Source organism: Algibacter mikhailovii, from assembly GCF_014651495.1.
Taxonomy (GTDB): domain Bacteria; phylum Bacteroidota; class Bacteroidia; order Flavobacteriales; family Flavobacteriaceae; genus Algibacter_E; species Algibacter_E mikhailovii.
In genome coordinates, this window is the sequence record NZ_BMWZ01000002.1 from 1 (window position 1) to 230,686 (window position 230,686).

The 230,686-nt window shown below is 34.5% G+C and carries 201 protein-coding genes, 3 tRNA genes and 2 riboswitches (1 of these 206 cut by a window edge); of the genes, 72 read left to right on the top strand and 132 right to left on the bottom strand.

Going from position 1 to position 230,686, the window contains the following annotated elements:
* The first annotated feature begins 1,250 nt into the window (after positions 1 to 1,250).
* The 12 genes from IE051_RS03405 (at position 1,251) to IE051_RS03455 (ending at position 10,567) form a co-directional block, all read left to right on the top strand.
* Positions 1,251 to 1,787, top strand: coding sequence for a hypothetical protein (locus tag IE051_RS03405; protein ID WP_189359380.1), 537 nt, complete (start codon positions 1,251 to 1,253; stop codon positions 1,785 to 1,787).
* A gap of 4 nt (positions 1,788 to 1,791) precedes the next feature.
* Positions 1,792 to 2,415, top strand: a complete 624-nt coding sequence (locus IE051_RS18565; RefSeq protein WP_229796716.1) for a hypothetical protein — start codon at positions 1,792 to 1,794, stop codon at positions 2,413 to 2,415.
* A 585-nt stretch (positions 2,416 to 3,000) separates the two neighbouring features.
* Positions 3,001 to 3,210 carry a hypothetical protein gene (locus IE051_RS03415; protein ID WP_189359381.1) on the top strand — a complete coding sequence of 70 codons (210 nt, stop codon included), beginning with the start codon at positions 3,001 to 3,003 and terminating at the stop codon, positions 3,208 to 3,210.
* A 4-nt stretch (positions 3,211 to 3,214) separates the two neighbouring features.
* A complete protein-coding gene (locus tag IE051_RS03420) occupies positions 3,215 to 3,646 on the top strand; it encodes a hypothetical protein (RefSeq protein ID WP_189359382.1) in 432 nt (143 codons plus the stop codon).
* A 20-nt stretch (positions 3,647 to 3,666) separates the two neighbouring features.
* On the top strand, positions 3,667 to 4,329 hold the full coding sequence (locus IE051_RS03425) for an FRG domain-containing protein (RefSeq protein ID WP_189359383.1): 663 nt from the start codon (positions 3,667 to 3,669) through the stop codon (positions 4,327 to 4,329).
* A 203-nt stretch (positions 4,330 to 4,532) separates the two neighbouring features.
* Positions 4,533 to 5,345, top strand: a complete 813-nt coding sequence (locus tag IE051_RS03430) for a deaminase (RefSeq protein ID WP_189359384.1) — start codon at positions 4,533 to 4,535, stop codon at positions 5,343 to 5,345.
* Positions 5,346 to 5,508: 163 nt separating this feature from the next.
* Positions 5,509 to 6,609 (top strand): hypothetical protein, encoded by a 1,101-nt coding sequence (locus IE051_RS03435; RefSeq protein ID WP_189359385.1) that lies wholly within the window; start codon positions 5,509 to 5,511, stop codon positions 6,607 to 6,609.
* A 391-nt stretch (positions 6,610 to 7,000) separates the two neighbouring features.
* Positions 7,001 to 7,753, top strand: a complete 753-nt coding sequence (locus IE051_RS03440; RefSeq protein ID WP_189359386.1) for a hypothetical protein — start codon at positions 7,001 to 7,003, stop codon at positions 7,751 to 7,753.
* A 33-nt stretch (positions 7,754 to 7,786) separates the two neighbouring features.
* Positions 7,787 to 8,299 (top strand): hypothetical protein, encoded by a 513-nt coding sequence (locus tag IE051_RS03445; RefSeq protein WP_189359387.1) that lies wholly within the window; start codon positions 7,787 to 7,789, stop codon positions 8,297 to 8,299.
* 391 nt (positions 8,300 to 8,690) lie between these two features.
* Positions 8,691 to 10,001 carry a hypothetical protein gene (locus IE051_RS03450; protein WP_189359388.1) on the top strand — a complete coding sequence of 437 codons (1,311 nt, stop codon included), beginning with the start codon at positions 8,691 to 8,693 and terminating at the stop codon, positions 9,999 to 10,001.
* Positions 10,002 to 10,234: 233 nt separating this feature from the next.
* A complete protein-coding gene (locus tag IE051_RS18750) occupies positions 10,235 to 10,351 on the top strand; it encodes an exodeoxyribonuclease X C-terminal domain-containing protein (protein WP_373294337.1) in 117 nt (38 codons plus the stop codon).
* A gap of 42 nt (positions 10,352 to 10,393) precedes the next feature.
* Positions 10,394 to 10,567: a hypothetical protein gene (locus IE051_RS03455; RefSeq protein ID WP_189359389.1), complete on the top strand. Its 174-nt coding sequence runs from the start codon at positions 10,394 to 10,396 to the stop codon at positions 10,565 to 10,567.
* Between the two features lie 583 nt (positions 10,568 to 11,150).
* Here IE051_RS03455 and IE051_RS03460 read toward each other — a convergent pair.
* The 17 genes from IE051_RS03460 to IE051_RS03540 all read right to left on the bottom strand — a co-directional run bounded on the left by IE051_RS03460 (position 11,151) and on the right by IE051_RS03540 (position 32,456).
* Positions 11,151 to 12,086, bottom strand: coding sequence for a hypothetical protein (locus IE051_RS03460; protein WP_189359390.1), 936 nt, complete (start codon positions 12,084 to 12,086; stop codon positions 11,151 to 11,153).
* 2 nt (positions 12,087 to 12,088) lie between these two features.
* Entirely contained in the window at positions 12,089 to 13,318 is a 1,230-nt protein-coding gene (locus IE051_RS03465) for a restriction endonuclease subunit S (RefSeq protein WP_189359391.1), read from the bottom strand.
* On the bottom strand, positions 13,311 to 14,936 hold the full coding sequence (locus tag IE051_RS03470) for an HsdM family class I SAM-dependent methyltransferase (protein ID WP_189359392.1): 1,626 nt from the start codon (positions 14,934 to 14,936) through the stop codon (positions 13,311 to 13,313). Before IE051_RS03470 ends, IE051_RS03465 begins: the two co-directional genes overlap by 8 nt.
* A gap of 9 nt (positions 14,937 to 14,945) precedes the next feature.
* The gene (locus IE051_RS03475; RefSeq protein WP_189359393.1) at positions 14,946 to 18,014 is read right to left on the bottom strand and encodes a type I restriction endonuclease subunit R; all 3,069 of its coding nucleotides are present in this window, start codon (positions 18,012 to 18,014) and stop codon (positions 14,946 to 14,948) included.
* A gap of 93 nt (positions 18,015 to 18,107) precedes the next feature.
* Positions 18,108 to 18,980: a DUF6371 domain-containing protein gene (locus IE051_RS03480; RefSeq protein ID WP_189359394.1), complete on the bottom strand. Its 873-nt coding sequence runs from the start codon at positions 18,978 to 18,980 to the stop codon at positions 18,108 to 18,110.
* Between the two features lie 49 nt (positions 18,981 to 19,029).
* The gene (locus IE051_RS03485; protein ID WP_189359395.1) at positions 19,030 to 19,233 is read right to left on the bottom strand and encodes a hypothetical protein; all 204 of its coding nucleotides are present in this window, start codon (positions 19,231 to 19,233) and stop codon (positions 19,030 to 19,032) included.
* Between the two features lie 6 nt (positions 19,234 to 19,239).
* Positions 19,240 to 20,277: an AAA family ATPase gene (locus tag IE051_RS03490; protein WP_189359396.1), complete on the bottom strand. Its 1,038-nt coding sequence runs from the start codon at positions 20,275 to 20,277 to the stop codon at positions 19,240 to 19,242.
* On the bottom strand, positions 20,267 to 20,776 hold the full coding sequence (locus IE051_RS03495; RefSeq protein ID WP_189359397.1) for a type II toxin-antitoxin system RelB/DinJ family antitoxin: 510 nt from the start codon (positions 20,774 to 20,776) through the stop codon (positions 20,267 to 20,269). The genes IE051_RS03490 and IE051_RS03495 overlap by 11 nt, the downstream gene beginning before the upstream one ends.
* Before the next feature lie 202 nt (positions 20,777 to 20,978).
* Entirely contained in the window at positions 20,979 to 22,046 is a 1,068-nt protein-coding gene (locus IE051_RS03500; RefSeq protein WP_189359398.1) for a hypothetical protein, read from the bottom strand.
* A gap of 1 nt (position 22,047) precedes the next feature.
* Positions 22,048 to 23,319, bottom strand: a complete 1,272-nt coding sequence (locus IE051_RS03505) for a tyrosine-type recombinase/integrase (RefSeq protein ID WP_229796717.1) — start codon at positions 23,317 to 23,319, stop codon at positions 22,048 to 22,050.
* Positions 23,320 to 23,430: 111 nt separating this feature from the next.
* A tRNA-Met gene (locus IE051_RS03510) sits at positions 23,431 to 23,503 on the bottom strand.
* 119 nt (positions 23,504 to 23,622) lie between these two features.
* On the bottom strand, positions 23,623 to 23,805 hold the full coding sequence (locus IE051_RS03515) for a CPXCG motif-containing cysteine-rich protein (protein WP_189359400.1): 183 nt from the start codon (positions 23,803 to 23,805) through the stop codon (positions 23,623 to 23,625).
* Positions 23,806 to 23,874: 69 nt separating this feature from the next.
* Positions 23,875 to 24,699, bottom strand: coding sequence for a Two component regulator three Y domain protein (locus tag IE051_RS03520; protein ID WP_189359401.1), 825 nt, complete (start codon positions 24,697 to 24,699; stop codon positions 23,875 to 23,877).
* Positions 24,700 to 24,836: 137 nt separating this feature from the next.
* Positions 24,837 to 26,153, bottom strand: coding sequence for a TolC family protein (locus IE051_RS03525; protein ID WP_189359402.1), 1,317 nt, complete (start codon positions 26,151 to 26,153; stop codon positions 24,837 to 24,839).
* Complete coding sequence (locus IE051_RS03530) at positions 26,143 to 29,340, bottom strand: efflux RND transporter permease subunit (RefSeq protein WP_189359403.1); 3,198 nt, start codon at positions 29,338 to 29,340, stop codon at positions 26,143 to 26,145. Before IE051_RS03530 ends, IE051_RS03525 begins: the two co-directional genes overlap by 11 nt.
* Positions 29,340 to 30,470 carry an efflux RND transporter periplasmic adaptor subunit gene (locus tag IE051_RS03535; RefSeq protein ID WP_189359404.1) on the bottom strand — a complete coding sequence of 377 codons (1,131 nt, stop codon included), beginning with the start codon at positions 30,468 to 30,470 and terminating at the stop codon, positions 29,340 to 29,342. The genes IE051_RS03530 and IE051_RS03535 overlap by 1 nt, the downstream gene beginning before the upstream one ends.
* A gap of 75 nt (positions 30,471 to 30,545) precedes the next feature.
* Complete coding sequence (locus IE051_RS03540) at positions 30,546 to 32,456, bottom strand: ABC-F family ATP-binding cassette domain-containing protein (protein WP_189359405.1); 1,911 nt, start codon at positions 32,454 to 32,456, stop codon at positions 30,546 to 30,548.
* 85 nt (positions 32,457 to 32,541) lie between these two features.
* Between IE051_RS03540 and IE051_RS03545 the strand changes: the two genes are divergently transcribed.
* Positions 32,542 to 32,925: a DUF983 domain-containing protein gene (locus tag IE051_RS03545; protein ID WP_189359406.1), complete on the top strand. Its 384-nt coding sequence runs from the start codon at positions 32,542 to 32,544 to the stop codon at positions 32,923 to 32,925.
* Between the two features lie 98 nt (positions 32,926 to 33,023).
* Here IE051_RS03545 and IE051_RS03550 read toward each other — a convergent pair whose 3' ends face one another.
* The 10 genes from IE051_RS03550 to IE051_RS03595 form a co-directional block, all read right to left on the bottom strand.
* A complete protein-coding gene (locus IE051_RS03550; RefSeq protein WP_189359407.1) occupies positions 33,024 to 34,070 on the bottom strand; it encodes an NAD(P)/FAD-dependent oxidoreductase in 1,047 nt (348 codons plus the stop codon).
* Between the two features lie 110 nt (positions 34,071 to 34,180).
* Positions 34,181 to 35,071 (bottom strand): type IX secretion system ring subunit PorN/GldN, encoded by an 891-nt coding sequence (gene porN / locus IE051_RS03555; RefSeq protein WP_189359408.1) that lies wholly within the window; start codon positions 35,069 to 35,071, stop codon positions 34,181 to 34,183.
* A gap of 61 nt (positions 35,072 to 35,132) precedes the next feature.
* Positions 35,133 to 36,692, bottom strand: a complete 1,560-nt coding sequence (gene porM, locus IE051_RS03560) for a type IX secretion system motor protein PorM/GldM (RefSeq protein ID WP_189359409.1) — start codon at positions 36,690 to 36,692, stop codon at positions 35,133 to 35,135.
* Positions 36,693 to 36,747: 55 nt separating this feature from the next.
* Complete coding sequence (gene porL / locus IE051_RS03565; protein WP_189359410.1) at positions 36,748 to 37,383, bottom strand: type IX secretion system motor protein PorL/GldL; 636 nt, start codon at positions 37,381 to 37,383, stop codon at positions 36,748 to 36,750.
* A gap of 96 nt (positions 37,384 to 37,479) precedes the next feature.
* Entirely contained in the window at positions 37,480 to 38,841 is a 1,362-nt protein-coding gene (gene porK / locus IE051_RS03570) for a T9SS ring complex lipoprotein PorK/GldK (RefSeq protein ID WP_189359899.1), read from the bottom strand.
* Positions 38,842 to 39,002: 161 nt separating this feature from the next.
* Positions 39,003 to 40,169, bottom strand: a complete 1,167-nt coding sequence (locus IE051_RS03575; RefSeq protein WP_189359411.1) for a formimidoylglutamase — start codon at positions 40,167 to 40,169, stop codon at positions 39,003 to 39,005.
* A gap of 165 nt (positions 40,170 to 40,334) precedes the next feature.
* Positions 40,335 to 42,839, bottom strand: a complete 2,505-nt coding sequence (gene topA / locus IE051_RS03580) for a type I DNA topoisomerase (protein WP_189359412.1) — start codon at positions 42,837 to 42,839, stop codon at positions 40,335 to 40,337.
* 137 nt (positions 42,840 to 42,976) lie between these two features.
* On the bottom strand, positions 42,977 to 43,753 hold the full coding sequence (locus tag IE051_RS03585) for a hypothetical protein (RefSeq protein ID WP_189359413.1): 777 nt from the start codon (positions 43,751 to 43,753) through the stop codon (positions 42,977 to 42,979).
* Positions 43,754 to 43,773: 20 nt separating this feature from the next.
* The gene (locus tag IE051_RS03590; protein ID WP_189359414.1) at positions 43,774 to 44,598 is read right to left on the bottom strand and encodes a hypothetical protein; all 825 of its coding nucleotides are present in this window, start codon (positions 44,596 to 44,598) and stop codon (positions 43,774 to 43,776) included.
* Positions 44,599 to 44,611: 13 nt separating this feature from the next.
* Positions 44,612 to 45,265: a TonB-dependent receptor plug domain-containing protein gene (locus tag IE051_RS03595; RefSeq protein ID WP_189359415.1), complete on the bottom strand. Its 654-nt coding sequence runs from the start codon at positions 45,263 to 45,265 to the stop codon at positions 44,612 to 44,614.
* A 209-nt stretch (positions 45,266 to 45,474) separates the two neighbouring features.
* On the opposite strand from IE051_RS03595, the gene miaB reads away from it, so the two are divergent.
* The 7 genes from miaB (at position 45,475) to groL (ending at position 52,338) form a co-directional block, all read left to right on the top strand.
* Positions 45,475 to 46,920 carry a tRNA (N6-isopentenyl adenosine(37)-C2)-methylthiotransferase MiaB gene (miaB, locus tag IE051_RS03600; protein WP_189359416.1) on the top strand — a complete coding sequence of 482 codons (1,446 nt, stop codon included), beginning with the start codon at positions 45,475 to 45,477 and terminating at the stop codon, positions 46,918 to 46,920.
* A 149-nt stretch (positions 46,921 to 47,069) separates the two neighbouring features.
* Positions 47,070 to 48,347 carry a sigma-54 interaction domain-containing protein gene (locus IE051_RS03605; RefSeq protein ID WP_189359417.1) on the top strand — a complete coding sequence of 426 codons (1,278 nt, stop codon included), beginning with the start codon at positions 47,070 to 47,072 and terminating at the stop codon, positions 48,345 to 48,347.
* A gap of 48 nt (positions 48,348 to 48,395) precedes the next feature.
* Entirely contained in the window at positions 48,396 to 48,902 is a 507-nt protein-coding gene (locus IE051_RS03610) for an LptE family protein (RefSeq protein WP_189359418.1), read from the top strand.
* Positions 48,903 to 48,943: 41 nt separating this feature from the next.
* Positions 48,944 to 49,885, top strand: coding sequence for a DUF8458 domain-containing protein (locus tag IE051_RS03615; RefSeq protein WP_189359419.1), 942 nt, complete (start codon positions 48,944 to 48,946; stop codon positions 49,883 to 49,885).
* A gap of 2 nt (positions 49,886 to 49,887) precedes the next feature.
* Positions 49,888 to 50,250, top strand: coding sequence for a preprotein translocase subunit SecG (secG, locus tag IE051_RS03620; protein ID WP_189359420.1), 363 nt, complete (start codon positions 49,888 to 49,890; stop codon positions 50,248 to 50,250).
* Between the two features lie 150 nt (positions 50,251 to 50,400).
* The gene (locus IE051_RS03625; protein WP_189359421.1) at positions 50,401 to 50,676 is read left to right on the top strand and encodes a co-chaperone GroES; all 276 of its coding nucleotides are present in this window, start codon (positions 50,401 to 50,403) and stop codon (positions 50,674 to 50,676) included.
* Between the two features lie 30 nt (positions 50,677 to 50,706).
* Positions 50,707 to 52,338, top strand: coding sequence for a chaperonin GroEL (groL, locus tag IE051_RS03630; protein ID WP_189359422.1), 1,632 nt, complete (start codon positions 50,707 to 50,709; stop codon positions 52,336 to 52,338).
* Positions 52,339 to 52,471: 133 nt separating this feature from the next.
* Here groL and IE051_RS03635 read toward each other — a convergent pair whose 3' ends face one another.
* The 7 genes from IE051_RS03635 to xrtF form a co-directional block, all read right to left on the bottom strand.
* Complete coding sequence (locus IE051_RS03635; protein WP_189359423.1) at positions 52,472 to 52,993, bottom strand: collagen-like triple helix repeat-containing protein; 522 nt, start codon at positions 52,991 to 52,993, stop codon at positions 52,472 to 52,474.
* A 136-nt stretch (positions 52,994 to 53,129) separates the two neighbouring features.
* On the bottom strand, positions 53,130 to 53,492 hold the full coding sequence (locus IE051_RS03640) for a heavy-metal-associated domain-containing protein (RefSeq protein WP_189359424.1): 363 nt from the start codon (positions 53,490 to 53,492) through the stop codon (positions 53,130 to 53,132).
* 12 nt (positions 53,493 to 53,504) lie between these two features.
* On the bottom strand, positions 53,505 to 55,757 hold the full coding sequence (locus tag IE051_RS03645) for a TonB-dependent receptor (RefSeq protein WP_189359425.1): 2,253 nt from the start codon (positions 55,755 to 55,757) through the stop codon (positions 53,505 to 53,507).
* Positions 55,757 to 56,479: a heavy-metal-associated domain-containing protein gene (locus tag IE051_RS03650; RefSeq protein ID WP_189359426.1), complete on the bottom strand. Its 723-nt coding sequence runs from the start codon at positions 56,477 to 56,479 to the stop codon at positions 55,757 to 55,759. The genes IE051_RS03645 and IE051_RS03650 overlap by 1 nt, the downstream gene beginning before the upstream one ends.
* A 65-nt stretch (positions 56,480 to 56,544) precedes the next feature.
* Positions 56,545 to 56,946 carry an HYC_CC_PP family protein gene (locus tag IE051_RS03655; protein WP_229796719.1) on the bottom strand — a complete coding sequence of 134 codons (402 nt, stop codon included), beginning with the start codon at positions 56,944 to 56,946 and terminating at the stop codon, positions 56,545 to 56,547.
* Between the two features lie 56 nt (positions 56,947 to 57,002).
* Positions 57,003 to 57,431, bottom strand: coding sequence for an exosortase F system-associated membrane protein (locus IE051_RS03660; protein WP_189359427.1), 429 nt, complete (start codon positions 57,429 to 57,431; stop codon positions 57,003 to 57,005).
* A complete protein-coding gene (xrtF, locus tag IE051_RS03665; RefSeq protein WP_189359428.1) occupies positions 57,424 to 57,975 on the bottom strand; it encodes an exosortase family protein XrtF in 552 nt (183 codons plus the stop codon). The genes IE051_RS03660 and xrtF overlap by 8 nt, the downstream gene beginning before the upstream one ends.
* A 75-nt stretch (positions 57,976 to 58,050) precedes the next feature.
* Here xrtF and IE051_RS03670 point away from each other — a divergent pair, with 75 nt between their 5' ends.
* Positions 58,051 to 58,506, top strand: coding sequence for an XrtF-associated fRMsr-like GAF protein (locus IE051_RS03670; RefSeq protein WP_189359429.1), 456 nt, complete (start codon positions 58,051 to 58,053; stop codon positions 58,504 to 58,506).
* A 192-nt stretch (positions 58,507 to 58,698) separates the two neighbouring features.
* Positions 58,699 to 60,231 (top strand): bifunctional phosphoribosylaminoimidazolecarboxamide formyltransferase/IMP cyclohydrolase, encoded by a 1,533-nt coding sequence (purH, locus tag IE051_RS03675; RefSeq protein WP_189359430.1) that lies wholly within the window; start codon positions 58,699 to 58,701, stop codon positions 60,229 to 60,231.
* Positions 60,232 to 60,303: 72 nt separating this feature from the next.
* Here purH and IE051_RS03680 read toward each other — a convergent pair whose 3' ends face one another.
* Positions 60,304 to 62,106 carry a T9SS type A sorting domain-containing protein gene (locus tag IE051_RS03680; protein WP_189359431.1) on the bottom strand — a complete coding sequence of 601 codons (1,803 nt, stop codon included), beginning with the start codon at positions 62,104 to 62,106 and terminating at the stop codon, positions 60,304 to 60,306.
* A 265-nt stretch (positions 62,107 to 62,371) separates the two neighbouring features.
* Between IE051_RS03680 and IE051_RS03685 the strand changes: the two genes are divergently transcribed.
* From IE051_RS03685 to def, 6 genes are read left to right on the top strand one after another with little or no spacing between them, the layout of a single operon-like run.
* Positions 62,372 to 63,400: a rod shape-determining protein gene (locus tag IE051_RS03685; RefSeq protein ID WP_189359432.1), complete on the top strand. Its 1,029-nt coding sequence runs from the start codon at positions 62,372 to 62,374 to the stop codon at positions 63,398 to 63,400.
* A gap of 14 nt (positions 63,401 to 63,414) precedes the next feature.
* Positions 63,415 to 64,233: a rod shape-determining protein MreC gene (mreC, locus tag IE051_RS03690; RefSeq protein WP_189359433.1), complete on the top strand. Its 819-nt coding sequence runs from the start codon at positions 63,415 to 63,417 to the stop codon at positions 64,231 to 64,233.
* Positions 64,226 to 64,732 (top strand): rod shape-determining protein MreD, encoded by a 507-nt coding sequence (locus tag IE051_RS03695; RefSeq protein ID WP_189359434.1) that lies wholly within the window; start codon positions 64,226 to 64,228, stop codon positions 64,730 to 64,732. Before mreC ends, IE051_RS03695 begins: the two co-directional genes overlap by 8 nt.
* Positions 64,729 to 66,666 carry a penicillin-binding protein 2 gene (gene mrdA / locus IE051_RS03700; protein ID WP_189359435.1) on the top strand — a complete coding sequence of 646 codons (1,938 nt, stop codon included), beginning with the start codon at positions 64,729 to 64,731 and terminating at the stop codon, positions 66,664 to 66,666. The genes IE051_RS03695 and mrdA overlap by 4 nt, the downstream gene beginning before the upstream one ends.
* Positions 66,666 to 67,943: a rod shape-determining protein RodA gene (gene rodA / locus IE051_RS03705; RefSeq protein ID WP_189359436.1), complete on the top strand. Its 1,278-nt coding sequence runs from the start codon at positions 66,666 to 66,668 to the stop codon at positions 67,941 to 67,943. Before mrdA ends, rodA begins: the two co-directional genes overlap by 1 nt.
* 31 nt (positions 67,944 to 67,974) lie before the next feature.
* On the top strand, positions 67,975 to 68,604 hold the full coding sequence (def, locus tag IE051_RS03710; RefSeq protein ID WP_189359437.1) for a peptide deformylase: 630 nt from the start codon (positions 67,975 to 67,977) through the stop codon (positions 68,602 to 68,604).
* Here def and gldC read toward each other — a convergent pair whose 3' ends face one another.
* The gene (gldC, locus tag IE051_RS03715) at positions 68,605 to 68,940 is read right to left on the bottom strand and encodes a gliding motility protein GldC (RefSeq protein ID WP_189359438.1); all 336 of its coding nucleotides are present in this window, start codon (positions 68,938 to 68,940) and stop codon (positions 68,605 to 68,607) included. It abuts the gene before it with no gap.
* Entirely contained in the window at positions 68,940 to 69,917 is a 978-nt protein-coding gene (gene gldB / locus IE051_RS03720) for a gliding motility lipoprotein GldB (RefSeq protein WP_189359901.1), read from the bottom strand. Before gldB ends, gldC begins: the two co-directional genes overlap by 1 nt.
* Before the next feature lie 79 nt (positions 69,918 to 69,996).
* On the opposite strand from gldB, the gene nadE reads away from it, so the two are divergent.
* Both nadE and IE051_RS03730 read left to right on the top strand, forming a co-directional pair.
* Positions 69,997 to 70,794 (top strand): NAD(+) synthase, encoded by a 798-nt coding sequence (gene nadE / locus IE051_RS03725; protein WP_189359439.1) that lies wholly within the window; start codon positions 69,997 to 69,999, stop codon positions 70,792 to 70,794.
* A 107-nt stretch (positions 70,795 to 70,901) separates the two neighbouring features.
* A complete protein-coding gene (locus tag IE051_RS03730) occupies positions 70,902 to 71,531 on the top strand; it encodes a response regulator (RefSeq protein ID WP_189359440.1) in 630 nt (209 codons plus the stop codon).
* Here the strand turns inward: IE051_RS03730 and dnaG are convergent.
* Entirely contained in the window at positions 71,526 to 73,487 is a 1,962-nt protein-coding gene (gene dnaG / locus IE051_RS03735) for a DNA primase (protein ID WP_189359441.1), read from the bottom strand. The genes IE051_RS03730 and dnaG overlap by 6 nt on opposite strands.
* A gap of 209 nt (positions 73,488 to 73,696) precedes the next feature.
* Between dnaG and IE051_RS03740 the strand changes: the two genes are divergently transcribed.
* A complete protein-coding gene (locus IE051_RS03740) occupies positions 73,697 to 75,151 on the top strand; it encodes a DUF3360 family protein (RefSeq protein WP_189359442.1) in 1,455 nt (484 codons plus the stop codon).
* A gap of 197 nt (positions 75,152 to 75,348) precedes the next feature.
* Entirely contained in the window at positions 75,349 to 76,839 is a 1,491-nt protein-coding gene (locus IE051_RS03745) for a YfcC family protein (RefSeq protein ID WP_189359443.1), read from the top strand.
* A gap of 1 nt (position 76,840) precedes the next feature.
* On the opposite strand, the gene IE051_RS03750 is transcribed toward IE051_RS03745, so the two are convergent.
* Genes IE051_RS03750 through IE051_RS03760 form a run of 3 tightly spaced genes read right to left on the bottom strand, consistent with a single transcriptional unit; the run spans position 76,841 to position 79,317 of the window.
* Positions 76,841 to 77,926 (bottom strand): hypothetical protein, encoded by a 1,086-nt coding sequence (locus IE051_RS03750; RefSeq protein WP_189359444.1) that lies wholly within the window; start codon positions 77,924 to 77,926, stop codon positions 76,841 to 76,843.
* A gap of 55 nt (positions 77,927 to 77,981) precedes the next feature.
* Positions 77,982 to 78,755: a hypothetical protein gene (locus tag IE051_RS03755; protein ID WP_189359445.1), complete on the bottom strand. Its 774-nt coding sequence runs from the start codon at positions 78,753 to 78,755 to the stop codon at positions 77,982 to 77,984.
* Positions 78,742 to 79,317, bottom strand: coding sequence for an RNA polymerase sigma factor (locus IE051_RS03760; protein ID WP_229796722.1), 576 nt, complete (start codon positions 79,315 to 79,317; stop codon positions 78,742 to 78,744). Before IE051_RS03760 ends, IE051_RS03755 begins: the two co-directional genes overlap by 14 nt.
* 163 nt (positions 79,318 to 79,480) lie before the next feature.
* Here IE051_RS03760 and IE051_RS03765 point away from each other — a divergent pair, with 163 nt between their 5' ends.
* Positions 79,481 to 80,065: a hypothetical protein gene (locus tag IE051_RS03765; protein ID WP_189359446.1), complete on the top strand. Its 585-nt coding sequence runs from the start codon at positions 79,481 to 79,483 to the stop codon at positions 80,063 to 80,065.
* A gap of 90 nt (positions 80,066 to 80,155) precedes the next feature.
* Here IE051_RS03765 and IE051_RS03770 read toward each other — a convergent pair whose 3' ends face one another.
* The 10 genes from IE051_RS03770 to rsgA form a co-directional block, all read right to left on the bottom strand.
* On the bottom strand, positions 80,156 to 81,133 hold the full coding sequence (locus IE051_RS03770; RefSeq protein ID WP_189359447.1) for a polyprenyl synthetase family protein: 978 nt from the start codon (positions 81,131 to 81,133) through the stop codon (positions 80,156 to 80,158).
* A gap of 47 nt (positions 81,134 to 81,180) precedes the next feature.
* Positions 81,181 to 82,221, bottom strand: a complete 1,041-nt coding sequence (gene rlmN, locus IE051_RS03775; protein WP_189359448.1) for a dual-specificity RNA methyltransferase RlmN — start codon at positions 82,219 to 82,221, stop codon at positions 81,181 to 81,183.
* A gap of 135 nt (positions 82,222 to 82,356) precedes the next feature.
* On the bottom strand, positions 82,357 to 83,406 hold the full coding sequence (queA, locus tag IE051_RS03780; protein WP_189359449.1) for a tRNA preQ1(34) S-adenosylmethionine ribosyltransferase-isomerase QueA: 1,050 nt from the start codon (positions 83,404 to 83,406) through the stop codon (positions 82,357 to 82,359).
* Between the two features lie 152 nt (positions 83,407 to 83,558).
* A complete protein-coding gene (locus IE051_RS03785) occupies positions 83,559 to 84,782 on the bottom strand; it encodes a 3-phosphoshikimate 1-carboxyvinyltransferase (RefSeq protein ID WP_189359450.1) in 1,224 nt (407 codons plus the stop codon).
* A gap of 31 nt (positions 84,783 to 84,813) precedes the next feature.
* Positions 84,814 to 85,140, bottom strand: coding sequence for a nucleotide pyrophosphohydrolase (locus IE051_RS03790; protein ID WP_189359451.1), 327 nt, complete (start codon positions 85,138 to 85,140; stop codon positions 84,814 to 84,816).
* Between the two features lie 85 nt (positions 85,141 to 85,225).
* A complete protein-coding gene (locus IE051_RS03795) occupies positions 85,226 to 87,241 on the bottom strand; it encodes a transglutaminase-like domain-containing protein (RefSeq protein ID WP_189359452.1) in 2,016 nt (671 codons plus the stop codon).
* 15 nt (positions 87,242 to 87,256) lie between these two features.
* Positions 87,257 to 89,155, bottom strand: a complete 1,899-nt coding sequence (locus IE051_RS03800) for a DUF3857 domain-containing transglutaminase family protein (RefSeq protein ID WP_189359453.1) — start codon at positions 89,153 to 89,155, stop codon at positions 87,257 to 87,259.
* Positions 89,156 to 89,244: 89 nt separating this feature from the next.
* Positions 89,245 to 89,772, bottom strand: a complete 528-nt coding sequence (locus tag IE051_RS03805) for a metal-dependent hydrolase (protein WP_189359454.1) — start codon at positions 89,770 to 89,772, stop codon at positions 89,245 to 89,247.
* Positions 89,772 to 90,224, bottom strand: a complete 453-nt coding sequence (dtd, locus tag IE051_RS03810) for a D-aminoacyl-tRNA deacylase (protein ID WP_189359455.1) — start codon at positions 90,222 to 90,224, stop codon at positions 89,772 to 89,774. Before dtd ends, IE051_RS03805 begins: the two co-directional genes overlap by 1 nt.
* Positions 90,221 to 91,171 carry a ribosome small subunit-dependent GTPase A gene (gene rsgA / locus IE051_RS03815; RefSeq protein WP_189359456.1) on the bottom strand — a complete coding sequence of 317 codons (951 nt, stop codon included), beginning with the start codon at positions 91,169 to 91,171 and terminating at the stop codon, positions 90,221 to 90,223. Before rsgA ends, dtd begins: the two co-directional genes overlap by 4 nt.
* Positions 91,172 to 91,347: 176 nt before the next feature.
* Between rsgA and IE051_RS03820 the strand changes: the two genes are divergently transcribed.
* Positions 91,348 to 91,800 (top strand): hypothetical protein, encoded by a 453-nt coding sequence (locus IE051_RS03820; protein WP_189359457.1) that lies wholly within the window; start codon positions 91,348 to 91,350, stop codon positions 91,798 to 91,800.
* A 54-nt stretch (positions 91,801 to 91,854) separates the two neighbouring features.
* Here IE051_RS03820 and IE051_RS03825 read toward each other — a convergent pair whose 3' ends face one another.
* Genes IE051_RS03825 through IE051_RS03840 form a run of 4 tightly spaced genes read right to left on the bottom strand, consistent with a single transcriptional unit; the run spans position 91,855 to position 95,771 of the window.
* On the bottom strand, positions 91,855 to 92,937 hold the full coding sequence (locus IE051_RS03825) for a bifunctional 3-deoxy-7-phosphoheptulonate synthase/chorismate mutase type II (protein WP_189359458.1): 1,083 nt from the start codon (positions 92,935 to 92,937) through the stop codon (positions 91,855 to 91,857).
* Between the two features lie 4 nt (positions 92,938 to 92,941).
* Positions 92,942 to 93,799 carry a prephenate dehydrogenase gene (locus IE051_RS03830; protein WP_189359459.1) on the bottom strand — a complete coding sequence of 286 codons (858 nt, stop codon included), beginning with the start codon at positions 93,797 to 93,799 and terminating at the stop codon, positions 92,942 to 92,944.
* A gap of 2 nt (positions 93,800 to 93,801) precedes the next feature.
* Complete coding sequence (locus IE051_RS03835) at positions 93,802 to 94,947, bottom strand: pyridoxal phosphate-dependent aminotransferase (RefSeq protein ID WP_189359460.1); 1,146 nt, start codon at positions 94,945 to 94,947, stop codon at positions 93,802 to 93,804.
* Entirely contained in the window at positions 94,944 to 95,771 is an 828-nt protein-coding gene (locus IE051_RS03840) for a prephenate dehydratase (protein WP_189359461.1), read from the bottom strand. Before IE051_RS03840 ends, IE051_RS03835 begins: the two co-directional genes overlap by 4 nt.
* 328 nt (positions 95,772 to 96,099) lie before the next feature.
* On the opposite strand from IE051_RS03840, the gene gldA reads away from it, so the two are divergent.
* From gldA to IE051_RS03855, 3 genes are all read left to right on the top strand, one after another.
* The gene (gene gldA / locus IE051_RS03845) at positions 96,100 to 96,996 is read left to right on the top strand and encodes a gliding motility-associated ABC transporter ATP-binding subunit GldA (protein ID WP_189359462.1); all 897 of its coding nucleotides are present in this window, start codon (positions 96,100 to 96,102) and stop codon (positions 96,994 to 96,996) included.
* A 259-nt stretch (positions 96,997 to 97,255) separates the two neighbouring features.
* Positions 97,256 to 99,346, top strand: coding sequence for a phosphate acetyltransferase (gene pta / locus IE051_RS03850; RefSeq protein ID WP_189359463.1), 2,091 nt, complete (start codon positions 97,256 to 97,258; stop codon positions 99,344 to 99,346).
* 2 nt (positions 99,347 to 99,348) lie between these two features.
* Entirely contained in the window at positions 99,349 to 100,536 is a 1,188-nt protein-coding gene (locus IE051_RS03855; RefSeq protein ID WP_189359464.1) for an acetate/propionate family kinase, read from the top strand.
* Here IE051_RS03855 and IE051_RS03860 read toward each other — a convergent pair.
* The 20 genes from IE051_RS03860 to IE051_RS03955 form a co-directional block, all read right to left on the bottom strand.
* Positions 100,522 to 101,268 (bottom strand): head GIN domain-containing protein, encoded by a 747-nt coding sequence (locus IE051_RS03860; RefSeq protein ID WP_229796723.1) that lies wholly within the window; start codon positions 101,266 to 101,268, stop codon positions 100,522 to 100,524. The two genes, IE051_RS03855 and IE051_RS03860, sit on opposite strands and share 15 nt — an antisense overlap.
* A 16-nt stretch (positions 101,269 to 101,284) precedes the next feature.
* Positions 101,285 to 101,710, bottom strand: a complete 426-nt coding sequence (locus tag IE051_RS03865) for a VOC family protein (protein WP_189359465.1) — start codon at positions 101,708 to 101,710, stop codon at positions 101,285 to 101,287.
* Between the two features lie 11 nt (positions 101,711 to 101,721).
* A complete protein-coding gene (locus IE051_RS03870; RefSeq protein WP_189359466.1) occupies positions 101,722 to 102,822 on the bottom strand; it encodes an acyloxyacyl hydrolase in 1,101 nt (366 codons plus the stop codon).
* A gap of 34 nt (positions 102,823 to 102,856) precedes the next feature.
* The gene (gene metF / locus IE051_RS03875) at positions 102,857 to 103,813 is read right to left on the bottom strand and encodes a methylenetetrahydrofolate reductase [NAD(P)H] (RefSeq protein ID WP_189359467.1); all 957 of its coding nucleotides are present in this window, start codon (positions 103,811 to 103,813) and stop codon (positions 102,857 to 102,859) included.
* 155 nt (positions 103,814 to 103,968) lie between these two features.
* Positions 103,969 to 104,907 carry a methylenetetrahydrofolate reductase gene (locus IE051_RS03880; protein ID WP_189359468.1) on the bottom strand — a complete coding sequence of 313 codons (939 nt, stop codon included), beginning with the start codon at positions 104,905 to 104,907 and terminating at the stop codon, positions 103,969 to 103,971.
* Positions 104,907 to 105,143 carry a hypothetical protein gene (locus IE051_RS03885; RefSeq protein ID WP_189359469.1) on the bottom strand — a complete coding sequence of 79 codons (237 nt, stop codon included), beginning with the start codon at positions 105,141 to 105,143 and terminating at the stop codon, positions 104,907 to 104,909. The genes IE051_RS03880 and IE051_RS03885 overlap by 1 nt, the downstream gene beginning before the upstream one ends.
* A gap of 2 nt (positions 105,144 to 105,145) precedes the next feature.
* A complete protein-coding gene (metH, locus tag IE051_RS03890) occupies positions 105,146 to 107,821 on the bottom strand; it encodes a methionine synthase (protein WP_189359470.1) in 2,676 nt (891 codons plus the stop codon).
* Positions 107,821 to 108,102, bottom strand: a complete 282-nt coding sequence (locus tag IE051_RS03895) for an antibiotic biosynthesis monooxygenase family protein (RefSeq protein ID WP_189359471.1) — start codon at positions 108,100 to 108,102, stop codon at positions 107,821 to 107,823. Before IE051_RS03895 ends, metH begins: the two co-directional genes overlap by 1 nt.
* Positions 108,103 to 108,113: 11 nt before the next feature.
* On the bottom strand, positions 108,114 to 109,127 hold the full coding sequence (locus tag IE051_RS03900) for a homocysteine S-methyltransferase family protein (RefSeq protein WP_189359472.1): 1,014 nt from the start codon (positions 109,125 to 109,127) through the stop codon (positions 108,114 to 108,116).
* Positions 109,128 to 109,236: 109 nt separating this feature from the next.
* Positions 109,237 to 109,344: riboswitch (SAM riboswitch) on the bottom strand.
* 79 nt (positions 109,345 to 109,423) lie between these two features.
* The gene (cysM, locus tag IE051_RS03905; protein ID WP_189359473.1) at positions 109,424 to 110,314 is read right to left on the bottom strand and encodes a cysteine synthase CysM; all 891 of its coding nucleotides are present in this window, start codon (positions 110,312 to 110,314) and stop codon (positions 109,424 to 109,426) included.
* Complete coding sequence (gene epsC / locus IE051_RS03910; RefSeq protein WP_189359474.1) at positions 110,298 to 111,041, bottom strand: serine O-acetyltransferase EpsC; 744 nt, start codon at positions 111,039 to 111,041, stop codon at positions 110,298 to 110,300. Before epsC ends, cysM begins: the two co-directional genes overlap by 17 nt.
* Before the next feature lie 129 nt (positions 111,042 to 111,170).
* Positions 111,171 to 112,226 carry an NAD(P)/FAD-dependent oxidoreductase gene (locus IE051_RS03915; RefSeq protein WP_189359904.1) on the bottom strand — a complete coding sequence of 352 codons (1,056 nt, stop codon included), beginning with the start codon at positions 112,224 to 112,226 and terminating at the stop codon, positions 111,171 to 111,173.
* A 70-nt stretch (positions 112,227 to 112,296) separates the two neighbouring features.
* Entirely contained in the window at positions 112,297 to 112,899 is a 603-nt protein-coding gene (locus tag IE051_RS03920; protein ID WP_189359905.1) for a precorrin-2 dehydrogenase/sirohydrochlorin ferrochelatase family protein, read from the bottom strand.
* Between the two features lie 3 nt (positions 112,900 to 112,902).
* On the bottom strand, positions 112,903 to 113,664 hold the full coding sequence (cobA, locus tag IE051_RS03925) for a uroporphyrinogen-III C-methyltransferase (protein WP_189359475.1): 762 nt from the start codon (positions 113,662 to 113,664) through the stop codon (positions 112,903 to 112,905).
* A gap of 14 nt (positions 113,665 to 113,678) precedes the next feature.
* A complete protein-coding gene (locus IE051_RS03930; protein ID WP_189359476.1) occupies positions 113,679 to 115,775 on the bottom strand; it encodes a ferredoxin-like domain-containing protein in 2,097 nt (698 codons plus the stop codon).
* A 48-nt stretch (positions 115,776 to 115,823) separates the two neighbouring features.
* Positions 115,824 to 117,071, bottom strand: coding sequence for a sulfate adenylyltransferase subunit 1 (locus tag IE051_RS03935; RefSeq protein ID WP_189359477.1), 1,248 nt, complete (start codon positions 117,069 to 117,071; stop codon positions 115,824 to 115,826).
* Positions 117,072 to 117,153: 82 nt separating this feature from the next.
* Positions 117,154 to 118,059 carry a sulfate adenylyltransferase subunit CysD gene (gene cysD / locus IE051_RS03940; RefSeq protein ID WP_189359478.1) on the bottom strand — a complete coding sequence of 302 codons (906 nt, stop codon included), beginning with the start codon at positions 118,057 to 118,059 and terminating at the stop codon, positions 117,154 to 117,156.
* A gap of 10 nt (positions 118,060 to 118,069) precedes the next feature.
* Complete coding sequence (locus IE051_RS03945; RefSeq protein WP_189359479.1) at positions 118,070 to 118,690, bottom strand: phosphoadenosine phosphosulfate reductase domain-containing protein; 621 nt, start codon at positions 118,688 to 118,690, stop codon at positions 118,070 to 118,072.
* 12 nt (positions 118,691 to 118,702) lie between these two features.
* Positions 118,703 to 118,948 carry a DUF2061 domain-containing protein gene (locus tag IE051_RS03950; RefSeq protein ID WP_373294330.1) on the bottom strand — a complete coding sequence of 82 codons (246 nt, stop codon included), beginning with the start codon at positions 118,946 to 118,948 and terminating at the stop codon, positions 118,703 to 118,705.
* Positions 118,949 to 119,124: 176 nt separating this feature from the next.
* Positions 119,125 to 119,541 (bottom strand): RrF2 family transcriptional regulator, encoded by a 417-nt coding sequence (locus IE051_RS03955; RefSeq protein ID WP_189359481.1) that lies wholly within the window; start codon positions 119,539 to 119,541, stop codon positions 119,125 to 119,127.
* Positions 119,542 to 119,691: 150 nt separating this feature from the next.
* Between IE051_RS03955 and IE051_RS03960 the strand changes: the two genes are divergently transcribed.
* A complete protein-coding gene (locus IE051_RS03960) occupies positions 119,692 to 121,608 on the top strand; it encodes a T9SS type A sorting domain-containing protein (protein WP_189359482.1) in 1,917 nt (638 codons plus the stop codon).
* A 318-nt stretch (positions 121,609 to 121,926) separates the two neighbouring features.
* On the opposite strand, the gene IE051_RS03965 is transcribed toward IE051_RS03960, so the two are convergent.
* From IE051_RS03965 to IE051_RS03990, 6 genes are all read right to left on the bottom strand, one after another.
* Positions 121,927 to 122,736 carry a PhzF family phenazine biosynthesis protein gene (locus tag IE051_RS03965; protein ID WP_229796724.1) on the bottom strand — a complete coding sequence of 270 codons (810 nt, stop codon included), beginning with the start codon at positions 122,734 to 122,736 and terminating at the stop codon, positions 121,927 to 121,929.
* 67 nt (positions 122,737 to 122,803) lie between these two features.
* Positions 122,804 to 123,766 (bottom strand): polysaccharide lyase family 7 protein, encoded by a 963-nt coding sequence (locus tag IE051_RS03970; protein ID WP_229796725.1) that lies wholly within the window; start codon positions 123,764 to 123,766, stop codon positions 122,804 to 122,806.
* Positions 123,767 to 124,003: 237 nt separating this feature from the next.
* Positions 124,004 to 125,179, bottom strand: a complete 1,176-nt coding sequence (locus IE051_RS03975; protein WP_189359485.1) for a trans-sulfuration enzyme family protein — start codon at positions 125,177 to 125,179, stop codon at positions 124,004 to 124,006.
* A 33-nt stretch (positions 125,180 to 125,212) separates the two neighbouring features.
* Positions 125,213 to 128,611 (bottom strand): bifunctional aspartate kinase/homoserine dehydrogenase I, encoded by a 3,399-nt coding sequence (gene thrA, locus IE051_RS03980; RefSeq protein WP_189359486.1) that lies wholly within the window; start codon positions 128,609 to 128,611, stop codon positions 125,213 to 125,215.
* A 6-nt stretch (positions 128,612 to 128,617) separates the two neighbouring features.
* On the bottom strand, positions 128,618 to 129,892 hold the full coding sequence (locus IE051_RS03985; RefSeq protein ID WP_189359487.1) for an O-acetylhomoserine aminocarboxypropyltransferase/cysteine synthase family protein: 1,275 nt from the start codon (positions 129,890 to 129,892) through the stop codon (positions 128,618 to 128,620).
* Positions 129,893 to 130,011: 119 nt separating this feature from the next.
* Positions 130,012 to 130,135, bottom strand: a riboswitch (SAM riboswitch).
* Positions 130,136 to 130,228: 93 nt separating this feature from the next.
* Positions 130,229 to 131,779, bottom strand: a complete 1,551-nt coding sequence (locus tag IE051_RS03990; protein WP_189359488.1) for a hypothetical protein — start codon at positions 131,777 to 131,779, stop codon at positions 130,229 to 130,231.
* Positions 131,780 to 131,927: 148 nt separating this feature from the next.
* Between IE051_RS03990 and IE051_RS03995 the strand changes: the two genes are divergently transcribed.
* A complete protein-coding gene (locus IE051_RS03995) occupies positions 131,928 to 133,103 on the top strand; it encodes a 2-isopropylmalate synthase (RefSeq protein ID WP_189359489.1) in 1,176 nt (391 codons plus the stop codon).
* A gap of 79 nt (positions 133,104 to 133,182) precedes the next feature.
* Entirely contained in the window at positions 133,183 to 134,301 is a 1,119-nt protein-coding gene (leuB, locus tag IE051_RS04000; RefSeq protein WP_189359490.1) for a 3-isopropylmalate dehydrogenase, read from the top strand.
* Between the two features lie 178 nt (positions 134,302 to 134,479).
* On the opposite strand, the gene IE051_RS04005 is transcribed toward leuB, so the two are convergent.
* From IE051_RS04005 to IE051_RS04110, 22 genes are all read right to left on the bottom strand, one after another.
* A complete protein-coding gene (locus IE051_RS04005) occupies positions 134,480 to 135,535 on the bottom strand; it encodes a bestrophin family protein (RefSeq protein ID WP_189359491.1) in 1,056 nt (351 codons plus the stop codon).
* A 203-nt stretch (positions 135,536 to 135,738) separates the two neighbouring features.
* Positions 135,739 to 136,647 (bottom strand): alpha/beta hydrolase, encoded by a 909-nt coding sequence (locus tag IE051_RS04010; protein ID WP_189359492.1) that lies wholly within the window; start codon positions 136,645 to 136,647, stop codon positions 135,739 to 135,741.
* Positions 136,648 to 136,657: 10 nt separating this feature from the next.
* Positions 136,658 to 137,935 carry an argininosuccinate lyase gene (gene argH / locus IE051_RS04015; RefSeq protein ID WP_189359493.1) on the bottom strand — a complete coding sequence of 426 codons (1,278 nt, stop codon included), beginning with the start codon at positions 137,933 to 137,935 and terminating at the stop codon, positions 136,658 to 136,660.
* 50 nt (positions 137,936 to 137,985) lie between these two features.
* Positions 137,986 to 139,050, bottom strand: a complete 1,065-nt coding sequence (locus IE051_RS04020) for a M20/M25/M40 family metallo-hydrolase (protein ID WP_189359494.1) — start codon at positions 139,048 to 139,050, stop codon at positions 137,986 to 137,988.
* On the bottom strand, positions 139,047 to 139,829 hold the full coding sequence (gene argB / locus IE051_RS04025; protein ID WP_189359495.1) for an acetylglutamate kinase: 783 nt from the start codon (positions 139,827 to 139,829) through the stop codon (positions 139,047 to 139,049). The genes IE051_RS04020 and argB overlap by 4 nt, the downstream gene beginning before the upstream one ends.
* The gene (locus IE051_RS04030; protein ID WP_189359496.1) at positions 139,822 to 140,757 is read right to left on the bottom strand and encodes an N-acetylornithine carbamoyltransferase; all 936 of its coding nucleotides are present in this window, start codon (positions 140,755 to 140,757) and stop codon (positions 139,822 to 139,824) included. The genes argB and IE051_RS04030 overlap by 8 nt, the downstream gene beginning before the upstream one ends.
* 5 nt (positions 140,758 to 140,762) lie before the next feature.
* Positions 140,763 to 141,527 carry a glutamate 5-kinase gene (gene proB / locus IE051_RS04035; RefSeq protein ID WP_189359497.1) on the bottom strand — a complete coding sequence of 255 codons (765 nt, stop codon included), beginning with the start codon at positions 141,525 to 141,527 and terminating at the stop codon, positions 140,763 to 140,765.
* A 2-nt stretch (positions 141,528 to 141,529) separates the two neighbouring features.
* On the bottom strand, positions 141,530 to 142,723 hold the full coding sequence (locus IE051_RS04040) for a glutamate-5-semialdehyde dehydrogenase (protein ID WP_189359498.1): 1,194 nt from the start codon (positions 142,721 to 142,723) through the stop codon (positions 141,530 to 141,532).
* Between the two features lie 12 nt (positions 142,724 to 142,735).
* Positions 142,736 to 143,890: an aspartate aminotransferase family protein gene (locus IE051_RS04045; RefSeq protein WP_189359499.1), complete on the bottom strand. Its 1,155-nt coding sequence runs from the start codon at positions 143,888 to 143,890 to the stop codon at positions 142,736 to 142,738.
* 1 nt (position 143,891) lies between these two features.
* On the bottom strand, positions 143,892 to 144,686 hold the full coding sequence (gene proC / locus IE051_RS04050) for a pyrroline-5-carboxylate reductase (RefSeq protein WP_189359500.1): 795 nt from the start codon (positions 144,684 to 144,686) through the stop codon (positions 143,892 to 143,894).
* A 116-nt stretch (positions 144,687 to 144,802) separates the two neighbouring features.
* The gene (argC, locus tag IE051_RS04055; protein ID WP_189359501.1) at positions 144,803 to 145,780 is read right to left on the bottom strand and encodes an N-acetyl-gamma-glutamyl-phosphate reductase; all 978 of its coding nucleotides are present in this window, start codon (positions 145,778 to 145,780) and stop codon (positions 144,803 to 144,805) included.
* Between the two features lie 3 nt (positions 145,781 to 145,783).
* On the bottom strand, positions 145,784 to 146,959 hold the full coding sequence (locus IE051_RS04060; protein WP_189359502.1) for an argininosuccinate synthase: 1,176 nt from the start codon (positions 146,957 to 146,959) through the stop codon (positions 145,784 to 145,786).
* A gap of 9 nt (positions 146,960 to 146,968) precedes the next feature.
* Positions 146,969 to 147,556, bottom strand: a complete 588-nt coding sequence (locus IE051_RS04065; protein ID WP_189359503.1) for a hypothetical protein — start codon at positions 147,554 to 147,556, stop codon at positions 146,969 to 146,971.
* Positions 147,557 to 148,095: 539 nt separating this feature from the next.
* A complete protein-coding gene (locus IE051_RS04070; protein WP_189359504.1) occupies positions 148,096 to 148,674 on the bottom strand; it encodes a hypothetical protein in 579 nt (192 codons plus the stop codon).
* A 41-nt stretch (positions 148,675 to 148,715) separates the two neighbouring features.
* A complete protein-coding gene (locus IE051_RS04075) occupies positions 148,716 to 149,693 on the bottom strand; it encodes a ThuA domain-containing protein (RefSeq protein ID WP_189359505.1) in 978 nt (325 codons plus the stop codon).
* A gap of 10 nt (positions 149,694 to 149,703) precedes the next feature.
* Positions 149,704 to 151,080, bottom strand: a complete 1,377-nt coding sequence (locus tag IE051_RS04080) for a Gfo/Idh/MocA family protein (protein WP_189359506.1) — start codon at positions 151,078 to 151,080, stop codon at positions 149,704 to 149,706.
* A 12-nt stretch (positions 151,081 to 151,092) separates the two neighbouring features.
* On the bottom strand, positions 151,093 to 151,812 hold the full coding sequence (locus IE051_RS04085) for a 3-keto-disaccharide hydrolase (protein ID WP_229796743.1): 720 nt from the start codon (positions 151,810 to 151,812) through the stop codon (positions 151,093 to 151,095).
* A gap of 105 nt (positions 151,813 to 151,917) precedes the next feature.
* Positions 151,918 to 152,970 (bottom strand): sugar phosphate isomerase/epimerase family protein, encoded by a 1,053-nt coding sequence (locus IE051_RS04090; protein ID WP_189359508.1) that lies wholly within the window; start codon positions 152,968 to 152,970, stop codon positions 151,918 to 151,920.
* Positions 152,971 to 153,091: 121 nt separating this feature from the next.
* Positions 153,092 to 154,246 (bottom strand): Gfo/Idh/MocA family protein, encoded by a 1,155-nt coding sequence (locus IE051_RS04095; protein ID WP_229796726.1) that lies wholly within the window; start codon positions 154,244 to 154,246, stop codon positions 153,092 to 153,094.
* Positions 154,247 to 154,254: 8 nt separating this feature from the next.
* Positions 154,255 to 155,427, bottom strand: coding sequence for an MFS transporter (locus IE051_RS04100; protein WP_189359509.1), 1,173 nt, complete (start codon positions 155,425 to 155,427; stop codon positions 154,255 to 154,257).
* A gap of 27 nt (positions 155,428 to 155,454) precedes the next feature.
* Positions 155,455 to 156,405, bottom strand: a complete 951-nt coding sequence (locus IE051_RS04105; RefSeq protein ID WP_189359510.1) for a sugar phosphate isomerase/epimerase family protein — start codon at positions 156,403 to 156,405, stop codon at positions 155,455 to 155,457.
* 106 nt (positions 156,406 to 156,511) lie between these two features.
* Positions 156,512 to 157,555 carry a helix-turn-helix transcriptional regulator gene (locus IE051_RS04110; protein ID WP_189359511.1) on the bottom strand — a complete coding sequence of 348 codons (1,044 nt, stop codon included), beginning with the start codon at positions 157,553 to 157,555 and terminating at the stop codon, positions 156,512 to 156,514.
* A 137-nt stretch (positions 157,556 to 157,692) separates the two neighbouring features.
* On the opposite strand from IE051_RS04110, the gene IE051_RS04115 reads away from it, so the two are divergent.
* Genes IE051_RS04115 through IE051_RS04145 form a run of 7 tightly spaced genes read left to right on the top strand, consistent with a single transcriptional unit; the run spans position 157,693 to position 165,523 of the window.
* On the top strand, positions 157,693 to 159,420 hold the full coding sequence (locus tag IE051_RS04115; protein ID WP_189359512.1) for a GMC oxidoreductase: 1,728 nt from the start codon (positions 157,693 to 157,695) through the stop codon (positions 159,418 to 159,420).
* 3 nt (positions 159,421 to 159,423) lie between these two features.
* Positions 159,424 to 160,053: a gluconate 2-dehydrogenase subunit 3 family protein gene (locus IE051_RS04120; RefSeq protein WP_189359513.1), complete on the top strand. Its 630-nt coding sequence runs from the start codon at positions 159,424 to 159,426 to the stop codon at positions 160,051 to 160,053.
* A 10-nt stretch (positions 160,054 to 160,063) separates the two neighbouring features.
* Positions 160,064 to 161,755: a GMC oxidoreductase gene (locus tag IE051_RS04125; protein WP_189359514.1), complete on the top strand. Its 1,692-nt coding sequence runs from the start codon at positions 160,064 to 160,066 to the stop codon at positions 161,753 to 161,755.
* On the top strand, positions 161,748 to 162,335 hold the full coding sequence (locus tag IE051_RS04130) for a gluconate 2-dehydrogenase subunit 3 family protein (RefSeq protein WP_189359515.1): 588 nt from the start codon (positions 161,748 to 161,750) through the stop codon (positions 162,333 to 162,335). The genes IE051_RS04125 and IE051_RS04130 overlap by 8 nt, the downstream gene beginning before the upstream one ends.
* 22 nt (positions 162,336 to 162,357) lie before the next feature.
* Positions 162,358 to 163,146 (top strand): 3-keto-disaccharide hydrolase, encoded by a 789-nt coding sequence (locus IE051_RS04135; protein ID WP_189359516.1) that lies wholly within the window; start codon positions 162,358 to 162,360, stop codon positions 163,144 to 163,146.
* The gene (locus tag IE051_RS04140) at positions 163,147 to 164,073 is read left to right on the top strand and encodes a hydroxypyruvate isomerase family protein (protein WP_189359517.1); all 927 of its coding nucleotides are present in this window, start codon (positions 163,147 to 163,149) and stop codon (positions 164,071 to 164,073) included.
* A 10-nt stretch (positions 164,074 to 164,083) separates the two neighbouring features.
* Entirely contained in the window at positions 164,084 to 165,523 is a 1,440-nt protein-coding gene (locus IE051_RS04145) for a Gfo/Idh/MocA family protein (RefSeq protein ID WP_189359518.1), read from the top strand.
* A 157-nt stretch (positions 165,524 to 165,680) separates the two neighbouring features.
* Here the strand turns inward: IE051_RS04145 and azu are convergent, their stop codons facing one another.
* From azu to ilvD, 7 genes are all read right to left on the bottom strand, one after another.
* The gene (azu, locus tag IE051_RS04150) at positions 165,681 to 166,187 is read right to left on the bottom strand and encodes an azurin (RefSeq protein ID WP_189359519.1); all 507 of its coding nucleotides are present in this window, start codon (positions 166,185 to 166,187) and stop codon (positions 165,681 to 165,683) included.
* A gap of 38 nt (positions 166,188 to 166,225) precedes the next feature.
* Positions 166,226 to 167,818 (bottom strand): NADP-dependent glyceraldehyde-3-phosphate dehydrogenase, encoded by a 1,593-nt coding sequence (locus tag IE051_RS04155; RefSeq protein ID WP_189359520.1) that lies wholly within the window; start codon positions 167,816 to 167,818, stop codon positions 166,226 to 166,228.
* 184 nt (positions 167,819 to 168,002) lie between these two features.
* Positions 168,003 to 169,268 carry a threonine ammonia-lyase IlvA gene (gene ilvA / locus IE051_RS04160; protein WP_189359521.1) on the bottom strand — a complete coding sequence of 422 codons (1,266 nt, stop codon included), beginning with the start codon at positions 169,266 to 169,268 and terminating at the stop codon, positions 168,003 to 168,005.
* Between the two features lie 122 nt (positions 169,269 to 169,390).
* Positions 169,391 to 170,866: a ketol-acid reductoisomerase gene (ilvC, locus tag IE051_RS04165; protein WP_189359522.1), complete on the bottom strand. Its 1,476-nt coding sequence runs from the start codon at positions 170,864 to 170,866 to the stop codon at positions 169,391 to 169,393.
* A gap of 19 nt (positions 170,867 to 170,885) precedes the next feature.
* Positions 170,886 to 171,419, bottom strand: coding sequence for an acetolactate synthase small subunit (gene ilvN, locus IE051_RS04170; RefSeq protein WP_189359523.1), 534 nt, complete (start codon positions 171,417 to 171,419; stop codon positions 170,886 to 170,888).
* Positions 171,420 to 171,432: 13 nt separating this feature from the next.
* Positions 171,433 to 173,163: a biosynthetic-type acetolactate synthase large subunit gene (gene ilvB / locus IE051_RS04175; protein WP_189359524.1), complete on the bottom strand. Its 1,731-nt coding sequence runs from the start codon at positions 173,161 to 173,163 to the stop codon at positions 171,433 to 171,435.
* Positions 173,164 to 173,211: 48 nt separating this feature from the next.
* Positions 173,212 to 174,894, bottom strand: coding sequence for a dihydroxy-acid dehydratase (gene ilvD / locus IE051_RS04180; protein WP_189359525.1), 1,683 nt, complete (start codon positions 174,892 to 174,894; stop codon positions 173,212 to 173,214).
* 594 nt (positions 174,895 to 175,488) lie between these two features.
* Here ilvD and metK point away from each other — a divergent pair.
* Positions 175,489 to 176,742 carry a methionine adenosyltransferase gene (metK, locus tag IE051_RS04185; RefSeq protein WP_189359526.1) on the top strand — a complete coding sequence of 418 codons (1,254 nt, stop codon included), beginning with the start codon at positions 175,489 to 175,491 and terminating at the stop codon, positions 176,740 to 176,742.
* Positions 176,743 to 176,999: 257 nt separating this feature from the next.
* Positions 177,000 to 179,567 carry a glycoside hydrolase family 2 TIM barrel-domain containing protein gene (locus IE051_RS04190; RefSeq protein ID WP_189359527.1) on the top strand — a complete coding sequence of 856 codons (2,568 nt, stop codon included), beginning with the start codon at positions 177,000 to 177,002 and terminating at the stop codon, positions 179,565 to 179,567.
* A 451-nt stretch (positions 179,568 to 180,018) separates the two neighbouring features.
* Here IE051_RS04190 and IE051_RS04195 read toward each other — a convergent pair whose 3' ends face one another.
* The 3 genes from IE051_RS04195 to IE051_RS04205 form a co-directional block, all read right to left on the bottom strand.
* Positions 180,019 to 181,188: an OmpA family protein gene (locus IE051_RS04195; protein ID WP_189359528.1), complete on the bottom strand. Its 1,170-nt coding sequence runs from the start codon at positions 181,186 to 181,188 to the stop codon at positions 180,019 to 180,021.
* A gap of 123 nt (positions 181,189 to 181,311) precedes the next feature.
* Positions 181,312 to 183,813 (bottom strand): DUF5686 and carboxypeptidase-like regulatory domain-containing protein, encoded by a 2,502-nt coding sequence (locus IE051_RS04200; RefSeq protein ID WP_189359529.1) that lies wholly within the window; start codon positions 183,811 to 183,813, stop codon positions 181,312 to 181,314.
* 63 nt (positions 183,814 to 183,876) lie between these two features.
* Positions 183,877 to 184,854 carry a pyruvate dehydrogenase complex E1 component subunit beta gene (locus IE051_RS04205; RefSeq protein ID WP_189359530.1) on the bottom strand — a complete coding sequence of 326 codons (978 nt, stop codon included), beginning with the start codon at positions 184,852 to 184,854 and terminating at the stop codon, positions 183,877 to 183,879.
* A 350-nt stretch (positions 184,855 to 185,204) separates the two neighbouring features.
* Here IE051_RS04205 and IE051_RS04210 point away from each other — a divergent pair, with 350 nt between their 5' ends.
* The 5 genes from IE051_RS04210 (at position 185,205) to IE051_RS04230 (ending at position 190,310) form a co-directional block, all read left to right on the top strand.
* The gene (locus IE051_RS04210) at positions 185,205 to 185,951 is read left to right on the top strand and encodes an electron transfer flavoprotein subunit beta/FixA family protein (protein WP_189359531.1); all 747 of its coding nucleotides are present in this window, start codon (positions 185,205 to 185,207) and stop codon (positions 185,949 to 185,951) included.
* Between the two features lie 98 nt (positions 185,952 to 186,049).
* On the top strand, positions 186,050 to 187,009 hold the full coding sequence (locus IE051_RS04215; protein WP_189359532.1) for an electron transfer flavoprotein subunit alpha/FixB family protein: 960 nt from the start codon (positions 186,050 to 186,052) through the stop codon (positions 187,007 to 187,009).
* Between the two features lie 118 nt (positions 187,010 to 187,127).
* Positions 187,128 to 187,745, top strand: a complete 618-nt coding sequence (locus tag IE051_RS04220; protein ID WP_189359533.1) for a bifunctional nuclease family protein — start codon at positions 187,128 to 187,130, stop codon at positions 187,743 to 187,745.
* 16 nt (positions 187,746 to 187,761) lie between these two features.
* Positions 187,762 to 189,285, top strand: a complete 1,524-nt coding sequence (locus tag IE051_RS04225) for a NupC/NupG family nucleoside CNT transporter (protein WP_229796727.1) — start codon at positions 187,762 to 187,764, stop codon at positions 189,283 to 189,285.
* Positions 189,286 to 189,485: 200 nt separating this feature from the next.
* Positions 189,486 to 190,310 (top strand): thymidylate synthase, encoded by an 825-nt coding sequence (locus IE051_RS04230; RefSeq protein WP_189359534.1) that lies wholly within the window; start codon positions 189,486 to 189,488, stop codon positions 190,308 to 190,310.
* A gap of 65 nt (positions 190,311 to 190,375) precedes the next feature.
* On the opposite strand, the gene IE051_RS04235 is transcribed toward IE051_RS04230, so the two are convergent.
* A complete protein-coding gene (locus tag IE051_RS04235) occupies positions 190,376 to 190,672 on the bottom strand; it encodes an isoamylase early set domain-containing protein (protein ID WP_189359535.1) in 297 nt (98 codons plus the stop codon).
* 320 nt (positions 190,673 to 190,992) lie between these two features.
* Between IE051_RS04235 and IE051_RS04240 the strand changes: the two genes are divergently transcribed.
* Positions 190,993 to 191,910, top strand: coding sequence for a dihydrofolate reductase (locus IE051_RS04240; protein WP_189359536.1), 918 nt, complete (start codon positions 190,993 to 190,995; stop codon positions 191,908 to 191,910).
* A 22-nt stretch (positions 191,911 to 191,932) separates the two neighbouring features.
* On the opposite strand, the gene IE051_RS04245 is transcribed toward IE051_RS04240, so the two are convergent.
* Positions 191,933 to 192,832, bottom strand: coding sequence for a DUF6268 family outer membrane beta-barrel protein (locus IE051_RS04245; protein ID WP_189359537.1), 900 nt, complete (start codon positions 192,830 to 192,832; stop codon positions 191,933 to 191,935).
* Positions 192,833 to 192,968: 136 nt separating this feature from the next.
* On the opposite strand from IE051_RS04245, the gene IE051_RS04250 reads away from it, so the two are divergent.
* From IE051_RS04250 to lspA, 5 genes are read left to right on the top strand one after another with little or no spacing between them, the layout of a single operon-like run.
* Entirely contained in the window at positions 192,969 to 194,252 is a 1,284-nt protein-coding gene (locus tag IE051_RS04250; protein ID WP_189359538.1) for an APC family permease, read from the top strand.
* A 37-nt stretch (positions 194,253 to 194,289) separates the two neighbouring features.
* Positions 194,290 to 195,846, top strand: a complete 1,557-nt coding sequence (locus IE051_RS04255) for an NAD(P)/FAD-dependent oxidoreductase (RefSeq protein ID WP_189359539.1) — start codon at positions 194,290 to 194,292, stop codon at positions 195,844 to 195,846.
* Positions 195,847 to 195,888: 42 nt separating this feature from the next.
* Positions 195,889 to 196,449, top strand: coding sequence for a sugar O-acetyltransferase (locus tag IE051_RS04260; RefSeq protein ID WP_189359540.1), 561 nt, complete (start codon positions 195,889 to 195,891; stop codon positions 196,447 to 196,449).
* A gap of 42 nt (positions 196,450 to 196,491) precedes the next feature.
* Positions 196,492 to 197,385 (top strand): ACP S-malonyltransferase, encoded by an 894-nt coding sequence (gene fabD / locus IE051_RS04265; RefSeq protein WP_189359541.1) that lies wholly within the window; start codon positions 196,492 to 196,494, stop codon positions 197,383 to 197,385.
* Entirely contained in the window at positions 197,386 to 197,895 is a 510-nt protein-coding gene (lspA, locus tag IE051_RS04270; protein WP_189359542.1) for a signal peptidase II, read from the top strand. It abuts the gene before it with no gap.
* A gap of 56 nt (positions 197,896 to 197,951) precedes the next feature.
* Here the strand turns inward: lspA and galE are convergent, their stop codons facing one another.
* Complete coding sequence (gene galE, locus IE051_RS04275) at positions 197,952 to 198,977, bottom strand: UDP-glucose 4-epimerase GalE (protein ID WP_189359543.1); 1,026 nt, start codon at positions 198,975 to 198,977, stop codon at positions 197,952 to 197,954.
* Positions 198,970 to 200,124 (bottom strand): DegT/DnrJ/EryC1/StrS family aminotransferase, encoded by a 1,155-nt coding sequence (locus IE051_RS04280; RefSeq protein ID WP_189359544.1) that lies wholly within the window; start codon positions 200,122 to 200,124, stop codon positions 198,970 to 198,972. The genes galE and IE051_RS04280 overlap by 8 nt, the downstream gene beginning before the upstream one ends.
* Positions 200,125 to 200,366: 242 nt before the next feature.
* Here IE051_RS04280 and IE051_RS04285 point away from each other — a divergent pair, with 242 nt between their 5' ends.
* A complete protein-coding gene (locus tag IE051_RS04285; RefSeq protein ID WP_189359545.1) occupies positions 200,367 to 201,605 on the top strand; it encodes a 3-deoxy-D-manno-octulosonic acid transferase in 1,239 nt (412 codons plus the stop codon).
* 22 nt (positions 201,606 to 201,627) lie between these two features.
* Here IE051_RS04285 and IE051_RS18570 read toward each other — a convergent pair whose 3' ends face one another.
* Genes IE051_RS18570 through IE051_RS04320 form a run of 7 tightly spaced genes read right to left on the bottom strand, consistent with a single transcriptional unit; the run spans position 201,628 to position 210,561 of the window.
* Positions 201,628 to 204,492, bottom strand: a complete 2,865-nt coding sequence (locus IE051_RS18570; RefSeq protein WP_229796728.1) for a DUF5060 domain-containing protein — start codon at positions 204,490 to 204,492, stop codon at positions 201,628 to 201,630.
* 60 nt (positions 204,493 to 204,552) lie between these two features.
* Positions 204,553 to 205,578, bottom strand: coding sequence for a Gfo/Idh/MocA family protein (locus tag IE051_RS04295; RefSeq protein WP_189359546.1), 1,026 nt, complete (start codon positions 205,576 to 205,578; stop codon positions 204,553 to 204,555).
* Positions 205,568 to 206,833: an MFS transporter gene (locus IE051_RS04300; protein ID WP_189359547.1), complete on the bottom strand. Its 1,266-nt coding sequence runs from the start codon at positions 206,831 to 206,833 to the stop codon at positions 205,568 to 205,570. The genes IE051_RS04295 and IE051_RS04300 overlap by 11 nt, the downstream gene beginning before the upstream one ends.
* Before the next feature lie 5 nt (positions 206,834 to 206,838).
* Positions 206,839 to 208,242, bottom strand: coding sequence for a four-carbon acid sugar kinase family protein (locus IE051_RS04305; protein ID WP_189359548.1), 1,404 nt, complete (start codon positions 208,240 to 208,242; stop codon positions 206,839 to 206,841).
* The gene (locus IE051_RS04310; protein ID WP_189359549.1) at positions 208,242 to 208,877 is read right to left on the bottom strand and encodes a cyclase family protein; all 636 of its coding nucleotides are present in this window, start codon (positions 208,875 to 208,877) and stop codon (positions 208,242 to 208,244) included. Before IE051_RS04310 ends, IE051_RS04305 begins: the two co-directional genes overlap by 1 nt.
* A gap of 6 nt (positions 208,878 to 208,883) precedes the next feature.
* A complete protein-coding gene (locus tag IE051_RS04315; protein ID WP_189359550.1) occupies positions 208,884 to 209,930 on the bottom strand; it encodes a tartrate dehydrogenase in 1,047 nt (348 codons plus the stop codon).
* 10 nt (positions 209,931 to 209,940) lie between these two features.
* Entirely contained in the window at positions 209,941 to 210,561 is a 621-nt protein-coding gene (locus IE051_RS04320; RefSeq protein ID WP_189359551.1) for a GntR family transcriptional regulator, read from the bottom strand.
* Positions 210,562 to 210,814: 253 nt separating this feature from the next.
* On the opposite strand from IE051_RS04320, the gene IE051_RS04325 reads away from it, so the two are divergent.
* Complete coding sequence (locus tag IE051_RS04325; RefSeq protein WP_189359552.1) at positions 210,815 to 211,228, top strand: hypothetical protein; 414 nt, start codon at positions 210,815 to 210,817, stop codon at positions 211,226 to 211,228.
* Between the two features lie 289 nt (positions 211,229 to 211,517).
* Here the strand turns inward: IE051_RS04325 and IE051_RS04330 are convergent, their stop codons facing one another.
* The 4 genes from IE051_RS04330 to mutS form a co-directional block, all read right to left on the bottom strand.
* Positions 211,518 to 213,659, bottom strand: coding sequence for a cation:dicarboxylate symporter family transporter (locus IE051_RS04330; RefSeq protein WP_189359553.1), 2,142 nt, complete (start codon positions 213,657 to 213,659; stop codon positions 211,518 to 211,520).
* 301 nt (positions 213,660 to 213,960) lie between these two features.
* Positions 213,961 to 214,044 (bottom strand) — tRNA-Leu (locus IE051_RS04335).
* A gap of 26 nt (positions 214,045 to 214,070) precedes the next feature.
* Positions 214,071 to 214,142 (bottom strand) — tRNA-Gly (locus tag IE051_RS04340).
* Positions 214,143 to 214,239: 97 nt separating this feature from the next.
* Positions 214,240 to 216,852 (bottom strand): DNA mismatch repair protein MutS, encoded by a 2,613-nt coding sequence (mutS, locus tag IE051_RS04345; protein WP_189359554.1) that lies wholly within the window; start codon positions 216,850 to 216,852, stop codon positions 214,240 to 214,242.
* A gap of 129 nt (positions 216,853 to 216,981) precedes the next feature.
* Between mutS and IE051_RS04350 the strand changes: the two genes are divergently transcribed.
* Both IE051_RS04350 and IE051_RS04355 read left to right on the top strand, forming a co-directional pair.
* Positions 216,982 to 217,521 carry an RNA methyltransferase gene (locus IE051_RS04350; RefSeq protein ID WP_189359555.1) on the top strand — a complete coding sequence of 180 codons (540 nt, stop codon included), beginning with the start codon at positions 216,982 to 216,984 and terminating at the stop codon, positions 217,519 to 217,521.
* Between the two features lie 41 nt (positions 217,522 to 217,562).
* Positions 217,563 to 218,180: a methyltransferase domain-containing protein gene (locus tag IE051_RS04355; protein WP_189359556.1), complete on the top strand. Its 618-nt coding sequence runs from the start codon at positions 217,563 to 217,565 to the stop codon at positions 218,178 to 218,180.
* Between the two features lie 33 nt (positions 218,181 to 218,213).
* On the opposite strand, the gene IE051_RS04360 is transcribed toward IE051_RS04355, so the two are convergent.
* Complete coding sequence (locus IE051_RS04360; RefSeq protein ID WP_189359557.1) at positions 218,214 to 218,762, bottom strand: VOC family protein; 549 nt, start codon at positions 218,760 to 218,762, stop codon at positions 218,214 to 218,216.
* A gap of 214 nt (positions 218,763 to 218,976) precedes the next feature.
* Here IE051_RS04360 and IE051_RS04365 point away from each other — a divergent pair, with 214 nt between their 5' ends.
* The 3 genes from IE051_RS04365 (at position 218,977) to IE051_RS04375 (ending at position 222,036) form a co-directional block, all read left to right on the top strand.
* Positions 218,977 to 219,870, top strand: coding sequence for a 3-keto-disaccharide hydrolase (locus IE051_RS04365; protein WP_189359558.1), 894 nt, complete (start codon positions 218,977 to 218,979; stop codon positions 219,868 to 219,870).
* Positions 219,871 to 219,997: 127 nt separating this feature from the next.
* A complete protein-coding gene (locus IE051_RS04370; protein ID WP_189359559.1) occupies positions 219,998 to 220,825 on the top strand; it encodes a cupin domain-containing protein in 828 nt (275 codons plus the stop codon).
* A 272-nt stretch (positions 220,826 to 221,097) separates the two neighbouring features.
* Entirely contained in the window at positions 221,098 to 222,036 is a 939-nt protein-coding gene (locus IE051_RS04375) for an NAD-dependent epimerase/dehydratase family protein (RefSeq protein WP_189359560.1), read from the top strand.
* Positions 222,037 to 222,183: 147 nt separating this feature from the next.
* Here IE051_RS04375 and IE051_RS04380 read toward each other — a convergent pair whose 3' ends face one another.
* Both IE051_RS04380 and folK read right to left on the bottom strand, forming a co-directional pair.
* Positions 222,184 to 223,098 (bottom strand): hypothetical protein, encoded by a 915-nt coding sequence (locus IE051_RS04380; protein WP_189359561.1) that lies wholly within the window; start codon positions 223,096 to 223,098, stop codon positions 222,184 to 222,186.
* A gap of 274 nt (positions 223,099 to 223,372) precedes the next feature.
* The gene (gene folK / locus IE051_RS04385) at positions 223,373 to 224,503 is read right to left on the bottom strand and encodes a 2-amino-4-hydroxy-6-hydroxymethyldihydropteridine diphosphokinase (protein ID WP_189359562.1); all 1,131 of its coding nucleotides are present in this window, start codon (positions 224,501 to 224,503) and stop codon (positions 223,373 to 223,375) included.
* A 70-nt stretch (positions 224,504 to 224,573) separates the two neighbouring features.
* On the opposite strand from folK, the gene IE051_RS04390 reads away from it, so the two are divergent.
* The 4 genes from IE051_RS04390 (at position 224,574) to IE051_RS04405 (ending at position 229,174) form a co-directional block, all read left to right on the top strand.
* Entirely contained in the window at positions 224,574 to 225,299 is a 726-nt protein-coding gene (locus IE051_RS04390) for a queuosine precursor transporter (protein ID WP_189359563.1), read from the top strand.
* A gap of 128 nt (positions 225,300 to 225,427) precedes the next feature.
* The gene (locus IE051_RS04395; protein ID WP_189359564.1) at positions 225,428 to 228,097 is read left to right on the top strand and encodes an AsmA family protein; all 2,670 of its coding nucleotides are present in this window, start codon (positions 225,428 to 225,430) and stop codon (positions 228,095 to 228,097) included.
* 122 nt (positions 228,098 to 228,219) lie between these two features.
* Positions 228,220 to 228,414, top strand: a complete 195-nt coding sequence (gene rpsU, locus IE051_RS04400) for a 30S ribosomal protein S21 (RefSeq protein ID WP_189359565.1) — start codon at positions 228,220 to 228,222, stop codon at positions 228,412 to 228,414.
* Between the two features lie 121 nt (positions 228,415 to 228,535).
* Positions 228,536 to 229,174 (top strand): LysE family transporter, encoded by a 639-nt coding sequence (locus IE051_RS04405; protein WP_189359566.1) that lies wholly within the window; start codon positions 228,536 to 228,538, stop codon positions 229,172 to 229,174.
* Here IE051_RS04405 and IE051_RS04410 read toward each other — a convergent pair.
* On the bottom strand, positions 229,171 to 229,965 hold the full coding sequence (locus IE051_RS04410; protein WP_189359567.1) for a DUF2797 domain-containing protein: 795 nt from the start codon (positions 229,963 to 229,965) through the stop codon (positions 229,171 to 229,173). The two genes, IE051_RS04405 and IE051_RS04410, sit on opposite strands and share 4 nt — an antisense overlap.
* A 42-nt stretch (positions 229,966 to 230,007) precedes the next feature.
* Here IE051_RS04410 and IE051_RS04415 point away from each other — a divergent pair, with 42 nt between their 5' ends.
* On the top strand, positions 230,008 to 230,686 hold the 5' end (the start) of the coding sequence (locus IE051_RS04415) for a GH3 auxin-responsive promoter family protein (protein WP_189359568.1). The gene runs 836 nt beyond the window's last position; 679 of the gene's 1,515 nt are visible here — the first part of the coding sequence; the start codon lies at positions 230,008 to 230,010; its stop codon lies beyond the right edge, outside the window.

Below are 230,686 nucleotides of genomic sequence, written 5' to 3' on the forward strand. Positions count from 1 at the left end.
TCAAAGAGTTTCACGAAAAAATCTTAGAAAATGGAGCTATACCAATAAGTGACTTAACAAAAAGTATTGAAGATTGGATTAACTTAAAAACAGAAAAAAACCTACAACATGGTCTATAATCCAATGGCAGTTTGGAGGTAAAATTGCCTTTTCTGCTTTCTGTCAGCACCGGAAAAATCTCTGATTTTTCACATTGGTTCAAAAAGGCATGATAAAAAATAGGTGACTTTTCCTATTTTGAATCCGACACTTTAAATTAGGTCACCCCTCAAATTAGTGGATGCTTAAACAAGCTGCGTAATATATTCTAATTAAGTGAAATACTAGTTGTGTTAAATTAAAAGACCGATAAGTCATAGGTTGTCTTAATTTTTTTATCCTGAGAAAAAGCATTAGAATGGAGACCAATTAGATTTTAAATATTAAGATGATTAAACATATCCCAGAATAAAACAATCTAATGATTTCATAATGACATCGCCAGACGAGAAAAAGAGAGGTCAAATCAGATAAGCTGAACCTATTATTCGGGAGCTACAGTTTTGAACACCAATCATAATCAATCGTTTCCATTTAACCACAAATCTTCAAACAATTTAATCGTTTGGTTCGAGAATAAGTCAATGTTACGCACCGTATTAAGTCACAACAGCCTAACGAACATAAAGTTACGATTTTTTTACGTTTTATTTTTCCGATGTTTTGCCGAAAATGTTTGCGTTTCTGCGATAACTTGTTCGAATTAAACAACATTAAAACAGCTTAAATACAATTAACACCAGCGACTTTATTTTCAAAAAAAACATCATTTAGCTAAAATTAAGACCAAAAATCCAACAAAAGACATTGCTAAATTGATATTCCAAACTGAAAAATGATAATAATTATTTCTTTTTTTATTTCTATGAAATAATACTATTTGCCTTTATACTTTCAAGATGTTTTTCTAAATTTTTATACATTGGGAATAATGTTGAGTATAAAAACTACAATCCAAAACCCTCCAAAATCTAAATCCCATTCAATTCCTTCTGAAATTCACCCTCATGTCAAAAAAAGCTCCTACGAGTACTACCACCAATTAACATTCTTGAAAATCAATTGAAATTATATTTTATGGATTGTTTAAATTTGACTTTAGAGGTAAATATGATTAAAATTTAACATATATTACAGGCATACCTAAAGATACTTCCGATTATTTATAGTTTGAAATAATTATAATATATTTTATTAAATCTATTCTCAACATGACAAAAGCAAATTTGTTTTATCTGAAAATCACTCGAAATCTTACTATTTTAAAAGAATTAATAGTTCAAGAGAGATATGTCGAATTAAATAATAATTATAGTTATTTATTAAATTTCTCTGAATACCATGATTTAAGTTCCGCAGTAAAGTTTAATTTGGAAGCCCTTTCTAATAAGATTATTGAAAAAGAATTTGGCACATGTATTATTTCAATCGATAAAATAAATAAGGTATTAAACAAGAGGATTTACGAATTTGAATGTCACAGAAATTGGATGTCCCTTTCAAATACGACTGATGATAATATTAAATTTTGTTCTGAATGTGCTAAAAACGTTTTTAAAGTAAATTCTATTGCTGAATACGAGAAACGATCAATATTGGGGCAATGTGTTTTTTATACCGAACCAGTAAAATTAGTGGATAATACCAATTCATGCACAATTACAGAAATACATGAAGGCTTACTAGGCCTGCCACTTGGTATAAATGACATTCATGAAACAGATTCTGAATTACCATTTAAATCTTAATTATATGGAATTATTAATAAGTCAATTATCAATAATTAAAAACCTGATAGAATCAAAACAGTTCTATAAGGCGCATGAAGAATCACTAAACCTTAATAAATATGATACTAAATTGGAACATATTTTAACAAATATAATGGGGTTTAATTTTGGAGAAGCACTTTTGCATATTGATGAATTTATATATAGGAATAAGTCTTTACTTGATTATTACAGTCAAACTCTTCCAGATAATTTCATTTTTATGCCAATAAAAAAATTTAAAGATCAATGTGGCTTCTCAAAGATTACTGTTTTAAAATCATCAAAAACAAATACCCTGTTTTGTACCACTAATGATTCAACTATATTTTCAGTTCAACATGACATTGATCCTGAATTTGAAATGGCTTTCTTAATTTACGATTCCAATATTAGTGACGCTAAATTAGTCAACCTAAATATTGATTTAAAAGAAAATTATATTCAAAATAGCAATTACAAAAATGATGAACATTTAGATGACTTCGAGAGGGAAACCTTCGAAGATTATAATGGCTCTCATGCACAAGATTTCGAAGGTTTAAGTGATCAATTTATAGATGATGTATTTGATGGAGATCCAAGTATGTACTGGAATATTGACTAATTTTAAGTTCTAAACAAATGTTATTATAATACCCCAAGTAAAAGATCAATTAGAAAAATCTAATGATAATTATTTATTAGCAATTAAGGAAGGCCATTGGTGTAGGAATCGTGGAAGTTTTTTTTTAAATATGATTAAGATTTTCGCGAGAATTGCGGAAAATCTTAATTTATAAATGAATCCTCTTTGTTTTTTTATTGCTAACAAAATTTCGGAATAACAAAAAACAAATAATAAGTTTAAATTTTTCTATTTGTAAAGTAAGTAAAATTTGGTTTTCAACTGAAAATTGTAGCTTTATATTCTACATAAACAAAATGAAAAAAAAACAATATGATTTACAAGCATAGGGTTTAATGAATTAAATGTTAGACTTTATCCTTGTTTCAGTCCATTTTCAAAACCCCTTTCATACTATAGCATGTTAATGTCAACAAATCAGACTAGTAGTGATATTCTAATTTTATGCTTTTTTAGTTCCAATAACATTATTGAACCCAAATTACTTATCTTAGTTTTATAATTTATATATATAGAATTGATTATATCCAATTCTTGTGCAAAATTTGACAAACACCAATAAGAATGACAAAATACCAAAAATACAAATTGATAATGCTTGCTATATTTGGCATGTTATTTCTACTGATAATGTATAATAATTCTTCGATTGGAAGATACATCCTTCAAGAAGATTGGGCTTTTATTTTTGATACAAAAACTGGAACGATTTATGAGCCAAATCTAGGTAAGATTGAACTCGACGAGTATATTAAATACAAAAAGAAAAAATAGCACTATGAAAAAAATAATATTACTAGTTCTAATAACCTTGTTTTTGTCATGCAATGATTCATCTTCCCGAGAATCTTCAAAAAAAGAAGAAAAATCCGAAATCGAAAGAGATTATGAGATTGCAGATATGGTTTTAAAATTAAATTCAATGAAAATCGGATTGCTATCAATCATAAAAAATGTACCTCAAGAAAAAGCAAATGCAGTATTGAGAGATTATTTAGCAAAAACATTCACTTCGACCTTACAAACAATCAAAGACCCAAACTATATTGTTAAAGTCGTGGATACTATAGCCCAAAAAAATAATCTATCAAAAAAGTTAACTGCCTCAATCATATTTGGCTATCGGTATGAAATGATTACAAGAGACGAAATAATTGATGATTATACCGACGAAATGCAGGATTACCAAAACGAAATGGAACAATATTAGAATGAAAAAAATAATATTCTTTGTTAAAATCATTTGGACACAATACGGCATATGAAATTGCGGTTTTAAGTTTTTTACAGCACTATGCATCACCTTCACCACTAATTGATTGGACTTATAGTTTGGACAACTCGTTATTTTTTGCGTTTGACAAAATGAAACATCCAGAATCTGATCAAATAGGAAATTATTGTTCCGTATACATTCTTAATAAAACTCAGAGTGAACTTACCAATTATATAGATATTTATCAATCAGGAAAAAATAATTTTGAAGAATTAAAAGCTAAACACCCTGATGTCGATTCAAAAGATTTGGATAAACAATATAATGAGTACAGCTACAGTCTAATAAAAGATTTACCTTTAGTGTATATTTCAGATACAGAAAATAATGGAAATCCTACTATGTATACTAATACAAATTTCAATATTATTAATCAAGAAGGTTTGTTTATCTACAACAATAGCCCCACTAAACCATTAGAAAACATATTTAAAGGAAAAGATAATGTGCAAATGGGAGATAGTTTTCGTTTAGATAAAATCACTTGTATTGATATTCATAAAAATTTAGCTGAATATATTAAGGATCTCTTAATATCTAAAGGCATTAGCAATAAGTTTATTTACCCTCAAGAAGAAGATTTAGCATGGGACTCTTTTACTAAATATCTAAAATAAACGAATTGCAAACTTAACAAGAATATAAAAAACAGCAGATTAAGAACGAAAGACATACCTAAGACGTGTATAATTAATGGCTAATTTGAGCTTGCTTACGTAAAATCTTCGCGGATTTTCTATTCGTGTTTGTATTTGCTAAATTAGTGGCTTAAACACGCCACTAATCATAAACAAAACCGTTAGGGAACATTGCAGTAAAAATGAAAAATCGAGAATTTATGTTGGCAGCCATTGATGAAATGGTAAAATCACATTCTGAGCATCAGAAAATAGGAGCAATTCTCGTGAAAAATGATGAGATTATTGGGCGGGGACATAAAACTGACCAAGTGCATGCAGAAAGAATGGCGATTACACAAGCCAAGGAAAATGGACACAACGTAAAAAAATCGACATTATATACAACCCTTGAGCCTTGTGTCTATGTAGGTAAGGGTAAAATAAAATCTTGCTCAGAGTTAATAATTGAAGAAAAAATCAATCAAGTTGTAATTGGTTCTTATGACCCAAACAGTAAAGTGAAGCGTAAAGGATGGAAAGCTCTACGTGACGCAAGAATTACATTGTTTGATTTCGACAAAGACCTGCATGAAGACATAATTAAGAAGAACGAAAAAGGAACAATAGTTTTTAAAGAAGGATACGGTCCCTCGAATGGCGCAAGGTTCGATTACAAATTGAATTGTGGAAATTTCATTATAAGAGAAACAAAAGACTCAAACAATCAGATTGTTACTAGATGGACTCAAAAGGGAATTAATGGAATATATGCATATGCAATTCATGGAGTTCAAGTTGCCAAAGCTGATTATGCGGAGTCTTTCGATGACATTGACGAGATACATCAATTTGATTTCGAATCACATAGTGTGGCAATGTATGTTGGCGAAATATGTATTTTCAAAAATGATGTAATGGCTGTTTTAATAAAAATTAAAGAAGTAAAATCGGGACCTAGATATGGAGCGGACGAAACAGCAGTAAAAATTCAATGGCAAACTATAAAAAATTAACGTTCCCTAACACTGTGTAAAAAACATTGCTTATTTTAGACTTAACTAAAGGTTGCTGCTCTTTTGCTTGCTTCTGATTTTCCTTCGGAAAATCCTCGCACACAAACACGGAACTTTCCGTATACAAAGTCGTTTTAACAGAGAAAAGACACATTAGTTAAAGATGAAACGAATCAAATTAAGATTACAAGACTTAACTCGACAACAAGCTTATGGCGTTCAGGGTAGATTAATCTTAAGGATATTTCCTCTTTATAAGTTCAAAAAAGAGGTTGAATATAATGATATTGAATTGTTTTATGATAAGCTATTCGACTTTACTCACCTTTTATTCGACGTAGCATTAGGTAATGTTTTGATTGAAAATGCGTTAGAAGAAGCGAAAGAATCTCATGAATTTTTTATGGGATATTCGAATAAAATTATTTCAAAAAACAGACCTACCCTTGAACCAGTTTTATTAACGATTGATGCATTGGGTCAATTAAACTTAGTAGATTTTTTTGAAAAACCTGGATTAGCAAATAAAGATAAAGGACTGGCTGATTTAGACATGTCAATTGCTATGGCTGCCCTTGCTATTTCACAATACGGTTTAGGAGATTCTTTGATTTATGATTCCGTCGAAAACGACTGTAAATTCATTTTTGACAATAATAAAGATGTCCAATTTTTAGATGCAGATTTTTTTAAACAAAAATTATGGATATTAAATGAGTCTGTATTAACGGAAGATACAGGAATGAATTTTGTATTCGAAAAAATCATACTTGAAGATTGGAAGAATGGACTTTTTGAAATGAGATTGGAAGGAATATTTTCAAGCTATCAAAATAGAATCTATGGACTAAATCTGATAAAGAAGAATAAATCTAATTTAAATTCAAAAACTGTGATTAATAATGTAACAATCAATCTTGGAGAAGGAGCAACATTTACTGGACCCGTTTCAGTTGGGGAGAATATTAAGAGTTCTTTTACTATTGCTAGTAAATTAGAAACGGAAGAACTAAAAACTAATCTACAAGAATTAATAAAACAAGTAGGGAAATTAATTGAATCGATTGATTCTCAGGAAGAAAAAGAAGCTGTATCCGAACAACTAAAAACACTAGTTGAGGAAGCAAATAAAGATAAACCGAGCAAATGGTTAATAGAAGTAAGTTCAAAGGGAATTTTAAAAGCTTCCAAGGCATTCGTTGATTTAGTATCACCAATATCTACAATTGTTAAAAACGTATTAAGTATAATTGAAATATCTTAACGTGCTACAACTAAGAACTGTGGCAAAAACCATTTAATTTTTAGCTAATCCCATGCTATTAGCTATCATCATAATTTAATCCTAGTTTCGCCATTTCAAATTCCTATTTATTCCTTTTTATGAGATACTTTTAGCCTTTAAATTTTACCCAGAGCGCATCTATTGGCATAGCTGAAACCCAAAGAGAGTTTTGGTAATTGAGCTATTTAACAACCTTTCCATAATTAGGGAACACCAATTAATAATAGTTCTAATAAAATTGCCCTAAGACATCAAGTGTCGCATAAAAGCAACCATTTATACGTTAATTTTACTAGGATAATATGAAAATGATAAAAACTCAACCTCAATACGAACCTTTTTCCAATGATGAATCAAAATCCATAATAAGATGAAGCATTTATGTATATTGTTCATTTTATTATTGTTTTCATGTAAACTAAAAAACAATTTTAATAGTAATGACATTCCTCCTGCTCCTCCTTTTCAAGAAGCTAACGCCTTAATTCAAAGTGTAAACCAAGATTGTTATTTACCAAAAGAAACTCTTAATGCATATGTAATAAGCTATAATGAGAATACCAATGGGGCTTATGAAATGGTTTATCAGGATTTGGAAGGAATAAGAGGGAAATGTATTATAGATAAAACCAGAGCTTCAAATTTTGATAGGAGTTGGCTGCCATATATTCTTATCCCTGGTAATAAAATTGAAATAAAAATTGAGATATGTGACAATGATAATTTGCCCAATGTTTTAGAACTAAAAAATTTAAAAAGGCATAAAGGCAAAACAGAACAAGAATATTCTTTTGGTGTTCCACAAGCTCCCCTATTCCAAGAAGCTCATTTAATAGTACAAAAGGAAATCACTTTAGACTGTTTTAAATTAAATAAAAAGCTTACAGGTTATATCCTTAGTATTATCAAGAAGTCGAATGAAGCCCTCATAGTTGATTTTCAAGACACAAATGGGGTAAGACATAAATGTTATATCTCAACAGATAGCTTGTCCAAATCGGCAAGAAAAGAGTTATCACACATTCTGACACCTGGGAATAAAACAGAAATGACAGTGGAAGCTTGTGGAAGTGGTGGTTTTATTTCGGTGTTAGAAATAAAAAATTTAAAACGAAATAATTAAGCAACCATTTAAAATTAAATTAACTAAAAATTCATGAAAATTACTATTTCTATATTGGCTATATTCTTTACGTTAAGTGCAACTAGTCAAAGTAAGAATCAGAACTATAAGCAGACTCCTTTTAAAAAGTGGAATAAGCTCCAATCAATAGACTCGACAGGTCAATATATTAATTCGTATTTTAAGACTACTACTGCCTATGGAGAAAGCTATAACATGATTACCGACGAGAAAATAGAATGTGAGTTCGTACTCTTAATTGATGTCGATGAATTTCACGTAAGAGTCGCTCATAAAGGGATACCAGGCATGTTAACCTTTGATGATTTAGATATTACAGAAGTTATATTGTTGACTCCAGACCACAAGTCTCACAAATTGCCTGCCTACAGAGGTAAGTATGGTATTTTTTTTTATAATACTAAGCTATTCAAACATAAGACTGAACTGCTTAAGCTCATGCAAAACGCGGGAAAGTATGGTATGACCTTCTATAGCAATGAATCCAAAGAGAGTACAAAGTATTTCTTAACCTTTAAAATATAATCATTTTGCTAAAATCACATGCAATATTAGCAGTTGCGAACCTTATTCCTTGTATCATACCATGCTCTCATCACAGGGTCTATGTTGTTCACTGTAATACAATTTACAGGTATGTGTATAGAAGATAAGACTAGACCAGATAAAAAATTAGAGTAAATTTCATGAATAACCTATATGACTTTATATATGCTAAAGATTAAGAGCCAGGTTTATATTAAATTAGCATTCAATGTAAAATTGATGGCCTTTATATATATTATTTATAAATTGTTAATTGCTCGTTTTCAATGAATATCACAAATTAAGTTTTAACAATACCTATTTGTTGGCAAAAAAACTTGTTCGGATTCTCATATTTTCACTTTAACCACTTATTAAACAGAGATTACAAATGATTCCTAATTCAATAAATAAAACCACAACTAATACAATAATTAAGATAACTGCCATCGCTTTTTTTTTCCTTTGTTTTTCATGTAGGAAAAACTATAAGCGAGAAAGCAAACAAGATTACATGTGGGATTCATCAAATAATTATAAACCTCAACCTGTAAAATTAATACCTAAAGACAGTATTAATATAATTCTTAAAAATCAACGAAAAAACTTTCTTTTTCTTTCATTTTTCCCAGAAATGACAAATAACGAATTTTACTCTATTGCTGAGTTGGAATGCAAGAAAAACCCAAGATTTTTTAAAAAAGAAAAATATTATAAATTTTTCGACTCGCTAAGGGTAGTTACCTACCATTATAATATTAAAATTCAAAACGATAATTTTGATTTTATTGTCAACCCTCCTTCAAAATTTAGTATTAAATTAAGACATAAAAGGGAATACGAAGAATCAAAAGAGAGCTTAACAAAAAGGTATTATGATATACAAGAAAAAAGAATTAGAGAGGCTAAAGAGCGTATTGAGTCAGGGCCTTTGGCGGGACGGGGAAGACCTGTATCAATTAACGATATAGGTCTTATTGATATTGATAAAATAATTAATATAGAGCATAAATATCATAGCTATTTTATAAATGAAAAGTTTAAAAAATTAGCTAACCTCTACTATGATAAATATGATGGCGTTAAATTTGATTACTCTAAATACCATTCTAGTAAGAATTATTTGGAGAATAAAAAATTAAATAAACTAGCCACACTTTTTCCTGAAAAATTAAAAAACACTAAAAGTAACGTAGTATACTATGAAAAGGAGGATCTAATAGAATATATTAAAGAGCAAATGTCAACCACTAAATGGCTAAGTCATCTTTATGACTCTACTAGTATTGATTATCAAAAATATCAAAATCGTGATAATATTCTTTCAGAAGAATTAACAAAAATTAAAACTAAGTTGTATAACAAAACATCCCGCACTACTATTATTGGTCTATCTAAAGAAGATTATGTAAAATCGTCGTATGAATTTTCAAATGGTAAAAAACTTATATTTTTAACAGGAAGTACGTATTTAAAAAAATCAATTGAGGGTTCTATAATTGAATCTTATACTTTTGATTTAGATTATTTTTTTTATGAAGGTTATGAAAAACTAATTTCTAAACGAAATAAACGTGAATTAAAAATTAAGAAAGAAAAGGATTCCATTGAGCAAAAGAAAATAAGGGATTTAAAAAGGAAAAAGGAAAGAGAGGAAGCCTATCGTCTCGAACACAAGAAAGGGGTTCTAGAGGATATATAAACTTAGAGAGATACTACCAATATTAATTAGGCAGTATCTCATCAAGATCTTTTGCAGTTGGTGGGTTAATCTCCAAAACCAGCCAAAGTCCAGCCTTGAGCACGTACAATCATCTCATTTGGATTAGCCTCAGCATACTCTTTAATAATTTTTAAGTACTCAGCTATTTGATGCAGCTTCAGTTAAAGAAGCACCATATGCTAGCCACAAAGATGAAACGGAATGTTCATCCCATGAAATCCTGCACCCTAAACACCTTACTTAACTTCGGAAAACGTAAAGGATATACAGTTGAACATATTCTCAAAAAAGATTCTACTTATTTAAGTTGGTCTATCTGGAATTTATAACATTTTTATATTTCTAGAGAAGTTATTGCAGAAATAAAGTCCTTGTTTGAAAACTTCATACTTTCTATCGATGTAATAGAAGCTTTAGAAATAAAATATGAGAATAATTTGGATAGCCAAGAGTCTTATTACAAAAATTATAATAACAGTGGCTTATCAACGCATAGCTTTGGTTGGAGTTTCGGAATTTGCGGAGGAGACGAAAGTGATGACTAAAAAATGTCAGACCCTCAAAAATGCCCCTATCAATAAAACGATCATGATTACTAATGACTTACACAAAATACTTAGAATGACTCAATATCAATTTTTTAATAAAAGAAATAGGGTATCCTTCTTATTGCTAATGTGTTTTTGCGTTTTAGTTTCAATTCTAGCCTACGCATATTTTAATAAGTAAATAGGAAAACCTGATAATTTCCCTGAAAGATGGACGAATAATTCATATTTTCTGAAAATTAGTGAATATGAGGTGTGGTTTGACATCAATAAAAGTTGCGATGTTGTCTTTCCTATAGAATTTAAAGATTCTAAATAATTTGAATTAATTTGGGATATAAATATAGATTGTATTTATGATATTGGAATTTTCGATGATTTCGGCATCAAAAACCTACCAAAACCAGGAAAACCATTTGCCAAATATTACCTCAAAGGAGACACCTTATTTGTTGAATACTATTACCCTGAATGGACAGCTGTATTTTGGAAAGAAGGTCTCGAAGATCTTTTCACAACGGAATATAAAATAATGCAATACTAACTATAACCTTAAAGACCTCAAGTGAATCTATGAATTTTACGAAATTTTTATATTTTTAACCTTTTCCCCAACCATACCCAAAGTAGCATTACTATTTGCCTCATGAGATTGCTTCTCGCCTCGCAATGAAGATACTGTTACCTGGTTATCCTTCAACACATATAATAACCACCCACTATTTTCACAAACCGTAGCCATATTACCAGAACGATTATCATTAATTGAAAAGAACGTATCTAAATCGTTTAAGTTCTCTATGAAAAAGGTTTTAGATATTAAAGTAGGACTTACAGCATTTGTTTTCTGTTCCAACGATAGTATGATTATTTGGATATGCTTGTTCTTACTTTCATTTTCATTCCAAATATTATCTAACCCTCTAAAATCCTCAAATGATTTAGAAAGTTTATCTAAAACTCCATCCCTCGTTTCTCCAATATTATTAAGTGAACCCTTATTAGTATTATCTAATAAAAAAATAAATGCCCCATTTTCTTTTTCACGCATTAATTTTAGAACATCTTTTGCAATGTCTTTAATAGGTGCATTTCCATGTTTAAACTCTATGTTTAAAATGCGTTCATACTTACTCGCTTCATCCCTTTGGAAAACGCACATATCAATCAGTGCTGATATTGAATTAAGGCCTATGTGTTTTATTAAGTCGTCATAACTTTTACCAAACTTATGTTTTTGTGCTGTAGGCGTTTCAATAGAATAGTATAATTTATTATTACCTTCACTATGATATTCTTTAAATACATCGATAAATATCTGACGAAGTTCTTGTTCCGATCTTCTTATGTATTTAAGAAGTTCCTTTTCAGAAAGTTTTTCTATCTTTTCTTTTGATGGAAATTTATTCGGAAAAATAAGCTGTTCAGTGGCAGTACCACCTTTTCTCTCATAATCCATTAGAGATAATCGTTTTAAAACCTTTTCGCATATTTTAACTACATCTACTTTTTCCATTTTTAACTTTTATAAATCTCTTTATCCTCCCCTACCATACCCAACTCACTTTTAGTATTTACTTCATGAGATTGCTTCGTACCTCGCAATGACGTAACAGTAACCTGCCCATTCATTAACATAGGTAATAACCAATCTCTAAGTTCTGAGAGTTTTTGGTTTTGTTCCCTATTTGCAACTATTTTATCCAAATTAGATTTGAAAAAATCATTTGCTTTTAACTGAATTTTATTTGCGGCTTTTAAAACTTTTAAATCATTTACATCTTTAGCACTTAAATGAGCGACAGTAGTTCTTGATACATTTTTTTCTCTTGCTTTTATGTATGGTTCAATTGAATATCTTGCTTGTATTTCAGAAATAGAATCTTCATTTGACCTAATTCTTAGGCTCCTTTGGTTTAAATAACAATCTTCTTTATTCCAGTAATTAATATGAAAATTACCATCCATCCCTACTACAATATCTCCTTTATTTAACTTATACTTATCATCAACTTCTTGCGTTGAATAGTTTGAAATCGTACAATTTAAAATATCTCTTATTCTGATTACAGGAACTCCTTTTTCTACAGTATTAAATAATTTAGTACTAAATGGAAAACCATACTGCAAATCCATTTCTTCAGTTAAAAATTTAACCTCCCACCCCTCAGGAATCTCACGTTTCAACTCGTCATTATAAACCATTTTACCACCAGACGATTTATAAGGTTTACCATTAGCATCTGGAAAATCGAACTGTACAAACCAATAATCGTAAAGCGTTTTTGCCATCGCTTCTAACTCTTGGTTTATTTTGTTGTTCACTTCTATTTTGGCGTCTAAATCAGAAAGAACTTTGGCTATTTTTTTTTGGGTTGAAAGATCAGGTAACTTTATAGGAATATCATAATATGCGCCAAATGTCATACTTGGCACTCCTGTTCCAGAATTTAGATGATTTAAATCTAATAAAGTTAAATAACGATATAAATAATAAGCCTCTGCTTTACTCTTATCAATTATAGAATAATATATAGTATCAACTGTCCAAAAAGATTCATTAACATATTGAATGTTACTTAGAGTCCCTTTTCTAGGTAACAAAATACTTTCCCCTTGGTAAAGTGATTCATCTACATATCTCATTAATCCTCCACTACCATAAACAGGTATTTCGCCTTCTGACAAATGTTTGTAATCTCTACCATTCTTTATTTCAAGTAAGTCTTTTAGCTTATATTCAGTCATATTTCAAACTCTTCAAATTTTCTTGAACCTCATTTTCTAAAGCTTTAGATTCGGCAAATAAGCTTCCCAAATTACTTTCAAACCCCTTCATTTTACCAATAAATTCTTCTGACGTAATATCAACATATTCAATTTTAACTTCAAAATATTGTCCTGCACTAAGGCTATAGTTTTTTGCTTTTATATCGTCGTAACTCACCACAACAGATAAATCGTCTTTGGCTTCTTTGGCATTAAACACATTTATAATTTCTTGTTCTTCTTCAGGAATTAAAACTGTCTTTTGGTTTTTACCTTCTTTTACCTTGGTTCCTAAATTAGAGGCATCTACCAACACCACATCTTTGGTATTGGTTTTGTCTAAAAATAGAATACTCACGTTGGTTCCTGTAGTAGCAAAAATATTAGAGGGCATAGATACTACACCTGCTAGCATTTTACTTTCTACTAGTTTTTGTCTAATTTTTTTATCAATACCAGATTGTGCGGTTATAAAACCTGTGGGTACTACAATAGCAGCTTTACCTTTTGGGGTTAAACTGTGCATTATATGCTGTATAAACAGCAGGTAAATAGCCATGGATTCTTTCTTTTTTGACGGCACTTTTGGTATGCCTGCAAAAAAACGTTCCTTATTGGCTTTACTATCTAAATCTTCACTGTAATCGCTAAAATCTAACTTAAATGGTGGATTGGATACTATATAATCAAACTGTTCTAATTGCCCATTCTCTTGTTTGTGATATGGACTTAAAATGGTATTGCCTTGGATAATATTTGGTATAGAATGCACCAGATTGTTTAAAACAAGATTTAATCGTAATAAGGCCGACGATTTTTGAGAAATATCCTGTGAGTAGATCGTACACTTATCTTCGCCTATGGCATGTGCCAGGTTCATTAATAAGGTCCCAGATCCTGCACTTGGGTCATAACAGGTTACGTTGTTTACATTGTCTCCAGTTACTAAACAGGCTGCCATAATTTTAGCAACAGCGTGTGGTGTAAAATACTCGGCGTATTTTCCGCCAGAATTGGTATTATAATCTTTTATTAAATACTCGAAAATAGTCGCGAAAAAATCGAATTTCTGCGTGAAAATATGTTCAAAACTAAAACCAACTAATTTATTAACTAAGGCTTTGCAAAAGTCATCTTTTTTATCGGTTACATACTTACTTAGATTTTCAAACAATACTACTTTTTCTCCGCCTTGCGTGAGTACCGAGAAAATATCGATATTATCTTTGGCAACGCTCACTAAGGTTTCATCAAAAATATCTGCAAATTGATCCTTGTTTTGTCGCTCAAATAAACGCGACAATAAGTTTTTAGGTGCAATACGCGCTGTGTTTTCGCTTATTTGCATGGTTAGCATTTCTAAATCATCATCAGAAAAGGTTTTAAGCGCGTCATCAAAATTTTCAGCATTTGCCAAATCGGGTTCTAACTGTTTCAATTCGTAAACATATTTATCGTTTAAGAATTTATATAGAAATACTTGGGTGATTATTTTAAATTCGTTTCCGTCATTCCCTAACCCGTAGTTGGCACACACGCTTTTTAGGTCATCTATAAGTGCTTTGGTTTGGGTTTCAAATTGTGCTGTACTTGTCATTGTTTTATTTTAGGCAACGTTACCGTTGTATTCGTTCATGTATTCTTTTACTATAAGACTATTAATACGCCTTACATCTGTTGTATTAATATCAATTCTTTGTTCTTTTTTAAATTGGTTTACTACTAAGCGCATCATCATTTTTTCTACATAACTCTCATTTTCTAACAACTTAGCGTTTTGTAATATCTCTTTATCTACTGCTGTTTTTAATCCTTTTAAGGCTTCAAATAGTTTGCGCTCGCTATCGGTTAATGGGTCTTTTTCCATTAAGCGTTTATGAATACGGGCATATTTAGCATCATAATCGTATTTGGCTTTCAGTAATTGGTTTTCGCGTTCTACTTTTTTAGCTTCATCATATATAGCGTTTAACGCCTTTATGTTAGCTTCCATTTCTTCTTTAGTGACTTCACTTAAATTTTTCTTCTTAAACAAACGCTCTAATTCCTCACGTAAAGAGATAAAAACCGGGTCTTTCTGGTCGAAGTTTCCTGCTAACATTTCTCTTGTTTTACCTAAGGTATTTTTAAGCTCATCTGCCAAGATCATTTCTTCTTCTTTTACTTTGGTAAAAGCAAAAATGACATCTTCTAAAGCGGTATTTAAAATATTCTCGGTATCTACATTGTTTTCTAAGGCAATTCTTGTGTTTATTAAGCCTAATCTATCGTTAGTTAATCGTGCTAAAACAGATAGTTTTTTAAAGTCCAATTTTTCGAGCAATTCAAAATTACCAGACAAACGAATGAGATTATACAACTCTTTAGAATTGTTTAAAGCTTTCGCTATTTGACGAATTTCGGAACGCTCATTAATTTCAGAAATTTGCTCCCCAAAAACAGTGGCGTTAGCAGTATTGTATTTAAACAACACATCCTTAATTTCTTCAATCTCTTCCTTTATCTCTTCGGGCTTTTTAAACAGATTGGAATAGTGTTGCATCTCATCACCTAACTCGCTTTGTAGCTCTTTGAAGTAATCTTGATTGGTCTTATCAAACTCTTTCTGTATATCTGCAAAATCTACAACATAACCGTACTTATGCGTTTTGTAGGTTCTATTAACACGTGTGAGTGTTTGTAATAAATTATGTGATTTTATCTTTCTGCCTATGTATAATTTCTTTAAGCGTTTGGCATCAAAACCAGTTAATAGCATATTGTAAACAAATAGAAAATCAAGTTTTCCCACTTTAAAGTCAGAAACCCAATCTCTACGATCCTGTTTCGTACCAATATCATGTAAAATAACCTGAGCTTTATTTACTTTACTTTCTTCCTTTTGCTTCTTCCCATAACTAGCAGGTTCTTCAGCTGCCCGATTATACGACGAATCCGACTTGCCTGTATATTTAGTATTGAAAATCTCCTGCATCATTTTAGCTTGATCAGAAGAATCACAAACCACCATTCCACCTATACTATTATCGTTCATAGAGATTCTAGCTTGTTCCATATCTTTTACAATATAGTCTAGCATAGGCTCAACAAATCGATGGTCTGCATAGAGTTTCTTCTTATCAATATTACCTTGTAATACTTTAATATTTTCAAGAGCTTCTTGTAATACAAGCTTATAATTGGTTTCTATTTCTTCACGTATTAATCGTAAAGTATAACCATCTTTTATAGACAGATTGTAGTAATATTTATGAATATAATCGCCAAATAAGGTTTTAGAGTTATATTCTGATCCTAACAATGGTGTTCCTGTTAATCCTATTTTTATGGCATGCTTATCGGCCAATTCCAAATTTGCTAAAAAGCTTCCTTTAGGATTATAACTTCGATGTACCTCGTCTAAAAAGAACACCCGTTGAACACTTAAATTGTAATCGTTGTTTTTTATAACATCTGGATCGTCCTTAAACTTCTGAATATTGACAACTGTAATTTCCGCCTTACCAGAACTATTATGTATTACATGGGTTGATTTTATATCCTTACTAAATGCTTCTTTAGAATCCACTTTGTGCACCACTAAACCACGTGCCGTAAATTCTCTTGCAGCCTGTGTTAGTAAATCTAGGCGATCTACAATAAAGTAGAATTTTGGAATGATATTATGCTTCTGAAAATAGTGCGTGAGATGTTTTACATTAAAATATGCTAAAGCCGTTTTACCAGATCCTTGTGTGTGCCAAATAATACCTTTTTTAATCCCGTTATCCAACTTGTTTTCTATGGCTTTAGTCGCAAATAATTGTGGGTAACGCATGACATGTTTCTCTAACCCATGTTCTTCTTCTACATAAGCAAAAGCATAACGCAATATGAATTTTAAACGCTCTCGCTGAAATAAAGAGCTCGAAACACTGTTGGTTGCCGTAATAGGACTTTTATTAGATTGGTATTCCTTGTTATTTTTTATACTTAATAGATTGGTGTCCTTCAAAACCAAGATTTCATCTTCTGCTGAAAGGGGTTTTAAAATTTTTGAAAGATCAAAAGTTTCTTCTTCCCTGAAATAATTAAAAATTGGCTTTTTATAATTTGTTGTACTATAAAAAGCACCTTCCAACATTTGAGTATCTTCTTCACTATAAGCCATGTTGTTAGAAAACATCATAAGCTGCGTTATATTGATGAACTTGCGAAATTTCTTGTTTTGGAATCGCCTTTGCATACGCTTGTGTTCATCTTGAACCCCATTACGATTGTTTGGCTTTTTTACCTCGATAAAAACTAAAGGCATACCGTTAATTAACAGTATTATATCAGGCCTGAAAGTTTCATCATCCTTTTTATACGGCAACTCCGTAACCACATGAAATACATTATTATTAAAATTATCAAAGTCGATAAGTTTAACACCAGATTGATCAATTAATTTATGATAAAAGGCGCGTCCTAAATCCTCGTTCTCTAATGAAATAGAAACATCATCATAAACGTTTTGAATTTCCTTTTCAGACAAGGAGGAGTTTAATTTTTCAATCTGCTTTCTAAATATTGAGGTGAAAATATTAGTGCTTTCATCCCACTCATTATCTTTCAGCGACAGGTATCGATATCCCAGTTGAATTAAATGTAAAATAGAAGGTATTTTAACTCGTGAATCTTCGTTGAAAATCATGTACTTTTATGCGATTTATTTTAATTCATGAGAGAATCATAAAAGTATAAATCTTTTTCAATAATCACTTACGGTTTCACACATTTATTGTAATTAATTCACTAGATCCACACAAAGTAGGTCTGCCAAATCACTACCTTCTTCAATATTTTTATTTTCTAAAAGAGCACTACAACTAATCTTAAATCCATTCTTTAATAATTGAGTCGCTCTTGTATTCCAATCCTTAAATTCGGTTTTATCGGGAAATAAGATAATAGCATAATCTATAAGCGGTTTTAGAAGTTGTGCTTTTAAATTAGACTTAGAGCCTGTAGCTAACCACAAATAAGCAGGTTGTACTATACTCATGAAAATTGCCGTTTTTTCAGACTCCACAATACAAACCGTACTACCCGGATCATAATCACAAAGGTTGTGTATTCCAAATAAGCATTGTTGTAATACAAAATCATCAATTTTGTATACGCTGTGTATCCAATTAATATGTGGGTATGGTTTTTTCACTCTTTTACCTGTGATTTTGTCATACAACATCACTTTTCCTGCACACACATTCATTTGTTCATCTACTTGCCAAAATATTGTAGCACCATGCCAATGATTACAATTACCTATATTATACTTTAATATTGCATTTCTCACTTGACTCCATGAAAAGTATTGTAGCAGGTACTTTATAAAGTTATCATTCTTTATATTCTGCATTGATTGTATTACAGCATCAAAGTTTAAACATGCTGGCTCTTCTTTAACTACGTCGCTTGAACTAACTATTGATTTATTCCCATTTGGTTTATTGTGATATTGACATTTCGATTCCCTATCACATCTTCCAATATTACTTTGCAAGTAGTTATTACTTGTATTATCAATATATCGAACAAATACTTTTTTACCGCATTGAGGACAAACAAATTTCTTACTGGATTTATCAAGACTATACTTATACATAAATTTTCTCATTCGTAAATTCGTAATTTCGTAGTGTCCCAGACTATTACGATTTTACGATTTATTTTATTCTGTTTTTTATACTCTCCTCACTGAATATATTTTTCAAAAGATACTGTTGAGCTTGCAAATCTGTTATTAATGTCGCTTTTTTTATGACATTAGGTTGAGTTGTACTTAAACTTCCTTGTAACATGGCATATAGATGTATATACTCTTCCTTTGGAAGTGCTTTCGCAATATTATATACATCCTGAGCCGTCATTAAAACTTATTTCAGTTTATTTAATTGATACCTAACAGTTCCTTCTGAAACTCCTAATCTTTGAGCTACATTAACATTTGTAAGTCCTTGTTGGTGCAAATCAATAATCTCTTGATTTCTAGTCTCTTTATCGTTGCAACTAAGTTTTGTTAAATGATTGACCTCTTCATCATAGCCAATAAACTCAAATTTCAAAAAGTTAAAATCTTGGTTAATCCCAAAAACTGCAATATTGTTTGCGTGGTATACAGATTCTGTATTACGTTGTTTAATTTGTTTTATGTAGCGTATACTTGCTCCTTCTGTACTTTCACCAATAGCAAAAGCACTATCACAAAAGTTGATAAGCATTTTACTTCCAGCCAAATCATTTTTAGTTATTGGCTTACTTGAATCTCTTTTTGGAGTATGAGATAGCACAAGAATAGAGATATTGCATTTCTTACTTATAGCTTTTAGTTGCTTCATTAATGAAAGAGCATCTTTTGCTCTTTCATTGTCAGTTTTGAGATAAGTTATATTGTCTATTATTATAACCTTGGGATTATGCGTTTTAATTATCTGGTACAAAGAATGCACCAGATAATCTTCAAAGGCATTAAATTCCTTTGGCACTTCTGTTTCGGTATTTATCTCTGCTCTTATAAAGCTATTACTGAAACTATAATGTTCTTTATAGTTATTTGAGTACCTTTTTTCAAATTGCTTATCAGATAATTCAAAATCAAAATAAACTGTTTTTTGAGGAGACACTTCTAAACTAAAATCATAAATAGGAAGACCTTTACTAATACTATCAGCAATTTGCACTGCTAGTATACTTTTTCCTGTGTTAGTATCTGCAAACAGTATACACACTTCTCCTTCGTACCACATTTCTCCAAATAACATATTCGGAATAGGTCGAGATTTAGCCTCTTCAATCCATTGATTAGCTGTTTTGGCAATAAAACAATCTTTTTTAGTTAGATTCTGAGTTTGTTTCTTAATATCAGAGTTCAACTGTTGTACCACAATAGTATCTATACGCTTCTTAGCCTTCATATCTATAATCTCTATCTATTATACTGTATACTTCAGTAAAAATTAGGTTATAATCAATTGTATACATGTTGTTCGGTTTAGTAAACATAACTGAAGAAGACTGTATACCTTCAGCAAAAACTCTGTCTATATCACTTAACACCTTTAAAAACTGGAAACGAAGATTATTACTTAACGTATTGTTTTCAATTTGCTCACTGAGTATTCTCTTCGCGTTATTTAAATGACCTTCGGTTATATATGAAGTGGAATAAAGGTTTACAAATAACCATAAAACAAGATGAGGTAAATCTTTTCTAATATCTGACGGAATGTCGATAATTACACGAGTCATTTCTGATTGTTTAGTTTGAATTGTTTTTGTCATCTCGTCATATTCCAAATATTCACATAAAATTATACGAACATATTCTGAAGGAGACATTCCGTGTTCTTTTGAGATTCTATCAATCTCAATTTTTAGTTCCTGATCAATTCTTACATTTAATACTTTTTTCATTGTAATTATTATTTTTTTGAAAAAGTCATTTTAGTTTATTTTAGACTTTTTCTGTTTGAGCAAAATTGCTAAACAAAATTAACACAACTATCTCACATACAGTGTTTTAAGCATGTCAGAGCAGGTGTCAGAAAAAAAATAATTATGTCAGAAATAATAATATTTATGTCAGAAAGGAATCGAAAATGTCAAGTTGCAATTTTTATCGATTATCTGAAGGGAAGTGAACGCTAATTTCTTTATTGAAGTCGTTAAAACGTTTTTTGAAAGGTGTTAATCCAGGTGACGAATCTTTCCTGATTTTCCCAAATTTCACATTATGAATCTTAAGAAGATAACGTTGATATTCGGTTTTATTTTTGGAAATTAAATTAGATTCAAACAAAGCGTAATATAGAGCACTAGCGTTTGATGGAATGTACTCAGTGAAGCCGTTTATCTTGTCATATGCATAAATCACTGCATCAATTGAAGCAAATAAACTAGAATATTCATTATAGACTTTATGATATATTTCGTCTATTATTACTTCATTAGCATTTTCTATATTATATTTCTTGTTTAGAGCAACAAGAAATTTATACCTATAATTAAAGTCAATAATATCTTGAATGATTTTACAAGTTGATAATAATTCTTTTCTAATTAAATTTTCATCACCATCAAGATAACTGTCTATTAGAATTGGATACTCTTCAATTCTATCAATAATTACTTTTTGTTTTTTATTTAGATAAAAAAAGTAGGGTTTTCGTTCATGTATTTCATCTGCAGTCTCTAATTTTTCATTTTCCAAAGAAGAATACTGACCAACAATCTCACGATACACACCAATAAAAGATTTCTTAATAATTTCATCAATTTTTGACTGATTTGAATGTACTTCAATTTTATTATTAAAGGACCTCGAAAGCAATTGAAATTGGGAGTTGATTAAGTTTTTATTTAAGCTAGATATATAATAAAATAATTCAGTTCTAAATTCGGTAGAATACGATTTATGTAATTTTGATTCATTTAGGTCAATATTAAACTTAAGTTCTAAAGGTTTAAATTTCCCATTATTTAATGGTTCATCTTTTGTTTTGGTAAAAACATTTCTTAGAACACTAAAGAAAGAACTTTTTTTTTGACTTGAAGAAGGAAGCTTAATAGCACTAGTTCTTTCCAGAACTGCTACTAAAATATTCTGACTCATTAAATATTCTTGAATTTGTTTGGCGCTTAAGCCTTCATTATTTAATTTTTTAACCAAACCAAAATTCCTCATACTAATGTCTTAAATGTTTAGAATAATCTTCAGGCAATTCACCATCAATATCTCTAAGGTAGGCCTCAAGTGCTTCCATTGTGGAGTGACCCGTTATCTCCTTAAGCTTGCTTTTCGCTTCAAATGGTGTTAGATTCTTTCTAAAATCTCTATATAATTTTGTAATAAACGTATGCCTAAAGCTATATAAGCCATAATCAATACCTAAATTGAATTTATCTTTTACTTTTTTAAACTGTTTTGTAAAATAATCTCTTTTATTGTTTTCTTTAGAAGTCCATTCAGCACCAATCATACTTGGTGTAAACAACCACATTTCTGGTTGAACTCCTTCTAAATTAGGCAATTCTTTGATAAGAATATCTGGTATTATCTTAGTCTTAACTAGCTTATTTTTGGCTTTTAAGTAAATCTTTTTATCCTTGACATCTATATCTTTAACTTTTAACCTGCAAATCTCTATTGGTCTCAGAAAATTATAACTAATAAACTGTACAAATAAATATAAAATGGGATCGTTATCTTTTAAGTGTTTAAACAATGCTACTTCTAAATCTGGCGTATACGTTTTATTTCTTTTAGGTTCTGTCTTTAGTACATTTATACTCCGTACAAAATTTTCTGAAATAATGTCATTGTCCTCTAATAATTGGAATAATGAATTAATATCGGTACGAGAATTATTTCTATTTCGAGAACTACTAGATAATAAAACATTATTCAAGTAATTTATAACTGTCTTTTTAGAAATAATTTTAATATCATCTGAAAGCTTAATATCTTGTTGTACTAACCACCTTTTAAATTGATTAACTTTGCTCTTAAATTTTGGATAAGAACTTTCCGCCAACACCTTCTTTTTTATGCTTAAACCAAGAATAAAAGCATCTTCGATCGTGGTTCCTTTTTCTTCCGCTTTCTCTGCAATTACTTCCTCTCTGACAGTACTTTTAATTTTTGTATTTCCAAAAAATGAAGATTCTATTTCTGAATTATATTCATAAGGATTAAACCCACTCTGTAACATTACGGATAGATTTCTCTGTAAGACCTGTAGAAATTTATAACGGTCTCTTTTTGTTTTATAACGATTGGCACCACCTTTAATAGGTGCTTGTCTAACAAGCTTTAAAGTTTTTAAATCTCGATAGGAATAATACAAGTACCAGTCCTTTTTCAGAGCATTTTTTTGCTCTAACTTAGATAACTTCGACCAGTTGCTTATTTGTACACCTCCTGTATAGATTTTGGGCTCAGAATAGTTACTTTTCATTTGACGAACGTATACGTTATCGTATACGTTTTGTAAAAGTAAAGAAATTAATGACATAAAAAAACGGATTGTGAGTACACAATCCGTTTGTTTTATTAGCTTCAAGCTTTGTAGCGGGAACTGGACTCGAACCAGTGACCTTCGGGTTATGAGCCCGACGAGCTACCTACTGCTCTATCCCGCGATTTAATCCTAAAATAATTTACTTAGCTTTTAACTCTCGGTTCATAATGCCGACCAAATTATTTCGGACTGCAAATATACAATCCTTTTTGACTTCTGCAAGCATAAAATGATAAAATATTATTGCTCGATGCTATCTGCTTGAAAATGTACTAATTCGGTATTTTCAAATTGGAGAACTACTTGAATGGGGTTACAACAAACCTCACAATCTTCTATATAATTTTGCCTAGATTGGGAATTGTCGATCAACATCGATATTTCTTCCCAGCAATACGGACAAGTAAAGAAATGTTCTATCATAATGCTGTAAATCTATAAAAAGAGCCATCAATATGATGGCTCTTTTTAATAAAATATAAACTTTATGTTTTATTCTTTTTCAATATCCATAGTAGCTGTTGCCGTTTCAAGGGTCAAATTAGACACGGATACGGGTGTATCCCCTGAAACAGTTCTATATTCCTGACTTAGGTTATTATCACTTACCATAAGTGTACTGAGCTTAGTAAGCATAATAAATTCCTCTGGCAAAAACCCTGTAAATTCATTTGTAGATAATATCAATTCTTCCAAATTTGATAGTTGTGCTATTTCAGAAGGAATTTCACCTTGTAGATTATTATCCATAAGACTCAATTTTTCCAGGTTTTTCAAAGCACTAATACCTACCGGGATGCCACCTGTTAAATGATTACTTCCTAATAACAGCTCTTTGAGTTCAGGAAGTTGCATTAAGCTTTCAGGAATTTCACCGGTTAACTTATTACTATACAGCTTAAGAATTTCTAGTTTTTTCAGTTCACCTAATTCAGCTGGAATTTGACCTTCAAACCTATTCATAAATAGTTCTAATGATCTCAAATTACTTAGTTTTCCAAAGCTTTTAGGAATTTCTCCCTCTAGTTTATTAAACCCCAAATTAATTTTCTCCAAATTCACTAAATCACCTATTTCATCAGGCAATTTACCTTCAAGGTTATTAAATTCAAGATTGATTCCTACAACTTTACCCTTCTTAACTGAAACACCCTGCCAAGTATTCACCGGGGCATCAATATTCCAAGACACATTCCACCGATCTCCCTGTGTTGCATGATACAACTTTAGCAAGGCTTCTTTTTCCTTTGGTGAAACATCAGCAAAGGAATAAGCGGTAACAAAAAAGCAGACAAAAATTAATTTCAAGTTCTTCATGTCTTTGATAGATTCGGGGATTATTTCTTACGAATCTAAACCAAACACAGATTATATGCTATTTTTTTCGATGAAATACATCATACTTTAACATTTAACTTTCGTTAAACGACCACTTGAAATTAATTTTACTGGTATTAGAAATTAATATTTAATAATTCGCCACTAATTTGCAGCATTTCTAGTTCAGCAATCTTGGCAAAGTATTTAGCCCTATTTCTAGTAATTTCAGCATTGAGAAGATTTACTTGAGCTAGTCTAAATTCAACAAAACTCACTTGACCCAACCTAAATTTTTCTTGTGTTCTATCAAAGTTATTCTGAGACGTTTTAATATTGTCTTCTTGTAGATAGTAGATTTCAAGCCGGTTTTGATAGTTACCCCATGCATTATTAAAATCACGTTCTATAGTAACCAAGACTTCTTCTTTTCTAATTTCTTGGGCTTCAAGATTTATTTTTGCATTCTTTACTCGTGTTATCGTATTCCCGCCATCAAATAAATTCCAACGTAAGTTTAAACCTCCCGAAAGGCCTGTATTTGTTGATGTGGCAACAAAGGCAGCGGCGTTATTATTGTTCCTATTCCAGCCATAACTCCCCACCAAACCTAAGGTAGGTAAATAGGCTGATTTCTCTAATTTAATCCCGTAGGTTGTGATATCAATATTTTTATCTATTTGCAGCAAATTGACGTTATTGGCGATTGTCTTTTCTAATAGGTCTGTTTTGTCATAAATATTATTGAAACTCACAAAGGTATCAACATCAAAACGTTCTGGTAACACATTACCCAATACCAAATTTAAATCACGTTTAAAATTGCGCAGCTCTTGCTGTGTATTCATAACCGTTATACTATCATTATTAACATCTACCTGAGCACTAAGCACCTCTAACTTTGTGTTTTGTCCGTAATCAAATTGATAAACCGCACGTTGCAACCTATCTTTGGAAACTTCTAAAGTTTGATTTAATGATTTTATGTTTTCCGTAAGTTCAGTCACATTGTAGTATACTGTAAATAATTGCAACATGGTAAGCTCGATAGTTTCTCTGGCCTGCAACTCTGTTAATTGTTCATTGCCTTGTAATTGCTTATAATTATAGGACCTTCCCAATCCGTCAAATAAAACATAATTTAAATCAACAGAAGCATTGTATCTAGAGCTTTCAGCGCCATTTAAAACCGTAACTCGGCCATCAGCAAATTCTGCCTCGGTATTATCCCTGTTATAAACAGCTCCCGCATTTCCAGTCACGGAGGGTAAATATCCTGAGTTAAGAATATCCGCATTATTCTTGGCAATTTCAACATCGGTCTCAACCAGTTTAATGCCATAGTTATGCTCTAATGCCAAAGCAACCGCCTCCTTAGGGGTTAGCATCTCCTGCGCAAATAATGAAAATTGCACAATGAGAAGGCTAAAAAATATGTAAAATTTAATGTTCATGCTCCTCTTTTTGTTCTTTAATGGCACGTTCAACTTCCTCTTTTGATATCTCTCGACCTGTAGCCAGCCATTTCGTGTTTTTCTTTATCCCGTTACTAAAAGCTAAAAATAAAGGTAAAACTAACAGCGTTAATACAGTGGCATATGCAATACCAAAAGATATTGAAATGGCCATTGGTTTTAAAAACTGAGCCTGTCTACTTTTCTCTAATAGTAAAGGTGCTAAACCTGCAACCGTGGTCAGCGAGGTCAAAAATATGGCTCTGAATCGCGATTTACCTGCTTCAGAAAGGGCCATATCAAAATTCATTCCTTCCCTTAAATTTGTGTTGAATTTACCTATGAGGACCAAACCATCATTGACCATAACTCCTATTAGGGCAATAATTCCCAATAAGGATATCACGTTAACCGGGAAACCTAATAACCAATGTCCCCAAGCTACAGCGGTTAAACTAAAGGGTACCAATAGCAATAATAAAATAGGTTGACTATAACTTCTAAAGGTAAAGGCTATGGTTATATATATTAAAATTAAAATTGGAATACCTGCACTTTTCAATGAAGTAGAAAGCTTAGTGGCTTCTCTATTTTGACCTTCAAATGAAGCTGTAATTGTAGGGTATTGGGATTGAATTTCTGGTATGATCACATTTCTAATGTCATCCAGAATATCCGTAGCACTTGTACTTGGATCTTTTAAATCTGCTGACACCCTAATTTCTTTTTGACTTACTAAGTGGTTAATAGCCACATCACCACGTTCAATAGTATAATTAGCAATATCCTTTAGAGTAACACGTTCTCCAGAGGGCGTCATGATACGCATATCATCCAGATTATTAATGGACTCCCTATTGGATCTATCATAACGTACCCATACTTTAATTTCATCTTGTCCACGTTGAAAACGCTGCGCTTGTACACCAAAAAAACCAGCTCTTACTTGACTCATCACTGCCCGTAAATCTAGCCCCAATAAGTAGGCACTTTCTTTTAATTCTAGTCGTATCTCCTTTATTCCTGCAGGATCATTATCTTCAATGTCTTTAAGTAAAGGATTAGATTGTAATACCTTTTTCAATTCCTTTTTGGCTCCTTTTAAATCCTGGATATTATTACTTAATAATGATACGGATACGGGACTTCCACCAAAATTACCTCCAGAACCATAAATCAATCGCTCTGCTCCTATAATGGGTCCTACGGCGACACGTAATTTATTTGCCACCAATCTAGAATTTATGGCATCGGGTCTTTCTTCCCCCGGAAGCATATTAATTTGCAACCGCGCACTTGATGAACTATTAAGTGATAAAATAGTGTTTTCAAACAATTGCTTACCTGTACCCTGTAAGTACTCTTCAGTCAGTTCTTCATTAACACGGTATGACTTTTGTTCAATCATTGAGATTATAGAATCTGTTATTTTCACATTGGTCCCGTTGGGCATATCCAATTCAACAGATACGGTATCACTAGCAATAGTAGGGAACAAAGTCACCCCTATAATACCACCGCCAATGGAACCAAAGGTTAACACCAACAAGGCTACAAATACACCAAGGGCAAACACTTTATATTGCAATACAAAATCTAAAGTTGGACTATAAACTTTATCTCTTAAAAACGCCATAATTCTATCACCTAACCTATTGATAGATCGCATTTTTGTAAAAAATTGCTTAATTTTTGAAGGGTTTTCATCAATCACAGGTTTTCTCAAGGCTTTTGAATGCGCTAAGTGAGCTGGAAGAATAATCAAGGCTTCTATTAATGAAACCGCTAAGGTTAATATAACCACTACGGAAACTTCACTGAAATATTCCCCTATTCTACTATCTAAAAACAGGAATAGTGAAAAAGCCAATAGTGTTGTAATTATTGCAGAAACTACTGGAGGAATTACTTCCATAGTCCCATCAATAGCCGCCTGAACTGGCGTTTTACCTTTTTCATAGTGTTGATAAATATTTTCAGCAATAACAATACCATCATCAACTAAGATTCCAATAACGATAATCATCCCAAACAAGGACAATATATTTATGGTCACATCAAAATGTCCGGCAAAAATAAACATCCCTAAAAAGGACACAGGCAAACCAAAAGCAACCCAGAATGCCAAACGCGTATTAAGAAATAGTGATAGAAAAATTAACACCAGAATAATACCTGTAATGGCATTTTCAACCAGTAAGTCTGTTCTTTGAGTAAGTGTAATTGAGCGATCTCTAATGACGTCTAGTCTGACATTATTATGGCTTTGATTATATTCTTCAACATATTCCACTACTTTCTCAGCCGAGGATACTAAATCTTCATTATTAGTACTTGTTACCGTGACGTTTACAGATAATTCCTCATTAAAAAACGTGGCTCGGGGAGTCTCAGAAAAACGATCGCGGATAATAGCCACATCCTTTAACCGTATTACCCTGCCGTCTCTTTCAGCTTTTATAATAACATTAGATAGTTCATCACCATAATAAGAACGGTTATTCGCTCTAATTAAATACTCCTCTACATCAGTTTTTATATTACCTCCAGTAACCAAAATATTAGAGGTACTTATAGCTTGTGACACATCGTTAAATGATAAATTATAAGCCAGTAAACTCGATTCGTTAACCGCTATTTCAATTTCCTCATCGGGGTAACCTGTAATTTCTATTTGAGAAATCCCGTCGATTGCACGTAAGTCATTTTCAATTTGTCGGCCAATTGCTTTCAAGGTACTTAATGGAATATTTTCTCCACTTACAGCAAATGAAATGGTAGGTCTAACAGATTCTCGTTTTGCCACAACCAAAGGCTCCATACCCGTTGGAAAAGAAGGCACACGATCTACGGCATTTTTTACTTCCAATAGCATGAAATCAATGTTCTCGTCTTTTTTGATTTCTACAGTTATAACCCCACTATTTTCTCTGGAAACAGAAGTGACTCTATCTACCCCTTCTAAGCCCTTCAAGTTATCCTCAATTTTTAAGACTATTCCTTCCTCTACTTCTTGTGGTGAAGCACCAGGATAGGTGATATTAATCGTTATTATTACCGTATCTACCAATGGAAAGAAAGATGACTTCAAGGAGCGCACACCAATAACTCCAAAAGCAAGAAATGCCAATAGGAAAACGTTTACTGCAACGTGATACTTAATGAAGTAAGCAATTAATTTTCTCATTATTTATCACCTTTTTTAACTGAAGACCTAAATGGTTTCACCAACATGCCGGCATAAGCTCCCGGCACAGGTTTTTTTAGCATAATGGTGCCATCAGGAATTTGTTTTAAAATCACTTTGGTATCCGAAAAATGCATAGGTTTTACATCTATAACATCCAAAACACTATCCCTTACTACAAAAACCTGTTGCCCTTCAAGCAATAAATTTCTATCTACTTCAATAGCATTGGTTTCCTCCTTGGCATCTAGTCTGGCTTCAAGATACATCCCTTCTTTAAGTTTCTCATCTTTAACTTCAATAAAGGCTGTAATAGTTTGCGTTCCTGCATTTATACTACCATTAACTCTCGATACTACACCTTTATAAAATTCAGTGCCGTCCAAATTATTCAATAAAACACGTTCTCCAACTCTAAGCAAACTTGCGTACCCTTTACTTAAGGCGACTTCCATCTCATATAAAGAAGGATCAATAAATTCACCCAACTTTTGACCGGAACGAATTAACGAACCTTCAGTAACTAAAGCTTGAGTTAAAATACCAGTAAAAGGCGCCGATATACTATATTTTGAAAGACGCTGTTCTAAGTTCTTCACATTATAATAACTGGATACAATCCCTCTACCTGTTATAAAATAGTTTTCCTTTTCTGAGGTTATTTCTGGTAATGCCGGAGTAGCTTTATCCAATTCAAATTTCGCCAAGTAAGATCTCCATTTATCATAAACATCGGGGAAATCAAGTCGAAGATCTGGCATAATTGCGGCCAAAGTATTATACAGGTTACTTTTTGCAGATTGCACACTAGCAAAATACTCTGAAGCATCCATGGTAATTAGCGCTTCACCTTTCTTGTATGTCTGTCCTGGTTTAAAAAACTTCCTTGAAGGTTTAAAGACCCCTTGAACTTCGGCAAATAGTTCTACTCTGCGCTTGGCTACTAAACTACCATTAGCTGGAATTACAATTTTTACGGTTTCATTTTTAACAGTATCAATTAATACTGTCTTAATAACCTTTTCTTTAACAGGTCGTGGTTTATTTTTATTCGCTATTAGTGATTTAGCAATATAAAATGATAAGGCAATTAGAACAATTCCAATGGCTGAAAGAATAATTTTTCGCATGAAAGTACTTTTGATGGTATAACGCGCAAAATTACCGAATATCTATCCTTTATAAGTTAAAAAAAACCTAAAAGGCTAGTTGTCTACCAATTCTATTTCCATTTGAATATCCTCCCATTTCTCCATTAAATCTTCCAAGTCCTTTTTCTTTTTTTGATAGGTATCAAAAAAATCAGGTTTTGAAGTTGTCTCTTCATAATTGACTTCCAATTCCAAATCAATCGCTTTAATTTCGCGCTCAATTTGATTGATTTTAGACTCGACATTACTAAGCTTATTATTAAGAGATTTTATTTTCTTTTGATCTTCATAAGACGTTTGCTTTTTAACTTTTGGTGTTTCTTTCACCACTGTACGTTTCTCAACTTCTCTTAAATTTTCAACTTTACGTTGTTCTAAATAATAATCAATATCACCGAGATATTGCTTTAGTTTATGATCTTTAAATTCATAAACCAAGTTGGTTAACCCTTGAAGAAAATCACGATCATGGGATACCAATATCAATGTACCTTCAAAACGTTTTAGAGCCTCTTTCAATACATTCTTAGACTTAATATCTAAGTGGTTTGTAGGTTCATCCATAATAAGCACATTGAAAGGCTGCAACATGAGTTTTGCTAATGCCAACCTATTCCGTTCCCCTCCAGAAAGCACGCGCACATACTTATCAACCTCATCGCCTCTAAATAAAAAGGATCCTAAAATATCTCTAACCTTACTTCTGTTTGTTTCATTAGCAGCATCAACCATTGTATCATGAACGGTTTTATTGCCATCGAGATACTCGGCTTGGTTTTGTGCAAAATAGCCAATCTGCACATTATGCCCCAGTTTCATATTACCATCATACTTAATATCTCCAACAATAATTTTTGCTAAGGTTGATTTTCCTTGACCATTCTGACCAACAAAAGCTGTTTTACTGTCACGCTCAATTAATAAATCAACCTGTTTCAAAACATGATTATCCCCGTAATTCTTAGAGATGTTTTCTGCTTCAACAACAACCTTCCCTGGTGTTATTGACACCGGAAAGTTAAGTGTCATCACACTATTATCATCCTCATCGACTTCAATTCTATCAATTTTATCAAGCTTCTTAATAAGAGATTGTGCCATGGTTGCCTTAGACGCCTTAGCTCTAAATTTCTCAATCAGTTTTTCAGTTTGCTCTATTTGCTTTTGTTGGTTTTTTTGTGATGCTAGCTGCTGTGTGCGTAATTCTTCACGCAGAACCAAATATTTTGAATACGGCTTCGGGTAGTCATAAATACGTCCCAAAGAAATTTCTATGGTCCTATTCGTTACATTATCCAAGAACATTTTATCATGCGACACAATGGCTACCGCTCCTGCATAATTCTTTAAAAACCCTTCCAACCAAATAATCGATTCAATATCTAAATGGTTTGTTGGCTCATCTAATAGTAAAATATCATTGTTTTGAAGCAGTAATTTGGCCAATTCAATACGCATACGCCATCCACCAGAAAAGGTATCCGTCAATTTATCAAAATCTAGACGTTTAAACCCTAAGCCTTGGAGAATCTTTTCTGTATCACCCTGGTAATTATAACCACCCAATATCTCATACTGATGCTGTAATTCATTAATATCAATCATTAACTGATGATACCCTTCACTTTCATAATCTGTACGTTCAGCCATTTGGGTATTAACCGCCTCCATTTTAGCTTCCAATTCCTTAATTTCGGTAAACGCTTCATAAGCTTCTTCTAAGACCGTTCTACCAAGAACAAAATCAATATCCTGCTTTAAAAACCCAATCTTTAGTGACTTATCAGCAGCGATCTGCCCAGTATCAGGCTCCATCTCTTTTGACAAAATTTTAAGCATAGTAGATTTACCTGCTCCATTTTTACCTATTAAGCCTACTCGATCACCATTACCTAACTTGAAAGTTATATCTTCAAATAGGTATTCCCCTTGAAATGAAATCGATAAATTATGAATGTTCATCATAGAAATGTAACTTTTGTCACAGCCCATTTAGTATTAAATGGTATTTTTGTACTGTAATTGCGCTTGCAAAAGTACATTAAATAATATGTTTAAAAAAGGCTCAAAATTGTATAGTATATTCACTGGTAGCTGCCCTAAATGCCATGAAGAATCTATGTTTAAAAACAAAAACCCCTATGCACTTGCTGAAGCTTTAGACATGCACGAAACCTGTTCAAATTGCGGTACAAAATATAAAATTGAACCTTCTTTTTTTTATGGCTCCATGTATGTGAGCTATGCTGTAGGTATTGCCTTTGCGGTTGCAGCATTTGTAATTTCATTCTTTGTTTTTAACGCCAGTATTCATTATGTTTTTATAAGCATTGTTGTAACCTTGGTGGTCTTTATGCCTATTATATTACGCTTATCGCGTAATATATGGATTAACTTTTTCATGAGTTATGATAAGACACTAGCTAAAAAATAGTTCGCTTAATTAACGATTCTAATAATTATCATTTACTAAAGTATGGCCTTTTACCCACATGCCTAGAATTCCCCTGAGCATTACAACACAAGGAAAAGCTATAATTTAAATCGCGCAATATCAATATCCATTTCCAATGGTTGGCTGTGCTCAATATATTCATAAAGTTGTTTTGCAACATAAGGGCCTATCATGACGCCTCGAGTTCCTAAACCATTCAACACATACATATGTTTATGAATATCATGACGCCCAACTAAAGGTCGTCTATCTTTAACTGTAGGCCTTACTCCTGCCAGTTGATTTACGACTTCAAAAGGACAATCTATGAGTTTCTTAAGCTTGTCTAAGAGTGTGTTTTTGGCCTTATCACTTACGGTATTCGTTAATTCTTTCCATTCATAAGTAGCACCTACAATATACCGATCATCTTCTAATGGAATTAAAAATACGCCCGCTTTTAAAACGAATTCCATGTTTAATTCTGGAGCATAAATAACAAGCAGCTCTCCCTTAGCAGGGTTAAGTGGCAAGTCTTTAAAATAGGAGTTTTTAGCTACACCAAAACCTTCAGAAAACACGATATGACAGGCTTGAAAGCCCTTATATTGTATTTTATCACTTTCCATCTGCAACGTTTCATAAGTAAAAGAACCTTCTACTAATACCCCGCTTTTTCTTAGATCTAATTTGTAAGCTTCTATCATCGTTCTTACATCTATTCGACCGGTATGTAAAACTTCTCCAAAACCAAAAGGCGCATCAATGTACGGATTGGAATTCTTAATGATGGTTGGCGATAAAAAACGGGCGAGTGATGGATTATCGGACGCCGAAAACCAATTATTCTGTTCTTCTAAGGATGCAAATTTTCTATAAACAGGAATTTTATAGTCTAGCTTTACTTGAAGCTCTTCTTCTAAATTAGCATACATGGGTAATGCTAAATCTAATTGCGCTTCACTCTTCCAGACCGATGTAAACCGTTTTAGAACCACGGGATTATACAATCCTCCAGCGACTGTTGACGATTTCTGAGAGGCGTCGTCAAATACTATAAATGATCTGTTATTAGCTTTTAATTGCTCACAAAAACTAATGCCTGCAATTCCTAAACCTACAACAATATAATCCACCTGTTTCATATGGTGCTAAGATACTTAGAAAGTAACGACTTAAAATAATAAGTAAAAAAAAACACCCACAAAAATGTAGGCGTTTCAATAACTAAATAATAGCTAATTATTTTTAGAACTTAGTAGGTCCACATATCCAGTTCAAAGTCTCTAATTTTATCTTTAATTCTTTGTGACTCTAACAACTGCATCAATGCATTTTCAGATACATATTCAGAAATTGCGCGATCGCCCTGAACATTTTCTTCTCTATAAATATACCCTTGAAAACGTCTTGCATTCAAGATATGATCAAAAGAAAAAGGCATAGAACTATTTGCATTATTAAATGATTTTGCCTCATGCAATATCTCTCTAGCATCTGGAAAGAATACCCAAAATAATGGTACTAAATCCGGCTCAGACTCATCAATAAAGTTAACGTCAGGAGCAACAGGAGCAATACCTAGCAATCTGTATTTCATTTCAGCTTGACGCTTATCAAAATACCAAAGTCCTTTTAAGTGATACTCTCTAACATCAGCAGCCGTTATGGTTCTTCTGTTAATATACTCAGCAGATAATTCTTCACCAGCATTTAATTGCTCAATACCCAATTCAGTAGTATCAATCATTGTTAAGGCTGACTCAATATCTTTTAAAGTTCTTTTCGTTGTAAAATAAGAATCATCATAAATGTTTTCAATTCTTCCGTTCTGAATGTTTTTCATTAAGACATCATACAACGAACGTCTATCGCTACCAATATTATTAGTATCTATTGGATAATATAAAGGGAAATTAGCACGCTCATCAAGCACAACTTTCTCCCAAACCATTTTAGAAAAGAGTACATCTCTATCATCAACATATCCATATTCTAAAGGCTTATCATTATCAACTAACTTTTGATTAGCTGTTCGTACACCAATCTCCTCAGGGCTCTTAGCATTTAAAATATTAGCCTGCGCAAAAACACTTGATATGGTAGTTACTGTTGCTAAGGTTAATAAAAAACTTTTTACATTCATCTTCTTAATATATTTTACATTTTAATACTAGTGCAATAACTAAAGTTATTACTCGAAGCTTCTAATTTGTTAACTCAACAAAAACAGGAGACACTTTTTTAAGTATAACACTTACGCCACTTGCCTTTGCTTCAATATCAAATATTTGTACTCCAGAACCTCGTTTAGCTTTAGCCAAAGCTTTTTGAGCTCTACTATCCAATTTATTTCCTTTTACATTAATAGTAGGTTGACCTGGAACTTTAAATTTAAATCCTGTAACTTTTAAAGGTAATTCAAAGTCAAAATCGTCAAACTTAGCACCAATAGTAGAAATTTTAAGACTATTACGTTGCATTTTTAAAGCACCGTCTTCTCCTCTAACTGTTCCTGTTGGTTTTGGTAAATCTTTAATTCTGAACTTAGCATTATCACTAACTTTTCTACCATCAGGTAAAGTACCAGTTACATTAATTGTAACTTCTCTTCCTTTTACTTTAGTAGCATCCATTACATAACTGCTTCCAGAGCTTCTAGCTAAACCTGAAGCACTCGCATTTACTTTATTATCTGGAATACCAGCAAAAGAAATAGTCATTGGGTTTTTAACACCACGATACACCACATTCATTTTATCAGCAGAAATAGTTGCTGCATTTGGTTTTGAAACGGTAGCAAAAGATTGATCTACTAACACTTCAATTTCTTCTCCATCTTGTGCAAAAATCAACTTTCCTTTAATTTTATGCTCACCAACAGCTCCAGTACCAATTTTCAACTTCACCTTACCATCTTCAATAGCATATTGCTTTTCAGTAAGTTTTCTACCATCTAAAGTCAATTCAACTCTGTTAGGTTTTGTAGACGAATCTTTTCTACCTAAAACGATTTGACCATCAAACTGCTCACCATTAAAATAAGCCGACTTAGAAGTTTCTAATAAAGTTGTGTAATTGGTCATAGACGCAACAGCACTTAACTGACCTTCTAACATTTTAGACAAGATCTCAGATTCAGTTGTTTTGATATCTGCTTGTAATTGTGTCATTTTAGTTAAAGACGCTACTAAAGGAAATCCTTTATAGTGATAATCCAACCAAGCTTGTTTTCTATTATCTCTATTTGTAACCTCATCAGTATTAAACTTTTCTTCAACTTCTTTAATGATAGACTCCATGCCTTCACTTGTTTTCAGAATAGCAATTACACCATCTCTAAAGCCATTGATGTGACCTAAAAAGGCTTGCCCTTCTTCTTTTATTTTGTCGCCTTTAAAAAAGTTTTCGTCAAGATAATCGCCTTTATCCATTATTTCATAATCAGTTGCATCATCAACTGTGGCGGTCATTTTACCTTTTAATTCTTCTAAATAGGTGTCAAATTCTGTAGCTAATTGATCAATTTGATCTGCTTTAGATTTAAGTTCTTTGTAGTTTTCAGACTCGCTTGCTTTTACTTCTAAGCTCGCCATAAAACTATCATTTCTTAACTCAGCAGTCTCATTGGACTGTGTAAGTTTTTCATTCATTAATCCGAAGGCTGAAAGCACTTCTTTTGACATATTTAAAGCTAGCATTGCTATAAATATTAAATACATCAGATTAATCATTTTCTGTCTAGGTGATAAATTTCCTCCTGCCATGTTTAATTAGGTTTTTTGGTTAATTAATAGTGATTTGGATTATTAACTCTCCTAATTACTTATTCATTGCAGATAACATACCTCCGTAAACACCGTTTAATGATGATAAATTAGACGCTAAAGATTGCATTTGCTCCTTTAATTGTGCAGCATTCTCAACCGATTCTTCATTTATAGATTGTTGTTGTTTAGCACTATCTAACTGTACTTTATACAAACTGTTTAAGGATTCCATTTGGGCAGCAGCTAATGATAATTCTTCACCATATTTCTTAGACGCTTCAATTGAATCAGCAGTAGAAGACATGTTTTTAGCAGCACCTTCAAAACTCTTGATACTTTCACCTAAACTAGCGATTAATTCGCCATCAATTTTTGCTTCCTTTAATAAGTTATCTAACTTTTGTGATAACAAGCCTTGTGCATCTTCCTTAGCTTCTTTCTTGCTTGTTTGACCTCCAGCTAATTCTGGATATACTAAAGACCAATCTAATTCATTATCAACAGGTTCAAATGCCGATAATGCAAAAATAATTGCTTCTGTTACAAGACCTATAGTCAACATCACGTTTCCTGTTAAAGGTCCAATCTCAAAGTGAATAATTTTGAATAGTGCACCAACAATTACAATTGCTGCTCCTAGTCCGTACGCCATATTCATGAATTTCTTACTTGCTTTTGAATTTGCCATAATTTTTTGGTTTTTTAATTTAAAGTAGGTTAATTAATAATGTTTATTTCGGTATGTTATTTGGATCATACCTTTTAATCAAATTGGTTATTTTTTTTATTTACCGCTACTAGTTACTTGTGTCCCCATGTAATCTTGTACGGTTCTAAAGCCGATATAACTTCTTGCAGAATCTGCATATTCATAATCTCTTGAACTCACCTGTAAGAAATAAGCAACATCTTTCCAAGAACCACCTCTAACAATTTTACGTTGGTTATCAGCGTCATTAATACTTGGGTTAATAGTAGATGTGTGTTCATAAGATGCTGGATCATAAGACGCATTCACCCATTCAGACACATTACCAGCCATATTATATAAATTATAATCATTTGGCTCATAAGATTTAGCCTCAACAGTATATAAAGCTTGATCGGCAGCGTAATCACCTCTTACTGGTTTAAAGTTAGCCATGAAACAACCTCTATCACTTTTAGTATAAGGCCCTCCCCAAGGATACGTTGCAGCTTGAAGTCCACCTCTTGCAGAATACTCCCACTCTGCTTCAGAAGGTAATCTAAAGGTATTCACATTAGCAGATCCTTTTTTGGATTTTTGATATGAATTTTTCCATAGAGTTCTCCACTCACAGAACGCTTTAGCTTGTTTCCAGGTTACACCAACTACTGGGTAGTCACTATAGGCATCATGCCAAAAGTAATCGTTGTGCATAGGTTCATTATAAGAATATGAAAAATCTCTAATCCATACCGTAGTATCAGGATATACTTCTACTTCTTCTTTAATAATGACATCCTTACGCTTAACACCTCTATTTCTAGCAGCCTCTTGAATATCCATATGGCTGTACTGAAACTTAAATTTAGTAACATCCCAAGTACGCTGACCATTATAAGCCTCTTCTTCAGGCAAATACATAGTATCCATTACCTCTGTATAGTATTCATCAGGATATTCAGAAGTATCGAATATTAAATCAACTTTTTTATTGATTTTTCTGCCTTCATAGCCTGTTGGTCCAAGACCACTATAATTTTCAAACATGTACTTCTCATAGTTAGTCATGTTTGCTGTATCTGCATCCTTAAAAGCATACAATCCAATACCACCATCTTCTGGCAGCATTCCAACCTCATCGGCTAAAACAGCTAATTTCATTCTTACAATTGAGTCTCTTACCCAATTAACAAATTGACGGTATTCACTGTTTGTAATTTCTGTAGCGTCCATATAAAAGGCTCTAACAGTAACAGTTTTTGCAGGGGCATCATGAACGCCAGCCAAATCATCATCGGCTTTACCCATAATAAATGCACCTCCAGGAATAAGCTCCATGCCATATGGCTTTTCTGGATGCCATTTCTTTCCTTGCACACCTACCAGTTCACCTCTATCCTTTGAGCCACAGCTGACAAGTATTGCTAATAATGCGGTTAATAATGTAAACTTTTTCATATCCATAGAAAACTCGTGGTTAATTTATTTAGCTTCAATAACGAGAGCGTAAACATATTTATATATTTCCAATTAAACAACTTTTTATCTAAAAAAATAACATTTCATCGTATAAAAATGGCATTTCAACGATGAAATAAGCTGTTTAACTGTTTTAAAATTTAAACACAATTCTTTTGAAACGCTTTGTACCAGCGATCTGGCACCTTATTATTGCAGGCGTCCTGATAATCCTGATGCATGCAAGGTAATAACGTATGTCTTTTTAATTTATTATTGACTTCAGCTAAAAAAGGAATCTCAATCCACCATCGCCCAGTTTTATTGCTTTTGTAAAACACCAACTCCTGATCATCCACTAAAGTGATAAACTTTTGATAGCTACTTTCATCTTGAAAATCATCATCCTTTACCCTACAATTAACACCTTCAATAAAATACCAAAGTACTTGGGCAATAAGCATAGAAGTCATATCATCATCACTTGAAGGTTTATATTCATAAAGGCCAAAAGAGGTTACCTTATTACTAATACCAGCATAACGGGATATGGCACAAATTTCTTTTCCATCTAAACCATTTGGAGAATACCTTTGATTGAGACTTAATTCTGAACCTCTAACTGCATTTAAGTCAATGCTTACAATATTCGCATCACGTAAAACGGGTTCTACAATAGTAATATCATTGGATACCTGTCCTAATCTATAAGACTCGAAATACAAACTATCCATTAAGTCTATTTCTTCCTGTGCATTAAAATATGTTTGATACCCAATAGTAGCATAATTGAAAAGATTATAAGGTTGATCTAAAATAATCTTCCCAACAAAACTGTTATTTTTTATTGGCTTTGAAGAGTCTCCTAAATTAAACTGAGCATCAACATTAACAATATTCACCATAGGTATTAAAGAGTCATATGCTCTATAATTGGCGTAGGTCAAATCTTGTGACCCTCCTAATATTACAGGAATGATTTTCTTTTTAATAAGAATTGAAACAGACTCTTTTAAAGCAAAATAAGTATCTTCAACACTTTCACCTCTATTAATGTCACCTAAATCAGCAATTGTAGTATTCCATATGCCTGGAAAAAGACTGTAAAAGGATTTTCGAATTTCATTTAACTGAAATTCTTCTCCTATATAATTAATGTCATTCCTATTTTCAAGAACACCAATAATTGCAATTTCTACATCGTCTAAATCAGGGATACCATGCTGCTCTGAGTGAATCTTAAGTTTTCTACCCAAAGCTTGAGTGGAAAGTAATTCATTATGTGCCAATACTAAATCTGAAACTGGAGAAAGGAAATTAAAATTCATAATTAAAAACTCAATATACTTATTATTACTTGTTATTCTAATTAATAAATATCACAAGAATTAATTACACAATCCAACGTATTCACACAAAATTAATAGTACAATAATATACGTCATATTAAATACAACCATGCCTTTAATATGACGCAACTATTTACAAATGCATTATTTCTTTTTAGCCGTTGTTTTCTTCTTTGGTGCGGCTTTTTTTCTTGTTTTCTTTTTAGGCGTATTCGCTTCTATTATAGCCTGGGCTTCTTCCAAAGTCATTTCTGAAACATCAACAGTTTTTGCAAGCTCCACTTTTATTTTTCCTTTGATAACGTTATGCCTTCCCCATCGTGCTTTTTCAACACGAACACCTTCTTCTTCCCAGTTATGAATAACTTTATCTATTTCTTTTTGAATTTTAGTTTCAATCAATTCAACAATATCCCCATCGGATAAATTATCCCAGTCATATTTTTTATTCACATTAATAAACATGTTGTTCCATTTAATAAATGGTCCAAAACGCCCTTTACCTTTTTGAACTGGTAAATCTTGATACATATAAATAGGAGCATCTGCTTTTTGCTTCTCTTTAATTAAAACAATGGCATCATCAAGTTCCACACTTAAAGGATCCGTTCCTTTTGGCAACGACACAAAAGCGCTTCCAAACTTAACATAGGGTCCAAAACGGCCATTATTTACAAGCACTTCTTCGCCTTCATACGCTCCTAAAGTTTTAGGTAGCTGAAACAAATCCATAGCTTCCTCATAGGTAATGGTATTTAATTGCTGATCTGGACTTAAACTCGCAAATTGAGGTTTTTCTTCATCATCAACAGTACCAATCTGAACCATAGGTCCAAACCTACCCAACCTAACACTTACCTGCTTACCACTTTTAGGATCAGTTCCTAAAATTCTTTCTCCAGATTCTCGGTCTGCATTTTCTTTGACATCTTCCACTACAGGATGAAAACTCTTGTAAAATGATTTCATCATTTTTTTCCAATCCTCATTTCCTTCAGCAATTTCATCAAAATCGGCCTCAACCTTAGCTGTAAAGTTGTAATCTAATATAGAATCAAAATGGTTTACCAAAAAGTCAGTAACAATCATTCCTATATCCGTTGGTACCAATTTACCTTTATCTGATCCTACTTTTTCAGTAAGCGTCTTATCTTTTACCGCACCATCCTTTAAAGTTAATTGCGAATAATTACGTTCTTCACCTTCAACCGTTCCTTTTTCTACATAGTTCCTATTTTGAATGGTTGAAATAGTTGGTGCATATGTAGACGGTCTACCAATTCCTAATTCTTCTAATTTCTTAACTAAAGACGCCTCTGTATATCTTGCAGGTGGGCGCGTGTAACGCTCTGTTGCTGTAATATAATTATTAAGTAACGTTTCATTTGTTTTCATGGCTGGCAACATTCCGTCTTGCTCAACATGCTCATCATCTGTACCTTCTAGGTAGACTTTCAAAAACCCATCAAAGGTGATTACTTCTCCATTAGCAGTAAACACTTCCTTGTGCGTTGAGGCCCCTATTTTAACATTAGTACGCTCTAATTCCGCTTCACTCATTTGCGAAGCAATGGCACGTTTCCATATTAACTCATAGAGTCTGGCTTGATCCCTATCTATATCAACAGAATGCGTTGCAAAATTAGTAGGACGAATGGCCTCATGCGCCTCCTGTGCCCCTTTTGCTTTTCCTTGATAATTTCTAGGCTTACTATATTTTGAACCATAAGCGTCATTAATCTCTGCCTCTGCGCCTTTTCTTGCTTCCTCTGATAAATTCACACTATCTGTTCTCATATAAGTAATCAAACCTGCCTCATAAAGACGTTGCGCCATAGTCATGGTTTTACTTACTGAGAAATATAATTTTCTCGAAGCTTCCTGTTGTAAAGTAGACGTAGTAAATGGTGCTGCAGGTGATTTTTTAGCAGGCTTTTTTTGTAAATCAGCTACTTTAAAATTGGCACTTGCATTTTGTTCTAAAAACTTTTGAGCCTCCTCCTTAGATTTAAAATTCTTGGGCAGTTTTGCTTTAAACACCTTACCTTCTTCATTAGAAAACTCAGCATCAATTCTGTACGATGCTACGGGCGAAAAGTCTTGTATTTCCCTTTCTTTTTCAACGATTAAGCGCACCGAAACCGATTGTACTCTACCTGCCGAAAGACCGCCTTTAACTTTTCTCCATAGCACGGGAGACAACTCATACCCTACAATACGGTCAAGAACACGCCTTGCTTGCTGTGCATCTACCAAGTCATAATCTATACCTCTAGGGTTTTCAATAGCTTTTTTAATGGCCGATTTTGTGATTTCATGAAAAACAATTCGTTTAGTTCTATCTTTATCTAATTTCAAAGTTTCAGCCAAATGCCATGCAATAGCTTCCCCTTCTCTATCTTCATCACTAGCTAGCCAAACCATTTCTGCCTTTTTAGCTAAATCTCTTAGTTTTTTTACAACTGCTTTTTTATCCTTAGAAACCTCATATTTTGGATTAAAATCACCTTCAACATCAACACCTAACTCCTTGGAAGGCAAGTCAGAAATATGTCCAAAACTAGATTCTACCTTAAAATCTTTTCCTAGGAACTTCTCAATTGTTTTTGCTTTTGCTGGTGACTCAACTATCACTAAATTCTTCGCCATACTACATTTTTTGAAGCTACAAATGTATATGAAAAAAAGTTTATCTGTAACATTTTATAGATTATCTAATTATTTTTTAAATCACATAGCCTGTATTTAAGACAATAAACACAGGCTATTTTCTAAATTATTACGCTTTATTCTTGGCTTGTTTCAATGTTGTCAATTGCAAAAACTTCATCCAAACCTACAACCTCCTTATATATATGATAACAAGGTAGGTCTACAAATTGTCGAGTAACATAAACACCAATAATACACATTAAAAACCCAACAATCCCACTTAGAATAGCAGATACAAATAACAGCCCAAAGCTTAACAACCATTTTTTATTGCCCAACTTAAATCCTGCCTGGATAATCTCTGCATTAGACATGTCAGGATTTAAAGCATAAATAATAGTCATATAATACAATGGCACGATAAGATACAAAAGTGGCAAAACACATAATATATAGGATAACAATACCATACCTAACATAGACAGGCTAAGACCAATGGTTTTGCTTAGATATTGTTTTTTAAAGAAGAAAAAATAATTATCAGATGTATTTAAACCCAAATCTTTCTCTCTTATAATTCTATAGAATGCTGCTTTAAATCCAAGACTTAGTGCTGAGGCCGCAAAAAGCAATACAAGAAATAATAGTCCCGTTAAAATTCCCGCAGTCACACTAACGCCATTAAGGTCAATATCATCACCAAAAGAATCCGGACTTAAAATACCAAAAAAAATAAGGGGTATATATAGTATAATAAATAAGGGCGCTATTAATAATACGTTTAATACATACGTCACAAAACCTTGCAGCCATACTTTTTTAAACGTCTCGACTGAGCTGTTAAAAATATCACCAAAACTTAAAGATTTAGCACGTTCAATCTTACCTGTAATATCATTTATGATATGCATAATATTATAATTAAGTTACTTTAATAATCTTGCTTCTTATTTACGCCCGTTTCACCAAACTCAGTATTGGCATCAAAACCAAATACGTCTTTATAAATAAAGTAAATTGGCAGGTAAACCACAGAAATGGTAAGTAGTATACCAAAAACACATAAAACGATTCCAAGCGTTCCTAATAAACCAAACACAAACAAAAGACCGAATGACAAAAACCATTTTTTATGACCAAGGGCAAAACTCAATTTCACAATCTCAATCTCACTTAATTCAGGATTATTAGAAAAAATGATTGCAAAATAGGACAAGGGTACAAAAACATATAGTACTGGAATAAAAAACAACAATATTGCAAAATATGACAAGGGTACAAAAACATATAGTACTGGAATAAAAAACAACAATTGTGCAAGTACTGAAATCCCTGTAGAAATCATTCCCAAGGTCAGCATCTTAGAAAAGTAATCTTTTTTAAAAAAATAGAAATAATCATCTACAACAGGCTCTCCTAAATCTGTTTGCTTGCAAATTTTATAAAAGCCTGCAATTAAGCCTGTAGATAGTGTTGTTATCAATATGGTTTGTGGAATACTATAAATTACATTACTGACCCAAAATTCAAAAAAGGAATCTAAATCAATCCCAGCTGTCATTAAATCATTTTTAGGCGCTAAACCTATCGCAGTAAAAACTATATTAACTAAGAAAGCCATAGCCATGGTGATTAAAAGCATAATACAACCTTTAAGATACACCTTTTTAAACAGCGCTATAACCTGATCAAATACAACACCGAAATCAAGCTCCTTAGAGCGTTGTATTTTATTCAAAAGAAATTCATATGTCATGGAATCCTGTGCACTATTTTAATTTTATTTTAATAATACCTCCAGCGCCTCTTGACCCGTATATACTTGATGTAACGCGCTCTACGCTTATTGACTTAATATCTGCAGGACTTAATCTACTAATGGTAAACACCTGAGTACCGTTTACAAGATATATTGGCGGTATTGCCCCACCCGACAAGGATGTTCCAGCCCCTCTTACAGTAACTTTCTCTCCATTAACATCAAGATTAGGAAATTTAGCTTTCAGCAAATCATATATATTTGAATAGCTAGAATAATCAATAGCATCATCATAACTTCTAATCCCATAACCCATTTCTGAATATTTTTTATTAGCTATTAATTCTGCCCCTTCGGGAAAAATGAAATTAACGACGTTTTCACCGTGGTATTCAATGTCTATCAATCCATATTTTGAAGAATAGGCCGTAATTAATTTGTTTTTATTAGTCACAACAACTTCATAACTTCCTTTCTTATTCGTTTTAACATTCGTTTTTAATGAATCGATAAAAATCCTAACCCCTTTTATAGGCTTATTATTATAATTTGTAACCACACCGGTCAAGGTAATCCGTTCCAATTTCGCAGTTTCGGCATTTTGGCCCTGCACATTAATCACGGTTAAAAAAATCAAAAGGGCAACTAGCTTATATCTAAACATATTTCATTATTTTTTAAAAATTGAATATAAGAAAATAATGTTTGTAAACAAGAGAGGACCACACAAGAACAATTAAAAATCACATAAAACAATTATCACACTAAAAAGCATAAGAACCCGCAATCAAATTATAACTGCCACTTTGTCATAAAATATAAATATATTGTATCTTTGCATGCTTCTTGACCCAATAAGTGTATTAGTAAATTATGGAAAAAATTATAGACGAAAAAAAGCAAGGCGAAGCTTTAGAATTAGAACAAGTATCAACTAATACACGGAAACTTTTTATAGAAAGTTATGGATGCGCTATGAATTTTAGCGATAGTGAAATTGTGGCATCCATAATGGCCAATCAAGGGTTTAATACAACCCAGAATTTAGAAGAAGCTGATTTAGTATTAGTAAATACCTGCTCCATTAGAGACAAGGCCGAACAAACCGTTCGTAAACGTCTTGAAAAGTATAATGCTGTAAAACGCGACCATAATCCAAAAATGAAAGTTGGCGTTTTAGGATGCATGGCAGAGCGTTTAAAAACAAAATTTCTTGAAGAAGAAAAAATAGTCGACCTCGTTGTTGGACCAGATGCCTACAAAGATTTGCCCAATCTATTAGCCGAGGTAGATGAAGGACGCGATGCCATCAATGTCATCCTATCAAAAGAAGAAACCTATGGTGATATTACCCCGGTTCGTTTAAACTCCAATGGTGTCACGGCATTTGTTTCAATTACACGTGGTTGTGATAACATGTGTACGTTTTGTGTTGTTCCTTTCACACGCGGAAGAGAACGCAGTAGAGACCCTCAAAGTATTATTCAAGAAGTCAATGATTTATGGCAAAGAGGGTTCAGAGATATTACCTTATTAGGTCAAAATGTAGATAGTTATTTATGGTATGGCGGCGGACTTAAAAAAGATTTTGAAAAAGCTAGTGATATGCAAAAGGCAACTTCGGTTAACTTTTCAAAATTATTAGAACTCTGCGCTAAGGCACAACCCAAAATGCGTATTCGTTTTTCAACCTCAAACCCACAGGATTTAACCCTAGATGTGGTTGAAACCATGGCAAAATATGATAATATTTGCAACCACATTCATTTGCCTGTTCAAAGTGGAAGTAATCGCATTCTTAAAGCTATGAATCGCTTGCACACAAGAGAAGAATATTTCGAGTTAATTGATAATATTCGCCGTATAATTCCCGATTGTGCTATTAGTCAAGATATGATTGTTGGTTTCCCTACTGAAACCGAAGAAGATTTTCAAGACACGGTATCGCTCATGGAATATGTAAAATATAATTTCGGTTATATGTTTACCTACTCTGAACGACCAGGAACCATGGCTGGAAGAAACATGGAAGATGACGTTCCTGAAGCAATAAAAAAACGCAGACTTCAAGATATTGTAGATTTACAAAGAGCCCATAGTGAAATCAAAACTAAAGAATGGCTACACAAGACGGTAGAAGTATTAGTTGAAAAAGAATCTAAAAAATCAAATACGCAATGGTCAGGGCGAACACCTCAAAATATTGTTTGCGTATTTCCTAAGGGACAATATAAAATAGGCGATTTTGTACAGGTGAAAATCACAGATTGTACAAGCGCTACATTAATTGGCGAGGCCGTAGATTATTCTAAAGCCTAATTAAAAACTATTAGAAAAAAGAAAACCATAACCGAAATTAGTTTAACCAAGATTTATAAACGCACGGAAAAACTAAATTTGGATAAGATAGAAACTAAAGCATAAGTTGCGTTTCTAAATATCTTGAGAATTAAAATTTAAAAAATTAAATGGAATCAGTTCAAGCTATAAAACAACGTTTTGGTATTATTGGGAACTCTACATCCTTGAATCGGGCTATTGAAAAAGCGATCCAAGTAGCTCCCACCGACATATCTGTCCTTGTGACTGGTGAAAGTGGGGTGGGTAAAGAAAGTATTCCAAAAATCATACATCAACTATCACATAGGAAGCACAACAAATACATTGCTGTTAACTGTGGTGCGATACCTGAAGGAACCATTGACAGTGAACTCTTTGGGCATGAAAAAGGAGCCTTTACTGGTGCTACACAAACCCGTGCTGGTTATTTTGAAGTCGCTGATGGAGGAACAATTTTTCTAGATGAAGTTGGCGAATTACCGCTAACAACACAAGTCCGTTTATTACGTGTTCTTGAAAACGGTGAGTTTTTAAAAGTAGGCTCAAGTAAAGTACAGAAAACGGATGTCCGGATTGTAGCCGCAACTAATGTGAACATGCATGAAGCTATAGAGAAAGAAAAATTCCGTGAAGACTTGTATTACAGACTAAGTACAGTTGATATTAATCTGCCTCCGCTACGTGAAAGGCAAGAAGATATACATCTACTCTTTAGAAAGTTTGCTAGTGATTTTGCTTTAAAATATAAAATGCCTACCATCAAACTTACTGACAATGCTGTTCAGGTGCTATTAAAACATCGTTGGGGCGGTAATATTCGTCAATTACGAAATATTGCCGAGCAACTATCGGTTTTAGAACAAAATAGAACTATAACAGCAGAAGTTCTAAGAAGTTATTTACCAGTAACGGCAGGGACCAATTTACCAGCGGTTATAAAAACATCAAAGTCTGAAAGCGATTTTAGTAGTGAACGTGAAATCCTATACAAGATACTCTTTGATATGAAGGCCGATTTAAATGACTTGAAAAAGCTCACTTTAGAATTAATGAAGCACGGTAACACAAAAGACGTTGAAAAGAATAATGAAACGCTCATTCAGAAAATATATGGTGATGACGAGAATGAAGAAACCCTTAACTATGAGGAACCCATAGCCCCTAACACTGAGGTTTTATCTATTCCAGAACATGCTGCTGAGCAAGAAGAAATAATTCCTGTTCAAGATAAATATCATTTTGCAGAAGAAATTGAAGAAGAAGAAACCTTATCCTTACATGATAAAGAGTTAGAATTAATAAAGAAATCACTTGAACGTCACCACGGAAAACGTAAATTAGCAGCCGCAGAACTGGGTATCAGCGAAAGAACATTATATAGAAAAATTAAACAATACGATTTGTAGAATATCTTGTATTTGAAAAAAACTATAACTAGTAGTGACACATAAGAAATGAAACACATTAAAACCTTACTAACCTTTGCCTTAATTGGACTATTATTTAGCTGTGGGCCTTATTCCTTTACAGGAGCCTCAATTCCGGCCGGAACAAAAAGCTATCAAGTCAACCGTTTTGAAAATGTTGCACCACTTATTGAACCGGGATTAGAGCGCGATTTTAAAATTGCCCTCGAAGATTTAATTCAAAATCAAACTAATTTAGTACTTGTACCATCTGGCGGAGATTTAGTTTATGAAGGCGAAATTACTGGTTATAGAATATCACCTACCACGGCAACATCTGAACAGACTGCAGCTCAAAACAGATTAACAATAACGGTCAAACTGAGATTTTACAATAAAAAAAATGAAGAAGATGATTTAGATCAAACATTTTCATTTTTTTATGACTACCCAGGTACTGAGCAACTTATAGGTGCGCAAAAAGCAACCGCTCATGAAGAAATTTTTGAACGTTTAACGCAAGACATTTTTAACGCCACACTAGCTAAATGGTAATATTTAAACTAGGAAAAAAAACATTAAATTTGGGTTAGACAATGAATCAGGCTGAGTTTACATATTTACTACAAAACCCACAAAGCATAACCCATGAGCAAACTGAGGGCTTAAAGTCAATTATTGACAGCTTTCCTTATTTTCAGTCAGCCCGAGCACTCCTGCTAAAAGGCTTAAAGAATGAAGGGAGCATCAATTACAATCAAGAATTAAAAACTACAGCTGCTTATACAACGGACCGAAGCATTCTTTTTGATTTTATCACCTCGGAAGCATTTATACAAAATCAGATTTCTGATATTATAAAACAAAATGCGGCCAACTCAAAACATATTGATGTTGTTGCTGAAGATGTCTCAGGAGAAAATCACATCACCTTTGATGCGCAACTAAAACAACAGGTAGAAGACACAAAAGGTGTTTTAGACCCCGCTTTATTTGAAACAAAAAAGCCCACGTCTCAAAAAGATATCGCTTTTGCTTTAACAGCATCTGAAACGATTGAACACACTGCAGACACTACGAAACCAGAAGAAAAAGAATCGGCAGAAGCGGTTTTAAATCTTGGCAAGCCCCTTCAATTTAGCCATAAAGAATCACACTCCTTTAATCAGTGGCTTAAATTAACCAGCCATAAACCTATACAAAGACCAACGGAAAAGGAAGTTGTTAATGAACCTGTAGAAAAATCAAACTTAAAAAAAGTAAAAAAGTTTGAACTCATAGATAAGTTCATATCAAGTAATCCCAAGATAAGCCCTAACAGACCGCTTACGCAAAAGGGGAATTTAGCTAAAGCACAAATGATACAACCTGAAGCCTTGATGACAGAGACTTTAGCGCGCATTTATGTGGAGCAAAAAAATTACAAAAAGGCCATTCAGTCTTATAAAATTTTAAGTTTGAAATATCCAGAAAAAAGTAGTTTCTTTGCAAACCAAATTAGAGCAGTAGAACAATTGCAAGAACAAAATAAAAAATAATAATGAGTACGTTTACAATATTTTTAGTCCTTATAGTCGTGGTAGCATTTTTGCTTATCGTAGTAATCATGGTACAAAACCCTAAAGGTGGAGGATTATCTTCTTCTTTTGGCGGTGGTGGAACACAACAATTAGGTGGTGTAAAAAAGACAACCGACTTTTTAGACAAAAGTACCTGGACTTTAGCAACCGTATTATTGGTGCTAATATTAGCCTCTAACATAACTATAACTAGAGGTTCTGAATCTTTAGATTCAAAAGCATTAGACCCAGAAGCACAATCAACGCAACCTTTACCTGAGGCTTTACCAAGTGCTCCAGCTGCAACACCGGCTGCAAATGATGCTAATACTGAGGAAGAATAATAATTTCAAGAAACAATATAAAAAATGCCAACTTTATTCAGTTGGCATTTTTTGTTTCTGCAAGTTTGTCAGTTCTATTGAATTGGCACATTTTTAGCACAACGCATAAGCGTTAATAATAATTTAATTAATTAAAAATATAGAAACAAAATGGGATTAAACATTAAACCATTAGCAGATAGAGTTCTTATTGAACCTGCTGCAGCTGAAACTAAAACAGCCTCAGGAATTATTATTCCAGACAACGCGAAAGAAAAACCACAAAAAGGAACTGTTGTCGCTGCTGGACCAGGTACAAAAGACGAACCTATAACTGTTAAAGTTGGAGACACTGTATTATATGGTAAATATGCAGGAACAGATCTTAAACTTGAAGGTTCTGACTATTTAATAATGAGAGAAAGTGATATACTAGCAATTATTTAATTGTACTATTAATAAATAAAAATTAAAGAAATGGCAAAAGATATAAAATTTGATATTGAAGCACGTGACGGATTAAAACGTGGTGTAGATGCATTAGCCAATGCAGTAAAAGTAACTTTAGGTCCTAAAGGGCGTAACGTAATTATTAGCAAAAGTTTTGGAGCTCCTCAAGTTACCAAAGATGGTGTTTCTGTTGCAAAAGAAATTGAACTTGATGATGCACATGAAAATATGGGTGCACAAATGGTAAAAGAAGTTGCTTCTAAAACCAATGATTTAGCTGGTGACGGAACAACAACAGCAACCGTTTTAGCACAAGCTATTGTAAAAGAAGGTTTAAAAAATGTCGCTTCAGGTGCTAATCCAATGGATTTAAAGCGTGGAATCGATAAAGCAGTTGAAACCATTACAGCTGACCTTGAAGACCAAGCTAAAAAAGTTGGTAATTCTTCTGAAAAAATAAAACAAGTTGCAGCTATTTCGGCAAATAATGACGACACGATAGGTGAATTAATCGCTCAAGCTTTTGGAAAAGTTGGTAAAGAAGGTGTCATTACTGTTGAAGAAGCCAAAGGAATGGATACTTATGTTGACGTAGTTGAAGGTATGCAATTTGACAGAGGTTATTTATCTCCTTATTTTGTGACTGACTCTGATAAAATGATTGCCGACTTAGAAAATCCATACATTTTATTATTTGACAAAAAGATTTCCAATTTACAAGAAATTCTTCCAATTTTAGAACCAGTTGCACAATCTGGACGTCCATTATTAATTATTGCTGAAGATGTAGACGGACAAGCATTAGCTACTTTAGTAGTAAACAAATTACGTGGCGGTCTTAAAATTGCTGCTGTTAAAGCACCAGGATTTGGAGACAGACGTAAAGCTATGTTAGAAGATATCGCTATCCTAACTGGTGGTACTGTTATTTCTGAAGAACGTGGATTTACTTTAGAAAACGCAGATTTATCTATGCTTGGTTCAGCAGAAACTGTAACTGTAGATAAAGACAATACAACAATTGTAAATGGTTCAGGAGATGCCGAGGCCATCAAAGCTAGAGTAAACCAAATCAAAGCGCAAATTGAAACAACAACTTCAGATTACGATAAAGAAAAACTTCAAGAGCGTTTAGCTAAATTAGCTGGTGGTGTTGCCGTACTTTACGTAGGTGCTGCATCAGAAGTTGAAATGAAAGAAAAGAAAGACCGTGTTGATGATGCTTTACATGCTACTAGAGCTGCTGTAGAAGAAGGTATTGTTGCTGGTGGTGGTGTTGCCCTAGTAAGAGCAAAAGCTGTTTTAGCAAAGATCACTACAGATAACTTAGACGAAACTACTGGTGTACAAATAGTAAACAAAGCTATTGAAGCACCATTAAGAACTATTGTTGAAAATGCTGGAGGAGAAGGCTCAGTAGTAATTAACAAAGTACTTGAAGGTAAAAAAGATTTTGGTTATGATGCCAAATCTGAAGAATATGTAGACATGCTTAAAGCCGGTATTATTGATCCTAAGAAAGTAACACGTATTGCTTTAGAAAATGCTGCTTCTGTTGCTGGCATGATCTTAACAACGGAATGTGCTTTAATCGATATTAAAGAAGATGCACCAGCTATGCCTCCTATGGGCGGTGGCGGTATGCCGGGAATGATGTAGTCAAGAACCTTGACACGTAAATTATATAAAAAGCGCTTCAAAACTATTTGAAGCGCTTTTTTAATTATACCACATAAAAAAATCCGAAATAAAACTATTTCGGATTTTTCAATTTAAAGAACAAATCTTTGTCTTATAAAAAGTCGTTTATATCATAAGCATTGGCTTCGGCTGCAGTACCATTGATTAATACAAATCGCAAATCAACTGGGCCTTCAATAAGCGAGTTAATGTATACCTTTCCTACTTGCATACCGATGATTTCTATAATAACTATAGATGCAAATACAGGCTCCTCCTCAGTACCTATATTTTGCAATTGCGTAACTGGCATTGATAACCATATAGTTGGTTCTACAGTAACATATCCATATACCAAACCATTATCAAAAATATCTTGCGTTAATTGAGGCACGTCAAATACCATTTCTCCTAATGTCAAAGTCTGATTTTCTAAAAGTACAGAAATTGCACCTCCGCTACCTGATTCACCAGGATCACCTTTATCTCCCTTTTCACCTTGTGCTCCCTGTGGCCCTTGAACACCTTGTGGTCCTTGTTCTCCTGGAGCGCCATCTTCTGCAGAGCATGAAAATGCCAAAACAACCATTAGTGATAAGGCAATATATTTAATTTTTGATAAAACTGTTTTCATAGGTAATGTGTTAAATTGTTTTCTATTTTCTTAAAATTAAACGTCGCTAGAAGCGACATAAAGGAAACGAATTTAAACTTTTTTTATCATAAAACCGATTAAAATTATTTAATCCCTAAACCTGACATAAGATTTATTACTTCTTCTTAGGTTCATGCTCTTCCACAACAACCTCATCTCTATACCTGCAACATGGGTGTACAGACGCGTAAGCTTCATCGGTAGCCTTTAGTTCCTGAGTATCATGACCAGCAGCAAGCACTTTGGATTGAATAGTCTCAATATTTGTTTTTCGTTCATCATAAATCAATCGCAATTCATGTGTTTCAACATTCCAAACTGCAGACTTTACACCTTTAGTATCTAAACTTGCTTTTTCAATTCTTGATTTACACATTAAGCAAACCCCATCAACCTCTAAACTTGCTTTGGCATTTTTATTTTGCGCCACTGTTGTTCCCACAACAAGTAACATCATAATCATAATTAAATTTTTCATTTCTTTATTTGTTTATTTTAATTTAAATCTTAATCCTGCATAGTACATACTCCCAAAAATAGGACCATACACAAAGGTGGTATCAAAATGGGCTCCAAATGGATCATCCGCAGCCAAAATAGGATTGGACTGCCTTACATTAGAAATATTCTCACCACCTAAATATACTTCAAATTTCGTAGAAAACACCTTTGTAATCTGGGCATTTAAGGTCGCTAACGTCGGTGTAAATTCTGGTAATTGGTATTCAATAGGATTACCTGCAGTTGACGAAAAACGTTGCTTACTTAACCAATTAAATGTAGCATCAAACTTCCACTGTCCTTGATTGCTATCTCGCCTTTTCGTTTCATAGCCCATATTGGCAAAAAAACGATGTTTTGGCACTAATGGTTTATCCAATTCCCCAGAATTATACTGCGTTTTCACCTCATAATATTTATAAGCCAAACGCAAATCAAAACCTTCAAAAACATTATAATTCAACTCGGTTTGAAAACTGTTGGCATAACTATCTCCCTTTAAATTATAAAAGTTAACCTCTAGTGGATTTTCATAATCAACAACAACCTGATTTTCAAAATCTGTTTTATAATAATCTATGGTAACATCTGCCTTTCTGCCAAACAAATTGAACCCCTGTAAGAAAGACACCCCATAATTCCATGCTATTTCGGGGTCTAAGCCATATACATTACCCTTAGCTGATTGAATATTTATGGTTCTTGAGGTGGCAAACATCTGTTGATTTTCAGTAAAAATATTAGCGCTACGTTTTCCTCTACCAAAAGAAGCTCTTAAGGCCGACTTCTCCCATGGTGTATATCGCGCATGAATCCTGGGTGTAATAAAAGTTCCTAACAAATTATGACTATCAATACGTATTCCAGCAGTAACATTTAGTTTCTCTAAATTATCATAATTATATTCAAAAAAAGCACCAACTGAGGTTTCTGTTCTTTCATAATTTGGAGCTAAATTTTCGGCATCAATTAATTCATCATAATGATCATAAGTATAGCTAATTCCTGTTTTTATTTTATGCCTTGAATCACTTATAATCGAATTGTAAATCGCGTTAGAATACAAACTATTATGTTCAATGTTATACTGATTCAATCCAAAATAAGAATCCTGTCTATGATTACTAAAAGCCCCCTGAATACCAATACTTTGATAGGGTATTTCTGGATTTACATAACCAAATTTTGCAGACACTTCATAACGCCTGCTGTCTATTTCGCTGCCCCAGGCATTTGTTGTCAATTTATCCGTTTCAGGATTAAAACTTAACTGACCTGCTTGCTTTTCATCATTTAAAAACTTGAGATTAATAAAACTAACCAAACCCTTTTCTGCATTAGTATATTGCCAGCGGTTCATGATATTAATTTGCCTATACTTAGGCATATCTAGAAAACCGTCATGATTCACATCATGTGATTTGTTATGACTATTCCCGTGTAAATATAATCCGGCATGCCATTTCTTACCAACCTTTGTATTAAAATGCGTATTTAATTCCACACGTTCGTTAGAGGCGCCGTACAAATTGATAAAAAATGTATCATCGGTAGATGGCTTTACCAATTCAGCATTAATTTGCCCTGCAATACTTTCATAACCATTAACCGCACTACCGGCACCTTTGGTTATTTGAATACTTTCAACCCATGTTCCTGGTATAAAACTTAAACCAAAAGCCTGAGAAGCCCCACGAATGGAAGGGATGTTCTCTGTTGCTATTAATATATAGGGCGTGGTAAGTCCTAGCATTTTTATTTGGCGCGTACCTGTTACAGCATCTGCAAAATTCACGTCAATTGACGGATTGGTTTCAAAGCTCTCAGACAGATTACAACATGCCGCTTTTAAAAGTTCATCACTACTTACAGTAAAAGTATTAGTTGCCTTTAAATAAGATCGGGCCGTAGCCTGCTTTCTAGACGTAACAGTTACGGCGTCTAAATTATCGGTTGGCGTTAACCAGTGCCTAACTCTTTTTGGTTCATTAATTGTTAAGGTATCAGTTTTAAACCCTACATAACTTATTACCAACTTTTTATATTCTGTTTGATATGCAAGATCAAAGCTACCATCAATATCAGTAACGGTACCCACAGACGTATTAAGCCAATATACATTAGCCCCTGGCAAACCTATTTCTTTATTTTCAGAGTTAGCCTCCATAATCATACCTTCAATTTTATCTTGAGAATACAATATTGTAGGCAGCACCCATAGTATCATGACTATTTTTCTCATTATCCAGTTACTTTAATAAGCATGATAATGGCCATAACTATCATAATACTATTTTCAATAAAAGTAGCCTTAGTCATTGGCAGCTTTAATGCCGTTCCTAAACATGCGCAGGGTATCGTCTTTTTATTCAAAAGCGACTTTACAACGCCAACGGTAGTTATCCCTAAAATAATAAGGGTTAATACCAGTCCGATAGAAACTTCAATGCGCATTAAAAACATGAGCCCTAATACCGCCTCTATAAAAGGATAAACCCATGCATACCAAGGTAAAACTTTGGCTAGTGGGTCATACATTCTAAATGAATCTGGAAATCCTTTTAAATCCAACAGCTTAAAAAAGCTAAATACAATATAAAATAGCCCCATAAAATCAAGCATAAAATTGCTTGTATTCCATGCTTTATAATTAATTAAGAAAGAAGCCGTAATGATGTAGCCAAAAATTAAAAAAAGAGGAAACAGTTGCTGAATTTCATTTTTATCATTTATGGTAGGGCTTTCAGAATTTTGAAATATGCTTTTTTCTAAAATTTTATATTTATCGGATAGCGCGTTTTGTAAGCTTTTATTTGAAATGTATTTTGACATTTCTATCACAGCTTGAGAATCTTCAAGGCTCACTGAAGCCTTTATAACATCTGGTATTTGATTTAATGCTGCTTCAACAGAAGTTCGGCATCCATTACAGGTCATACCTGTAACTGTATATGTTTGTTTCATTTGAAATGAATTTGAATTAAAAAGAATTGTTTTCTGTTAGTACAGAATTTAAAAAACTTAATAAATCAAATAAGAAAAACTTGGTCTAAAACCTGAATATCAGGAGTCAAATTAGGAGGAGAGTAGTCTTTATGCGGTATGGTTTCTTTAGGTAAATGCTCAAAGCCATACATGTAAGTATGTGCAAAAACCGCTAGAAATTTATGTACATTAAAATCTAAATCATCAAAAGAAGTCGTTTTTAGCTCATCTTGCCCTTGTACAATATCAATTTCGTCTTTACAGCATGATTTCTTTAGCATTAATTCCTGCGCTTCCATAGCACATTTATCAACTTCTGTAAACATAGAAACATCAACTAAAACATCACCACAAAAGTGTTTTTCAACAGTAAAAGAAACTGTTGATAATAAGACAAGCATGGCCAATGCCATTGAAAATAATTTGTATGAAATATGCTTAATCACAATGCAAAAGTACTAAAAATGGCAATTTTAAAAACACTTTAGCGTATGTTTAACATTCAACCTTTGTGTTTATGATAATAAAAAGCGGGAATTAAAAGAATTAAAATCACTGGTTGAATCAAAAACCTTCGCACATTAAAAAACAAATAATAATCTTCCTGCTTGGGGTTAATTACAAAATACGTATAAGCCATCATTAATAAAACAAAAGCTAATCCGTATAATAACGCAGAAAATTTAACGATGTTTCTGTCTTTAAAAACCAAAAACAGGATACCCAGAGAAATCAAGGTGTTCAATACGTATCTCAAAATGACATTAAAAATAAGCTTGCCAACGGCTCTTGGAGGGCTATCAGCATATAAATAGTCATTCTTAAAAAATGATATATAGGGATCATAGAACAAAGTATCTTCGAAAAAACGGATCAAAACAAGTCCTATTACTAGTAAAACAATCCCTATGTAATTGATTGCTTTAGGCATCTTTAACGTTTGATTTAGAAAATCTGTTCACCCAAAACACCCAGAGTAAAAAAACCAATCCGTAAATAATAGCTGGAAAAACTACTGAATGCAAAATTTCCCTGTGCTCTGGATAATAGTATAACGCAATAGTTAAAATGACAATGCGTATTAAATTCACCACATAAATCAGAACGCTGCCTGATAAGATATAGAAAAAAGTGGTTTTCAATTTCCCCGAAAAGGCAACAATAAAAGATAAAAACAAAATTATAACGCTTAAGCCATTACACCCCTCAATGATGCGAGCAACAAATTTTCCGTTCAGTATAATTTTCATTGATGGCTCAGTTTCATGAGGTAGTACCTCTGAACTAAAACCCAACCCATGCAAAATGTTATCTGTTTGCAAGGCCACTAAATTTGTAACATAATCAGGATAAAAGTTCGAACCTTCAGAATATTGCAGGTAAAACTTATACACCATAGTCAAAACAACGTAAGTGATCAAAAAAAGAAAAACAAATTTGATTACGGCTTTATATTGTATAAAAAGTGATTTCACTAATACTGTTAATTTTAATAAAACTGAATGTCGAAATTACGTCTTTTTAAATACTTTTGCCTAAACTTCACATCAATGATTTTTGAAGCACTTAAAACAAATGTAGAAACTATTGTTTCCAACACTGAAAATTCGACTAACGAGCGTCTATTGCATATTTGCCAATTATTAGAAAAAAACATCAATTACTACAACTGGGTTGGTTTTTACTTTAGAAATGGCAACAAAAAAGAATTAATACTAGGACCATATGTTGGTGCGCCTACCGACCATACTATTATCCCTTTTGGAAAAGGCATTTGCGGACAAGTAGCCTTAAGTAATAAAAATTTTGTGGTTCCTGATGTTACCGCTCAAGACAATTATATTGCCTGCAGCATATCAGTCAAAGCAGAAATTGTAGTTCCTATTTTTGTTAATGGAGAAAATATTGGTCAAATTGATATTGATTCTAACACCCCAGATCCCTTTACAGAATCGGACGAACGCTTTTTAGAATTTGTATGCCATAAAGTTTCTGAAATGCTTTAAGAATTTGATCTATAGGAAAACATTTCGAAAAAAAAATCAATAGTCATCCTTACTTTTTTGAAAATTCTAAGCGCGTTTATTCAAGGAAATAACTACTTTTGCACATATTTTAAAAAATCAGCGTAAAGCACTGATAAACAAGTATAATTTCATATCCTCTAGTAGGGTTTAAAAACACAATCTACAGCAATAATGAGCAACGAAAAAAAAATCAAATCAGCTTTAATTTCGGTATTTAGTAAAGATGGATTAGAGCCCATAGTAAAAGAACTAGACAAACAAGGTGTAACTATTTATTCTACTGGTGGCACAGAAAAGTTCATTAATGATTTAGGTGTAACTGTTGTTCCTGTGGAAGATGTAACATCCTACCCCTCCATTCTTGGTGGTCGTGTAAAAACATTACACCCAAAAGTTTTTGGTGGTATTTTAAACAGACAAAACCACGAAGGCGATGTTGCTGAATTGGCAGAATATGAAATCCCTCAAATTGATGTGGTCATCGTTGATTTATATCCATTTGAAAAAACAGTAGCTTCTGGAGCCAGTAATCAAGATATTATTGAAAAAATTGATATTGGAGGTATTTCTTTAATTAGAGCTGCAGCAAAGAATTACGCTGATGTTATTTGTGTATCTTCTGTTGATGATTATGCTGAATTTTTAGAGTTAATTTCGGCAAATAACGGATCAATTTCTGAAGAAGACAGAAAACGTTTTGCAGGAAAAGCTTTTAATGTATCCTCTCATTATGATACTGCTATTTTCAACTATTTCAATCAAAACAACGAAGAAACAGTTCTAAAAATAAGTGATCAAAATGGCAAAACGTTACGCTATGGAGAAAACCCCCATCAAAAAGGATTCTTCTTTGGTAATTTTGACGAATTATTCACGAAACTTCATGGTAAAGAATTAAGTTATAACAATCTTTTAGATGTTGACGCAGCAGTAAATTTAATGCTTGAATTTAAGAATGACGCACCAACCTTTGCCATCTTAAAACATAATAACGCATGTGGTTTAGCACAACGCGACACTTTACATCAAGCATATGTAGATGCTTTGGCAGGAGATCCTGTTTCAGCTTTTGGTGGCGTTCTAATAAGCAACAAAGAAATTGATGTTGCTACAGCTGAAGAAATTCACAAACTATTTTGTGAAGTAGTTATTGCACCTTCTTTTACTTCAGAAGCCCTAGACATTTTAAAGGGTAAGAAGAACAGAATTTTATTAGTAATTCATGATATTGAAATGCCAAAAACCAATGTAAGAAGTTGTTTAAACGGTGTTTTAGTTCAAGACAGAAACAATATAACAGATAAAGCAGCAGATTTAAAAACAGTTACTAATTTGGCACCTTCTGAGGCGCAAATAGAAGATTTATTATTTGCTTCAAAGGTCTGTAAGCATACTAAATCGAACACAATTGTGTTGACTAAGAACAAACAATTATGCGCAAGTGGCACCGGACAAACAAGTCGTGTAGATGCTTTGAATCAAGCCATTCATAAAGCGGAGTCATTTAATTTTGATTTAAACGGAGCTGCCATGGCAAGTGATGCATTCTTCCCATTCCCAGATTGTGTAGAAATCGCTAAAAATGCAGGTATTTCCTCAGTTATTCAACCTGGAGGATCAATTAAGGATCAATTAAGTATTGATTACTGTAATGAAAATGATTTAGCTATGGTGATGACCGGTACACGTCACTTTAAGCACTAAATAATATTACATTTTTTAAAAATAAAAAGAGCACCCTATTCAGGTGCTCTTTTTATTTTCATTCGTTTTCGCCTAATTTTTAAGTACTCTTTTTATGGCATTTCGTCCGGTTAGTCTATCTGTTATTCTAACAAAATAAACCCCATATACCAATCGGCTTACGTCTATTGTTTTATTCTTTGAAGATACTTGACTCGCAAAAACTTGCTTACCCAAAACATCAATAATTTCAATATCTAAATCAATATTTTGTGCCCCTTGATAATTCACAGAAATAGCGTTTTTTGTGGGGTTAGGATACACATCAAAACTAAAACTACTATCAAAATCAGTGCTACTTAAAGCACTACATGCTCCTCCTGATAATCTGGTAATTGAAATAGGGTTCGACAAATCAAAACAACCTGTTAAATCAGATACATTTGTGGCGGTATCTAAGCCAATGTCTCCGGTATAACGCATATACCAAATATCACAAACGCCTGATGGCGCACCTTCTAAATTAAAAGGCCCTGAGGCTGGCGTTCCTAAAATATTATTTGTCGCATTATCAGTAATAACATATGTTCCGTTTTCACCATCTAAAACACCTGAATCTACAAATTCTACAGCTATTAAATCATCGATACCTTCTCCAACACAAATGCTTGCTGTCGTATCGGTGGTTCCCGCTATTTGAAGGGCTCCAGCATTAACACCTGAGCGTGTCACAGAAATAGGGTTCGACAAATCAAAACAACCTGTTAAATCAGATACATTTGTAGCAGTATCCAATCCAATGTCTCCGGTATAACGCATATACCAAATATCACAAACGCCTGATGGCGCACCTTCTAAATTAAAAGGGCCAGATGCTGGCGTTCCTAAAATATTATTTGTCGCATTATCAGTAATAACATATGTTCCGCTTTCACCATCTAAAACATCTGAATCTACAAATTCTACCGCTATTAAATCATTTGCACCTTCTCCAACACAGATGCTTGCTGTCGTATCAGTGGTTCCCGCTATTTGAATGGCTCCAGCATTAACACCTGAACGTGTTACAGAAATGGGGTTTGACAAATCAAAACAACCTGTCAAATCAGATACATTTGTAGCAGTATCCAATCCAATGTCTCCGGTATAACGCATATACCAAATATCACAAACCCCTGATGGCGCACCTTCTAAATTAAAAGGGCCCGAGGCTGGTGTTCCTAAAATATTATTTGTCGCATTATCGGTAATAACATATGTTCCGTTTTCTCCATCTAAAACACCTGAATCTACAAATTCTACCGCTATTAAATCATTTGCACCTTCTCCAACACAGATGCTTGCAGTAGTATTGGTGGTGCCCGCTATTTGAATGGCTCCAGCGTTAACCTCACAGCCACTCCAATTTGCAGCTGAACCGCCTTCTGTAGTACTATATGGCACCTTTCCTGAAACGAAATTATTCACATTGTCCCATCTACCAGCTGTCACCGCTTGAGCCACTCTAGCTTGATTACCTGCACCCCATTGCACATAAGCGATCAAGTCAGTCGGTAAACTCGACCCAAAATTCGTGTTTCGAAACAAACTTAAACCATCCATAGTATCATTCATAGTATAAGATAATTTCACATTAGCCCCAGCGTTTAACATTAAGCTTCCACTTAAAGGGGTAAGTGAACCTATTTGCACATAAGTACCTGGTCCTAAACAGAGCTGATAGCCAGATAAATCAATCACCGACATACCTGGGTTTGAAATGATTACCGTATCAGCCTCCGGATTTACGTTGGTAATAATAACATCTTGTGCAAAACCCTGAGAAACAGCCCCAAAACAAAAAAGGAGCGCAAAACATAACCTAATTAATTTACGTTCTAGTAATTCTTTTTTCATAACAATAATTTTTAGTTCTATAATTTTTAATAAAACTACAAGCTCACTACTTAGTAAAATGTTAGCTACCTAACATTTGGACAAAAAAAAGGCTCTTTTTTCACCTCGTACGCGTTTTTTAACCAAAAGAATATCGATAAAACCCTTAAAAAAAAGAGAAATAATATATTTCGGTTATTTTGAATCGTATATGATTCAAATATTTACCAACTTTTATTACTTTTACGGGATTCGTTTTTAAACCACATTAAACTATTAATACTACATGGGATTTTTTGACTTCCTTACTGAGGATATTGCAATAGATTTAGGTACTGCAAATACTCTTATTATCCATAATGACAAAGTTGTTGTTGATGCGCCATCTATTGTTGCTAGAAATAGAGTCACCAGTAAAATTATTGCTGTTGGTCAAGAAGCCAGTTTAATGCAAGGAAAAACGCATGAAAACATCAAAACTATACGCCCGCTAAAAGACGGTGTAATCGCAGATTTTGATGCTTCAGAGCAAATGATAAGCATGTTTATTAAAAACATCCCTGCTTTAAAGAAGAAATTTTTCACGCCTGCATTACGCATGGTCATTTGTATTCCTTCGGGAATTACCGAGGTAGAAATGCGTGCAGTAAAAGAAAGTGCAGAACGTGTTAATGGTAAAGAGGTGTATTTGATTCATGAGCCAATGGCTGCAGCCATTGGTATAGGTGTTGATATTATGCAGCCTAAAGGAAACATGGTTGTGGATATAGGAGGTGGTACAACTGAAATTGCAGTTATCGCTCTTGGCGGTATTGTATGTGATAAGTCGGTTAAGATTGCAGGTGATGTGTTCACTAATGATATTGTTTACTACATGCGTACGCAACACAACTTATATGTGGGAGAGCGTACTGCTGAGAAAATAAAAATTCAAATAGGTGCAGCTACTGAAGACTTAGAGTTACCGCCAGAAGACATGAGTGTTCAGGGGCGTGATCTACTTACCGGTAAACCAAAACAAGTTTCTATTTCATATAGGGAAATTGCTAAAGCCTTAGACAAATCTATACTGCGTATTGAAGATGCTGTTATGGAAACGCTTTCTCAAACACCTCCTGAATTAGCTGCAGATATATATAATACTGGGATCTATTTAGCTGGAGGAGGATCTATGCTTAGAGGCTTAGACAAAAGGTTATCTCAAAAAACAGACTTACCGGTCTATATTGCTGAGGATCCATTAAGAGCTGTTGTTAGAGGTACTGGTATTACACTAAAAAATCTACCTAAATACAAAAGTGTATTGATAAAATAGAGATCATATAATTCATGCAGCAAATTATTAATTTCATAATTAAGAACAAAAATTTTTTGTTGTTCTTCTTGCTGTTTGACATTGCACTATTGTTTACTATTCAATCGCATTCTTACCACAAGAGTAAATTTATAAATTCGGCCAATTTTTTGACCGGAGGTATTTATAACTCCATTAATAATATTAATGGCTACTTTAATTTAAAATCGCAAAACCAACTGCTTTCAGAAGAAAACAGGCGATTACGGTCTCTTATAACAAATAGCAGTAACAAAGTAGATTCTGTTTTTATAGACAGCCTAATGTTTAGGGCTTCATATAGGTTTTTCACGGCCAATGTTATCAAGAATAGTTACGCCCTAAGCACTAACATGCTCACCCTTAACAAGGGTGTAAAAGACAGTATCAAACAAGATTTTGGTGTTATTTCTTCAAAAGGTATTGTGGGTATTGTAGATAGAACAAGCAATCATTTCGCTACGGTACTTTCTATTTTAAACACGACTAGTAAAATTAGTGCACAATTAAAAAAAACCAATCATTTTGGAACCTTAACGTGGAATGGTAAATCTCCTGAATTCACTCAACTTATTGACATTCCAAAAATAGCACCTGTTGTTGCGGGTGATACCATTATAACTTCAGGAAGGTCGTCTATTTTTCCAAAGGGCGTGCCTATAGGTGTGGTTGAAGATTTTGAATTGGACCAAGCGGAAAACTATTATGAAATAAACGTGAGATTATTTAATGACATGACAAATATTGAGCATGTTTATGTCATAGAAAATGTAAATGTTCAAGAACTAAACAATCTACTTCTGAGTAATGAATAATATTCTTTCTGTTCATACCGTTCGCTTTATTACTCTGGTTATTTTTCAAGTATTAATCTTGAACCACATAAATTTTATGGGCTATATAAACCCGTATATTTACATTCTATTTATTGCCTTATTCCCTATTAAAAACAATAGAATTATTCTAATTCTATTGAGTTTTTTACTTGGTATTACCATTGACCTATTTTTAGACACCGGAGGCATTCATGCTGCCGCTTCTGTATTTATTGCATATGCCAGACCGGTTATATTAAAGACATCATTTGGAACCATTTACGAGCATCAATCCATCAAGTTTAATACAGTAGATTTTGGGTCTAAACTCACCTATTTTACGCTTTTAACTGTTGTACATCATCTTATTTTATTTTCATTGGAAATTTTCAGTATTTCCAAAATACTTTTTATAGTCCAGAAAACGTTATTCTCAAGTATATTTACTATTTTATTGAGTGTGGTAATAACTATTATTTTCAGCAGAAATTCTAAATGAGACAATTTTTACTTTTCATTACAATAATTGCGGTAGGACTCTTGTTTATTTCGAGATTATTCTACCTGCAAGTGTATACCTCTAGCGCACATAATCTTTTTGAAGATAATGCGATACGTAAGGTTTACGATTACCCAAAACGTGGGTTTGTATATGATAGAAATGGTGAATTATTAGTGGCCAATCAACCTTCATATGATGTCATGGTTATCCCTAGAGAAGTGGAACCATTAGACACCCTTGAATTTTGTAGTTTATTAAAAATTGACAAGGAGAAATTTATAAAAACATACAAAAAAGCACGTCATTATTCACCAAGACTGCCATCTGTATTTGTATCCCATCTATCTAAGGAAGATTATGCCGTTTTACAGGAGAAAATGCGCAAATTTCGGGGGTTTTATATTCAGAAACGTTCACTAAGAAACTATGAGACCACAATTGGCGCCAATGTTCTTGGCGATATTGGGGAAGTGAATAATCGCATAATTAAAAAAGACCCATATTATAGAATGGGTGACCTTATAGGCAAACAAGGTATTGAAGCGTCTTATGAAAAAACACTCCGCGGCGTTAAAGGGATTAAGTTTATTCAAAAAGACCGTTTTAATAGAAATATTGGTCCCTACAAAGACGGTAAATTTGATACCATTCCTGTACAAGGAAAAGACATTACCATAACTATTGACGCCCAGCTGCAAGCTTATGGTGAATTACTTATGAAAAACAAAAGAGGAGGTGTTATAGCTATTGAACCTTCCTCGGGTGAAATTCTTGCCATGGTGGCCGCCCCAACTTATGATCCAAATATTTTGGTAGGAAGAGACCGCTCTAAGAACTTCACTAAACTATATAACGATTCAATTGCAAAACCCTTATTTAACAGGAGTTTGCAAGGTGTCTATGAACCTGGCTCTCCTTTTAAATTAATGAACGCCTTGATTGCTCTACAGGAAAATGTTATGTCGCCAAACGAAACTGTAACGTGTTATCAAGGATACAAATACGGAAATCGTATCATGAAATGCCATTGCAACTATGGGACGCGCAACGATATGATAGGTGGGATTCAGAGGTCATGTAATGCTTACTTTGCAACCACCTATAGAAAAATATTGGATAAAAACGGTAATGCTTCAGATGGTATTAATGTTTGGAGTAAACATGCCAAAAGTTTTGGACTCGGTCAGTTTTTAAATAACGATTTATATGTTGGTCAAAAAGGACGCATTCCAGATAGAGATTATTACAAGTTTATTTATCCAAAAACCTTTTACTCTACCTATACCATTTCAAATGCTATTGGGCAAGGTGAAGTTGCCACTACACCTATTCAATTAGCCAATATGGCTGCAGGGATAGCAAATAGAGGCTATTACTACACACCACATATTATAAAACACATTGAGGGAGAAACCTTGCCTGAACAGTTTACCAAACCCAAGTATACCACTATTGATAAGCGGCATTTTGAACCCGTCATTGAAGGCATGTATGAGGTTTATAAAAAAGGTACGGCCGCATCTTTACAAGTCAAAGATATTGACATCTGTGGTAAAACGGGAACCGTTGAAAACTTTGTAAAAATTGACAGTGTTAAAACACAGTTGACAGACCATTCTATATTCTTGGCATTTGCTCCCAAAGACGATCCTAAAATTGCTATCGCAGTTTTTGTTGAAAACGGCTATTGGGGAAGTCGATTTGCAGGAAAAGTAGCCAGTTTAATGATTGAAAGGCACATTAAAGGCTATATAACCCGGACAGATTTAGAGGAATGGTTAATAAAACACAGCCTTGAAGATGAATACGCTAAACCATACTCTGGAAAACCTTTTAGAATTAATGGAGGTACTACACTCCAAATTGTTGAAGAGAAAGAATATTTCAAATTAAAGAAGGAACTTAATAAAATTAATAAACCAAAAAGTTAATGGTTAGGAATACTAACAGACATTTTAAATTTGATTGGATTACTATTTTACTATTCTTTCTATTGGTTGGGTTTGGTTATTTAAATATTTTATCAGCCTCTCATACAGGAACGGATATTAATTATTTCGACATCACGCAGCCTTTTGGTAAACAGCTCATTTTTATTTTTTTAACTTTTGGACTAATCGTTTTATTGTTGGCTATTGATGCCAAATTCTACGAACGCTTTTCGAGTATCATTTATATAGTCGCCATGTTATCCTTAGTTGGTCTATTCGTTTTTGGAAAAAACGTAAATGGAGCAACCTCGTGGTACGCCATTGGCGGCATGACTATTCAGCCCAGTGAATTTGCCAAAATGGCTACCGCGCTTGCCATCGCAAAATATGTTAGTGATTTAAACACCAACATTAAATCATTTAAAGATCAACTACAAATATTCATCATCCTAATCATTCCAGCTATTTTGGTCTTATTGCAAAATGATACCGGTAGCACACTAGTATACGCATCATTCTTCTTTGTACTGTATCGTGAAGGATTGCCAAAATTCTATTTAACCATTGGCATTTCGCTTATTATTGTATCTATTTTGGCCTTAAAATTTGGCGCAATTATTACTTCTGTTACCGGCTTAGTCTTTCTAGTAGCTTATCATTTTTTGAGTAAAAAAAAGTTAAAAATATTTGAGTCTATTTTTATATTATTAGCAGTTGTCTCTATTTCCTTTGGTATAAAATTCTTTTATCAAAGTATTCTACAACCGCACCAGAGAGATAGAATTAGCCTTTGGCTGCGTTTGGAAAAAGACCCCGCCAAACTTGAAAAGATGAAACAAACCTTTGCATATAATTTAAATGAATCTGAAAAAGCCATCAGTTCAGGAGGTGTTACAGGTAGAGGTTTTATGGAAGGAACAAGAACTACTGGAAAATTTGTACCGGAACAACATACCGACTATATTTTTAGTACTGTTGGAGAAGAATGGGGATTTTTAGGGAGCTCATTTGTAGTGCTAGTTTTTGTACTACTCCTTTTGCGCATTTTACATCTAGCCGAATTGCAAAAATCTCAATTCAGTAGAGTATATGGTTATGGCGTAGCCTCTATCATTTTTATTCACTTCTTTATTAATATAGGTATGGTCATGGGTATAATCCCAACAATAGGTATACCTCTTCCTTTATTTAGTTATGGCGGTTCAGGATTGTGGGCATTTACCATTTTAATCTTTATTTTTATCAAATTAGATTCTAATAGAATTAATGAATGGTAGTTATAAACGAACCATCTTATACCCACAACCCATGAAATACATTCTTTCCTTTTCTGTTATCTGTTTTATATTATTTGGATGTTCAAGTTCAAAAGGCATTAAAAGCTCTTTTTCTTCTCAAGAAGTTAACTTAATAATGCATTCTGATAGCATTACGCCCATGCGTGTCTATAAGATTAACAATAAAAAGGATTCATTATTATTAAGAACCAAGAGTACTTATATCAAACCAGACTTAAAAGATCCCGTTTTACAGCGATTTGTAAAACGCCTTTATGCAACGGTAAGAGATAGTATCTCGATGGGCGTTGGTATTGCTGCTCCTCAAGTAGGCGTTTTAAAAAATATCATATGGGTACAACGTTTTGACAAACCAGATATGCCTTTTGAAGTATATCTAAACCCAAAAATCACAAAATATTCAAAAAAGACGCAAAAGGTAAAAGAAGGTTGTCTTTCTATCCCAAATAGAAGCGATACATTAAGCAGTCGTTCATTAACCATTTCTCTGGAATATGACACCATGGAAGGCGTCCATATCACTGATACCGTTGAGGGATTCACTTCTGTAATCTTTCAACATGAAATAGATCATTTACATGGGATTCTATACCTTGATCACCTTCAAAAAGAAATTAAGGAGGTCAGTAATAGCAACTAACTATTTTTTCAACTCTAACTTTTCCGCAAAATAGTCACAAAAATCTTTCATTGTAGCACTCATTTTATCATCCTGGGTTGCTCTTAAAAAGGTATCACTCATGGCCACTAAGGTTTGATGAAAAAAGACTTTCATTTCATCTACTGGCATATCTTTAGTCCATAAATCAATACGAAGTGTTTCTTGCTTGTTCGCATCCCAAACCGCTAACATCATGGCTTTTGCTTCTTCATTACTTATGCCTCCATCTTGAGCGGTCCAATGCAATTTTTCAGGAACACGGTTCTCGTCCAATTCAACATTAAGCTCTATTTTTGAAGTTACCTTATTTGCCATTATTTACGTGGTTTAAATTTTGATTTGTTAAATATTTCTTGTGTGTCTGCCGTAAGCATTTCTTTTAATGACACATCATTATTGTTCATAAAAGCTCTTACAATTTGCCAACCCATATACTGCCCTATTCTTCCAGGAGACTCGGCATCAATGTCCTCCAAATAAAATTTAGAAAACGGCGCAGGGTTTATGAATCGCCTTGGCAATTTCACATCGTTACTGTATAATAATTCGCGCTCTACAAAGAAGCGCCAAATATATTCTTCATTTGCTCTGGCCCAATCTAACTCAGATGCTGTATAACCAATCCGTTCTGCCTCTGATTTAAACGGAATAATGAGGTCTTTAAAATAGAGTAATTTTCCAAAATAAATCATCTCATCCAATAAGGTCTTACGCTGAGGCTGAAAAATATACTTTTCACCATATTCGGTGGCTAAATCAACCACTATCTGTTCTTTAGTTAACCCTGCTCTTATGTATTTCGGGATAGCACCATAAAACTCATGCTCGCTACCTAAATACGTATCTAGGGCAATAACGGCTATGGTATCTGTTACAATAACTCTATTCCTATAATCTACATCATTAGTTACCGTAATGATTCTTGGCGGATTGAATTCATGGAAATAATACGACAAATGATTAAATAAATCTTCTAATTCCCGCTCTAATGCTTCAGAATCATCAAATGTTTTAGATACTTCATTAAACAATTGAATCTGCAGGGTATCTTCCTTTTTATCCAACCAAAATGCATCTGGATACTTATCAGAAAACATAAAGGGGTATTTTGCTTTGAGGTCGGGCAATCCTTGTGGTGTTACTGCAGCAAATAAACTATCAAAACGCTCTAACTCAATATCGGTATTTACTTTTGATATTTCGGCTTCTAATTTATCTGCTTTACCACAAGAAACAAGACAAGTAAAAACAAAAAAAATGAATGAAACTGATTTCCATGAAAACTTAGGCATCATAAATTTTAATAAATTAGCGGTTTAGGTTATTTTTGTTTGCAAAGGTAGCATTCTTATAACAAAATTCATTTAAAAAATGCAGACAGAAAAAGTTGTAGATCATATTGTAAATTGGCTAAAAGACTACGCCACTAATGCTGGTGTTAATGGTTTTGTTGTTGGTATATCCGGCGGTATTGATTCCGCAGTAACCTCAACGCTTTGTGCTAAAACTGGGCTTAATATATTATGCGTTGAAATGCCCATTCATCAAGCGCAAAGTCATGTTACTAGAGCTCAAGAGCATATTGCACAACTAAAGACAAAGTATGAAAACGTTAGCGATACACATACAAATTTAACCCCCGTTTTTGAAGCCTTTAAAACAGAAGTTTTTTCTGATGGAGATCAAGCAACTATTGATATGGCTCTAGCCAATACACGTGCTAGGTTAAGAATGACTACATTATATTACTATGCAGGGTTATATAATTTATTGGTGGCAGGCACAGGAAATAAGGTTGAAGATTTTGGTGTAGGTTTTTACACGAAGTATGGCGATGGTGGTGTAGATTTAAGCCCAATAGCCGATTTACTAAAATCTCAAGTATATAATATAGGTGAGTTCATACAAGTCCCAGAATCTATAATGAAAGCGCAGCCAAGCGATGGTCTTTTTGGAGACGCCAGAAGTGATGAAGACCAAATTGGCGCTTCTTATCCAGAATTAGAATGGGCCATGACCATGGATGATAAAGGCAAGTCTTTAAATGACTTTGAAGGAAGAGAGGCCGAAGTTTTCAAAATATACAAGCGCTTTAACAACTCAAACAAGCATAAAATGGTTCCTATTCCTATTTGTGAAATTCCTAACGAATTAATGATAAATTCTTAAGGAATTAATATAATTATTGTTATATATGTAAAAAAGTATTACTTTTATAGCTAGTTATTTCTCTCATTTGTAATCGTTCCCAGAACATTACATAAAACTCTCTCAATATGATAAAATTATTAATAGCAGACAATCACCCAATTACAAGAAAAGGACTGGAAGTGCTTTTCTCAGCATCACCAAACATTAAAATTGTTGGAAGCCTAGATGATGGCGAGGACATTCTTGAATTTGTAAAGGATAATCCTGTTGATATCATTTTAACAGAAGCCGACTTTCCAAAACTCAACGGGCTCACACTTTTAAGGTATTTAAAAAATGACTATCCAGACATTAAAACCATTATTCTTAGTGGTCAACCTGAAGAAGTTTATGCCATAAACGCCATTAAAGCTGGTGCGGCTGGGTACATTAGTAAATCCGTTAATGTTATGACCATTAATGAGGCCATCTTAAAAGTTGCTGATGGCGGCATTTATTTGAGCAACGACTTAACGCAACAACTTGCATTTGGTTCAAGGGTAAATAAAGGTGGCACCTTTTACAAGAAACTTTCCACTAGAGAAGCTGAAGTTCTCAAACTTTTAACCATTGGAAGGAAAAACAAAGAAATTTCAAAAGAGTTAGATATTAACGAAAAAACCGTTAGTACTTATAAAGCTCGATTAATGCGTAAATTGAAAGTTACTAATTTAGTAGATTTAATAAATCAAGCTAAACTCTCACAAGCTTTATAGTACGCGATTAAGTTTTCGAGACAACAACATTTTTAGACCCGAATAGTCTTTTACTTCTTCAAGTATATTTCTATTCGTGTCTATTTTGTTTTGAAGTGTTTCTTGTTGAAACTCCCTAACTTTTTGATCGATTAAAAAACAACGCAGACTCAAAATAGTTTCACTTACTAATTGGGCTACGGAAGTGGTTTTTTCTTTTGGAAAAATATTCATCCTATTCCAGTTATCTAAAGTGTAACGTTCATCCTCCATTAGAATTGTTGTAATTTCATTGGCCATATCCTGATCAACTGAATTCACAAAAGTCTTTAGTTCAAACGTAGCATCTTGATTTAAACGATCTATAATAGTGTAATAAAGTGTCTTAAACTGTGAATTGGTAAATTCCATTTCATCATCTTGCAGATCCAAATAAATTTTCTCAAAAACCTTAGCCTGCTGTATAACGGGTTCTAAGGTTAATTCTCCCTTGTCATTTTCTTTTAAGACCAGATCTTCAAAATCTTCAGTCATATCACCATATAACAACAAGGTTTCAATAATTTTACGCTCCAGCACATACTGTACATCAACCTTTTTAACAGGCTGCTGTTGGTGCCTAATAACCTCAAAAGCCTTTTGCTCAGTTTTAGTTTTTTTACTTTCTTCCTGAGTGTCCTTCTTATTCATTTGAGCAAGTGTACTAAAAAGCACTTCCTCACTTATATCCATAATTCTAGCGCATTCTTGAATATAAATCTCTTTCTTAATACGGTCTGGTATTTTAGAAATACTATTGACAATATCCCTTACGGTATCGGCCTTTTTTATCGGGTCATTTTTTGACTCTTCAAATAATATGGAAGCCTTAAATTGAATAAAATCTTTGGCGTTTTCGTTTAAATAACAGGTTAACTGTTCCAGCGTATTTTGTTTCGCAAAACTATCCGGGTCTTCGCCTTCTGGAAAGGTGCAAACCTTTACGTTCATACCCTGTTCAAGTATTAAATCAATACCTCTTAAAGAGGCGCGCATACCCGCAGCATCCCCATCAAATAATACTGTGATATTCTTAGTTAACCTATTTATTAATCTAATTTGCTCAGATGTTAAAGCAGTACCCGAAGAAGAAACTACATTTTTAATTCCTGTTTGATGAAATTGTATTACATCAGTATAACCTTCAACCAAATAACAGTTATCTTCCTTGGCTATACTCTGCTTTGCATGATGAATACCATATAGAACTTTACTTTTATGATAGATATCACTCTCGGGCGAATTAACATATTTTGCGGCTTTTTTATCCGCAATAAGGATTCTTCCTCCATACCCTAAAACACGACCGCTCATACTTTTTATAGGAAACATAACACGCCCTTTAAATCGATCAAAGCGTTTATCACCTTTAACAATGGTTAGCCCCGTTTTTTCGAGAAAATCTATTTGATACCCCTGCTTCAAGGCTTCATCAGTAAAAGCCTGCCATTCATTTAATGAATAGCCTAACTCAAATGTTTTTATTGTTTCTTCAGTAAATCCACGTTCTTTAAAATAACCTAAACCTATAGATTTACCTTGATCTGTTTTGTGTAATACTTTTTGAAAATAAGTATTTGCAAATTCACTTACTAAATATAAGCTCTCACGTTCATTCGCTTTTTCCTTCTGTTCATTAGACTGAACCGTTTCTTCAATTTCAATATTATATTTTTTAGCGAGATACTTTATGGCCTCAGGATAGGTAAAGTGTTCATGTTCCATTAAAAAAGATACGGCTGTTCCTCCCTTTCCCGTAGAAAAATCTTTCCAGATCTGTTTTACTGGTGACACCATAAAACTAGGTGAACGCTCATCGCTAAAAGGGCTAAGTCCCTTATAATTAGTCCCCGCCTTTTTTAATTGCACAAAATCACCTATAACCTCCTCAACGCGGGCGGTTTCAAAAACTTTATCTATACTTGAGGAGGATATCAATTCTAATGCGTTTTAGTACCAGCAAAAATAACAAATTATGTGCTTTAAAAGCACATCGCAATCAATAGCTAAGAGGTTATTTCCAAAATTCATAAAAATTATCCCTATAAGTAACACAAAATAATATTCACCTGACAAACCTCATATTTAAAATTCAATATGGTGATTAGATTTGCCCTTGCAATATTTCATGAATTAACCAAACCATAATGAAGAAATCAGACAAGAACTTTTACAGGGAAAATCGCAAAAAATCAAAAGAATTCAAAAAAAGAGAAGAGTATCTTGAGCACGAGCTTAGCATCATGAAATTTAGACGGTGGCGCATTCATCTTCCTTTTAGAGATTTTAATATAGAACTTGAAGATTGGGTTCCAGCCTTAGCAGCAACCATTGGAAAAGTTGTTATGGTAACCGCTATGGTAGCTGCTTTTGCTGCACAATTTGGACTTTCACCAGAGTTTGTCGCAGAAAATGTGAGGTTCGAGCTTTTAATTGCCGGTGGTATTTTTGTTATTTTATTTTCGGCCATATTAAATCCCAGAGCTAACCTTGCGGGAACACATGGCCCCATGATTCCATTAATCCCAATTATTGCCGCAGCCGGAGGACATCCATTAGCTCTAGGTATTCTAATAGGTGTTTTTGGTATTATTTTAAGTCTAACAAAAGGTGGCTCTAAACTTATGACTTTAACCGGTGTTGGGGTAAGAGGCGGATTATTGATTTATCTGGGCGCTATGGGGCTTATTGGACAAATAACTAAATTTGAAACTTGGACTTCTAATGCGGACTCTGGATCCGTTTCGTTTGCTGTAATCGGCATTACTATTTTAATTTATGCCTATTTGGCACGTATAAAAAAGCGCTGGCTAGCCATCCCTTTATGCTCATTAATTGCTGGACTTGTAGCCTATTCGATGGGGATGAATTTTGAATTTACTACAACCCCTGGCCTTCCGCACATGAATCCGTTCTGGTGGTGGGGAGAAACAACAGGTTGGCAAATTGGTTGGCCTAATTTTGGTCATTTCATAGCAGTTATACCTTTTGCCATTTTAGCCGTAGCGATGTGGTCTCCAGATTACTTAGGACATCGGGTATTCCAAGAACTTAACTATCCTGAAAACACTGATGATGTCTTGATGGATGTAGACGATACTATGACCGTTTCCTCTTTAAGACAAATATTTGGCTCTCTATTAGGCGGTGGTAATATTGCTTCTTCTTGGGGTACATACATGATTCCAGCGGCTATTGCTAAACGCCCCATTCCAGGTGGTGCAGTATTAACTGCCCTGTTATGTGTTTTGGCATCAATATTTGGATACCCAATGGATTTAGCCATGTGGGAACCCGTATTGCGCATCGCACTAATAGTAGGCGTATTTCTGCCTTTGCTAGAAGCAGGTATGCAAATGGTTCAAAAGCACAATGATTCTCTAAGTGCAGGTACTTGTATTTTTGCCTGTGCTTTTGTAAATCCAGTTTTTGGATGGGCACTCACCATGCTTCTTGATAATATGGGTTTAATAGGCGACCGAAATAGATCGAAAGAACTCAGCCTAAAAGAAAAATTAATTATCCCAGGAATAATGTTTATTATTTGCGTTGTGTCGCTTGCACTAGTTGGGCAATTACCAGGAATTCCGGGGATATTTTAACCTTATAATATTCCAGTTTTAAATCATTCAGTTTTAAAATCAAGGAAACCGAATAGGGGCAAGTATGGCTTAAACCTATTCGGTTTCGCTTTTAATTTGTTTAAGAACCGTTCCGTTCATTTATTTTTTGGTAAGTTAGGCTTAATTAAAATCTACTTCCGGCTTTGTCCTGTAGATAATAACACCGAATAATAAAGATGAAATTTAAGTTTCCAAGTGCCCAAACTATTTTATTCCTTATCGCCGGATTTGTTACGCTATTAACCTGGTTAGTACCTGCAGGTAAATATGACAACCTAGCCTACAACGCATCTAGCAATACGTTTACCAAAACTATGCAAGACAAGGTTATTGAATTACCTGCTACTCAAGAGACCTTAGAATCATTACACATTAAAATCCCCATTGAAAAATTCACTAATGGCGACATATATAAGCCTATAGGAATTCCTAATACTTATCATGAATTAAACCCCCAACCACAGGGTTTTACAGATTTTGTAGAATCACCTATTAAAGGTGTTATTGCGTCTGCAGACATCATTTTTCTTATTCTCATTATTGGCGGTTTAATTGGCATCATGAACCTTACCGGAGCATTTGATGCTGGTATTTCTTGGCTCGCCAAAATTTTGAAAGGCAAGGAGTTTGTACTCATTATCCTGGTGACCACACTCATTGCAGCAGGGGGCACCACTTTTGGCCTTGCTGAAGAAACCATGGCATTCTTTCCTATTTTAATACCTGTATTCTTGGCTGCAAAATACGACGCTATGGTTGGTTTAGCCTGTATTTTTCTTGGTTCAGCTATTGGAACCATGTGTTCAACAATAAATCCGTTTTCTACTATTATTGCATCCGATGCCGCTGGCATTAGTTGGACTACCGGACTAACTAACAGATTAATCATGCTTTTTCTCTGTTTAACAATCACCATAATATACATTTTACGCTATGCAAATCGCGTAAAAAAAGACCCGAGTAAATCCCTTATTTACGATCAAAAAGAAGAATTAAACCGTTTGTTTGGATTAGATAAATTAAACAAGAATATCAAACTTACACCTAAGCTGAAACTGATTATTCTTATTTTTTCACTGTGCTTTGTTGTTATGATTATTGGGGTTTCTTTTTGGGATTGGTGGTTTGTTGAAATGACGGCGGTATTTCTTGTTGGTGCTATTGTTATAGGTCTTATTGCAAGAATTGAAGAAGGTGTTTTTATTGAAGCCTTTGTGAAAGGTGCAGCTGAATTGTTAAGTGTTGCATTTATTGTAGGCATAGCAAGAGGCGTCACCATACTTATGGAAGACGGCTTGATTAGTGATACGCTTTTGTATTATGCAAGTACAATGACTGAAGGCATGAACAAAGGAGTTTTTACAAATGTTATGCTGATAACTTATAGTGCTTTATCCTTTTTCATGCCTTCATCCTCAGGTATGGCAGTCTTGACTATGCCCATTATTTCACCTCTAGCAGATATTGTTCATATAGGCAGGGAAACCATTGTTGACACCTATCAATACGGATTAGGCTTGTTCTACCTAATAAATCCTACTGGTTTAATTTTAGCTGCATTAGCAATAGTTAAAATAGGCTTTGATAAATGGTTAAAATTCGTCATGCCCCTATTTATTATTTTGTTTTTAACAACAATGGCTATGCTTACTATTTCGGTATATTAATCTAATTCATATCAAATCGAAGGCCCAACGATATATTATTTTGGCTGACTGCTTGATCTTTAAATATTGGATTTAAATCATACTTAAAATATAAAGCAGCACATCCTAATGCGACATAGGCACTGGGCCCATAAATCAAATTAGAGGTATTATAACCACCCTTCAATTTATCTTTAGCCTTATTACCATTAACATCAGTATATTTTAATTTCTGCATGGTTTGAATATTGAAGCCACCATAAAAACCAACACCAAATTTTAGTTGCTTTTTTGTTGAATATCTATAATAACTGCTTCTATCAATACGTCTAGAAGGTCCAAATTCTAAATGAACGGGAAAGACAATATTGGTCATTCTAAATTTAATAACACAAGCATCGTTTGGAAAAGGCTCCAAACTAATTACACCATCATTGTTTACTAAATATTGATTATCCTTAATATTTAATTTATTCCACTGAAAAGAAAACCCGTACTTCAATCTTAAAAAATTAGAATTGTTGAGTAATCTTGTTTTCCATGCATAACCCAATTCAATAAAACTAGAACCACCCAATTTGTATGGTGAGTCATCTAATTTTTCACCTTCAATTATGGCGTTATTAAAACCCATAGCAAAAACTAAATGACTTGAGGTCCGTTTGTCATATTTCTTAGGTTTATCCTCATCTTTGGTTATAATTCCCAAAAAGCCATCCGCACTATCATCATCACTAATTATAATTTCTATTTGTTTTTTCTTTTTTTCTTCACCTTCATTATAACCCTCCTCATTTCTTTCAAGAAGCTCAATTTTATTATCAATAATAGCTACTCTATTTTCAATATTCAATGCTCTTTTTTGAGCTGCCTCTTGTTTTAATGCTTCCGCTTCAGATTCGGTAATCGTTCCATTGGCTACTTGTTCATTAATAGCTTCGACGTCTTTTTTTAAAAGTGATTTTTCCTCTTCCTCAACTTCTATTTTACTCTTTTTAAGCGATTCAATTTTTAGGGTATTCACGTTTGGAATGGTATCCTGGGCATTGATGAGTTGCCCAGAAAGACATAGTGCACAAAGCACTAATAACAAAGTAATTTTTTGCATTGCTGTTCGTTTTTTTGCCTGTATTAGGCGTTGATTGATTTATTATGATTGATTTTTATTTATTACGTTGCGCTATAGATGTTTTCACAGAATTATAACTCGCCTTTAAAGCCTCTAGTACTTTACTTCTAAACGACTGATCTAATTCTTGTTCGACACTTTGAAGCAAAGCATTAGCATCAACTTTACCTGTTGATTCTTGATATAATCTTTTATGTGCTATTTCATTTTGAGCTTTAAAAAGTAATGCATCAATATCAGCCTCCGTTACCTCTATATTTTTATCTTTTAATGCATGTACTTCGGCCACAACATCTTGAATCTTTTGCTGTTCAAATGTTAGGTTTTTATCCGGTGCAGGCGCTTGAATTGATAAGTTTTCCTGAGTCTTGGCCGGGGCTTCCGTTTGATTCTTTTCTAAGGCTATCTTTTGTGAATTTTTAGCGCTAATAATTTCTTTAATAACTGTTTTATTTTTGGGCTCCTGTTCTGCTTTTACGAGATCTTGTTGAACGCTTTTATCTTTTTCTTTAGATACATTTTGTTGAATGGGTTTTACCGCTTCGGTCTCAGTAACGTTTGGGACAACAACAACCTTGAAAGGTTCATCTTTCATTATATCCTCACCACCACCCCATTGTGTCACAACTAGCAGTACACCAACTAAACTTGCTGCCAAACCAAGCATCCAATACGTTCTATGATTCTTTTTCTTTTCCGTATCAGCATCCAACCGATTAGAAAGTGAATTCCAAGCATCCGCTGAAGGCGAAATGCTTCTTTTCTCAAGATTTTCTTTAATAGATCTATCTAATTCATTTAATTCCATAATCTAACTTTTTTAATTCTTCAATTTTTTGTTGAAGCATTTTGCGCGCCTTAAAGAGCTGCGATTTTGATGTACCAGGGGAAATATTTAAAATTTCTGATATTTCATGGTGCTTATAGCCCTCAATAGCATACATAACAAAAACCATTTTATAACCTGCCGGTAAGCCATCTATTAATTGTTGTATCTCAGCAACTTCAATATCACTCGCTACGGGATCAAAAACCTCCTGTTCAGATTCCACATCCTCATAAGCAAATTCAATTTGTTTTTTTTGGCGTAAATAAGAAATAGATTCCCTAACCATAATTTTTCTTATCCATCCTTCAAAACTTCCAGAGCTTTGATATTGCTCTAGATTTGAGAACACTTTAAAAAATCCATTTAGCATGACCTCTTCAGCATGCTGTAAATCTTTTATGTAATACCTGCAAACACTTAACATTTTAGGGGCGTGTAAATCAAACAAAATACGCTGCGCATCTCTGTTTTGCTTTATTGCCTTTTGAATCAAATGCGATTCATTTTTATGTAATTGAATAACTTTCAAGAATGTTTTCATTAGGTCCTCTATTTATAAAGACGCAATATTTAAACAAATGGTTGCCTAGGGTTGCTTTTATTTTTTTCCAATCAAAAAACTACGCTCACAAATGGACCAAAAGCCAATAATTTTAATTATTTTGTTAAGCAAGAACAATTTCCAACTAATACCATTTAAAATTATGAAATTCCTAAGGAACTACCCCATTCTATTGCTTACATTTCTTTTGACCTTCAATTTATCATTTGCTCAAGAAGCGAAAAATGACATGCCTACAAAAGAAAAAGTGGCTTATGTTGAATTAATGGGCACAATTAAAGAGATTAACAAAGAAACCCGTGAAATAACAGTTATAGGAAGTGAAGGTGAATTACACACCTTTACTGCAGGCGAAGATGTAAAACGATTTGATGAAATAGCAGTTGGTGAAGTCATTACTTTTGGTTTTTACAAATTTTTAAAAGCAGAATTCCGTAAACCCACGGAGGAAGAAATAGCAGAACCGTTAATGGTTATTGCTGATGCAGAAAAAGCGGGAATGGACATGGAACCAGGCGTGGTAATTGGAGCTATGGTCAAAGCTGTAGTTACTATTCAAGTTATAAATTTGACCTATATGTATGTGACCATAAAGGGGCCTCAAGGCAATTACACGACCATTGATGTTGAAGATGAAGAACTTATTAAAAAATTACATGTTGGCCAAGTCGTAATTATGACCTATGGTGAAGCTATAGCTGTATCCTTAACTAAAGTAGAAGACTAATCCAGTAAAGAACCTATAAAAAAAGCCAATAGTGTCTTTTCAACTATTGGCTTTTTTTATTTTTATATATTTTCTCTGGGCTGAAACCTATTATTTCTTCCTATCAATAACATAATTCACCATAAGCTCTAAAGAGGTTCTAAATTTTGATTCAGGATAATCCTCCAATAACCCTAATGCTTTAATCTGAAATTCCTTCATTTTAGAAACCGCATAATCTAGTCCGCCATTGTCTTTTACAAAAGCAATAACCTCCTTTACGCGTTTAGTATCCTTATTATGATTTTTTATGGAATTAATAAGCCACTTTTTATCTTTCTTAGACGCTTGATTTAATACATAAATCAATGGTAAAGTCATTTTTTGTTCTTTAATATCAATCCCCGTTGGTTTTCCTATTTGTGTGTCGCCATAATCAAATAAGTCATCTTTTATTTGAAATGCCATACCTATTAATTCACCAAAATACCGCATGGTTTCAACATGTTGAGAATCTGGTTTTACCGATGCAGCACCTAAACTGCAACACGCGGCAATTAAAGTGGCCGTTTTTTGACGTATAATTTCATAATAAACGTCTTCGGTAATGTCCAGTTTTCGGGCTTTTTCAATTTGTAGCAGTTCGCCCTCACTCATTTCCCTAACGGCAATAGAAATAATTTTAAGCAAATCAAAGTCATTATTATCTATAGAGAGCAACAAACCTTTTGATAGCAAAAAATCACCAATAAGAACAGCTATTTTATTTTTCCAAAGCGCATTAACCGAGAAGAATCCACGTCTTCTATTACTATCATCAACCACATCATCATGAACCAAAGTAGCAGTATGAATAAGCTCAATAACCGAAGCTCCTCTGTAGGTACGTTCACTAACTTCTCCATTAGACACCATTTTTGAAACCAAAAAAACAAACATAGGACGCATTTGTTTGCCTTTCCGATTTACAATATAATGCGTAATTCTGTTGAGTAAAGCTACTTTACTAGACATAGAAAGTTGAAACTTTTGTTCAAAAAGTTCCATTTCGTAGTCAATGGGATCTTTTATTTGCTCTACTATTTTCAAATAATTATTTTATGAGCCATCAAATATAGGCCTTAGAAAATACTTTTTTACGTTTTATTGGCTAATTGTCCGCAAGCAGCATCAATATCCTTTCCTCGGCTTCGACGCACATTAACAACAATTCTGTTTTGCTCTAAAGTACGGATGTAATTCTCTAAAGCCTCGTTAGATGCTTGTTGAAACTCCCCATCATCAATTGGGTTATACTCAATTATATTCACCTTACATGGCACATATTTACAAAACTTCACAAAGGCATCAATATCATTCTGGGTATCATTAATGCCCTTCCAAACTACGTATTCATAACTTATTTTTCGTTGTGTTTTTGTATACCAGTATTCCAAAGACTCACGTAAATCTTGCAAAGGAAATGTTTCATTAAACGGCATTATAGATGTTCGTACTTCGTCCACCGCTGAATGTAGCGAAACAGCTAAATTAAATTTTACCTCATCATCAGCCATTTTTTTAATCATTTTAGGTACACCTGAAGTTGATACGGTAATTCTTTTAGGAGACATTCCTAATCCTTCTTTAGAGGTGATTTTATCTATTGCCTTTATGACATTATTATAATTCATAAGCGGCTCTCCCATCCCCATAAAGACTATATTGCTTAGTGGTCTGTTATGATACAATCTACTTTCGTTATCAATAGCAACAACCTGATCATAGATTTCATCAGGATTTAAATTACGCATACGTTTTAATCGTGATGTTGCGCAAAACTTACAATCTAAACTACAACCAACTTGGCTAGACACACAAGCTGTGGTTCTGGTTGAAGTTGGAATTAAAACCGATTCTACAATTAGTCCATCATGCAAACGCACAGCATTTTTTATAGTACCATCATTACTGCGTTGCATGGTATCTACTCGAATGTGATTAATTACAAAATTATCCTCAAGCATTTGCCTTGTCTCTTTTGAGATATTCGTCATATCTTCAAAAGAATATGCTGCCTTTTGCCATAGCCATTCATACACTTGATTTCCGCGAAATGCTTTATCGCCTTCTTTTACAAAAAATACTCTGAGTTGCTCTTTTGTAAGCGCACGTATGTCTTTTTTCTTAATTTCCATTTGCATGCAAAAATAGTGAAAGGAATTGATATTTTGATTTAAGACTTCGTTTGATAAAACGAGATCCTCTGATAAACGCCAATTAAAAAAGCCTCTTTAAAAAAAGAGGCTCATTATTATTTTTATATCTGTTAATTAGATGATTAACATAGCATCACCGTAGCTATAAAATTTATAACCTTCTTTGATAGCCTCTTCATAGGCGCGCTTTATAAAATCATGACCAGCAAATGCAGAAACCATCATTAATAAAGTTGATTTTGGCGTATGAAAATTGGTAACCATACAATTGGCAATACTAAAATCATGCGGTGGAAAAATAAATTTATTCGTCCATCCATCAAATTCATTTAATTCACCATTTGTAGACACAGCACTTTCTATTGCTCGAATTGCTGTTGTTCCTACTGCACAAATACGTCTTTTTTCTTTAAGACCTTTATTCACAATTTTTACAGCTTCTGGACCAATCCTAAGTTCTTCACTGTCCATTTTGTGTTTAGACAAATCCTCTACTTCAACTGGATTAAACGTTCCTAAACCTACGTGAAGCGTAACCTCAGCAAAATTAATCCCTTTGATTTCAAATCGTTTTAAAAGGTGTTTTGAAAAGTGAAGCCCAGCTGTAGGTGCCGCAACAGCACCTTCATTTTTAGCAAAAATAGTTTGGTAACGGTCTTCATCTTCCGGCTCAACATCTCTTTTAATATATTTAGGTAGCGGTGTTTCTCCTAATTCGTTTAATTTTATTCTAAACTCTCTATATGATCCGTCATATAAGAAACGTAATGTACGGCCTCTTGATGTTGTGTTATCAATAACTTCTGCTACCAACGTATCATCATCACCAAAGTATAATTTATTTCCAATTCTTATCTTTCTCGCTGGATCAACTAAAACATCCCAAAGGCGTTGCTCTTCATTTAGCTCTCTTAATAAGAACACTTCTATTCTAGCGCCAGTTTTCTCTTTATTACCATATAATCGCGCCGGAAAAACTTTCGTATTATTCAATATTAAAATATCATCTTCATTAAAATAATCGATGATATCTTTGAACATTTTATGCTCAATAGTTTGTTCTTTTCTGTTTAAAACCATTAAACGCGATTCATCCCTATTTTCTGCAGGATACTCAGCTAATAATTCATTTGGCAATTCAAATCCGAAGTTTGATAATTTCATATAATCGTTTTTGTTTTTAGTTGCTAATTTAATTATTGACACTATTTACAATAACTAATAGGCAACGGAATAATGTTTTGTATACTTTATTTTACAAGAAAGCTGCAAATATACAATCTGAGCACAGGGGTTGTCAAGTAAATACGTGATTTTTATTTAGTTATTTGAAAACCTAGCGTTTCTAAGTCCTTGTAAAAAGTAGGATAAGATTTAGAAACAACCATAGCTTCTTCAATTACAATAGGCACCCTTAAGGCTAGTGGCGCAAATGCCATGGCCATTCTATGATCGTGATATGTTGCAATAGGCACCATTTCCTTGATAACATTTGACGGTGCTAAATGCAAAGATTTATCGGTGATTTCAACCGCTCCTCCTAACTTTTCAATTTCTGTTTTTAAAGCGACTAACCTGTCAGTTTCCTTAATTTTCAAGGTATGAAGGCCTGTCAAGTCACAAGCTAAACCAAGAGCAAAACATGTAACTGCAATCGTTTGTGCTATATCTGGGGCGTTTTTTAAGTTTAGCGTTAATGGCTCCAGGTTAGCATCTACTTTCTTTAGCACCAATTGGTTTTCTTTAAATGTTGAAGACACTCCAAAATGCTTATAAATATTCACCAACACCGAATCTCCTTGTAAAGAATTTTCTTTATACGAGGATAAAGTTATTTGAGTACCAACGTCGCTTAAAGCTACTATACTAAAATAATACGAGGCCGAAGACCAGTCTGACTCAACAGTAAGCGTTTTTGCTTTTAAAGTTTTTGCATTGGGCTTTACCGTGATCACATTATCAATAAATGACGATTCTACACCAATTTCATCAAGTAAACTCAACGTCATTTTTATATAAGGCACTGAGGTAATCTCTCCTTCTAGTGATAATTCAAGTCCATTTTCTAATTTTGAAGCAATTAACAACAAAGCTGAAATGTATTGACTACTTACATTGGCATTAAGTGACACTTTACTTTTGGTTAGTTTTTTACCTAAAATTTTAATAGGCGGATACCCTTCATTCTCTTCAAAACTAATCTCCGCGCCAAGTGCCTGCAAAGCCTCTACTAATATTTTAATAGGGCGCTCTTTCATTCTTTTTGAACCGGTTAGAACCGTTTCTCTACCTTCTTGTATTGAAAAATATGCCGTTAGAAAGCGCATTGCTGTGCCTGCGTGGTGAATATCAACTACCGTTTGGTCTGAGTTTAATGCCTTAATCATTAAATTACTATCATCTGAATTAGAAACATTATCTAATTTAAACTCTGGATATAAGGCTTGTAAGAGTAATAATCTATTGGATTCACTTTTAGAACCCGTAATTTGAACCGTTGATTCTTTCGCTATTGTTGATTTATGTAGGGTAAAGTGCATACTTTTTAATTCAATTTAAAGGAATGCAAATTTACTTTAATTTTTCATTATTATGGTGTCTATCGTGGTCTCGTTTTCCTTTCTTGTACATTCTTTTATCAAATGCTTCTTGCAAATCTACCCCTGTTTGATTTGCCAAACACAGAACAACGAATAAAACATCGGCAAGTTCTTCACCTAGATCTTTGTCTTTATCGCTTTCTTTTTCACTTTGTTCACCGTAGCGTCTGGCAATAATTCGTGCCACTTCACCAACTTCTTCAGTGAGTTGCGCCATATTGGTTAGCTCATTAAAATAACGAACACCATGCTCGTTTATCCAGTCATCAACTTCTTTTTGTGCGTTTTGTATTTTCATTGAAATATAGTTATCTAGTAAAAGATAAAAATACGTTTTTAACTTTTACTAGATAACTTGTTAAACAATTAAAAGGAAATCACTATTACACTTTGGAAATTACAATCTGCTCAGCTTCTTTTTCAACTAATTGAGATATGTACATTTTTAGAATTTCATAATGGTTTGGCGTTACAATTGCACTATTTATTTGTGTAGAAACAATTAATTGGATGTTTCTGTCTTTAGCAAGTACATTATACTTGAAAATGCCTAGATTATCTGGCAAGGCCACTGCCGCACCCTTTGGTAACTCTTGAATTTCATAGCCCTCAGGTATATTAATCGTTATCTTATACGTGTTTTTTGATGGGTAACCAAAATCAATGGGATAATCCCTTTGCTCTAACTTGAATGGATTTTCATCCATCTTAAAATAAAACATGGGTGAAAAATATAATTTATCACCAATTTTATCAGCTTGGGCTTCTTTTACAAACTTATAGGATTCCATTACTGGCTTGGTTAAATCATTTTCGTTCTTCACACTAAAGTCTGACACTTCAAGTCCTCCATATTTATTTTCAAGATCCTCTAAATACTCATCTTCATCTCGATTATTATATTTTATTCTATAATCCAAGGCACTGTGACCTGTTTTCATACTTCTATAGCCACCAGAAATTGTGCCTTCACTATCCATCTTAACCATAACAGAATACACGTTCTTTGATAAATCACTTGGATACAAATCAATTAATTGAGAATTCCCATGCTCCGTAATTATTCGCCCCTGCCAATTTAAAGCCCTAAACGGTAAAATATTTGGTAAACAATAATCGCTTGTTGCATCCAGTAAAAAAGATTGATTGACCTCTTTTACATAAGTGATGACATAATTAAAGCCTTCTCTTGTTGGAAAAAGGGGAACTCCATGCTGTCTGGTACTAACCAAAACTGGATACGCTTTTACTCCGGCATAATTAAGCATTGCTGTTAACATTAAATTTATTTCTGCAACATTTCCAACTTGAGATTTATAGGCCTTTTTCACGCCTTCATCAACTAAGTAGCCATTATATCCATTCCATTTAATTCTATTCTTTACAAAATTGTAAATTCTACTTGCTCTTGTCATTGGATCTGAAACATCTGCAATTAAAGCGTCAATATCGTCCTTAAAATAACTTGTCTTTGACAACTCATCACCAAAGCTTGAACTCTGGTATATCTTTTTAATTACATCCTCCCATGTGGTGGAGTAATTCTCAGTTCCAGAATTTGGAAATTGTGTATATGACAATTCATATTTTACTGCTGACCTATAATTATCAATATTGTTAACAAATGGTTCCTGAATTAAGGCCGGTATATTCTCAAGTTCATAAGTAGAAACCGTAGTTATAAAGTCTATATTCTCCGAACTATATGTGGTACGTACGGCATCCGTCAAGCTACTCCCTCCTGTTCTTGATTTATTATTCAAAGTGATTTTCCCTGGTTTCCGCTCCACATGAGGCGCCACAGCCATATAACCCTTGGTATTTAATTTAAAATTAAAGTACTCAGGGCTAGCAAATTTGGCCTTTAACTTTTTTACAGGAATATCATGCTGAAATACAAATTCATCAACATTAGTAACAAACGGGGAATTGACCCTATACTTATACTCAATGACACTTCCTTCATTTGCATTAGGCATGGTAAACTTGACTTCATTTCTATATTTTGATAATTCTGTTTTAAAAATACCGTCCTTTTTTAATTTATTCTTAATGATTTCATCTCCAACTAAACTGTAGGTATACCCCTTAATTCCAAGTATTTGCTCGTCATCATTACCGCTTTTATAAAGTTTAACCGACTTAGTTGCATAATCAAGACCTTCTTTATTATATATTTTTATGCGCTCATGCACTTCAGTTACCAACTGAAATCCAGTTGATTGTTGGTAATCCACATATGTTTTACGATAAGTATACAGGTAAGACGCGCTCGCATTACTATCAATGGGACTGTACGCTTCTTTTAATTCTTCTTTAGATATATCTCCAAACTCATAATCCTGAGCCGGCAAGGAAAGGGCAAAAATGAGCCCCATAAAAAGTACGATGTTTTTCATTTTATATAGGTTAAGTTAGGATTTTATTAAAGCAATTTTAGCATTATCTTGTCGGGCCACTGTTTTATAAAAGTCACGGAATGCCGTATAGTCTTCTTTTGGGAATTCGCCGTCTTTAATGGTAAACTCTCTTTTATAAACAAGCGTATGCTCGTCCTTTACAATGACCTCTGTTTTATACACTCCAAATTTGTTTTCTATACTATTGTTTTTTGGCAATGACTCTACTACGTAGTCAGCTGGAATCTTAATTTCTACCTCATCCAAATCTTTAAAGCCTCTTTTTACTTTTAACGGTAATTTTCTATTTCTGTATCGGTCTGGCACATGCTCATTTCTATTAAAGGCATTAACATGAACCAGCATTCTATCGCCAATAATTTTAGAATAATTATCGCCTTGAAAACTAATATCTTCAATAAATTCAATTTGATCTTTATTATTATGAAGACGCATATCTTTGATTGTTATATCATTTATATAGCCCCAACGGTTTTTATAATGTTTATCCAATTCACGCTCAGTTTCGGTCTCAAGCCAATATTTGTTATCATACTGAATCCCTTTAGACTGAAAGGTTGCTTTGGCCTCAATTAATCCGTCTTTTGATATGCTATAATGCCCTTTTATAATTTGTAAACTCTCATCGACTTCATATTTTTTAGTGTGTTGAATTTTTCCACCTTCAGAAGATACAACCAAAACATCACGATCATCAGTAAAATCGCCAATAAACCCAAAGGGTAATTTCTGACTTGTACATTCCAACCATATATCTTCACCCGTCTCTTGTGGAATATTCAGTATCACATGATCGCCTTGTATTGAAGCAAAATCCTTTTCTAGACTTCTTTGTCCGTCTTTAGAATAAACCACAACATAATTTGATTTGACACCAGCAGCATGTAACAGTGTCATGGTGTAATTAGTTAAGGCCTTACAATCTCCATAACCCAGTCTATCAACTTCTGAAGCATTAAAAGGCTTCCAACCTCCAATACCAACTTGGACACTAATGTATCGCGTCTTATCCTGCACGTATTGGTATATTTTTTTGGCTTTATCTAAATCAGTATTTTCATTTTTTACCAATTCTTGAATTTCCAAAATAGTACTTTGCGGTAAATCGTGTGTGTCTTTTATAAGATCATTATACATCCATTTTCCAAAGTCATTCCAATTTTCAACCGTTGTCTCTACACCCTCTAATGTAAAATGCGTAGATCTTAACAAGACCTTTGGTGCGATATCAAAAAAAGAAGGACTATACATTTCAGGTTTTAATGCGGCTAAATTTTTAACCTCATAATGTATTTTGTTAGCACCTTCTGATTTTTTAAGGACATCATCCGTGAAATTTTTCACTTTGGTTAAAATCGTAAAGCCTTCCGGAAAATCGATGGTGTAAGAACTGTTCTCAGTACTTACAAAATACCCTTCTATAGGTCTAAATGAATCTATAAACGCGGTATTACTGGTAGACACTTCACAGGTAAACTCAATAGTATAAGGATAAGTAATTGGTGTATATTCTAAATATTTCACCCTAGAATCTGAATATAACGTACCCCCATTTACCGCACTTACATCCTTAAAATCATTTTTTTTGATTTTCTTTATTTGACTACCTGAAGCATTATAAACTACGGCTTCTAACGCCTTTATTTTAGTAACATCGTCATAGTAAGCATAGGCATCAACGGCATCATTACCATTTTTGTTTAAAACCGTAATAATACGCTTTTGAACAACAAGCATTTCATTTGAAGATTTTAAGTTGATGTTTATATCGTTTGACCGAATAACGGCGTTGGCTTGATTGGCAAGATCTTTAGATATAGTAAAACTACTATATAATTCTGTCTGTGAAAATGCCAAAAGGTTGATTAACAAAAAGAAAATGTTAACCTTCATTTTTGAATTCATGTACTCTAGGTTAAGTTTGGTGCTCGTTGTAAATATAATTTAAGCTGAATACAACTTATATGATTAAAATCATAATCTTACTTAAAAACCAAATATAACTTTTTAGTTAAAAATCCTACAATAAAAACAAGAAAACATGGTAGCAGGACGTACTTAAATTCGCTGAACAGCACTTTTAGTCCCCATTCTGAAAAAAAGGACCTTATACCCATTGGGGAAACTTCTATGCCTCTAAACTGGAAAAAGAAACGTTCATTGTTAAACGGAATAAAAAAACCAACGCCCTCCCCTCCCGTGGTCATGGCATCTAAAATACCATGGGAAACGGTAGATAAAAAAATAACGATAAACCAAACCCACTTATTTTGTTTCCCAAAAACAATCATTAATAAAAAGGCCCATAAAATGGCAAATAAAATAGAATGTGTAAAACCTCTATGACCAAGAGGTGCCTCATAAGGTATTCCCATTCGAAATCCAACAACATCAAAATCTGGTAAAATAGTTGAAAATATGGCTAAAACTAACAACCATTTTAAATTTTTATTATCGATGATTTTAGACAGCGTAAATCCTACTGCAGCATGACCAAATATTGATGCCATTATATTTTATTTTTTGAGTCCATGATTATAGTAACTGGGCCATCATTAATTAATTCAACTTTCATATCGGCTCCAAATTCACCAGTTTGGACACTTTTTCCTAAATCCTGTTCAAGTTGTTTAATAAAACTTTGATATAAGGGTATGGCCACATCTGGCTTAGCCGCCTTAATATAACTGGGTCGGTTTCCTTTTTTTGTTGAGGCATGAAGCGTGAATTGACTAACCACGATTATTTCGCCATTTATGTCTTTTATTGATGTATTCATCACTCCAGAATCATCACCAAAAACACGAAGGTTCACTATTTTGTTGGTAAGCCAACCAATATCTTCAATAGTATCTTCATTAACTACACCTAGCAATATTAAAAGGCCATTCGCTATTGACACTACCTTTTTTTGCGCAATAGTAACACTTGCTTTAGAGACTCTTTGTACTACAACCTTCATTCTTTATCCCAAATATCGGTTCTGTAATGCTCATCTTCTCCTTCTAATATTTGCAAATAACTTCTGTACCGAGAGAACGTAATTTGATCTTCATCCAGCGCTTTTTTCACGGCACATTTTGGCTCCTTGATATGCAAACAATTATTAAATTTACAATCTTGTTTCAGCTTGAAAATTTCTGGAAAATAATCGCCCAACTCTTCCTTGTCCATATCTACTACCCCAAAGCCTTTTATTCCCGGTGTATCTATAATTCTGGCATCAAAACTTAAATCAAACATTTCGGCAAAAGTAGTGGTATGCTGGCCTTGCATATGTAGACTAGAAATTGCTTTAGTCTTTATATTTAAATCTGGCTCTATTGTATTTACCAGCGTTGATTTACCAACACCGGAATGCCCCGCGAACATACTCACTTTACCAAGCATCAAAGCCTTTACCTTATCGATATTTTTACCTGTTTTAGCAGAAACACCAATACATTCATAACCTATCTGCCTATAAATATGCGCTAAATACCGAACCTCATCAAGTGTATCCTTATCATAAACATCAATTTTATTGAACAACAATACGGTTTTAATGGAATACGCTTCGGCTGTAACCAAAAAACGGTCTATAAAACTGGTTAATGTAGGCGGGTTATTTATTGTTATTAATAAAAATACTTGATCTAAATTCGCCGCTATAATATGGGTTTGTTTGGATAAGTTTACGGATTTCCGAACAATATAATTCGTTCGTTCATGAATATTATGAATAATCCCAGACTCTTGATTATTATTTGTTTCTACTTCAAAATCAACAACATCTCCAACTGCTATTGGGTTGGTACTTTTAATACCTTTAATTCTAAACTTACCTTTGATACGACATTCATAGGTATGCCCCAATTCTGTCTTGACGGTGTACCAGCTCCCTGTTGATTTATATACTTTTCCTGTCATAATAGTTTATCAAAAATAGCCAATTACATTAAAACACGCTTAAGAATATGACATAATTAAAATGAAAAACGCCATATCAAGGCAATAAATAAAGATTTAGACTAATCTGGATTTCACCATTCCAACACTACCGGATAAATATCTATATTCGTTATTTAAATCTAAAACTATAAAAAATGAAAAAGCTATTAATGGTTATTACAATTGCCCTATTTACTACTATTGAAACTAATGCACAAATTGAATATAAAATAGTAACTAGTGTTGAATCTATAGTTTCTAGTGGTGCTGGACGTTCAAGAATTATAAGTGCCAATGAAGAAAAAAACTACCAGGACTACACCAGTTCACAAACTGAAGAAGACTCGCATAGAAATAAATCTGATAGAAGCGATATAAGAGTTAAAAACTATGACGAAACTAAACTCTTAAACTTTTTTAATATTGGTGGCATTCGTTTTCAAAATATTGCTGCAAACGATGCTGTAATTACCTCTAAAATCAATACTATGGTTGCTGATGGCTGGGAATTGGCTTATGTAACAAGTGCCGTTGAGAGTGACGCCGGAAAAGGTGATGGTAGTGGCATCTTTATTACGCGTTTTATTTTCAAAAGAAATAAACTGTAATTATTATTTTACTTTAAAATTAAAAAAGCCTCCCAATGGGAGGCTTTTTTAATACTAACCGTTTATTATTTTTTCTTGATGATTAATTGATTCTTGATGAACCGCCTTAAACATTCTTAGAATAAACTCTTCACTTAAACCATGCTGCTCCCCTTCAATAACCATTTTTCCTAAAATCTCGTTCCATCGTTTATTTTGTAAAACCGCAACGTTTTTAGTTTTCTTTAGAGCTCCAATACCATCTGCAGCTTCCATACGTTTGCCTAATAACTCTATAATTTGATTATCAACAACATCAATTTGGGCTCTTAAAGTATTTAATGTTTTATTGTAATCTTCTTCAGAACTGCCTTCTTTTCTAATTTTTAAATCTACCATTATTTGAACTAAAGTTTCAGGTGTTACTTGCTGTGCAGCATCACTCCATGCATTTTCAGGATCATAATGTGTCTCAATCATTAAACCGTCAAAGTTTAAATCTAAAGCTTCTTGAGACACCTCCATAATCATATCTCTTTTTCCAGTAATATGAGACGGGTCATTAATTAATGGAATATCAGGAAACTTGTTCTGAAACTCAATAGCCAATTGCCATTCTGGCGTATTTCTAAATTTTGTTTTCGCGTATGTAGAAAACCCTCTATGAATTGCTCCAATATTTTGCACACCAGATTTGTAAATTCTTTCAATGCCTCCTAACCATAAAGCTAAATCTGGATTTACTGGATTCTTAATTAATACGGGCTTATCTGTACCTTCTAGCGCATCTGCAATTTCCTGCATGATAAAAGGAGACACTGTAGAACGTGCACCAATCCATAATAAATCAATATCATGCTCTAATGCTAATTTTACGTGAGCTGCATTAGCAACTTCCGTACATACTTTCATTCCAGTTTCTTCCTTAACTTTTTGTAACCATTTTAAACCTAAGGCTCCAACCCCTTCAAACATACCTGGTCTAGTTCTTGGCTTCCATATACCTGCTCTAAAATAGCTTACATCAGTATCTTTAAGCTCATGGGCTATTTTTAAAACTTGCTCTTCTGTTTCAGCACTGCATGGTCCAGCAATTACTAAAGGATGATTTAAGTTTAAATCATCTAACCAGGCTCTCATTTCTTTGTTGTTTTCCATAATTTTACTCTTGACTAATTCCTTTTAATATATCTTTAATGTGATTTGTATTTTTCATCTCAGTATTAATGGCATCAAAATCATTTGCCTGCATTAACTCCTTAAACTGAGTCAGGTTTTCTATATATTCTTCCAAGGTCTCGATGACGTTGGTTTTGTTTTGTTCAAAAATAGGTGTCCACATTTCTGGGGAACTTTTTGCTAAACGTACTGTTGAAGCAAATCCACTGCCTGCCATGTCAAAAATATCACGTTCATTCTTCTCTTTCTCAATAACTGTTTTTCCCAACATGAATGAACTGATATGTGACAAGTGAGACATGTAGGCTATGTGCTTATCATGTGCTTCTGGGTTCATATATCTTATGCGCATACCAATATCGGTAAACAATTTCAAAGCTTTTTCTTGAAGTTTAAAAGTTGTTTTTTCTACTTCACAAACAATATTTGTTTTACCAGCGAACAACCCTTCAATAGCCGCCGTAGGTCCAGAATGCTCGGTACCTGCAATAGGGTGCATTGCTAAAAAGTTTCTTCTTTTAGGATGATTTTCAACCGCCTTACAAATATCCACTTTAGTAGATCCAGCATCAACCACCAAACCAGTATCTGAGATCTTGTCTAATACGGTTGGCAACAACTGCACAGTCGCATTAACCGGAATAGAAATTATAACCAAATCAGCATTCGCAAGATCATCTAAAGTTGCCTTTTTATCAATTAAACCTAGCTCTAATGCTGTGTTCAAGGTGGTTTCTTTTCTACTAATACCGTGAATAACCACCTCTGGATTATTTTTCTTTATATCAATACAAAGACTCCCTCCTATTAAACCAACCCCTATGGCGTATATATTCTTCATATCTATTCTACTCTTGCTATGGCTTCTTCAATGTTCTCTGTTGAGGCACATAAAGAAAACCTTATATACCCTTCTCCTTTAGTTCCAAATACAGTTCCCGGTGTTATAAAAATATGATTCTCCTTCAACACCAAATCAATAAACTCTTCAGACTTTAAATATGCCGGCAATTTAGCCCAAACAAACATACCTGTTGCATTTTTATCATAAGTACAATTTAATGCATCAGCCAATTTCCAAACTAAATCTCTACGTTCCTTATATACATTATTTAGTGTTGCAAACCACATTTTTGAACACTTTAGGGCTTCAACAGCTCCTTTCTGAATGCCATAAAACATACCAGAATCCATGTTACTTTTTACTTTTAAAATATTCTTAATATGCACACTATCGCCTACAACCATACCTACACGCCAGCCAGCCATATTAAACGTTTTACTTAGAGAGTTAAGTTCTAAACAAACATCTTTAGCCCCTTCTACACTTAGGATACTTTTTGGCTCATCATTTAAAATGAAACTGTATGGATTATCATTGACTATTAAAATATTATGGCGTTTACCAAAGGCCACTAAATCTTCAAACACCGTTTTTGAGGGTTGTGCCCCTGTAGGCATATGCGGATAATTTACCCACATGATTTTAACCTTAGTTAAATCTGTTTTTTCTAAAGCCGCAAAGTCTGGTTGCCAATTGTTGGCTTCATCCAATTCATAAAGCACGCCCTTAGCTCCAACCAATTTTGTAACCGATTGATAGGTGGGGTATCCTGGGTTTGGAATTAACACTTCATCGCCTTCATTTAAATAAGCCATTGAAATGTGCATAATCCCCTCTTTACTTCCCATTAATGGTAATATCTCTGTATTTGGGCTTAGGCTTACAGAAAAATGCGCCTTATAGAATTTAGAAATGGCATTTCTAAGCTCAGGAAGTCCTTGATAACTTTGATATTTATGCGCATTAGCATCTTGGAAGCTTTCAGATATAGCATCCAAAACTTTTTTTGGAGGTTGTAAATCCGGACTTCCAATTCCTAAACTAATAATAGGTTTTCCGCTTGCAATAAGCAAACCAACCTCTCTTAGCTTCTTTGAAAAGTAGTACTCTTCAACAGTTTGCAATCTGTTTGCTACTTCAATCATACCTTGGCATTTTTATATTCCCCTAATACTTTAAATCCTTCACCCATAATATCTATAACAGATTTTGCTTTTTTGAAATCTTCATAATTTTCAAATGTTACATCCACAAAAAAAGCATATTTCCAAGGGGTCTCTACAATAGGTAAAGATTGAATTTTTGTTAGGTTTAATTTACAATCACTCAATACATTTAATATTGTAGCAAGGCTTCCTCGTTTATGGTTGGCTTCAAACTTAATCGAGGCTTTATTAATTTCATTTTCTGCAACTTCAGAATTGGTTCGCTTAACAATAACAAAACGGGTTTCATTATGTTTTATAGTCTGAATACTATGTGCTAAAATATTTAATTCAAAAATTTGGGCTGCCGCTACACTTGCAATTGCTGCTATTTCAGGTATTTGACCTTCTTGAATTCGTCTAGCAACTTCAGCCGTATCCTTATCTTCTACCAATTTAATATGCGGATGCTTTTTAAAAAACTCTTTACATTGCAATAATGCCATGGGATGAGAATACACTTCCTTTATGTCACTAATAGCTTGATTAGGAAGCGCCATTAAATTGTGTTGTATATCTAAGTAATGCTCGCCAACGATATGCAAACCATATTTGTCTATGAGCGCATAATTAGGAATTATAGATCCGGCAATAGAATTCTCTAAAGCCATTATAGCCGCATCACATTCTTCAATTATTAAAGAATCAACCACTCTATCAAATGTCATACACTCAATAGAATGAACAGTGTTTTCAAAAAATTGCTGTGACACAATATGATGAAAAGATCCTTTAACCCCTTGTATTGCAACTGTTTTTATCAAAATTTATTACTTTAATTCCTTTTAAGAATTGGTTTTTATTAATCGTTAAACAAAAAAAAGTCCCGATTTTCATCGAGACTCATCATGTTAATTTATGTTTTAAATTATACACACAACGTCTCGTTTCCTTTGCTAAAAAAGAAATAGTCGTTAAAATATGTATAATATACTGTCATCGTTCTTATTATGCCGCTAAAGTAAAGAATTATTTAAGAAAACAAAACCTCAAAAAACCTTTTTTACAGAATTATGAAAAGTTTTAAAGATTTTATAGCAAAACTTCCATTACATTATATAATCAATTATTTTTGAACAAATAAATTTAAATATGTCCATTGAAGTAGAAGGGGTTACAAAACTTTACGGTAATCAAAAAGCGCTAAACAACATTTCGTTTGGAGTTAAGAAACCTGAAATAGTAGGTTTTTTAGGACCAAATGGTGCTGGCAAGTCCACCATGATGAAAATTTTGACTACCTATATTCATGCAGATCAAGGTATAGCCAAGGTAAATGGATTTGATGTAGTAAAAAACACGAAGGCTGTACAACAAAATGTTGGTTATTTACCCGAGCACAACCCTTTATATTTGGAACAATATGTAAAGGAGTACCTCAGTTTCAATGCCAATATTTACAAAATAAGTAAGCCTCGGATTGAAGAGGTTATTGAACTCACTGGGTTAACGCCGGAGTCTCACAAGAAAATAGGTCAACTCTCCAAAGGATATAGACAACGTGTTGGATTGGCTAACGCTTTATTACATGATCCCGAAGTATTAATCTTAGATGAGCCAACCACCGGCCTAGACCCCAATCAACTTATTGATATTAGAAACCTCATCAAAACCATAGGAAAAACTAAAACAGTTTTTCTATCAACACATATAATGCAAGAAGTTGAGGCCATGTGTGACCGGGTCATAATCATAAATAAAGGTGAGATTGTTGCTGACAAAAAATTAAAAGATTTAAGAGACGAAAAAGAGCAAGTGGTTATTGTTGAATTTGATTATCGCGTTGAAGATGCCTTTTTGTTAAAACTACCAAAGGTGGAGCAAGTCAAAAACACTTATGGCTTTGTTTACGAAATTACCTTTAAAACATCTGAAGATATGCGTTCGCATGTATTTGATTTTGCGCATGACAATCAATTAAAAATTCTTCAGCTAAATCAAAAAAACGCAAGTCTTGAAGGCTTATTTCGAGAATTAACTTCTGAATAACTCACAAGTTTTTATGGCGATGTAATGGATTACATTTATTGTATGATAAATATCATTAAGTTGAATTTTTGAAGGTATTAGTTTTGTATAAGTATTTTTACTAAATTGGTTAACCAATTTGATGTTTATGACAAATATCAGCTTAACATCAACAATGAGGTAGTAATTTTGCCCAAAGATTAATTTTAAACAAATGTGTTTGGATACTTAGACACTCTATGAGTTTTGTAGTATTTTTAAACTCTTATAAACAGAAATAATGAGTAAAGGAATTTATGTTGCGACAATTGAGCCTAACAGTGGTAAATCTGTTGTTGTTCTTGGTTTAATGCGTATGTTATTAGGTAAAACAGCAAAAGTTGGTTATTTCAGACCAATTATTGAAGACACCCAAGTAGGAGAAATGGATAATCACATTAATACTGTAATATCCTATTTTGAATTGGACATTAATTACAAAAAAACCTTTGCTTATACTAGAAGTGAAGTTCTTGATTTATATAATAAAGGAAAGTCAGGTGACGTTATTGATGAAATTATCAAAAAATACAAAAACCTTGAAGAACGTTTTGATTTTGTACTAGTTGAAGGCACTGACTTTTCACATGAAAACTCAAGTATTGAATTAGATATTAATCTATTGATTTCCAAAAACCTTGGAATCCCTACTATTATTGTTTCGCAAGGTGACAAAAAATCTATATCGGAAATAGTTGAAAGTGTGCAATTAGCACATGATACTTTTAAAGAAGAGGTTGATGTATTGTCTATTATGACAAATAAAGTTAACCCTGAAGATGTCGTATCTCTAAAATCACTTTTGAAGTCAAGAATAAATGGAGGAACTAATATTACGGTTATTCCTAAAATTCAAAGTTTAGCTAGCCCAACCATAAAAGAGATTGTAAAGAAACTAAAAGGGACCGTTCTTTTTGGAGAAGACATGGTAAACAATCAATCCGACAATTTTAGTGTTGGCGCCATGCAATTGCGTAACTATCTCACCCACTTAAAGGAAAATGCTCTAGTAATCACCCCAGGTGATAGAGCTGATGTTATTCTTGGTGCATTGCAAGCACATATTTCAAAAAATTATCCAAAAATATCTGGAATTGTATTAACTGGAGGTCTAATTCCAGAAGACTCCATCCTAAAATTAATTGAAGGACTCTCTAGTGTTGTGCCTATCATAAGTGTGAAGAGTGGCACATTCTATGTGACTAACGAAATTGGAAAGATTAGATCTCGAATATATGCTGAAAACACTGAAAAGATTGAAACCTCAATTGCCACCTTTGAAAAGCATGTAGATACGGATAAGCTTTCCAATGACCTTATCACCTTCCAGTCTGGTATTTTTACGCCAAGAATGTTTCAATACAATTTATTACAACGTGCCTTAAAAGACAAAAAACACATTGTTTTACCTGAGGGTTATGATGAGCGTGTGTTGAGAGCTGCCGCAAGGTTAATTGACGCCCATGTTGTTGATTTAACTTTAATAGGTGAAAAAGAAAAAATTCAAGACCGCATTACGAAACATGATATTCCTCTAAACTTAGATGACGTTCAGGTTGTGTGGCCACAGAACTCAGAACACTTTGAAGATTATGCGCAAACCTTTTATGAACTAAGAAAACATAAAAACGTAAATCTTCAAATGGCTAAAGATGCCATGAACGATGTGTCCTATTTTGCCACCATGATGATACATAAAGGACATGCTGATGGTATGGTATCGGGAGCCGTGCATACTACGCAACACACCTTACGTCCAGCCTTACAATTTATCAAGACAAAACCAGGCGTAAATATTGTTTCTTCTGTATTCTTTATGTGCCTAGAAGACCGTGTATCTATTTTTGGTGACTGCGCTATTAATCCAAATCCTAATGCAGAACAATTAGCGGAAATTGCAATTTCATCTGCTCATACCGCACAAAATTTTGGAGTTGAACCTAAAGTAGCCATGCTTTCCTATTCCTCTGGCGCTTCAGGTAAAGGTGAAGAGGTAGACAAAGTAAGATCTGCTACAGAACTGGCAAAAGCTGCTGCACCCCAGCTTAAAATAGAAGGTCCAATTCAATATGACGCGGCAGTAGATATGCGCATAGGAAAAAGTAAACTGCCTGACTCAGAAGTAGCTGGACAAGCTAGTGTACTCATATTTCCAGATTTAAATACTGGTAATAACACGTACAAAGCTGTACAACGCGAAACTGGTGCTTTGGCTATTGGCCCTATGCTACAAGGATTAAATAAACCCGTAAACGATTTAAGTAGAGGCTGTACTGCTGATGATATATACAGCACCGTAATAATAACCGCTATACAAGCTCAAGAACTATAAACATGCAAGTACTCGTTTTAAACTCAGGAAGTTCATCTTTGAAATTCCAGCTTTTTTCTATGCCTAATGAAACCATTTTATGTTCAGGATTAATTGAACGTATTGGTTTAGATAATGGTAACTTTAAATTCAAAACGGCTAATGATACCATAGAATTAGCCACACCAATACCTAATCACAAAGTAGGTTTAGAATTACTTGCTAAACAATTATTAGATGGCGACACTGGCATTATTAAATCTGCTGATGACATTGGCGTGGTAGGACATCGGGTTGTTCATGGTGGTAAATATTTTAGTGACACTACCGAAATCACCCCTGAGGTTAAAGAAAAAATAAAGGCATTATCGTCTTTAGCTCCCTTGCATAACCCAGCCAACTTGGAAGGTATTGAAGTGGCGGAAGCTATTTTCTCCAATGCGAAACAAGTAGCTGTTTTTGACACCGCCTTCCATCAATCCATTCCTGAAAAAGCCTATCGCTATGCCATACCGAGAGAATTTTCAGAAAAACACAGTATTCGTATTTATGGCTTTCATGGAACTAGTCACAAATATGTTTCTGAAAAAGCTATCGCATATTTAGACAAACCTAAATCTAAAATAATAACAATACATTTAGGTAATGGCTGCAGTATGACTGCTATAAAAGACGGTAAGAGTATAGACCATTCTCTTGGTTTTTCTCCTGTAAATGGTCTAATCATGGGGACACGTTGTGGAGACATTGATCAATCTATAATTTTTTACTTAGCTCAGAAATACGATTATAGCTTACAAGAGATAAATAACTTATTGCAGAAAAAAAGCGGTATGCTTGGATTAACAGGGTTTAGCGATTTACGAGATATTCAAGCCGAAGCTGCAAATGGTAATAGAGATTGTCAATTGGCTCTGGAGATGAACACCTATCGTATTAAGAAATACATTGGCAGTTATACGGCTGTATTGAATGGTCTAGACGCCATAGTCTTTACAGCTGGAATTGGTGAAAATTCAAGTATTATACGAGAAATGGCCTGTGAAGATTTAGATTTTATTGGAATAGACTTAGATAAAGAGGCTAATAATAAAAGAGAGGATGGTATAAGAACTATAAGTACTAGAAATTCTAAAGTAGAAGTACTTGTGATACCAACCAATGAAGAGTTGGAAATTGCGAAGCAATCTGTAAGCCTATTTAAAGATTAAACGTCCTTTATAAACCTCCTCAACATCAACTTGAGGGGGCTTATTTAATGCAATAACATCACCGGTTCCTAGTATTTTCCCTGATAGTTGTAATTGAGGGTTCACAATGACATCATTGGAACTCCTGTTTCTTACAGATACATTTTGAGCCATTAAATTAGCCCCATCAAAATAAGATATTCCGGCTGCAAGGGTTACACTCAAATTCTCAGTACTACCAGAAATTTCAGCGTTTGACAAATTATTAAAAACTACCGAAAGTCGTTCGCTATCAACTTCTAAGAAAAAATCACCACTATTAACGGATCCCGATTCGGTAAAATCTTCGGATAACAAATTTAATTCAGGATAGGTTAAAACTCCTATCGATGTAATATCATATTGCGTCATACTTCTAATTTCCGAAATATTATCAGCCGTAATATAAACTTTAGTGATACCATAATCTCTAACAAAATTACAGGTATTATTATCAGTTAAAACAAGTTGATCTTCAACAACTTCAATAGTCACATCATTTATTAAGTTCTTTCCTGTTTCAACAATGACTTCTTGGGGACTCCCTTCTTTTATTATAAGTTCAATATCTCTATTTACCAATATTTTCGTGAAGACACCAACAGTAAATTCCTGGGTCATTAAAGCACCTGCAGTTTGAAAACAATCACCTGCATTCTCACTATTACAAGAAAAAAGTATAAATAAGCTGAATATGTAAATTGTTTTTTTCAAATCAAAATTCTAATTTTTATTCCTCTTGAACGTTACCTTCTCCATCCAATGGTAAAAATGGATTAAACGCAATTTCCCATAAGTTTTCATCAGGGTCAGCTATATAACCACTGTAGCCTCCCCAGAACACATCTTCTGGTTTCTTTACAACCTTAACACCTTTTACCTCAAAACGTGTAATCAAATCATCAACTTCTTCTTTAGATCGTGTGTTGAAAGCTAATGTAAAACCTTTAAAACCATATCCATCCGGACTAACCATGGCATCTTGAGCCAATTTAGCTTTAGGATATAAGGATAGTAATATTCCGTTCAGCTTAAAAAAGACGACACCCTCATTGCTCGATTCCATTTTCTTCCAACCAAACTTGTTTTCATAAAAGACTGAAGCTATCGCTAAATCATTTACGCCTAATGTGACCATAGTTAATCTTTGTTCCATACCAGCCTCAATTAAAGTCTTACACCTATTCCAAATTCAACAGCTTCTGCTTTTGCTCCATGAGATTTTAAGGTTAATGCTCCAAAAACCTTTTTCCCAAAGTATCGTTTTAATCCAATACGCATATATGTTCTGCCTTCAAAATCATAGGGGTAATATACATAATACCCCAATTGCGTAATCAGACTTGTTCTACTAATAAATAACTCATGTCCAATAAAAACACCTGCACGTTTATAATCCTCATTTCCCGATACATTTTCTTCTGGAAATGACACACTTTTATAATGGATAAGTTCTTTTAAAAAGTTAGAAAAAAACACATCTGCTCCTAAATGAATTGCACTTTTATGACTTAAACGCTTATCTGCATATCCCGAAAAAACATAAAAAGGAAATTGCCCACTGCCCACTACGTCGCTTTCATTAATTCCTGTTCTAAACGCCAAATTATACTTTATGGGTTCTGTAAATTTTTCCTTGCCACCATCTCGTATATCTCGTTTATATTCGGGTTCAAATTCATCTAAGCTATAGGTAAGACCAACATTAATAGTAAGGGAATTGATACTACTATTGGGTGCTTTCACATTAGCATTGGAGTAGTGAATTAATGACAGACCGCCCTGTAATCCAAAACGGTCAAATATGCGTTCCTTCTTATAATTAAGCATGACATAGGTACTACTCATAATGGAAGTGCCAAAGGCATTATTTCTCGAATTGTCATACTTATCATAAGGATTGGATGTATATGCCAATCCTTGGCCTATTCTAAACATTAAATGCCGTTTAAAAAAATAAAAATTACAATGCCCATATATGCCGTAATTATTACCTAAAACATCATTCTTTAAATCTTGATACGTAAAAGACACGCCAATATCTGGATAATTATAGCGTTGTTCCCATGCCTCATAACCAAACGTTTTTTTGTTCCAACCTAAGACAACACCCTCTGGATGCCCTTGAATTAAATGAAGAATATCATTATTATGGTTTGCTATATTTCCGGTAAAATAATTGAGATCAAAATATGATGAATATTTCTGCTCTTGCGCATACCCAATAGTACATAGTAAAAAAAACAGGCAGTAATAAAAATACTTCATCAATGAGTTTATGGCCTTAAATCTCGCAAAGTCTCTAAAACAATGCCTTTGCTATAGCATGAATATTATCACTTTTCCCCATAGAATAGTAGTGCAAAACAGGAACTCCTGCAGCCCTTAATTCTTGAGATTGCTGAATAGCAAACTCAACACCAACTTGTCTCACCGCTTTATTATCCTTACAGTTTTCTACAGCATCAATTAAATCTTGAGGCAAGTCTATTTTAAACACTTGTGGCAATAATTGTAAATGACGTTTTACTGCAATAGGCTTAATACCAGGAATTATAGGCACCGTGATTCCCATTTCTCTGGCTTTTTCAACAAACTCAAAATACTTACTATTGTCAAAAAACATCTGGGTCACAACATAATCCGCACCAGCATCTACCTTAGCTTTTAAGCGTCTTAAGTCAGTTACTAAAGAAGGGGCCTCCATATGTTTTTCAGGATAACCCGCCACACCAATACAAAAATCAGAATTATGCTCGGCATCTACATCATCATGCAAATATTGCCCACGATTTAAATTAGCAATTTGCTCCACCAAATCACTTGCAAAAGCATTTCCCCCCTTTACAGGTTTAAAATAGGCCTCATCTTTCATAGAATCCCCACGCAGAGCCATAACATTATCTAATCCTAAATAATGACAATCTACCAATACATATTCTGTCTCTTCTTTAGTAAATCCACCACACAATAAATGCGGTATAGCATCCACTTGATATTTATGCATAATGGATGCACATATACCAACCGTACCCGGTCGCATACGCGTAATTCGCTTATCCAAAAGTCCGTTACCTTTATCAATATACACGTATTCTTCACGCGAAGTAGTCACATCAATGAACGGTGGATTAAACTCCATTAACGGATCAATATTATTGTATAAATCTTGGATATTCTTGCCTTTCTTAGGCGGAATTACTTCAAACGAAAACAATGTTTTTCCGTTCGCGTTTTTTATGTGGTCTGTTACTTTCATTTAATATTTTTTGATCTTCTAGAATAGACAAAACTCTGCTCCATATTCTTTTTCTAATTAATCTCTTAGCCCTTATACACAGACATTGTTTCCCGCTTAATCAGAAAGCTATAAAATAGGTCCGAAACTCCAACACAAACATAATACACTTATCTTTATGAAACGGAAGAAGCTTCATATTTCTTCATCATTGTTTTAACGTCTCTTAGCAATTCAATGGAAGCTTCAATTTCAGCCTTTCGTATTGAAACACTTTCAATATTAAAACCTATGGGAATATTTTTTCCTGCACAATAATCCAATAATTCTTTAGCTATAGTTTTACAAACATCAATAGACTTCGCTAAAATATCTTCAGAGTGTTTTAAATCATTCTTTAACCACTGCGGCATATCAATACCCAACCACTCCATAAACTCCATAGTTTTTAACGAACCACATGGGGTTAAGGTAAAAATAATAGGCAATAACACTCTATCATCAGCCATAGAACTGTAATAATAATCGGAAAGAAAATTTTTAGTATTGTTAATATTGTAAACACACTGTGAAATAAAAAAATGACATCCTTTATCAACCTTTTTAAAAAGGCGCAGATGCTCATCATTCTTTTTATAATGCCGTTCAGGTATAGTAACACCGCCTAAAATCATAGATGAATTTGCTGCATGGTTTACACTATAAGCATCATTTAATGATAAACTCGATTTTTGTTTATTTGATGGTGTACCAACAAAAACAGAATAGTCTATTTGCTCAGCATTTTCCTTAATCCAATGCCCTAATTCTTGTTTAGAATACTTACCTACACTTTTGTAAATAATCTTAGGCAAGTTCAAATCCTTTAAATACTTAGCACTATAGACATCCGGGCTTAGTGTTTCTATAAATGGAAACGGTCTTGGGGCATCATTCCTTGAAGATTCATCTTGTATGTCATATAAAACTAATCCGTCTAAACCAATATCGCTAATACGCTCGATTTGTTTTTTAGCAATACTTTGAATTTTACTTTGGTCTGTTTTTAACTTTGGTGGTGTTAATCCGTAAAGTAAAATTCCTGAGTTTCTATTATTAATTTTATCCTTCAGCATTACTCTACCAAAATGTGTTCTAGATCATTAAAGGACTCTTCATATTCCCAGTATATCCATCTATCATCAACATAATCTGTAAGAATGTATTTTTCACTTATAGATTTTATTCTTGAAATTGGAATAATTTTCTTTGAAAACGTTGCAGAACGAACATGTTCTAAAACCTCCTTATTATTACTATCATACCCATGCGATATGACATAACTCCCCAAAGTTAACTTGATAAATTTCATTTCTATTGATCTGCAATATTTGGATGTAACCACTTTCTAGCTTTATCCTTATTAATTCCTTTTCTAGTAGCATAATCAGATACTTGGTCATCTGTAATTTTACCAAGTCCGAAATATTTTGATTCTGGATTTGCAAAATAATACCCAGACACAGCTGCGGCTGGCCACATAGCTAAACTTTCAGTTAAGCTTACTCCTATTAGTTTTTCAACCTCCAACAAATCCCAAATCGTTTCCTTTTCTAAATGATCAGGACAGGCAGGATATCCTGGTGCAGGACGAATACCTTTATAACTCTCTTTTATTAAATCTTGGTTTGTCAAATCTTCTTGAGCCACATACCCCCAATGTTTGGTTCGTATTTGCTTGTGCAAGTACTCGGCAAACGCCTCAGCAAATCGATCTGCTATAGCTTGAGCCATAATGGCATTATAATCGTCATCCTTTGCTTTATAACTATCAGCCAATTCTTGAGCCCCAAATATACCAACGCAAAAAGCCCCTATATAATCTGTTCTACCAGAATCTTTTGGCGCAATAAAGTCTGCCAAGGCATGATTAGGAATGCCTTCTCGCTTTTTCAATTGCTGACGCAAGGTTCTAAAGACAGCGATTTCTTTCCCTTTTTTCTGAACAGAAATATCATCTTCATGTATTGAGTTGGCTTCAAACAATCCAAACACGGCTTTAGGTTTTAATAATTGTTTAGCAACAATTTGCTTAACCATATCTTGAGCGTCTTCAAATAACTGTGTGGCTTGCTCTCCCACAACCTTATCCGTTAATATATCTGGATATTTACCATGTAAATCCCAACTTCTAAAAAACGGACTCCAATCTATAAACGGCAATAGTTCTTTTAAGCTTAATTGCTTCAAAATCTGAACCCCCAATTCTTTAGGTTTTACAATTTCAGAGGTTTCCCAATCAATTTTATATTTTCTTTTTCGTGCCTCTTCAATTGAAATATATGATTTCTCCTTTCCTCGTTTTAAAAACTTGGTTCGGAATTCATCATAATCTGCTTTCAACTTAGCAACATATTCGTTTGATGTTTTCTTATTAAGTAAATCACCAACTACGGTCACCGCTCTTGACGCATCGTTTACATGCACCACAGCATTTGTATATTGGGTATCAATCTTTACAGCCGTATGTGCTTTAGAGGTTGTAGCCCCACCAATTAATAACGGCACCTCAAAATTTTTGTTTTGCATTTCCTTAGCCAAGTACACCATCTCATCTAAAGATGGTGTTATTAAACCAGATAACCCAATGGCATCAACACGTTCAGCAATAGCAGTTTCAATGATTTTTTCCGGAGGCACCATTACCCCTAAATCTACAATTTCATAGTTATTACAAGCCAGAACCACACTTACAATATTTTTACCTATATCGTGTACATCGCCTTTTACCGTGGCCATTAATATTTTACCTACTGGCTCAGATTTATCTGATTTTTCGGCTTCAATGAATGGGTTTAAATAGCCTACTGCCTTTTTCATCACACGAGCAGATTTTACCACCTGTGGCAAGAACATTTTTCCTGCACCAAACAAGTCACCAACCACATTCATACCTGTCATTAAATTTCCTTCAATAACTTCAATGGGTTTATTGGCTGCTAATCGTGCTTCTTCTATATCCTCAATTATAAAAGCATCAAGCCCCTTAACCAAGGCATGGGTTATTCTATCTTGTAATGGATTTTCACGCCATGATAAATCTACCGTCTTTTCCTTTTTAGAACCTTTTACCGTTTCGGCAAAATCTAATAAACGCTCTGTAGCATCATCGCGCCTATCAAGTATAACATCTTCAACATGCTCCAATAAATCCTTTGGGATATCATCATAAACCTCTAACATAGCCGGATTCACAATACCCATATTCATACCATTTTGAATGGCATAGTATAAGAACACAGAGTGCATGGCCTCGCGCACGGTGTTGTTCCCTCTAAACGAAAACGACACATTACTTACACCGCCACTAACACTAACATTTTCAAGATTCTCTCGAACCCATTTTGTAGCCTCTATAAAATCGATAGCATTTCTTTTATGCTCATCCATTCCCGTTGCAACAGGGAAAATGTTTAAATCAAAAATGATATCCTCTGATGGGAATCCAACTTTATTGACCAAAACGTCATAAGACCTTTGAGCAATTTCAATGCGCCTTTCATAATTATCGGCTTGCCCTACTTCATCAAAAGCCATCACAATTACGGCTGCACCATATTTTTTTATTTGTTTGGCTTCCCAAATAAACTTTTCTTCACCCTCTTTAAGTGAAATAGAGTTTACCACGCATTTTCCTTGAACCACTTGTAATCCTGCCTCAATGATTTCCCATTTGGAAGAGTCAATCATCATTGGCACGCGACAAATATCTGGTTCAGCAGCTATCAAATTTAAAAAACGCACCATAGACTCTTTTCCATCAAGAAGTCCATCATCCATATTGATATCTACAATCTGTGCACCACCATCTACTTGGTGCCGTGCAATATCTAGTGCTTCATCAAATTTTTCTTCCTTGATTAAACGTAAAAACTTTCTAGAACCGGCAACATTTGTCCGCTCCCCAACATTTATGAAGTTACTGTTTTCATTCAGAATTAGTGGTTCTAATCCTGAAAGCTTCATGTATTTAGTTTGTTTTATTTTCATTATTTATAATGCTCTACTGTTGGAAATGGCTCATAAAAATGATGCAATAATGCTTTCCATTCTTGATATTCATTTGATGTTCTAAATCCAATTTCATGATCTTCAATCGTTTCCCAGTTAACCAATAATATGTATTTATCCCTGGCTTCAACACACTTCTTTAATTGATGTGAGATGTACCCTTTCATTGAAGAAATTATGCCTTCCGCCTTTTTGAAATTCGTCTCAAATTCAGCAGAAAGTCCTTCTTTTATATGTAATGTGGCTACTTCTAGTATCATTCTATAAATCTCTAATGAGATGCTGAAACAAGATCAGCATGACGTCGTGGTTTATACTTTGCGGCAATATCTGCAATCACTCTAATATGCTCCGGGCTAGTTCCACAACAACCACCTATAATATTGATTAAATTCTTCTTCAAATATTCTTCAATTTGCGCGCCCATTTCTTCAGGCGTTTCATCATATTCGCCAAAAGCATTTGGTAATCCTGCATTTGGATGTGCTGAAATTGCAAAATCTGTTTTATTAGCAATCGCCTCTAAATGTGGTTGCAATAAATTTGCACCCAATGCACAATTAAACCCAACCGATAATAATGGAATATGCGATACCGAAATTAAAAATGCCTCGGCAGTTTGCCCAGATAATGTTCTACCGGAAGCATCTGTAATAGTACCACTTAACATTATGGGTATATCAATATTGCGTTCTTCTTTTACTTGTTCAATAGCAAATAAAGCAGCTTTAGCATTCAAGGTATCAAATACCGTTTCAACCAATAACAAATCTACACCACCATCAACCAACGCCTCTACCTGTTGCTTGTATGCTATACGCAACTCATCAAAAGTTACGGCTCGATATCCTGGGTCATTCACATCTGGTGACATACTAGCCGTTCTATTCGTTGGCCCTATTGACCCTGCCACAAATCTTGGTTTGTGCGGTTCCTTTGCTGTAAATTCATCAGCAACTTCTTTGGCTATTTTAGCAGACTGATAATTTAGTTCATATACTAAATCTTCCATTTGGTAATCTGCCATAGCAATAGTAGTTCCTGAAAACGTATTGGTTTCGACTATATCAGCACCTACTTCAAAATATTTGCCGTGAATGGTTTTTATAGCTTCTGGCTGTGTGATTGACAGCAAGTCGTTATTACCCTGCAAAGGTGTTGGATAATCTTTAAAGCGTTCGCCTCTAAAATCCCCTTCAGTGAATTTATAAGCTTGTAACATGGTACCCATAGCACCATCTAAAACTAAAATTCGATCCTTTAAAGCTTCATGTATGTTTGACATCACTTTTCTTTTTTATTTATGTAAAAACTGAAACAAATTCAGCTTGACGAAAGCCTAATATTTTATTAGTTTTCATCATAATATCATCAAGAAGAGTAAAAAATACTATTCGTTATCTGTCTCCTATTGCTAGGAGTAGAACGTAGCACCTTCTTTACAAGTTAAAGGGTTGCCAAGGTTTCATTGGGTCTAATCCCTCTACCTTTCTTGATAACATTAATACGTTAATGAACTGGCGAACAAAAATACTAACTATATTCCTTTATTCACATTAAATTCAGAAAAATTAAAACACCTTATTCAAACAGGGCCGAGGATAAATAACGATCTCCCCTATCACAAATAATTGCAACAATCACACCTTCTTCAATTTGTTCCGCAATAGTTAATGCACAAAATACAGAACCTCCGCTACTCATTCCTGCAAAAACACCTTCTTCTTTAGCTAATTTAATGGTCGTAGCTTTTGCATCATTCTCAGTCACATCAATAACCACATCAACGCGTTCAGGATTAAAAAACTTAGGTACATATTCTGGAGACCACTTTCTAATTCCAGGAATTCTAGCACCATCAGCGGGCTGCGCGCCTACAATAGTTATTTCCTTATTCTTTTCTTTTAAATATTTAGAGGTTCCAGTAATAGTTCCTGTTGTACCCATGCTAGATACAAAATGTGTAACTTTCCCATTAGTTGCTTCCCAAATTTCAGGGCCGGTAGTTTTATAATGCGCTTTCCAATTATCATCATTCTCAAACTGATTCAAAACAGTATAACCTTTTTCATCTCTTAACTTAAAAGCTAGGTCTCGCGAACCTTCAATACCAATATCAGAAGATGTTAAAATGACCTCAGCACCATAAGCACGCATTGTTTTTACACGCTCTTCAGTAGAATTCTCAGGCATGATTAATACCATTTTCAACCCTAAAAGTTTCGAGATAAATGCTAAAGCAATTCCCGTATTTCCACTTGTAGCTTCAACTAAAGTATCGCCTTTTTTAATATCACCTCGTTTTAAAGCTTCATTAATCATATTAAAAGCTGGACGATCCTTCACACTGCCGCCTGGGTTATTCCCTTCAAGTTTTAAAAATAAACGTACACCTTTTTTTGAAATCAAATGCGTGGCTTCTACCAAAGGGGTATTCCCAATTTGACCAATAATACTATTTTCGAATTCCATTCTTTTTGGGTCTTATTTTAATTTTTGTTTGATAGGTTACTAATGAATTCTCAGGAACAGATTCGGTTATCCAAACGTTAGCACCAATAACACTATTTGCTCCAATAGATATATCGCCTCCTAAAATTGTGGCATTCGCATAAATGCAAACATTATCTTCAATGGTAGGATGACGTTTTGTCGATGCTAAACTTTTAGACACCGAAATACCACCCAAAGTTACCCCCTGATAAATCTTAACATTTTTGCCAATAATAGACGTTTCGCCAATTACAATACCTGTGCCGTGGTCAATATAAAAAGATTCATCAATAGTAGCTCCTGGGTGAATATCAACCCCCGTTATACCATGAATGTATTCACTCATCATTCTAGGTAAAATATATACGCCGAGTCTATGCAATGCATTACTCAATCTGTAAATTGATATGGCGTAAAATCCGGGATAAGCCATATAAATCTCTGCTAACGAATGCGAAGCCGGATCATTTTTTTCAAATGCAATGGCATCTAAATCCAGTTTTCTTCTAATTTCTGGCAACTGGAACTTGAACTTATCCCATAGCTTCTTTCCATCCTCTATGTCTAACTTAGACAATATTTTAATAAAGGTCTTTTCTAAATATTCATCATGTTCTTCTTCATGCTCGCAATCGAACAATGAATAAAATAAACGTTTCGTGAATGTTTTTGCGGTATCTTTTAAGCAAACATTATAACTTTTCATTAGTTATCTTTTTTGTGTTTGAGTTGATAAAAATAGAATTTATACCTGAATAATCTTATGATAATAAACATTAAATCCCGCGATTCTAAAAAGAAAAACGCGGGATTATTATATTTATAAAGCTAGAATTTAATTTATAGCTTGAACCACCGCTTTTGGAGCTTCTTTTCTTGAACCATCAAATCCATCTATTCCACTAACTGTAGTATATTTTAACACCAGTCTTTTTCCTGGATTGATAATTCTATAGGCTGCTTGACACATTAATGTTGCCTCGTGGAACCCACATAGTATTAACTTTAATTTCTCAGGATATGTATTGACGTCACCGATTGCAAAAATACCAGGGATATTGGTTTGATAATTTAATGAATTATCCACCTTTATAGCATTCTTTTCAATCTCTAATCCCCAATTTCCAATTGGCCCTAATTTAGGAGACAATCCAAATAAAGGAATAAAGTGATCTGTTTCTATTTGAAACGCTTCCCCATCTTTTGGAACCACGGTAACAGCTTCTATCTTACCTTCACCATGCAACTCTTTAACTTCAGCAGGTGTTACTAAATTAATTTTACCCGCTTTAGTTAACTCGCCTACTTTCTCAACAGAATCCAAAGCTCCTCTAAATTCATTTCTTCTATGAATTAAAGTTACCTCAGAAGCTACATCGGTTAAAAAGATACTCCAATCTAATGCAGAGTCACCACCTCCAGAAATCACCACTTTCTTATCTCTATAAAATTCTGGATCTTTGATGATATATTCCACACCCTTATCCTCATAATCTGCTATGCCTTCAATAGCAGGTTTTCTTGGCTCAAATGACCCTAAACCTCCAGCGATTGCAACTATAGGAGCATGATGCTGCGTCCCTTTATTTGTTGTTACAATAAAAGAACCGTCCTCTTGTTTTTCTATAGTTTCAGCACGTTCTCCCAAGGTAAACCCTGGCTCAAATTGTTTTCCCTGCTCTAATAAGTTTTTAGTTAAATCTCCAGCCAAAATTTCCGGAAAACCAGGAATATCATAAATTGGTTTTTTGGGATAAATTTCTGAACATTGACCACCTGGTTGTGGTAATGCGTCAATTAAATGACATTTAAGTTTTAATAATCCTGCTTCAAAAACAGTAAACAACCCCGTTGGTCCAGCTCCTATGATAAGTATATCAGTCTTAATCATTTTATGATTCTTTTTTTTCATGTGCGCATCCATATTGTTTTAAAATTGGCACATGTAACATTAATTTAACTTACTTTTTTTGATTAATCTTTTTATCAGATGTTTCAATTAATCCTTTTGTGAATTCGTTTAGTGTTTCCACTTTTTCTTCAAAATCACCTTTTATTGTTTTTCTATATTCATTTAAATTCTTCACTAAATCGTCTATATTTTCAGGAATAACTTCCTCAAAAAATTGACGTAAACGTTTCGCTGTTGTAGGCGATTTTCCGTTAGTACTAATAGCCACTTTTACATTGCCTTTAGTTACGATACCTCCCATATAAAAATCGCAATAGGGCGGATTATCTGCAACGTTGACTAATTTGGCCTCTGCCCGACAATCTTTCCAAACTTGTACGTTAACTTCTGGCTCATCGGTCGTGGCCACAACCATATGCTTGCCAATTAAATATTTTTTTTTGTAAACATCTTCAATCAATGTGACACATCCTGTTTTAGCAAGTGCCACAGTACCCTCTCTAAACATGGGTGACACCATGGTAACATGAGCATCGGGACTAGATTTCAACAAAAAAGTCAGCTTTTCTTCAGCTACAAAACCACCTCCTATAATCAAAACATTTAGGTTTCGGGATTTTAAGAAAATAGGATACAAATTATTTCTTTCCATCATCTAATCCTCAGTCACTTCTTTATATATTGAATCCAGAACAGCTCTTTCTTTCACCACATCACCAATAACTATGATTGCAGGAGCCGCCAATTGTTTTTCATTAACAACCTGCTGAATATTTCTAATATACCCTATCCCAACATTTTCATTATCTCGTGTACCATTTTGAATAATTGCTACTGGGGTGTTTCGTTTATTTTCTGCATAAAACACCTTTACAATGTCATGCAATTTATGCATGCCCATTAAGATAACCACAGTAGCGGTAGATTTTGCTGCTAAAACCACATCATTAGATAAGGCATGATCTTTAGTAGTCGCTGTTACAACCCAAAAACTTTCTGAAGAACCTCGTTTTGTTAAGGGTATCCCTTGCGAGGCTGGCACAGCCAACGCCGAAGAAATCCCTGGCACAACATACGTCTCCAAGCCAAATGTTCTCACATAGTCTATCTCTTCCGCTCCACGCCCAAAAATAAATGGATCGCCTCCTTTTAAACGCACAACATGACCTTTTTCTTTAGCTTTTGTCACAATAAGATCATTGATCTGTTCTTGCTGAAAAGCATAACACCCCTTGCGTTTCCCCACAAAAATAAGCTCTGCATTTTCAGAAGCATATTTAAGTAAAGATTCGTTTATAAGTGCATCATATAAAATCACATCAGCAGATTCAATAGCCTTAATACCTTTAAGGGTAATTAAATCTTCATCACCTGGTCCTGCGCCTACAACAGTTAATATTGGGGTTTTCAAACTCATTCTTTTTTATTCGCTTATGCCAATTTAGCCTGTTCTACTTCTCTATATTCTCGAACAGCTGTTAAAAATGTCTCAGCACTTGAAATATAATTTAAAGCAAATTCTTTTGTTGGTGCATTCTTATTGATTTGATAAATCAATTCTGAAAACGATGTTCCTAAACTGATTTTCCCGCCTTGAATAAATAACTCGTCAAATTGAGAAATAATACCTGCATGTGTATTTGTCTTTTTGTTTTCAGCCAATAATAATGCTTTTGCTGAATTCACTAAGGATTGGTATGCTAAATAAATAGCTCCTGAATAGACTTCATCTTCAAAAGATGTTTTAGCATTTTCAATTTTCTCCTCACTTTCAAAAAACAACGTAGCAATTAAATCAATTACTACACCTGCACATTCACCAATACCAATCTCCTTTACATATTTTTCTTCTTCTCCCCAATCAATAAAATCTTCTTGAATTAAATTAGTAGCATCCTGTAAATCATTTAAGAAATCGTAAAAATACTTCTCTCCTTTTTCTTGATAATAGGCAACAAAACTTTTTCCATTAGCATGGGCTTCAAAATCATTTAAAATTCTGCGCAATGCTTCAGGCCCTCTTCTACTTGGTACCTTTACAACTTTATCAGCAAAAGTAGCATTTCCATCACCTAGGTTACCTCCTCCAAGTAAAACTTGTAATGCTGGTGCAACCAATTTATCTGGTGTACGCACGGTCATCCCTTGGAAACCAATATTTGCCATATTATGTTGACCACAGGCATTCATACAGCCACTAATCTTAATTACAAGATCTTCATTTTTCAAGTATTGTGGGTACTCTGCTGCAATTACACGTTCTAGTTCTTCTGCAATCCCAGTACTACTAGCAATACCTAAGTTACACGTATCTGTACCTGGACAAGCTGTAATATCTACTGCTTTGTTATAACCAGCATCAACAAATCCTAATTTCTCTAATTCCGTGTAGAAAAATGGTACCAATTCTCTTTTTACAAAAGGAATTACAATATTTTGACGTAACGTTAAACGTACTTCACCTGCACCATATTTATCCACTAAGTCAGCTAGCAATCGTGCTTTATCTGTATAAAAATCACCCAACAACACTTTAATCCCGATAGCAACAAACCCATCCTGTTTTTGAGGAATTAAGTTTGTCGATTTCCAAGTTTCAAAGGCTTGTTGATTTTTTATTTCTACCGTTGGAATATCTTTAATTTCCACAGGAACTGAAGGCACATAACTATCCGCATCAATAGCGACACTTTTAAATTCAATCGCTTTTTGTTCCTCAGCAATTAATTCCTTAAAGGCTTCTAACCCTATATCTTTCAATAAGAATTTCATTCTCGCTTTAGCACGACTTTTACGCTCACCATAACGATCAAAAACTCTTAATACCCCTTCCATAATAGGAATGATCTTATCGGTCTCTACAAAATCAAATAAGACATCCGCATGACGTGGCTGAGAACCTAATCCTCCAGCAACCATAACTTTAAATCCGCGAACGCCGTCTTTTTCTTTAGCAATATAACCTATATCATGTAAGTATGACAAGCCTGTATCTTCATCTGTAGACGAAAAAGAGACCTTAAATTTACGTCCCATTTCTTGACAAATTGGATTACGTAAAAAGAATTTATATAAGGCATCTGCATAAGGTGAAACATCAAACGGTTCATCTACATCTATTCCAGCAGTTTCAGAAGCAGTCACGTTTCTTACCACATTACCACAAGCCTCACGAACGGTAACTTCATCTTTTTCTAACTCCGCCCACAATTCTGGTGTTCTATTTAAATCTACATAGTGAATTTGTATATCTTGACGCGTTGTAATATGTAAACGCCCACGAGAATACTCATCAGATACAGCAGCTATTCTACGTAATTGATTACTTTTTAACTTGCCGTAAGGCACTTTAATACGAATCATTTGAACCCCTTCTTGTCTCTGACCATAAACACCACGAGCTAAACGAAGGCTTCTAAATTTCTCCTCATCAATCTTTCCATTATGAAATAACTCAATCTTATTGGCTAATTCAATAATATCCTTTTCTACTATTGGATTTTCTATTTCTGTTCTAAAACTTTGCATGATATACCTGACTTTTTTCTTTTGAAAAGAACTTTTTATTATATTTTACTACTGAATAAAACCAGCACCAACCGTATTATTATTTTGAGCATCTATCAAGATAAATGATCCATTTGTCCTGTGGTTTTTAAACTGATCGTAAAAAATGGGTTTATTTAATTTAAAAGTAACTGAAGCAATATCATTTACCCCTAAACCTGTAACATCTTTTTCTATACCAGAATAATCAGGATTTATTTTATGATTTATTCTATCAACTTTTGCCAGCACTTTATTCACCCCATGTTGAACCACATATTTGGTACCTGGTGTAAGTTGTTTAGAATCCATCCAGCAAATGTTTGCAGTAAATTGTTTATCGATGGTTGGCAAATCGTTTTCTTTAACAATCATATCCCCACGGCTCACATTAATATCATTTTCTAATGTAATGGTTACCGATGAACGTCTAGAAGCCGTTTCATACTTTTCATCATAGAAATAAATATCTTTAATTTTTGAACGTGTTTTTGATGGTAACACAATAATGTCATCACCTACACTTAAATTTCCACCATAAACTTTACCTGCATATCCTCTAAAATCATGAAAATCTTCAGTTTTAGGACGCACTACATATTGTACTGGGAACCTTGGCGTACCGACATTAAAAATATCAGACTTATCCAAATCTTCTAAATGCTGCAATAACGCTTCACCTTCATACCAAGGCATTGCATCAGATTTATTCACAACATTATCTCCCTTTAAAGCACTCACGGGGATGAATGTGATTTTTTGATCTTGGTAATCTCTTTTGCTCATCAATTCAGAAAAATCAGCCTTAATCTTGTTATATACTTCTTCTGAATAATCAACTAAATCCATTTTATTAATCGCTACCACAACATCTTTAATTCTTAATAAATTGTTGATGAAGAAATGACGATTGGTTTGCTCAATAACTCCTTTTCTTGCATCAATTAAAATGATAGACGCCTGTGAAGTTGAAGCTCCTGTTACCATGTTACGTGTATATTCAACGTGACCTGGCGTATCTGCGATGATATAACTTTTTTTCTTTGTTGAAAAATAGATATGAGCTACATCAATTGTAATTCCTTGTTCTCTTTCTGCAACCAATCCATCTGTAGCTAATGAAAAATCTAAGTAATCATACCCACGTTGCTTACTTGTTTTTTCTATGGCCTCTAACTTATCAGTAGTTAACGATTTTGTATCATAAAGAATACGTCCTATTAACGTACTTTTTCCATCGTCCACACTTCCTGCTGTTGCTATTTTTAATACTTCCATTTTTATTCTAATGTTGGCTTAAAGCCTAATTTGTATTCGTTTTAAAGATCCCCGCCTTTGCGGAAATGACAAAATTGGTATTCTAGAAATACCCTTGCTGCTTACGTTTCTCCATGGCCGCCTCTGATCGTTTATCATCGATACGCGCCCCGCGTTCTGAAATAGTAGAATCTCTAATTTCTTCAACCACTTTAGAAATAGAAACTGCATCTGATAATACAGCTGCAGTACAACTCATATCTCCTACAGTTCTAAAGCGCACCATTTTCTCTAACACCTCTTCATTATCATCTCTGTAAACAATACCGTCTTCAGCAGACCAAATCATACCATCTCTTAAGAAAACTTTTCGTTTATGTGCGAAATATATTGATGGAATTTCAATGTTTTCTTTCTCGATATAAGACCAAACATCTAATTCTGTCCAGTTTGAAATTGGGAACACACGAACATTTTGTCCTAATTCAATCTCACCATTTAGCATATCAAACAATTCTGGACGTTGGTTTTTCTCATCCCATTGACCAAAATCATCACGTACTGAAAAAATACGCTCTTTAGCTCTCGCTTTTTCTTCATCACGACGAGCACCGCCAATACATGCATCAAATTTAAATTCTTCAATAGCATCTAAAAGCGTAGTAGTTTGTAATTGGTTTCTACTTGCATAGCGTCCAGACTCCTCCTTTACTTTACCTTGATCAATAGAATCTTGAACATTTCTAACAATTAGCTCAAGCCCTAATTCTTTAACCAAACGATCTCTAAACTCTATTGTTTCAGGAAAGTTATGTCCTGTATCAATGTGCATTAAAGGAAAAGGAACTTTTGCCGGATAAAAAGCCTTAACTGCTAATCTAACAAGTGTAATTGAATCTTTACCGCCAGAAAATAACAACACTGGTTTTTCAAACTGTGCTGCTACTTCTCTCATGATATAAATCGCCTCGTTTTCAAGCGAGTTTATGTGTGATGTATCTTTCTTCATAATCTTTTATTTAAGCGTGTAATCCACACTCTCTATTTTCTAATGCTTTTGTTGGATCGAAATATTTAAATTCGTTTGGTAAGTTATTTTCTTCTAAATAGGCATCTAATTTTTCATCAGACCAAAAATAGAAAGGACTCACTTTTAAAACACCATCTTTACTTAAACTAAAAATGCCGATGCTATTTCTAAACGCTGTTTGCCCTTGACGCAAGTTTGTAAACCAAACGTTTGGCTTATGCTCATCCATGGCTCTTTTGAATGGCTCTAATTTCACCTGCTCTGTAAACAAGGCATGCTCTGGCGCATCAATACTAGGAATTCCCATAACCACATCTCTGTGTGACGATGTTTGTTTTGGCACATATAAAGACACATTCAAGTTTAAATCTTTAATAACTTGTTCTGCATGTTTATAGGTTTGTGGCGTATTATAACCTGTATCACACCACACCACCGGTATTGTTGATTCCATTTTACTTACTGCATGTAAAATAGCGGCCTCATAAGGTCTAAAATTTGTTGTAACAACAGCTTTATCATTAAGCACAAAAGCCTTCTTGATTATTTCTGCTGGTGTAGCCTTTTCAAAGCTCTTATTTAATTCTTCTATTTGAGTTTCTGTGAACATTGTACTATCTTTTTATTTTCCCCACTTAATAACGTTCCAAGCGCGTTCATGAAAAAAGTATAAAATTAATTTAGTGATAAAATCTACTGAAGCTATTGAAGCTGCAAGAGACATTTCTCCTGTTAAAACATAAGAAACTAATAAGGTATCTAAGGTTCCCACGACTCTCCAACTTAAGGCTTTGGCAACACTTCTAATTGGTTTTTCACCGGCACTATCCTCCTTATATGTAGATTTCTCCTTGCTCTTTAATAACATTTGCGCAATCATTTGTCGTTGTATTATATTAATCCTATCAATTTAGTAGGGATTACAAAAGTAATACAATTTATTACATAAAAAAGAGATTTAACAACTTTTTAGAAAAATGGAATATATTCAGGATATAGCAACAATAATCTTTCAATAAATAGATTTTTTTTGAGGAATCTTAATTAATCTATTTGCGATAAATCGGCTAAAGTTGTATTTCTAAATACTTTAAGTGTATTATCTCGTACTTGAATCATAAGTTTGTTGACGCTGCATTTATCTTCATCAGGGCAGTCATCACACTTTTCATAGAAGTTTAAACTTACACAGGGCACCATAGCAATTGGTCCTTCTAGAACACGCATCACGTCTGTCATTTTAATTTCCGCAGGTTCACTCCTTAAATAGTAGCCGCCATGCTTTCCTTTTTTGGAACCTAAAATCCCAGATTTCCTTAATGTAAGCAATATCCCTTCTAGAAATTTTTGAGGAATTTGTTCACTTTTTGCTATTTCACTTACCTGTATAGGGGTATCACCAATACTTCTGGCAATGTATGTTAGTGCTTTGAGTCCGTATTTCGTTTTTTTCGATAACATATTGCGAAGATAAAATTATTAATATATTTTTCGTCAAAGTCCCTAAAATTAAACGCTGTATAGTTTTTGTCTAGTTAATTAATCAATTCAAATTATGCTTTTTGTATACAAAAAGCATAATTTCACAAGTTCAACTAAATAAAATTAATTATGACTACAAAACTTACTTTTATAGTGCTTACTTTTTTCTGCGCTTTATTTTCTATCAATCTTACCGAAGCCCAAGGTAATATAAAATATGGCCCTGATTATATTGTCTTAGAAGCAGAAGACACAGAAACTCCTTTAGGTAATTTATGGACTGTAAGACAACCAGGAGATCCTGGTTATTTAGAATATTTATTCTATCCTGGCTCATCACCTGATCCAGCAAACAACACATATTTAGAATATACTGGCCCTTGGCAGGGGGCTGGGAGTGAATTAGAATACAAATTTATCTGCCCTAAAACAGGTACTTACCAAGTTGCAATGCGCATGCATTCTCCACTAAGAGAATCCAACAACCCAAACAAAGGAAAGTGGTTAACGCCTGCTGGGGAGACAGATCCAGTATGGTGGGAGTTGGCTGATTTAAGAAATGACTTTTTTATAAAGATGGAAGGTGATTTTACGAGTGGATCGACTAAACATTCTGTTTCTGACTTGAAAACATTTCATAAATTTTTTGGTAGAGGTGCTAATAATTGGGGAACTTGTATTAACCTAGAACATAATGGGAATAATGGTGTATTTTATAATTTGACCGAAGGAGAAGAATATACCTTTTTTCTTAAAGGTAGATCTAACACTGCGATAGTCGATTATATTGCTTTTTATGACACTGATTATCTTACACATAACATAAATAATCAAAGTACAGATTTAGCACTGCAATTACCTGAAGAAATTCGTCCTTATGCAGAACCAACAGGTATCGCAATAAGCCCGGATCCTAAAAATCTAAGAGTTGGTACATATTCTCAACTTGAAACACTAATGACTCCTACAAATGGTAATCCAAGTGCTACTTGGAGTTCTACTAACAATGCCATTGTTTCTGTAGATCAAAATGGCGTAATTACTGCTGAAGGTACTGAAGGACAAACTGCAACCATAACAGCTAGAAGTAATTTAGATAATTCTTTAGTAGCTACAAGTGAAATTACTCTAGTTGCATTTTTCAACATTCCAGTAACTTCAGTATCGGTGTTTCCAGATAATATAATTATTGTAGAGAATGACACTAAACAATTAACAGCAACTATATTACCAGCTGATTCTGATAATAAAAATGTCACTTGGTCTAGTAGCAATGATGCTATTGCTATTGTGGATCAAAATGGTAATGTAACTGGTATAGCCAAAGGAACCGTAAAAATTAGAGCTACCTCTAAAGATAACAATACAATATATGATGAAGCCGATGTTGAAATAGGTGCGCTTATTCCACAAGCCGTATCTATAAATAAAATTAATGGCATAACGGTAGAGGCATTTAAAACACAAAGATCAGGTAGGATAGAAATAGGCGAAGTCTTAAGCCTAGAAGTAAGCTATTCTAATATTACAGCATTTAGTGGTGGTTTTGCCCGAGTTGTCGTTAGATACGCAATTAACAATGGCGGAACAGCAGTTGGGCCTAATCTTACTATTAACAATATCCCCATTGGTGCAGCACAGATTACTGAAACAGTAAATTATACCGTAGCCAATCATAATACTGGAAATAGTTCAGAATCCGCAGTATTACAAATTTTTGCTGCTTTAAATTTTGGCAATATTAATAGTCTCTATTCTGGATTTGAAATAGTTCCTGCAGGTAGCTTATCAACGCAAGATAATGTCCTAAAAAACAGTATTAAACTCTTCCCTAATCCAGCCAAAGATTTTGTTACTATTGAAAACATTAATTTTAATTCTCCTTTAAAAGCTGAGATTTATAATATGAATGGGGCGTTGGTTCAAACAAATATTATTAATTCTAAGACTCATAAGGTTTCAACTCATCAACTTAATCCTGGTCTTTATATTATTCAATTTAAAAGTGATGTTGCAGTAACTACAAAGAAGTTAATCATCAAATAGATTTATCATATAGCTCCATTTTATAATGGGGCTATATCGATTTAATTTTTCATAACGCTAGATTATGGCCAAAGCCTTAAGTTCATTTGCTTAGTAAAAAAGAACATATATAAATGTATTCTTTATTAAATATTAAAGTGGTTTTTCAGGATTTAATCTATACAGATTTCAGGGTCGTAAAGTAGCTAGGCTAAGCAAAAAAAGTCTAGACATGAATAACTTTAAATTTAATCCCAACCCGATAAATAATGGTGTTTTCCATTTCAAAAACATTTCCTCACAATCAAAATTTAATATTATAAATGTACAGGAAAGGTTTTAGATACTAGATGTATTTCTGATTTTAAGTTGAGCTTCAAAAACAGTTACAGCTTGACCTTTAATTTTAACGTTATTTCCTAACATAGAGACTTTCAGTTCACCTTTTCGTTTAGAAATTTGATGTGAAGTCATTTCATTTTTCCCTAATCGATCTGTCCACAGAGGTGTTAAAGCACAATGTGCAGAACCTGTTACGGGGTCTTCGTTAACTCCCATAGCTGGAACAAAACAACGGCAAACAAAATCTGCCTCATCACCTTTTGCAGTAATGATTAAACGCCCCAATCCATTGGCCTTCAAACTCTCAAAATTAGGCTTAAATTGAGCAATTTCATTTTGCGAATTAGCCACTGCTAAAACCCAGTTATAATCGGTAAGGTAAAATTCAACAGGTTCAAAACCGAGATACTCCTTAAAATTATCTGGTGTATCAATAGGTGTTAAACTATATTTTGGAAAAATCATGACCAAACCATCATCATCCTTACTTATATTTAAATCGCCTCCTTTGGAATTAAAGTGAATACTTTCGGTACTTTCTTTTAATCCAATTTGATACATAATATGAGCCGAAGCCAAAGTAGCATGACCACACAAAGGAATTTCAACTGACGGCGTGTAATATCGAATATCAAAACCATCACCATTTGGCGCAACAAAAGCCGTTTCAGACAAGTTCATTTCCATAGCCATTTGTTGCATCCATTCTGTCGAAGGTAATTTATCTAAAATCATCACCCCCGCAGGGTTTCCTTTAAATGCTTGATCTGTAAACGCATCTATTTGATATATGGTTTTATTTTCCATCAAATTTGCTCAATTAATTTTCTATTGAAATACTATAAGATCTAAGATTATACATTTAAAAACAAAACTAATTAAGAGTATGCGATTTCTCTAAAGCGTAAAAAGTAACCTGAGCATAGTCGGTATCATCACCAGAATTATTCAAATGGTACAAGCCAGCTTTAAAATACATATATTGACCCGCTACATTAAATCCGCTATTAGCCATATTTACAGTTTTCACGACATCCTCTTTTCCTTCTCTAATAATAGTAACTGTCAAAATATCTCCTACCACCTTAATGTTGTAGCTAAACTTTTCATCAAGTGCTATGCCATCAGAAGGATTCGCGGCACTATTACTTCTAGAACCAATCATTTCATGCCATTGTTCATCGCCGTTACCATCCGTTGGCTCATGTGCAAAATAAATTGAACCCAACGTATTATTCTTTAACTTTCTGTAGTATAAACGTACAGGCTCATCATTATTAGCATGTATTTGACCTATAACCACTCGACCTATATGACTGTTGTTTCCTGTAGTTGTGACATGATTTATTGCAAGTGTAGCCGACATTTCACCGTCATAACCTGCCGCGGCATTTTTATCCGAAGTTGGAGCTGTGCCAAAAACCCAGTTATTTTTATTTACACCTTGAGTTTTAATACTCGTGTTTGTACCTCTTAACATTTCACGAAGTTCTACCCGAGTATAACTAGTATTTACAGAAGTTTTAAAACCATCAACCGGACATTTAAATACCATACCACCATCATCTGCTGTAAAGAAATATTTGCTGTTTTCATAAGATGCATTAATCTGACTAACCGAAATTGTTGTGGCTGTTCCGTTGCCTTTGTTCTCAGGTATACTCAAATTCCACGTGGTTAAATCAAAATTCTCAGAAGGCGTCTTGCCTGGATCTAGCACTCCTGATGGCCCATTATTTTCTTCTTCATCTACTATTTCTTCTTTTTGCTCCTCCTCCATTATTTCGGAATCAGAAGAACTACAATGAACTAAAAACACGAATAAAGTAAGTGCCATAATAGTTTTGTTAAAGATGAAAAGGTTCTTGATTTGGTTTTTAACTTCCATAATTATCTTCATTTTACACGCGCACTTAAGTATCGATTTCACATACTAACAGTTACGTGCAACTTTTTTTTGCAAAAATAATACCTAAAAACCATAAAAACCGAAAATAATCTATCTAATTGGACAACCAGCTTCAATAAAGTGAAGCGATGCTATACAATTATAAAAAATAAGAATCAAATAAGCTTAACTTCCCAATGCCTGCTCTATATCATCAATAATATCATCAATATGCTCCAAACCTAAAGAACAACGCACCATACCATCCGTTATACCAGCAGCCGCTTTAACTTCTGGTTCAACTTTCGCATGAGTTGTGCTGGCAGGATGCGTCACGATGGTTCTTGTATCTCCCAAATTAGCAGAAAGAGAACACATCTTAATGGCATCAAAAAAAGCTTTTCCGCCTTCAATACCACCTTCAACTTCGAAAGCGACAATATTACCGCCTAACTTCATCTGTTTTTTTGCGATATCATACTTAGGGTGCGACTTTAAGAAAGGATATTTGACCCAATTGACTTTAGGATGCGCCTCTAAATATATCGCTAATTTCAGAGCATTTTCACAATGCTTTTCAACTCGAATAGCTAAGGTTTCTAAAGACTTTGATAGCACCCATGCATTAAAAGGACTCATTGATGGTCCTGTAAGTCTAGAAAACAGATAAATCTCGCGAATTAACTCCTTTTTACCAACTGTTATTCCTCCTAAAACACGGCCTTGGCCATCCATTAATTTTGTAGCGGAGTGAATTACCAAATCAGCACCGTGTTTTATGGGGTTCTGTAAATAAGGTGTTGCAAAACAATTATCAATAACTAACAGTATGTTATGCTTTTTACAAACCGCACTTAAAAAATCTAAATCTAATACATCAACACCCGGATTCGTTGGCGTTTCAGCATAAATAAACTTTGTATTTGGACGAATCAGACGTTCTATATCTTCAACTTCATTGATATTAAAATAAGAGCATTCAATATTCCATTTTGGAAAATACTTTGTAAACAAACCATGGGTTGCTCCAAACACAGAACTACAAGACACCACATGATCACCAGCGTCTAACAACGTAGCAAATGTTGAAAACACAGCTGCCATTCCAGTAGCAAAAGCAAAACCTGCCTCAGCACCTTCCATTAAGCACACTTTATCTACAAATTCATTTGTATTTGGATTACTATATCGGCTGTATAAATCGCGTTGTTTTTCTTCTGCAAAGGAAGCCCTCATTTCTTCAGAGTCTTCAAATACAAATCCTGATGTTAAGTATAAGGGTACTGAATGCTCAGAATACTGAGTAGTTCCGCTCTGCGTTCTTATCGCTTCTGTTTCAAATTGCTTTTTTTTCTCGCTCATTGTTCATGCTTTAGCATAAGCTAAAGTCTTCATTTAATTTATATGCTTAGACAATCTTAATATGTCTCCAAACACGCCCCTTGCAGTTACTTCTGCACCTGCACCAGCACCTTGGATCACAATAGGCTGTTCGCCATAAGACTCTGTAAATATTTCAAAAATGGCATCAGATCCTTTGACATGACCTAAGGTACTATCTTCTGGAATTGACACTAATTTTACCTCTAAATGTCCTTTATCCTGAGATAAATCACCACTTAAATCTCCTACATATCGTAAAACATAACCTTCTTCTTGGTTGTCTTTTATCTTTTCAAATTCTTCATCTAGGACCCGTAACTGGTTTAAAAATGATTCCACCGAAATATTCTGATAGGCTTCCGGAATTAAATTTTGAACTGCTACATCCTCAAATTCATTTTGCAAATCTAACTCTCTTGCCAGAATAAGCAACTTTCTAGCCACATCATTTCCTGAAAAATCTTCTCGAGGATCTGGCTCAGTAAACCCTTTGTCTATAGTTTCCTGAACAATAGCGCTGAAAGGCTTATCTTGAACAGAAAAATTATTGAACAAATAACTCAAGGTTCCAGAAAAAACACCTCTAATTCTAGTAATATTCTCTCCCGACTCATGTAATAATTTAATAGTATCTATTAAAGGTAGCCCCGCTCCAACAGTAGTTTCGTATAAGTATTGCTTATTATGGCCTTTTAACTGCAAACGTAAATCTTTATAAAACTCGTGAGACACGGTATTCGCCACCTTATTGGAAGACACTAAATCAAAACCAGCTTCTACAAGTGGGACATAATTTTGATAAAAAACAGCACTCGCCGTATTATCAACAGCAATTAAATTTTCAAGATGATTTGATTTAGCGAAATTAATAACATCATCTAAAGCGCTACCTTGAGATGTCGTTTTTATGTTTTCCTCCCAATGGACATCAACACCATTTTTATTTAATAGTAGTTTTTTAGAATTTGCTATAGCAAACACATTCAAATTAATGCCTTTGCGCTTTTCAATATCATCTTTTGATTTTAATATCTGGTTAATTAAGGCACCACCTACGCCACCATGACCAAAAATGGCAACATTTATCTTTTTTGAAATTCCAAAAACTTCCCCATGAATCACATTAACCGCCTTGTGTAATTGATTCTTTTTCACCACTAAGCTTACATTCTTACCGGTCACCGTATTATTAAACAATAAAGGCGTAATTTGATTTTTGATTAAGGCATTAAATGGTTTATGGAAAGAGCTCAGTTCAATACCTACAATCGAGATCACTGCAACATCATCAACAACATCAATCTTGTTAACATCTTGAGAATAAAAATCACTTTCAAACTCGCGCTCTAAAGCTATCACCGCCTGTGTTGCTTGATCTGCATTTATAATAAGGCCAATACCACGTTCTGAAGAGCCTTGAGACACTATGCTCACGCTAATATTGTAATTACTAAGCGCCTTAAAAATTCTTGCATCAACTCCAATTTTACCAAGTAATCCACGACCTTCAAGATTTAATAAAGCGACATTATCTAGTATGGACAATGATGTAACTTCTTTAGTACTTGGCCTAGCAGTAATTAGTGTACCTGGATCATTTGCATTAAACGTATTTAAAATACGTAAGCTAATGTTTTTTTCTACTAAAGGAATGATGGTCTTAGCATGCAGGACTGAGGTACCAAAATTTGCCAACTCATTAGCTTCGCTAAAAGACAGTTCTCGAATTTGTTTTGCATCAGCAACTAAACTAGGGTCTGCTGTATAAATACCACTCACATGCGTGTAGTTTTGCAACTCTTCTGCATCCAGAAAATTAGCAATTAAAGCTGCAGTATAATTACTGCCGTTTCTACCTAAAGTTGTAGTTTCATTCTTTAAATTGGACGCAATAAAGCCTGTAACAACATTAACAACATCCTTATTCTTCTTAAAAAAAGCTTGGGTATTTTCTCTAGAGAGTTTTGACAAAGGTTGTGCATTACCAAAAGCTTCATCCGTCTTAATGAGCTCCCGAGCATCAACAGTATTTGCCTTTATACCTTGGGCACTAAGAATACTTGTAATAAGTTTGACTGATAATAATTCACCCTGCGCTAAAATGGTGTCTTTGGTCTTGCTACTGTAATCGCGCAACAAGCTAACGCCCTCAAACAACTTATCTAAAACGGCAAACTCCTCTGAGAAATCAACTGCTTTAAAGGGTTCAATTTGATACGCCTTAAAAGCCTCTAACTCCTCTTGGAAAGATTCGCCCTTTAACGCTTTATTCAAAATAGACTCTAAATCATCTGTCGCCGTTCCTCTGGCAGATACAACAACAGTAATTCTATCGCCGTCTTTTACTTTATTTTCTATAATTGAAAGAACCGTCTCTATTCCTTTTCCGTTGGCTAAAGATTTACCTCCAAATTTTAAAACTTTCATACGTTTTCTTTTAGAATGTGGCACAAAAATACCTTCTATAATTTCTTCTAATTGTTCATACTCCATCAAAAAGGCATCATGACCATGAACCGAATGGATTTCATTATAGGTCACATTAGGATGGGATAAAGCCAATTGTTTTTGGGTTTCTCTGTTTTCTTCAGCCGTAAAAAATAAATCAGAATCCACACCGATAATATGAATATTAGCTTCTATATTTTCGAGCACATTAAAATTTTCATCTCGGCCTTTAGTAACATCAATGGTTTTTAACAATTGGTTCATCAACTTATAAGCTGAAAGCTGAAAACGCTCCTGTAGCTTTTTGCCATGATGTAATAACCAACTCTCGACATTAAAAATTTCTAAATCTTCATTTTTGGTGCGATGAAAACGCTCTTTAAAAGATTCAGGAGTTCGGTAACACAGCATCGCATGCATTCTCGCATCATGTACTGGATGTTTCGAATTGATTAAAAATTGCTCTTGAATTTGGCAATTAGCAATCAACCAATCTGTTGATTTCCAATCTGTAGCAACTACCACTAAATGCTCAGCTAAATTGGGTTTAAGAACCGCCATTTCCCAAGCGATACCGCCTCCTAATGAGCCTCCCACAACAGCAAATAACTTTCCTGTCTTTAGTCTTTCAAGACCAATTAAAAATATATTTGCCACATCTCTAGCGACAAAATCTTTATAATTATCAATGACAAAACCATCAAATCCGTTTCCGGGAATGTTAAACGCTAAAATCGTATATAACTTGGTATCTACAACTTTATCATCTCCTACCAAATCCAACCACCAGCCGTTTTCCCCAGCAACATCACTATTCCCTGTTAAGGCATGATTAATCAAAATAATAGGAGCCGTGCCTAAAGCCTTTCCAAAAACTTGATAACTCAGTTTTATTTCTGGAATAAGTACGCCTATTTCAGTAGTGAAATTAGTAATGGTAATATGTTGTAACGGATGTTTCAATCTTACTTATATTTTTGAAAATGCCTGTTTTAAATCTGCCTTTAAATCTTCGATATCTTCTATTCCTACCGATAATCTTATCAGGTCTGTAGATACCCCTGCCGATGCCTGTTCAGCTTCATCTAATTGCTGATGCGTTGTACTTGAAGGGTGAATTATAAGAGACTTGGTATCTCCAATATTAGCAAGTAAAGAAAATACTTGTGTCTCATCTGCTATTGTCTTTGCAGCTTCAAAACCACCTTTATGTCCAAAAGTAACTATACCACTTTGCCCTTTTGGTAAATATTTTTTAGCTAAAGCATTGTATTTACTACTTTCTAAACCAGGATAATTTACCCAAGCTACTTCATCTTGAGCTTCTAACCATTGAGCCAATTCCAATGCGTTTGCACTATGCTGCTTAATTCTTACTGGCAAGGTCTCTAAACCTTGTATAATATTAAAAGCATTAGTAGGACTCATTGCGCCGCCAAAATCTCTTAAGCCTTCGAGAATCAACTTAAAAGTATAAGAGGCTGCCCCCAAAACTTCATGATATTTAAGTCCATGATAACCAGCAGATGGCTCAGTAAACTCAGGAAATTTTCCATTAGCCCAATTAAAAGTACCCGCATCAATTATTGCACCACCTAAAGAAGTACCTTGTCCACCAATATATTTAGTTAAAGAGTGAATTACAATATTAGCACCGTGCTTTATTGGATTCAATAATGCTGGTGTTGCCACCGTATTATCAACTATAAAAGGAACTTCGGCAGCTTTAGAATGCTCAGCAATTGCTTCTAGATCTAACACATCTAGTTTAGGGTTCCCCAAAGATTCAACAAAAAATGCTCTGGTATTATCCTGAACTGCATCCTTAAAATTGTCTGGATTTGACGCATCTACAAATGTTGTTGTAATACCTAACCTTGGCAAAGTCACACTTAACAAATTATAGGTTCCGCCGTACAAGCTACTTGAAGCAACAACATGATCACCTGCTTTCAAAAGTGTTAATAACCCAGTGGCTATAGCCGCTGTACCTGATGCAAAGACCACAGCTCCAATTCCGCCCTCAACAGCTGCTAGACGCTCTTGCAAAATTTGATTTGTAGGATTGTTGAGTCGCGTGTAAATAAAACCTAATTCTTGTAATGAAAATAGGTTTGCTGCATGATCTGAATTATTAAAAACATACGACGTTGTTTGATAAATTGGTACAGCTCGTGCTCCACCATTTGAAGCTACATCATGTCCCGCGTGTAATGCGTTTGTTGCTAATTTTAAATCGCTCATTTTTCTAATATTTTTTGAATTAATAAATTAAACCAAAAGTCAATATGCCACCAATGCGACGTACTTAATAGAAAAATGTTATAAAGAGTTTTTAAAAATTACTAAAAGCAATTTTTTTAGGGTTATCTATCCAAACTCTGATAAATGGATCTGAGTTTAAGTAGAATTTAGCACCTTCTTTAATAAGTTTAAAGGGTTGCTAAGGTTTCATTGGGTCTATCCCTCCACCTTTCTTGATAACATTTCAATAAGTGTTTGAACTTTGTGACTGCAAATATTCGTTCAGAAAAGTTAATATCCAAATTATTTAACGAAAATTTTTGTTTACAACTAAAATCAAGCGTTATATTTCAACTCGTTAAACTTATTTCTAATAACGAGCCCAATAGGCCTATTTTGAATTTTAGACTCAAGCCATGAGATAATATCTAAGTATAGGAAAGCCCTGCTTTCATAAGGGTCATCCTCAAATTCTTTTAATTTACTGTGCAATTTTTTAAATTCATTTTTGACCTCATTAGGATAAATATCACCTAAGCCACGTAAGAATTTAATGAACTCTTTTTGCACCTCATATAGATCTTCCATTTTAATTAAAAACTTATAGGTGCTTTTAATAAGGACATCCAAATTATAATCTAAACCAGCCTCATAATGCGCAACAAGATTCAATATTCTAGAAAAACACAATAAATCTTCGCGCATCTGAAGCGATTTATTACTGATGATTTTTTCTAAAAAATAGATACATTTTTTATTTTCGCCTGCACCAAAATACATACTTGCAATCTTGTAATAAAACACCATAATATGATGTTCATCAATACGATCTTTATAATTTTTTAACCGCTCTAAAACTTCATCTATTAAAGGCAGACCTGCTTCAAAACTCCCTTCTATAAAATGAAGATTAAACTTATTATTATAGATATATAGGAACGCCAGACCATCAATATTATCATCAAATGGAAACCACTTTTCAAGCGTAATATTTTCAAATCTATTTAATGAATATTTAAATTTCTCATGCTGGCCCAAGTAAAATAACGACTCTAGCAAATGGTTGTTTCCTCTCAAGAAAAACACAGGATTCAGGGCAATCATTTCCTTGTTTTTATAAAATAAATCTACCCATTTACTGGCATATTTATAACAGGCTAAAAAATCTTGAGTTAAAAAACTGTACCATAATTTAGCTTTGTACAGCCAAAGTTTTTCTCTAAACCCCAGTTCACTTATATCATATTTTGGTAATCTATCATGATAATATTCCGTGATGCGCTTTGTTTCAGCTTTATTCTTAACATAACCGGTTTTCAAAAACTGTCCGTAAAGTTGTAGTGATAAATTAGAAAGTTTACTAGCTAGAACATTTTGTTGACTTAACTCCTTGGCCTGCACAGAAAGCTCATCTGCCCTATTATTTAAACTTCGGGTAATATACTGTGACTCAATAACCTTTTCAAACTCTACAATCTCATAAGCTACATTTTTTTCTTCATTGGAAATTGCCAAGTTTTTAGCTTTATCCAAAATTTTCAAACTTTGCTTATACAAACCTTTATGATACAAAATAGTGGCAAAATCAAGCTGTTCCCGAATTTGAACTCTAATATCTTGATGCGAAGGATTCAGCCTTAAACTAATTAAAATTTGCTTATAAAGGTGGGCTTTTAAATTGGAGAGTTGTTGCTTTTTTACAATCCCTTTTTTCAGAATCGTCGCCTCATCATATCTCGAAAGTTTATCTAAAATATTGAATAACATCAAGAACTTAGAATCTTCATTAACACCTAATCTTCCAACATATAGCTTGAATTGCCTTTTTTCAGATTTAGATAGTGACTTTATTAAAACAAATAAATTATCTTTTTGCTCTTTTGTCATAGTTACAAAAACAATGCTAAATAACTCATTAATAGCTATTTAACATCTTATTCAATATGTTAAACATCGTAATAAACAAATGTAGAATTACTATTTTACAAAACCAAAATATACATTCGTAAAACAATACGAAAATATATTTTACTAAATGTCTGATAATAAAGTCCAAATTTTTGACACAACGCTAAGAGACGGTGAACAAGTCCCTGGTTGTAAATTGAATACTGAACAGAAATTAATTATTGCTGAGCAGCTTGACAGTTTAGGTGTTGACATTATTGAAGCTGGTTTCCCAGTGTCTAGTCCTGGTGATTTCAAATCAGTAGAAGAGATTTCTAAAATTGTAAAACATGCAACAGTTTGTGGTTTAACACGATCTGTTGAAAACGATATAAAAGTTGCTGGTGAAGCTCTAAAATATGCGAAGACAGCACGAATTCACACAGGTATTGGAACTTCTGAATCACACATTAAATTTAAGTTCAAATCCACTCAAGAAGCTATTATTGAACGTGCAGTAAAAGCGGTAAGTTATGCGAAAACTTTTGTAGAAGACGTTGAATTTTACGCCGAAGATGCAGGCAGAACAGATAACGAATATTTAGCCCGTGTATGTGAGGCCGTCATTAAAGCTGGTGCCACTGTGTTAAACATTCCTGATACTACAGGATATTGTCTTCCTCATGAATATGGGGCAAAAATTAAATATTTAAAAGAAAACGTCACAGGTATAGATAAAGCTATTTTATCATGTCACTGTCACAATGATTTAGGTTTAGCCACAGCAAACTCTATTGAAGGTGTTATAAATGGGGCCAGACAAATAGAATGTACCATAAATGGTATTGGTGAACGCGCGGGAAACACTGCATTAGAAGAGGTTGTTATGATTCTTAAACAACACCCTTATCTAAATTTAGATACAAATATTAAAACTGAAATGCTGTATGGCATTAGCCAATTAGTTTCAGATAGTATGGGTATTTATACACAACCTAATAAGGCTATTGTTGGTGCAAATGCCTTTGCTCACAGCTCTGGAATTCATCAAGATGGTGTCATTAAAAACCGTGAAACCTATGAAATTATTGACCCAAAAGATGTAGGTGTTACGGAATCTGCCATAGTTTTAACAGCTAGAAGCGGCAGAGCGGCCTTGGCATATAGAGCAAAGAATATTGGATATGAACTTACAAAACTTCAATTGGATGAAATCTATACCAATTTTTTAGGTTTTGCAGATAAGAAAAAAGAAGTGGATGACACTGATATTCATAAAATCATAGAGCAAAGTAAGGTTTACAAAGAAATTGTGTCCTCTTAATCGAATATATTTGGGCGACGATGAGGGTTGCTTTTATTTTAATAATGCTTTTGACCACGAATTTAAATAAATAAAAAAAATGAAATTAAATATTGCCATATTGCCTGGCGATGGTATAGGACCAGAAGTTACCGCGCAAGCCGTTAAGGTTTTAAAAGCGATAGCTATGGAGTTCAACCACATATTTACTTTCACAACAGGATTAGTAGGTTCTGCAGCGATAGATAAAACTGAAAACCCTTTACCTCAAGAAACTATTGATTTATGCAAGAAAGCAGATGCTGTTCTATTTGGAGCCATTGGTGATCCAAAATATGATAATAACCCAGATGCTAAAATTCGACCTGAACAGGGGCTTCTAGGAATACGCAAAGAACTTGGATTATATACTAATATTAGACCCGTTATTGCTTATGAAGATATTTTAAATAAATCTTCATTAAAGATTAAGCAAATAAAGGACACCAACATACTTATTTATCGAGAACTAACGGGAGGCATTTATTTTGGAGAACGTTTTCTTAGTGAAGATGGCAATACGGCTTCAGATGTTTGTGAATATAACCGCTTAGAAATAGAGCGTATAACCCATTTAGCGTTTAAAGCTGCTCAATCGCGAAAAAACAAATTAACATTAGTCGACAAAGCAAATGTACTAGAAAGCTCCAAACTCTGGAGACGTGTAGTACAGGAAATTGCCTTGCAGTATCCCAATGTAAAGGTTAACTATATGTACATTGATAATGCTGCTATGGAGCTTATTATTAACCCAAGGCAATTCGATGTTATTTTAACTGAAAACATGTTTGGCGACATTCTTTCTGAAGAAGCTAGCGTTATTGTTGGTTCAATTGGACTTTTGGCTTCGGCATCAACCGGTGATAAGCACGCTATGTTTGAGCCTATTCATGGGGCATTTACAAAAGCAGCTAACAAAGGGATTGCTAATCCAATAGCATCTATTTTATCGGCGGCGATGTTGTTAGACCATTTTGGTCTAGATGAAGAAGCAAACCGGATAAGAGAAGGTGTAGATAAATCACTTAAACTGCATATCACCACGCCAGACTTGAACACAAAATATGATAATATTAGCACCACAAAAGTTGGTGACTTTATTGAGGATTTTATAAACAATCCAGACGAAACTAATCTAAACTTTACTAATATACATTTAGGGCAATCTACTATTATTTAATTATTTGAGTTAGTCAACAAACTATTAAACTAAACATATTAGACGTCCATTAAAGCACATTGTAAAAAATGTGCTTTCGTTGTTTATACATATGCCTATCCTGCAAGACTATAACAGTTTTTAGCTCTTCAGATTAGTTCTAAGGACAGAACAATATTTGTATTGATAAACCCTAATTTTAAAATTGTGTATGCAGTTTTATTTCAAATTGTTTAGGTATCTTATCATGAGACTCCCCTAAGTTTTGGCGAAGATCAATTTCAATTCCTCTAGCTATGGTTGAAATAGGAACATCATTAGCCGTGCCTTCGAAAGGATTTTCACCAGTCCGACCAATACGCTCCATGGTATGAAAAATCCACGCTACAATAACGTAAAACGGAATCGCTAACCATATAAAAAACTTGCCCACTTGGGGGTTATTAACAAGCACGTCATTGCCAATGCTTGCAAATTGAGGAACTAATGCAAAAGGCAACAAAAGCACAAAAATCCACATAAAAAAATGATTTAAAGTAGCAAAATGTCTAGGGTAAGGAAAATTTTTAATGCGCTCACTTTTACCCTGCAAACTAAATAGTTCTTGAATTATATCTTCCAATTGCAAAAAAGAAAATTCCCAAATCACACCACTTTCTTTCAAAGCTCTCAGATGATGCGACTGCAAATACAATAAAGCGGTTGGCTTATTAGATTTATTTATGACGTGCTGATAATCAGCATCAGAAATATATGGTTTTAAATCATCCTCCAAATTAGTATCTAACTCGGGTGGGCGCGCTCCCCATTCCTGATTGGTTTTATGTTTTACCGTAGTTTCCCACGGCTTTGGCATACGCATAGCATGACGTAAGGCGTTCATCCAAGCAATATGCCTATAAGTTAATGTTTTAATTTCCTTTTGCAAGTCCGCTTCATCCCAATCTTCCTCCGCATATTCATTGTTCACCATATCCTGAACGTAAACACCAAAAGTGCGAGATGTATTTACAATACCTCCCCAAATTTTTCTTGCCTCCCATATACGTCCGTAAGCTGCATTGTTTTGAAACCCTATTACAAAAGCAACAGCCGTACCAATTAAAGCCAAGGGTGTCCATGGAATTTTCAACCAATTTAACTCAAAAAAATAATAAATAGAAACCCAAAATGTAATAATGAAAAAGAACAACATGGTCTCAAACCGTGTCCACCAAAACATTTCTTTTGTCGTGTAAATCTTTTTAATATGCATATTCCCAATATTAGTAAAACGTGTTAGACTGTAATTTACTAAATTTTAAGCTAAGCGAAATAACTTATGAATTATGAGAAATAGAAGAATCTGATAAGTATAATAGCATGAGAGACATTTCTAAGAATAACTTGCCTTACGAGCTTCATTATGATAATAAAACTCATCATAATTATGCCTGCCAAAATACTAAGAATATAAAATTAAAAGCTCCTTAACCAATCGTCCATTCGATCTGTCCACGTTTGTAAGCGCCCCTTGTTTATCGCAAGGGAGTAACCATGCTTCCCGTAAGGATATATATGTAATTCAGCATCTACACCTTCACTTTTTAAAGCTGAATAAAACTTAATACTGTTTTCAACAGGAACGGCATGATCATCAGATGAATGCACTAAAAAAGTAGGAGGCGTTTTCTTTGAGACCTGTAACTCATTTGAATATTTAGTAATCAAGGCTTGATTGGGACTTTTACCAAGTAATCGATCTCGAGACCCCATATGCACAAAACCCTGTTTCATTGTAATCACCGGGTATATCAATGCCATAAAATCTGGCCGCGCAGAAATGGTATCCAAGGGCTGTTCTTTAAATGTATTTGGCGCATCAAATCGCGTCCCTAAAGTAGAAGCTAAATGTCCACCAGCCGAAAATCCAATAACACCTATTTTATTTGGGTTAATATCATAATCCTCGGCGTGAGCACGCACCCAACGCATAGCCCGTTGTGCATCTTGCAAAGGCGCTTCGTGTGCAGTTTTTAAGGATTTTGAAGTTGGTAATCGGTACTTTAAAACAAAAGCCGTTATCCCTTTTGAATTGAACCATTTTGCGACATCCGTCCCTTCCCAATCATAAGACAAAAAATGGTAACCACCACCAGGGCAAATAACAACAGCTTTATCTGTGGCATGACGTTTAGCCGGCACATAAATTTCTAGGGTTGGCGTCTTTACCGTATAAATTTTTAAAATATCGCCCTGCTTAACATCTTCTTTCTCATCCGTTTCTTGACTATTAGGAATATCGTCCCATAATTGAACTACCTGATCTTGTGAAAAAACACTTGATATCATAAATAAAAAACCAAAAAGAACACCTATCAATCTCATATGTTAACGTTTAATCTAAAGGGAACTTATCTCTAATCTCATCTAAACACAAATTATGAATACTCCCTTCATGCGTGTGCTTTTTTGAGGTATCTGGCACATAAGTACCATCTTGAACCTGACCACCAATCTTTTGGTAGGCTTCCCTAAAACTCATCCCTTCCACTACAAGTGTGTTGATATTATCAACTGTAAATAAGTACTTGTACTTATCATCATTAATATCAACATCTTTAACAATGATTTGTTGAATGGAGTAATTTAAAATTTCTAGAATATCCTTTAATTCTTCGAAAGCGGCAATCATATTTTCTTTCAAAAGCTGATAATCCCTATGGTATCCTGTAGGCAAATTATTGGTAATTAAAACCATTTCACTTTGTAAGGCTTGAATTTTATTACACTTTCCACGAATCAATTCAAAGACATCTGGATTCTTTTTATGAGGCATGATACTACTTCCGGTAGTAAGCTCATCTGGAAAAGACAAAAAATCAAAATTTTGGCTCATATACAAGCATGTATCCATAGCAAAACGAGCCAATGTATTAGACAAACTCCCCAATGCAGCGGCAATAGTTCGCTCGTTTTTACCTCTACCCAACTGAGCAGCAACCACATTATATTTTAATGTTGCAAAGCCCATTTCTTCAGTCGTTAATTTCCTGTCGATTGGGAACGAACTACCATAACCAGCAGCTGAACCTAATGGGTTTTGATCAACCGTTTTAATTGCTGCATCAATAAGAAATACGTCATCAATCATTAATTCAGCATAAGCTGAAAACCACAAACCAAATGATGATGGCATAGCCACCTGCAAATGTGTATAACCCGGCAAAACCTTATCCTTGTATTGCTCTGCTAGGTTTAAAAGTGTATCAAATAATGTTTTTGTTTTTTGTTTAACAAGGCCTAAATTCTCCTTGTAATATAAATGACAAGCCACTAAAACTTGATCATTCCTTGAACGTGCTGTATGAATTTTTTTTCCAACTTCACCTAAGCTTTTAGTGAGTTCGAATTCAATTTTAGAGTGCACATCTTCAAACTGCGCATCAATAACAAAAGTACCCTCTTCAATTTGAGTTTCCAGAACCTTTAATCCACTTAAAAGATCGACCAATTCTTCAACCGTAATAATGCCTATTTTTTGAAGCATTTTCGCATGTGCTCTTGAGGCTATTACATCATACTTTGCAATATGAATATCTATTTCTCGGTCATTTCCAACTGTAAATTGTTCAATCTTTTTATCTATTGATATACCCTTATCCCAAAGTTTCATTTCTCTTAAGTGTTTTATTTTAATGTATTGAATTGTCTCGATGGTATGCGCTAAACAATTACGCGACTCAACAGTTCAACATAAATTTCAATACCTTCTTCTATTTCGTTTATATATATAAATTCATCCGCTGAATGGGACCGCGTGCTATCCCCCGGTCCTAATTTTAAACTTGGACAAGACAATACCGCTTGATCTGATAAGGTTGGCGAACCATAACTTGTTCTACCCATGGCTAGTCCGGCTTTCACCAAATCGTGTTCCATAGGAATGGATGATGAATTCAACCTCAAACTACGTGGAGTGATTTTTGTTACTGGCGCTTGTTCTTGCAAAATTTCGGCTATTTCAGCATTACTATACGCGTCATTTACTCGCACATCTATAACCAAATCTGTGTGGCCAGGAACAACATTATGTTGCGATCCCGCATTAATTTGCGTCACAGTTAATTTAACATCGCCTAATGCCTCTGAACTTTTTTCAAACGTACAGTTTTCAAACCATTGTAATGCCGCTATCGTATTATAAATAGCATTATTATCATTGGGATGCGCAGCATGACTTGGCGTCCCTTCAATGATAGCATCAAATACAACTAAGCCTTTTTCGGCAACCGCCAAATTCATTAATGTTGGTTCACCTACTATAGCCACATCAATATTGGGTATTACCGACAACATACTATTTAAGCCATTGGGGCCACTACTCTCCTCTTCGGCAGAAGCCACAATAACTAAATTGTATTTTAAATTTTCATAATTATAAAAATGAGTGAATGTGGCTATTAAGGACACAAGACATCCGCCAGCATCATTACTACCTAATCCATAAAGTTTACCGTCTTCGACATCTGCTTTAAAAGGATCTCTGGTGTATGCCGAATTTGGCTTTACAGTATCATGATGGGAATTCAGCAATAAAGTAGGCTTGCCAGCTTCAAAATGTTTATTGATCGCCCATACATTATTATTTGTTCGCTTAAAATCAATATTATGGACTTTAAACCAATCCTCTATATGCGTGGCTGTAGCCGCTTCTTCAGATGAAAAAGATTGCGTTTCTATGAGCTTTTTAAGTAAAGCTATAGCATCATTTTTTAATTGTTCCATCATAAGTACAAGGTAGTAAACTTTTGATCTTTATTGCTAATTACCGAAGGGTTCCCTATGAAAACTCTCGACACACCATTTTCTATGGCGTAATAACAATTTTCTAGTTTAGGAAGCATGCCATCATGAAATACGCCTTCATGCTTAAGCACCTCATAAGTCCCAGAATCCATATAGTCAATTACTGAATCATCATCATCAACAGACATGAGTACCCCGTTTTTTTCAAAACAATAGAATAATTCTACCTTATATAAATTTGAAAGCCCAATGGCTAATTCTGAAGCAATAGTATCTGCATTTGTATTAAATAATTGTCCCTTTTTATCATGGGTTATGGCACAAAAAACAGGCGTAAATTCAGCAGAAATAAGTTTATTTATGGCCTTATGATTAACCTTTTTAACATCACCAACAAAACCATAATCAATATCCTTTACAGGACGCTTCTCAGATTTAATAGCGTTAACATCTGCTCCTGTCAATCCAATAGCATCAACATCTAAACCTTGCAGTTTAGCCACAATATTTTTGTTAACCAAGCCGCCATAAACCATAGTGATAACTTCTAAGGTATCAGCATCTGTAATACGTCTACCATTTATCATTTTAGATTCAATTCCCAACTTAGAAGCCATATAGGTAGCTCTTTTTCCTCCACCATGAACTAAAACTTTCTTTCCTTTTAACTTAGAGAAATGCTCTAAAAAGGTTTCTAAGGCTTCTTTATTTTCAATAACATTCCCTCCTATTTTTACTATAGACAATTTCTCTTTAGCCATTCTCTAATATTTTTTTAAGAACCAATTGTGCAGCATAGGTCCTGTTATTTGCCTGTTCAATGACTAAAGAACTGTCACTGTCTAAAACAGCATCTTCAACAACTACATTGCGTCTTACTGGTAAACAATGCATAAACTTAGCCGCTCCTAATTTATCTTTAGTAATCATCCAATTGGGGTCAGTATTAATTACTTGACCATAATTATCATAAGAACTCCAGTTTTTTGTATACACAAAATCGGCATCCTTAAAAGCCTCTTCTTGATTATGATATACAGGTGTATCCTTTGTTATTTCAGGGTTTAAATCATAACCTTCTGGATTAGCAATAACAAAATCAACATCCATTTTCTGCATGGCTTCAACAAAACTATTGCCTACGGCATGAGGCAAAGCTTTAATGTGAGGCGCCCAACTTAAAACCACTTTTGGCTTAGCTATTTTTGCGTGTTCCGAAATCGTTAACGCATCTGTTAATCCCTGTAAAGGATGCCCTGTTGCACTTTCCATATTCACAATGGGTACTGATGCGAACTTAACAAATGAACTCAACACCTGTTCACTTTCATCTTTTGTTTTATCCGTTAATGTAGGAAAGGCTCGTACGGCAATAACATCGCAATATTGAGATACTACCGCGGCAGCCTCTTTAATATGTTCAGCCGTATTGCCATTCATCACAGTACCATCTCCAAACTCAATACCCCAAGCGTCACCAGATACGTTCATAACTATAGGATTCATTCCTAAATTTAAAGCCGCTTTTTGAGTACTTAGTCGTGTACGCAAACTTGAATTAAAAAATAACAGACCAAGGGTTTTGTTCTTTCCTAACGCTATATCAGCAAGCGGATTTGCCTTTAGTTGTTTCGCCTCCTCAACCCAAGTATGGATATCATCTATATCTTGTATGGATGTGTAATTCATCTTTCTTATTTTATTTTAGTAAACGGCACCTTGTTTTCCATAGCATTCACTATAAAATTATCTTCCAATCCGTTTACAATCCATGTTTCTATATTTGCCTTTTTTGCTAATGAAGCCGCTTCTATTTTAGAAGCCATACCGCCGCTGCCATGAGAGGATTTTGAACACACGACTTGCGATCTTAAATCATCAAAATTCAAAACTTCCTTTATTGTTTCTGGCGATTCTTCCTTAATGGATGCTTTAGTATAAATCCCATTGGTATTTGTTGCTATTATTAACAAATCTACATCTAATAACGATGCTGTTAGTGCCGCTAATTTATCATTGTCACCAAATTTAATTTCATCAGTCGCCACGGTATCATTCTCGTTAATTATTGGAATGTAACTATTATTTACTAATACTTTTATGGTATTAGTGATGTTGGTTCTACTTTCTTCTTTTTCAAAATCTGAATAAGACAATAAACACTGCGAACTCAACAAGCCATACTCTCTAAAAATCTCTTGATAAATTCTAATGAGATGCGGTTGCCCAATAGATGCTAGGGCTTGTTTTACAAAAACTTCTTTTTGCTTACTTTCGAGTTTCACAAATTGTTTGGCCACTGCAATCGCTCCTGAGCTTACAATAATAAATTCACAAGTGTCTTTCAATTGTGAAATCTGATTAGCAAGATCCTCAATCTTACCTCTTGAGATATTATCAGTTTCTTTGGTTAAGGTATTAGACCCTATTTTTAATAATATGCGTTTCTTTTTTTGCATCCTTATCTAATTTGTCCATTACCATGAACGTACCATTTATTAGTTACCAAATGCTGTAAACCAATAGGCCCACGTTGATGTAATTTATCTGTACTAATAGCGAGTTCACCACCTAAACCTAATTGGCCCCCATCGGTAAAACGTGTTGAAGCATTATGATATACTGCGGCGGTATCCACATTTTCCATAAAGCGTTTTGCCTCATCCTCATCCGTAGTCACAATTACTGATGAATGTCCTCCTGAATATTTATTAATCATAGCTATAGTATCTTGATTAGATGCTATTTCACCAATCAAAATCTTATAATCTAAAAACTCTTCGTACCAAATATCATTAGATGTTATTGCCCCCACTTCATTGTCTTTTGAAATAGAGTCGTCCCCCAATACTTCAATATTAAAGTCCTTCAATTTTGAAATTAGAGTCTTTACAAACTCGCCTTTATTTGGAAGGTTTTCATCTATCAAAACTTTATCCACAGCATTACATGCGGATATTTTTGATTTTCCGTTCATAATAACGTCCACAGCAATATCTAAATCTGCCGCCTCATGGACGTAAACAAAATTATTGCCACGTCCGCTAATAATAACTGGACAAGTAGCATGTTCTTTCACAAAAGCAATTAAACGCTCCCCGCCTCGTGGCACGATTAAATCTACTTTTTGTGTTGGCTTTTCTAAAAAGGCTTGAGTTTCGGTCCTATTATATTGTAAATACTCAACCCAATTTGTGGATGCATCAAAAGCAAGCAGTGCTTCGTGCCATAGCTCAACTATTTTTAAGTTGGAATTTAAAGACTCTTTTCCTCCTTTTAGCAAAATCTTATTCCCCGATTTAAAAGCTATTCCTGCTGCTTCTACCGTAACGTCTGGACGTGATTCGTAAATAATTAAAACCGTACCAAATGATGCTGTTTTGTTATACACTTGCATCCCGTTATCGTGCTTAAAGCTAAATCGTTCCACGCCTACAGGATCTGCCTGAGAGGCCAAATGAGTAACCGATTTAATCATTTCATCTACTTTTGAATCGTCTACTTTCAAACGATCAAACATTGATATATCATCCCCCTTATAGGCGTCTAAATCCGTTTTATTAATTGCAATTATTGTCTGACGTTCTCGCTCTAAAAGCGCTGCCATTTTCAGCAGTACCGCGTTCCTAGTCTCTATAGATAATAACGTATTCATCTTCTTAATCTTTTAGGCTTCAACAGCCTTATTTTCAAATTCAGCTAACACACCTATTAAGGCTTCAAAAAACATATTAATATGCTCTTTTCTCACGGTTAGCGGTGGTAAAATTCGCAATAACTTTTTATTTGATGCCCCTCCAGTAAAAATATGATTTTCGTAGATTAATTTTTTTCTTAAATCTCCTACTTCAAAATCAAACTCCAAGCCTAGCATCAAGCCTCTTCCTTTAATTTCTTTAATTTGAGGAATCGTTTTAGCTATCTTAATAAAATACTCAGACATTACATTAACATTATCAATCAGATTCTGTTCTTCAATAACATGGAGTACCGATAAACCTGCAGCACATGCTAAATGATTTCCTCCAAATGTAGTCCCTAACAACCCAAATTTTGCCTCAATATCAGGATGAATTAATATCCCACCTATTGGAAATCCATTCCCCATACCCTTCGCAATAGAAATCACATCAGGGGTTACATTATAATGCTGAAAAGCAAAGAATTTACCAGACCGTCCATATCCAGATTGTACCTCATCAGCAATGAACATTGTATTATTCGCTTTACATAAAGCATCTACCCTTTCAAAAAAATCAGCGGTTGCCATGTCTAATCCCCCAACACCTTGAATAAACTCAACAATAACAGCACAAACATCACCCTTTTCCAGTTCTGCCTTAACACCCTCAACATCGTTTAAATCCAAAATAGTTACTTGTTGCTGCGCATTAATTGGTGCTATAATATTTGGGTTATCGGTAGCTGCCACTGCTGCCGAAGTACGCCCATGAAATCCATTTTTAAATGCTACCACACGGGATTTCCCGGTTTTAAATGATGCTAATTTCAATGCATTTTCATTCGCCTCAGCGCCTGAATTGCATAAAAACAATTCATAATCTTTACAACCTGAAAGTCTTTCTAACTCTGAAGCAAGCTCCTTTTGCAAAGGATTTTTAATAGCATTAGAATAAAAACCAAGTGTAGAAACCTGTCTTGAAACGGCATCAACATATTTAGGATGTGCATGACCAATGGAAATCACGGCATGACCTCCATAAAGATCTAAATACTCCGCGCCTTTATCATCATAAACATAAACACCCTTTCCTGAAACAGGTGTTACATCATACAGTGGGTAAACATTAAATAATGGCATATTAATTCTTTTTAAGCTGGTTAATTTTTTCAAACGATGCTACAATGCCCTGAATCAAAGCAGAACTTAATCCCTGGTGTTCCATTTCATTGAGTCCTTCAATAGTACAGCCACTTGGCGTAGTAACTCGGTCTATTTCTTGTTCTGGGTGTCTTCCAGATTCTATCAATAAACTAGCAGAACCAAAACAAGTTTGCACAGCCAATTCATGAGCCTCTTCAGCCTCAAAGCCTAACTGGATTGCACCTTGAGTAGTAGCGCGAACTAAACGCATCCAGAATGCAATACCACTAGCACAAATAACCGTTGCTGCCTGCACTAAATCTTCTGGAATAACCATAGTGGTCCCTAATTGATTAAAAATATCTTCAGCCAATGGTACTTTGTCCTGCCCTGCGGCATTTGCCGCAATACAAGTCATAGATTTACCAATTGAAATTGCGGTATTGGGCATAATTCGAATAATCTTCTTATCCGCACCTAAAATATTTTCAATTCTTACCGTATCAACACCGGCCGCAACAGACATAATAATATGATCGTTAGTAATTATTGGCTTCACACTTTCCAGCACGCCATCAATATGTTTGGGTTGTAACGCAAAAAGAATAATATCTGATTGTTCTACTGCCAATGCATTATCATTAGTAACAAAAACGTTGTCAAGACTTTCAAAATTCTTAACGGCTTTCGTGTTTCTATCGCTTAAATACAATGATGTAAAGGACTCATTTTTTATTAGCCCTTTTGCTATTGAGCTTCCTAAATTCCCAGTTCCTATAATGGCTATCTTCATAATTTCTATTTTATTCAATTTTGGCGTTACCACAAGGGTCACGCTTTACGCTATATCTTTTTTTCAAACCTCAAAAAAGGATGCCGCTGCAATCGCTAACGCAGCACTCCTATACTTTAAAAGTATGTGGCCTTCAGGCCTAACCCCGTTGTTTCTTCTAAACCAAACATTAAATTCATATTTTGAACTGCCTGCCCAGAAGCACCTTTTAATAAATTATCAATGGTACTTGTTACTAATAATTTACCGTTGTGTTTATGTAAATGCACCAAACACTTATTCGTGTTTACCACCTGTTTCATGTGTAAAAAATCATCAGACACAAAGGTGAATTTAGCATCCTTATAAAAAGATTTATACAAATCTTTTGCTTCTTCTACTGTCCCTTCAAAATCTGTATAAATAGTAGCGAAAATTCCTCTCGAAAAATTACCTCTATTTGGCATAAAAATAATTTCAGAAGCAAAATCATTTTGTAATTGATTTACCGACTGGTTTATTTCACCTAAATGCTGATGCGTAAAGGGTTTATAATATGAAAAGTTATTATCTCTCCACGTGAAATGCGTAGTAGCAGACAATGATGTACCTGCACCAGTGGCACCTGTAACCGCATTAATATGCACATCCTTGTTAATTAAGCCAGCATCTGCTAATGGCAGCAATCCAAGTTGAATAGCTGTTGCAAAACACCCTGGGTTGGCAATATAATTTGCTTTTACTATGGCTTCCTTATTTAATTCTGGAAGCCCATATACAAAACTCTTACCCTCAAAAACCTTATCAGCTTCTAATCTGAAATCGTTTCCTAAATCAATGATTTTAGTGGTATCAGAGAAGGTATTAGCTGATAAAAACTTCACTGAGTTACCATGACCCAAACACAAAAACAACACATCTACATTAGGATTTACAGTATCTGTAAATTTCAAATCTAAAGACCCCACTAAATCTTGATGTACTTTGCTAATATTATTTCCGGCATTCGATGTACTGAAAACAAAATCAATTTCAGCATTTGGATGATTAATTAATAATCTAATTAATTCACCTGCCGTATACCCTGCACCCCCAATAATTCCTACACTAATCATATTTTAAGAATTTACTTGTCTATATATTTTATTTTGATTTCCAATGATCTTGATAAAACCTTTGGCATCATCAGCAGACCAAGCTTTGTTCTCCTCACCATAAGTACTAAATTTACTAGACATTAAATCATGATTAGAAACAATACCGTCTAATGAAAAATGGTAAGGTTTTAAGGAGACCACAACGTTTCCAGAAACCATTTTTTGTGAGCTTTGTAAAAAAGCTTCAATATCGCGCATTACAGGATCTAAGTATTGTCCTTCATGTAAATGCATCCCATAAAAACTAGATAAATACTCTTTATGTTGTAATTGCCATTTTGTTAGGGTATGTTTCTCCAATAAATGATGCGCTTTAACCGTGATTAAAGCAGCAGCAGCTTCAAATCCTACTCTACCTTTAGTTCCTACAATGGTATCACCAACATGTATATCTCTACCAATAGCATAAGCCGATGCAATATCGTTTAGTTTTTCAATATTCACCTCAGGGGCATTTTCCTCTCCATTTAAAGCAATAAATTCTCCATTTTTAAAAGTTAAGGTTACTTTCTCTTCGCCTTCTTTCTCTAATTGAGATGGATACGCTTCACTCGGCAATGATTTTTCAGATTCTAAGGTTTCAACACCTCCAACACTAGTACCCCAAAGGCCTTTATTAACCGAATATTTTGATTTTTCCCAAGGCATATCAATACCTTCAGACTTCAAATAATCAATTTCTTCCTGTCTTGTTAGTTTTTGATCTCTAATTGGGGTAATTATTTTAATATTAGGTGCCAAAGTCTGAAAAATCATATCAAAACGCACTTGGTCGTTACCTGCCCCAGTACTACCGTGGGCAATATATTCAGCATCAATGCTTTTTGCATATTCTATAATCTCTATGGCCTGAATAATACGCTCTGCACTTACAGAAAGTGGATACGTACTATTCTTTAATACGTTTCCAAATATTAAATACTTGACTACTTTTTGATAAAAGGTTGCAACGGCATCAATATTCTTATAAGTAGTAACCCCCATTTTATAGGCATTACTTTCGATATGTTTAACTTCTTCATTTGTAAACCCGCCAGTATTCACACTTACCGCATGAACATCATACTCTTTTGACAAACTTACTGCGCAATATGAGGTATCCAAGCCTCCACTATATGCTATTACTAATTTCTTCATTTATTTTATTTAAATTTTATTTTTTAGAATCTTATTAAACTGATTAATTTTAGATTCGAAATATGGATTAACGTAATATTTGTATTTGTATTCATCTCGTAATTTGCCTAACTTTTCTAGGGTTTCAATTAATACAGGAGACAAATCTTTTAAAGTTATAAATCTCATACCTAACAATTCATTATTTTGATGAACAGTATGGTCTTGCGCTATTGATATAAGAAATTCTTTCGAAAACTTTTTGGTCAAACAATCCATTAAAAGCAATCCTAAATTATTATTCCTGATGGATTTATGAACCCATAAAGAGGAACGCTCAAAAACAGAATATTTATCAATGGTGTGTCTGTGAGCAAAAATATGTCCATAAATTTCCTCATTCTTCATTAATAAAAAACAACCATTCTTTAAACGGTCCAATAGCATACCTACACTAGCATGATACATGGCAGGAAGATGCTTTGTTCTTTCTGAAATGATTTGTAATTCCGTTCTAGAAACATCCTCAGTAAAAACAACTTCTAAACCTTGTAAATCACAATACGCTATAGCTTCCTCAACAGCAGTATTTTTTTTTATATCCAATATTGAATTCATTTTTCAATAATTATTAAACACTTAAACATTAATTAAAACCTAAGTATTTTACTAAGCTTTTAAGCTTTTTAATTTAAACTCTAAAATAATAACGAAAATGGAAAGTAACGGATACTTTCTTAACCAGAATAGCCCCTAGGGGCGAGCTTGAGGAAAACGCACAACAGTTGCTTTAGTATTAGCTACTAAAGCAGAAGAGATAAGAGATATGTTGTTTCCTGTTTTCACTGAATAACTACCTTAACTATTAACTCTAAATCGTCGGCCTGAGCCCCTTTCGTTAATATAAGGCGCAAAATTACAACTAATTATGAAATACGCAACATTAAACACAAAAATATAGATTAGATTTATTTTTTAATGTCAACACAATTTTTATGTATTGTTTTGCAGAATACTTAGACGCTCTTTATTACAAGCGGTACTTATTTTAAGGGTTTCTTGACTTAATAAATTTGTAATAGACAAATCATCACTACAATACGCCTTTGGGTCTGTTTGCTCGGTATTTTGCGCTTTAGCTTTACAGGATATTAAAACTAAATAAAAGCATTACTCTGAAAAGCAATGTATTTAATTTTAGAATCTTTTATTCCAAAACTTAGCACATTATAATCTATATATAGATATATAGTTCCATCATCAGCTGTATAATATCCATGCCCTAAATAAGGAGATTCTAGAACACTTTTTAAATTAGTAGGATAATCGCCAACTCTAACCATTAAAGACCCCAGTTTAACAGTGACGCCGCTATGTTTAATAAAAAATTCTGGTATTTTATGATCATAAACCGTAAAATTTGCATATCCATTCGAATCTTTAAAAAGATATGATTCATAAGTTTCGTTACCTCCACCTGTATCTTCATCCACGGGCTTATTAACTTCCTTAAATAAAGGCATATAAAATGCTGCCTTTATTTCTTGTTTGGTATAAAGCTCAGGACTTTTTTGGTTGCATGCGGTACTTATTTTAAGGGTTTCTTGGCTTATTAAATTTGTAAGTGTTAAATCATCACTACAATATGCCATAGGATCTGTTTGCTCATTGCTTTGCGCTTTAGTTTTACAGGATATTAAAACTAAAAGTAATAATAGTTTTGTTATTTTATTCATAATGGACAAAAATCAGAGATTCATACTTTTACAAAAAAAACTTATTCATTGTACTTAAAATCTCTAACCGAAACCCCAGTTTCTGAAGGAAAATCATTTGGCAGCTCTGTTTGGGTCACTTTTCCTGTTGCCGCCCATTCAACACCTCTTTGCAACATGGTTATAAAACCCACACATTCAAATGCCTTAGTATCATGACCCAAAATGGTATGAAAAACACGTCCTTTACCATATTTGATTGTCATAGCTACAGGTTCCTTTTGCTCTAATTCTGGCGCTTTCAAACTAGACACGGCAGTTGCTAAAATAGTAACATTTTCTGCGGGTCCTCTCAAATAAGCATAGCATTCATCGTTTGTATGCATCCATGTTACTGGCATACCCTTTGTAATAGGATGCTCTTGATTATAGGTGGTTATTAAAAAAGGTTCCCGTTTTCCGTGTTTTCCCGCCAAACCTGGGGTATTATCTTTCACCACCTCATTATTCTTACCAACATACAAATAGGGTCCATCTTTCTCATTCCTACCTCCCCAGCCACCAATGGCAATCATTTTATTATAAGCCTCCCATTCTGGAAAACTATTATCTGCAGCATGCACACTCACAAAACCGCCTCCATTACTAATGTAGTCCTCAAATTCAGATTTTGTTTTTTCGGGCCATGGAGCCGCTCGCCACCCAAAATTAGATATAACAACATCGTATTTTGAAAAATTAGGCGTAAACGTCTCGTCGGTTTTAGGCGCCCCCTCAACACCTTCGCCTACATTTGCAAAAGCCAACCAATCTTTAAACGCTTCACTTTTATTTAGATACCTTGTTCTTACTATATCAACTTTAAACAACCCAGATTCTTCAAGATATTGTTTCATCATGATTGTCGACTTAGGCCAAACCACATGGTTATTCTGCCCGTCTACTATAAGCACTTTAATCATTGATTTATTCGATGCTTCCAACTTAATATTCACCAAAAAGACATAAGCAACAAAAAAAATTACAGCTTTACATTTCATTTTAAAGATTTTAAGTCCACAAATCTTCTCCAAAAGACCAACCGTCTCTTGCCGATTCTTTAATATACCCGTTAAGTTCGGGTCTATTTTTAATTTTCATATGAGCTTCATCATACTTTATTAACCCACCGAAACGCTGGGCCATGACACCAACCAAAGCCATTTCAGTCAACCCAGTAGCGTAATCAAAATTAGACCCTGGTTGTGTATTATTTTTAATCGCATTCAGCCATTCTTTGTGCGGTTGATTATGACCTACCCTAGGAATAGTCTTTTCAGGCGCATTTTTAAGAAATTCGGCCCACTCTTCATCAGAAACTAATAACCGTGGTTTTTCTGGTCGCGCACCAGTCATCAATGTTTTTTTAGATCCTATCATTAACATACCGCCTCCAGAATTGAGTTCCTTAATACCCCATTCTGGCTTAATCTCAATATTAGGCTTTTTATAACCTTCATGCCAAACTAATTTTACAGGAGGCTTAGCCCCGCGCTTTTTAAAACTAAATGTGACCGTTGAAGCATCTGGTATAAAACTTTGGTGATTAAAACCCGCTTCTGGTATTTCAGCCTTAACTTTATGTGGAGCTCCTAGATTTAAAGTCCAATAGGGAGCATCCATAGTATGACATGCCCAATCTCCTAATTGTCCCAATCCAAAATCATAAAAACCACGCCAAGATTTTGGGGCATAAACCGAATTAAAAGGCCTATTTGCTACTGGACCTAACCATAAATCCCAATTCAAATTTGATGGAACGTTTTGTTTTGGCGCCGGAAAACTCTCGGGCTTAGTAAAATAATACCCTGATCTAAATTTATTCTCGCCACGCCAGGCGTGCACTTCCTTTACCTCACCTAAAACATCAGCATCATACCATTCCTTAATTAACCTAATCCCCTCCGTGGTATGCCCTTGATTACCCATCTGCGATATAATCCCGTAATGATTGGCTGCCTTTTTAAGGGTTCTTAATTGCCATATGTTATGCGCTAGAGGTTTTTCTACATAAACATGTTTACCTAACTGCATAGCAATCATGGTTGCCGCAAAATGTGTATGATCTGGTGTTGAAATCAAAACAGCATCAATTTCCTTACTCATTTGGTCAAACATCTTTCGGAAATCAACAAATTTTTGAGCCTGCGGAAAATCAGCCCCAGCCTTTTGTAAAAAGAAATCATCTACATCGCATAAAGCTACTATATTGTTTGTTTTAGCAACAACTCTTAAGTTCTGGCCTCCTCTATTACCAACACCTATAGCTGCAATATTTAGTTTGTTGTTAGGGGACAAACTCAATAAACTCGGCAAAACAACCACACCTACTGAAGCCATAGCTGTTCGACCTAAAAATGACCGTCTTGACACATGTGTTTTTTTCATATAAAAATACTTTTACTCATTTAATTCTCTAACCCAAATATTTCGATAACTTACTCTACTATTATCTCCATGATCCTGCAATTTTATTGGCCCTTTACCATGCGGCGGATTTTTAGGCCATCCGATATAGGCGGTTGTCCCTTTTATCTCATAGTGATCTTGAATTAAAACACCATTATGCAATACCGTAATGGTTGCGGATTTTGTTTTATCCCCAGATTCACTAAATTCTGGTGCATGATAAATCACATCATAACTATTCCATGCTCCAGTTGGAACTGATGCTTTTGCCAATGGTATAGATTGTTTATATATTGACCCCACTTGTCCGTTTACATAGGTATCATTATCATTATTATCTAAGACTTGTATTTCATATAAACCTTGTAAAAACACACCACTGTTAGCCCGGTGCTGACCTTTACCATTAATTGGTTTAGGAGAACGCCATTCAATATGCAATTGAACAGAACCAAACTTTTGCTTGGTTTGAATATCCCCTGATTTATTTTTTACGGTCATAGAACCGTCTTCATTTAAATCCCATTCAGCGGCTCTGCCATCATTGACATGCTCCCAATTACTAAGATCCGAACCGTCGAACAATACTAAAGCATCACTTGGAACGCCATTTTGACCTGTTGGATCTACAGTTGGAGGCACTGGCGTATAAAATTCCGTTTCTTCCGGCTTAGTAGGTTCTACTAATTCCTGAGGCTTTTTAGAGGTCATTCCCTCAGCAGTCCTTTCGCTTTTGTTTTCCATTAAATAATTACAGGAAGAACAAAACAACAGTAAAACAAAAAGAACAAGAAATCGTCGCATGATTATTATAGTTTAGATACCCAAAACACCTTTCAAAAAATCTTCATCAATATCACCACCTGCAAAATCATCAAAACTGCGTTCTGCCGCTTCAATAATATGTTTTTGAATAAATGGCGCACCTTCCCTTGCCCCTTGTTCAGATGATTTTATACAGCATTCCCATTCCATAACTGCCCAAACATCAATATCATATTTGGTCAATTTTGAAAAAATACTTCTAAAATCTACTTGACCATCACCCAAAGAGCGGAACCTACCCGCACGATCTTGCCAATCTGCATATCCTCCATATACGCCTTGACGTCCTGTTGGATTAAATTCGGCATCCTTAACATGAAACGCTCTAATACGTTCATGGTAAATATCAATAAACGCCAAGTAATCTAATTGCTGCAATACAAAATGACTTGGATCATACAAAATATTGGCACGATTATGATTATTTGTAGCTTCAAGAAAACGCTCATAAGAAATACCATCATGTAAATCTTCTCCTGGATGAATTTCATAACAAACATCAATACCATGTTCATCAAAATGATTTAAAATAGGCAGCCAGCGTTCTGCTAATTCTTTGAAACCCATTTCAACTAATCCATTTGGTCGCTGTGGCCATGGATACATAGTATGCCACATTAAAGCTCCAGAAAACGTAGCATGTGCATTTAGACCTAATCGTCCACTGGCGGTCCCTGACTTCTTTACAAAATCAATGGCCCATTCTGTTCTAGCTTTAGGGTTATTTCTAACTTGCTCTGGAGCAAAACCGTCAAACATAGTATCATAAGCGGGATTAACCGCGACTAATTGCCCTTGCAAATGCGTGGATAATTCGGTGATTTCTAAGCCATACGACTTTACCTTACCTTTCAATTCATCGCAATAGGTTTGACTCTCTGCTGCCTTTTCAATATCTATTAAACTAGATTCCCATGTTGGTATCTGTATCCCTTTATATCCTAAATCTGCAGCCCATTGACACATACCTTCCAAAGAATTAAATGGCGCTTCGCTTCCGGCAAACTGGGCTAAAAAAACCGCTGGCCCTTTTAATGTTTTCATATTTATCTGTTATTTCTTTTCTTGTTCCCAAAAGAAGTTAGCACGCCATAATTCACCTTTATTTTATTAGAATTTCAAAAGATGATGTTGCACCACTACCCCTTTTTAAAGGAGCCTAATTTTACTTTTGATCAATTTTTACCCAAGCCGCATTGTTTTTATCACTCTCTACAGCGGCATAAATAAATTTCATACCGCGAATACCGTCTTCCACGGTCGGGTAATCTATTTTTTCAATAGTTTCTTTATTATTAATTGCCGTTAAATGCATTGCAAAGTTTTTATAAATAGTAGCAAAGGCCTCTAAGTACCCTTCTGGATGACCTGCGGGAATTCGACAAACTTCTAAAGCCTCATCATGCAAGCCATTCCCATTTGGTGTATATATTTTTTTAGGTTCATCCAACCAACGTGTAATCAACTCATTTGGGTTTTCCTGATACCATTCCAAACTGCCTTTTGTTCCATAAACCCGAATACCTAAATTATTCTCTTCACCTAAAGCTATTTGCGAAATAGATATTGTGCCTTTAGCACCATTTTCCATTCTAATGAGCATATTGCCATCATCGTCTAAAACTCGGCCTTCACCAAACCGTCCTAAATCGGCAGCTATTTCTTCTATTTTTAAACCCGTGATATATTCAATTAAATTCTCAGCATGTGTCCCTATATCTCCTAAAGCACCACCAATTCCAGATTTTTTTGGATCAACTCTCCATGCCGCTTGTTTTTGCTCCGTTTTCTCTACCGATGTAGACAACCAACCTTGAAGATATTGCGCTTGTATTTTCCTAACAACTCCTATTTCACCCTTAGCCACCATTGCTTTGGCCTGTTTCACCATGGAATTACCCGTATAATTATGTGTAAGGGCAAATAATTTTCCTCTGGTTTCAACTACACTTTGCAAAGCTTCAGCTTCTTCTAAAGTCAATGTTATAGGCTTATCACAAACTACATGAAACCCATTCTCTAAAGCTAATTTTGCCGGAGGAAAATGCATATGGTTTGGAGTTACAATCGCCACAAAATCCATTCTAACATCTTCAGGAAGGTTTTTTTCCTTTAGAATCATTTCTTCAAAAGTGCCGTAACACCTGCTTTTATCTAAATTCAATGCTATTCCCGAGTCAATGGATTTCTCTACACTACTACTAAATGCTCCACAAACCAATTCTATCATGCCATCAATAGCAGCCGCCTTTCGGTGCACATCACCTATGAATGATCCGGCTCCACCACCAACCATTCCCATTCTTAATTTTCTACTCATAATTTATTTTATACTGTCGAAGCTTTACTTCTATTTTTCATGTAAACATTTAATCCTAAAAAAGCCGCAATTAAAATGGCAGGTAATATGGACATTGTACGCAATGCCTCTCCCGCATTAGCATCATCCATTAACCTACCCATAATTGGCAAGACTATAGACACAGAAAACATGCCCGCACCACCCATTATTGAAAGTCCTAACGCGCCAGTTTCCGGCAAGTATTCCGCCACAAAACCTAACATGGTTGGCCAGAAAAAAGTTACTCCAATAGCAAAAACAGCCGCCGCGACAAAAGTCATACCTCCGCTAGTAATGGTCAATAACCACAACCCAATAAAGGTGAAAATTGCAGAATACAGCAACATACCCGCTGGTTTTAATTTGTGCACCACTTGCCCTGCAAACAGCCGTCCTAACGCCATGATACCATTAATAAAGGCTAAAACTAATAAAGGTGCTGTCACTGACTCTTTCAGCAATGATTCTATACGTTGTGTTGTACCTAGTTCTGAAGCAGCCGTAAGAAACATACAAAACACCATAAATAAAAACAAAGGTTTCAACACACTTGCAAACATCTGCTTATTGCTAATTCCTAATTGCACACGCTCTGTAACAGGCATGTTTTGTCCAAAAAATAGAACACCATAAATAACTAATGGAATAAACAAAGTGCTCACCATAATTTGCCAACTTAAACCGAGAACATCCATAATGAGCCATCCCAGTAAGGCACCAATAACAATGCCTCCGGGAAACCAAACGTGAAATCTATTCAGCATTTTCGTTTTTTGATCTGGATACATGGATGCCACAAGCGGATTTAAGGCAGCCTCTACAAATCCATTTCCAATTCCCACAAATAGCGTAGCAATAAAGAGGGAGGTCATCGAATCTGCCATTAAAGTGAGTACAATCCCAACAGCATGCGTTATAAATGCCATCCATGTAATTTTTTTAATACCTAATAAATCAACCAAAGGCCCACCAATAATCATGGCAATTGTAAAGCCAAAAAATGCAGGAGCAAAAGCATAACCTATTTGTTCTAATGTAAGCCCAACGCCTTCTGGACCGAATACTGTTTCTAATCGTGCTCGAATTGCGAACGTCATTGCTGTAGTAATCAATGCTAAACAGCTCGCTAAAAACAATCTATTCTTATTGATGCCTTCCATATATTAAATAATTTTGGTTAATTTTAGTTATGATAGTTGTCTTCCAACTTTAAGAAGTAATTCCCTTGTAGCCTTAACACCATCTTCTTCAGACATATTACTTCCTTCAAACTCCACTCCTACAAACCCCTTATAGCCAACATCTTTCACCATTTTCATTACTTTGAGATAATCTATAGTAGTTTCATTACCGTCTGCATCAAAATCATACGATTTTGCACTGACAGCTTTAGCATATGGTAATAATTCCTGCATACCTTTATACCTATCATACGGCTCTAAACAATTTCTATCTTTATCTTTTCGGATACAGAAATTTCCAAAATCAGGCAATGTTCCGCAATTTTTATTTCGAACTTTAGAAAACACTTTAGTCATCCATGCGCCATTAGAAGAGAAGCCACCATGATTTTCAACTAAAACATTTATATTAGAACCCTTCGCAAATTCAGACAGCTTTTCTAAGGAATCAACAGCCGATTTAACAGCATCTTCCTCATTAACCCCTCCTGCTAAATTTACGCGAATGGCATGACAACCCAAATAATTTGCTGCTTCAACCCATTTATGATGATTATCAATTGCTTTTAACCTTTTAGACAAATTAGCATCAGCCAAATTCCCTTCACCATCCACCATGATTAAAACATTCTGCTGCCCTTCTGCATTGGATCGAGAATTCATTTCTTTTAAATACCTGAAGTCCTTCGCTTTGTTTTTAAAAAAACCACTAACATACTCTAAGCCTTCACAACCAAAACTTCTTGATTTTGTGGCAAAATCCAGATTATCCATTTTCCCGGAACGCAAGGCACGATGTAATGACCATTGGGCTAAAGAAATTTTAAAAAAGAGCCCCTCTGTATTTAAAATTTCTTCAGGGACTAATAATTCTAAATCTTTATATGCATAGGCCCCTAAGGCGGAAAGTACCAAGCCTGTTTGAGATGTCTTAATTATAAAATCTCTTCGTTTCATATCGCTTCTTGTAAGTGAGTCAATTAAGCTAACCACGTGAAATTATAGAAAAAAAGAATACCTATTGTGTATTTTTATTCAGTGAAAGAATTTATACAAAAAACAATTATATTTCAGGATAGACACTAATCCCTTTTTTTATCTTACACAGGGACCTATATTCATTGGGAGAACACTTCTCATGTTTTTTAAATACAGTAGAAAAGTATTGACTTGTTGCAAACCCACACATATAGGCAGCTTCACTTATAGTCAAACTTGAATTTTCTTCAAGTATTTTTTTAGATTTCTCCAAACGCTTCATGGTCAAATAACGCATCGGCGTCAAATTAGTCAACTGCTTACAGTGGTGTGTAAACCGAGTCAAACCAACACCTGCCGATTGAGCCATTAACTCTATGGTCCAATTTTCAGACAAATTCTTTTCTAGTTCCTTTAAAAAGTACTTCACACTTCTTGAACTATCCGTTAAAGACTCATTCAAAACAATATTTTCATTATCAAGTAAGTCCAAAATAAGAATTAAAAGATAATTAATAAGCAACCTCAATCTGGATGCATTACTACCCTTTTCATCAGTATTCACAGCCATATTTATCCTTTTAAAGCAATCCCTAACACGCTGATCAGTCTTTAATATCGATTTCTTATTCTGTCTTAAAATAGTTGTCAACCTAGTCAAATCATTATCAGTCAATGTAATCCAATCAGGCCAAACCCAGCCTTGATGGGGTCTTCTAACACCTAAGTCAATGATTACCCAATAAAACTTGCCCATACCAATATTAGGTCCTCCAACTTTATGAGCCTCCCATGGCCGCGTAATCGTTAAATGATTAGGCTGAAGCACAACCTCCTTACCCTCTTGAGCATAAGGCATACTACCAGATTCTAAAAAATGAAATTCAATGCCTTCATTTCTATGCCAATCCAAACCCCAGTCTTGAGGCTCATTAGCATCCCAATAACCTATACTATTTAAACCCATAGTATTTTCATCTAATCGATCGCCAGGATAGGTATGTCGGGCTAGGGCTTTAAACTTCAATTTATTGCGACTAACAGCATCTGTCAACGGCAAACATGTATCAGCATGATACACGATACCATCAGCCTCATAAGGCTTAATTTTTTGTATATTTATTTTCACTGAAATAATTTAAACACTTTTATGTTGCAAATTAGCTAATTTTCCATTTAATATAAAAAATATTAGTATTTTATAATTTTTCAATAAAATTTGATAGGGATTTTTATCATATTCCCGTCGACCAATTTAGCTTTTAAATGAAAGACAACACCATTACAGAATACCCTACTAAATATGATGCTATTGTTATTGGAACAGGTATTAGCGGCGGCTGGGCGGCAAAAGAACTTTGTGAAAACGGACTTAAAACTTTAGTACTTGATAGAGGGCGCATGGTAAAACATATTGAAGACTACCCTACAATGAACAAGGATCCTTGGGATTTTAAACACCGAGAAAAGCAAAATCCTGCAGAACTAAAAAACCAACAAAAACAAAGTAGACTTTGGGGAGGCGGACTTACTGGTCCTGCTACCAAACACTGGTTTGTAGATGATTTAAAACACCCTTATCAAGAAACAAAGAAATTCACATGGATACGTGGATATCATGTTGGTGGTCGATCTATAATGTGGGGAAAGCAGACTTACAGACTCAGTGATCTAGACTTTGAAGCCAATAAAAAAGATGGTCATGGTGTCGATTGGCCAATTCGTTACAAAGATATATCCCCTTGGTATGATAAAGTTGAGGAATTCATTGGAGTTTCAGGCGAAAATCTTGGACTCTCACAATTACCTGACGGCAAACTTTCTGAGCCTATGGAATTAAATTGCGTTGAAAAAGATTTACAAGAAAAATTAAAAGGCCAATTTGAAGACAATCGCTTGCTAACCATTGGTAGAGCAGCCCATTTAACTGGAAATGCCATGCATGAAGGCCGATCAAATTGCCAATATAGAAATAGATGCGTTAGAGGTTGCCCTTTTGGTGGATATTTTAGTAGTAATTCTTCTACTTTACCTGCAGCTGAACGAACTGGCAACATGCATTTAAGACCAAACTCTATAGCTTATGAAATAGTTTATGATGATAAATTAGGGATAGCTTCTGGAGTTAAGGTTATTGATGCCGTAACAAAAGAACATATTTTCTTTAAGGCAGATATTATTTTTAATTGTGCTTCGGCAATAGCCTCAGCAGCTATTTTAATGCAATCAAAATCAAAGCGATTTCCAAACGGTCTCGGTAATGATAGCGGTGAATTAGGACATAATGTGATGGATCACCATTACCAAGTTGGTGCTTCGGCTGAAGTTAATGGTTTTGATGATAAATACTATAAAGGACGTCGACCAAACGGCTTTTATATCCCAAGGTTTAGAAATCTTGGAGATAAAAAAACGGAGTCAAAAGATTTTATTAGAGGTTACGGTTATCAAGGTGGTGCAAGAAGAGGTAATTGGAAATCTGCTGTAAAGGAATTAAGTTTTGGAAAGGAATTAAAAGAAAAAATCCTCAAACCAGATACATGGAGTGTTGGTATGGGCGCCTTTGGCGAATGCTTACCATATCACGAAAATAAGATTTCTTTAAATTACGAAAAGCTTGATGAGTGGGGCTTACCTACAATAGATTTTGACGTTGAGTATAAAGAAAATGAACTAAAGATGCGTGAAGATATGATGAACCAAGCTATAGCCATGCTAAAGTCTGCTGGCTATAAAAATGTTAAAGGACATAATGGAGAAGCCATTCCTGGCACAGGCATACACGAAATGGGCACAGCGCGTATGGGACATGACCCAAAAACATCCGTCCTGAATAAATACAACCAAATACATACAGTCCCAAATGTTTACCTTACTGACGGAGCTTGCATGACTTCCTCAGCTTGCCAAAACCCATCACTAACCTATATGGCTCTAACAGCAAGAGCGGCAAATCATGCTGCAAAAGTTTTTAACAAGAATAAAACCGTTTAAATCATGAATAGAAGAGATGCTCTAAAAAACTTAACTATGGGTCTAGGCTATGCGGTAGCAACTCCCACAATTATGAACCTATTGGTTTCATGTAAAGCTGACGTCAATGAATGGGCTCCTTTATTTTTATCGGAAGATGAGCAATTCATAGTCACACAAATAGTTGATATTATTTTACCTGCCTCGGAAACCCCTGGTGGATTGGATGTAAATATTCCTCAATTTTTAGATTTAATGTATCATGATATTGAAATAGAATCAAACCAAAAAGCTTTTAAGGAAGGAGCTAAGCTTTTCACTACAAGCTTTAATGACATATTTAAGAAAGAGGCCGTAGAAGGCTCAAAAAAAGAATACAACACCATCGTATCAAGATATTTTGACCTATCTGATGAGGAATCTGAAACTGTTTTCAAAAACCAAAGAAAAAACCAAAAGAATTTAAACCCCACAGAATTAAAATCCTACCACCTCTATAAGTTTTTAATATCTATTAGGTATTACTGCATTTTTGGCTACTGTACTTCTGAAAAAATAGGAGAAGACATTTTAGCATACGACCCTGTTCCCGGAGCTTACAACGGATGCATTTCACTTGAAGAAGCAACAAACAATAGAGCATGGTCTTTATAATACCAGAACTATGAAAGAAACTTATGACGCCATAGTCATTGGCACGGGGATCACCGGTGGCTGGGCCGCAAAAGAATTATGTGAAAACGGATTAAAAACGCTTGTATTAGAGCGTGGTCGTATGGTTAAACATATTGAAGATTATCCCACCATGTATTTAGATCCTTGGGATATGGAACTCAAAGGACATACTTCTGAAAAAGAAAAAGCAAGGCAATTAAAGCAATCTCGCACAGGATACACCACGAAAAAAGCAACGAAACATTGGTTTGTAGATGATATTGATCATCCATATAACGAGACCAAACGGTTTGATTGGATGCGAGGCTACCATGTTGGTGGGCGCTCAATTACTTGGGGAAAACAATCATACCGCCTAAGCGATTTAGATTTTGAAGCCAACAAAAAAGATGGTCATGGTGTAGATTGGCCCATACGATATAAAGACATTGAACCTTGGTATAGCTATGTAGAAAAGTATATTGGTGTGAGCGGGCAAGCTTTAGGTTTACCTCAATTGCCAGATAGCGTATTTGAGCCCCCAATGGAACTCAATTGTGTTGAAAAACACCTTCAAAGTGAAATGGAAAAAAATCACGGAAGAGTTTTAACCATTGGCAGAGTAGCCCACATAACGGGTAATGATCCTCATGAAGGACGTGGCAAATGCCAATTTAGAAATAGATGTAGTAGAGGATGTCCTTATGGCGGATATTTTAGTAGTAATTCTTCAACCTTACCAGCTGCAGAGCGCACTGGAAACATGACTTTAAGACCACATTCTATTGCTTATGAAATCGTTTATGACCCTGAGAGTAAAAAAGCAACCGGTGTAAAAGTCATTGATTCTGAAACCAAAGAAAAATTACAATTTAATGCCGATTTTATTTTCTGTTGCGCATCTGCAATTGCTTCGGCATCCATTTTAATGCAATCTAAATCCGATAGATTCCCTAACGGACTAGGAAATGATTCAGGAGAACTAGGTCATAACATCATGGACCATCATTTAGGTGCAGGCGCATCTGGAACTATAGATGGTTTTGGAGACTCTTATTATAAAGGTAGGCGCCCAAATGGAATTTATATTCCACGTTTTAGAAATTTAGGCGACAAGCAAAGTGAACAAAAAGATTTTTTAAGAGGCTATGGCTATCAAGGAGGTGCTGGCCGAGGTGGTATTTCAGAGCATGTAGCAGAACTAGGCTATGGTGCCGAATTTAAAGAAAAAATACTAGAACCAGGAAAGTGGCGAATGAGCATTGGTGGATTTGGAGAATGCTTACCATATCATGACAACAAAATGACTTTAGACTATGATAAACTTGACCAATGGGGATTACCTACCATAACCTTTGATGCGGAATGGAAAGAAAATGAATACGCCATGCGCAAGGACATGATTGCGCAAGCTGTTGATATGCTAAAAAAGGCAGGCTTTAAAAACATTACGACCAGAGATCATGTTCGCGCACCAGGGATTGGTATTCATGAAATGGGTACAGCGAGAATGGGTAGAGATCCAAAAACCTCCGTTTTAAATGAAAATAACCAAATACACAGCGTACCAAATGTTTATGTAACAGATGGCGCTTGTATGACCTCTGCAGGTTGCCAGAACCCATCACTTACTTATATGGCACTTACTGCAAGAGCAGCTAATCATGCCGTCAAACAGTTTAAAGCTTTAAAAAATGAATAGAAGAAATGCTTTAAAAAATATAGGATTAACATTAGGATACACAGCAGTATTGCCTAGTGCATTAAGCATTTTGCAAAGTTGCAAAACAGAGACTGAAATTTGGACCCCTCAATTTTTCTCTGTAGATGAAGGCGTTGTTATTCAAAACCTAGTAGACCTCATGCTACCTACTACAAAAAACAGTCCAGGCGCATTAGAAGTTAACGTCCCTGAATTTATTGACCTCTACGCCCTTAAAGTTTATGATGCTGAAAAAGCAAAAAAATACAAAGAAGAAATTCAGAGTATCATGAACGAAATAGCCATACCACAAACTGGTGTCACGGATTTAAAAAAAGAAGATTATGACTTTGTTTTATCTAAATACTTAAAGGCTTCAAAAGAAGAACAAAAACAATTTGTCCAAACAAAAAACATTGTTTTTCAAGCTTTAATAGATCTCCGCAATCAAGCCATTTGGGCATTTAAAAATAGTGAAGAAATTGGGGAAAACGTATTAGCCTATGACCCTATACCAGGCATTCAAAAAGGTTGCATTTCTGTTAACGAAGCTACTGGCGGTAAAGCGTGGTCTCTTTAAAACTAAAACCGCATAACATCTTATGAAAAATAATTTAGGAATATTTCTAATACTATTAAGCATTTGTCTTGGAGTTTCCTGTAAACAGAAAACCGAATCTTCTAAGAAGGATAATTGGGTAAAAATTTTCAATGGTAAAGATTTAAATGATTGGATTATAAAAATAAAAGGACATCCGGCTGGAGAAAATTATAAAAACACCTTTATAGTAGAAAATGGCATCATGAAAGTGAACTACAAAGCTTATGATTCTTTTAATAATTCTTTTGGTCACATTTATTACAAGAAACCTTATTCAAATTATAAGTTTAGAATGGATTACCGTTTTACAGGTGAGCAACTACCTGATGGTGCAGCATGGGCGACCCGAAATAGCGGCATAATGCTTCATTGTGAAGACCCTATGAATATTGGACTCAATCAAAATTTTCCAGTATCTATAGAACTACAACTGCTTGGAGGAAACGGCATAGATGAGCGCTCAACGGCTAATTTGTGTACTCCAGGAACACATGTTGAACTATTAGGAGAATTGTTGCTTGATCACTGCGTAACCTCTTCTTCCCAAACCTATCATGGTGAACAATGGGTAAACGTTGAAGTAGAAGTACGCAACGACTCTATTATTAAACACTTTATAAATGGAGAAGAAGTGATGCGTTATAATAAGCCTATTTACGGCGGCAAAGTGGATTATAATGAGGCCTATTGGAAAACAAAAGAAGGTACACCTGTAAAATCAGGATATATTTCGTTGCAAAGCGAAAGCCATCCTGTTGAATTTAAGAACATTGAAATATTAGAACTATAGATGAAAAGAAGGTCGTTTATAAAAAAAAGTGCAGCAGCCTCAACATTAGTAGGCTTAGGATCGCAGGGTATCACGGCGCTTACTAAATCCAAAAACGACCTGAATTCTGGGTATAATTTTAAACTTAAATTCGCACCCCATCTTGGCATGTTCACGCATCATGCGGGAAAAGACCCTGTAGATCAATTACACTTTATGGCGGATCAAGGTTTTACTGCTTTTGAGGACAATGGCATGAAAAAACGAACTATTGATACTCAAAAAGCAATGGCAAAAGCGATGACGGATAGAGGCATGACTATGGGGGTTTTTGTAGCTCACAAAATTGATTGGAAAACACCAACTTTAACCTCAGGAAATGCAGCTAAACGTGAGAAGTTTCTGGACGAGATTAAAGAATCCATAGAGGTAGCACTGCGTCTAAATGCCAAATGGATGACCGTTGTCCTCGGTTTTATAGACATGAAACAAGACTTTAATTATCAAACTGAGCATGTCATTGAAGCCCTGAAACAAGCATCTGCTATTTTGGAACCGCATAAATTGACCATGGTATTAGAACCTCTAAATTTCTATAATCATCCTGGATTATTTTTAAGCAAATCACCACAAGCCTATCAAATATGTAAAGCCGTTAACTCCCCATCATGTAAAATTTTATTTGACATTTACCATCAGCAAATTCAAGAAGGTAATTTACTACCTAATATTAATACATGCTGGGATGAAATAGCATATTTTCAAATAGGAGATAATCCAGGAAGGCATGAGCCAACTACAGGAGAAATCAATTACAAAAATATTTTTAAACATATCTACGCTAAAGGCTATCAAGGTGTTTTAGGCATGGAACACAAAAACTCCATTGAAGGTATTAACGGAGAATTAGCAGTAATTAATGCCTATAAAGAAGCGTCAAATTTCTAAAAGTTAAATCATGGGAAAAAGCAAAACCAGTAGACGCTCTTTTATAAAGAAAACAACAGTTGCTCTAACTGGAGTTAGCATAATACCACGACATGTTTTAGGACAAGGTTTTATTCCTCCCAGCGATAAATTAAATGTAGCAGTAATAGGCGCGGGCGGAAAAGGTTTTTCAGACGCAGTGAACACCTACAATAATGGCGCATCAAATATTGCCGCTATTTGCGATGTAGATTGGAATAGAGCTAGCAAAGCTTTTGAGAAATTCCCTTTAGCAAAAAAGTATAAGGATTACAGAAAACTGTTTGGCGATTTAAAAGATATTGATGCGGTTACTGTTTCAACACCAGACCACACGCATGCTGTAATAGCAATGGCTGCCATAAAATCAGGAAAACATGTTTATGTTCAAAAGCCACTTACCCATAATATTTATGAAGCTAGGATGCTCACTGAAGCAGCAAACCGATATAAGGTAGTAACTCAAATGGGCAACCAAGGAGCCTCAGGGGAAGCTGTTAAGCAAATGGGCACCTGGTTTAATGAAGGTAAAATAGGTTCTGTAAATAAAGTTGATGTTTGGACTAATAGACCTATTTGGCCACAGGGTATTGCAGCCCAAACGAACAAACCACAAATTATTAATGGCTTAGATTGGGACTCATGGATAGGCCCTGCCGAAATGGTCGATTACCACCCACAATACCACCCGTTTAAATGGCGTGGATGGTGGAATTTTGGAACAGGAGCCTTAGGAGACATGGGCTGTCACTTAATTGACCCACCTTACAGAGTTCTAGGCTTAGAATACCCTATTGAAGTTGAAAGTAGCGTAGGAGCCGTATTTAAAAAAGATTGGATTCCTGAATATTTACCGCACTCCTGTCCGCCTTCATCCAGAACTCAGCTCACTTTTAGGGCTACAGAAAAAAACCCTGTTGATTTAAAAATGACTTGGACAGATGGTGGCCTTAGACCATTTCACCCAGATTTAATCCCCCCAGACCACCCTATTGGAGCAAATAATTCTTCTAATGGTGTAATTATGTACGGAGATAAAGGGATCATGACATGTGGCACATATGGGGTTAATCCCAAAATTTACTTTAATAACGGAGAGATCTTACTTTATGAAGGAAAAGCAGAAAACTGGAACCTAGAAAATGGTCACCAAGCTGCTTGGGTAGAAGCTTGTAAAACAGGATATAAAAGTGATAAACATAATGAATTAACCTCATCATTTGATTATGCCGGTCCTTTGACTGAAAGCATTTTAATGGGGAATTTAGCCATAAGAAGTTATAACCTACGAGAAAAAAACAAATCTAACAATAAGTTCAACTATCCTGGTAGAAAAAAATTGCTTTGGGATGGAAAACAAATGAGAGTTACTAATTTTAAGGAGGCCAATCAATTTGTAAGAAGAGAATACCGTAAAGGCTGGTCTTTATAAACTTAATCGCTTTTTCAAGGAATTATTTAGTCCTGGCTAATCTTAATATTCCCTTTCCAAATAAGCTATCCGTTGAGTTTAACACCAAGTAATTAGAAGGCATAAAAAAAGCTACAATACTAAATTGCAGCTCTTTTTTTTGTATTATAATACTTATTTATTCTACGATAAGCTTCCCTTTCATGATGGCATAATGCCCGGGAAAACTACATAAAAAGTCATATGTTCCTGCTGCCGGCGCATCAAATTCAACAACTGTTGTTTCTCCTCCACCTATTAATTTAGTATGTGCAATAACATCAGCTCCATCATCAGGAATATACTCGGTATCCTTAGCTGAGGAAGCTTTATTACCAAAAGCTATAAGATCAACACCAGATTTGAGCAATACAAAATTATGGCCCATTACATTTTTATCCATCTTACCAACATGCGTTAATGTAATTTTCACTTTTTGACCAGCCTTTATTCGAATCTCCTGCTTATTGAACTGCATCATGTCATTACCCGTGATAACGACATCATTTGAGTCACCTTGGGCTTCTTTCACTACTTCAGATTTTTTTTCATAAGAAAAACCCGCTTTTTTCTCTTCCTTTTTATCACCGCAACTTACTGCAATAACAGCGAAAATTGAGAAGACTAACACCTTTAATACTTTCATTTTTATATATTTTTATACGTAAAAATAATCAATACCCATTACAAAATATAATCTGTACTAATGAAATTTGATGTTTTCTTTTCTAGTAATTCCTCTAAAATAGCGTTGTTATACTCATTATCTTTTGATGCCACGAATGTTCTTATTGAGAATGAACGTAAAGCATCATGAACACTTAAGGTTCCAAAAGCTGAATCTTTACGTCCCGTAAAAGGATAGACATCAGGTCCTCTTTGACAAGAACTATTTAAATTAACACGACATACCAAGTTTACCAAGGTATCTATTAAAGGAGATAAGGTATGTACGTTTTTACCAAACAAGCTTACTTGCTGTCCATAGTCGGATTCTGCCATATCATCTAAAGGCTCCTCAATATCAGCAAAAGAAACAATAGGAACAACAGGCCCAAATTGTTCTTCCTTAAACACACGCATATCTTTAGTTACAGGATATAGTACCGCAGGAAAAATATAATTTTCTGTAGTTTCACCACCCTTTTTATTCAGCACTTTAGCGCCCTTGGCTTGAGCATCATCAATCAATTCTTGAATATAGGCTGGCTTATCTTCTTCAGGAAGTGGTGTTAATTTCGCCCCATTTTCCCAAGGATTACCATACTTCAGTTGGTCAACCTTATATGCAAATCGCCTATTAAACTCCTCAACCACAGACTCATGAACATATATAACTTTTAGTGCAGTACAGCGCTGACCGTTAAAAGATAAGGTTCCAGCAATACACTCTTCTACCGCTAAATCCAAATCAGCATCAGGCAAAACAATAGCAGGATTCTTAGCTTCTAATCCAAGTACCATTCTTAATCTGTTGCCTTTTGGATGCTGCGCTTGTAGCGCATTAGCAGATTTACTATTTCCTATCAAAGCGAGCACATCTATTTTTCCTGATTTCATTATTGGTGTAGCCAAAACACGACCACGGCCATAAACAATGTTTACGACACCTTCAGGAAAACTACTCTGAAAGGCTTCTAATAATGGTGAAATGAGCAAAACACCTAATTTCGCAGGCTTAAATATCACAGGATTCCCCATTATCAAAGCAGGAATCAACAATGTGAAGGTCTCATTTAAAGGATAATTATAAGGTCCTAAACACAGAACAACACCCAGAGGGCCACGACGAATATGTGCATATACCCCTGCATTTTTTTCGAACTTAGCAGAATCTCTATCAATCTGTTTATAAGCCTCTATGGTATCATAAATATAATCAACGGTTCTATCAAACTCCTTCTCAGAATCTGGCAGATTTTTTCCAATCTCCCACATTAAAAGTTTAACAACTTCTTCCCGTTTGGTTTTCATCTGCTCTACAAACGTTTCCATGCAGGCAATTCTATCCGCAACTTTCATAGTTGGCCACAAACCTTTACCATTATCATAGGCGGAAGTTGCTGAATGCAGCACTTCAAGAGCTTCCTTTTCCCCCAACTGAGGAATAGTTCCTAAAAGCGTTTGTTTATACTCTGGCGTAGAAGAAATAGTAGAATACACATTAGCCGTGTCACCATCCCAATGCCTTAATTCACCATTTACTAAATACGTTGTTTGATGTAAAAGTGTATCAATTTTATGGGCTTCTGGAATTTCTTTAAATGAATGTTTCATAATTTAAAATGAGTACCTAAGTCTAACCCCGTTAAGCGAGCTAATCTATTTAGATAACAGTTATTGTATCCAAATTAACTAAAAATAAACCAAAATTATCCTAATTAAAAAACATTAATAGCTGTTTTACAACGAAAACGATTGCGACTTGTCTCCCTATTTCCTTGGAATGGTTTCAATAGAATTAAACTAAAAACTGGAACAAATCAGGTTTATCATTCAAATAATCCGCATAAAAGTTATGCGCCTTCATTTTTGTAACTAAAGGTTCTAAATCTGAAGCAGATTTAAGCTGAACACCAACCACAGCTGAACCATTTTCTCTGTTCGTTTTTTTAGCGTATTGAAAGTATGTAATATCATCATTCTCGCCTAAAATATCCACCACGAATTCTTTTAAAGCCCCAGCACGTTGTGGAAAATTGATAATAAAATAGTGCTTTAAATTAGCATATAATAAGGCGCGCTCTTTGATTTCTGGTGTTCTTGTAATATCGTTATTACTTCCGCTCACCACGCAAACCACGTTTTTACCCTGTATATTTTCAGCATAAAAATCTAATGCAGAAATACTCAATGCTCCAGAAGGTTCAACCACAATAGCATCTTTATTATAAAGTTCTAAAATGGTTTCGCAGACCTTACCTTCAGGCACCGTTATCATATCATCTAGATTTTCCTTACATATTTCAAAATTTAAATCACCCACCTGTTTTACAGCGGCACCATCAATAAACTTATCGATAGATTTTAATGCTGTATTCTTATTTTTCTTTATGGATTCACTCATAGAAGGCGCTCCTTCCGGCTCCACACCAATAATTTTAGTATTAGGAGATAATTGTTTAAAAACAGTAGATAATCCAGCTGCCAGACCACCGCCACCAACTGCAATAAAGACATAGTCAATTGGCTCCGTTGTTTGCTCTAAAATTTCCAAGGCAATTGTAGCCTGTCCTTCAATAACCTTTTCGTCATTAAAGGGATGAATAAAAGTCTTGCCCAACTTTTCACATTCCAACATAGCTGCATGATAGGAGTCATCAAAAGTATCGCCAACAAGTTTAATCTCAATGAAGTCCTCACCAAACATTTTAACCTGTTCTACCTTTTGGTTTGGTGTTGGAGCAGGCATATAAATGGTTCCCTTTATTTGCAACAGTTTACAAGACAAAGCCACCCCTTGCGCATGATTCCCTGCACTTGCGCAAACCACACCACATGCTGATTGCTCTGAAGACAGGAAACTAATTCTGTTATATGCTCCTCTTATTTTATAAGAACGTACCACCTGCAAATCCTCACGTTTTAATAAAATCTTCGCATTATATTGTTTCGAATATCTTAGGCTTGGACTCAAGGGCGTTACCTCTGATACTTTTTTAATTGTTTCAGCGGCTGCTTTTACATTTTCTATACTAGGAAAGTAGGCTTGTTTTTCCTGATTCATACCTCTAAAGTTTTTATTATCAGCGTATTTAACGCAAGCTAGAATTTACTGTATTAAAAAAACCTGTTAAGATGTAAACATCCAACAGGTTTTTAGCAATATTTAGTTTAGTTTAGTTTGCTCTATACTATTGGCTTCATAGCTGTCATTGAAGATCTTAAGAATTCTCCAACCTTTTCAACTGGGTGTTCTCTTAACACTTTATTAATTTCAATAAGCTTGGCATTATCTACACCATCACCATTATCAACAGAATAAGGCTTCCCAATAACATCGGTTTTAATACCTTTCATGAAATCAGTTAATAAAGGCTTACATGCATGATCAAATAAATAACAACCGTACTCAGCAGTATCAGAAATCACAGAATTCATTTCATACAATTTACGTCTTGCAATTGTATTTGCAATAAGTGGTGTTTCGTGTAATGATTCGTAGTAAGCAGACGCATCAATAATTCCTGAATCAGTCATTGCTTCAAAAGCCAACTCAACACCAGCTCTTACCATAGCAACCATTAATACACCATTATCATAATACTCTTGCTCAGAAATCTCAACATCTCCCGCTGGAGTTTTTTCAAAATTAGTTTCAGCTGTCTCAGCTCTCCAAGTTAAAAGGTTCTCATCATTATTAGCCCAATCTGCCATCATACCAGCAGAAAAACGCCCTTCAATGATATCATCCATATGCTTTTGGAACAATGGACGCATAATATCTTTTAATTCTTCTGACAATTCAAAAGCTTTAATTTTGGCAGGATTAGACAAACGGTCCATCATGTTAGTTACACCTCCATATTTAAGACCTTCTGTTACTGTTTCCCATCCGTATTGAATTAGTTTTGAAGCATAACCTGGATCAATACCTTCTTCTAACATTTTATCAAAACAAAGGATAGACCCTGTTTGTAATAACCCACAAAGAATGGTTTGCTCTCCCATTAAATCAGATTTAACTTCAGCAATAAATGACGATGCCAAAACACCTGCTTTATCTCCACCTGTAGCAACCGCATAAGCTTTTGCTTCAGCCCATCCTTTTCCTTCTGGGTCATTTTCTTCGTGTACAGCAATTAAGGTTGGCACGCCAAAACCTCTTTTGTATTCTTCACGCACTTCAGAACCTGGTGACTTAGGAGCAACCATTATAACAGTTAAATCTTCACGAATTTGCATACCTTCTTCAACAATATTAAAACCGTGAGAATAAGATAATGTTGCACCTTTTTTCATTAAAGGCATAACAGCGTTTACCGCGTTTGTATGTTGCTTATCTGGTGTTAAATTTAACACTAAATCAGCCGTAGGAATTAACTCTTGGTACGTACCTACTGTAAAACCATTTTCTGACGCATTGATATAAGATTGACGTTTTTCTGCAATAGCAGCATCACGTAATGCATAAGAGATATCTAAACCAGAATCTCTCATGTTTAAACCTTGGTTTAATCCTTGAGCACCGCATCCTACGATAACTATTTTCTTTCCTTTTAAAGCATTAACTCCGTCCGCAAACTCTGAAGCGTCCATAAACCTACACTTCGATAATTGATTTAATTTATCTCTTAAAGATAGTGTGTTAAAATAATTTCCCATTTTAATTTTATTATTATTACTATTGATTATTGAATTCCGTAAGCAATTCAGTTATTTTCATTTCTTCTTTAGTGACTGCAATTCTACCCGAACGTACAAATTGCATAATTCCAAAAGCGTTTAAATCTCGTCTTAAAGATTCAATTTCATTTCTTCTACCCGACTTTTCCAGAACAAAAAACTCTTTATTCACAGTAACAATTGTGGTGTTACTGTCTTTAATAATATTCTGAATTTGTGGTTCGTTGAATAACAAATCCGATTTAATTTTAAACATACAAGACTCTGTAAATATTGTTTCTTCCTCTGTATGATAATAAGCTCTTATTGTTTCTACTTGCTTTTCAATTTGTTTAACAATCTTATTTGCGTTTGTCTCTGTCATATTTACCACGATAACAAAACGATTTACACCATCAATTTCAGATTGCGATGTTGTTAAACTTTCGATATTGATATGTCTACGCTGAAAAATAGCTGAAATTCGATTTAATAAACCTATGTTGTTTTCAGTATAAATTGATATCGTGAATGATTTTATATCTTCGTTCATCTTTACTTTATTTTTAGCTTAAACGTACATCTGAAACCGATGCTCCAGAAGGAATCATAGGAAACACATTATCTTCTTTTTCTACACATACCTCTAAAAAATAAGATTCTTTAGATTGAATCATTTCTTTCACAGCTTCTGCCAACTCTTCACGTTTTGTCACTTTTCTTGCTTTGATATAATAGCCTTCAGCAATAGCAACAAAATTTGGATTAGTCATTTCAGTAGAGGCATAACGTTTGTCAAAGAACAACTGCTGCCATTGACGTACCATCCCTAAGAATTCATTATTCAAGACCACAATTTTAACAGCTGCCTTTTGCTGAAAAATAGTGCCTAATTCTTGAATATTCATTTGATATCCACCATCACCAATAATAGCAACTACTTCACGTTCTGGCGCTGCCATTTTTGCTCCAATAGCCGCGGGCAATGCAAAGCCCATAGTCCCTAAACCACCAGAAGTAATATTACTTTTAGTTACATTAAAATCGGCATACCTACAAGCAATCATTTGATGCTGTCCTACATCTGAAACAATAGCAGCGTTCCCTTCGGTTTCAATATTTATTTGTTTTAAAACCTCTCCCATAGTCAATCCTTCTTTCGTAGGATGAAGATCGCCTTTAATAACTTTATCAAATTCAATGGCGTATAAATCCTTAAATTCTTGCAACCAAGATTCATGAGAATTTTCATTTAAAGCTTCAACAAGCATCGCTAAACTTTCCTTTGAATTTCCCAGTACGGCAACATCTGTTTTGACATTTTTGTCAATTTCAGCAGGATCAATATCAAAATGAATGATTTTAGCTTGTTTAGCATAAGCATCCAAACGTCCGGTAACGCGGTCATCAAAACGCATGCCTATAGCAATTAAAACATCACATTCATTTGTTAATTTGTTTGGCGCGTAATTACCGTGCATTCCAACCATACCAATATTCAATGGGTGTGAGGTTGATAGTGCCGAAGCACCTAAAATCGTCCAAGCCGCAGGAATACCAGCCTTTTCTATAACCTCTTTAAGCTCAGCCTCAGCTTCTCCTAAAATAACACCTTGCCCCCAAACAATCATTGGTTTTTTAGCATTATTAATCAATGCTGCGGCAGCATTAACTGCGTCTTGACTTGTTTTAGGAATTGGATTATAACTTCTTACACCTTCACATTTTTTATAGTTAAAATCGAATTCGGTGACCTGTGCATCTTTTGTAATATCTACTAATACAGGTCCTGGTCTTCCACTTCTAGCAATATAAAATGCTTTTGCGATAGCAGCAGGAATATCTTCTGCTTTGGTAACTTGACAATTCCATTTAGTTACCGGTGTAGAAATACCAACAATATCTGTTTCTTGGAATGCATCACTTCCTAATAAATGAGAAAAAACCTGCCCAGTAATACATACTAGCGGCGTAGAATCTATTTGTGCGTCTGCAATTCCTGTTATTAAATTTGTAGCCCCTGGCCCTGAAGTTGCCATGGCGACACCTACTTTACCAGATATACGGGCATAACCTTGCGCTGCATGGGCTGCGCCTTGTTCATGACGTGTTAGTACGTGATGTATTTGATCCTGAAACTTGAATAATTCATCATAAACGGGCATAATTGCGCCGCCAGGATATCCATAAAGAATATCAACGCCTTCAGCCATTAAACTTCTCACTATGGCTTCACTACCCGTTATGCGTAGTGTTTTATCTGTCATTTCTTTTTTATTTGCTGCTTGTGTTTTCATAAGTCTCAGTGTTTTGAGGGTTCCGCTTTCGCTGAAATGAAAATTCCTTTATGCATCCGTAACACATCCTTTTGAAGCCGAAGCTACAGATTTTGCATATTTATATAATATTCCTTTTTTGTGTTTTAACGCTGGCTGAACCCATTGTGCTTTTCTTTCTGCTAATTCTTCATCAGAAAGCAACACATTAATCGAGTTATCTTCAGCATTAATTCTAATTTTATCTCCTGTTTTTAATAGACCTATCGTTCCTCCTGTTTGTGCTTCTGGCGTAATATGACCAACAACAAAACCGTGAGTTCCTCCTGAAAAACGTCCATCGGTTATTAAGGCAACAGACTTACCTAAACCTGCACCCATTATAAGCGATGTTGGTTTTAACATTTCAGGCATTCCTGGACCTCCTTTTGGACCGACATATCGAATGACGACGACATCACCTTTTTCTACTTCTCCATTTGAAATTCCAGTATTTGCTGCTTGCTCACCATCATAAACCACAGCTTTTCCTTCAAACAACAACCCTTCGTTTCCTGATATTTTTGCTACAGCACCTTCTTCAGCAAGATTGCCATATAAAATCTGTAAATTCCCTGAAGACTTTAAAGCTTTATCTTTTGGATAAATCACCGCTTGATCGTCTTCAAATGAAAGTGGCTCAACATCAGCTAAATTTTCAGCTAAAGTTTTCCCCGTAACGGTCATACAGTCCCCATGTAAAAACCCATTGTCTAATAAATATTTCATCACGGCAGGCGTTCCTCCAACACCATGAACGTCTTCCATCAAATATTTCCCACTAGGTTTTAAATCACCAATAAGTGGTGTTCTATCACTAACGCGTTGAAAGTCTTCCAAAGTAAATTCAATATCTGCCGCATGTGCAATTGCTAAAAAGTGTAAAACCGCATTTGTAGATCCGCCCAAAGCATTTACTAGAGCAATAGCATTTTCAATAGATTTTTTAGAAATAATATCTAAAGGTTTTAAGTCTAACTCCAATAAGTTCTTAACAGCCCTTGCTGTTCTTTCACTTTCTGACAACTTATTAGGGTTTTCAGCAGGAATAGATGAATTATAGGGCAATGCAAACCCCATGCACTCAATTGCCGAAGCCATTGTATTTGCGGTATACATTCCTCCGCAAGCACCAGCCCCTGGAATGGCTCTTTTTATAATTTCTCTATATTCTTCTTCTTCAATTTCACCAGCAACTTTTTGTCCTAATGCCTCAAATGCAGATACAATATTTAGTTTTCTTCCCTTATAGTTTCCTGACCTAATTGTTCCGCCATACATCATTACTGATGGTCTATTTAAACGCAACATAGCGATAACCGCGCCCGGCATATTTTTATCACAACCTACAATCGCCACCAAAGCATCATAACTTTGTGCTTGCATTACCGTTTCGATAGAATCTGCAATAATATCACGAGACGCTAATGAATAATTCATCCCTGAGGTTCCCATAGAAATACCATCACTAACACCTATAGTATTAAAACCTAGTCCAACGAGTCCCGCAATGTTACATTCAATTTTCACTTCATCCTTTAAAGTATTTAAATGCATATTACAAGGATTACCATCATAACCTGTACTGGCAATACCAATTTGAGCTTTACTCATGTCTTCATCAGTCAAACCTGCCGCATACAACATGGCTTGAGATGCCGGCTGAGATTCATCCTGTGTTAGTCTTTTACTGTATTTATTAAGTTCCTTCATTTTTATTACAGATAATTTTATGCTTTATGCCGTTTTTCTCTAAAATTCTAAAAGAATTGTGATTTTTAACACAAATTCTACAAAATAAGTGTCGAAAATAATTTATTACGCGTTTATAGAGTTTAAACTCATTTTTTTATAGTTAAACTCATAGCATCAAAAAACAACTCAAAATACTGATTTACAGGTGTTTAATGTGTAATTTTTATGATACCCAAAAAAATAAAAATAATTAATAAAAAAGTCTTCAGTTTTTCAGAGTCCCATTGAAATTTATTTTCAACTTCTTATCCATTTTGAACCACCATTAAAAAACCACAATAACTTGATAAAAATTATATTTAAGAATTGCGTTTTCACTTTGATGAACCAATATTCATGATTAAAATGTATCTGCCAAATTTTTATTAAAAGAATAAAAATAAGCATTGATATTCTTTATTTTTTTTATTTTTGCCGACATAATTAATAGAGGAAGGATTTGACTGATTGCAACCTCTTTACACTGCGATGATAAAAGTGTAAAAAAAAATGCTAAAGGCAGTGTAAACTTCCTGCGACGTTACCGTCAAATCTTACCACAAAATAAAAAAAATGGCTTATTTATTTACCTCAGAAAGTGTTTCTGAAGGACATCCAGACAAAGTTGCTGATCAGATTAGTGATGCTTTAATTGACAATTTCTTAGCTTTTGATATAGATTCTAAAGTGGCTTGCGAAACTTTAGTAACCACAGGACAGGTCGTTCTTGCGGGGGAAGTAAGATCTAAAACATATTTAGATGTTCAAAAAATAGCACGAGATACTATAAATAAAATTGGTTACACCAAAGGCGAATATATGTTTGATGGTAATTCTTGTGGCGTTCTTTCTGCTATCCATGAACAGTCTGAAGAGATTAATCAAGGAGTTGATAGAGGGAACAAAGAAGAACAAGGTGCTGGAGACCAAGGTATGATGTTTGGTTACGCCACCAATGAGACCGAAAATTTCATGCCTTTGGCCTTAGATCTATCTCATAGAATTTTAATAGAACTAGCTGAATTAAGACGAGAAAATAAAGATATAACCTATTTAAGACCTGATTCTAAAAGTCAGGTTACTATTGAATATAGTGATGACAATATTCCACAGCGCATTGATGCTATTGTTGTATCTACACAACATGATGATTTTGCTGATGATGATGCCATGTTAGCAAAAATCAGAAAAGATATTGTTGATATTTTAATACCAAGAGTAGTAGCTAATTTACCTAAAAACATTCAAGAGCTTTTTAATGATGACATCACATACCATATAAATCCTACTGGAAAATTTGTAATTGGCGGACCTCATGGTGATACGGGATTAACTGGACGAAAAATTATTGTAGATACTTACGGTGGAAAAGGTGCTCATGGTGGAGGAGCATTCTCAGGAAAAGACCCTAGTAAAGTAGATAGAAGTGCAGCCTATGCAACTAGACATATTGCAAAAAACTTAGTTGCTGCTGGAGTTGCCGATGAAATTTTAGTACAAGTAAGTTATGCTATTGGCGTAGCTGAACCTATGGGTATTTTTGTTAATACTTATGGCACATGCCCATTCAATTTAACTGATGGAGAAATCGCAGAAAAAGTATCTCAAATATTTGATATGCGTCCTTTTGCTATAGAAGAACGTTTAAAATTACGCACACCCATGTATAGCGAAACGGCAGCGTATGGGCATATGGGTAGAAAAAACGAAACCGTATCAAAAACTTTTTCACAACCTAATGGCGAAACAAAAACTCTAGATGTTGAATTGTTCACTTGGGAAAAATTAGACTATGTAAACAAAGTTAAAGAAGCTTTTAACCTATAATAAACATAGTATCCAAAATTTAACTAAGCCCTGTATTTTATACAGGGCTTTTTTTTGATAAAACTTTAAATATTCAAGAATTCATTTCCAATACCCTACATTTTTTTAAATAAACATGAATCATTTTTAAAATAAAAACTTGATAATAACTTAACATAGCACATAAGCTGCCTAATAAAAGTGGTATGTGATAACAAAAAAAATGGATTTAGCTTATTTTTAAACTCTAAAACTAAACTTAAATAATACCAATAAGTATGACTCTATATTATTTTATTAAAAAGTATAATAAGCTATCCTTCATTTTTCTATTAATTACATTAGTAACGCTATTATCTTTTAACTCAAAAAAAGACCCAAAATTTAATAGAGAAACAGATTTTAATTTCGACTGGAAGTTTTCACTACGAAAGGACACCCTCAAACCTGCTGTTGTTCCATTAAATGACACCAATTGGAGAGATGTAAGACTTCCTCATGATTGGAGTGTTGAAATGGATTTTGACTCTATATATGAAGGCGCCACAGGCTACTTACCAGGTGGAGTTGGTGTTTATCAAAAACATTTTGAAACACCTACAGACCCATCAGAAAAAAACACATATATTCTATTTGACGGGGTTTACAACAACGCTACTTTTTGGCTAAATGGTAAACGTCTTGGAGAAAACCCTTATGGATATTCTCCGGTATATTTTAATATCACAGACATTTTAAAAACTAATTCCGAAGAAAATGTATTAACCGTGCATGTTGACCATTCAAGATATGCTGATAGCCGGTGGTATACAGGTAGTGGTATTTACAGAAATGTAAAACTTATTACCGTGAACAAGCTTCATATCCCTATATGGGGAACTTTCCTAACTACTCCTGATATTAATAAAGACCAAGCTAAAATTAGACTTGAAGTAAAAGTGAAAAATGATTCAAAAGCAAAAGAAACATTTACACTTACAACAAAAATTTTAAATAAATCAGGAAAGGTAGTCGCCAACCTTTCAGAAGATCAATCTATTAAAACAAATATTGAAACCACCTTTGTTCAAGCCTTAGAAGTTAAAAACCCAGAATTATGGGATTGCGAAAACCCTAACATGTACAAGGCCATAACCACAATTACACAAAAAGGCAAATTAATAGACCAATATGAAACACCTTTCGGCATCCGGAGCTTACGTTTTGATGCGAAATCAGGATTCTTTTTAAACGGGAAATCAACTGATGTTAAAGGCGTTTGCATTCATCATGACGGCGGGTTAGTAGGTGCTGCCGTACCAAAAGGCGTTTGGAGAAGACGTCTTCAAAAACTCAAAGACTGTGGTGTAAATGCCATAAGAACTGCACATAATCCATATTCTCAAGAGTTTTTAGATTTATGTGATAACATGGGAATCCTTATTCAAAATGAATTTTTTGATGAGTTAGATTACGCAAAGGACAAACGTAATAATTACCATGACCGACATGATGATTATATCACTAGAGGCTATGTTGAACATTTCCAAGAATGGGGAAAAAGTGACTTAGAGCGTACCATGCTTCGTGATAGAAACCATCCAAGTGTATTTCAATGGAGCATTGGAAACGAAATAGAGTGGACTTATTTACACTACAGATACGTCACCGGTTTTTGGAAAGATCCAAATCAGCCACAAAACTCAGGTGAGTACTGGGGTAGCGCGCCTATGTTTTCAGCTGAAGAGATGAAAAAACGCTATGATAAAAGCGAAAAAGGGGAGTACATTTTGACTGAAACCGCTACCAAGGTTAATGGCTGGGTTAAAGTATTAGACACAACAAGACCCACTACAGCTAATCTCGTTGTTCCACAGACAAGTTTAGTAAGTGGTTATGCTGATGCTGTAGATATTTCAGGATTTAGCTATAGAAATAAAGATATTCCATGGGCACTTGAAAACTTTCCGGAGACCCATATTACCATTAACGAAAATCCGGGAACTTGGGATGATTGGAAACAAGTTCTTGAAAATCCGGGGATTTTCAGTATTTTCATGTGGACTGGCATTGATTATATGGGAGAACGGCATGGCGATTGGCCTAATAAAAGTGGCTGGGGAGATCTTTTAGACCTTGCTGGCAACAAACTACAAGGCTGGAACTATTTTAAAAGTATTTGGATTAATAAGCCTCACATCTCATTAGGAACCTTGCCTATTGCAGAATCTGGATTTAAACAACAAAACATATCCGGACAACAATTACCGGAAAACAGCGGTGCTTATAAATGGCGCGATTCTAACATGCACTGGAACTATGAAAACGGAGAAACCGTGGTGGTAGAAGTTTGTTCCAACTACTCCATTGTTGAACTTCTAATTAATGGTCGCTCTCTTGGCAGACGAAGCATGTCCGAGAGTCCCGATCGCTTATTCCGTTGGACAATTCCTTTTGAAGCCGGCACCTTAACGGCAAAAGCTGGCTTTGACGAACAAGAGGTTATCGCTGAATTACACACAACATCCAAACCTGTAGAACTACAATTCAGTTCTGACGCTGAAACTATTAAAGCCAATGGCTATGATGTTGCACATCTAGAAATTCAATTGATTGATGCACATGGCCGTGCAGTAAAAACTGAAAACACAAACATTGAATTCACCTTAGAAGGAGATGCTAGATGGCTAGGCGTTGATAATGGGGCACGAGATAACATTCAAAATTTTCAGTCTAAGAAAATCACTACTGCAAAAGGTCGATGCTTGGCTATAATTCAATCGAATAAAGCTTCTACCGGAACCATTAAAGTAACTGCTACCGCAGAAGGATTTGAAAGTAAAACGATTACTATCCCAACGAACTAAATTTAAACTACCCTAGTAAAAAAGCCTTTTGATAATTTCAAAAGGTTTTTTTCTGTTTTATTATTTCTAAGCTCAGCCATGGATTAGCCCTAAACAGCTTTATGTACAACCTTATTTCAATGACTAATAAAACACTTGAAAAGTTCCTAATTCAATTTCTTTATTTAATGTAATGATGCCTTAGGTATTTTGCATACCCCCAAATCATCATGCCATCCAAGCTAGAATATAATTATCTAACGAGTTTTTATATTAAGCGCTGTTCACCGCAATTGATAATAGCTTATTAACAACAATCTCAATGAAATCCAGTGGTATTATAATAAATATAACTTAAAGAATTATGCTTGAACAGTTCCAAGAACCAAAAAAGCTGAACAATTTATATTGCTCAGCTTTTTTGGTTTCTTTAGCCTACATAAATCAATCACCACAATTGATTTAAAGGCGTTTATTCAGCAAAAGTTAGAATAACTTCTGTTCTTCTATTTCGACTATGTTCATCCCTTGTACAAGGAACACCATCACTACATTTGTTTACTAGTTTTCTTTCACCAGCTCCTTCACTTGTTATTCGTGCCGGACTTATTCCTTTAGATTCTAAATAAGATTTAGCATTTACAGCACGTTTATTTGACAACCAATCGTTGTATTCCGAATCTCCTCTTGAATCTGTATGGGCTATTACTTTAATCATAAAGCGCGGCTCCTGAGCCATAACTTTTGCCATAGCATCTAAAAGCTCTTTTAATTCATCAGTAAGTCCAGGAGAATTAAACTCATAATAAACAGTACCTAGTTCTTCAGCTATATTTTCAAATTCAGCCTTTAATTCTGCCGTTTTAGCTAATTTCGCTTCTTTTATTTTTGCAGCAAGTTTTTCATCTACTTCTTTCCTTCTGGCTTCCTCTTCCTTACGCTCTCTCTCAATTTGAACGCGATTAATAGAATCTCTTCTTCTTTCTCGATCTCTATTTAAACGCTCCAATTCAGCCGCTTTTGCCTTACCTTTTTTACTAAGTTTCTTTGTTATATCAAATCGATGCACCACTCCTGCTCCATACTGAACATGATTTGTGCCTTCATCTCCTAAATTCCATTTTCCACTTGCATTGAAATCTAGCCCCCACTTATCTGAAAACCATGTTCTAAAACCAACAACCCCGTTAAAAGTTGCTCTACCCACATTATTTGCGTCAGTATAACCTAAACCAACGCCCAAATAAGGGTCAAACCAAGCCGTTTCACCAATCAGATAATTTAAATCATAAGATATTCTTGAATCTATGCCAAAATAATCTGATTCCACTGGATTAGGCTGCGTATCTATAACTGTACCAACTTCATAAACATTGTAACTACCAATTAACTCAACGCCAAATCCATTTTCAAAATAGCGCCCAATGCTTAATCTTGAAGGAAATGGAACCCCATTTAACTCATCAAAGTTTAGCAATTTTGCGGCACCCGAATCATCAACCAGATTAAAACCAAGACCAATAACCCATGCACTACTTACAAGGCTATCCTTAGAAGTCAACTTCAATTCTTCTTGGGCACTTAGTGCGCTACTAAATAAGAGAGAAATTATTAGTACGAGGGAAGCGGAATATTTAATCATTTAATTGGCTACTTTAGTTAAGCCGTAAATTTATTAAAAAAAACGTCATTTTTCCCACGAAAACCAAAATAATTAACATTTTTATTGATTAATTAAATTCTTTTCCAAAAAAATGAGAGTAAACTAAAAAGAAAAGCCCAAAGACCCAGTAACTCCAAATTTTCTAGCGTCAGGATTATCTATTTTATTTAAATAATTACCCCTAAAATTGAAGTCTATTCTAAAAACCTTAAAAATATTACCTATGCCAACGCTATACTCATAATAAGGTGCAGAAGAAGGGGCTACATACTCTAGACCTGAAGCATTAATATCTTTATTCTCTTGAGAGATATCTCCTATCACCGTCCTAAATCCAGCGATCGCTCTCAAATGCCACTTTTTAACCACAGGTATTCTTGAAAAAATACGCCCATTAAAATTATGTTCAATGTGGACAGCAGAGTAGGAATCGGTTACAAATTCATAAAAATCCATTTGTGAAAACGTATTATAAATAGACCAATAACTTTGATTACCAGGGATAACACTTAATAAACCAAGAGGAACAACTCCAAAGGTTTTACCAGTTTCTATAGTAGTATACAATCTACCAAAAGCTCCTAATTGCCAGGGCTGCAAATACCTAAGTTGTATTTTAGTATAATCAAAATCATTACCCAATCTGCCCTTTATACCTCTTGAGACTTGGGCAAAAAATTGGGCGTAGTCATCATTAGCATGCAGACGTTCTACACCATATCCTGTCATTTTCCTACCTGGAAAATAAGATAGTGATAATGCGGTCTCATATTGTTTAGTTTCTGAAGACACCCCTGTTGGTGAACTAGGATCAAAATAATCAAGACTGAAGGTTGGAGAGGCCGACTTTAAAGTACGATAACTTCCCCCCAATTTGACAACAAGATTTTTAACGGGCTCCAATTCAAATGACAGGGTGGTCAAATTGATATCTGTAAGCTTGTCATTTGGCGCTGTAGTAAACAAACCAGATGAGGCTAGGTTTCTCCCTAATACATCTGTAGAATAGGTTAAACTTGCTCCTATTTGCTCAATATCACGTCTGTTACCCCCAGCAACAATCAGTCTATTCTTTTTATCAATAAGCCACTTCCCCGAAATACCATACTTAAATTTATCATCTCTAAAACCGTAAGCCAAAAACCCTTCTATTCGCCATAAATCATTTTTCCCAAAATAAGTGCGGGCCCCTGCACGTAAACGCCATCCTTCAACCTCATTAAATCCAATTGATGAACTCAAGGGACCGTAATCTAAAGGCAAAGAATTAAACTCGACATAACCTGATGCAAATATGCTACCTGCATTATAGAGTCTTTTAAACTTTTTAACCGTTTTCAAGGTGTCTAACATCTTATAAACCCCTTTTTCATCTTTGTTAAGCTCCTCTAAACGTTTCTCTTCCCAAAAGGCATCATCTCTATCATAAACATCCTTGTCAAAATAATTAACCTCTTCTTCATAAAACTTTTTATCCTTTTCTATGTCAAACTCATAATTATCAAATAACGTGGTTCGTTTTCCATAAATACCTCTAGATTTTTCTTTCTTATTTAAAGCAAATTCAGACATCATATAATCGCGCTTAATAAGAAACAGAGAATCGTCTAAGACTTCAAATTCTTGCTCAATATAAATTTCCTTAACCCAGTTGATATTAGCGCTTTTTGAAGCTTGCAAATTTATATCTTTAATAGCGTAGGTGGTATCAGCCACCCAAAAATCCCCTTTAAAAGTTAATTCGTTTTTACGTCGGGGGTAGTAAATAATATTATAACACCATTTATTATCAATAAACGCGCTGTCTGATAAAACATAATTGTAAGTACTAATACCTGTTCTTGATAATGGACTTACAAAACTCTTATCAAAAAACTTCAGATAGTTATCATAAATATTAAAATCTGAATACAAATCTCCAATAAAATCAATGATAACTTGATTATCACTAAAGCCTGAATTTTTATTACCCTCTAAGACATTCTTTATTTTTCCCAAATCATTATCACCATATACTTTTGATACAGCTTCATTGATGAAAATTGGTAAGTAGGTTTTTCCAGTAACTCGAGAGGTATCTACCTCATCAAAAACAAACTCCATACCCCTAAACAATTTACTTTTAATTAGGGCACTATCAACCGTGTTAAGATCAAACTCAACTTTTTCGTATTTATCGTATTGGTATTGGTTAACCGTTTTTAAACCATTGCTGCGTTTATGCTCCCATATTTTTCTGAGAATATCAATAGCAGGATTGTTTTTCTTAGGTTGTTTTCCTGAAATGATAACAACCTCATTTAGTTGAGAAGCGGCTTCCTCAAGAATAAACTTTAAATTATAATTAACTTTCTTGGTTAACGGAATATTTAAAGTTTCATAACCGATAAAAGAAACTGTCAACGCTTCCCAACTTTCATCAGACTCTAAATAAAATCGACCTTCTTCATTGGTAATGGTGCCTTCCGTAGAACCAGAAAATATAACATTAGCAAAAGAAATAGGTTCATTATTTGCATCAAACACATAGCCGCTAACTTTTGTTTGTGCAAACGAAGTATAAACTCCAATAAAAAATAACCCTATTAACAGTCTAATGCTCATAATACAAAAAAACTTCATCAACAGTCATGTTAATGAAGTTTATATAACGTAAAAAAAATATTTTTATTTATACATCACCTTTTTTACCGCCTTAATAACGTCCTCACTGTTTGGCAGCCATTCTTCCAATAAAACAGGAGAGTATGGTGCTGGTGTATCGGCAGTATTTATTTTCACAATTGGAGCATCTAAATAATCAAATGCTTCAGATTGCACTAAATAAGTAATTTCTGTAGCGACATTTCCAAAAGGCCAAGCTTCTTCTAAAACTACCAATCTATTGGTTTTCTTCACAGATTCAACAATTGCTTTTCTATCCATTGGACGAACCGTACGCAAATCGATAATTTCACAAGAAATACCTTCTTTTTCTAAAACATCTGCTGCTTTGTATGCTTCTTTGATGATTTTCCCAAAAGAAACGATAGTTACATCTGTACCTTCACGTTTGATGTCTGCAACACCTATTGGAATAATATATTCACCTTCTGGCACTTCACCTTTATCACCATACATTTGCTCACTTTCCATAAAAATAACCGGATCGTCATCGCGAATAGAAGCTTTCAATAAACCTTTAGCATCATAAGGGTTTGAAGGCACTACAACTTTTAGACCAGGCGTGTTTGCAAACCAGTTCTCAAAAGCTTGTGAGTGCGTAGCCCCCAATTGACCAGCTGAAGCTGTAGGCCCACGAAAAACAATTGGACACTTAAACTGTCCTCCAGACATTTGCCTAATCTTAGCAGCATTATTAATAATTTGATCAATTCCTACTAAAGAGAAATTAAAGGTCATATACTCAACAATTGGTCTATTACCAGTCATTGTTGATCCAATGGCTATACCGGCAAAACCAAGCTCAGCAATTGGTGTATCAATAACACGTTTCGCACCAAATTCGTCTAACATTCCTTTTGATGCTTTATAAGCACCATTATATTCTGCGACTTCCTCCCCCATTAAATATACGCTTTCATCTCTGCGCATTTCTTCACTCATCGCTTCACAAATAGCTTCTCTAAATTGAATAGTCTTCATTAAAATTTATTTTAATTCGAGTTGCAAAAATAGGAATATTTCATAACACTTCTGAAAAAAATGCAATCCTAATCATTCAAAAATTACGCGATTCTATTATGGATATTGAAAATATCTCATAATAAGATGATAAAATATTGATTTATCGTGGTCATTCGTTTCAAAAACAGTTATGAAAAATAATTCAACTCAGCATCGCATAATCCATTAAAATAGTAGGTAATTAAGATTTATTAAAATGACAAAATCATAAAATTTCAAATATTTACTATGCATGCATAGTAAATATTCAGAATAAAATAATTAACTTCGTTGCGGAAAAAAAATTAGACCTTTTAATAGATAGAAAAATGAAGATATTAGTGTGTATAAGTCATGTGCCAGATACAACTTCAAAGATTAATTTCACTGAAGGTGACACCAAATTTGACACCAATGGGGTGCAATTTGTGATTAACCCAAATGATGAATTTGGTTTAACAAGAGCCATGTGGTTCAAAGAAAAACAAGGCGCTAACGTAACTGTAATAAATGTTGGAGGAGCAGACACAGAACCTACGCTTAGAAAAGCTTTAGCTATTGGAGCTGATGCAGCCATAAGAGTAAACACAGTACCTGCCGATGGTTTTTCGGTTGCCAAGCAACTTGCTACTGTTATAAAAGATGGCGCTTATGATTTAGTAATTGCTGGACGAGAATCTATTGATTATAACGGCGGAATGGTACCAGGTATGATAGCCGGACTTGTTGGAGCAAACTTTGTAAATAACTGTATTGGCCTTGAAGTAGAAGGCACAAATGCTAAAGTTATTAGAGAGATTGATGGTGGAAAAGAAACCGTATCAACTAACCTTCCTTTGGTTATAGGTGGGCAAAAAGGATTGGTTGAAGAGACCGATCTTCGCATACCCAATATGAGAGGGATTATGATGGCCAGAAAAAAACCACTTACGGTTGTTGAACCTTCAAGCATTTCAGGAGAAACAAGTTCTATGTCATTTGAAAAACCAGCCCCAAAAGGCGCTGTAACTTTAGTTTCTGCAGATAATTTGGATGAATTGGTGAGTTTGCTTCATAATGAAGCGAAAGTGATTTAGTCAATCATGATGTTCCGAAAATATTCGGAATCTTTTTAAACAGTAAAAGAAAGATTAATACGATCTTGATACAAGTTCAGGATGACAAAATAAAAAATATGTCAGTTTTAGTATATACAGAATCAGAGCAAGGCCAGCTTAAAAAATCAGCTTTAGAAGTAGCTTCTTATGCCAAAGCAGTGGCCAATCAATTAGGAACCACAGTAACTGCCGTTACTATTAACGCAAACAATACAGACGCATTACGCAACTATGGTGTGGATAAAGCATTATCAGTTAAAAATACGGCTTTAGATAATTTTAACGCGAATACCTACGCCGCTATTATTCAACAAGCCGCAGAACAAGAATCAGCACAAATCATTGTAATAAGCTCTAGCGCTGATAGTAAATATTTAGCTCCACTACTTGCTGTAGGATTAAATGCAGGATACGCATCAAATGTTGTTGCAACACCTTTAAACACGAGTCCCTTTACAGTAAAACGTAGCGCTTTTACCAATAAAGCTTTTGAAATCACTCAAATTAATACTGAAGTTAAAATTATTGGTGTTTCCAATAATGCATTTGGATTAGTCGAGTCTAGCAGTACAATTTCAGAAGAAGAATTTTCGCCCGCAATTCCTGAATCTAAAATTTCAATAGAATCCATTGACAAAGCAACTGATAAGGTAACTATAGCTGATGCTGAGATAGTAGTTTCAGCAGGAAGAGGTTTAAAAGGTCCTGAAAACTGGGGGATGATTGAAGAACTAGCTGATGTATTAGGCGCAGCTACCGCCTGTTCTAAGCCAGTTTCAGATTTAGGCTGGAGACCTCATGGTGAGCACGTTGGACAAACAGGAAAACCTGTAGCTTCAAATTTATACATTGCCATTGGTATATCTGGTGCAATACAACATTTAGCCGGTGTTAGTGCTTCAAAAGTAAAAGTTGTAATAAATACAGACCCTGAAGCTCCATTTTTTAAAGCCGCAGATTATGGCGTAGTTGGAGATGCTTTTCAAGTGGTTCCAGAACTTATAGAAAAATTAAAAGCCTTCAAAGCACAGCAATAAATAATTTTTTATAAATTGTTTAGTACTATAGAACTGCTTAATTTAGCATTTTATACCAAATTCTGCCTTGGCAGTTGGTAAAGTTCTAAATTAAACAGTTCTTTACGTTTTTAATATTATGAGTTTAGTCAAATTAAATATAAAGGGAATATCCTACAGCCAAACCCAAAATGGCGCATACGCATTGATTTTAAATGAAGAAGACGGTGATCGTAAGCTACCCATTGTTATTGGTGCATTTGAGGCACAATCTATTGCTATTGCGTTAGAAAAAGAAATAAGTCCGCCAAGGCCATTAACACACGATTTATTTAAAAACTTTGCAGATAGATTTGACATTGTAGTTAAACAAGTGATTATTCATAAATTAGTTGATGGTGTATTTTATTCAAGCTTAATTTGTGAGCGAGATAAAATTGAAGAAATAATTGATGCCAGAACTAGTGATGCCATTGCTTTAGCCTTACGTTTTCAAGCGCCTATTTTTACGTATAAGAACATCCTGGACAAAGCGGGAATCTATCTAAAGGTAAACCCGAAAAAAGAGGATGAAGAAAGTCAGGACAGCATACTAATGGATGAATTAGTAGCCAACGAACTGGAAGTCAATGAAGTCCGCGAAAATTTCCAAGGCAAAACCATTGAGGAACTGCAAAAATTACTTGAAGAAGCTGTAACGAATGAAGATTATGAAAAAGCAGCTCATATAAGAGATGAAATTTCAAAACGCGAGTAGTACTTGCATATAAACTATGAAAAAGCTGTTTTTGTTTTTTGCAATCTGTTTGTTTTTCTCTACAACAATTAAAGCTCAAAACAGTAAAAACGAAGCCATTTCATCAATTCCCATTCAAGAAACCACTTTAGTGGATTCTACTGAATTAACTTTTGAAACGCCCATTCAAAACCCAAAACCTAGTGCATTAGAAGAAGCCCCTGTAAAACCGGCAGCACATCCTATCATTCCTAATCAGGGATTCTCCTTAAATAGTTTATGGCGTGGTATTTTAGGCATGGTATCCTTGATTTTTATTTCATTCCTTTTTAGTAGTAACAGAAAAGCTATTAACTGGAAAATTGTTGGAATAGGCCTAGCTTTTCAACTTCTCATAGCCATAGGTGTATTAAAAGTAGAAGTCATTAAATCTGCTTTTGAATTTATTGGTGGATTATTTGTAAGTGTTTTGGACTTTACAAGAGCTGGTAGCAAGTTTTTATTTGAAGGTTTGGTAGTCGATATGGATACTTTTGGTTTTATTTTTGCCTTTCAGGTATTACCTACTATCATTTTCTTTTCGGCATTAACCTCCGTCCTTTACTATTTCGGTATTATTCAAATAGTGGTAAAAGGTTTTGGATGGCTACTTACTAAACTACTTAAAATTTCTGGAGCAGAAAGCCTTAGTGTTGCTGGAAATATCTTCTTAGGTCAAACGGAAGCCCCTTTACTTATTAAAGCGTATTTGGAAAAAATGAATAAATCCGAAATGCTATTGGTTATGATTGGAGGCATGGCAACGGTAGCTGGCGCCGTTCTAGCCGCTTATATAGGGTTTCTTGGAGGCAATGACCCTGCATTACGTTTGTTTTATGCCAAACATTTATTAGCAGCCTCTGTCATGGCGGCACCTGGAGCAATTGTCATTTCAAAGATACTTTATCCGCAGGAAGAAGCTGTGAATACTGATGTTTCTGTGTCACAAGAAAAAATAGGGACTAATTTCCTAGATGCTATTGCCAACGGCACAACAGAAGGCCTAAAATTAGCCGTAAATGTTGGTGCTATGCTTTTAGTTTTTGTTGCTTTTATAGCTATGTTTAATGGTATTTTAGGATGGGTTGGAGATGTTACCACACTAAATACTTGGGTTGCCGCAAATACTACTTACGAAAACCTATCATTAGAACTCATTTTAGGTTATACTTTTGCTCCACTGATGTGGCTTATTGGTGTGGCTAAAGAAGACATAGCACTAATGGGTCAACTCTTAGGAATAAAACTGGCCGCAAGTGAATTTATAGGCTATATCCAATTGGCAGATTTAAAAAATGCCACCAATGCTATTCACCTTAATTATGAAAAATCGATTATCATGGCGACCTACATGCTTTGTGGGTTTGCCAATTTTGCATCAATAGGCATTCAAATAGGCGGTATAGGTTCTTTAGCTCCGGGGCAACGAAAAACACTGTCTCAATTTGGCATGAAGGCCTTAATAGGCGGGACTATTGCCTCCCTAATTTCGGCTACTATAGCAGGCATGATTATAGGGTAAGCATGTATTAGGAATTCTGCATCCTATATAGGAATAACTCATATTGAAAATCTTATAATCTCGTTAATAACTTTTTGATATTATCCCAAACCAAATCCATTAGGTAAGCATCATTTTTTTTAATTTCGTTTCGCAGATTTTTAACCTGTAATTTTCAACTATTTAAATAAGAGATTCCTTCCTGAGGAAGAATAAGATATATGCAACAATACCACGACTTAGTAAAACACGTTTTAACAAACGGTAATGAGAAAGGCGATAGAACGGGAACAGGGACAAAAAGTGTTTTTGGACATCAAATGCGCTTTGATTTAAGTGAAGGATTCCCCATGGTAACCACTAAAAAACTTCATTTAAAATCTATTGTTTATGAATTATTATGGTTTCTAAAAGGCGATACTAACACAAAGTATCTAACTGATAACGGCGTACGTATTTGGAATGAATGGGCGGATGAAAATGGTGACTTAGGACCTGTTTATGGCTACCAATGGCGTAACTGGAATGGCGATGAGATTGACCAAATTAAAGAGGTCATTACTGCATTAAAAGAGAATCCAAATAGCAGACGAATGTTAGTCTCTGCTTGGAACCCTTCAGTACTTCCTGATACTTCCAAGAGTTTCAGTGCAAATGTAGCTAATGGTAAGGCAGCGCTTCCGCCATGTCATGCCTTTTTTCAATTTTATGTGGCTGATGGTAAGCTATCGTGTCAACTATACCAACGTAGTGCAGATATATTTTTAGGAGTTCCTTTTAATATTGCATCTTATGCCCTATTCACCATGATGATGGCACAGGTTTGTGGTTATGAGGCGGGGGAATTTATTCATACGTTTGGCGATGCCCACATTTACAGCAATCATTTTGAACAGTTAGAATTGCAATTATCTAGAGATATTCGGCCATTACCAAAAATGGTTTTAAATCCAGAAATCAAGGATATTTTTGATTTTGACTTTGAAGATTTTACTTTATTAGACTATAACCCACATCCTCATATAAAAGGCACTGTGGCTGTTTAAAAAACAAAAAAAACACCTTTAAAATAATTAAAGGTGTTTTTTTTTGTTCGTTTTTATGTTTGAAACTACAGATTTAACACACTGTTTTCTGCTCCAGCATAATCATTCCATGCATAAGCATCAGCTTCTGTTTCATTAACGTAAACGCCGTCAACAATATATTTAAACTCATAAGAACTTCCTGCTTCTAAATCAACAGTTCCTTTAAAAGTTCCGTTCTTTAATTTCTTTAAAACTGCTTTTTTCTCATTCCAATCATTAAAAGATCCTACTACAGAAACTTTCTTTGCTTCTTCTGCAGGTAATGAAAAAGTAACTTTACAAACTGGTTTGCTCTTCAAAAATTGTTTTTTAATAGCCATAATATAAATTTTTAGGTATTATCTATTTTAATTGTGTTGTTCGGTGCAAATTTACAAACTATTTTAATCTGAAGCCTATATAAGTCCCTACAGCGCATAAGAATTATCATTTTGTTAATATCTCTTAACAAATAATTGTAGTCCATAAAAAAATTGGCATAAATTTTATATTATTATCAATAGATTTTTTATGTTTTTACCTGATTTTCAGCACCTTTAAATTCGAAAACGTTTTCGAAAACCTTCATTTTACTAGTAATTCAACTATCATTATGATGTCAGCAAAAAAATTCTAACTTTACACTCCATATTTTAAAACTATGTTCGGCAAGAAGAAAACGAATCCATCTATAGACAAAGAACAATTAGAATTATTAGAAAATGCTCAAAAACGTATCAAGCAAAAAAAAGCTTTATATGTCCATTTTATTTTCTTTTTAATTGGTAGCGTACTCTTAATTGTTGCCAATACGGTGCTTGGTATTGGCAAGGAATTTACCTTATTTGGTAAAGAGTGGTTCCTCATTGCTATTTTAGTTTGGTTATTCTTTTTAATCTATCACGTATTTAATGTGTTTGTCACGAATAGATTCTTGGGGAAAGCTTGGGAGCAAAAACAAATGGCTAAACTAGTATCAAAACAACAGACACGTATTGAAAAAATAAAATCAAAACTTATCAAAGAAGAAACCTTATTAGCAGAAAGTGAATTACAATCTGAAGCCAATGAGAACATTGAAATCAAAAAAACGGGCCTTACCATCATTGTTGCTGCTTCAGAAAACAATGCTATTGGTAAAGGGAATAAACTAATATGGCATCTTAGCGATGATTTAAAACGATTCAAAGCATTAACAAACGGCCATCATATTATCATGGGAAGAAAAACTTTTGAAAGTTTCCCTAAGCCGCTTCCTAATAGAACGCATGTTGTTATTACACGACAAAGTGATTATAAAGCACCAAAAGGGGTTATTATTGTAAATAGCCTAACTGACGCCCTAGATGCCAGTAGAAGTGATTCTCAACCATTTGTTATTGGTGGTGGTGAGATTTACAAACAAGCATTGCCTTTGGCGGACACCCTAGAATTAACTCGGGTACACGAAAACTTTGATGCCGATACGTTTTTCCCAATTGTTGACGAAAATATTTGGAAGGAAACCGCCAATACATTTCATCAAAAAGATGATAAGCATGATTATGAATTCTCGTTTATTACTTATACCAAACAGTAAGTCATTAATATAGTATTCCATTTTATAATTGGATACGGTAAATCAGTTCCAGTTTAAAAAACATACTACCTTGTATTTTAGGATTATTTTGTTGCCTATCATCGCCAAAGTTAAATGCGATAAATCCAAAATCAATTTTATCACCATAAGTATGTACTTCATAATCATCACTAGCATAGCCAAGCTTGGCTCTGAGTATGGTATTTTTAAACAATCTATTATATTGTGCATATCCTGCAAATTCTAAAGAGTTTAATTGCACATATTGATTTAAGTCATTTTGTTCTATATTAAAACTCCGCCCTATTCCAAAATAACTAAAACCATAAGTAAACTCCCCCGAGGTGTAATTTATATCTACCGAAATAGGCATAAAAATATCCATCTCTATTTTTTTATCCTTACTTAAAGAATACCATCCTAAAATAGGCGTGGTATAAAACCCAAAAGCTTCGGAAGAACTATATAAACCAAAACGATATAGAACATTTTCCCGCTTTTGATATTTTAAAATTCCAAAACCACCCATAAAAAAATCATTACTTGAAACATCATGATAATCGGATGCTATTTTAGGCAAAAAGACTAAAGTCATTCCCCATCTTTCAGAAAACGTTGAGCTTAAACCTACTTTTAAGGTGGTACTATATAAATTTGTAAAAGGGCTTTCTAAACCATTCTGTGGAGGATACAACTGCAATTTATTTCTGCTAAATATACCGCCAGTGATTATTGCATTGTTTTTATTTAGAACTATTGGGAGGGTTAAATTAGCCTCTAGGGTTGAAATATAGGTACTACCCTCAGCGCCTTCAAAATTATTTTGAAAACTACGACCATAACCTAACTTTAAAACATCAACATAGTCCTGCGAAAAACAGATGATTGGAAAAAGTAAAATGGTTAAATATAATTTTATCAAAACACATAATTAAACTTCAATATACTGATTTATTGACAGTTGCAAACACATCGTGTTTTCATAAACCTAAATAGTTAAACTAGAAATAGAAATCTAATCCCCAAAAATCCTAACTTAGCGAAACAACATCAGCTTTATGAGTAAAAAAATAGGTCTTAAAGAAGCCATGTCCATAGGTATTGGAGGAATGGTTGGTGGTGGTATTTTTGCTGTATTGGGTTTAGCGGTTTCTTTATCTAAGGGTGGCACACCCATCGCTTTTCTATTTGCCGGTGCCATAGCTTTAATCACATCTTATAGTTATGTAAAGCTATCCTTAGCATTTCCAGACCGCGGCGGCACTGTTAAATTTATAAACCAAGGTTTTGGCAAATCATTATTTAGTGGAGGTATTAACAATTTGCTATGGTTATCCTATATAATTATGCTTTCACTTTATGCCTCGGCATTCGGGTCTTATGCGCCAAACTTATTTCAGATTACAGGTACAGCAATGGACTTTCATATTTATGCCACGAGTATTATTATTTTAGCCACTGGCATTAATTATTACAGCATAAAGGTGGTAGGAAAAATAGAATCTTATGCCGTAATTATTAAGTTAATCATACTGTTATCATTTGTATTCATTGGTGTTTATGGTTTATCAGGCAATCCTAACCTTTCGCAATTAAACATTTCAAGTTGGGAGGCTCCAATAAGCCTTTTAACTGGGGGCATGGTTATTTTTGTTGCCTATGAAGGCTTTGAGCTAATTGCCAATGCTGCGCCAGACATCATAAATCCAGAAAAAAACATCCCTAAAGCCTATTTTTATTCAGTACTTTTTGTGATTCTGTTATATGTTATTATTGCCATAGTCACTATAGGCTCACTCCCTTTTAGTGCTATCGCCACTGCCGAAGATTATGTATTAGCTGAGGCAGCAAAACCAATGCTTGGACAAACAGGCTTTACCATCATTACAATTGCCGCCTTAATATCTACCTTTTCTGCAATTAATGCCTCTCTATATGGAGGCAGTCGCGTGAGCTATGAAATTGCAGAAGACGATGAACTACCGCATCACTTAACATATCAATTATGGAACCAACCCATAGGTTTATTAATCACAGCTATAGCCACTTTGGTCCTTTCAAACCTTTTAGAATTAGAAAGTATTTCTACCGCCGGTAGTGTAGGATTCCTATTAATATTCGCCATTGTAAATCTTGTTGCTCTTAAACTTTATAAGCCTATTAAAAGCAACAGAATTGTGCCCTTCATAGGATTCTTACTTTGTTCTATTTCCTTAATAATTCTAATAAAACAGCAGTACACATCAAATAAGACGGGCGTTATTGTTGCTGTTTCTATAATTGTTTTTTGCTTTACAGCAGAGCTTATCTACAAGAAACAAAAATCAAGTAAACCTTCTTAAGCTATTTCCTCATCCTAAAATTCAGTAATTTCGCCATATGGTAAAAGAAATTCAACTTCGTATAACACTTAAGGAGGAAGAACGCAGTGCTATTTTAGTTTCAAAATCAGCGTTAAAACTGGGTATTGATCAAGAAGATATCACTGGCGTTAAAATTCTTCGAAAATCCATTGATGCTCGAAAACCAAAAATCATATTAAATTATAAAGTTGCTGTATATATAAGAGAAGCTTTACCTCAAAAAAGCGAATATCATTTTGATTACAAAGACATTTCAAAAGCAAAACCCATTCATATTATTGGTTTTGGCCCTGCTGGAATGTATGCCGCTTTGCGCTGTATAGAACTAGGCTTTAAACCTATAGTTTTAGAACGCGGTAAGAATGTTCAGGATAGACGGCGCGATTTAAAAGCTATTAACCAAGATCATTTTGTACATGAAGATTCCAATTATTGCTTTGGAGAGGGTGGCGCTGGAACCTATAGTGATGGCAAACTCTATACTAGAAGTCTAAAACGAGGTGATGTAAGGCGTATTTTTGAAAACCTCGTATTTCACGGTGCTACGGATCAAATTTTAATTGATGCTCACCCCCATATTGGTACTAATAAATTGCCAAAAGTAGTTCAAAATATTCGTGAGACTATTCTAAAATATGGCGGCGAAATTCATTTTGAAACTAGAGTTACTGATTTCGATATAAAAAACAATAAAATTCAATCCATACATCTTCAAAATGGCAATGTATTATCTGTTAATCAGGTCATATTGGCTACAGGTCATTCTGCAAGAGATATCTATTATTTACTTCATAAAAAAGAAATCCCTCTTGAAGCAAAGTCATTTGCCATGGGCGTTCGTGTAGAACATCCGCAACATATTATTGATTCTATTCAATACCATTGCTCAGGGCCTCGTAATGAATTATTACCTGCCGCTTCCTATGGATTGGTGCAGCAAGTCAATAATCGGGGCGTTTATTCTTTTTGCATGTGCCCTGGCGGATTTATTGTACCTGCAGCCACAGCTAACGGCGAAGTAGTGGTTAACGGTATGTCTCCGTCTAAACGAAACAACCGCTTTGCTAATTCTGGTATTGTAGTTGAAATTAATGTGGATACTGATTTACCTAAATATGAACAATTTGGAGCATTAAAAGGTTTAGAATATCAAAAAAACTTAGAACGCTTAGCTTTCACCTCTGGCGGCCGAAGTCAAGTAGCACCCGCCCAACGTTTAACTGATTTTGTAACGGGAAAATTATCAAATGATTTGAATGATTGCTCGTATCAACCCGGTTTAAAATCAGCCCCTTTACACTCTTTACTACCTAAATTTATAGGTAGTAGACTTCGTAAAGGCTTTGATGCTTTTGGCAGAAAGATGAAAGGCTATTATACCGAAGAAGCTAATATTGTAGGTGTGGAATCAAGAACCTCATCGCCCGTTTCTATACCAAGAACAACCCATTTAACGCACCCTCAAATCACTAACTTATACCCTTGTGGTGAAGGCGGAGGCTATGCTGGTGGCATTGTTTCAGCGGCTATGGATGGCGAACGATGTGCCGAAGCTGCCTCTCAAAACTTTTAATTTTCTTATCTTAAACAGCCCTATTGTTGCTCAATATTTTTTATGACGGAAAAAGAAAAAATGATAGCTGGCAAACTATATAACCCTTCTGACGAGGAGTTGTCTCAAGATAGGTATGAAAGTAGATTACTTCAAAATAAGTTTAATTCTCTGGGAGAGGTTAACAACATGGAACGGGAGAATGTTATGAAGACCCTTATTAAAAATGCCGGAGAGAACTTATATATTGAACCCCCTTTTTATTGTGACTACGGCTATAATATAAAAGCTGGCAAAAACTTATATATGAATTTTAACTGTTGTGTTTTAGATGTTTCTACAGTAACTTTTGGCGATAATGTGATGCTAGGACCAAATGTTCAGATATACACAGCAACACATCCACTTCAATTTAAAGCACGTAATAATGGCCTAGAGTATGCCAAACCTATTTGTATTGGTGACAATGTTTGGATTGGGGGGCACAGTGTTATTTGTCCAGGCGTATCTATTGGTAACAATGTTGTGATAGGAGCGGGATCGGTGGTGACTAAAAGTTTTTCGAATGATGTTGTAATCGCAGGAAACCCTGCCAAAATTATTAAAACCATAGATAATACCTAAATTTATAATTATTACTTTTGCAACACTAAAAAAATAATCCATATGAACGCATATATTTTTCCAGGACAAGGTGCACAGTTTTTAGGAATGGGACTAGATCTCTATGAGAACTCACCTTTAGCTCAAGGTCTATTTGAACAAGCTAATGATATTTTAGGTTTTAATATTACTGATATTATGTTTGAAGGGTCTGATGAAGACTTTAAAAAAACCAAAATAGCACAACCCGCAATATTTTTACATTCTGTGATTTTAGCCAAAACTTTAGGTGAAAGTTTTAAACCTGATATGGTTGCTGGCCATTCCTTAGGTGAATTTTCTGCTTTAGTAGCCAACGGCACTTTAAATTTTGAAGACGGATTAAAGCTTGTTTCGCTTAGAGCCAACGCCATGCAAGAAGCGTGCGACTCAAACCCTGGAACAATGGCTGCCGTTCTAGGATTAGATGATGATATCGTAGAGAAAATATGCGCCACAACGGAAGGTATTGTAGTGGCTGCAAATTATAATTGTCCAGGGCAATTGGTAATTTCAGGTGAATTAGAAGCTATTAATAAAGCCTGTGAAGCGCTAAAAACAGAAGGTGCACGACGCGCATTAGTTTTACGCGTTGGAGGCGCTTTTCACTCCCCGCTAATGGAACCTGCACGAACAGCAACAGCCGCAGCCATTGAAAGCACCACATTCAACAAACCAAACTGTCCTATTTATCAAAATGTAACTGGAACTGCAATACTTGATGAATCAGCCATAAAAGCAAATCTTATTGCGCAATTAACAGCACCTGTACTTTGGACGCAATCTGTGCAACAAATGATTACCGACGGCGCGACATTATTCACAGAAGTTGGACCTGGCAAAGTACTACAAGGACTAGTTAAAAAAATAAATAGAGCTTCTGAAGTAGCTTCTGCAACTTTTGATGCCAATAGCTAAATGAAACTTACAAAACGGAATGTTTACATTTTACTAGTCATTATTCTAACTATAGCGGCTGATCAAATTTCAAAAGTCATTGTTAGAGCCAATGTGGTTGGTAGAACGGACTTTACACCCAGCGAACGTATATCATTAATAGGTGAATATTTTGTGCTGATGAATGTAGAAAACACCGGAGCATTCTTAGGAATGGGTAGTGATTTAAGCCCAGGCCTAAGAATTGTTCTATTATTAATCCTTCCTATAATTGTATTGGGCTATGTACTCCTTCATATTTTAAAAGACAAATCATTAGATAATTGGACATTATTTGCTTTTGCAAGTATTATTGGTGGCGGTATTGCCAATGTCTATGATAGAATTGCATATGGCTCTGTAACTGATTTTCTGTTTATAGACTTAGGAGGTGTTTTTAAAACTGGAATTTTTAATCTTGCCGATTTATCAGTAACTACAGGTATGGTTATTTTACTCTTGGTAAGCTTCCGAAAGAAGAAAACAGCTTAAAATAAAGAAGGTTACTAATTTTTTTTAGCAACCTTCTTTATTATCTGTTTGTTAGATTAGTCATTAGCCCGAACTTTCTGTTCCCATTTCCAAGCAGAATCCATAGCGTCATCTAATGACAATTTTGTTTTCCAGCCTAATTCATCATTTGCTTTATTGGTGTCAGCATAAGCAGAAATAATATCACCTTCTCTTCGGCCAACAATTTTATAATTCAATTTCTTTCCTGAAACTTTCTCAAACGATTTTACCACTTCTAATACTGAGCTTCCTTTACCAGTACCAAGATTAAAGGTTTCATAACTCGATTTGTTTTTGTTTTGCAATAAACGCCCTAAAGCAATCACATGAGCCTTTGCTAAATCAACTACGTGAATATAATCACGAACACAAGTGCCATCCTCTGTTGGATAATCATTTCCAAAAACTGATAATTCTTGACGTAAACCTATAGCGGTTTGAGTAATAAAAGGGACCAAATTTTGCGGTACTCCAATAGGCAATTCTCCAATTTCAACAGACTCATGAGCCCCAATTGGATTAAAATAGCGTAGCGCAATGGCCTTTATTGATGGAACCACCTTACAAGTATCCTTAATAATTTCTTCACCAATCTGCTTTGTGTTACCATAAGGAGATTCGGCCTGTTTAACAGGAGCATTCTCTGTGATTGGTAATTCATCTGCTTGTCCGTAAACCGTACAAGAAGAGCTAAAAATAAATGCTGCTGATGGTAACTTCTTTAATTCCTTCAGAATATAAACTAAAGTGCCTATGTTATTTTCATAATACAATAGGGGCTCCTGTACACTTTCTCCAACGGCCTTACTTGCTGCAAAATGAATCACTCCTGTTATATCATTATGCTTTGCAAAGAACGTTTCAACTCCTGCCCTATCTTTTAAATCTAATTTTTCAAAAATTGGTGTTTTCCCCGTGATAGCCGTAATTCCATCTAATACTTTTTCAGAAGAATTTGACAAGTCATCTATAATAACAACCTCATATCCTTCATTTTGCAATTCTACAACGGTATGTGACCCTATGAATCCTAAACCACCAGTAACTAATATTTTATCCATTTATAAAGTTTGTAATTGTTGTTGTGATATATTCTATTTGTTCGTCATCTAATTCTGTGTGCATTGGTAATGAAATAACATCTTTCACTAATGTATTGGTGACTTCAAAATCCTCCTCATTATAACGTTCATCCTCATAGGCTTTTTGTTTATGTAAAGGAATTGGGTAATAAACCCCACATGGAATACCTTTTTCATTTAAATGTTGCACTAAAGCATCCCGATCAACACCATGAATTCTCAGGGTGTATTGATGAAACACATGACAATCACATGTATCACATACCCCATCGCAACCACCTACGGTTTTTGGAATAATAATGCCATCCTGATCTTTAAAAGCAGCATTATATTTTCTAGCTGCAGTTTGTCGTGCTTTATTGTATGTATCTAGGAGCGGAAGCTTTGCATCTAAAACAGCCGCTTGAATACTATCAAGTCTAGAATTCACACCTACAACATCATGATGATAGCGTTCATACATCCCATGATTAACAATTCCACGAATGGTATGTGCTAAATCATCATCATTAGTAAAAATCGCTCCACCATCTCCATAACAACCTAAATTCTTAGAAGGGAAAAAGGATGTAGCCCCTACATGACCAATGGTACCTGCCTTTACTTTTTCTCCATTTTTATAGGTATAATTTGCTCCAATAGCTTGGGCATTATCCTCAATAACAAATAAATTATGTTCTTTTGCAATGGCCATTACTGCTTCCATATTAGCACATTGACCGAACAAATGCACCGGCACTATGGCTTTTGTCTTTGGCGTAATAGCTCTTTTTATAGCTTCAATATTGATATTGAAGTCATCCTCATTTACATCAACTAAAACTGGGGTTAATTGCAGCAAAGCAATAACCTCAACCGTAGCTGCAAACGTAAAATCGGCGGTAATCACCTCATCGCCTGGTTTTAAACCAAGGCCCATCATAGCTATTTGCAGAGCATCAGTACCATTAGCACATGGAATAACATGTTTTACACCCAAATATTGCTCTAGATTCTTTTGAAAATCATGAACTTTTGGACCATTAATAAATGCTGTATTTTCAATTACTTCTTGGATTGAAGGATTAACGACGTCTTTTATATCGTTATACTGACCTTTGAGGTCAACCATTTGAATTTTTTTCATCTAAAAAAAATTATAGTCTGTTATTTTTAGATATAACACAACTAATTCTCTACAATACCCCTAGTGGGCGAAACGATTACAAAGCTACAAAAATCATTAACGCCAACCATGAAACCCGTCTTATTTAATCCTTACTTTAGACGCAAACGTTATAGACTACTTCACCTTCAAGAGAACGAAACAAATTAAAATTAAGGTTGAATATATTTTAAAGAAATGTATTTTAGCATAAAGAAACTGTTTTGAACCTATTATATAATATCGGAATATATCTTCTTACCTTATTTATTAAGTGTGGCGCATTATTTAATAAAAAGCTTAATAAGGGGGTTCAAGGCAGAAAACACACCTTTAGACTTTTAGAACAAACTATTTCTGAATCAGACAAAACAATTTGGTTGCATTGTGCTTCGTTGGGAGAATACGAACAAGGTCTGCCTGTTTTTTCCGAACTTAGAAAACAGTACAAGGATCATAAAATAATACTAAGTTTTTTTTCTCCGTCAGGGTATGAAATACGGAAAAACACACCAATAGCAGACGTAGTTGTTTACCTGCCTTTAGACTCACAGTCGAACGCCAAACGCTTTATAGATTTACTAAAACCAGAACTAAGCGTATTTGTAAAATATGATATCTGGCCTAATTACTTACATGCCTTAAAAGTAAAAAACCTAAAAGCTATTCTAATTTCGGCAGCCTTTAGAAAAGAGCAACATTATTTTAAGTTTTATGGTGCCCCGTTCAGAAATGCTTTATTCGCCTTTCAGCATATTTTTACTCAAAACGAGATTTCAAAAGAACTACTCAAATCTATTGGATATACAGAGGCAACAATTTCTGGTGACACCCGTTTTGACCGAGTATCTAATCAACTAAAAATTGACAATACATTGGAATTTATCAATGATTTCAAAAATGACACCTTATGTATTGTAGCTGGAAGTACTTGGCCAGAAGACGAATCCTTATTTATTGATTTTATTAATAACACCTCTATAAAGGACATAAAATTCATTGTGGCACCTCACAATATAAAGCCAATTCAAATTAAGAGTTTTCAAGAAAAACTAAATAAGGCTTCTATTCTATTTTCAGAAAAAGAACAGCAACAGCTCAATGATTATTCCATATTTATTGTTGATACTATCGGTATTCTAACAAAAATCTACAATTATGCTGATATTGCTTATGTTGGCGGTGGCATGGGCAATACAGGGTTACACAACGCTTTAGAAGCTGCAGTATTTGGAGTACCTATAATTATTGGCAAAAACTATAAAGAATTCCCCGAAGCTCAAGCCATGATTGACGAAGGAGGCATGTTTTCTATTTCATCTCAAAAGCAATTTAACCAAACCCTTAGTACGTTAATAAATGATGACGAAAAACGCGAGCTTTGCGGTTTAAGAAACAAAGCCTATGTTGAAAAAAACAAAGGCGCTGTTAATCTTGTACTTGATTACCTTAAAATAAAATAGCCATCAGCTTAGCCTGTTTCTATTAATTTTCTGGAATAAAACCTTTATCACTAGCTAGAACCCATTTATCCAATTCAAAACCATCTTCTCGCATGGCGAAAGAGATGATATATTCGCCAGACGCTTCAAAATTTAAAGTAATTGTTTGGGCATAACCACAATGGTTTTCGGGGACGCGCTGCGCAGAAGACCAGGTCCATTTATTTTTCCCTTCACATAACTGTATTCTTTGTCCGCTTTCAGGCCATTCACCATCAACACCCACATGGACGCCATTATCTTCTGGCCCACTGGAATACGCTTTGACCCAAACATAGTAAGTCCCTGGATTATTAATTTTTACTTTATACGAAACCAGACCACCAGTTCCTGGTACAGGGAAGAAATTTTCACCTACAATTAATTCATCATCATGAGTTACTCTTGTATCTGGTAAAGCCTCAATATAGGCCTGTCCGCTAGCTGACGACGTATGATCGGCGCCTTTTGAGAAGGGCAAAGGACTTTTCTTTGACCTCAAATACCATTTTCTTGGACTTTCATTGTTAGTATTGTAATGATAATCCTCTGCCTCAACTTCTAAAAGACCGTCCTTTTCTTCAAAAGCTGAAACTTGTTCTAACTCTTCCTTTAAATTGAACCTTAAGGGATTTAAAGTTAAAGCATGCCAACGCCCCCTCGACCATGCCGATTCATCATACTCCGGAATCATACCGTTAGTAACAGCCTTAGATGCTATCTGTAAAGTATCATTCAATTTTAGGTGAATTTTTCCTAGGCTTAATTTTGTTTTTTTAAATGATTCCGGAACTTTTGGATTTGAAACCGTCTTTAATGGTTTCCCATTGACTTTAATAACATAAATAGATTCTCCATCGTTCTCAGCAACCGTATTCAAGAATACTGAATAATATCCAGATTCACCTTTAAAGATAGTTTGAGCAGCTGCATATTTATCACGCTGTTCTGTCTTAGCAGCATTAATAGCGAAAGTCCCTCGTTTTTTCTCTTTATAATACGTAGCCTCTGCCTTATTATCAATCTCAAAATCCTCCAAAGCGTTTAAAATAATGCTGTTTTCAATGTTTGAGGCTGATACGACTTTTTTAGATTTATTTTGAATCAAGGCTACCCAGTCTTGATCATTTGTAGGCGGTAATCCTAAGGATACTTTATCACCTCCTTTTAACGTTTTAACACTTCCCTGTTGGAGTTCACCTCCTATTTTTGGGTTGTACCATTTTACCGAGTACTTAGCTTTGGTATGGGTTAAATCGAGTTTGGTTTCTTTGACTTCCGGAAGATAAACTACATAAACAGCTCCTTTTTCCGCGAACACAAAATCATGTTCATTTTCAGTTAAGTCATCAGCCGAATGCATTGTTTCAAAAGATATATACTTATGAAAAAACTCCATGGCATATCTTGTCTGATCCCATAATATATCACGAGACCGCCAATCTTCACATTTTAAATCATTATGTGCATACTTATAACCAAAATACCATTCAACACCAGCGCCTCCTGCCATTAAATTACCCCATAAAACATCTGCTCTTATCTCATTATGTTCGGGATCATCAGCATCAGGTTTTGCTCCAGTATCAGCGGGTCCTATTTCATCTTGATTGACTACCCAGGGTCTACCAAAATTTTTAGACTCATTAATCCATTTTACAGTAATATCATGTACATTATGAGGGTGATGAGTTTGCATTGAAGGACCATCTAAATACTCATAACCTAAAAGTGGTGTTAGAAACAAATCTTGAGCATCTGTATTTGCATGGGTGTGCAAGGCTATAAAATTTTGATACGGATCATTCTGTTTTATATACTTGGCCATATCTTTTCTATCCTGATCATTTTGACCTTTTGGTGTCCAACTTAATGGTCCATTTTCTTCACCCAAATTCCAAGTGATGCCTAAGTGATGTGAAAATCTTGCAATGAGCTCCCGATAATACAATTTGCGTTGCACCTTTGTTTCTCCAATATCAAGTAATAATTCATTTTCAGTTTCTTGTGTTACAATGTGTAGCATTAAACCTAATTGATCCATATGATCAAAAACCACCTCCCATTGGTCTAGTTTACTGCAGTCATAACGGTACCGCTCGTGTTCATTAGTCCATGGCCAAACATCCTTTCCATCACCTTGAATGTTCATTGTTAAAAAATATACGGAGTTCATGTTTTTAGACGCCAAATAGTTTAACGCTCCAATAATATTTTTTCCTTTGCCATTTTGCCAAGTAGGATCACCCTGCTTCCAATCTTGTGCATGCGGCTCATATTTATGCGAATCTGGTGTTTGGTCAAACTCATAATACCCTAAGAAATTCTCAGGGCTATCTGCCCCGCCCTTTATAAAGGACTCATTGGTGTCTGCATATTTCAAATAGCGTTCTCCAACATATTTTAGCCGCCCTTTGGTTCTGAATGCAGTCCCTATTTTATCAGCTTCTCCAATGACAAAACTGCCATTAGCACCGTCAAAAGCAGTTGGTTCTCCTGCTGAAATATCACTATTTACTGCTATATTTTCACCTTTCCTAAAAGACACCTTATAACTCCATTCCCCAGCTTCATCAGGCATGAATCTTACTTTCCAAATGTTCCCACTTCGAGCACTTGTCTCTCCTGCATTTCCATCGGCTGCATAAAATCCTGGGACAATATAAGTCTTTGATTTGTTTGAAAAAACGACGTTTAATCTGTAATTTAAGAAGGGATTATTCTCATCAAACTCATTCAATGTGTCTCCTTCAAAGCTTAAGGTTACTTTATGCCATTTTTTTAATTGACCTTCAATTTTAGCGTCTTGCGCATGCACAGAACTTAGGAATAAAACAAATAGTACTGTTGAAACATATAGTTTTTTCATGTGGTGGTATATTTTAATTGTTTAGTTTAATAGGTTACTTTTCAGCAATGACTTGAAAAGTCACAAAAACACGGGCTTATTGAGCTGAGATGATTCATAAACAGCCTCCTGTGCCTTTAGGGTTTTTAAATATTCATGTCCACTCGTTTCAAAAGGCTGATCGGCTATCATTTTATTCACAAAATCTCTTTGAAATATATAGCAGCAATCACCTGCAAAACCAATGTCATTATGTATATAATTATGATTCCTTTCTTTTCTCCCTAATTGTTGAATGGTAATTTGTCCATCCGAATACAATCTTATAGATCCTTTTGAACCATCAATTAAATATTCGCCAAAGGTATAACGCTGTTTTTTAAAGTTATTCTCATTAAAACGATTGGCATCCCAAATGGCATGGGCCTTGTTTTCAAAATTAAGAACCATTAATCCAGAATCTTCACCTTTTATAACAGGATTCAGACGTTTTAAAATAGCATAAACGCTCGCTACTTCTCCAGCATGATACCTAAACGTATCAATAAAATGTACGCCTGTTTCATAAATAAGCAACTTTTTATAATCCCTAAAATAGGGTTGTCTTGACAAATAGGCATCATCACCCCAACCATCACCCATGCGGCTTCTAAAATTCAAACTAAATAAATCTCCTATTGCACCTTGATTGATGATCTTTTTAATTTCCCTATGCCAAGGTTGAAATCTGAAATTTTCATGAACTACAAATCGAACTCCCTTTTTTGACACATAATCTACAATCTTCTGCGATTCTTCAATAGTAGGTGCCAACGGCTTTTGGCATATAATATGAACACCATGATCTGCGGCAAACTTACACATTTCAAAATGTGTTTCTGGCGGGGTTATAATATCAACAAAATCAGGTTTTTCCTGAATAATCATTTCCTTATAATCGGTGTAATGCTTTTTAACACCATAAGGCTCCATAATGCCTTTAGCCCGTTCAAGGTTTGAATTACATAATGCTGTTATTTCAACCTCAGGAATACGCGTCCAAGCCTCGTATTGAAACCTACTAAAATAACCCGCTCCTATGGCAACCCCCTTTAATTTACTTTTCATATTTTATTTCTTTTGAAGAATCCATATACAACCAACATATAATGGCTACCAGACCCAAAAAGGCTGCCACATAGAAAAAAGGCTGCGTTGACCCTGTCCATTCTATGAGATAAGGAAAAGCCAGCGCTGTGGAAAAAGCACCTAAATTCCCTGCCATATTCATCATGCCCGATACTTTACCGGAGTTTTCTTTTCCAATATCCATACAAAAAGACCAAGAGGGGCTTAATGTCATGTCTGCCCCAAAAATGGCCACAGATAAGCATAGTACAGCCCCTAAGGCCGTATCCATATACAAGCTTGAAAGTATCCCGGTTACCACCAATACGAATCCTACAATAGCAGGTACTTGTCTTGACAACTTCCATTTTCCGGATTTATATATGGCATCCACGGTATAACCAGACACCCAGTTGCCTAAGGCTCCTGCGAGTAACGGCATCATAGCATAAAAGCCTGTTGTTACTAGATTTAAACTATACTTATCTTTAATATAAGGAAACAACCATGTTAACATAAAAAAGAAAATAAAATTACTCCCTATATATTGAATCATGGCTAAAATGACATTCTTCGATTTTAGAATTACACCTATTGGCAATTCTACTTTCTTCGCATCGGTTTCCTTTTGTCTATTTTCAATGATATAATCTTTTTCAAGCTGAGATATACCAGGGTGTTCTTCTGGTTTATTCCTAAAAAGAACATAGAATAACCCAGCACAAATAACCCCAATAATACCAAAGAAATAAAAAATAGATCGCCACCCCCAGGCCTCTATTAAATAAGCTACAAGAGGTAATGCAAAGGCTGCACCTAGACGAGATCCTGAGAAGTTTATTCCCTGAAAAATCCCGCGTTCCTTCAAGGGTACCCATGAAAAAGCAGCCCGTGAAATATTAGGAAATGCACCAGCTTCTGCACCGCCAAAAATAAATCTAAAAAAAAGCATGGACATATAGCTCCATGCTGCTCCAGTTAACGCCGTAAAAAAAGACCATAGCACCATAATAGACGTCATAACTTTACGCACACCATATTTATCACCCATGGCACCTCCTGGCACCTGAAACAAAGCATATCCCAGAGCAAAGGCACTGAGCACCCAACCCATTTGAATATCAGTTAGATTTAAATCTGCGCTGATGGAATCTTTGGCTGAAGAGATACAAACTCTGTCAATATACAAGAGGAGTGTAATTAAAAAGGAGCCTGCAAAGAATCCATAACGTTTGGATGGTACTTTTTTTATCATGGTGGTTAGTTTAGTTTCGTAATTATCTTGAGCAATGTATGTTCATCACCTACATTACCTGGAAATACAATATATAATAGCTTAGGGAATTTGGTTTCACTCCCCATTTCCCAAACCGGAATACCAGCTTCAATCTGCCCTAAAACTTTCGATTGTTTCATCCCCAATCCATGCAAAGCCAAATCATTTGATGTTATACCTCCTTTTGCTAAAAGATATTTTGGTTTTTCTTTTAAATTTTGGACCAAATACACTAACGCATTAGATACCTGCTTCGCTATATTGATATTTGAACCAGTATCTTTCCCCGTTACTAATTTCCTACTAGTAAATACAATGACATCCTGTCCGTTCTCAAGCTTATTATCTATCACCTTTAACAATGCTATTAAGTAAGCCCGGGATTCATTTCCTATCACTTTTGAAACATCAACCTCAACGATGGTATCCGTCGCATAGTGTGTTAATGCTTTATGGAGTTGTGATGACGATTTAGGGACATAAGACCCAACTATGGTTAATCCTCCTCGTTTATTGTTGGTGTCAACAATATCATCGACCTTTAATAAACCTTTAGGCTTCAACCCAATATAGGAAGGCACAAATGAACTTGAGGTTCTATATATTAAAGATTTTCCTTGAGACTGGGCTTGTAATAAAGCACAGGTCGCTTTATCTAAATCATAATAATTTAAAGCATTTATTATACAGTGTGCACCCGAAGGTATAGTGATGATATCCTCAACTAAGTCATTAAGGTTTTTGGTACGTATATCATGAATAGAAATCGCATAAATGCTATTGGCTTTAATTTTACCATGCGTTTTTTCTTCAATCCATTTTTTTAAATTCGCATGTTTATAACCAAACGTATGGTCCTGTGAAAATGGTGTCTCATTTACCGGGGTTAAGCCCCCTTCCCGCTGAATATAGTGATTATCATTCACAGTGACTCTTCCGCCCTCAAACATCACAGGTATAACCATGGTAACAGCGTCATTTTCACCTACTTCTAGCTGCAGCGTTTCTATCTCAAAAAAATGACCTCTTAAGGTAGAATCACTCCTGCTTATCAACGTAAAGTCACGATCAACAAGCTTTGATGCCGCTAATATATTTTGTGCAATCTGAGCATATATCGCTTTGGATTGACTGGCTGACAAACTTCTAGAATTTGTTAGCAAAAAGAAAGTTGGAGTTCTCTTTTTGAATTCATCAACCAAAGTTTGAATTTCCCAGTTGGTTAATAACGGAATATCATAGACGGTTTGATTTCCTGTAGGATCATCATCTATAACGATGCATGTTTTATCAAGAGATGTAAATAAGGAGTTGTTGGTAGCTCTATAGTCTAGTGATTTATCTTCTGTTGGTAATAGCCGAATAATGTTTTCTTCTAAAATGCTCATTAATATTTTTCAATTGCTATTACTCTAGCAGGAGAACCATCACCACCACCTATTTTTAAGGGCAATGCTATAAGTTCAACGCAATTAGAGTTTAGATTTTCAAGATTAGTGAGTCCTTCAATAATAACAACACCTTCTAAAAGAATTTGATGAATTTTAGTAACCTCATCAATATTATTTAGATCGGCCACTGATGGCGGTTCAACACCAAGCATTTTAACCTCATTTAACACACACCAATGTGCCAATTCTTCAGAAATGCGGGGTAATTCATTTCTATATTTAGCTGTATTGACGAATTGCGACCAACCTGTCCAAAAAACAAGGCTATCACCTTTTTGGAATACATCTAGCACATCTTGCGGGATATGACTAATCTGAATTAGCCCCTTTGCTCCCAGCGTACGCATATCAATTATCCAAGCTTTACCAACAAAATGGTCTACAGGTATTTGATCAATAGTTTGATTACTTACATTAAAATGCAAGGGCGCATCCATATGCGTACCACAATGCGAATAAAACGACAAGGTGCTAGCGTTCCAGCCATCATTATCAATAGTTTTACTGATTTCCTTAGAGAAACCAGCAAAACTATCTGTATATGTTAATGTAAGATCAACAATATTGTTCATAGAGAACTATAGGTTTTTAATTACTGCATCGGCAACATCAGATGTTGTTGCAGAACCACCTAAGTCTACGGTCAAAACACCTTCAGACGTACTTTTATCAATAGCATCCATAATGTTTTGCGCGGCTTCAATCTCTCCCAAATGCTCTAACATAATGGCTGCAGACCATATTTGTCCATAAGGATTTGCTATATTATTTCCTGCAATATCTGGTGCAGAACCATGTATTGGTTCAAACATAGATGGAAACTCCTTCTCAGGATTTACATTTCCACTACCACCAAGACCTAAACTTCCCATAATAGCACCACCTAAATCACTTAAAATATCACCAAAAAGGTTGGTTGTTAAAACCACATCAAAAATTTCTGGCTTTAAAACAAACATAGCGGTAGAGTTATCAATATACATTTGTTCGTGCTCAACATCTGGATATTGTTGGGCTACTTCTTTAATCACTCTATCCCAATAGGCCAAACTATTAATTAAGGTATTGGACTTTGTAATATGCGTGACTTTATTTCTTCTTTTTCTCGCCAATTTAAAGGCATAATGGGCTACACGCTCAATACCTTTTCTTGTAAAAACACTGGTATCTGTACCCATTCCGTTTTCTTCATCTGGCAAATACTGACCTCCCATTTGAACAAACTCTCCTTCTGTATTCTCTCTAACGATTACAAAATCAATATGTTTTTCAGAACGTAACGGTCTTGTTACACCAGGGTAAGTTCTTACCGGTCTGTAATTTACGTATTGATTAAACGATGTTCTTACCTTAAAGGTGTAATCTTTTGCAGGAAGGGTATCATCAACTGCTGGTAATCCTACAGAACCGAAATAAACGGCGTCAAATTTCTTTAAAGTTTCTAAACCATCCTCTGGTAAAAACTCACCATTTTCTAAGTAATAACCTGCTCCCCAACCAAAAGATTCTGAGCTAATACTAAAACCATGTTTTTCAGCGACTGCTTCTAGCACCCTGTATCCTTGAGGTACAATTTCGTTCCCTATACCATCTCCTGGTACTACTGCAATGTTGTAATTTTTCACTTTTTTGTATTTATTTATTTAATAGTATTCTCGATTTTTCAATATGTTCTCTAGCATATTTTTCCGCTTGATCTGCATTCCCGTTTTCTATGGCATTAATAATTTTGAAATGCTCATGTAACGTTTCTTCTGGAGGCCTCACCAGTCCATGCCCTGTCACCTTATCATGAATATTGCTAAAGAAATATATCTTATCCAAAGGGGCATTATTGGTTAGTTTAATTAGAAGTGAATGAAAATGTTCATCTGCTCTAGTATAGGCATCCAAATCTATATTTGATTGTGAAGAAAAAGGCATAAAGCATGCTTTAAGTTGTTTCACAACGGCTTCGTCCTTTTTTATTGCCAAAACTCTAGCTGCCATACCTTCAATAGCCTCGCGGCAGATATAAATATCAAATATTTCCTTTTCATCTAAAGACCGCACAAACATCCCTCGTCTTGGTATACTCTCTACAAGATATTCATTCTCTAAAGCTAATAAGGCTTTCATTAAAGGGGTTCTACTAACCCCTAACAATTCTGATATTTTTTCTTGAACGATTTTCTCGCCCTGCTTAAGCTCTCCATTACGAATCATGTCTTTTAAACGCAAATAAATGGGCTGGCTTAAATCTGTATGTTCAATCATATAAAAGTAAATTGTGTTTTGTATACAAAACACAATTATACAACATTTTATTTTATACCGCAACAAGAAAAACACGAATCACAAGTTATAACAACCTCATAATTAAGCTGTATACGCTTTGTACAAGTGTTTATGTTTTCGCTAATACATCAATAAAAAGCTGTTTCCTAGTAGTCAAAATAATGGAGATGTGACATGGTATGTCATGATAAATAATTTTAAAATTTCTTATTTTTGGTTAAATTTATGTAATATGAAACAGTTAATTTCCCTATTTTTCATCGCTTTTTTAGTTCTTGGTTGTAGTAATGATGATGACTATAACGATCACGAGTACCACCTAGAATATGTTAACACCGTAAGCGCCGACGTACCAGAGGAATTCGTTTTTGGACGTACTTACCGGATTAATGTCACCATAGAATTACCAAATAGTTGTTATTTTTTCTACAATCAATATGATTACTTCTATGAAGGCACCTCAAGGCTTATATATCCTATTGGCCATGTAGATGACGGTATTCCGTGCACACCTAATATCAGGGAGACAACCTTTTCTATACCCGTACAAGCATTACAGTCAGAACCCTATATTTTCAAATTTTATCAAGGGGAAGATGCAGATGGACAAGATATTTTCTTGACTATTGAAGTACCGGTTATATAAACCACTTAAAGGGTATGTGATGCTATCGCATCTCACAACATCCTTAAAAAGAATTAAAGAAATACCAATTGGTATTAAACTAAAAAAAGCCTTTGTCTTAGAAAAAGACAAAGGCTTTTTTTGTAGTTCATTATTACTCAATAAATATAAAACAGGCGTTTACTATGTGTTAAAGCGCTGATTTTGAAATCACCTTTTTTAGCCTCACCCTATAATTTGTGTAATTTCACAAGTAGCAGTATCTCTTTTAAACGACTGATTATATTAGATTAAATCGAGTCTTTTATTACTAGTCTACCCAATGCAACACATCTTTTATAACGGACCAGCGTGGTTCCACAATATGAGCACCCCCACCTTCAATCCAATGCTCAAATAATTGCTTAATAGTTCCATCTTTTTCCTTAAGTTCTAACCATGTATTTACATAAAGCAGCCAAGTATCGTCTTTTACCAAAGGGTAAGTAGTCGGAATTTTAATCATATCTGGTTGTAAAACATTTACATTATATGAGGGATAAATGATGGTCCATGCCGACCCAGCTTCTGCCGAGTACAACAGGGCATCCATTTTTTCTTTGTTCTTCTTAAAAAATGGTCTCGGAGAACTGACTTTAACCAATTCTGCATTAGGTAAAAGCTTTTTTATCTTATCCTTAAAATAGTTGTTTGTATATCCTATTTTTAAATCCTTTTGAGCTAACAAGGCGCTTTTTGATTTAAATTTGGCCCTATTATAATCGGGTACTATCAATGACGCAGTCTGGTCTAGATAGGAATTTGACAAGTTATAACTTTCCAAGCCTTGTGTAGTAGATACTAATCCGGACATTACAATATCTATTTGTCCTCTAAATAATAAAGTTTTTATTTGGTTGGGTGTAACCGCGTAAAATTCCGGTTTCACACCTAATTCCTCTGCCAAATTATAGGCCATTTCAATATCAAATCCCACCATTTCCGCCTTGTCATTTTTAAAAGCAAAAGGCAAATGATTGGCCATATAGCCTACTCGTAACACCCCTCGGTTTTTAATTGTTCTAATCTGATTATAAGATTTTCTCTGGGTCGTATCGGAAATTAAAACCGAGACATCTTTAATTTGTCCCGTTTTAAATTCTTTAGATAAATTCATAACTATAAAACTTTCATATTGCTCACTTTCACCTAAAGCATATGCCAAATAGACCCTTGTTCCAATTAACGCAAATGAAGTTAAAACGATTCCAACTAAGACACCTCGTATTAATCTAGGCCACAATATGTGTATACTTCCTACGGTCATTTTTACTGCGATTATAGTTAAAGCAACAAGATGAATGGCTCCTAAAACAACACGAATTCGGTCAGTATAAACGCTAGAAATAATAAACAGCTGAAACATTTCTTGAGGCAACTTCATTAAATCTAATAAAAATGGGATTCCCGTAACGGGTGCTACAAAGCTACTAAACAGGGTAGCGCCTACAAAGGTGATGTTTTCTAGAGCGTTAAAAGAATTGCCCATATACCAACCAACAAAAGGTACAAATACAAAAATGACAAAAGTACCTAAGTTTGGAAAAGGGTAAGCCAAAGGCATCATAATATCAGCCTTTGCAGAAGTTTCATCATCTCTCCCATCTTTATATCGCATTAATTTTTTAACGTTACTAATAAGCTGTGGCAAGACCACAATAATTTTTCCAGTTGCAAAAATGGTTAATAAGGTACTTTTAGTCGCGCCAAACAACTCTTTAGGCTTAATACCTGTGGTTACAGAAATTAATAAAGGCAGCCAATAGAAGCCCAACAATAATACGGCAATGGTATAAATTATAATATAGGCATGGAGTCGTTGAATCTCATCAAAAGACATGGTGCCCGCATTATAAGCTGCGATTGCGAAAACGCCATATGGTGTGATCTTTATCACCATTTTATTTATTTGATTCAAAGCATCTGCAATCACATCCATGCTATGCAGTAGATTCTTTTTTTGATCTATTTTACTTAATCCAATACCTAAAAAAATACTAAACAAAACAACCGCTGGTACAATGTTTTTAGCCATTGAACCAAATGGGTTGGAAGGGATATAAAGCTCCAAGAAATTTAAAGGTTGCTCCACGGCAATAATAGATGGTTTAAAAAACGAGGATGCAGACCAACTAGGCAATGCCAAAGGAAGGAGTACCAATGTTACTACGCCAATGGCTAACAAAAGAAATAAAATTTTCAGACCATTAATGACCAATGCCTTTCCTTCTGTTAAAGACATACGTCCTAAATTGGCAATGATTGAGACCATGATGTATGGTAAAACAGTCATTTGTAACAACCCTACAAAACCATCACCTATTACTTGAAAAAAAGACACATACTCGCCAAAAAACAATCCAACTGCAACGCCTAACAAAAGACCAATTATTATTTTCTTAGATAAACTCATTGAAATACATTTTCTATAAATTTAAAATAATATTGATATCAAATTGCAGTAAATCAAAATAATAATGTTTTGGACACACAATATATATTTAATTCAGAGGAATAAAATTATTGTAAAAAAACAATTTTGAATGGTTACATATGACACGTATCAGCAACTAAATTTGCTAATTGAGACAGAATAGAAGACAATCAAGTTCGTTACCCTGATTATTAACCCATTACTTTTAAAGATTCCTAGATTAAGAAGGATTTATTAGGGCATAAAAAAGCCTTTATCTAATAAAAGATAAAGGCTTTAGTACTGAAGACGGGACTTGAACCCGTACGTCCTAATGGACATTGGATTTTAAGTCCAACGTGTCTACCAATTCCACCACTTCAGCATTGGTATATTTTAAGAAAGTTTCAGAGCGAAAGACGGGATTTGAACCCGCGACCCCCACCTTGGCAAGGTGATGCTCTACCCCTGAGCTACTTTCGCAGTTTTTTAATGAACATACAACCTCTCGATTGCGGATGCAAATTTAAAATATTTATCCTAAATCCAAAGGCTTTTAATGAAATAATTAAAAAATATTTTAAGCTTGCTTTTTCTTAACCAACATCCGTTTAATTTCATTCAATTTCATTAACGCTTCAACCGGAGTAAGTGTATCTATATCAGTATGTAAAATTTCATCTTTGATATTCTCCAATAACGGATCGTCAAGATTGAAAAAACTTAACTGCAAGTCGTCATTTAACGTTTTTACCTTGTCTGTTAATTCTTCACTAGAATGTGATTTTTCTAATTTTTCTAAAATTTTGTTTGCTCGCCTTAAAACTTGTTGCGGCATACCTGCCATTTTAGCCACATGAATACCAAAACTATGTGCGCTTCCTCCTTCAACAAGCTTCCTTAAAAATAGGACATTATCTTTCAGTTCTTTTACCGAAACATTGAAGTTTTTTATACGCCCAAAAGTTTCACTCATTTCATTAAGCTCGTGGTAATGCGTTGCAAATAATGTTTTTGGATGTGCAGGATGTTCATGTAAATATTCACTAATGGCCCATGCAATAGAAATACCATCATAGGTACTTGTTCCCCGGCCAATTTCATCCAAAAGGACTAAACTTCTTTTAGATATATTATTAAGAATGGAAGCGGTTTCATTCATCTCCACCATAAAAGTAGACTCGCCCATAGATATATTATCTGAAGCTCCCACCCTGGTAAAAATCTTATCTACAATACCAATCCGCGCTTCCTTTGCCGGGACAAAACTCCCTATTTGAGCCAGTAATACTATTAACGCTGTTTGACGTAATATGGCTGATTTACCGGACATATTAGGTCCTGTAATCATAATAATTTGTTGACTTGTGCCATCTAGAAAAACATCATTGGCAATATAAGCTTCTCCTATTGGTAATTGCTTTTCAATGACCGGATGACGCCCATCTTTAATATCTAATTCATTAGAATCATCAAGCATAGGGTATACATAATTATTGTCTTTTGCCAATTGCGAAAAACCACACAAGCAATCTAGCTGCCCTATTAAATAGGCGTTTTGCTGCACGGCTTTTATATATCGACTCATCCATGCTATTAATTCAGAAAACAATTGCTGTTCAATGGCAAGAATGCGTTCTTCGGCACCTAGAATTTTGGCTTCATATTCCTTTAGTTCTTCTGTAATATACCGTTCTGCGCTTACTAAGGTTTGTTTTCTAATCCATTCTTCTGGTACTTTATCTTTATGCGTATTTCGTACTTCAATGTAGTACCCAAACACATTGTTTGAAGCTATCTTAAGTGAGGTAATCCCCGTACGTTCACTTTCACGCTCTAGCATAGCATCCAAATAATCTTTACCCGATTTAGATAAGCCCCGGAGTTCATCCAATTCTGCCGAAAAGCCATTTGCAATACTATTTCCTTTTAAAATGTTTACAGGAGCATCTTCATTCAAAGTCTCTTTTATTTTCTCACGAAGGACATCACAACTTTGAAGATTATCTCCAATAATACGCAGTGATTCATTTTCTGCTTTAGAAGCCTGACTTTTTATAGGAACAATAGCTTCTAATGAATTTTTAAGCTGAATAACCTCCCTGGGATTCACTTTCCCTGTTGCTACTTTTGAGATCAAGCGTTCTAAATCACCAATTTGTTTAATATGATTTTGAACATTGTGAAGTACAACATCTTTTTTTGTTAAAAAGCTAACGACTTCATGACGTTGTTTTATTTTTTCAACGTTTTTTAAGGGTAATGCTAACCAACGCTTTAGCAACCGCCCTCCCATGGGAGAAATGGTCTTATCAATCACGTTTAAAAGCGTAACCGCATTGTTATTTGTGGAATTATAAAGCTCTAAATTTCTTATTGTAAACTTATCCATCCAAACATAATCGTCTTCTGCTATTCTAGAAATGGATGTGATATGCTGTAATTTATGGTGCTGCGTTTCTCCCAAATAATGCAATATAGACCCCGATGCAATAATCCCTTCATACAGATCTTCAATACCAAAGCCCTTTAAACTTTTAGTATCAAAATGTTTGGTGAGTGTTTCATAGGCATAATCTGTTTGATACACCCAATCCTCTAAATAAAAAGTATGAAAATCTGGACCAAAAGTTTCATTAAATAGCGCTCGCTTCTGTTTAGAGACCAATATTTCGCTTGGACTAAAATTTTGAAGTAATTTATCTATATATTCCGCATTTCCTTGTGAGGTTAAGAACTCTCCAGTAGAAATATCTAAAAAGGAAATACCTATATATTTCTTATCAAAATAGACAGAACACAAAAAATTGTTTGACTTAGACACTAACACTTCATCATTCAATGCCACACCAGGAGTTACCAACTCCGTAACGCCGCGTTTCACAATGGTTTTGGTTTGTTTTGGGTCTTCCAACTGGTCACAAATGGCAACACGTTCTCCTGCCTTTACTAATTTTGGCAAATAGGTGTTTAATGAATGATGTGGAAATCCAGCTAATTCGGTCTCACTTTCGCTTCCAGCCCCGCGCTTCGTTAAAATAATACCTAAAATCCCTGCTGCTTTAACGGCATCACTGCCAAAGGTTTCATAAAAATCACCCACACGAAATAATAATAAAGCATCTGGATACTTTACTTTTATAGCATTATACTGCTTCATTAAGGGTGTTACTTTTTTTGCTTTTTTTGCCAAGGTTAAAGTGGTTTTTAAATATTACTTTTGTGGAAATTGTAGCATGCAATGTACTATTAATTTCATGTGTTTTGAAGTTGATTTTCTATAAGTTATCTACAATTCGAATGAGATTTCAACAATAAAACCATGCGTAAACTTAAAAATAACGAATTAGAAAGATTAAGTATTGACGGATTTAAAGCGGCAAAAAAAACACCCATAATTATCATTCTTGATAACATAAGAAGCCTCAATAACATAGGCTCTGTATTTAGAACTAGTGATGCTTTTTTAGTTGAAAAAATTTACCTCTGCGGCATTACAGCCACACCACCACATAAAGACATTCATAAAACAGCATTAGGAAGCACCGATACCGTTGCGTGGGAATATGTTGAAAAAACCATGGATTTAGTTAACAAACTAAAAACTGAGCATGTTAAAATATGTGCTATAGAACAAGCCGAAAAAGCAACCATGCTTAATCGTTTTGAAGTTGAATCAAACCAGAAATATGCGCTAATTTTTGGAAATGAAGTAAAAGGTGTGACGCAGGACATAGTAAGTTCCAGTGATGCAGTAATTGAAATTCCTCAATTTGGTACCAAACACTCTTTAAACATATCAGTTAGCTGCGGGATTGTTGTTTGGGATTTGTTTAGCAAGTTATCTACGCTCGAGAACTAGTGAGTAAAAAGTTAAAGACACCCTGGCCCACTAAAGCTGTCATGAATCAAATTTATGACCTACATCTTTGGGGTGGAAGAGATACTGACTTTTATTCTGGAGCGGGTTCACATCAACTAGATATTATAGAGCCTTATATTAAGGTGGTTACAGACTTTTTAGCGTCTTTTAATCCGCCCTTAATAGTTTGTGATTTAGGTTGTGGCGATTTTAACATAGGCAAGCAATTGCTTCCATTTACTAAGAAATATATTGCAGTTGACATTGTTGAACCGCTTATTAAAAGAAACAGGGCCACTTTTACTGCCGATAATTTAGAATTTCAATGTTTTGATATTGCCAAAGACACACTTCCAAATTGCGACTGTATTATTCTGCGACAAGTAATACAACACCTTTCAAACAACGAGATATTACAAATTGTAAAAAAGCTTCGAAATTATAAATACGTTATTCTCACAGAGCACCTTCCTATAGGAGATTTTACACCTAATAAAAATATTATTTCTGGTCAAGGCATTCGAATAAAACAGCAAAGCGGTGTTGACCTATTACAACCGCCTTTTAATTTAAAAGTAAAGTCAGAACAGCACTTTGGGTCCCACATATTAGAGGGGAACAAAGGCCTTATTACAACCAAATTATTTACACTCTTTTAGTACAAGTAAGTTTTCAAAATAATCGATAACCCTCTAATCCCAAGATGATAGGCCTATAATTTCACCATTTGGGCCTACAAAGAATGTGTATTTATCTCTAACATAATGTTCGTTTTCTAACGCATACCCTTCTGCTTTTAGCTTATCACCAATGGGACCAATATCATTCACTTTAAGCATAAAATGGTTATGGTTCGTATTTCCTACCGGACCAATGGTGTTCTGAAATTCAGGAGCCGTTAAGGACAAACTTATTTCTAAATCTTCAGCCTTTAATTTCATAACAAGCATCCCTTCTAAACCAGGACCATGAAGCACTTTAGCGTCGGACATTTTAAACCCAAGGATTTCACGATAGAGTTTTAATGTTTTTTCAAGTTCAAGCACATGAATACAGATATAATTTAAACCAGTAACTCGAGCCTCTGTTGTTACGTCTTCTTTCTCATTTCCCGATTGTACATTTTGCGAAAAACTAGAACTTATACTGAGCAACACCAATGTCACAATTAGGGTGTATTTCCATGTGAGCATAGTAAAAACGTTTTTCTCTTTATTAAGGTTTCCTGTGACAGTTTTCATGATATATTTCTTTTTAAAAGCGTTAACGAAAATCACTGCACAACTTATGAAAAAAAAAGATGCCCTAAGATAGTCCCTGCTCCACAATAAGGTCTAATTGACTACAAATAACTGATAAAAAACTTGACAAGTGCTATAACACAGAAAAATGGGAATAGGATAAAACAAAAATGTCGTAAAATTACTCTCTAATACATCATTAATTTTTAATGTCATGAATAAAGCATTTTTTTTCATTCTTTTACTTCTAACATCTTGTTCTCAACTTAAAAATGATAAGATATCTAATGATGAAAAAAACTCTAATTGGCAGGAATTAATCGATAAAGACCTAACACAATGGGATGTATTTTTAAGCTACCAGCACCAACCAGGATATGACGGATCACAGCCAAAAGATGCGGATGGAAAACTAATACCTCCTATTGGATTGAATACACCAAGCTACAATGTCTTTACAACATTTCAGGAAGGTAATGAGACCATTATTAAGAATACGGGTGAATTCTATGGCTGTTTAATCACCAAAAAGGTGTTTAAAAATTATCACTTCCAATTAAAATATAGATGGGGAAATAAAACCTGGGCTTACCGAAAAGATTTATTAAAAGATTCAGGTATTCTATACCATTCCATAGGACCAATGGGTGTTGAATATTGGCGGTCATGGATGTTATCTCAAGAATTCCAAATTATGGAGGGCCATACAGGTGATTTTTGGAGTCAAAAAAATTCGGCAATAGACATTAGAGCTTATAAACCGGAATCTGTTTTAACACCTTTGGCTCATGAATCTCAAGACTTTTTGCCAGTGGGCATGAATAGCCCATTTAGAAACTATTGCAGGAGAAAAGGTAATTATGAGAAACCCCATGACGAATGGAATACCTTGGATCTTTATTGTTTTGAAGGCCAAAGTCTACATGTTGTAAATGGAGAGGTTGTTATGATTTTAAGAAACTCTAGATATGTTGATGATAATGGCATAGACGTTCCATTAATTCAAGGTAAGATTCAAATTCAAAGTGAAGCTGCTGAAATATTTTTTAAAAATATAAGAATAAGGGAAATAGATTCATTAACGCAAGAGCAAAAGAATCTATTTTAAAAGCAAAAATCACAGCTCTTTTAAAAACTCTTTTTTAATCCCCTTTAATTACGCCTAAATGAAATCATGGATTTAAGTTGGTCAATTAAGACTTAATACGTAAATTGGTTAACCAATTATTCATGTTATGAGAACCAAGTATATTTCCACATTTTTAGTAGCTCTTTTATTTTCCTTTTCATTTGTTTTTTCTCAAGAAATTCCAATAGAATTTCTTTCAATGGATTTGAAATCTAATCAAAAAGAACAAAACAAAGAAATCTTAATTAATGAGATTGACGGTGTAAAATCTGAACATATAACCATATCAAGCTCCGTTACCAAAAAAGTAAAAATCAGCAAATCACACAAAACCATATATTTATTTATTAAGGGTTATGGTAAATTAACCTCTGGTGATAAAACTTATGATATCGTACCAGAGACCATTATGCTCCCGAATAATGTTAAGAACATTTCGTTTAAGCCTCTTAATAATGACACCCTTGATTACATTAAAATTACTGTTTTACAAACCCAGCTAGATAAAGAAGATATAAAAACATTTCCCTCTGAAAATATTAATACCATCTATTTCAAAAAGTTTACGGATTGCAAATCATACACTGAACCTATTAAAAGTCCGCAAACAACTAGCAGAACCATATTACCAAATAAATATATCCCGAGAGTTGCCATGGGAACTGTTAAAACTATAGGTCCAGACCAAGTAGGGGCACATGAGCACGCTATGTTAGAACAATTGTTTTTAGGACTTAAAGACAACCAAACCATTGTATATGCCGATGATGCCACGGTTGATTTCCCTGAGTACTCATTACTGCACATTCCGCGCGGTTCCAGCCATTCGGTGAGTGTTAAGGCCAACAATGAAATGTATTATGTTTGGATGGATTTCTTTGTAGACAAAGATGGTGAAGCATGGCTAAAAACACACAATACTAAAGAGGAATAATACGGACTTACGTTTTGACAACACAGGTATTATGATTAGAACCGTCTTCCTGATCTGCGTAAAAATCAAAGCCCTTTATGTTTGTCCACCTTGCTAAAACTACTGTAATTCAAAAGACCTAAACTTTGGAGTCCATAAGATATGTCATAAAATAAAACTCAAATAAATATTTTTTTCAGCATTAATCTTGTAATTTAGGCATACGCCCTTTTTCCACTCATGAATATTTCCTAGCTTTTAAATGGTTTTTACAACCATCAAAATAATATATCATGAAAAAAATAGGCATCATTGGAGGCTCTGGTTTCATCGGAAGCTACAACACAAAGAAATTTTTATTGGAAGGTTATTACGTAAAAGTATCGACTACGGACCTCTCTAAAAAGGAAAAATATGAGCATTTGAAGGCCTTACCAAATTCTGAAAATTTGGAAATTGTACAACTCAAACTTGAAAACAAAGATGAACTTAAGGATTTCTTAGAGGGTTGTGCTATTATTGTGCATGGCGGAACGCCGTTTCAACTGGATTTTACCGACCCAAAAGCAGAATTGTTTGACCCCACCATTATAGGTACAGAAAATTTTCTTGCAGCCATTCAAAATGTTCCCAAAGTTGAGAAGGTAGTCTTTGTTGCCTCGGTAGCTGGATTTAACACGCATTTCCCTCTACTTCCTGGGACCAAAAAAGAGGGTGACCAAGTTGACGAAAACGACCCGCCTTATATGAATGAAGAAGATCACCCCTATGCTCAGGCAAAATTTATAGCCAATCAAACGGTTGAAAAATTCATTAAAGAGCACCCTAACTTAACCTTTGAAATAACAACAGTATCCCCAACGGGTGTTATGGGTAAAGCGTTATCCGCTAGAAAAGATTCTACATCTATGGGTTTACAGTACTTATTTAAAAACGAAATTGCGCCAAACCCATTTGTTCAAATGTTTTATGACAACAATATTGATTTTGCCATGGTAGATGTCGCAGATGTTGCTAATGGTATTTTCAAAGCAGCTACCTCCACAGGAATTCATGGGAAAAACTATTTATTATCTAGTGAAAGCTATAAAATGTCTGATATCACATTAATGCTAAATCATAAAGCCCCAGAAGGGCAACCTAGTATTATTTATAAAAATGATTTAGCAAAAAAAGAATTAGGTATTGATTTCAATTCCGCCCGTATACCATTAAATCAATTTTCAGAATAAATTACTTTATGTATGGCACCGTTTAAACTTATAATGCAGGCTTAAAAAACCGTTGTTACAGGTTCTTAAATAGGCACAATCAAATATCAAATACAAACAAAAAAGGCTGTCCCTTCAGACAGCCTTAGTTTTTTATTATATACGAGATTATATCTCAACTTTTTCATGAGTGGTGTTTGCCCATCTAATTTGAGCTCTGCCACCTTTCACACGATACGCGCCATATCTAATTTTTGATTGTGTTCCTCTGTCAGGATCAGGAATATTCCAATTAAAGGCTTCACCACCAATTATCGCATTACAATAGTGTATTTTTTTAGAGGAATCGCTTGGATCTTCTTTAAAACCTACCTCTAACACAAAAGAAGTTATTTCATTTTTATTAACTCTTTTAAGCAAAACTACCTCTCTACCGCTTCCTGACCCCCCACGTTCTAATATACGCTCTGCATAAATATCGAAAGCCACTTGTTTTTCAGCATCTGCTCCCTCTCCAAAAACAGGCTTGGCCAAATACAAACAAATTGCGGGATCTGCAGAACCTCCACCTCCAGTATGCTTTCCTTTAGCTTGAGCAATATAGCTACCATCTTGACTTGAAGTACCAGTATAACCTGCTTCAAGAATTCTAAAGTCTCCTGTAAATTTTACAAATGATCCTACATTAGAGTTAGCTATAGGTAACGAGCGCTCCATTCTGGGTTGTAAGGTAGTCTCAAACTTATTTGAACCGTCCGTAATATTATATATGCCCCAAGTAGTACCATCAATAGTGCTCTCTTTATAATTTGCATAACAAGTACGATCATCAATAGTACCTACATTAACTGCGTCAGGTAAATCGTTTGATGTTCTCGTAGCATTTTCCCCTTCTGAGTTACACGTTGTGTATGTACCCGTATCTTCGTCTGGTATATCTTCAGGCTCTGGTTCTGGTTCTGGATTTGGATTTGGGTCCACTAGTTCAAATTCATCATCTGACAAAGTAGGTTTGTCATCGGTTGAACAAGACAATACAATAATTGAAAACAAAAACATGACTCCTACAGTCATCCGTTTCATAACATTTATTTTTACCATAATAAATCAATAATTTTGATAAAAATAGTTTTTTACAGAAGTCGAGCTATCCTGCACTATGCGGTATTTAAGAGTATTTAACTTAAAATGAAATACAATACTTACGAAATTAACAATGTTTAACCGTTCATCGATTTTAAGAATAAAACAGAGCCTAGACCTAAATTGATTTTAGCCTGTAAACAGTCTATTCACACCCTTACCATCTATGAATCATTAAAGAACCTGATTGAACAAATCCAAATGGCATTAAATATTAAATGCGGCTTATCTCATCTAATACCCACAGATAATCTGCTCTATTTTCTACAAAATCTCTATCAGAAATGTCGATAATTTTTACATTAAAATCTTTTTGCGTTTTTAAGAAGTCCAAATAGCCCGAATTGATTTTCTCTAAATAATCATCGGCAATATTTTGCTCATAATCACGTCCTCGTTTTTTTATGTTTTTCTGTAAACTCTCCGTGTTTTGATATAAATAAATATACAAATCGGGCTTTCGTAAATCTTTATACATCAAATAGAATAATTTTCTATATAAATTAAATTCATCTTCCTGTAAAGTAATTTTTGAGAAAATGAGTGATTTAAAGACATCATAATCACTCACTATAAAATTCTTAAACAAATCTAGTTGCGATAAATCATCAGAAATTTGCTGATAGCGATCTGCTAAAAAAGACATTTCTAAGGTAAAGGCATACCTATTAGCGTCTTCATAAAACTTTGGTAAAAAAGGATTATCAGCAAAACGCTCTAAAATTAATTTAGCGTTAAAATCGTTTGAAATTTTAGTTGCTAAACTTGTTTTCCCTGCACCTATATTTCCTTCAATGGCAATATAATTGTGCTTTGACAAACCAAAGGTTTTGCTAGGATTCTTTAACCATATTTTTATAGGTTCTAAACGCGACGCATCATGACATGCTTCTAATAAAACAGACACTGTTTTTTTTAATTCAGGGTGTTCTACTTTAGAGGCAATATCATTTAGAGGCAATAAAACAAACTTACGTTTACTCATTTCAGGATGTGGTACCCTTAGACAATCTGTTTTTATAATATTTTGACCTGCAAAAATAATATCTAAATCTATTGTTCTAGCCTCATAACCGGCGCCTTCCTTTCGTTCTCTCCCCAAATTAGTTTCAATGGCCAATAAAGTTTCTAAAACACTTTGAGGATCTAAATCACTTTGTGAAACCAAACAGCAATTAAAAAAATCATCACTTTCAAAACCAAATGCTGGCGACTTATAGACCTTAGATATTAATTGAATATTCCCTATTTGCTTGTGAATAGCATCTACTGCGGCTTGAAGATTTTTAACTTTATCTCCTTTATTGCTACCTAATGCGATATGATATATTGAAGGTTTTTTCATGGAAAAGCAAAATAACTAAAACAATTATTAATCCATTATATTTACAGAACCTATTTATTCACAATTGTAAATGACTTTAAAAGACAAACTTGCCGCCCATCGTATTTACATGCTTCTAGGCTCATTATTTATAACCTCGCTTGTTGTTTCGAACCTCATTTTTCAAAAATTCTTTTATTGGTACCCTTTTGATTTTGAAATATTTGGCAGTAAACTTTTTGAAATCTCTGTTGGTATTTTACCCTACCCTATCACCTTTTTAATTACCGATTTAATAAGTGAAATTTATGGTAAGAAACGTGCTAATGACGTTGTTGTTACAGGAATTTTTGCATCGTTGTTTTCACTTCTAATTATAAAAATGGGCACTGTAGTTCCTGCAACACCCTGGTCTTATGTTAGCAATGAAACATTTCAAATCGTATTTGGAAATTCAATGATTGCTGTTTTTGCTAGCATGCTCACCTATTTATTTGCGCAATTTATTGACATTCAAATATATCATTTCTGGAAGCGCCTTACCCAAGGCAAACATTTATGGCTACGTAATAATTTCTCTACCTGGTTTTCTCAATTTGTGGATACATTCACTATTGTATTTCTACTTTGTTCTTTTGGCATTATTGACTGGGCCAACTTTAAAGGATTACTCATTAGTGGCTTTATTTTTAAAGTATTAATTGCTGTGATAGACACACCTTTTCTATACTTAGGCGTTTATTTATTTAGAAGACGTTTCAAATTAAAGGTTAATGAAGAAATTGATTTACTGGAATCAGATGTGATCGAGCAATAACATTTGGGTAAAAGTTTTATTAAACTTTTCATTTCATTCAACTAAAACAAGCTTCTGTTCGTAAATACTTCTGAACTGCATCATGTATTTAATAATGCTATTAAATGCAAAAAACTATAACTCACCCCATGAAGAAAGCTTTTAAAATTATAAGCCTTACAGTTCTTATCGTCCTAACACTTTTAATTGGCATTCCCTTTGCCTTTCAAAGCCAAATACAAGACCTGATTAAACAGTTTATAAATCAAAACCTTAACGCTCAGGTAGAATTTGATGATGTAAGTCTGAGTTTTATTAAAAGCTTCCCCCAAGCTCAGGTTAGTATAAGCGACTTAGAGATTTCTAATTTCGCCCCCTTTAAAGATGAAACTTTGGCTGCAGTAAAAGACATCGATTTCACAATGTCCCTTAAAGAATTATTCAAAATCGGAAATGAAGAACCCATTATTATAAACTCTATTTATCTTAATGAAGTGCTTTTAACTCTAAAAACGGACTCCCTTGGCCACACTAATTACGACATTACTAAAGAAAATATTAATGACGCTACCACCGAAGAAGAAACCAGCAACTTTGTTTTTAGCATTAGAGACTATAGCATAAATAATAGTACGCTAACCTACATTGATGAAATTTCAAAAATGCTTTTTCATATAACTGATTTAAATCATGAAGGACATGGTACGTTTTCATCTGAAATTTCAGAACTAAATACAACAAGCAATGCCCATGTTAGTTTCATTATGGACAGTACCAAATACTTAAGTAATATACCAATTAAGCTTGATGCCTTAATTAATCTGGATTTAGCAAATAATAAATACACCTTTAAAGACAACAAAGGTTTAATTAATGATTTACCGCTTCATTTTGAAGGTTATATAAAGCAACTTGATAACGGTCAAGAGATGGATATTTCTTTTGAAAACCCAGAATCTGATTTTAAAAATTTTTTGGCTATAATCCCCAAAACACATTCTAAAAATATCGAAGCTGTAGAAACCACAGGAGATTTCAAAATTAAGGGTTTGATAAAAGGTATAAGCTCAGATGAAACTATTCCAACCCTTGATATAAGTATTACCTCAAATAATGCGTCTTTTAAATATCCCGAATTACCAAAACGCGTTAGCAATATCACTATTAATACGGTTATAAAAAACTCAACCGGCCGCATTGACGACACATATATTGATATTAAAGCACTCGATTTTAAAATTGACAAAAATGTATTTAAATCATCGGCAACATTAAAAAATATCGCAAATAATATGATGGTCAATGCACATATAGATGGTACTTTAAATTTAGGTGATGTTTCTAAAGTATATCCTATTGCGTTGGAACATGAATTGCATGGTATTTTAAAGGGCAATCTTAATACAAGGTTCGACATGAATGCCTTAGACACGAATGCTTATGATCGCATAAAAAATGATGGTTCGGCAAGTATTACAGATTTCGTTTTTTATTCTGAAGACATGGTCAATCCAATGGTTATTTCAGAAGCTAAAATAACATTTAATCCCACTACAGTAAACCTAGATTCATTTAAAGCTACAACTGGTGAAAGCGATATAGATGCTGAAGGTAGCTTAAACAATTTTCTTGGATTTTTATTTAGCTATAGACCTCTTAAGGGGCAATTCAAAGTGAATTCTAATTTCTTTAGGGTTAGTGATTTTACGTCCGAAGATGAAGCTTCAACTACAAATAAAAATACAGAAGATTCAGAATCTCTTAAAATCCCAGATTTTTTAGATTGCACCATAAACGCTAAAGCCGAAACTGTAGTTTATGATAATCTAAACCTAAAATCGCTACAGGGTAACCTATATATAAAAAATCAAAAAGCAACTTTAGAAAATATGACTTCTAGCATATTTGACGGTGCTCTATCCTTATCTGGCGCTGTTTCCACAAAAGAAAAAACACCAAGTTTCAGCCTAAACCTTAAGGCCAAAAATTTTGATATCTCTAAATCCTTTAATGCATTAGAATTATTTCAAAACTTAGCACCTATTGCCAAGATTCTCGATGGAAAATTAAACACAGACCTAAACCTATCTGGTCATTTAAACAAAGATTTTTCCCCAGACCTAAACACGCTATCTGGTGATGCTAAAACCGAATTACTTGCTAACAAAATAGGCACAAATCAGGATGATTTAATCACAAAGCTTGATGATGCACTGCGCTTTATAGATTTTAGTAAACTCGATTTAAAAGCACTAAAGGTACAGGTAGAATTTGCAGATGGCCAAGTAGCCGTAAAACCGTTCGATTTTAAATATAAAGATATTGACATAGAAGTTTCCGGAACTCACGGTTTTGATAAAACCATAAACTATAATGCCGTGTTTCATGTGCCCGCTACATATTTAGGTGGAGATATAAATAAACTAATTAAAAGCATCAACGATAATGAAATTAATAAAATATCTATTCCGGTAACCGCAAATATTGGAGGTACTTATACAAACCCTGCTGTAAAATCTGACTTATCTAATAGTGTTTCGGTTTTATCTGAACAACTTATTGAAATTCAGAAACAAAAACTATTAAATCAAGGAAAAGATGAAGTGAATATCCTAATCCATGGTGTGATTGGAGGAAACCAAACAAAAACAGATTCCATAAAAAAAGAACAAAATAATACTCTTGAACATGTTCTAAATGATTTTATGAAATCAAATAATACATCAAAAGACTCAACAAAAACAGGCCAAACTTCAGGGACTGTTAAAACTGTATTAGGGGGTTTATTCAAAAAAAAGAAAACCGATACGGTAAATTAATAATACAAACAGTATCAACTAATTAAAAAAACAATTATTTATTTGGTTTTCTAAATAAAAATACAGAATTTTGCCATCCCTTTGAAAGGACACATTAAGATAAAAAATTAAGTACCATATATATGTTAAAAATTATTGTTAAAGACGGCGAAAACATAGAACGCGCATTAAAGCGTTACAAAAGAAAACACAGAAATATTAAAGTGATGCAGAACCTAAGAGATGGTCAGTTTTTCACTAAACCTTCTGTTAAAAGACGTCGTGAAATCCAAAAAGCAGGTTATATTCAAGGCTTAAGAGATCAAGAAGACATATAATTTTTTTCAATAAAAAATTATAAAACCATTTACTGATATAAGTAAATGGTTTTTTTTTGCCCGCTATCTAGATAATTAAATTTAAAATCTTAAATACCTTATGTAAGTTTTCGTAATTTCTTTGCACAAAAGATACGTGACCTTAGTTTACTTATTTATAGGACTATTTACTTCCACCTTAGGTGCCCTGCCTTTGGGAGCGTCGAACATTGCCGTAATAAATACTACATTAAAGGAAAATGCTAATCAAGCATTTAAAATAGCAATTACTGCAGGAATTGCTGAAGTTATACTATCCTACTATGCTCTTTATAACAACCAAACGATTAAGGATTATTTTTATGATAATGAATGGATTCAAATTTTAATTGCCGTCCTTCTCCTAGCAGCAGGCAGTATATTATTATTCAAAAGAAAATCTAAAAACTATTCTCAAAAAAAAAAAGTCAAAACATCAAAATATGCTACCGGTTTTTTACTAGGCGTATTAAATCCTCCTGTTCTCATTTATTGGGTTATTGCCTTTGGAATTATAAATAACAGCCTCCTACTCTTATCTCTTAAATCATCCGTCTCCATTTTATTTTTATTCTTTTCAGGAGTTTATTTAGGAAAAATTTTAACCTTATATGGTTACAGCAAAATTAGTGGTATTGTAAAACGTAAAATTAGCTCTGGAAATAGCACCACAAATAAGGTCACAGGTATACTATTAATAGGCATTAGCTTCATTCAATTTTTAAAGCTATATATCTTTTAATTTACTGATATATTTACTACCAAACCTTCATTTGCCCTAATATTAAAAACGGTTTGATCTTCAAAAATTAAATATTGTCCTTTTATCCCAACCAATTTCCCGGAATACCTCTGAGACTTTATAATATTTAAACTTTTTGGTTTCTCAGGATATTTATTCACCGGAAATTCTAAGTGGGTTTCCTTATTGTTTCCTATATAATAATCTACAGCTTCCTTTGGAATATATTGAGACAAACGGTCGCGCCATTCCGCCAAGTTTTCGTCTTCAATATCGTTTTTAAGCATTTTTCTCCAATTGGTTTTATCTGCTACATGACCTTTCAAAGCCACCTCAGTAATGCCTGCTAAATATCTGTTTGGAACTTCTACAATTTCAATAGCCTCATGAGCGCCTTGATCAATCCACCTGGTTGGCACCTGACTTTTTCTGGTCACCCCCACCTTCACATTACTAGAATTAGCCAAATACACAATATGCGGCTGTAATTGCGCCTTTTTTTCATACTCCAAATCACGGTCTTCTTTTCCTAGATGTGCGGTACTTAATTCCGGTCTCATAATCCAATCTCCCGCTTTTGCGGTATCATAAAAACATTGCCTATCAAAACCCTGTCTAAAAATAGGCTTATCTAATCCGCAATTAAGGCATTGGTATTTAACAAATTCTAAGGTGATGTTATTGTTCAATAATTGATTCATATTGAGAAAGTCATTTTCAAACACTAAATAGTACTGAATAGGACTTGCCAATTCTGTTGTCATTTTTGTTAAAACACCTTGGTAGGTCATAAAAAAAAGTATTATTTTTAAATTCTTAAAGATATAATAAATATGCCAATACCTATAGTAAATTCAATTGCTTCTTGGTTTTTAAAAAAGCGATTTCATCAAATAGAATTGTTTATAAAATACCCAAATGAAGTCCAAAATGAATTGCTATTAAGTTTAATTGACTTTGCACAAAATACAGAAATTGGCAAACAATATGATTTTGCCACCATTAAAAACTATAAAACTTTTGCTGAACGTGTCCCCATTAAAAATTATGAAGGCTGGCAAGATCTCATAGAACGTTCTAGACAAGGCCAGAGCAATATCTTTTGGCCCAGCCCCATAAAGTGGTTTGCCAAATCTAGTGGCACAACGCGAGCTAAAAGTAAATTCATACCTGTGAGTTTAGAATCTCTTGAAAATTGCCACTACGCAGCTAGTAAAGACTTACTCTGTATGTATCTAAACAACAATGAAGATTCGCAATTGTTTACAGGGAAAAGTTTACGCTTAGGAGGAAGCAAAGAATTATACAAAGAAAACGGTACTGTTTTTGGGGATTTATCAGCCATACTCATTGATAATATGCCTTTTTGGGCAGAATTTAGCAGTACCCCTGGAAATAAAGTTTCCTTAATGAGTGACTGGGAACATAAAATGCAAGCTATAGTTAATGAAACCATTCAAGAAAACGTAACCAGCCTTGCTGGGGTACCGTCTTGGATGTTAGTCCTACTTA

Bases quoted from the DNA above. Each gene is read 5' to 3' on its own strand.
- IE051_RS03405 (WP_189359380.1), top strand. From the start codon at position 1,251: ATGACAAAAGCAAATTTGTTTTATCTGAAAATCACTCGAAATCTTACT.
- IE051_RS18565 (WP_229796716.1), top strand. From the start codon at position 1,792: ATGGAATTATTAATAAGTCAATTATCAATAATTAAAAACCTGATAGAA.
- IE051_RS03415 (WP_189359381.1), top strand. From the start codon at position 3,001: ATGACAAAATACCAAAAATACAAATTGATAATGCTTGCTATATTTGGC.
- IE051_RS03420 (WP_189359382.1), top strand. From the start codon at position 3,215: ATGAAAAAAATAATATTACTAGTTCTAATAACCTTGTTTTTGTCATGC.
- IE051_RS03430 (WP_189359384.1), top strand. From the start codon at position 4,533: ATGAAAAATCGAGAATTTATGTTGGCAGCCATTGATGAAATGGTAAAA.
- IE051_RS03435 (WP_189359385.1), top strand. From the start codon at position 5,509: ATGAAACGAATCAAATTAAGATTACAAGACTTAACTCGACAACAAGCT.
- IE051_RS03440 (WP_189359386.1), top strand. From the start codon at position 7,001: ATGAAGCATTTATGTATATTGTTCATTTTATTATTGTTTTCATGTAAA.
- IE051_RS03445 (WP_189359387.1), top strand. From the start codon at position 7,787: ATGAAAATTACTATTTCTATATTGGCTATATTCTTTACGTTAAGTGCA.
- IE051_RS03450 (WP_189359388.1), top strand. From the start codon at position 8,691: ATGATTCCTAATTCAATAAATAAAACCACAACTAATACAATAATTAAG.
- IE051_RS18750 (WP_373294337.1), top strand. From the start codon at position 10,235: ATGAAATCCTGCACCCTAAACACCTTACTTAACTTCGGAAAACGTAAA.
- IE051_RS03460 (WP_189359390.1), bottom strand. From the start codon at position 12,086: ATGGAAAAAGTAGATGTAGTTAAAATATGCGAAAAGGTTTTAAAACGA.
- IE051_RS03465 (WP_189359391.1), bottom strand. From the start codon at position 13,318: ATGACTGAATATAAGCTAAAAGACTTACTTGAAATAAAGAATGGTAGA.
- IE051_RS03470 (WP_189359392.1), bottom strand. From the start codon at position 14,936: ATGACAAGTACAGCACAATTTGAAACCCAAACCAAAGCACTTATAGAT.
- IE051_RS03475 (WP_189359393.1), bottom strand. From the start codon at position 18,014: ATGATTTTCAACGAAGATTCACGAGTTAAAATACCTTCTATTTTACAT.
- IE051_RS03480 (WP_189359394.1), bottom strand. From the start codon at position 18,980: ATGAGAAAATTTATGTATAAGTATAGTCTTGATAAATCCAGTAAGAAA.
- IE051_RS03485 (WP_189359395.1), bottom strand. From the start codon at position 19,233: ATGACGGCTCAGGATGTATATAATATTGCGAAAGCACTTCCAAAGGAA.
- IE051_RS03490 (WP_189359396.1), bottom strand. From the start codon at position 20,277: ATGAAGGCTAAGAAGCGTATAGATACTATTGTGGTACAACAGTTGAAC.
- IE051_RS03495 (WP_189359397.1), bottom strand. From the start codon at position 20,776: ATGAAAAAAGTATTAAATGTAAGAATTGATCAGGAACTAAAAATTGAG.
- IE051_RS03500 (WP_189359398.1), bottom strand. From the start codon at position 22,046: ATGAGGAATTTTGGTTTGGTTAAAAAATTAAATAATGAAGGCTTAAGC.
- IE051_RS03505 (WP_229796717.1), bottom strand. From the start codon at position 23,319: ATGAAAAGTAACTATTCTGAGCCCAAAATCTATACAGGAGGTGTACAA.
- IE051_RS03515 (WP_189359400.1), bottom strand. From the start codon at position 23,805: ATGATAGAACATTTCTTTACTTGTCCGTATTGCTGGGAAGAAATATCG.
- IE051_RS03520 (WP_189359401.1), bottom strand. From the start codon at position 24,699: ATGAAGAACTTGAAATTAATTTTTGTCTGCTTTTTTGTTACCGCTTAT.
- IE051_RS03525 (WP_189359402.1), bottom strand. From the start codon at position 26,153: ATGAACATTAAATTTTACATATTTTTTAGCCTTCTCATTGTGCAATTT.
- IE051_RS03530 (WP_189359403.1), bottom strand. From the start codon at position 29,340: ATGAGAAAATTAATTGCTTACTTCATTAAGTATCACGTTGCAGTAAAC.
- IE051_RS03535 (WP_189359404.1), bottom strand. From the start codon at position 30,470: ATGCGAAAAATTATTCTTTCAGCCATTGGAATTGTTCTAATTGCCTTA.
- IE051_RS03540 (WP_189359405.1), bottom strand. From the start codon at position 32,456: ATGATGAACATTCATAATTTATCGATTTCATTTCAAGGGGAATACCTA.
- IE051_RS03545 (WP_189359406.1), top strand. From the start codon at position 32,542: ATGTTTAAAAAAGGCTCAAAATTGTATAGTATATTCACTGGTAGCTGC.
- IE051_RS03550 (WP_189359407.1), bottom strand. From the start codon at position 34,070: ATGAAACAGGTGGATTATATTGTTGTAGGTTTAGGAATTGCAGGCATT.
- porN (WP_189359408.1), bottom strand. From the start codon at position 35,071: ATGAATGTAAAAAGTTTTTTATTAACCTTAGCAACAGTAACTACCATA.
- porM (WP_189359409.1), bottom strand. From the start codon at position 36,692: ATGGCAGGAGGAAATTTATCACCTAGACAGAAAATGATTAATCTGATG.
- porL (WP_189359410.1), bottom strand. From the start codon at position 37,383: ATGGCAAATTCAAAAGCAAGTAAGAAATTCATGAATATGGCGTACGGA.
- porK (WP_189359899.1), bottom strand. From the start codon at position 38,841: ATGAAAAAGTTTACATTATTAACCGCATTATTAGCAATACTTGTCAGC.
- IE051_RS03575 (WP_189359411.1), bottom strand. From the start codon at position 40,169: ATGAATTTTAATTTCCTTTCTCCAGTTTCAGATTTAGTATTGGCACAT.
- topA (WP_189359412.1), bottom strand. From the start codon at position 42,839: ATGGCGAAGAATTTAGTGATAGTTGAGTCACCAGCAAAAGCAAAAACA.
- IE051_RS03585 (WP_189359413.1), bottom strand. From the start codon at position 43,753: ATGCATATCATAAATGATATTACAGGTAAGATTGAACGTGCTAAATCT.
- IE051_RS03590 (WP_189359414.1), bottom strand. From the start codon at position 44,598: ATGACATATGAATTTCTTTTGAATAAAATACAACGCTCTAAGGAGCTT.
- IE051_RS03595 (WP_189359415.1), bottom strand. From the start codon at position 45,265: ATGTTTAGATATAAGCTAGTTGCCCTTTTGATTTTTTTAACCGTGATT.
- miaB (WP_189359416.1), top strand. From the start codon at position 45,475: ATGGAAAAAATTATAGACGAAAAAAAGCAAGGCGAAGCTTTAGAATTA.
- IE051_RS03605 (WP_189359417.1), top strand. From the start codon at position 47,070: ATGGAATCAGTTCAAGCTATAAAACAACGTTTTGGTATTATTGGGAAC.
- IE051_RS03610 (WP_189359418.1), top strand. From the start codon at position 48,396: ATGAAACACATTAAAACCTTACTAACCTTTGCCTTAATTGGACTATTA.
- IE051_RS03615 (WP_189359419.1), top strand. From the start codon at position 48,944: ATGAATCAGGCTGAGTTTACATATTTACTACAAAACCCACAAAGCATA.
- secG (WP_189359420.1), top strand. From the start codon at position 49,888: ATGAGTACGTTTACAATATTTTTAGTCCTTATAGTCGTGGTAGCATTT.
- IE051_RS03625 (WP_189359421.1), top strand. From the start codon at position 50,401: ATGGGATTAAACATTAAACCATTAGCAGATAGAGTTCTTATTGAACCT.
- groL (WP_189359422.1), top strand. From the start codon at position 50,707: ATGGCAAAAGATATAAAATTTGATATTGAAGCACGTGACGGATTAAAA.
- IE051_RS03635 (WP_189359423.1), bottom strand. From the start codon at position 52,993: ATGAAAACAGTTTTATCAAAAATTAAATATATTGCCTTATCACTAATG.
- IE051_RS03640 (WP_189359424.1), bottom strand. From the start codon at position 53,492: ATGAAAAATTTAATTATGATTATGATGTTACTTGTTGTGGGAACAACA.
- IE051_RS03645 (WP_189359425.1), bottom strand. From the start codon at position 55,757: ATGAGAAAAATAGTCATGATACTATGGGTGCTGCCTACAATATTGTAT.
- IE051_RS03650 (WP_189359426.1), bottom strand. From the start codon at position 56,479: ATGAAACAAACATATACAGTTACAGGTATGACCTGTAATGGATGCCGA.
- IE051_RS03660 (WP_189359427.1), bottom strand. From the start codon at position 57,431: ATGCCTAAAGCAATCAATTACATAGGGATTGTTTTACTAGTAATAGGA.
- IE051_RS03670 (WP_189359429.1), top strand. From the start codon at position 58,051: ATGATTTTTGAAGCACTTAAAACAAATGTAGAAACTATTGTTTCCAAC.
- purH (WP_189359430.1), top strand. From the start codon at position 58,699: ATGAGCAACGAAAAAAAAATCAAATCAGCTTTAATTTCGGTATTTAGT.
- IE051_RS03680 (WP_189359431.1), bottom strand. From the start codon at position 62,106: ATGAAAAAAGAATTACTAGAACGTAAATTAATTAGGTTATGTTTTGCG.
- IE051_RS03685 (WP_189359432.1), top strand. From the start codon at position 62,372: ATGGGATTTTTTGACTTCCTTACTGAGGATATTGCAATAGATTTAGGT.
- mreC (WP_189359433.1), top strand. From the start codon at position 63,415: ATGCAGCAAATTATTAATTTCATAATTAAGAACAAAAATTTTTTGTTG.
- IE051_RS03695 (WP_189359434.1), top strand. From the start codon at position 64,226: ATGAATAATATTCTTTCTGTTCATACCGTTCGCTTTATTACTCTGGTT.
- mrdA (WP_189359435.1), top strand. From the start codon at position 64,729: ATGAGACAATTTTTACTTTTCATTACAATAATTGCGGTAGGACTCTTG.
- rodA (WP_189359436.1), top strand. From the start codon at position 66,666: ATGGTTAGGAATACTAACAGACATTTTAAATTTGATTGGATTACTATT.
- def (WP_189359437.1), top strand. From the start codon at position 67,975: ATGAAATACATTCTTTCCTTTTCTGTTATCTGTTTTATATTATTTGGA.
- gldC (WP_189359438.1), bottom strand. From the start codon at position 68,940: ATGGCAAATAAGGTAACTTCAAAAATAGAGCTTAATGTTGAATTGGAC.
- gldB (WP_189359901.1), bottom strand. From the start codon at position 69,917: ATGCCTAAGTTTTCATGGAAATCAGTTTCATTCATTTTTTTTGTTTTT.
- nadE (WP_189359439.1), top strand. From the start codon at position 69,997: ATGCAGACAGAAAAAGTTGTAGATCATATTGTAAATTGGCTAAAAGAC.
- IE051_RS03730 (WP_189359440.1), top strand. From the start codon at position 70,902: ATGATAAAATTATTAATAGCAGACAATCACCCAATTACAAGAAAAGGA.
- IE051_RS03740 (WP_189359442.1), top strand. From the start codon at position 73,697: ATGAAGAAATCAGACAAGAACTTTTACAGGGAAAATCGCAAAAAATCA.
- IE051_RS03745 (WP_189359443.1), top strand. From the start codon at position 75,349: ATGAAATTTAAGTTTCCAAGTGCCCAAACTATTTTATTCCTTATCGCC.
- IE051_RS03750 (WP_189359444.1), bottom strand. From the start codon at position 77,926: ATGCAAAAAATTACTTTGTTATTAGTGCTTTGTGCACTATGTCTTTCT.
- IE051_RS03755 (WP_189359445.1), bottom strand. From the start codon at position 78,755: ATGGAATTAAATGAATTAGATAGATCTATTAAAGAAAATCTTGAGAAA.
- IE051_RS03760 (WP_229796722.1), bottom strand. From the start codon at position 79,317: ATGAAAACATTCTTGAAAGTTATTCAATTACATAAAAATGAATCGCAT.
- IE051_RS03765 (WP_189359446.1), top strand. From the start codon at position 79,481: ATGAAATTCCTAAGGAACTACCCCATTCTATTGCTTACATTTCTTTTG.
- rlmN (WP_189359448.1), bottom strand. From the start codon at position 82,221: ATGGAAATTAAGAAAAAAGACATACGTGCGCTTACAAAAGAGCAACTC.
- queA (WP_189359449.1), bottom strand. From the start codon at position 83,406: ATGAAATTATCAAACTTCGGATTTGAATTGCCAAATGAATTATTAGCT.
- IE051_RS03785 (WP_189359450.1), bottom strand. From the start codon at position 84,782: ATGCACTTTACCCTACATAAATCAACAATAGCGAAAGAATCAACGGTT.
- IE051_RS03790 (WP_189359451.1), bottom strand. From the start codon at position 85,140: ATGAAAATACAAAACGCACAAAAAGAAGTTGATGACTGGATAAACGAG.
- IE051_RS03795 (WP_189359452.1), bottom strand. From the start codon at position 87,241: ATGAAAAACATCGTACTTTTTATGGGGCTCATTTTTGCCCTTTCCTTG.
- IE051_RS03800 (WP_189359453.1), bottom strand. From the start codon at position 89,155: ATGAAGGTTAACATTTTCTTTTTGTTAATCAACCTTTTGGCATTTTCA.
- IE051_RS03805 (WP_189359454.1), bottom strand. From the start codon at position 89,772: ATGGCATCAATATTTGGTCATGCTGCAGTAGGATTTACGCTGTCTAAA.
- dtd (WP_189359455.1), bottom strand. From the start codon at position 90,224: ATGAAGGTTGTAGTACAAAGAGTCTCTAAAGCAAGTGTTACTATTGCG.
- rsgA (WP_189359456.1), bottom strand. From the start codon at position 91,171: ATGACAGGAAAAGTATATAAATCAACAGGGAGCTGGTACACCGTCAAG.
- IE051_RS03820 (WP_189359457.1), top strand. From the start codon at position 91,348: ATGAAAAAGCTATTAATGGTTATTACAATTGCCCTATTTACTACTATT.
- IE051_RS03825 (WP_189359458.1), bottom strand. From the start codon at position 92,937: ATGGAAAACAACAAAGAAATGAGAGCCTGGTTAGATGATTTAAACTTA.
- IE051_RS03830 (WP_189359459.1), bottom strand. From the start codon at position 93,799: ATGAAGAATATATACGCCATAGGGGTTGGTTTAATAGGAGGGAGTCTT.
- IE051_RS03835 (WP_189359460.1), bottom strand. From the start codon at position 94,947: ATGATTGAAGTAGCAAACAGATTGCAAACTGTTGAAGAGTACTACTTT.
- gldA (WP_189359462.1), top strand. From the start codon at position 96,100: ATGTCCATTGAAGTAGAAGGGGTTACAAAACTTTACGGTAATCAAAAA.
- pta (WP_189359463.1), top strand. From the start codon at position 97,256: ATGAGTAAAGGAATTTATGTTGCGACAATTGAGCCTAACAGTGGTAAA.
- IE051_RS03855 (WP_189359464.1), top strand. From the start codon at position 99,349: ATGCAAGTACTCGTTTTAAACTCAGGAAGTTCATCTTTGAAATTCCAG.
- IE051_RS03865 (WP_189359465.1), bottom strand. From the start codon at position 101,710: ATGGAACAAAGATTAACTATGGTCACATTAGGCGTAAATGATTTAGCG.
- IE051_RS03870 (WP_189359466.1), bottom strand. From the start codon at position 102,822: ATGAAGTATTTTTATTACTGCCTGTTTTTTTTACTATGTACTATTGGG.
- metF (WP_189359467.1), bottom strand. From the start codon at position 103,813: ATGAAAGTAACAGACCACATAAAAAACGCGAACGGAAAAACATTGTTT.
- IE051_RS03880 (WP_189359468.1), bottom strand. From the start codon at position 104,907: ATGCTGAAGGATAAAATTAATAATAGAAACTCAGGAATTTTACTTTAC.
- IE051_RS03885 (WP_189359469.1), bottom strand. From the start codon at position 105,143: ATGAAATTTATCAAGTTAACTTTGGGGAGTTATGTCATATCGCATGGG.
- metH (WP_189359470.1), bottom strand. From the start codon at position 107,821: ATGAAAATAAAACAAACTAAATACATGAAGCTTTCAGGATTAGAACCA.
- IE051_RS03895 (WP_189359471.1), bottom strand. From the start codon at position 108,102: ATGATACTAGAAGTAGCCACATTACATATAAAAGAAGGACTTTCTGCT.
- IE051_RS03900 (WP_189359472.1), bottom strand. From the start codon at position 109,127: ATGTCAAACATACATGAAGCTTTAAAGGATCGAATTTTAGTTTTAGAT.
- cysM (WP_189359473.1), bottom strand. From the start codon at position 110,314: ATGGAATTCGAAAATAGTATTATTGGTCAAATTGGGAATACCCCTTTG.
- epsC (WP_189359474.1), bottom strand. From the start codon at position 111,041: ATGAAAAGTTATAATGTTTGCTTAAAAGATACCGCAAAAACATTCACG.
- IE051_RS03915 (WP_189359904.1), bottom strand. From the start codon at position 112,226: ATGATTAAGACTGATATACTTATCATAGGAGCTGGACCAACGGGGTTG.
- IE051_RS03920 (WP_189359905.1), bottom strand. From the start codon at position 112,899: ATGGAAAGAAATAATTTGTATCCTATTTTCTTAAAATCCCGAAACCTA.
- cobA (WP_189359475.1), bottom strand. From the start codon at position 113,664: ATGAGTTTGAAAACCCCAATATTAACTGTTGTAGGCGCAGGACCAGGT.
- IE051_RS03930 (WP_189359476.1), bottom strand. From the start codon at position 115,775: ATGCAAAGTTTTAGAACAGAAATAGAAAATCCAATAGTAGAAAAGGAT.
- IE051_RS03935 (WP_189359477.1), bottom strand. From the start codon at position 117,071: ATGGAAGTATTAAAAATAGCAACAGCAGGAAGTGTGGACGATGGAAAA.
- cysD (WP_189359478.1), bottom strand. From the start codon at position 118,059: ATGAAGAAAGATACATCACACATAAACTCGCTTGAAAACGAGGCGATT.
- IE051_RS03945 (WP_189359479.1), bottom strand. From the start codon at position 118,690: ATGTTCACAGAAACTCAAATAGAAGAATTAAATAAGAGCTTTGAAAAG.
- IE051_RS03950 (WP_373294330.1), bottom strand. From the start codon at position 118,948: ATGTTATTAAAGAGCAAGGAGAAATCTACATATAAGGAGGATAGTGCC.
- IE051_RS03955 (WP_189359481.1), bottom strand. From the start codon at position 119,541: ATGTTATCGAAAAAAACGAAATACGGACTCAAAGCACTAACATACATT.
- IE051_RS03960 (WP_189359482.1), top strand. From the start codon at position 119,692: ATGACTACAAAACTTACTTTTATAGTGCTTACTTTTTTCTGCGCTTTA.
- IE051_RS03965 (WP_229796724.1), bottom strand. From the start codon at position 122,736: ATGGAAAATAAAACCATATATCAAATAGATGCGTTTACAGATCAAGCA.
- IE051_RS03970 (WP_229796725.1), bottom strand. From the start codon at position 123,766: ATGGCACTTACTTTATTCGTGTTTTTAGTTCATTGTAGTTCTTCTGAT.
- IE051_RS03975 (WP_189359485.1), bottom strand. From the start codon at position 125,179: ATGAGCGAGAAAAAAAAGCAATTTGAAACAGAAGCGATAAGAACGCAG.
- IE051_RS03985 (WP_189359487.1), bottom strand. From the start codon at position 129,892: ATGAGCGATTTAAAATTAGCAACAAACGCATTACACGCGGGACATGAT.
- IE051_RS03990 (WP_189359488.1), bottom strand. From the start codon at position 131,779: ATGACAAAAGAGCAAAAAGATAATTTATTTGTTTTAATAAAGTCACTA.
- IE051_RS03995 (WP_189359489.1), top strand. From the start codon at position 131,928: ATGTCTGATAATAAAGTCCAAATTTTTGACACAACGCTAAGAGACGGT.
- leuB (WP_189359490.1), top strand. From the start codon at position 133,183: ATGAAATTAAATATTGCCATATTGCCTGGCGATGGTATAGGACCAGAA.
- IE051_RS04005 (WP_189359491.1), bottom strand. From the start codon at position 135,535: ATGCATATTAAAAAGATTTACACGACAAAAGAAATGTTTTGGTGGACA.
- IE051_RS04010 (WP_189359492.1), bottom strand. From the start codon at position 136,647: ATGAGATTGATAGGTGTTCTTTTTGGTTTTTTATTTATGATATCAAGT.
- argH (WP_189359493.1), bottom strand. From the start codon at position 137,935: ATGAAACTTTGGGATAAGGGTATATCAATAGATAAAAAGATTGAACAA.
- IE051_RS04020 (WP_189359494.1), bottom strand. From the start codon at position 139,050: ATGATGGAACAATTAAAAAATGATGCTATAGCTTTACTTAAAAAGCTC.
- argB (WP_189359495.1), bottom strand. From the start codon at position 139,829: ATGGCTAAAGAGAAATTGTCTATAGTAAAAATAGGAGGGAATGTTATT.
- IE051_RS04030 (WP_189359496.1), bottom strand. From the start codon at position 140,757: ATGAATTACACATCCATACAAGATATAGATGATATCCATACTTGGGTT.
- proB (WP_189359497.1), bottom strand. From the start codon at position 141,527: ATGCAAAAAAAGAAACGCATATTATTAAAAATAGGGTCTAATACCTTA.
- IE051_RS04040 (WP_189359498.1), bottom strand. From the start codon at position 142,723: ATGAATACGTTATTATCTATAGAGACTAGGAACGCGGTACTGCTGAAA.
- IE051_RS04045 (WP_189359499.1), bottom strand. From the start codon at position 143,890: ATGCCATTATTTAATGTTTACCCACTGTATGATGTAACACCTGTTTCA.
- proC (WP_189359500.1), bottom strand. From the start codon at position 144,686: ATGAAGATAGCCATTATAGGAACTGGGAATTTAGGAAGCTCAATAGCA.
- argC (WP_189359501.1), bottom strand. From the start codon at position 145,780: ATGATTAGTGTAGGAATTATTGGGGGTGCAGGGTATACGGCAGGTGAA.
- IE051_RS04060 (WP_189359502.1), bottom strand. From the start codon at position 146,959: ATGAAGAAATTAGTAATAGCATATAGTGGAGGCTTGGATACCTCATAT.
- IE051_RS04065 (WP_189359503.1), bottom strand. From the start codon at position 147,556: ATGAATTCAATATTGGATATAAAAAAAAATACTGCTGTTGAGGAAGCT.
- IE051_RS04070 (WP_189359504.1), bottom strand. From the start codon at position 148,674: ATGAATAAAATAACAAAACTATTATTACTTTTAGTTTTAATATCCTGT.
- IE051_RS04075 (WP_189359505.1), bottom strand. From the start codon at position 149,693: ATGAAATGTAAAGCTGTAATTTTTTTTGTTGCTTATGTCTTTTTGGTG.
- IE051_RS04080 (WP_189359506.1), bottom strand. From the start codon at position 151,080: ATGAAAAAAACACATGTGTCAAGACGGTCATTTTTAGGTCGAACAGCT.
- IE051_RS04085 (WP_229796743.1), bottom strand. From the start codon at position 151,812: ATGACCTCTAAAAAGCCTCAGGAATTAGTAGAACCTACTAAGCCGGAA.
- IE051_RS04090 (WP_189359508.1), bottom strand. From the start codon at position 152,970: ATGAAAACATTAAAAGGGCCAGCGGTTTTTTTAGCCCAGTTTGCCGGA.
- IE051_RS04095 (WP_229796726.1), bottom strand. From the start codon at position 154,246: ATGAGTAGAAAATTAAGAATGGGAATGGTTGGTGGTGGAGCCGGATCA.
- IE051_RS04100 (WP_189359509.1), bottom strand. From the start codon at position 155,427: ATGGAAGGCATCAATAAGAATAGATTGTTTTTAGCGAGCTGTTTAGCA.
- IE051_RS04105 (WP_189359510.1), bottom strand. From the start codon at position 156,405: ATGAAACGAAGAGATTTTATAATTAAGACATCTCAAACAGGCTTGGTA.
- IE051_RS04115 (WP_189359512.1), top strand. From the start codon at position 157,693: ATGAAAGACAACACCATTACAGAATACCCTACTAAATATGATGCTATT.
- IE051_RS04120 (WP_189359513.1), top strand. From the start codon at position 159,424: ATGAATAGAAGAGATGCTCTAAAAAACTTAACTATGGGTCTAGGCTAT.
- IE051_RS04125 (WP_189359514.1), top strand. From the start codon at position 160,064: ATGAAAGAAACTTATGACGCCATAGTCATTGGCACGGGGATCACCGGT.
- IE051_RS04130 (WP_189359515.1), top strand. From the start codon at position 161,748: ATGAATAGAAGAAATGCTTTAAAAAATATAGGATTAACATTAGGATAC.
- IE051_RS04135 (WP_189359516.1), top strand. From the start codon at position 162,358: ATGAAAAATAATTTAGGAATATTTCTAATACTATTAAGCATTTGTCTT.
- IE051_RS04140 (WP_189359517.1), top strand. From the start codon at position 163,147: ATGAAAAGAAGGTCGTTTATAAAAAAAAGTGCAGCAGCCTCAACATTA.
- IE051_RS04145 (WP_189359518.1), top strand. From the start codon at position 164,084: ATGGGAAAAAGCAAAACCAGTAGACGCTCTTTTATAAAGAAAACAACA.
- azu (WP_189359519.1), bottom strand. From the start codon at position 166,187: ATGAAAGTATTAAAGGTGTTAGTCTTCTCAATTTTCGCTGTTATTGCA.
- IE051_RS04155 (WP_189359520.1), bottom strand. From the start codon at position 167,818: ATGAAACATTCATTTAAAGAAATTCCAGAAGCCCATAAAATTGATACA.
- ilvA (WP_189359521.1), bottom strand. From the start codon at position 169,268: ATGAATCAGGAAAAACAAGCCTACTTTCCTAGTATAGAAAATGTAAAA.
- ilvC (WP_189359522.1), bottom strand. From the start codon at position 170,866: ATGGGAAATTATTTTAACACACTATCTTTAAGAGATAAATTAAATCAA.
- ilvN (WP_189359523.1), bottom strand. From the start codon at position 171,419: ATGAACGAAGATATAAAATCATTCACGATATCAATTTATACTGAAAAC.
- ilvB (WP_189359524.1), bottom strand. From the start codon at position 173,163: ATGAAAACACAAGCAGCAAATAAAAAAGAAATGACAGATAAAACACTA.
- ilvD (WP_189359525.1), bottom strand. From the start codon at position 174,894: ATGAAGGAACTTAATAAATACAGTAAAAGACTAACACAGGATGAATCT.
- metK (WP_189359526.1), top strand. From the start codon at position 175,489: ATGGCTTATTTATTTACCTCAGAAAGTGTTTCTGAAGGACATCCAGAC.
- IE051_RS04190 (WP_189359527.1), top strand. From the start codon at position 177,000: ATGACTCTATATTATTTTATTAAAAAGTATAATAAGCTATCCTTCATT.
- IE051_RS04195 (WP_189359528.1), bottom strand. From the start codon at position 181,188: ATGATTAAATATTCCGCTTCCCTCGTACTAATAATTTCTCTCTTATTT.
- IE051_RS04200 (WP_189359529.1), bottom strand. From the start codon at position 183,813: ATGAGCATTAGACTGTTAATAGGGTTATTTTTTATTGGAGTTTATACT.
- IE051_RS04205 (WP_189359530.1), bottom strand. From the start codon at position 184,854: ATGAAGACTATTCAATTTAGAGAAGCTATTTGTGAAGCGATGAGTGAA.
- IE051_RS04210 (WP_189359531.1), top strand. From the start codon at position 185,205: ATGAAGATATTAGTGTGTATAAGTCATGTGCCAGATACAACTTCAAAG.
- IE051_RS04215 (WP_189359532.1), top strand. From the start codon at position 186,050: ATGTCAGTTTTAGTATATACAGAATCAGAGCAAGGCCAGCTTAAAAAA.
- IE051_RS04220 (WP_189359533.1), top strand. From the start codon at position 187,128: ATGAGTTTAGTCAAATTAAATATAAAGGGAATATCCTACAGCCAAACC.
- IE051_RS04225 (WP_229796727.1), top strand. From the start codon at position 187,762: ATGAAAAAGCTGTTTTTGTTTTTTGCAATCTGTTTGTTTTTCTCTACA.
- IE051_RS04230 (WP_189359534.1), top strand. From the start codon at position 189,486: ATGCAACAATACCACGACTTAGTAAAACACGTTTTAACAAACGGTAAT.
- IE051_RS04235 (WP_189359535.1), bottom strand. From the start codon at position 190,672: ATGGCTATTAAAAAACAATTTTTGAAGAGCAAACCAGTTTGTAAAGTT.
- IE051_RS04240 (WP_189359536.1), top strand. From the start codon at position 190,993: ATGTTCGGCAAGAAGAAAACGAATCCATCTATAGACAAAGAACAATTA.
- IE051_RS04250 (WP_189359538.1), top strand. From the start codon at position 192,969: ATGAGTAAAAAAATAGGTCTTAAAGAAGCCATGTCCATAGGTATTGGA.
- IE051_RS04255 (WP_189359539.1), top strand. From the start codon at position 194,290: ATGGTAAAAGAAATTCAACTTCGTATAACACTTAAGGAGGAAGAACGC.
- IE051_RS04260 (WP_189359540.1), top strand. From the start codon at position 195,889: ATGACGGAAAAAGAAAAAATGATAGCTGGCAAACTATATAACCCTTCT.
- fabD (WP_189359541.1), top strand. From the start codon at position 196,492: ATGAACGCATATATTTTTCCAGGACAAGGTGCACAGTTTTTAGGAATG.
- lspA (WP_189359542.1), top strand. From the start codon at position 197,386: ATGAAACTTACAAAACGGAATGTTTACATTTTACTAGTCATTATTCTA.
- galE (WP_189359543.1), bottom strand. From the start codon at position 198,977: ATGGATAAAATATTAGTTACTGGTGGTTTAGGATTCATAGGGTCACAT.
- IE051_RS04280 (WP_189359544.1), bottom strand. From the start codon at position 200,124: ATGAAAAAAATTCAAATGGTTGACCTCAAAGGTCAGTATAACGATATA.
- IE051_RS18570 (WP_229796728.1), bottom strand. From the start codon at position 204,492: ATGAAAAAACTATATGTTTCAACAGTACTATTTGTTTTATTCCTAAGT.
- IE051_RS04295 (WP_189359546.1), bottom strand. From the start codon at position 205,578: ATGAAAAGTAAATTAAAGGGGGTTGCCATAGGAGCGGGTTATTTTAGT.
- IE051_RS04300 (WP_189359547.1), bottom strand. From the start codon at position 206,833: ATGATAAAAAAAGTACCATCCAAACGTTATGGATTCTTTGCAGGCTCC.
- IE051_RS04305 (WP_189359548.1), bottom strand. From the start codon at position 208,242: ATGAGCATTTTAGAAGAAAACATTATTCGGCTATTACCAACAGAAGAT.
- IE051_RS04310 (WP_189359549.1), bottom strand. From the start codon at position 208,877: ATGAACAATATTGTTGATCTTACATTAACATATACAGATAGTTTTGCT.
- IE051_RS04320 (WP_189359551.1), bottom strand. From the start codon at position 210,561: ATGATTGAACATACAGATTTAAGCCAGCCCATTTATTTGCGTTTAAAA.
- IE051_RS04325 (WP_189359552.1), top strand. From the start codon at position 210,815: ATGAAACAGTTAATTTCCCTATTTTTCATCGCTTTTTTAGTTCTTGGT.
- IE051_RS04330 (WP_189359553.1), bottom strand. From the start codon at position 213,659: ATGAGTTTATCTAAGAAAATAATAATTGGTCTTTTGTTAGGCGTTGCA.
- IE051_RS04350 (WP_189359555.1), top strand. From the start codon at position 216,982: ATGCGTAAACTTAAAAATAACGAATTAGAAAGATTAAGTATTGACGGA.
- IE051_RS04355 (WP_189359556.1), top strand. From the start codon at position 217,563: ATGAATCAAATTTATGACCTACATCTTTGGGGTGGAAGAGATACTGAC.
- IE051_RS04360 (WP_189359557.1), bottom strand. From the start codon at position 218,762: ATGAAAACTGTCACAGGAAACCTTAATAAAGAGAAAAACGTTTTTACT.
- IE051_RS04365 (WP_189359558.1), top strand. From the start codon at position 218,977: ATGAATAAAGCATTTTTTTTCATTCTTTTACTTCTAACATCTTGTTCT.
- IE051_RS04370 (WP_189359559.1), top strand. From the start codon at position 219,998: ATGAGAACCAAGTATATTTCCACATTTTTAGTAGCTCTTTTATTTTCC.
- IE051_RS04375 (WP_189359560.1), top strand. From the start codon at position 221,098: ATGAAAAAAATAGGCATCATTGGAGGCTCTGGTTTCATCGGAAGCTAC.
- IE051_RS04380 (WP_189359561.1), bottom strand. From the start codon at position 223,098: ATGAAACGGATGACTGTAGGAGTCATGTTTTTGTTTTCAATTATTGTA.
- folK (WP_189359562.1), bottom strand. From the start codon at position 224,503: ATGAAAAAACCTTCAATATATCATATCGCATTAGGTAGCAATAAAGGA.
- IE051_RS04390 (WP_189359563.1), top strand. From the start codon at position 224,574: ATGACTTTAAAAGACAAACTTGCCGCCCATCGTATTTACATGCTTCTA.
- IE051_RS04395 (WP_189359564.1), top strand. From the start codon at position 225,428: ATGAAGAAAGCTTTTAAAATTATAAGCCTTACAGTTCTTATCGTCCTA.
- rpsU (WP_189359565.1), top strand. From the start codon at position 228,220: ATGTTAAAAATTATTGTTAAAGACGGCGAAAACATAGAACGCGCATTA.
- IE051_RS04410 (WP_189359567.1), bottom strand. From the start codon at position 229,965: ATGACCTACCAAGGTGTTTTAACAAAAATGACAACAGAATTGGCAAGT.